Source organism: Brevundimonas basaltis (genome assembly GCF_014202075.1).
Classification (GTDB): domain Bacteria; phylum Pseudomonadota; class Alphaproteobacteria; order Caulobacterales; family Caulobacteraceae; genus Brevundimonas; species Brevundimonas basaltis.
Genome location: NZ_JACHFZ010000003.1, coordinates 1 through 229,546 on the forward strand (window position 1 = coordinate 1; position 229,546 = coordinate 229,546).

The 229,546-nt window shown below is 67.8% G+C and carries 202 protein-coding genes, 2 tRNA genes, 1 other RNA gene and 2 pseudogenes (1 of these 207 cut by a window edge); 104 read left to right on the forward strand and 103 right to left on the reverse strand.

Annotated elements, in window-relative coordinates; translation table 11 throughout:
• The 4 genes from HNQ67_RS07580 to rpsL all read right to left on the reverse strand — a co-directional run.
• The coding region (locus HNQ67_RS07580; protein WP_246347506.1) for a GTP-binding protein at positions 1-248 on the reverse strand (248 nt) is incomplete at its 3' end.
• An 84-nt stretch (positions 249-332) separates the two neighbouring features.
• Positions 333-2,414 carry an elongation factor G gene (fusA, locus tag HNQ67_RS07585; RefSeq protein ID WP_183254054.1) on the reverse strand — a complete coding sequence of 694 codons (2,082 nt, stop codon included), beginning with the start codon at positions 2,412-2,414 and terminating at the stop codon, positions 333-335.
• Positions 2,415-2,552: 138 nt separating this feature from the next.
• Positions 2,553-3,026, reverse strand: coding sequence for a 30S ribosomal protein S7 (rpsG, locus tag HNQ67_RS07590; RefSeq protein WP_183254056.1), 474 nt, complete (start codon positions 3,024-3,026; stop codon positions 2,553-2,555).
• A 69-nt stretch (positions 3,027-3,095) separates the two neighbouring features.
• A complete protein-coding gene (gene rpsL / locus HNQ67_RS07595) occupies positions 3,096-3,467 on the reverse strand; it encodes a 30S ribosomal protein S12 (RefSeq protein WP_056453566.1) in 372 nt (123 codons plus the stop codon).
• A 330-nt stretch (positions 3,468-3,797) separates the two neighbouring features.
• On the opposite strand from rpsL, the gene HNQ67_RS07600 reads away from it, so the two are divergent.
• A complete protein-coding gene (locus tag HNQ67_RS07600; protein ID WP_183254058.1) occupies positions 3,798-4,580 on the forward strand; it encodes a hypothetical protein in 783 nt (260 codons plus the stop codon).
• A gap of 110 nt (positions 4,581-4,690) precedes the next feature.
• On the opposite strand, the gene rpoC is transcribed toward HNQ67_RS07600, so the two are convergent.
• Together rpoC and rpoB are read right to left on the reverse strand one after the other, a co-directional pair.
• Positions 4,691-8,887, reverse strand: a complete 4,197-nt coding sequence (gene rpoC / locus HNQ67_RS07605) for a DNA-directed RNA polymerase subunit beta' (RefSeq protein WP_183254060.1) — start codon at positions 8,885-8,887, stop codon at positions 4,691-4,693.
• A gap of 98 nt (positions 8,888-8,985) precedes the next feature.
• Complete coding sequence (gene rpoB / locus HNQ67_RS07610; RefSeq protein ID WP_183254062.1) at positions 8,986-13,101, reverse strand: DNA-directed RNA polymerase subunit beta; 4,116 nt, start codon at positions 13,099-13,101, stop codon at positions 8,986-8,988.
• Between the two features lie 366 nt (positions 13,102-13,467).
• On the opposite strand from rpoB, the gene HNQ67_RS07615 reads away from it, so the two are divergent.
• The 3 genes from HNQ67_RS07615 to HNQ67_RS07625 all read left to right on the forward strand — a co-directional run bounded on the left by HNQ67_RS07615 (position 13,468) and on the right by HNQ67_RS07625 (position 17,995).
• On the forward strand, positions 13,468-13,974 hold the full coding sequence (locus tag HNQ67_RS07615; protein ID WP_183254064.1) for an FKBP-type peptidyl-prolyl cis-trans isomerase: 507 nt from the start codon (positions 13,468-13,470) through the stop codon (positions 13,972-13,974).
• Positions 13,975-14,070: 96 nt separating this feature from the next.
• A complete protein-coding gene (locus tag HNQ67_RS07620) occupies positions 14,071-16,017 on the forward strand; it encodes a M61 family metallopeptidase (protein WP_425486345.1) in 1,947 nt (648 codons plus the stop codon).
• Between the two features lie 16 nt (positions 16,018-16,033).
• Positions 16,034-17,995: a M61 family metallopeptidase gene (locus HNQ67_RS07625; RefSeq protein ID WP_343054851.1), complete on the forward strand. Its 1,962-nt coding sequence runs from the start codon at positions 16,034-16,036 to the stop codon at positions 17,993-17,995.
• Here the strand turns inward: HNQ67_RS07625 and HNQ67_RS07630 are convergent, their stop codons facing one another.
• The 4 genes from HNQ67_RS07630 to rplJ all read right to left on the reverse strand — a co-directional run bounded on the left by HNQ67_RS07630 (position 17,996) and on the right by rplJ (position 20,068).
• Positions 17,996-18,373, reverse strand: a complete 378-nt coding sequence (locus tag HNQ67_RS07630; RefSeq protein WP_183254068.1) for a hypothetical protein — start codon at positions 18,371-18,373, stop codon at positions 17,996-17,998.
• A gap of 185 nt (positions 18,374-18,558) precedes the next feature.
• On the reverse strand, positions 18,559-18,939 hold the full coding sequence (locus tag HNQ67_RS07635; RefSeq protein WP_183254070.1) for a hypothetical protein: 381 nt from the start codon (positions 18,937-18,939) through the stop codon (positions 18,559-18,561).
• A 157-nt stretch (positions 18,940-19,096) separates the two neighbouring features.
• Positions 19,097-19,486 (reverse strand): 50S ribosomal protein L7/L12, encoded by a 390-nt coding sequence (gene rplL / locus HNQ67_RS07640; RefSeq protein ID WP_183254072.1) that lies wholly within the window; start codon positions 19,484-19,486, stop codon positions 19,097-19,099.
• A 66-nt stretch (positions 19,487-19,552) separates the two neighbouring features.
• Positions 19,553-20,068 carry a 50S ribosomal protein L10 gene (gene rplJ / locus HNQ67_RS07645; RefSeq protein ID WP_183254074.1) on the reverse strand — a complete coding sequence of 172 codons (516 nt, stop codon included), beginning with the start codon at positions 20,066-20,068 and terminating at the stop codon, positions 19,553-19,555.
• Between the two features lie 449 nt (positions 20,069-20,517).
• Between rplJ and HNQ67_RS07650 the strand changes: the two genes are divergently transcribed.
• Together HNQ67_RS07650 and HNQ67_RS07655 are read left to right on the forward strand one after the other, a co-directional pair.
• Positions 20,518-22,011, forward strand: a complete 1,494-nt coding sequence (locus HNQ67_RS07650; protein WP_183254076.1) for a sigma-54-dependent transcriptional regulator — start codon at positions 20,518-20,520, stop codon at positions 22,009-22,011.
• A gap of 178 nt (positions 22,012-22,189) precedes the next feature.
• Positions 22,190-24,964, forward strand: coding sequence for a TonB-dependent receptor plug domain-containing protein (locus HNQ67_RS07655; protein WP_183254078.1), 2,775 nt, complete (start codon positions 22,190-22,192; stop codon positions 24,962-24,964).
• Here the strand turns inward: HNQ67_RS07655 and HNQ67_RS07660 are convergent, their stop codons facing one another.
• The 3 genes from HNQ67_RS07660 to ykgO form a co-directional block, all read right to left on the reverse strand.
• Positions 24,965-25,318 (reverse strand): hypothetical protein, encoded by a 354-nt coding sequence (locus HNQ67_RS07660; RefSeq protein ID WP_183254776.1) that lies wholly within the window; start codon positions 25,316-25,318, stop codon positions 24,965-24,967.
• A gap of 2 nt (positions 25,319-25,320) precedes the next feature.
• On the reverse strand, positions 25,321-25,596 hold the full coding sequence (gapR, locus tag HNQ67_RS07665; RefSeq protein ID WP_183254080.1) for a nucleoid-associated protein GapR: 276 nt from the start codon (positions 25,594-25,596) through the stop codon (positions 25,321-25,323).
• A 134-nt stretch (positions 25,597-25,730) separates the two neighbouring features.
• On the reverse strand, positions 25,731-25,856 hold the full coding sequence (gene ykgO / locus HNQ67_RS07670) for a type B 50S ribosomal protein L36 (protein WP_168044709.1): 126 nt from the start codon (positions 25,854-25,856) through the stop codon (positions 25,731-25,733).
• A 437-nt stretch (positions 25,857-26,293) separates the two neighbouring features.
• Here ykgO and HNQ67_RS07675 point away from each other — a divergent pair, with 437 nt between their 5' ends.
• Positions 26,294-27,571 (forward strand): lytic murein transglycosylase, encoded by a 1,278-nt coding sequence (locus tag HNQ67_RS07675; protein WP_183254083.1) that lies wholly within the window; start codon positions 26,294-26,296, stop codon positions 27,569-27,571.
• Here the strand turns inward: HNQ67_RS07675 and flaF are convergent.
• Together flaF and flbT are read right to left on the reverse strand one after the other, a co-directional pair.
• Complete coding sequence (flaF, locus tag HNQ67_RS07680) at positions 27,568-27,942, reverse strand: flagellar biosynthesis regulator FlaF (protein WP_183254085.1); 375 nt, start codon at positions 27,940-27,942, stop codon at positions 27,568-27,570. The two genes, HNQ67_RS07675 and flaF, sit on opposite strands and share 4 nt — an antisense overlap.
• Complete coding sequence (gene flbT / locus HNQ67_RS07685; protein ID WP_183254087.1) at positions 27,902-28,324, reverse strand: flagellar biosynthesis repressor FlbT; 423 nt, start codon at positions 28,322-28,324, stop codon at positions 27,902-27,904. Before flbT ends, flaF begins: the two co-directional genes overlap by 41 nt.
• Positions 28,325-28,452: 128 nt before the next feature.
• On the opposite strand from flbT, the gene HNQ67_RS07690 reads away from it, so the two are divergent.
• The 3 genes from HNQ67_RS07690 to HNQ67_RS07700 are packed head-to-tail and all read left to right on the forward strand — an operon-like array spanning position 28,453 to position 30,943.
• On the forward strand, positions 28,453-30,240 hold the full coding sequence (locus HNQ67_RS07690; RefSeq protein WP_183254089.1) for a tetratricopeptide repeat protein: 1,788 nt from the start codon (positions 28,453-28,455) through the stop codon (positions 30,238-30,240).
• A 36-nt stretch (positions 30,241-30,276) separates the two neighbouring features.
• The gene (locus HNQ67_RS07695; protein ID WP_183254091.1) at positions 30,277-30,723 is read left to right on the forward strand and encodes a hypothetical protein; all 447 of its coding nucleotides are present in this window, start codon (positions 30,277-30,279) and stop codon (positions 30,721-30,723) included.
• A 10-nt stretch (positions 30,724-30,733) separates the two neighbouring features.
• Positions 30,734-30,943 (forward strand): hypothetical protein, encoded by a 210-nt coding sequence (locus HNQ67_RS07700; protein WP_183254094.1) that lies wholly within the window; start codon positions 30,734-30,736, stop codon positions 30,941-30,943.
• A 590-nt stretch (positions 30,944-31,533) separates the two neighbouring features.
• On the opposite strand, the gene cysS is transcribed toward HNQ67_RS07700, so the two are convergent.
• The gene (gene cysS / locus HNQ67_RS07705) at positions 31,534-32,943 is read right to left on the reverse strand and encodes a cysteine--tRNA ligase (RefSeq protein ID WP_183254096.1); all 1,410 of its coding nucleotides are present in this window, start codon (positions 32,941-32,943) and stop codon (positions 31,534-31,536) included.
• A 164-nt stretch (positions 32,944-33,107) separates the two neighbouring features.
• Here cysS and folE point away from each other — a divergent pair, with 164 nt between their 5' ends.
• Together folE and HNQ67_RS07715 are read left to right on the forward strand one after the other, a co-directional pair.
• Positions 33,108-33,725, forward strand: coding sequence for a GTP cyclohydrolase I FolE (gene folE, locus HNQ67_RS07710; RefSeq protein ID WP_183254098.1), 618 nt, complete (start codon positions 33,108-33,110; stop codon positions 33,723-33,725).
• A 161-nt stretch (positions 33,726-33,886) separates the two neighbouring features.
• On the forward strand, positions 33,887-34,330 hold the full coding sequence (locus HNQ67_RS07715) for a biopolymer transporter ExbD (protein WP_183254100.1): 444 nt from the start codon (positions 33,887-33,889) through the stop codon (positions 34,328-34,330).
• Between the two features lie 91 nt (positions 34,331-34,421).
• Here the strand turns inward: HNQ67_RS07715 and HNQ67_RS07720 are convergent, their stop codons facing one another.
• Genes HNQ67_RS07720 through HNQ67_RS07735 form a run of 4 tightly spaced genes read right to left on the reverse strand, consistent with a single transcriptional unit; the run spans position 34,422 to position 37,598 of the window.
• Complete coding sequence (locus HNQ67_RS07720) at positions 34,422-35,303, reverse strand: MotE family protein (RefSeq protein ID WP_183254101.1); 882 nt, start codon at positions 35,301-35,303, stop codon at positions 34,422-34,424.
• Positions 35,304-35,335: 32 nt separating this feature from the next.
• Positions 35,336-35,872 (reverse strand): DUF6468 domain-containing protein, encoded by a 537-nt coding sequence (locus HNQ67_RS07725; RefSeq protein ID WP_183254103.1) that lies wholly within the window; start codon positions 35,870-35,872, stop codon positions 35,336-35,338.
• Positions 35,872-36,885, reverse strand: coding sequence for a flagellar motor switch protein FliM (fliM, locus tag HNQ67_RS07730; RefSeq protein ID WP_183254778.1), 1,014 nt, complete (start codon positions 36,883-36,885; stop codon positions 35,872-35,874). The genes HNQ67_RS07725 and fliM overlap by 1 nt, the downstream gene beginning before the upstream one ends.
• Before the next feature lie 56 nt (positions 36,886-36,941).
• Positions 36,942-37,598: a flagellar basal body-associated FliL family protein gene (locus tag HNQ67_RS07735; RefSeq protein WP_183254780.1), complete on the reverse strand. Its 657-nt coding sequence runs from the start codon at positions 37,596-37,598 to the stop codon at positions 36,942-36,944.
• Between the two features lie 175 nt (positions 37,599-37,773).
• Between HNQ67_RS07735 and flgF the strand changes: the two genes are divergently transcribed.
• From flgF to HNQ67_RS07775, 8 genes are all read left to right on the forward strand, one after another.
• Positions 37,774-38,511, forward strand: a complete 738-nt coding sequence (gene flgF / locus HNQ67_RS07740) for a flagellar basal-body rod protein FlgF (RefSeq protein ID WP_183254105.1) — start codon at positions 37,774-37,776, stop codon at positions 38,509-38,511.
• A 12-nt stretch (positions 38,512-38,523) separates the two neighbouring features.
• Positions 38,524-39,312 carry a flagellar basal-body rod protein FlgG gene (gene flgG / locus HNQ67_RS07745; RefSeq protein ID WP_183254107.1) on the forward strand — a complete coding sequence of 263 codons (789 nt, stop codon included), beginning with the start codon at positions 38,524-38,526 and terminating at the stop codon, positions 39,310-39,312.
• The gene (locus HNQ67_RS07750) at positions 39,309-39,899 is read left to right on the forward strand and encodes a flagella basal body P-ring formation protein FlgA (protein ID WP_183254109.1); all 591 of its coding nucleotides are present in this window, start codon (positions 39,309-39,311) and stop codon (positions 39,897-39,899) included. Before flgG ends, HNQ67_RS07750 begins: the two co-directional genes overlap by 4 nt.
• A 15-nt stretch (positions 39,900-39,914) precedes the next feature.
• On the forward strand, positions 39,915-40,661 hold the full coding sequence (gene flgH, locus HNQ67_RS07755; protein ID WP_183254111.1) for a flagellar basal body L-ring protein FlgH: 747 nt from the start codon (positions 39,915-39,917) through the stop codon (positions 40,659-40,661).
• A 268-nt stretch (positions 40,662-40,929) separates the two neighbouring features.
• Positions 40,930-41,403 carry a hypothetical protein gene (locus tag HNQ67_RS07760; protein WP_183254112.1) on the forward strand — a complete coding sequence of 158 codons (474 nt, stop codon included), beginning with the start codon at positions 40,930-40,932 and terminating at the stop codon, positions 41,401-41,403.
• Positions 41,404-41,442: 39 nt separating this feature from the next.
• A complete protein-coding gene (locus tag HNQ67_RS07765) occupies positions 41,443-41,871 on the forward strand; it encodes a hypothetical protein (RefSeq protein ID WP_183254115.1) in 429 nt (142 codons plus the stop codon).
• 18 nt (positions 41,872-41,889) lie between these two features.
• Positions 41,890-42,402 (forward strand): hypothetical protein, encoded by a 513-nt coding sequence (locus tag HNQ67_RS07770; RefSeq protein WP_246347508.1) that lies wholly within the window; start codon positions 41,890-41,892, stop codon positions 42,400-42,402.
• 48 nt (positions 42,403-42,450) lie between these two features.
• Positions 42,451-44,262 carry a DUF885 domain-containing protein gene (locus HNQ67_RS07775; protein WP_183254116.1) on the forward strand — a complete coding sequence of 604 codons (1,812 nt, stop codon included), beginning with the start codon at positions 42,451-42,453 and terminating at the stop codon, positions 44,260-44,262.
• Positions 44,263-44,271: 9 nt separating this feature from the next.
• On the opposite strand, the gene HNQ67_RS07780 is transcribed toward HNQ67_RS07775, so the two are convergent.
• Positions 44,272-44,616, reverse strand: coding sequence for an MmcQ/YjbR family DNA-binding protein (locus HNQ67_RS07780; RefSeq protein ID WP_183254118.1), 345 nt, complete (start codon positions 44,614-44,616; stop codon positions 44,272-44,274).
• A 1-nt stretch (position 44,617) separates the two neighbouring features.
• Positions 44,618-45,268, reverse strand: a complete 651-nt coding sequence (gene msrA / locus HNQ67_RS07785; protein ID WP_183254120.1) for a peptide-methionine (S)-S-oxide reductase MsrA — start codon at positions 45,266-45,268, stop codon at positions 44,618-44,620.
• 132 nt (positions 45,269-45,400) lie between these two features.
• Here msrA and HNQ67_RS07790 point away from each other — a divergent pair.
• Positions 45,401-45,490, forward strand: a tRNA-Ser gene (locus HNQ67_RS07790).
• Positions 45,491-45,869: 379 nt separating this feature from the next.
• On the opposite strand, the gene HNQ67_RS07795 is transcribed toward HNQ67_RS07790, so the two are convergent.
• Positions 45,870-47,063, reverse strand: a complete 1,194-nt coding sequence (locus HNQ67_RS07795; RefSeq protein WP_183254122.1) for a recombinase family protein — start codon at positions 47,061-47,063, stop codon at positions 45,870-45,872.
• On the opposite strand from HNQ67_RS07795, the gene HNQ67_RS07800 reads away from it, so the two are divergent.
• From HNQ67_RS07800 to HNQ67_RS07825, 6 genes are all read left to right on the forward strand, one after another.
• Positions 47,026-48,243, forward strand: coding sequence for an AAA family ATPase (locus HNQ67_RS07800; protein WP_183254125.1), 1,218 nt, complete (start codon positions 47,026-47,028; stop codon positions 48,241-48,243). The two genes, HNQ67_RS07795 and HNQ67_RS07800, sit on opposite strands and share 38 nt — an antisense overlap.
• Positions 48,244-49,012: 769 nt before the next feature.
• Positions 49,013-51,169 carry an AIPR family protein gene (locus HNQ67_RS07805; protein ID WP_183254127.1) on the forward strand — a complete coding sequence of 719 codons (2,157 nt, stop codon included), beginning with the start codon at positions 49,013-49,015 and terminating at the stop codon, positions 51,167-51,169.
• Between the two features lie 44 nt (positions 51,170-51,213).
• A complete protein-coding gene (locus HNQ67_RS07810) occupies positions 51,214-53,097 on the forward strand; it encodes an SNF2-related protein (protein ID WP_183254129.1) in 1,884 nt (627 codons plus the stop codon).
• Between the two features lie 14 nt (positions 53,098-53,111).
• The gene (locus HNQ67_RS07815) at positions 53,112-53,525 is read left to right on the forward strand and encodes an EcoRII N-terminal effector-binding domain-containing protein (RefSeq protein ID WP_183254131.1); all 414 of its coding nucleotides are present in this window, start codon (positions 53,112-53,114) and stop codon (positions 53,523-53,525) included.
• A gap of 18 nt (positions 53,526-53,543) precedes the next feature.
• On the forward strand, positions 53,544-55,148 hold the full coding sequence (locus HNQ67_RS07820) for an ATP-binding protein (protein WP_183254133.1): 1,605 nt from the start codon (positions 53,544-53,546) through the stop codon (positions 55,146-55,148).
• Positions 55,149-55,359: 211 nt separating this feature from the next.
• On the forward strand, positions 55,360-56,016 hold the full coding sequence (locus HNQ67_RS07825) for an HNH endonuclease (RefSeq protein ID WP_183254135.1): 657 nt from the start codon (positions 55,360-55,362) through the stop codon (positions 56,014-56,016).
• Positions 56,017-56,329: 313 nt separating this feature from the next.
• Here the strand turns inward: HNQ67_RS07825 and HNQ67_RS07830 are convergent, their stop codons facing one another.
• From HNQ67_RS07830 to HNQ67_RS07850, 5 genes are all read right to left on the reverse strand, one after another.
• Complete coding sequence (locus tag HNQ67_RS07830; RefSeq protein WP_183254138.1) at positions 56,330-56,896, reverse strand: arylesterase; 567 nt, start codon at positions 56,894-56,896, stop codon at positions 56,330-56,332.
• Positions 56,897-56,913: 17 nt separating this feature from the next.
• A complete protein-coding gene (locus HNQ67_RS07835) occupies positions 56,914-57,147 on the reverse strand; it encodes a hypothetical protein (protein WP_183254140.1) in 234 nt (77 codons plus the stop codon).
• 65 nt (positions 57,148-57,212) lie between these two features.
• The gene (locus HNQ67_RS07840; protein WP_183254142.1) at positions 57,213-60,512 is read right to left on the reverse strand and encodes a DEAD/DEAH box helicase; all 3,300 of its coding nucleotides are present in this window, start codon (positions 60,510-60,512) and stop codon (positions 57,213-57,215) included.
• A gap of 359 nt (positions 60,513-60,871) precedes the next feature.
• The gene (locus tag HNQ67_RS07845) at positions 60,872-61,768 is read right to left on the reverse strand and encodes a hypothetical protein (RefSeq protein ID WP_183254146.1); all 897 of its coding nucleotides are present in this window, start codon (positions 61,766-61,768) and stop codon (positions 60,872-60,874) included.
• A gap of 136 nt (positions 61,769-61,904) precedes the next feature.
• Complete coding sequence (locus tag HNQ67_RS07850; protein ID WP_183254149.1) at positions 61,905-62,360, reverse strand: hypothetical protein; 456 nt, start codon at positions 62,358-62,360, stop codon at positions 61,905-61,907.
• Positions 62,361-62,390: 30 nt separating this feature from the next.
• Between HNQ67_RS07850 and HNQ67_RS07855 the strand changes: the two genes are divergently transcribed.
• The 7 genes and pseudogenes from HNQ67_RS07855 (at position 62,391) to HNQ67_RS07880 (ending at position 69,472) form a co-directional block, all read left to right on the forward strand.
• Entirely contained in the window at positions 62,391-63,053 is a 663-nt protein-coding gene (locus HNQ67_RS07855) for a hypothetical protein (protein ID WP_183254151.1), read from the forward strand.
• Between the two features lie 64 nt (positions 63,054-63,117).
• Positions 63,118-63,996, forward strand: a complete 879-nt coding sequence (locus tag HNQ67_RS07860; RefSeq protein WP_183254153.1) for a CPBP family glutamic-type intramembrane protease — start codon at positions 63,118-63,120, stop codon at positions 63,994-63,996.
• 681 nt (positions 63,997-64,677) lie between these two features.
• A complete protein-coding gene (locus HNQ67_RS07865) occupies positions 64,678-65,244 on the forward strand; it encodes a hypothetical protein (RefSeq protein WP_183254155.1) in 567 nt (188 codons plus the stop codon).
• A 319-nt stretch (positions 65,245-65,563) separates the two neighbouring features.
• On the forward strand, positions 65,564-67,375 hold the full coding sequence (locus HNQ67_RS07870; RefSeq protein ID WP_183254158.1) for a hypothetical protein: 1,812 nt from the start codon (positions 65,564-65,566) through the stop codon (positions 67,373-67,375).
• A gap of 44 nt (positions 67,376-67,419) precedes the next feature.
• Positions 67,420-67,530 (forward strand): annotated as a pseudogene (locus HNQ67_RS13525) (integrase); the annotation flags it as partial.
• A gap of 1,092 nt (positions 67,531-68,622) precedes the next feature.
• Positions 68,623-68,804, forward strand: a pseudogene (gene purH / locus HNQ67_RS07875) (bifunctional phosphoribosylaminoimidazolecarboxamide formyltransferase/IMP cyclohydrolase); the annotation flags it as partial.
• 50 nt (positions 68,805-68,854) lie between these two features.
• Entirely contained in the window at positions 68,855-69,472 is a 618-nt protein-coding gene (locus HNQ67_RS07880) for a hypothetical protein (protein ID WP_183254160.1), read from the forward strand.
• A 336-nt stretch (positions 69,473-69,808) separates the two neighbouring features.
• Here HNQ67_RS07880 and HNQ67_RS07885 read toward each other — a convergent pair whose 3' ends face one another.
• From HNQ67_RS07885 to HNQ67_RS07915, 7 genes are all read right to left on the reverse strand, one after another.
• Positions 69,809-71,587 (reverse strand): amidohydrolase family protein, encoded by a 1,779-nt coding sequence (locus HNQ67_RS07885; RefSeq protein ID WP_183254162.1) that lies wholly within the window; start codon positions 71,585-71,587, stop codon positions 69,809-69,811.
• Entirely contained in the window at positions 71,584-72,321 is a 738-nt protein-coding gene (locus HNQ67_RS07890) for an MBL fold metallo-hydrolase (RefSeq protein WP_183254163.1), read from the reverse strand. The genes HNQ67_RS07885 and HNQ67_RS07890 overlap by 4 nt, the downstream gene beginning before the upstream one ends.
• A gap of 355 nt (positions 72,322-72,676) precedes the next feature.
• Positions 72,677-74,260, reverse strand: coding sequence for a hypothetical protein (locus tag HNQ67_RS07895; protein ID WP_183254165.1), 1,584 nt, complete (start codon positions 74,258-74,260; stop codon positions 72,677-72,679).
• Positions 74,261-74,980: 720 nt separating this feature from the next.
• On the reverse strand, positions 74,981-76,660 hold the full coding sequence (locus HNQ67_RS07900) for a recombinase family protein (protein WP_183254168.1): 1,680 nt from the start codon (positions 76,658-76,660) through the stop codon (positions 74,981-74,983).
• A complete protein-coding gene (locus HNQ67_RS07905) occupies positions 76,647-77,075 on the reverse strand; it encodes a DUF2924 domain-containing protein (protein WP_183254170.1) in 429 nt (142 codons plus the stop codon). Before HNQ67_RS07905 ends, HNQ67_RS07900 begins: the two co-directional genes overlap by 14 nt.
• A gap of 171 nt (positions 77,076-77,246) precedes the next feature.
• On the reverse strand, positions 77,247-77,990 hold the full coding sequence (locus HNQ67_RS07910; protein WP_183254172.1) for a FadR/GntR family transcriptional regulator: 744 nt from the start codon (positions 77,988-77,990) through the stop codon (positions 77,247-77,249).
• A gap of 79 nt (positions 77,991-78,069) precedes the next feature.
• The gene (locus HNQ67_RS07915) at positions 78,070-80,982 is read right to left on the reverse strand and encodes a TonB-dependent receptor (RefSeq protein ID WP_221247805.1); all 2,913 of its coding nucleotides are present in this window, start codon (positions 80,980-80,982) and stop codon (positions 78,070-78,072) included.
• A 300-nt stretch (positions 80,983-81,282) separates the two neighbouring features.
• On the opposite strand from HNQ67_RS07915, the gene HNQ67_RS07920 reads away from it, so the two are divergent.
• The 5 genes from HNQ67_RS07920 to HNQ67_RS07940 are packed head-to-tail and all read left to right on the forward strand — an operon-like array spanning position 81,283 to position 88,679.
• Complete coding sequence (locus HNQ67_RS07920; RefSeq protein WP_221247806.1) at positions 81,283-83,475, forward strand: polysaccharide lyase 6 family protein; 2,193 nt, start codon at positions 81,283-81,285, stop codon at positions 83,473-83,475.
• Positions 83,472-85,700: a heparinase II/III domain-containing protein gene (locus HNQ67_RS07925; protein ID WP_183254174.1), complete on the forward strand. Its 2,229-nt coding sequence runs from the start codon at positions 83,472-83,474 to the stop codon at positions 85,698-85,700. Before HNQ67_RS07920 ends, HNQ67_RS07925 begins: the two co-directional genes overlap by 4 nt.
• Positions 85,697-86,986 (forward strand): MFS transporter, encoded by a 1,290-nt coding sequence (locus HNQ67_RS07930; RefSeq protein ID WP_183254176.1) that lies wholly within the window; start codon positions 85,697-85,699, stop codon positions 86,984-86,986. The genes HNQ67_RS07925 and HNQ67_RS07930 overlap by 4 nt, the downstream gene beginning before the upstream one ends.
• Complete coding sequence (locus HNQ67_RS07935; protein ID WP_183254178.1) at positions 86,987-87,739, forward strand: SDR family NAD(P)-dependent oxidoreductase; 753 nt, start codon at positions 86,987-86,989, stop codon at positions 87,737-87,739.
• A gap of 25 nt (positions 87,740-87,764) precedes the next feature.
• Positions 87,765-88,679: a sugar kinase gene (locus HNQ67_RS07940; protein WP_183254179.1), complete on the forward strand. Its 915-nt coding sequence runs from the start codon at positions 87,765-87,767 to the stop codon at positions 88,677-88,679.
• A gap of 7 nt (positions 88,680-88,686) precedes the next feature.
• Here the strand turns inward: HNQ67_RS07940 and HNQ67_RS07945 are convergent, their stop codons facing one another.
• Complete coding sequence (locus tag HNQ67_RS07945; protein ID WP_183254787.1) at positions 88,687-89,520, reverse strand: 2-keto-4-pentenoate hydratase; 834 nt, start codon at positions 89,518-89,520, stop codon at positions 88,687-88,689.
• 680 nt (positions 89,521-90,200) lie between these two features.
• Between HNQ67_RS07945 and HNQ67_RS07950 the strand changes: the two genes are divergently transcribed.
• Positions 90,201-93,002: a TonB-dependent receptor domain-containing protein gene (locus tag HNQ67_RS07950; RefSeq protein ID WP_343054853.1), complete on the forward strand. Its 2,802-nt coding sequence runs from the start codon at positions 90,201-90,203 to the stop codon at positions 93,000-93,002.
• A gap of 62 nt (positions 93,003-93,064) precedes the next feature.
• Here the strand turns inward: HNQ67_RS07950 and HNQ67_RS07955 are convergent, their stop codons facing one another.
• The 6 genes from HNQ67_RS07955 to katG form a co-directional block, all read right to left on the reverse strand.
• Positions 93,065-93,787 (reverse strand): 2OG-Fe(II) oxygenase, encoded by a 723-nt coding sequence (locus HNQ67_RS07955; protein ID WP_183254184.1) that lies wholly within the window; start codon positions 93,785-93,787, stop codon positions 93,065-93,067.
• A complete protein-coding gene (locus HNQ67_RS07960) occupies positions 93,784-95,277 on the reverse strand; it encodes a putative 2OG-Fe(II) oxygenase (RefSeq protein ID WP_183254186.1) in 1,494 nt (497 codons plus the stop codon). The genes HNQ67_RS07955 and HNQ67_RS07960 overlap by 4 nt, the downstream gene beginning before the upstream one ends.
• 231 nt (positions 95,278-95,508) lie before the next feature.
• A complete protein-coding gene (locus HNQ67_RS07965; protein WP_183254188.1) occupies positions 95,509-96,405 on the reverse strand; it encodes a mechanosensitive ion channel family protein in 897 nt (298 codons plus the stop codon).
• The gene (locus tag HNQ67_RS07970; RefSeq protein WP_183254190.1) at positions 96,402-99,182 is read right to left on the reverse strand and encodes a hypothetical protein; all 2,781 of its coding nucleotides are present in this window, start codon (positions 99,180-99,182) and stop codon (positions 96,402-96,404) included. The genes HNQ67_RS07965 and HNQ67_RS07970 overlap by 4 nt, the downstream gene beginning before the upstream one ends.
• Positions 99,183-99,220: 38 nt before the next feature.
• Complete coding sequence (locus tag HNQ67_RS07975) at positions 99,221-99,508, reverse strand: hypothetical protein (protein ID WP_183254192.1); 288 nt, start codon at positions 99,506-99,508, stop codon at positions 99,221-99,223.
• A 66-nt stretch (positions 99,509-99,574) separates the two neighbouring features.
• Complete coding sequence (gene katG, locus HNQ67_RS07980; protein WP_183254194.1) at positions 99,575-101,806, reverse strand: catalase/peroxidase HPI; 2,232 nt, start codon at positions 101,804-101,806, stop codon at positions 99,575-99,577.
• Between the two features lie 169 nt (positions 101,807-101,975).
• On the opposite strand from katG, the gene HNQ67_RS07985 reads away from it, so the two are divergent.
• Genes HNQ67_RS07985 through cysC form a run of 10 tightly spaced genes read left to right on the forward strand, consistent with a single transcriptional unit; the run spans position 101,976 to position 112,707 of the window.
• The gene (locus HNQ67_RS07985) at positions 101,976-104,279 is read left to right on the forward strand and encodes a bifunctional salicylyl-CoA 5-hydroxylase/oxidoreductase (protein ID WP_183254196.1); all 2,304 of its coding nucleotides are present in this window, start codon (positions 101,976-101,978) and stop codon (positions 104,277-104,279) included.
• Positions 104,276-105,037 carry an SDR family NAD(P)-dependent oxidoreductase gene (locus HNQ67_RS07990; RefSeq protein ID WP_183254198.1) on the forward strand — a complete coding sequence of 254 codons (762 nt, stop codon included), beginning with the start codon at positions 104,276-104,278 and terminating at the stop codon, positions 105,035-105,037. The genes HNQ67_RS07985 and HNQ67_RS07990 overlap by 4 nt, the downstream gene beginning before the upstream one ends.
• Positions 105,034-105,537 carry a MarR family transcriptional regulator gene (locus HNQ67_RS13625; RefSeq protein WP_221247807.1) on the forward strand — a complete coding sequence of 168 codons (504 nt, stop codon included), beginning with the start codon at positions 105,034-105,036 and terminating at the stop codon, positions 105,535-105,537. The genes HNQ67_RS07990 and HNQ67_RS13625 overlap by 4 nt, the downstream gene beginning before the upstream one ends.
• Complete coding sequence (locus tag HNQ67_RS08000) at positions 105,534-106,346, forward strand: enoyl-CoA hydratase family protein (protein WP_183254200.1); 813 nt, start codon at positions 105,534-105,536, stop codon at positions 106,344-106,346. The genes HNQ67_RS13625 and HNQ67_RS08000 overlap by 4 nt, the downstream gene beginning before the upstream one ends.
• 3 nt (positions 106,347-106,349) lie before the next feature.
• Positions 106,350-107,513, forward strand: coding sequence for an acyl-CoA dehydrogenase family protein (locus HNQ67_RS08005; RefSeq protein WP_183254202.1), 1,164 nt, complete (start codon positions 106,350-106,352; stop codon positions 107,511-107,513).
• Positions 107,513-109,117 (forward strand): AMP-binding protein, encoded by a 1,605-nt coding sequence (locus HNQ67_RS08010; RefSeq protein ID WP_183254204.1) that lies wholly within the window; start codon positions 107,513-107,515, stop codon positions 109,115-109,117. Before HNQ67_RS08005 ends, HNQ67_RS08010 begins: the two co-directional genes overlap by 1 nt.
• The gene (locus tag HNQ67_RS08015; RefSeq protein WP_183254206.1) at positions 109,114-109,533 is read left to right on the forward strand and encodes an acyl-CoA thioesterase; all 420 of its coding nucleotides are present in this window, start codon (positions 109,114-109,116) and stop codon (positions 109,531-109,533) included. Before HNQ67_RS08010 ends, HNQ67_RS08015 begins: the two co-directional genes overlap by 4 nt.
• A complete protein-coding gene (locus HNQ67_RS08020) occupies positions 109,530-109,922 on the forward strand; it encodes a RidA family protein (protein WP_183254208.1) in 393 nt (130 codons plus the stop codon). The genes HNQ67_RS08015 and HNQ67_RS08020 overlap by 4 nt, the downstream gene beginning before the upstream one ends.
• A 59-nt stretch (positions 109,923-109,981) precedes the next feature.
• Positions 109,982-110,896, forward strand: a complete 915-nt coding sequence (cysD, locus tag HNQ67_RS08025) for a sulfate adenylyltransferase subunit CysD (protein WP_183254209.1) — start codon at positions 109,982-109,984, stop codon at positions 110,894-110,896.
• The gene (cysC, locus tag HNQ67_RS08030) at positions 110,896-112,707 is read left to right on the forward strand and encodes an adenylyl-sulfate kinase (protein WP_183254211.1); all 1,812 of its coding nucleotides are present in this window, start codon (positions 110,896-110,898) and stop codon (positions 112,705-112,707) included. Before cysD ends, cysC begins: the two co-directional genes overlap by 1 nt.
• Here the strand turns inward: cysC and HNQ67_RS08035 are convergent.
• From HNQ67_RS08035 to HNQ67_RS08050, 4 genes are read right to left on the reverse strand one after another with little or no spacing between them, the layout of a single operon-like run.
• On the reverse strand, positions 112,679-112,978 hold the full coding sequence (locus HNQ67_RS08035; RefSeq protein ID WP_183254213.1) for a SemiSWEET family sugar transporter: 300 nt from the start codon (positions 112,976-112,978) through the stop codon (positions 112,679-112,681). The genes cysC and HNQ67_RS08035 overlap by 29 nt on opposite strands.
• Positions 112,979-113,014: 36 nt before the next feature.
• Positions 113,015-114,586: an amidase gene (locus HNQ67_RS08040; protein ID WP_246347509.1), complete on the reverse strand. Its 1,572-nt coding sequence runs from the start codon at positions 114,584-114,586 to the stop codon at positions 113,015-113,017.
• An 11-nt stretch (positions 114,587-114,597) separates the two neighbouring features.
• Positions 114,598-116,214: an amidase gene (locus HNQ67_RS08045; RefSeq protein ID WP_183254215.1), complete on the reverse strand. Its 1,617-nt coding sequence runs from the start codon at positions 116,212-116,214 to the stop codon at positions 114,598-114,600.
• Between the two features lie 43 nt (positions 116,215-116,257).
• Entirely contained in the window at positions 116,258-118,531 is a 2,274-nt protein-coding gene (locus HNQ67_RS08050; RefSeq protein WP_183254217.1) for a S9 family peptidase, read from the reverse strand.
• Between the two features lie 115 nt (positions 118,532-118,646).
• On the opposite strand from HNQ67_RS08050, the gene HNQ67_RS08055 reads away from it, so the two are divergent.
• Positions 118,647-119,462, forward strand: coding sequence for a ferredoxin--NADP reductase (locus HNQ67_RS08055; RefSeq protein WP_183254219.1), 816 nt, complete (start codon positions 118,647-118,649; stop codon positions 119,460-119,462).
• Positions 119,434-119,778 carry a chorismate mutase gene (locus tag HNQ67_RS08060; RefSeq protein ID WP_183254221.1) on the forward strand — a complete coding sequence of 115 codons (345 nt, stop codon included), beginning with the start codon at positions 119,434-119,436 and terminating at the stop codon, positions 119,776-119,778. Before HNQ67_RS08055 ends, HNQ67_RS08060 begins: the two co-directional genes overlap by 29 nt.
• Here HNQ67_RS08060 and HNQ67_RS08065 read toward each other — a convergent pair.
• Positions 119,775-120,125 (reverse strand): beta/gamma crystallin-related protein, encoded by a 351-nt coding sequence (locus HNQ67_RS08065; RefSeq protein WP_183254223.1) that lies wholly within the window; start codon positions 120,123-120,125, stop codon positions 119,775-119,777. The genes HNQ67_RS08060 and HNQ67_RS08065 overlap by 4 nt on opposite strands.
• Positions 120,126-120,177: 52 nt before the next feature.
• Positions 120,178-120,528 (reverse strand): Hpt domain-containing protein, encoded by a 351-nt coding sequence (locus tag HNQ67_RS08070; protein WP_183254226.1) that lies wholly within the window; start codon positions 120,526-120,528, stop codon positions 120,178-120,180.
• A 193-nt stretch (positions 120,529-120,721) separates the two neighbouring features.
• Between HNQ67_RS08070 and HNQ67_RS08075 the strand changes: the two genes are divergently transcribed.
• From HNQ67_RS08075 to HNQ67_RS08085, 3 genes are all read left to right on the forward strand, one after another.
• Positions 120,722-120,797: transfer RNA gene (locus HNQ67_RS08075), tRNA-Lys, on the forward strand.
• Positions 120,798-121,068: 271 nt separating this feature from the next.
• Complete coding sequence (locus tag HNQ67_RS08080) at positions 121,069-122,826, forward strand: copper resistance system multicopper oxidase (protein WP_183254228.1); 1,758 nt, start codon at positions 121,069-121,071, stop codon at positions 122,824-122,826.
• Between the two features lie 281 nt (positions 122,827-123,107).
• Positions 123,108-124,058 (forward strand): copper resistance protein B, encoded by a 951-nt coding sequence (locus HNQ67_RS08085; RefSeq protein WP_246347510.1) that lies wholly within the window; start codon positions 123,108-123,110, stop codon positions 124,056-124,058.
• A 151-nt stretch (positions 124,059-124,209) separates the two neighbouring features.
• Here the strand turns inward: HNQ67_RS08085 and HNQ67_RS08090 are convergent, their stop codons facing one another.
• From HNQ67_RS08090 to HNQ67_RS08115, 6 genes are all read right to left on the reverse strand, one after another.
• Positions 124,210-125,463, reverse strand: a complete 1,254-nt coding sequence (locus tag HNQ67_RS08090) for a bifunctional alpha/beta hydrolase/OsmC family protein (RefSeq protein ID WP_183254231.1) — start codon at positions 125,461-125,463, stop codon at positions 124,210-124,212.
• Positions 125,464-125,465: 2 nt separating this feature from the next.
• Positions 125,466-126,170, reverse strand: coding sequence for a flavodoxin family protein (locus HNQ67_RS08095; RefSeq protein ID WP_183254233.1), 705 nt, complete (start codon positions 126,168-126,170; stop codon positions 125,466-125,468).
• A 124-nt stretch (positions 126,171-126,294) separates the two neighbouring features.
• Positions 126,295-127,041 carry a proteasome-type protease gene (locus tag HNQ67_RS08100; RefSeq protein ID WP_221247808.1) on the reverse strand — a complete coding sequence of 249 codons (747 nt, stop codon included), beginning with the start codon at positions 127,039-127,041 and terminating at the stop codon, positions 126,295-126,297.
• 109 nt (positions 127,042-127,150) lie between these two features.
• Complete coding sequence (locus tag HNQ67_RS08105) at positions 127,151-127,975, reverse strand: transglutaminase family protein (protein WP_183254237.1); 825 nt, start codon at positions 127,973-127,975, stop codon at positions 127,151-127,153.
• Positions 127,976-127,979: 4 nt separating this feature from the next.
• Entirely contained in the window at positions 127,980-128,912 is a 933-nt protein-coding gene (locus HNQ67_RS08110; protein ID WP_183254239.1) for an alpha-E domain-containing protein, read from the reverse strand.
• Positions 128,913-129,095: 183 nt separating this feature from the next.
• A complete protein-coding gene (locus tag HNQ67_RS08115) occupies positions 129,096-130,523 on the reverse strand; it encodes a circularly permuted type 2 ATP-grasp protein (protein WP_183254241.1) in 1,428 nt (475 codons plus the stop codon).
• A gap of 168 nt (positions 130,524-130,691) precedes the next feature.
• Between HNQ67_RS08115 and HNQ67_RS08120 the strand changes: the two genes are divergently transcribed.
• Positions 130,692-131,396: a chromosomal replication initiator protein DnaA gene (locus HNQ67_RS08120; RefSeq protein WP_183254243.1), complete on the forward strand. Its 705-nt coding sequence runs from the start codon at positions 130,692-130,694 to the stop codon at positions 131,394-131,396.
• Between the two features lie 148 nt (positions 131,397-131,544).
• On the opposite strand, the gene HNQ67_RS08125 is transcribed toward HNQ67_RS08120, so the two are convergent.
• The 7 genes from HNQ67_RS08125 to HNQ67_RS08155 all read right to left on the reverse strand — a co-directional run bounded on the left by HNQ67_RS08125 (position 131,545) and on the right by HNQ67_RS08155 (position 140,577).
• On the reverse strand, positions 131,545-133,980 hold the full coding sequence (locus tag HNQ67_RS08125) for a S9 family peptidase (RefSeq protein ID WP_183254245.1): 2,436 nt from the start codon (positions 133,978-133,980) through the stop codon (positions 131,545-131,547).
• A gap of 67 nt (positions 133,981-134,047) precedes the next feature.
• On the reverse strand, positions 134,048-134,842 hold the full coding sequence (locus HNQ67_RS08130; RefSeq protein WP_183254247.1) for a zinc metalloprotease: 795 nt from the start codon (positions 134,840-134,842) through the stop codon (positions 134,048-134,050).
• Between the two features lie 11 nt (positions 134,843-134,853).
• Entirely contained in the window at positions 134,854-136,176 is a 1,323-nt protein-coding gene (locus tag HNQ67_RS08135) for a tyrosinase family protein (RefSeq protein ID WP_183254249.1), read from the reverse strand.
• Positions 136,177-136,228: 52 nt separating this feature from the next.
• Positions 136,229-136,795, reverse strand: coding sequence for a hypothetical protein (locus tag HNQ67_RS08140; protein WP_183254251.1), 567 nt, complete (start codon positions 136,793-136,795; stop codon positions 136,229-136,231).
• A 15-nt stretch (positions 136,796-136,810) separates the two neighbouring features.
• Entirely contained in the window at positions 136,811-138,247 is a 1,437-nt protein-coding gene (locus tag HNQ67_RS08145) for an MBOAT family O-acyltransferase (RefSeq protein ID WP_183254253.1), read from the reverse strand.
• A gap of 189 nt (positions 138,248-138,436) precedes the next feature.
• The gene (locus HNQ67_RS08150) at positions 138,437-139,699 is read right to left on the reverse strand and encodes a GDSL-type esterase/lipase family protein (protein WP_183254256.1); all 1,263 of its coding nucleotides are present in this window, start codon (positions 139,697-139,699) and stop codon (positions 138,437-138,439) included.
• 2 nt (positions 139,700-139,701) lie between these two features.
• Positions 139,702-140,577: an SGNH/GDSL hydrolase family protein gene (locus tag HNQ67_RS08155; RefSeq protein WP_246347511.1), complete on the reverse strand. Its 876-nt coding sequence runs from the start codon at positions 140,575-140,577 to the stop codon at positions 139,702-139,704.
• A gap of 977 nt (positions 140,578-141,554) precedes the next feature.
• Here HNQ67_RS08155 and HNQ67_RS08160 point away from each other — a divergent pair.
• From HNQ67_RS08160 to HNQ67_RS08170, 3 genes are read left to right on the forward strand one after another with little or no spacing between them, the layout of a single operon-like run.
• Complete coding sequence (locus HNQ67_RS08160) at positions 141,555-142,259, forward strand: CoA transferase subunit A (RefSeq protein WP_183254260.1); 705 nt, start codon at positions 141,555-141,557, stop codon at positions 142,257-142,259.
• Positions 142,259-142,912 carry a 3-oxoacid CoA-transferase subunit B gene (locus HNQ67_RS08165; protein ID WP_183254262.1) on the forward strand — a complete coding sequence of 218 codons (654 nt, stop codon included), beginning with the start codon at positions 142,259-142,261 and terminating at the stop codon, positions 142,910-142,912. Before HNQ67_RS08160 ends, HNQ67_RS08165 begins: the two co-directional genes overlap by 1 nt.
• A gap of 48 nt (positions 142,913-142,960) precedes the next feature.
• A complete protein-coding gene (locus HNQ67_RS08170) occupies positions 142,961-143,806 on the forward strand; it encodes a hypothetical protein (RefSeq protein ID WP_183254264.1) in 846 nt (281 codons plus the stop codon).
• On the opposite strand, the gene HNQ67_RS08175 is transcribed toward HNQ67_RS08170, so the two are convergent.
• From HNQ67_RS08175 to flgK, 8 genes are all read right to left on the reverse strand, one after another.
• The gene (locus HNQ67_RS08175) at positions 143,807-144,421 is read right to left on the reverse strand and encodes an ABC-type transport auxiliary lipoprotein family protein (protein ID WP_183254266.1); all 615 of its coding nucleotides are present in this window, start codon (positions 144,419-144,421) and stop codon (positions 143,807-143,809) included.
• Positions 144,418-145,356 (reverse strand): MlaD family protein, encoded by a 939-nt coding sequence (locus HNQ67_RS08180; protein WP_183254268.1) that lies wholly within the window; start codon positions 145,354-145,356, stop codon positions 144,418-144,420. The genes HNQ67_RS08175 and HNQ67_RS08180 overlap by 4 nt, the downstream gene beginning before the upstream one ends.
• Before the next feature lie 13 nt (positions 145,357-145,369).
• A complete protein-coding gene (locus tag HNQ67_RS08185; protein WP_183254270.1) occupies positions 145,370-146,161 on the reverse strand; it encodes an ABC transporter ATP-binding protein in 792 nt (263 codons plus the stop codon).
• Positions 146,158-147,273, reverse strand: coding sequence for an MlaE family ABC transporter permease (locus HNQ67_RS08190; protein ID WP_183254272.1), 1,116 nt, complete (start codon positions 147,271-147,273; stop codon positions 146,158-146,160). The genes HNQ67_RS08185 and HNQ67_RS08190 overlap by 4 nt, the downstream gene beginning before the upstream one ends.
• 114 nt (positions 147,274-147,387) lie before the next feature.
• On the reverse strand, positions 147,388-148,821 hold the full coding sequence (locus HNQ67_RS08195; RefSeq protein WP_183254274.1) for a UdgX family uracil-DNA binding protein: 1,434 nt from the start codon (positions 148,819-148,821) through the stop codon (positions 147,388-147,390).
• Positions 148,821-150,062, reverse strand: a complete 1,242-nt coding sequence (locus HNQ67_RS08200; RefSeq protein ID WP_183254276.1) for a putative DNA modification/repair radical SAM protein — start codon at positions 150,060-150,062, stop codon at positions 148,821-148,823. The genes HNQ67_RS08195 and HNQ67_RS08200 overlap by 1 nt, the downstream gene beginning before the upstream one ends.
• Before the next feature lie 65 nt (positions 150,063-150,127).
• Entirely contained in the window at positions 150,128-151,054 is a 927-nt protein-coding gene (locus HNQ67_RS08205) for a flagellin (RefSeq protein ID WP_183254278.1), read from the reverse strand.
• A complete protein-coding gene (gene flgK / locus HNQ67_RS08210) occupies positions 151,054-153,168 on the reverse strand; it encodes a flagellar hook-associated protein FlgK (RefSeq protein WP_183254280.1) in 2,115 nt (704 codons plus the stop codon). The genes HNQ67_RS08205 and flgK overlap by 1 nt, the downstream gene beginning before the upstream one ends.
• A gap of 1,330 nt (positions 153,169-154,498) precedes the next feature.
• Here flgK and HNQ67_RS08215 point away from each other — a divergent pair.
• From HNQ67_RS08215 to mnmA, 5 genes are all read left to right on the forward strand, one after another.
• Positions 154,499-155,113: a flagellar hook-length control protein FliK gene (locus HNQ67_RS08215; RefSeq protein ID WP_246347512.1), complete on the forward strand. Its 615-nt coding sequence runs from the start codon at positions 154,499-154,501 to the stop codon at positions 155,111-155,113.
• 4 nt (positions 155,114-155,117) lie between these two features.
• Positions 155,118-155,879, forward strand: a complete 762-nt coding sequence (locus HNQ67_RS08220; protein WP_183254282.1) for a flagellar hook assembly protein FlgD — start codon at positions 155,118-155,120, stop codon at positions 155,877-155,879.
• Positions 155,880-155,892: 13 nt separating this feature from the next.
• Positions 155,893-157,350 (forward strand): flagellar hook protein FlgE, encoded by a 1,458-nt coding sequence (gene flgE / locus HNQ67_RS08225; protein WP_183254284.1) that lies wholly within the window; start codon positions 155,893-155,895, stop codon positions 157,348-157,350.
• Between the two features lie 163 nt (positions 157,351-157,513).
• Entirely contained in the window at positions 157,514-157,804 is a 291-nt protein-coding gene (gene sciP, locus HNQ67_RS08230; protein ID WP_168046867.1) for a CtrA inhibitor SciP, read from the forward strand.
• A 103-nt stretch (positions 157,805-157,907) separates the two neighbouring features.
• Positions 157,908-159,107 (forward strand): tRNA 2-thiouridine(34) synthase MnmA, encoded by a 1,200-nt coding sequence (gene mnmA, locus HNQ67_RS08235; RefSeq protein ID WP_183254287.1) that lies wholly within the window; start codon positions 157,908-157,910, stop codon positions 159,105-159,107.
• Positions 159,108-159,157: 50 nt separating this feature from the next.
• Here the strand turns inward: mnmA and HNQ67_RS08240 are convergent, their stop codons facing one another.
• Complete coding sequence (locus HNQ67_RS08240; protein WP_183254288.1) at positions 159,158-160,000, reverse strand: acyl-CoA thioesterase; 843 nt, start codon at positions 159,998-160,000, stop codon at positions 159,158-159,160.
• A 181-nt stretch (positions 160,001-160,181) separates the two neighbouring features.
• Here HNQ67_RS08240 and HNQ67_RS08245 point away from each other — a divergent pair, with 181 nt between their 5' ends.
• The 3 genes from HNQ67_RS08245 (at position 160,182) to HNQ67_RS08255 (ending at position 163,876) form a co-directional block, all read left to right on the forward strand.
• Entirely contained in the window at positions 160,182-160,685 is a 504-nt protein-coding gene (locus tag HNQ67_RS08245) for a winged helix-turn-helix transcriptional regulator (protein ID WP_183254290.1), read from the forward strand.
• A 76-nt stretch (positions 160,686-160,761) separates the two neighbouring features.
• On the forward strand, positions 160,762-161,943 hold the full coding sequence (locus tag HNQ67_RS08250; RefSeq protein ID WP_183254292.1) for an acetyl-CoA C-acyltransferase: 1,182 nt from the start codon (positions 160,762-160,764) through the stop codon (positions 161,941-161,943).
• Between the two features lie 448 nt (positions 161,944-162,391).
• Positions 162,392-163,876 carry a serine hydrolase domain-containing protein gene (locus tag HNQ67_RS08255; RefSeq protein WP_183254295.1) on the forward strand — a complete coding sequence of 495 codons (1,485 nt, stop codon included), beginning with the start codon at positions 162,392-162,394 and terminating at the stop codon, positions 163,874-163,876.
• Between the two features lie 28 nt (positions 163,877-163,904).
• On the opposite strand, the gene HNQ67_RS08260 is transcribed toward HNQ67_RS08255, so the two are convergent.
• The gene (locus HNQ67_RS08260) at positions 163,905-164,141 is read right to left on the reverse strand and encodes a helix-turn-helix domain-containing protein (protein ID WP_183254297.1); all 237 of its coding nucleotides are present in this window, start codon (positions 164,139-164,141) and stop codon (positions 163,905-163,907) included.
• Positions 164,141-164,641, reverse strand: coding sequence for a DUF2975 domain-containing protein (locus tag HNQ67_RS08265; RefSeq protein ID WP_183254299.1), 501 nt, complete (start codon positions 164,639-164,641; stop codon positions 164,141-164,143). Before HNQ67_RS08265 ends, HNQ67_RS08260 begins: the two co-directional genes overlap by 1 nt.
• Positions 164,642-164,747: 106 nt before the next feature.
• Between HNQ67_RS08265 and HNQ67_RS08270 the strand changes: the two genes are divergently transcribed.
• The 3 genes from HNQ67_RS08270 to HNQ67_RS08280 all read left to right on the forward strand — a co-directional run bounded on the left by HNQ67_RS08270 (position 164,748) and on the right by HNQ67_RS08280 (position 166,938).
• The gene (locus HNQ67_RS08270) at positions 164,748-165,683 is read left to right on the forward strand and encodes an ABC transporter ATP-binding protein (RefSeq protein ID WP_183254301.1); all 936 of its coding nucleotides are present in this window, start codon (positions 164,748-164,750) and stop codon (positions 165,681-165,683) included.
• Between the two features lie 14 nt (positions 165,684-165,697).
• Positions 165,698-166,438, forward strand: coding sequence for an ABC transporter permease (locus HNQ67_RS08275; RefSeq protein WP_183254303.1), 741 nt, complete (start codon positions 165,698-165,700; stop codon positions 166,436-166,438).
• A 161-nt stretch (positions 166,439-166,599) separates the two neighbouring features.
• Entirely contained in the window at positions 166,600-166,938 is a 339-nt protein-coding gene (locus HNQ67_RS08280; protein ID WP_183254305.1) for a VOC family protein, read from the forward strand.
• Between the two features lie 4 nt (positions 166,939-166,942).
• On the opposite strand, the gene HNQ67_RS08285 is transcribed toward HNQ67_RS08280, so the two are convergent.
• Complete coding sequence (locus HNQ67_RS08285; RefSeq protein WP_183254307.1) at positions 166,943-167,305, reverse strand: hypothetical protein; 363 nt, start codon at positions 167,303-167,305, stop codon at positions 166,943-166,945.
• A 112-nt stretch (positions 167,306-167,417) separates the two neighbouring features.
• Here HNQ67_RS08285 and HNQ67_RS08290 point away from each other — a divergent pair, with 112 nt between their 5' ends.
• Positions 167,418-167,864 (forward strand): hypothetical protein, encoded by a 447-nt coding sequence (locus tag HNQ67_RS08290; protein ID WP_183254309.1) that lies wholly within the window; start codon positions 167,418-167,420, stop codon positions 167,862-167,864.
• Positions 167,865-167,972: 108 nt separating this feature from the next.
• Here the strand turns inward: HNQ67_RS08290 and cydB are convergent, their stop codons facing one another.
• The 4 genes from cydB to thiE form a co-directional block, all read right to left on the reverse strand.
• Positions 167,973-169,004: a cytochrome d ubiquinol oxidase subunit II gene (gene cydB, locus HNQ67_RS08295; protein ID WP_183254312.1), complete on the reverse strand. Its 1,032-nt coding sequence runs from the start codon at positions 169,002-169,004 to the stop codon at positions 167,973-167,975.
• On the reverse strand, positions 169,004-170,416 hold the full coding sequence (locus tag HNQ67_RS08300) for a cytochrome ubiquinol oxidase subunit I (RefSeq protein ID WP_183254314.1): 1,413 nt from the start codon (positions 170,414-170,416) through the stop codon (positions 169,004-169,006). The genes cydB and HNQ67_RS08300 overlap by 1 nt, the downstream gene beginning before the upstream one ends.
• Positions 170,417-170,523: 107 nt before the next feature.
• Positions 170,524-172,215, reverse strand: a complete 1,692-nt coding sequence (locus HNQ67_RS08305) for a sensor histidine kinase (RefSeq protein WP_221247809.1) — start codon at positions 172,213-172,215, stop codon at positions 170,524-170,526.
• 74 nt (positions 172,216-172,289) lie between these two features.
• Entirely contained in the window at positions 172,290-172,949 is a 660-nt protein-coding gene (gene thiE, locus HNQ67_RS08310) for a thiamine phosphate synthase (RefSeq protein ID WP_183254319.1), read from the reverse strand.
• A 131-nt stretch (positions 172,950-173,080) separates the two neighbouring features.
• Between thiE and HNQ67_RS08315 the strand changes: the two genes are divergently transcribed.
• Complete coding sequence (locus HNQ67_RS08315) at positions 173,081-173,266, forward strand: (2Fe-2S)-binding protein (protein WP_183254322.1); 186 nt, start codon at positions 173,081-173,083, stop codon at positions 173,264-173,266.
• 152 nt (positions 173,267-173,418) lie between these two features.
• On the forward strand, positions 173,419-173,919 hold the full coding sequence (gene bfr, locus HNQ67_RS08320; RefSeq protein WP_183254324.1) for a bacterioferritin: 501 nt from the start codon (positions 173,419-173,421) through the stop codon (positions 173,917-173,919).
• Here the strand turns inward: bfr and HNQ67_RS08325 are convergent.
• Positions 173,916-174,794, reverse strand: coding sequence for a CPBP family intramembrane glutamic endopeptidase (locus HNQ67_RS08325; protein WP_183254325.1), 879 nt, complete (start codon positions 174,792-174,794; stop codon positions 173,916-173,918). The two genes, bfr and HNQ67_RS08325, sit on opposite strands and share 4 nt — an antisense overlap.
• A 197-nt stretch (positions 174,795-174,991) precedes the next feature.
• Between HNQ67_RS08325 and HNQ67_RS08330 the strand changes: the two genes are divergently transcribed.
• The 3 genes from HNQ67_RS08330 (at position 174,992) to HNQ67_RS08340 (ending at position 177,121) form a co-directional block, all read left to right on the forward strand.
• The gene (locus HNQ67_RS08330) at positions 174,992-175,537 is read left to right on the forward strand and encodes a TspO protein (RefSeq protein ID WP_183254327.1); all 546 of its coding nucleotides are present in this window, start codon (positions 174,992-174,994) and stop codon (positions 175,535-175,537) included.
• 90 nt (positions 175,538-175,627) lie between these two features.
• Positions 175,628-176,194 carry an elongation factor P gene (gene efp / locus HNQ67_RS08335; RefSeq protein ID WP_183254329.1) on the forward strand — a complete coding sequence of 189 codons (567 nt, stop codon included), beginning with the start codon at positions 175,628-175,630 and terminating at the stop codon, positions 176,192-176,194.
• A 123-nt stretch (positions 176,195-176,317) separates the two neighbouring features.
• Entirely contained in the window at positions 176,318-177,121 is an 804-nt protein-coding gene (locus HNQ67_RS08340) for an inositol monophosphatase family protein (protein ID WP_183254332.1), read from the forward strand.
• Between the two features lie 234 nt (positions 177,122-177,355).
• Here the strand turns inward: HNQ67_RS08340 and glyS are convergent, their stop codons facing one another.
• On the reverse strand, positions 177,356-179,758 hold the full coding sequence (gene glyS / locus HNQ67_RS08345; protein WP_183254334.1) for a glycine--tRNA ligase subunit beta: 2,403 nt from the start codon (positions 179,756-179,758) through the stop codon (positions 177,356-177,358).
• The gene (locus tag HNQ67_RS08350; RefSeq protein WP_183254336.1) at positions 179,758-180,654 is read right to left on the reverse strand and encodes a glycine--tRNA ligase subunit alpha; all 897 of its coding nucleotides are present in this window, start codon (positions 180,652-180,654) and stop codon (positions 179,758-179,760) included. Before HNQ67_RS08350 ends, glyS begins: the two co-directional genes overlap by 1 nt.
• A gap of 101 nt (positions 180,655-180,755) precedes the next feature.
• On the opposite strand from HNQ67_RS08350, the gene HNQ67_RS08355 reads away from it, so the two are divergent.
• The gene (locus tag HNQ67_RS08355; RefSeq protein WP_183254339.1) at positions 180,756-181,538 is read left to right on the forward strand and encodes a polysaccharide deacetylase family protein; all 783 of its coding nucleotides are present in this window, start codon (positions 180,756-180,758) and stop codon (positions 181,536-181,538) included.
• 96 nt (positions 181,539-181,634) lie between these two features.
• Here HNQ67_RS08355 and HNQ67_RS08360 read toward each other — a convergent pair whose 3' ends face one another.
• The 5 genes from HNQ67_RS08360 to HNQ67_RS08380 all read right to left on the reverse strand — a co-directional run bounded on the left by HNQ67_RS08360 (position 181,635) and on the right by HNQ67_RS08380 (position 187,989).
• Positions 181,635-182,558 carry a hypothetical protein gene (locus HNQ67_RS08360; protein WP_183254341.1) on the reverse strand — a complete coding sequence of 308 codons (924 nt, stop codon included), beginning with the start codon at positions 182,556-182,558 and terminating at the stop codon, positions 181,635-181,637.
• A gap of 103 nt (positions 182,559-182,661) precedes the next feature.
• Positions 182,662-183,327 (reverse strand): fasciclin domain-containing protein, encoded by a 666-nt coding sequence (locus HNQ67_RS08365; protein WP_183254343.1) that lies wholly within the window; start codon positions 183,325-183,327, stop codon positions 182,662-182,664.
• 217 nt (positions 183,328-183,544) lie between these two features.
• Entirely contained in the window at positions 183,545-184,411 is an 867-nt protein-coding gene (locus tag HNQ67_RS08370) for a 4-(cytidine 5'-diphospho)-2-C-methyl-D-erythritol kinase (protein WP_183254345.1), read from the reverse strand.
• A gap of 3 nt (positions 184,412-184,414) precedes the next feature.
• Positions 184,415-186,277: a tetratricopeptide repeat protein gene (locus HNQ67_RS08375; protein ID WP_183254348.1), complete on the reverse strand. Its 1,863-nt coding sequence runs from the start codon at positions 186,275-186,277 to the stop codon at positions 184,415-184,417.
• 56 nt (positions 186,278-186,333) lie between these two features.
• Positions 186,334-187,989 carry an electron transfer flavoprotein-ubiquinone oxidoreductase gene (locus tag HNQ67_RS08380; protein ID WP_246347530.1) on the reverse strand — a complete coding sequence of 552 codons (1,656 nt, stop codon included), beginning with the start codon at positions 187,987-187,989 and terminating at the stop codon, positions 186,334-186,336.
• A 201-nt stretch (positions 187,990-188,190) separates the two neighbouring features.
• On the opposite strand from HNQ67_RS08380, the gene HNQ67_RS08385 reads away from it, so the two are divergent.
• Both HNQ67_RS08385 and HNQ67_RS08390 read left to right on the forward strand, forming a co-directional pair.
• The gene (locus HNQ67_RS08385) at positions 188,191-188,985 is read left to right on the forward strand and encodes a uracil-DNA glycosylase (RefSeq protein ID WP_183254352.1); all 795 of its coding nucleotides are present in this window, start codon (positions 188,191-188,193) and stop codon (positions 188,983-188,985) included.
• A gap of 148 nt (positions 188,986-189,133) precedes the next feature.
• A complete protein-coding gene (locus tag HNQ67_RS08390) occupies positions 189,134-190,810 on the forward strand; it encodes a lytic transglycosylase domain-containing protein (RefSeq protein ID WP_343054855.1) in 1,677 nt (558 codons plus the stop codon).
• 194 nt (positions 190,811-191,004) lie between these two features.
• Here HNQ67_RS08390 and HNQ67_RS08395 read toward each other — a convergent pair whose 3' ends face one another.
• The gene (locus HNQ67_RS08395; RefSeq protein ID WP_183254356.1) at positions 191,005-191,649 is read right to left on the reverse strand and encodes a glutathione S-transferase; all 645 of its coding nucleotides are present in this window, start codon (positions 191,647-191,649) and stop codon (positions 191,005-191,007) included.
• A 113-nt stretch (positions 191,650-191,762) separates the two neighbouring features.
• On the opposite strand from HNQ67_RS08395, the gene purB reads away from it, so the two are divergent.
• From purB to HNQ67_RS08410, 3 genes are all read left to right on the forward strand, one after another.
• Positions 191,763-193,064, forward strand: a complete 1,302-nt coding sequence (purB, locus tag HNQ67_RS08400) for an adenylosuccinate lyase (protein WP_183254358.1) — start codon at positions 191,763-191,765, stop codon at positions 193,062-193,064.
• A complete protein-coding gene (locus HNQ67_RS08405) occupies positions 193,061-193,555 on the forward strand; it encodes a DNA-deoxyinosine glycosylase (RefSeq protein ID WP_183254359.1) in 495 nt (164 codons plus the stop codon). Before purB ends, HNQ67_RS08405 begins: the two co-directional genes overlap by 4 nt.
• A 116-nt stretch (positions 193,556-193,671) precedes the next feature.
• Positions 193,672-194,247: a fasciclin domain-containing protein gene (locus HNQ67_RS08410; protein ID WP_183254361.1), complete on the forward strand. Its 576-nt coding sequence runs from the start codon at positions 193,672-193,674 to the stop codon at positions 194,245-194,247.
• A 129-nt stretch (positions 194,248-194,376) separates the two neighbouring features.
• On the opposite strand, the gene HNQ67_RS08415 is transcribed toward HNQ67_RS08410, so the two are convergent.
• Complete coding sequence (locus HNQ67_RS08415; RefSeq protein WP_183254363.1) at positions 194,377-194,700, reverse strand: DUF1476 domain-containing protein; 324 nt, start codon at positions 194,698-194,700, stop codon at positions 194,377-194,379.
• Between the two features lie 244 nt (positions 194,701-194,944).
• Here HNQ67_RS08415 and purC point away from each other — a divergent pair, with 244 nt between their 5' ends.
• The 7 genes from purC (at position 194,945) to HNQ67_RS08445 (ending at position 198,835) form a co-directional block, all read left to right on the forward strand.
• Positions 194,945-195,703, forward strand: coding sequence for a phosphoribosylaminoimidazolesuccinocarboxamide synthase (gene purC / locus HNQ67_RS08420; RefSeq protein WP_183254795.1), 759 nt, complete (start codon positions 194,945-194,947; stop codon positions 195,701-195,703).
• The gene (gene purS / locus HNQ67_RS08425) at positions 195,703-195,939 is read left to right on the forward strand and encodes a phosphoribosylformylglycinamidine synthase subunit PurS (RefSeq protein ID WP_183254365.1); all 237 of its coding nucleotides are present in this window, start codon (positions 195,703-195,705) and stop codon (positions 195,937-195,939) included. The genes purC and purS overlap by 1 nt, the downstream gene beginning before the upstream one ends.
• Entirely contained in the window at positions 195,936-196,067 is a 132-nt protein-coding gene (locus HNQ67_RS13740) for a hypothetical protein (RefSeq protein ID WP_281380681.1), read from the forward strand. The genes purS and HNQ67_RS13740 overlap by 4 nt, the downstream gene beginning before the upstream one ends.
• Before the next feature lie 59 nt (positions 196,068-196,126).
• A complete protein-coding gene (locus tag HNQ67_RS08430) occupies positions 196,127-196,591 on the forward strand; it encodes a YbhB/YbcL family Raf kinase inhibitor-like protein (RefSeq protein WP_183254367.1) in 465 nt (154 codons plus the stop codon).
• 34 nt (positions 196,592-196,625) lie between these two features.
• A complete protein-coding gene (locus HNQ67_RS08435) occupies positions 196,626-197,108 on the forward strand; it encodes a DUF421 domain-containing protein (RefSeq protein WP_183254798.1) in 483 nt (160 codons plus the stop codon).
• Between the two features lie 46 nt (positions 197,109-197,154).
• Complete coding sequence (gene purQ, locus HNQ67_RS08440) at positions 197,155-197,817, forward strand: phosphoribosylformylglycinamidine synthase subunit PurQ (RefSeq protein ID WP_183254369.1); 663 nt, start codon at positions 197,155-197,157, stop codon at positions 197,815-197,817.
• Between the two features lie 217 nt (positions 197,818-198,034).
• Complete coding sequence (locus tag HNQ67_RS08445) at positions 198,035-198,835, forward strand: hypothetical protein (RefSeq protein ID WP_183254371.1); 801 nt, start codon at positions 198,035-198,037, stop codon at positions 198,833-198,835.
• On the opposite strand, the gene HNQ67_RS08450 is transcribed toward HNQ67_RS08445, so the two are convergent.
• Positions 198,832-199,071: a Tat pathway signal protein gene (locus tag HNQ67_RS08450; protein WP_183254373.1), complete on the reverse strand. Its 240-nt coding sequence runs from the start codon at positions 199,069-199,071 to the stop codon at positions 198,832-198,834. The two genes, HNQ67_RS08445 and HNQ67_RS08450, sit on opposite strands and share 4 nt — an antisense overlap.
• On the reverse strand, positions 199,071-199,217 hold the full coding sequence (locus HNQ67_RS08455) for a hypothetical protein (RefSeq protein ID WP_183254375.1): 147 nt from the start codon (positions 199,215-199,217) through the stop codon (positions 199,071-199,073). The genes HNQ67_RS08450 and HNQ67_RS08455 overlap by 1 nt, the downstream gene beginning before the upstream one ends.
• A 101-nt stretch (positions 199,218-199,318) precedes the next feature.
• Between HNQ67_RS08455 and purL the strand changes: the two genes are divergently transcribed.
• From purL to HNQ67_RS08475, 4 genes are all read left to right on the forward strand, one after another.
• Positions 199,319-201,535: a phosphoribosylformylglycinamidine synthase subunit PurL gene (gene purL / locus HNQ67_RS08460; protein ID WP_183254377.1), complete on the forward strand. Its 2,217-nt coding sequence runs from the start codon at positions 199,319-199,321 to the stop codon at positions 201,533-201,535.
• Positions 201,532-201,885 (forward strand): DUF305 domain-containing protein, encoded by a 354-nt coding sequence (locus HNQ67_RS08465; RefSeq protein ID WP_343054856.1) that lies wholly within the window; start codon positions 201,532-201,534, stop codon positions 201,883-201,885. The genes purL and HNQ67_RS08465 overlap by 4 nt, the downstream gene beginning before the upstream one ends.
• Before the next feature lie 51 nt (positions 201,886-201,936).
• Positions 201,937-203,505, forward strand: coding sequence for an alkaline phosphatase D family protein (locus tag HNQ67_RS08470; RefSeq protein ID WP_183254379.1), 1,569 nt, complete (start codon positions 201,937-201,939; stop codon positions 203,503-203,505).
• Positions 203,506-203,684: 179 nt separating this feature from the next.
• Positions 203,685-205,175: an amidohydrolase family protein gene (locus tag HNQ67_RS08475; RefSeq protein WP_183254381.1), complete on the forward strand. Its 1,491-nt coding sequence runs from the start codon at positions 203,685-203,687 to the stop codon at positions 205,173-205,175.
• On the opposite strand, the gene HNQ67_RS08480 is transcribed toward HNQ67_RS08475, so the two are convergent.
• The 6 genes from HNQ67_RS08480 to HNQ67_RS08505 all read right to left on the reverse strand — a co-directional run bounded on the left by HNQ67_RS08480 (position 205,172) and on the right by HNQ67_RS08505 (position 208,408).
• Complete coding sequence (locus HNQ67_RS08480; RefSeq protein WP_183254383.1) at positions 205,172-206,002, reverse strand: DUF5694 domain-containing protein; 831 nt, start codon at positions 206,000-206,002, stop codon at positions 205,172-205,174. The two genes, HNQ67_RS08475 and HNQ67_RS08480, sit on opposite strands and share 4 nt — an antisense overlap.
• Before the next feature lie 84 nt (positions 206,003-206,086).
• Complete coding sequence (locus HNQ67_RS08485) at positions 206,087-206,908, reverse strand: TIGR00282 family metallophosphoesterase (protein ID WP_183254385.1); 822 nt, start codon at positions 206,906-206,908, stop codon at positions 206,087-206,089.
• Between the two features lie 10 nt (positions 206,909-206,918).
• The gene (locus HNQ67_RS08490; protein WP_183254387.1) at positions 206,919-207,464 is read right to left on the reverse strand and encodes a 5-formyltetrahydrofolate cyclo-ligase; all 546 of its coding nucleotides are present in this window, start codon (positions 207,462-207,464) and stop codon (positions 206,919-206,921) included.
• A 117-nt stretch (positions 207,465-207,581) separates the two neighbouring features.
• Positions 207,582-207,742, reverse strand: a non-coding RNA gene (gene ssrS, locus HNQ67_RS08495) — 6S RNA.
• Positions 207,743-207,839: 97 nt separating this feature from the next.
• Positions 207,840-208,151: a cell division protein ZapA gene (locus HNQ67_RS08500; protein WP_183254388.1), complete on the reverse strand. Its 312-nt coding sequence runs from the start codon at positions 208,149-208,151 to the stop codon at positions 207,840-207,842.
• Positions 208,151-208,408, reverse strand: coding sequence for a hypothetical protein (locus HNQ67_RS08505; protein ID WP_183254390.1), 258 nt, complete (start codon positions 208,406-208,408; stop codon positions 208,151-208,153). Before HNQ67_RS08505 ends, HNQ67_RS08500 begins: the two co-directional genes overlap by 1 nt.
• Positions 208,409-208,506: 98 nt before the next feature.
• Here HNQ67_RS08505 and tkt point away from each other — a divergent pair, with 98 nt between their 5' ends.
• The gene (gene tkt, locus HNQ67_RS08510) at positions 208,507-210,501 is read left to right on the forward strand and encodes a transketolase (RefSeq protein ID WP_183254391.1); all 1,995 of its coding nucleotides are present in this window, start codon (positions 208,507-208,509) and stop codon (positions 210,499-210,501) included.
• 2 nt (positions 210,502-210,503) lie between these two features.
• Positions 210,504-211,721, forward strand: coding sequence for a formate-dependent phosphoribosylglycinamide formyltransferase (purT, locus tag HNQ67_RS08515; protein WP_183254393.1), 1,218 nt, complete (start codon positions 210,504-210,506; stop codon positions 211,719-211,721).
• Here the strand turns inward: purT and HNQ67_RS08520 are convergent.
• Positions 211,718-213,013, reverse strand: coding sequence for a S41 family peptidase (locus tag HNQ67_RS08520; protein WP_246347513.1), 1,296 nt, complete (start codon positions 213,011-213,013; stop codon positions 211,718-211,720). The genes purT and HNQ67_RS08520 overlap by 4 nt on opposite strands.
• A gap of 59 nt (positions 213,014-213,072) precedes the next feature.
• The gene (locus tag HNQ67_RS08525) at positions 213,073-213,720 is read right to left on the reverse strand and encodes an EF-hand domain-containing protein (protein ID WP_183254395.1); all 648 of its coding nucleotides are present in this window, start codon (positions 213,718-213,720) and stop codon (positions 213,073-213,075) included.
• Between the two features lie 126 nt (positions 213,721-213,846).
• Between HNQ67_RS08525 and HNQ67_RS08530 the strand changes: the two genes are divergently transcribed.
• The 7 genes from HNQ67_RS08530 to HNQ67_RS08560 all read left to right on the forward strand — a co-directional run bounded on the left by HNQ67_RS08530 (position 213,847) and on the right by HNQ67_RS08560 (position 221,429).
• Complete coding sequence (locus HNQ67_RS08530) at positions 213,847-214,566, forward strand: response regulator (protein ID WP_183254397.1); 720 nt, start codon at positions 213,847-213,849, stop codon at positions 214,564-214,566.
• Positions 214,563-216,113, forward strand: coding sequence for an ATP-binding protein (locus HNQ67_RS13820; protein WP_183254398.1), 1,551 nt, complete (start codon positions 214,563-214,565; stop codon positions 216,111-216,113). Before HNQ67_RS08530 ends, HNQ67_RS13820 begins: the two co-directional genes overlap by 4 nt.
• Complete coding sequence (locus HNQ67_RS08540; protein ID WP_183254401.1) at positions 216,114-217,430, forward strand: S41 family peptidase; 1,317 nt, start codon at positions 216,114-216,116, stop codon at positions 217,428-217,430.
• A gap of 108 nt (positions 217,431-217,538) precedes the next feature.
• Positions 217,539-218,546: a type I glyceraldehyde-3-phosphate dehydrogenase gene (gap, locus tag HNQ67_RS08545; protein ID WP_183254402.1), complete on the forward strand. Its 1,008-nt coding sequence runs from the start codon at positions 217,539-217,541 to the stop codon at positions 218,544-218,546.
• Complete coding sequence (locus HNQ67_RS08550; protein ID WP_183254404.1) at positions 218,546-218,869, forward strand: hypothetical protein; 324 nt, start codon at positions 218,546-218,548, stop codon at positions 218,867-218,869. Before gap ends, HNQ67_RS08550 begins: the two co-directional genes overlap by 1 nt.
• Positions 218,866-220,062: a phosphoglycerate kinase gene (locus HNQ67_RS08555; protein ID WP_183254406.1), complete on the forward strand. Its 1,197-nt coding sequence runs from the start codon at positions 218,866-218,868 to the stop codon at positions 220,060-220,062. The genes HNQ67_RS08550 and HNQ67_RS08555 overlap by 4 nt, the downstream gene beginning before the upstream one ends.
• 341 nt (positions 220,063-220,403) lie before the next feature.
• Entirely contained in the window at positions 220,404-221,429 is a 1,026-nt protein-coding gene (locus tag HNQ67_RS08560) for a class I fructose-bisphosphate aldolase (RefSeq protein WP_183254408.1), read from the forward strand.
• A gap of 15 nt (positions 221,430-221,444) precedes the next feature.
• Here HNQ67_RS08560 and HNQ67_RS08565 read toward each other — a convergent pair whose 3' ends face one another.
• Entirely contained in the window at positions 221,445-222,068 is a 624-nt protein-coding gene (locus HNQ67_RS08565; RefSeq protein WP_183254410.1) for a DUF2799 domain-containing protein, read from the reverse strand.
• A gap of 142 nt (positions 222,069-222,210) precedes the next feature.
• Between HNQ67_RS08565 and HNQ67_RS08570 the strand changes: the two genes are divergently transcribed.
• Together HNQ67_RS08570 and rpoH are read left to right on the forward strand one after the other, a co-directional pair.
• Positions 222,211-223,209 (forward strand): RluA family pseudouridine synthase, encoded by a 999-nt coding sequence (locus tag HNQ67_RS08570; protein ID WP_425486340.1) that lies wholly within the window; start codon positions 222,211-222,213, stop codon positions 223,207-223,209.
• Positions 223,210-223,441: 232 nt separating this feature from the next.
• Positions 223,442-224,329 carry an RNA polymerase sigma factor RpoH gene (rpoH, locus tag HNQ67_RS08575; RefSeq protein WP_183254414.1) on the forward strand — a complete coding sequence of 296 codons (888 nt, stop codon included), beginning with the start codon at positions 223,442-223,444 and terminating at the stop codon, positions 224,327-224,329.
• 8 nt (positions 224,330-224,337) lie between these two features.
• Here the strand turns inward: rpoH and HNQ67_RS08580 are convergent, their stop codons facing one another.
• From HNQ67_RS08580 to HNQ67_RS08600, 5 genes are all read right to left on the reverse strand, one after another.
• Entirely contained in the window at positions 224,338-225,126 is a 789-nt protein-coding gene (locus tag HNQ67_RS08580) for a response regulator (RefSeq protein WP_343054858.1), read from the reverse strand.
• Positions 225,127-225,230: 104 nt separating this feature from the next.
• Positions 225,231-226,526 carry an adenylosuccinate synthase gene (locus HNQ67_RS08585; RefSeq protein WP_183254416.1) on the reverse strand — a complete coding sequence of 432 codons (1,296 nt, stop codon included), beginning with the start codon at positions 226,524-226,526 and terminating at the stop codon, positions 225,231-225,233.
• Positions 226,527-226,608: 82 nt separating this feature from the next.
• Entirely contained in the window at positions 226,609-227,763 is a 1,155-nt protein-coding gene (locus tag HNQ67_RS08590) for a phosphoserine transaminase (protein WP_183254805.1), read from the reverse strand.
• Between the two features lie 5 nt (positions 227,764-227,768).
• Positions 227,769-228,677 (reverse strand): DnaJ C-terminal domain-containing protein, encoded by a 909-nt coding sequence (locus tag HNQ67_RS08595; RefSeq protein WP_183254418.1) that lies wholly within the window; start codon positions 228,675-228,677, stop codon positions 227,769-227,771.
• Positions 228,678-228,774: 97 nt separating this feature from the next.
• Positions 228,775-229,546 carry the 3' portion of a GTA baseplate fiber-binding domain-containing protein gene (locus HNQ67_RS08600; protein ID WP_183254420.1) on the reverse strand. Its footprint extends 353 nt past the window's final position, so only the last 772 of its 1,125 coding nucleotides appear in the window; its start codon lies off the right edge, out of view — the gene reads right to left on this strand; its stop codon occupies positions 228,775-228,777.

Consider the following 229,546-nt stretch of genomic DNA (forward strand, 5'->3'; position numbering starts at 1 on the left):
GGGCAGTCGACGTGGGCGTAGTGACGGTTGGCCGTCTCATACTCGACGTGCGCCGTGTTGATCGTGATCCCGCGCGCCTTCTCTTCCGGCGCCGCATCGATGTCCGCATAGGCCATCGCCTTCGCGCCGCCAGCCTTCGCCAGCGTCATCGTGATCGCCGCCGTCAGCGTCGTCTTGCCGTGGTCCACGTGACCGATCGTGCCGATGTTGCAGTGCGGCTTGTTACGTTCGAACTTTTCCTTGGCCATTCTCTTCTCTCCGTCCCCTGACAGGGGGCTTTTCGTCCAGGGTTTTCAGGGGTCCCGGCGGACCGCGGCCCGCCGGGTATGTGGTTAGGCGGAATATTTCTTGATCACTTCGTCGGCGACGTGTTGCGGCACCGGCTCATAGTGGTCGTACTGCATGGTGAAGGCGGCGCGGCCCTGCGACATGCCGCGCAGGGTGTTCACATAGCCGAACATGTTGGCCAGCGGCACGAAGGCGTTCACGACGGTGGCGTTGCCGCGCATGTCCTGACCCTGGATCATGCCGCGACGGCCGTTCAGGTCGCCGATCACCGAACCCAGATACTCTTCCGGGGTCACGACCTCGACGGCCATGATCGGCTCGAGCAGCTTGGGCGCGCCCTTTTCCTTCAGTTCGCGGAAGGCGGCGCGGGCCGCGATCTCGAACGCCAGCACGCTGGAGTCGACGTCGTGGTATTTGCCGTCCGTCAGGGTCGCCTTGAAGTCGATCAGCGGGAAGCCGGCCAGCAGGCCGCCGTCCTTCACCGACTCGAGGCCCTTCTCCACGCCCGGGATGTATTCCTTGGGCACGGCGCCGCCGACGATGGTGTTTTCGAACACGAAGCCCGAACCCGGCTCGCCCGGCTCGAAGGTGATCATGACGCGGGCGAACTGGCCCGTACCGCCGGTCTGCTTCTTGTGGGTGTAATCGATGTCGACCTTGCGGCCGAGCGATTCACGATAGGCCACCTGCGGCGCGCCGATGTTGGCGTCGACCTTGTAGGTCCGCTTCAGGATGTCGATCTTGATGTCGAGGTGCAACTCGCCCATCCCCTTGAGGATGGTCTGGCCGCTCTCGAAATCGGTCGAGACGGTGAACGAGGGATCCTCGGAGGCCAGTTTGGCCAGGGCCACGCCCAGCTTCTCCTGGTCGGCCTTGGACTTGGGCTCCACCGCGATCTCGATGACCGGGGCCGGGAATTCCATCTTCTCGAGGATGACCGGCGACTTCAGGGGGTCGCACAGGGTGTCGCCGGTGCGGGTTTCCTTGAGGCCGGCCAGGGCGACGATGTCGCCGGCGTAGGCTTCCTTGATGTCCTCGCGGTTGTTCGAGTGCATCTGCAGCATGCGGCCGACGCGCTCCTTCTTGTCGCGGCTGGAGTTCAGCAGCGACATGCCGGTTTCCATCTTGCCGGAGTAGAGGCGGCAGAAGGTCAGCGATCCGACGAAGGGGTCGTCCATGATCTTGAACGCCAGAACCGACAGGGGCTCTTCGTCCGAGGCGCGGCGCACGACCGGCTCTTCCGTCTTGAAGTCGATGCCCGGGGTCGGGGGGATGTCGATCGGCGACGGCAGGTAGTCGACGACGGCGTCGAGCAGGGTCTGCACGCCCTTGTTCTTGAAGGCCGAGCCGCACAGGATCGGATAGAAGGCGCCGGTCAGCACGGCCTTGCGGATGCACTTCTTGATGGTTTCTTCCGACGGCTCCTGACCGTCGAGGTAGGCTTCCATCGCCTCGTCGTCGAGTTCGACGGCGTTGTCGATCAGGTACTGACGGGCGGCCACGGCCTTGTCCGTCAGGTCAGCCGGGATCTCTTCGTCGCGGAAGTTCGCGCCGAGGGCGTCGTTGTCCCAGACCACCGCCTTCATGCGAACGAGGTCGACCAGGCCCGACAGCGAGCTTTCGGCGCCGATGGGGAACTGGATCGGCACGGCCTTGGCGCCGAGACGGTCGCGGATCGACTCGACCGACTTGTCGAAGTCGGCGCCGATCTTGTCCATCTTGTTGACGAAGACGATGCGCGGAACCTTGTACTTGTCGGCCTGGCGCCAGACGGTCTCGGTCTGCGGCTCGACGCCGGCGTTGCCGTCCAGCACCGTCACGGCGCCGTCGAGCACGCGCAGCGAACGCTCGACCTCGATGGTGAAGTCGACGTGCCCGGGGGTGTCGATGATGTTGAGGCGCTTCTCTTTCCAGAAGGCGGTCGTCGCGGCCGACGTGATGGTGATGCCGCGCTCCTGCTCCTGGTCCATCCAGTCCATGGTGGCGGCGCCGTCGTGGACTTCGCCGATCTTGTGAGACTTGCCGGTGTAATAGAGGATCCGCTCGGTCGTCGTCGTCTTGCCCGCGTCGATGTGGGCCATGATGCCGAAGTTGCGATAGTCTTCGATTTTATGCGTGCGGGGCATGGGAGCGTGCCTTGCGGTCAATGCGGCGCCGCTACGGCGCCTCGGGGATGGTCGGATAAGCGGGCGCGGGCGATTTAGCTCAAACCGCCCGCGCCGGATAGTCACGTAAACAGGAACCCGAGAGGGTTCCTTGAAGGCTTACCAGCGGTAGTGGCTGAAGGCGCGGTTCGCTTCGGCCATCTTGTGGGTGTCCTCGCGCTTCTTCACCGCGGTGCCGCGGTTGTTGGAAGCGTCCAGCAGTTCGGCCGCCAGCTTTTCCGTCATGGTGTTCTCACCACGCTTGCGCGCAGCGTTGACCAGCCAGCGGATGGCAAGGGCCTTGCGGCGGTCCGGACGAACCTCGACCGGCACCTGGTAGGTGGCGCCGCCGACGCGCCGCGAGCGGACCTCGACGGCCGGGGCGACGTTTTCCAGCGCACTGTGGAAGGTCGCGACCGGCTCCTGGTCCTTCTTCTTGTCGGCCAGGATGTCGAAGGCGCCGTAGACGATGTTTTCGGCGACGGCCTTTTTGCCCTCGTACATGACGTAGTTCATGAACTTGGTGACGGTCAGATCCTTGAACTTCGGATCCGGCAGAACTTCGCGCTTCTGTGCGCGGTGACGACGGGACATGGGACGGGCCTTCTAAAGCGGTGTCTGGGGCCCCGGACGAGCCGGGAAAATCGGGTGGAGCGGGCCGGCTTACTTCGGACGCTTGGCGCCGTAGTGCGAACGGCGCTGCTTGCGGTCCTTGACGCCCTGGGTGTCGAGCACGCCGCGCAGGATGTGGTAGCGCACGCCGGGCAAGTCCTTGACGCGGCCGCCGCGGATCAGGACCACCGAGTGCTCCTGCAGATTGTGGCCCTCGCCGGGGATGTAGCAAACGGCTTCGATGCCGGTGGTCAGACGCACCTTGGCGACCTTACGCAGAGCCGAGTTCGGCTTCTTCGGCGTCGTCGTGTAGACGCGGGTGCAGACGCCGCGGCGCTGCGGGCAGCCCTTCAGGGCCGGGACCTTGTTGCGGACCGGCTTGGGGGCGCGCGGCTTGCGGATCAGCTGGTTGATAGTCGGCATCGGGTCTTCGTTCTCTTCTAATCGATGGGGGCGTGTGCCTTTCGGTCGGAGCGCCCCGGTGAGCCTTCTTTTCGGACGACGCGACGCGCCGCCCCGGGTTTGATTTCGAGCAGCGAAGGCGACAAACAGAAAAGCCGGAACGCGCGCTTCGGGCGTTCCGGCGGGCGACAGCCCGGTCGTTCGATTGTCACGATCCCGACGAACGCTGACGCACCCGCCTCGAAAGTGGGCGGCTTCTACGCCGGGAGGGGCGTTCGGTCAAGGGCGCGCGTCGGGCCGCAATACCGCCATGCTCGCCCCGTCCACTGGCGGTTGAGCAGTGGAGGGCGGATGCAGAACCTTAGGCTTGTATGGCCATCGCGGGCCGGTCGTTGGCGCAAGCCGGCGATCGTCGTCCTGTCGGTGGGTCTGCACGCCCTGGTGCTCGGCCTGATCGGGCTGCGGAGCCTCGGGCTGGACGGCGTGACGCCGCAACCGGTTGAACGCGCCATCTACGTCGAGATCGAACCCCGCCCCCTGCTCGAGGGCGAGGTCGCCCGCGTGCGGCCGCCGCAGGAACGGCCTGACACAGCGTCGCAAGCCGCGCCGAACCCGGGCGCGGCGGCCGTTCAAAGCAATCCCTTCCGGAGCCCCGACGACGAAGACGACCGGCCGACGTCCCGCCTGGCCGCGCCCGGCGCCCCTGCCCCGCCCGCGGATGTCGGCACGGCGCCGTGGCGGGTGCGCCCGGAGACGGCCGGCGACCGCGTCGGACGCGGGCTGCGCACGAGTCCGGTCGGCTGCGCCAGCCCGAACTTGCTGACCGCCGCCGAGCGCGCCATCTGCGACGACCGCTTCGGGGCGCGCGCCGCCGCCGCCGCGCCGATCAACGGGACCGGCAATCCGGAGCGGGACGGGCGCTTCGCCCGCGAGGGCGCGCGGGCGCTGGCCAACTATGAGGCGCGGCGCCGTCCGCTTGCCGGCGGGACCGGCAACGTCGGAGTGCAGGAGGGACCGGGCTCCAACTTCGGCATGGGCGTGGCCGGGGCCCATCTCGACCCGGCATTGCGGCCGGATTCCACCACCAACGTCCGAACCCGGCGCGACCGGGAGCGGGAGCTGGAGGAGGACTGAGATTCGCGCTCACGCAACGAGCGCCCGCGGCGCGAGCGATAGCGCCCTCAAAACGAAAAGGGCGGCCCCGTCGCTGGAGCCGCCCCTTCAGTTCAGTCTGAACCCGAAGATCAGCCTTCGCTGTTCTCCAGCTCCAGGGCCAGGTCGGCCGGAAGCGGCTCGATGGCCTCTTCCCGCTGCGAGGTCAGCTCGGCGTCACGCTCGTTGGCCACCTTCTGCAGCGAGCGCAGGTAGGCGCCGGTGCCCGCCGGGATCAGCCGGCCGACGATGACGTTCTCCTTCAGGCCTTCCAGCGTATCCTTCTTACCATTGACCGAGGCGTCGGTGAGGACGCGGGTGGTTTCCTGGAAGGACGCCGCCGAGATGAAGCTGCGGGTCTGCAGCGACGCCTTGGTGATGCCCAGCAGGACCGGCTGGGTGGTGGCCGGACGGCCGCCGCGCTTCTCGACCTTCTGGTTCTCGAGCACCGCCTCGGCCACCTCGACCGTGTCGCCACGGATCAGGGTGGTCTCGCCGGAGTCGAGGATCTCGACCTTCTGCAGCATCTGGCGAACGATCACCTCGATGTGCTTGTCGTTGATCGGCACGCCCTGCAGTCGGTAGACCTCCTGCACTTCGTTCACCAGATACTCGGCCAGCGCCTCGACGCCCTGGATGCGCAGCAGGTCGTGCGGATCCGGGTTGCCGTCGATGATGTAGTCGCCCTTCTGGATCAGATCGCCGTCGTGGACGGAGATGTGCTTGCCCTTGGGGATCAGGAACTCGACCGCATCGCCCTGCACACCATCGGCGTTGGGCTCGGGCGTGATCTTGATACGGCGCTTGTTCTTGTAGTCGCGACCGAATTCGACGCGGCCGTCCATCTCGGCGATGACCGCGCAGTCCTTCGGACGACGGGCCTCGAACAGCTCGGCCACCCGCGGCAGACCGCCGGTGATGTCGCGGGTCTTGGCGCCCTCGGTCGGCACGCGGGCGATGATTTCGCCAGGCTTGACCACATCGCCATTGTTCACGGACAAGACCGCGCCCACCGGCAGCAGGTAACGGGCGTCGGAGCCCGAGGCCAGCTTGGCGTATTCGTCGCCCTTGGTGACGCCCATGGCCGGACGCAGGTCCGCGCCGCGGGGGCTGGCGCGCCAGTCGGAGACGACGCGCTGGGCGATGCCCGTGGCCTCGTCGGTCTCTTCCTTGACGGACAGGCCCTCGACCAGATCCTCGAAGCGGATCGTGCCGCCGACCTCGGTGAGGATCGGCGAGGTGTAGGGGTCCCACTCGGCCAGACGCTGGCTGCGCTTGACCTCGGCGCCCTCGGTGACCCGCAGGCGGGCACCGTAGGGCAGTTTGTGGGTCTCGCGGTCCTTGCCGTCGACCACCACGGTGATGGTGACGTTGCGGCTCATGGCCACCAGATCGCCGTGCGCCGCCTTGACGGTCGGACCGTTGATCCGCGCCACGCCGGCGTTGGTGGCCTCGTAGAACGAGGTCTCCGCGACCTGGGCGGTGCCGCCGATGTGGAAGGTCCGCATGGTCAGCTGGGTGCCGGGCTCGCCGATCGACTGGGCGGCGATGACGCCGACCGCTTCGCCGATGTTGACGTTGGTGCCGCGGGCCAGGTCACGGCCGTAGCACATGGCGCAGATGCCGGCTTCGGCCTCGCAGGTCAGGGCCGAGCGGACCTTGACCGACTGGACGCCGGCGTCGTCGATGACCTCGACTTCCTCTTCCTGCAGGTAGGTGTCCGCGGGGAACAGGACGTTGTCAGTGCCGGGCTCCTTGATGTCTTCGGCCGCATAACGGCCCAGGACCCGCTGGCCCAGCGAGACGAGCACGTCGCCGCCCTCGACGACGGCGCGCAGGGTGATGCCGCGCGTGGCGCCGCAGTCTTCCTCGGTGACGATAGAGTCTTGCGCCACGTCGACCAGACGACGCGTCAGATAGCCGGAGTTGGCGGTCTTCAGCGCGGTGTCGGCCAGACCCTTGCGGGCGCCGTGAGTGGAGTTGAAGTACTCAAGGACGGTCAGGCCTTCCTTGAAGTTCGAGATGATCGGCGTCTCGATGATCTCACCCGACGGCTTGGCCATCAGGCCCCGCATGCCGCCCAGCTGCTTCATCTGCGCCTGCGAACCACGGGCGCCGGAGTTGGCCATCATGAACACCGAGTTGATGTCGGGGTTTTGACCCTTGGCCAGCACGCGCGGCTGGGCGATCTCGCCCATCATCGCATCGGCGATCTTGTCCGTGGCCTTGGCCCAGGCGTCGACGACCTTGTTGTACTTCTCACCCTTGGTGATCAGGCCGTCGGCGTACTGTTGCTCGTACTCCTCGACCTGGGTGCGGGTGTCCGCGACCAGCGTGGCCTTGGCGGCCGGGATGACGATGTCGTCCTTGCCGAACGAGATGCCCGCCTTGGCCGCCTCGCGGAAGCCGAGTTGCATCATCTGGTCGGCGAAGATGACCGTCGCCTTCTGACCGCAGTGGCGATAGACCTGATCGATCAGATTGCCGATCTCCTTCTTGGTCAGGTTCTTCTCGAGCAGCCGGTAGCCGATGTTGGCGTTCAGCGGCAGCAAGGCGCCCAGCTTCATCCGGCCCGGGGTCGTGTCGATCACCTTGGTGATCGTCTCGCCGGCCGCGTTCATCTCGGTCCAGCGGGCCTTGATCTTGGTGTGCAGGGTCACGACGCCGGCGTCGAGCGCCGCGTCGATCTCGCCCATGTTGGCGAACAGCTTGCCTTCGCCGACCTCGCCTTCCTTGACCAGCGAGAGGTAGTAGAGGCCCAGCACGATATCCTGCGACGGCACGATGATCGGCTTGCCGTTGGCCGGCGACAGGATGTTGTTCGTCGACATCATCAGGACGCGCGCTTCCAGCTGGGCCTCAAGGCTCAGCGGGACGTGAACGGCCATCTGGTCGCCGTCGAAGTCGGCGTTGAAGGCGGTGCAGACCAGCGGATGCAGGCGGATGGCCTTGCCCTCGATCAGCTTGGGCTCGAACGCCTGGATGCCCAGACGGTGCAGCGTCGGGGCGCGGTTCAGCAGCACCGGGTGCTCGCGGATGACCTCGTCGAGGATATCCCACACCTGCGGCTGCTCGCGCTCGACCATGCGCTTGGACTGTTTGACGGTGCCGGACAGGCCCTTGGCGTCAAGGCGCGCGTAGATGAACGGCTTGAACAGCTCCAGCGCCATCTTCTTGGGCAGGCCGCACTCATGCAGCTTCAGCTCGGGACCGACGGTGATAACCGAGCGGCCCGAATAGTCGACGCGCTTGCCGAGCAGGTTCTGACGGAAGCGGCCCTGCTTGCCCTTGAGCATGTCGGCGAGCGACTTCAGGGGACGCTTGTTGGCGCCGGTGATGACGCGGCCGCGACGGCCGTTGTCGAACAGGGCGTCGACCGATTCCTGCAGCATCCGCTTTTCGTTGCGGATGATGATGTCCGGTGCGCGCAGCTCGATCAGCCGCTTCAGGCGGTTGTTGCGGTTGATGACCCGGCGATACAGGTCGTTCAGGTCCGAGGTGGCGAATCGGCCGCCGTCCAGCGGCACAAGGGGGCGCAGTTCCGGCGGGATCACCGGCACGACCGTGAGGATCATCCACTCGGGCTTGTTGCCGCTCTCGAGGAAGGCCTCGATCAGCTTGAGGCGCTTGGAGGCCTTCTTGGCCTTCATTTCCGAGGGGCTGTCGGCCAGTTCGGCGCGGTGCTTCTCGGCCTCGGCGTGCAGGTCGATGCCGATCAGCAGGTTGCGCACGGCCTCGGCGCCGATCTCGGCGGTGAAGCCGTCATCGCCGAACTCGTCCTGGTAGCGGTAGAACTCGTCTTCGGTCAGCAGCTGATTCTGCTTCAGCGGGGTCAGGCCCGGCTCGGTGACGATGTAGTTCTCGAAATAGAGGACGCGCTCAACATCCTTCAGGGCCATGTCCAGCATCAGCGAGATGCGCGACGGCAGCGACTTCAGGAACCAGATGTGGGCGACGGGCGCGGCCAGCTCGATGTGGCCCATGCGTTCGCGACGCACGCGGGCCAGGGTGACCTCGACCCCGCACTTCTCGCAGATGATGCCCTTGTACTTCATCCGCTTGTACTTGCCGCACAGGCACTCGTAGTCCTTGGTCGGACCGAAGATGCGCGCGCAGAACAGGCCGTCACGTTCGGGCTTGAACGTGCGGTAGTTGATCGTTTCCGGCTTCTTGATCTCGCCGAACGACCACGAACGGATCTTCTCGGGCGAGGCCAGGGCGATTTTGATCTGGTCGAAGGTCGGGGTGACCGGGACCGGGTTGAAGATGTTCAGGACTTCCTGGTTCATCTTGAGTTCCTTCTGCGGCGAGGCCGCGAAAATTCATTGAGGGAGAAAAGCGGGAGACCGTCCCTCCCCGCTTGCGCGAGGAGGGATCATCCGGTCGGTCAGCTGTTCTCCAGCTCCACGTTCAGGCCCAGCGAGCGCATTTCCTTGACGAGCACGTTGAAGCTCTCGGGAATGCCCGCCTCGAAGCTGTCGTCGCCGCGGACGATGGCCTCGTAGACCTTGGTCCGGCCGGCCACGTCGTCGGACTTCACCGTCAGCATCTCCTGCAGGGTGTAGGCCGCCCCGTAAGCCTCGAGCGCCCACACCTCCATCTCGCCGAAGCGCTGTCCGCCGAACTGCGCCTTGCCGCCCAGCGGCTGCTGGGTGACCAGCGAGTACGGGCCGATCGAGCGGGCGTGGATCTTGTCGTCCACCAGGTGGTGCAGCTTCAGCATGTAGATGTAGCCGACGGTGACCGGCCGCTTGAACTGCTCGCCGGTCTGACCGTCGTAGACGATCGACTGGCCGGTGCGGTCCAGGCCCGCCTTCTCCAGCAGGTCCTCGATGTCGTTGATGTGCGCGCCATCGAAAACCGGCGTGGCGAAGGGCACGCCCTTCGACAGGTTCCGGGCCAGCTCGACCAGGTCCTCTTCCGACTCCGGTAGGGGGGTGTCCTTGCCGTAGATCGAGGTCAGGTGGTCGACCAGCGCCTTCTTCTGTCCGCCCTGTTGCCAGGCTTCCAGAAGGCCCTGGATCTGCTTGCCGAGACCGGCCGCGGCCCAGCCGAGGTGGGTTTCAAAGATCTGGCCGATGTTCATGCGCGAGGGCACGCCCAGCGGGTTCAGAACGATGTCCACGGCGGTGCCGTCTTCCAAGTGGGGCATGTCCTCGATCGGCAGGATCTTGGAAATGACGCCCTTGTTGCCGTGACGGCCGGCCATCTTGTCGCCGGGCTGAAGCTTGCGCTTCACGGCCACGAAAACCTTGACCATCTTCATCACGCCCGGGGGCAGTTCGTCGCCGCGCTGCAGCTTCTCGACCTTGTCCTCGAAGCGGCGGTCGAGCGCCTTGCGGGCGTCCTCGAACTGCTTCTTCATGGCCTCGAGCTCGCCCATCGCCTTCTCGTCGTCGAGGGCGATCTGCCACCACAGGCCGCGCGAGAGCTCGCCGAGCTTCGCTTCGGTGACCACGCCGCGGCCCAGGCCCTTCGGACCCGAGGTGGCGTTCTTGCCGACCAGCAGCGGATGCAGGCGGCCGTAGACGTTGCGCTCGAGAATCTTGAGCTCGTCGTCGCGGTCCTTGCCGAGGCGTTCGATCTCGGCCCGCTCGATGGCGACCGCGCGCTCGTCCTTGTCGACGCCATGGCGGTTGAACACGCGCACGTCGACGATGGTGCCGGCGACGCCGGGGGGCAGACGCAGGCTGGTGTCGCGGACGTCCGAAGCCTTCTCGCCGAAGATGGCGCGCAGCAGCTTCTCTTCCGGCGTCATCGGGCTTTCGCCCTTCGGCGTGACCTTGCCGCAGAGGATGTCGCCCGGCTGGACCTCGGCGCCGATCGCCACGATGCCGGCCTCGTCGAGATTGCGCAGGGCCTCCTCGCCGACGTTCGGGATGTCGCGGGTGATCTCTTCCGGTCCCAGCTTGGTGTCCCGGGCCATGACCTCGAACTCCTCGATGTGGATCGAGGTGAAGACGTCGTCGCGCACGATGCGCTCGGAGATCAGGATCGAGTCTTCGAAGTTGTAGCCGTTCCACGGCATGAAGGCGACGAGGGCGTTGCGGCCCAGGGCCAGTTCGCCGAGGTCGGTGGACGGGCCGTCGGCGATGACGTCGCCGGCCTTCACCTCATCACCCACGCGCACGATCGGGCGCTGGTTGATGCAGGTCGACTGGTTGGAACGCTGGAATTTCGACAGGCGGTAGATGTCGACGCCCGAACGGCCGGCGTCGAGCTCGTTGGTGGCGCGCACGACGATGCGGGTGCCGTCGATCTGCTCGACGACGCCGTCACGACGGGCGACGACGACGGCGCCGGAGTCCACGGCCACGACCGCTTCCATGCCGGTGCCGACCAGCGGCGCGTCCGACTGGACCAGCGGCACGGCCTGACGCTGCATGTTGGCGCCCATGAGCGCACGGTTGGCGTCGTCGTTCTCAAGGAACGGGATCAGGGCGGCGGCGACCGAAACGACCTGTTTCGGCGACACGTCCATCATGTCGACGTCGGCCTTGGTGAGCAGCTGGGAGTCGCCGTTGATCCGGCCGGGGACCAGGTCCTCGACGATCTCGCCGTTCTTCAGCTCGATGTTGGCCTGGGCGATGGTGTATTTCGCCTCTTCCATCGCCGAGATGTAGACCACCTCGTCCGTGGCCTTGCCGTCCTTCACGCGCCGGTACGGGCTCTCGATGAAGCCGTACTTGTTCACCCGGGCGTGGGTGGCCAGCGAGTTGATCAGGCCGATGTTCGGGCCTTCCGGCGTCTCGATGGGGCAGATGCGACCGTAGTGGGTCGGGTGCACGTCGCGGACTTCGAAGCCGGCCCGCTCGCGGGTCAGACCGCCCGGGCCAAGCGCCGACAGACGGCGCTTGTGGGTGATTTCCGACAGCGGGTTGGTCTGGTCCATGAACTGCGACAGCTGCGACGAACCGAAGAATTCACGCACTGCGGCGGCGGCCGGCTTGGCGTTGATCAGGTCGTGCGGCATCACCGTGTCGATATCGACCGAGGACATGCGCTCCTTGATGGCACGCTCCATCCGCAGCAGACCGACGCGGTACTGGTTCTCCAGCAGCTCGCCGACCGAGCGGACCCGGCGGTTGCCGAGGTTGTCGATGTCGTCGATCTCGCCCTGGCCATCCTTCAGGCCGACGAGGATCTGCAGGACCTTGAGCACGTCTTCCTTACGCAGGACGCGGATCTCGTCCGAGACCTCGGGGCTCTCCAGACGCATGTTCATCTTGACCCGGCCGACGGCCGACAGGTCGTAGCGCTCGCTATCGAAGAACAGCGAGTTGAACATGGCTTCGGCGGCCTCCGGGGTCGGCGGCTCGCCCGGGCGCATCACGCGATAGACGTCGAACAGCGCGTCCTCGCGGCCGGTGTTCTTGTCGATGCGCAGGGTGTTGCGCATGTAGGCGCCGACCGTGACATGGTCGATGTCCAGCACGTCAATGGTGGTGAAGCCGTGGCTCTCGAGCAGTTCGATGGTCGGCTGGTCCAGTTCGTCGCCGGCCTCGGCGTAGATCTCGCCGGTCTCGTAGTTGACGGCGTCGGCGGCCAGATACTTGCCCAGCAGGGCGTCGGCGGCCAGCGACAGCGACGAGGTCGTGTCGCCCAGCTTCTTGGCCTGGCGGGCGCTGATCTTGGTTCCGGCCGAGGCGATGACTTCACCGGTGTCGGCGTCGACCAGATCGAACTCCGGCTTCACCCCGCGCCAACGCTCGGCCTTGTAGGGCGTGACCCAACCTTCGCCGCGCTTCTCGTAGGGCACGGTCTCGTAGAAGGTCTTGAGGATTTCCTCGCCGTCCATGCCCAGACCCATCAGGAAGGTCGTGGCCGGCAGCTTCCGGCGGCGGTCGATGCGGACGTAGACGATGTCCTTGGCGTCGAACTCGAAGTCGAGCCAGGAGCCGCGGTACGGGATCACCCGGGCGGCGAACAGCAGCTTGCCCGAGCTGTGCGTCTTGCCCTTGTCGTGATCGAAGAAGACGCCCGGCGACCGGTGCATCTGCGAGACGATGACCCGCTCGGTCCCGTTGACGATGAAGGTGCCCTTGTCGGTCATGAGCGGGATGTCGCCCATGTAGACGTCCTGCTCCTTGATGTCCTTGACCGAGCGCGCGCCCGTCTCCTCGTCGGATTCGAAGACGATCAGGCGCAGCTTGACCTTCAGCGGCGCGGCATAGGTCATGTCGCGCTGGATGCATTCCTCGACGTCGTACTTCGGGTCCTCGAACTCGTAGGAGACGTATTCCAGGATGGCCCGTTCGTTGAAGTCCTTGATCGGGAAGACCGATTTGAACACCGCCTCGATGCCCTGGTCCTTGCGCGGGCCCGAACGGACCTCACGCTGCAGGAACTGCTCGTAGGAGGCGCGCTGAACCTCGATCAGGTTCGGCATCTGCACCGCTTCCGGGATACGCCCGAAGGAGTGGCGGATGCGCTTCTTGCCGGTGAACGAGGTGGCGGTGAGGAACTGACCGTTGACGGTGAGTTCCGCTTTGGACTTGGCCATTCTGTCTTCCCAATGCGGCGGGCCGGGCAGCCCGCTCAATGCAGCAGCCACGGCTCCGCCATTCCGGCGACCCGTGACCATCGGTTTCGGCGTCCACCCTCGGGCCTTGCGGTCCCAGGACGCCTGAAATGTAGGGCTCCCTTGGGGAGGAGCGCGCCTTCGCACCGGTCGGAGGGCGACAAACCGGGCCTCGGCGCTTTCGCGCGTATCTCTCACGGAGTTAGCGGAACGGGCTGATATACTCGCTTTGGCGGCGAAATAAAGACCGATGGCGCTCTTTTTCCGGGGCCGACGGTCAGCGGGGGGGTCCCGCGCCCCGCCTCGCCGCCCATTGCTTTGCATCAGCATGGAAAATAGCGTCGCCGCATGACTCGCATCGCCGTCGCGGCCGCCGCCGCCCTGACCCTGTCCGCCTGCGCCTCGGCCGGGCCGAATCCGTACGATTTCTCGGGGGCCTCGACCCAGGAGAACTGGAAGGCGGGCAACGCCGCCTATCTGGAATGGAACGCCGCCCGGGGCGGATGGACGACCACCGCCTCCGGTCTGCAGTACCGCCGCGTCGGCCCCGCCAACCCGGCCGGGCGCCAGCCGGCCTCGACCGACACGGTCAGCGTCCACTACCGCGGGACATTCGTCGACGGGCGCGAGTTCGACAGCAGCTACGCCCGCAACGAGCCGGCGGAATTCCCGCTGAACCGGGTCATCAAGGGGTGGACCGAAGGCGTCGGCCTGATGCGGGAGGGGGAGAAATTCGAGTTCGTCATTCCGGCCTCGCTCGGTTACGGCGAGCGCTGGGTCGGCGGTGACGAACTGCCCCCCAACTCGACCCTGTTGTTCACGGTCGAACTGCTTGACGTGAAGCCGGCGGCCTGATCGCGGAACCCTGAAGATGACAGGGATTTAATCCCGGCGAGCCGGCGCGGCGCTCTAGCCTGCCGTCGAACCTCATTGATCGAGAGCCTCCCGATGATGCGATCCGCCCGCTTGCTCGCCTCCGCCTGCGCCGCCGCCCTGCTGTGCGGTTCGGCCCCCGCACTGGCCCAGGTCGGAACGCCGGCGCTGGACCGGGCGCTGGCGCCGATCCCGGCGCCGCGCGACGCCCCCTACCCGGGCGTGATCTCGCTGGACATGGACGCCACCGATATCGACCGGCGGATCGTCTCGGTGAGACAGACCATCCCGGTCACCGGCCCGGGTCCGCTGATTCTGTTCTATCCGGAGTGGATCCCCGGCAACCACGGCCCGGTCGGTCCGGTCGACGACATCGCCGATCTGAGGATCACCGCCGACGGCCAGCCGCTGCGCTGGGTGCGCAACACCGTCCACACCAGCGCCTTTCAGGTCGAGGTTCCGGCGGGAGTCAGCGAGGTCGAGGCTTCGTTCAAATGGCTGACCCCGATCGACGGCAATCAGGGCCGGGTCGTCATCACCGACGACATGCTCAACATCCAGTGGGAGAAGGCCCTGCTCTATCCTGCGGGCTACGATTCCAGCGGCATCACCTTCCGGCCGACGCTGCGCCTGCCGGCGGGCTGGCAGTACGGCACGGCGCTGGAGACGCAGAGTTTCCAGAACGGCCTCGCGACCTTCGCGCCGATCAGTCTCGAGCATTTCGCCGACAGCCCGGTGTTCGCCGGGCGCCACTATCGCCAGATCGACCTCGATCCGGGCGGCCGTTCGCCGGTGCGGCTCAACGTGGTCGCCGACGAGGCCGACATGCTGGCGGCCACGGACGCCCACATCGAACTGCACCGCAATCTGGTCGATCAGGCTGACCGGCTGTTCGGGGCCCGCCATTTCGACCGCTACGACTTCCTGTTGGCGGTCACGGACAAGCTGGGCGGCATCGGGCTGGAGCACCAGCGCTCGTCGGAGAACAGCGTCGATGTCCGTTATTTCACCGCCCCGACGGCGACCCTGGCCGACCAGGACCTGCTGGGTCACGAATATGTCCACTCCTGGAACGGCAAGTGGCGCCGGCCGGCCGATCAGCTGACCGCCACCCTGAACGAACCGCTGCAAAACTCCCTGCTCTGGGTCTACGAAGGCCAGACGCAGTATTGGGGCCGGGTGCTCACGGCGCGGGCCGGCCTGTCCAGCAAGCAGCACGCGTTGGACTGGTTCGCCATGACCGCCGCCAACTACGGGACCATGCCGGGGCGCCAGTGGCGCGCCATGCAGGACACCGTCAACGATCCGATCATCGCTCGCCGCCGCCCCCAGCCGTGGAGCACCTATCAGCGCAGCGAGGACTACTATTCCGAAGGCGCCCTGATCTGGCTGGACGCCGACACCTGGATCCGCGAGCGGACCAACGGCCGCAGGTCTCTGGACGACTTCGCCAAAGCCTTCTTCGGGATCGACGACGGCGACTGGGACCCGCGGCCTTATACCTTCGCCGACATCACCTCGACGCTGGATGGGGTGGCGGAGAACGACTGGGCGGAATTCCTGCGGACCCGCCTCGACGCCGTCGGCCCCGACGCCGCTCCGCCGCTGGGCGGCATCGAGCGCGGGGGCTACCGGTTGGTTTGGCGCGAGGCCATGAACGCCTATCACAAGGCGCTGTACGACGAACTGGGCCGCAACGATTTCCAGTATTCGCTGGGCGTAATGACCAACGGCTCGAACCGCATCACCACGGTGCGCTGGGGCTCGCCGGCCTTCGAGGCGGGGCTGACCTCGGGCTGGGAAGTAGTGGCCGTGAACGGCCGCGCCGCCAGCCCGGCAGTGATCGCCGAGGCCATCACCGCCTCCAAGGGCAATGCGACGCCGATCGAGATGATGCTCAAGAACGGAGAGCGGTTCCGGACGGTGCGTTTCGACTACCACGACGGCCTGAGGTACCCGCACCTCGAGCGGATCGAGGGAACGCCCGACCGTCTGGGCGACATCCTCGCCCCCCGCCGCCGCTGATCGCGAGGACCGACCGATGATGAAATACGCCGCCCTCGCCCTGTTGCTGGCCTCAGCCTCCGTGCCGGCTCTCGCTCAGGTCCCGGCCTCGCAGGCGCAGACGCCCCTGCCCGCGCCGACCAGCCTGCCCTACGCGCCGCCGCCGATCCCGGCGCCGCAGGATCGGGACTATCCGGGCACGATCGGCATTCGCGTCGATCTGACCGACCTGGACCACAAGGTCATCCGCGTGCGCCAGACCGTGCCGGTCAGCGCCGGGCCGCTGGTGCTGCAATATCCCAAATTCATCCCCGGCAACCACGCCGACACCGGGCCGATCCAGCTGATCTCCGGCCTGACCGTCACCGGAAACGGAAACCGCATTGAATGGGTGCGCGACACGGTCGATCCGCACGCATTCCACCTCGACATTCCGGCGGGCGTCGCAACCATCGAGGTCGATTTCGAATGGCTGACCCAGCCGGATAACGCGACCTGGCGCGTGGTCATGACCGACGAGATCGTCAACCTGCAGTGGGAGAAGGCCCTGCTGTATCCGGCGGGCTACAACCACGACCGGATCACCTTCGCCGCCTCGGTGGTGCTGCCGGAGGGCTGGAACTACGGCGTGGCGCTGGACACCGTTTCGCGCGAGGGGAATGTCGCGACTTTCGCGCCGATCTCGCTGGAGCATCTGGCCGACAGTCCGATGTTCGCGGGCAAGCATTACCGCCGCGTCGACATCGATCCGGGCGGCCGCTCTCCGGTACATCTCAATCTGGTCGGCGACACCGCCGCCTCGATCAATGCGACGCCCGAATGGATCGCCAAATACGAGGCGTTGGTGGACCAGGCCGACTATCTCTTCGGCGCCCGGCATTTCGACCGCTACGAATTCCTGCTGGGCCTCACCTCCAAGCTGGGCGGCATCGGTCTGGAGCATCACCGGTCGTCCGAGAACACCGCCGCGGTGAACTACTTCAGCACGGCCACGCCGTCCTACGGCTCGCGCGGCCTGCTGCCGCACGAGTATGTGCACAGCTGGAACGGCAAATTCCGTCGCCCGTCAGACGAGTATGTGCCCAATTTCAACGTTCCGACCCAGAACAGCCTGATGTGGGTGTATGAGGGGCAGACGGAATACTGGGGCGATGTCCTGACCCCCCGCTCCGGGCTGGGGACGTTCGAGGAGGCGGTGGTCAACCTCGCCGAGGTGGCCGGCTTTTACGACCAGCAGCCGGGACGGCATTGGCGGGCGCTGCAGGACACCACCAACCAGAACCTGCTCGGCTACCGGCTGACCAACCCGTGGTCGTCATGGATGCGGGGCACCGGCGACTACTATCGCGAAGCTCTGCTGATCTGGCTGGACGCCGACACCCTGATCCGGGAGGCGACGCGCGAGCGCAGGTCGCTCGATGACTTCGCCAGGGCCTTCTACGGCGTCGAGGACGGGGTGTGGGAGGCGCGGCCCTACGCATTCGAGGACGTCGTCGAGCACCTGAACGCGGTCCACCCCCACGACTGGGCGACCTTCCTGCGGACGCGGCTGGACGCCGTCGGACCGGACGCGGAGGCTCCGCTGGACGGGATCGAGCGGGCCGGCTGGCGCCTGACGTACGTCGACGATCTGACCCCGCTGGAGAAGCGGATGATGGGCGGCTGGGGCGGCGACTTCCAGTATTCCCTGGGCTTCACCCTGGGGTCGGGGAACCGCATCACCGGCGTGCGCTGGGGCGGCCTGGCCTTCGAACAGGGACTGGGCCACGGCTGGGAGCTGGTGGCCGTCGGCGACCGTACGGCCTCGGCCGAGGCGCTGCGCGAGGCGGTGACCGCCGCCAGGCGCGGGAGCGATCCGATCGTGCTGGTGGTCAAACGGGGCGATGAGTTCCGCACCCTGAGCTTCGACTACTATGGCGGCCTGCGCTACCCGCGTCTCGTTCGCATCCCCGGAACCCGCGACCGGCTGGCCGACATCTTCGCCCCGCGGCGGCATTGATCAGTCCCGTACGCGCCGGTGACGGCGCTCGAACGAGGCGAGCGGCTCCAGCGTAGATGCGCCGAAGACCTCTTCACCCGCTCCGACGCAACGAGCCGGAGGCGGGGGAGCGGCGAAGACGGAAGCGCCGGGAGCGTCTGCCGGAAAGCTGCCTCCGCCGAGTGCGACCTCGTCTCCGACCGCGACCCGGGTCCTTCCGTTGACCAGAACCAGGCGCCCGCCGGACGTCTCCACACGCGTGCCATAGGGCCAGATGACATATCGGCGGGGGCCGCCCGGCTGGGCGACGTAGAGGCAGCCGTCGTCGAGGATCACCGTTCCCGCCAGCAAAGGGGTCAGATGAATGTCGGGGCGCTCCCCGGCAGTTGGCAATGCCACGACGTCCCCGTTCTCAACGGACGCGGTCGCGCATCCCCAGAGGCCAAGGGCGGCAATCGTCAGACCGAAAGGCCGAATACCTGTCATCCTGCTCCAACTGCTTCGCGGATGACCGGTTGCAGGAGACGCGACGCCTGCCGGGTGGGGCCAACGCATCCCGGGCGGCGGGTCTCAGGATCGACGCCCTACCAGCAGGCCCGCGGCTTCGGCGTCTTGCGCAGTTCGGTGGTCTGCGCCGCGCACTGGGCCGACGCCTCATCGGGCGTCAGCTTTTGCAGGTTCCAGCGCAGATCGCGCAATTCGGTGCGCAGGGCTTCCTCGTCCGCCGCTTTGCCCTGCTTCAGCTCGCAGGCGTGGATGTCGTATTTGAGCGTCGCCAGCTCCATGCAGGTGTTCGAGAGCGTGCCCATGATCAGCCGGGCCTTGGCCGCGGTCATCGGCAGGTCCGGCGACGGCGGTGCGGGCGGTCCCGGCGGCGGCGGCAGATCGCGCCCGGTCGCGAGATTGTCGCAGGCGGCGAGGCCCAGCGTCGCGGCGACGGCGATGACGACGATATTCGATCTCATGGAACCCCTCCCATTACCGACGTAGGGGGCCACAACCGGCGGCGGCTGTCCATGCCGCGCGCAAGCAAAACGGGCCGGGGATCGCTCCCCGGCCCGTTCGCAAAGTCAGTCGGATCGCCCTCAGGCAGCGCGAAGCGCGTGGGGCGAACCAAAAGGCTTACTTGACCTGCACCTTGGCGCCGGCTTCCGTCAGCTTCTTGGCGATTTCGTCGGCGTTCTGCTTCGAGACGTTCTCGACGACGTTCTGCGGAGCGCCTTCGACCAGGTCCTTGGCTTCCTTCAGGCCGAGGTCCGAACGGACGCCGCGGACTTCCTTGATGACGTTGATCTTCTTGTCGCCACCGTCCAGCAGGACGACGGTGAACTCGGTCTGCTCTTCAGCCGCTTCGGCCGGCGCACCGGCGCCGCCGCCGGCACCCGGCATGGCCATGGCGACCGGAGCAGCGGCGCTGACGCCCCACTTTTCTTCCAGCAGCTTGGACAGTTCGGCGGCTTCCAGAACGGTCAGCTTCGACAGGTCTTCAACGATTTTGGCGAGATCGGCCATGGGTAGGTTCCTTCGGAGGATTTGGGTTCAGAGAGAGGTTTGCAGAGATGAAAGTCGGCGGTCCGCTTACGCGGCGTCCTTGGTGGCGTAGGCGTTGAACACCCGGGCCAGTTGGCCGGCCGGAGCTTGCACGACGCCGGCGATCTTGGTCGCGGGAGCGTTGAGCAGGCCGAGCAGCGAGGCGCGGATCTGATCCAGCGACGGCAGTTTGGAGAGAGTCTCCACGCCTTTCGCGTCCAGAACCTTTTCACCCATGAAGCCGCCGAGGACGATGAACTTGTCATTCGCCTTGGCGTATTCGGCGGTGATCTTGGCGGCCGTCACCGCGTCGTCGGCGTAGGCGATGCCCACGGGACCCTTGAACAGGCCGTGGTAGTCGCTGCCTTCGTCGGCTTCGAGCGCCTTGAGCGCCAGGCGGTTCTTGACCACCTTGAACGTGCCGCCTTCCTTGCGGAGGCGTCCACGCAGGTCTTCCATGTCCGCAACGGTCAGACCCAGGTTGTGGGTCACGACCACGGCGCCCGCGTCGGCGAAAACGCCCTTGAGCGTCTCGATCGACTCGGCTTTTTGTGCGCGGTCCATTGCGGTCTCCAGTCTGGTATTCGCCGCCGGGCTTATTCCCGACGACGGATTGGCCAAGGCGCGCCGCGTCGCCGCGATGCGTTCAGGCCGGTCGTATTGTCCGAAGGAAGCTCGAACCCCGACGTCCGGATACCGGAGCGTCTGGCGTCGTCCGCATCCCCATCTCCCCACGGCGCCAGAGGGCTCTCTGGCATTTACGGTGTGGGTGGCCCCCACGCCCCGAAGTTCTCGGACAGGACCGCCGCTGCCGAAGCTGCGACGGAGAAGGCGCGCTCTATACACGGAACCGGCGGGGATTCAAGCGTCGATGCCCCGAGCGCCCGTTAACCCTGCGCTCACCCTGCCCTCCAACCCGATCTTCACCTTATCGGGCCTAGAAACGTCCCGGAATGAGCCAGTCCCGACAAACGAGGGCCGGCCCCGGACGTGATGATGAAGGGCGACCGAAAATGAGCCGCACCATACTCGTGGTCGACGACGATCCCACCCAGCGCCGCCTGGCGCAGGCGGTGCTGGAGCGCGAAGGCTACGCCGTGGTCCACGCCGAATCCGGCGGCGAGGCCATCGACCGGCTGACCAAGGGCGGCGGGGCCGACGTGGTGCTGCTGGACATGATCATGCCGGGCATGAGCGGCATGGAAGCCCTCGCCGAGATGCGCACGGCGGGCGTGACGACGCCGGTGATCGTGCTGACCGCCTCGGGCGGGGTCGACGCCGTGGTCAAGGCCATGCAGGCCGGCGCCCAGGACTTCTTCGTCAAGCCGGTCTCGGCCGAACGCCTGCTGGTCGGCGTCCGCAACGCCCTGCAGATGACCCAGCTGACCGCCGAGGTGGGAAGGCTGAAGAAGCACGTCGCCGGGCGCACCTCGTTCGACGATCTGGTCGGCCAGAGCGCGCCGATGCGAATGGTCAAGTCGCTGGGCCTCCGGGCCGCCAAGTCGTCGATCCCGGTCCTGATCACCGGCGAGAGCGGCGTCGGCAAGGAAGTCATCGCCCGCGCCCTGCACGGGGCCTCGGACCGCGCCGGCAAGCCGTTCGTGGCCGTCAACTGCGGCGCCCTGCCGGTCAATCTGGTCGAGTCGATCCTGTTCGGTCACGAGAAGGGCAGCTTCACCGGCGCCAGCGAAAAGCATCTGGGCAAGTTCGCCGAGGCCAACGGCGGCACCCTGTTCCTCGACGAGATCGGCGAACTGCCGCTGGACATGCAGGTCAAGCTGCTGCGCGCCCTGCAGGAGGGGGAGATCGACCCGGTCGGCTCCAAGAGGTCGGTCAAGGTCGATGTGCGCATCGTCTCGGCCACCAATCGCGATCTGGCGGAACAGGTGCGCGACGGTCGCTTCCGCGAGGACCTGTTCTACCGGCTCAACGTCTTCCCCATCGAGGCCCCGGCCCTGCGCGAGCGGCGCGAGGACATCCCGGCCCTGGTCGAGCATTTCGTCGCCCGTTTCAACGTCGAGGAAGGCAAGCGCGTGGCTGGCTGCGCGACCGAGACCTTGACCCTGCTTTCGGGCTTCGACTGGCCGGGCAATGTCCGCCAGCTGGAGAACGCTGTCTACCGCGCCATCGTGCTGTCGGACTCGCCCTTCCTGCAGCCGCACGACTTCCCGGCCATCTCCGGAGTCGCCGCCCCCTTCCTGCCAACGGAACACGGCGAGGGGGACCGCGAGGGGGACCGCGAGGGAGACCGCGAGGCCTCGGACGAAACATCGGAGGCTTCGGCCGTCGGTCTGCCGCCCCTGCCCGAGACGCCGATCCGCATCATCGACGAGCGCGGCCATCTGCGGACGCTGGAGGAGATCGAGCGCGACCTGATCCAGCACGCCATCGAGGTCTACGCCGGCCACATGTCCGAGATCGCGCGCCGGCTCGGCATCGGCCGCTCGACCCTGTACCGCAAGGTCCGCGAGCAAGGTCTCGAGGGCGTGCTGAAGGAAGCGGGCTGAGCCTTCGGAGCCACGCCTCAAGAAAACCCGACGATCACGCCGAGAGTTCACTGGAGGTCCAGGCGACCGGCGTGCGAAACGCTTTGAGCCGCAACTTCCGGTTTCGCCGGTGAAACACGACGGAAATGCTGGAGCGGCACGTTGAACGCGTTGTCCCTCCCCCGTTCTGGAACGTCGTATGCTTCTCGTGACCACCGCCCTGTCCGGCCTGATGGCCGGCGCGATCCAGACAGCGCCGGCTCCGGCCTCTCCTGCCGCGCGTCGGGAGGCGCCGCCGCAGCAGCAGCCCGAGCCGCGACCAGCGGCCTCGCAGGATCCGGAACCCGCCACTCCGGCCCTTTCGGAGGAGGAGCGAGCCAACGCCGTCGACCTGGGCACCGTCGACGTGTCGACCACGCGGCCGCGCGGCAGCGTCGACAGCGACATCCCGCCGGACGTGACCCTGACCGCCGAAGATATTCAGTCCTACGGCGCGTCCAGCATTTCCGAACTGCTGACCTACCTGGAACCGCTCACCCGCAGTTCACGGGGATCGGGCGGGCAGCCGGTCATGCTGGTCAACGGCCGGCGCATCTCGGGCTTCCGGGAGATCGCCGGGATCCCGCCCGAGGCGATCGAGCGGGTCGACATCCTTCCGGAGGAAGTGGCGCTCGAATACGGATACCGCGCCGACCAGCGCGTAGTGAACTTCGTGCTCAAGGCCAATTTCCGTTCGATCACGGCCCAGGTCGAAGGCCGCGTGCCCACCGCCGGCGGTCGCACCGTTAACGAGCTTGAGACCAATCTCCTGCGCATCTCCGGCGCCCAACGCTGGTCGATGGAGCTGGAATACGAACGCGCCACGCCGCTGTTCGAGAGCGAGCGCGACCTGATCCGCGACCCGGGGTCCACACCCTACGACCTGACCGGCAACATTTCGGGCCTGCCTTTCGGCGACGAGATCGATCCGGCGCTGTCGGGCCAGGTGGGCGAGGTCGCGACCGTGGCCCCGGTCCCGACCGCCGGCTTCACCCTGAACGATTTCGCGGCGGCCTATGGCGATCCGCGCACGGGTGATCTGGGCGCCTACCGCACCCTGATGTCCGCAACCGAGCGGGCCGAGGTCAGCGGTACGATCAAGACCGATCTCAACAGCGAGACCGCGGTGACCTTCAGCGCCAGCCTGAGGGACGAAAGCAACCGCAGCTTCAACGGCCTGCCGGGAGTGACGCTGACCCTGCCGGACGGGAATCCCTTCTCGCCCTTCGCCGAAGACGTGCTGGTCTACCGTTATCTGGACGACGCCGCGGCCCTCGGTCGCCAGACGGACACCCTGACCAGCGAGGCCGGCTTCCTGCTGGACGGCTTCCTCGGCGAGGACTGGCGCTGGACCTTCAATGGCGAGTTCACGCGCAACGAGACCGACACCGTCACCGGTCGAGGCTACGGCGCGGCCCCCTTCCAGACTCGCCTCGACAGCGGCGACGCGACCGCCAATCCGTTCGGCGCGCTGGCTCCGGTCGACTTCACGGTCGTCGCCAATGATACCGCCCGCTCCGTGTCCCAGCGGATCGACACCGAGTTCGTGTTGACCGGCGACCTCTGGGAGCTCCCCGCCGGCGGGGTCTCGACGACGTTCAAGGTCGGGGCCGACACCCTGTCCCTCGACTCGGCCAGCACGCGCGGCGGCGTCACCACCGAGCGCAAGCAGTCGCGCGACCGCCTCAGCGGTCTGACCAATGTGACCCTGCCGGTCGCCAGCCGCCGCACCGGGGTTTTGCCCGCGCTCGGCGATCTGTCGGTCAGCCTCAACGCCGGTTTCGAGGACCTGTCCGACTTCGGCGGCCTGTCAATCCTCGGCGCGACGGTGAACTGGTCCCCGATCGAGAAGCTGTCCTTCCTCGCCAGCTTCACCGACGAGGAAGGATCCCCGAGCATCAGCCAGCTCAATAATCCGGTCATTGCGACGCCGAACGTCCCGGTGTTCGACTTCGCCGCCGGCCCCAATGGCGAAACCGTGCAGATCACGCGGATCGAGGGCGGCAACCCCAACCTCGATCCCGAGACCCGGCGGGTCTGGAAGGCCGGGATCACCCTGCAGCCGTTCACCGACGAGAACCTGAGGATCAATTCGACCTGGACCCGCACGTCGATCGAGGATTCGATCAACAGCTTCCCGACCATCACCTCCGAGCTGGAAGCCGCCCTGCCCGCCCGCTTCACGCGTGACCCGGCCGGCAATCTGATCTCGATCGACGCCACGCCCCTGAACTTCGCCCGGGCCGAACGCGAGGACATCCGCACCGGCTTCAACTTCTCGAAGGCGTTCGGAACCCCGACGCCGCGAGCGGCGCCCGGGGCCGCGCAGGGCGGGCCGGTGGTCGTGCGCGGCCCGGGCGGAGGCGATGGTCCCCGGGGGGAGCGCCGGGAGGGCGGCGGCGGGCCAGTCATGCGCGCGATCGGAGGCGGCCGGGGCGGCGGCATGCAGCCGGGTCAGGGCCGCTACATGATCTCGATCTACCATACCTACCGCCTCCAGGATGAGATCCTGATCGCCGACGGCATCCCGGTCCTCGACCTGCTGGACGGCGCCGCCACCTCCGGACGCGGCGGCAGCCCGCGTCACGAGCTTCAGGGCCAGGTGGGCGTGTTCAAGGACGGGATGGGCGCCTTCCTGCGGGCCAACTGGACGGACGACACCCGTGTCGACGGCGGAACCGGGCCGGACCTGAATTTCTCGGGCCGGACCACGGTCAACCTGAACATGTTCATGGATCTCGGGGCGCGGACTTCCTGGGTCGAGCGCTATTCGTGGCTGAAGGGCGCGCGGGTGCAGCTGGGCATCAACAATCTGTTCGACAGCCGCACCGAGGTGACCAGCAGCGCCGGCGACACGCCGCTGACCTACCAGCCGGACTACCTCGACCCCGAGGGTCGCAGCATCAGCCTGTCGTTGCGCAAGATCCTGTTCTGATTAATCGTCCGAGGGCTTGGGGACCTTGCGCCCCCAGCGCCGCTTCGGCTCTTCGCCCCTGGCCTTGGCCGTGATTTCCTTGAGCTTGCGCCCCTGCATCGACGACAGGGCCTGACCCGGGGCGCCCAGTTCGGGGTCGCCGAAGGCGCGACCGTGGGTCTTCACCCGATCGGACACGGAATCGAGGAACTCGCCTTCCCATTCGGACAGGGAGACCCCGGCCTTGTCGGCGGCTCGTTTGGCGCGCCTGAGGGCGTTGAGGGCCGCGCGCTGGGCAGCCTTGCGTTCGGCCTCGAACGGAGAGGGCGGCTTCTTCGAACCGCCTTTTCCACCGCCAAAGCCGGTTCGCTTCAGGGTCAGATCTCGCCGAGGGCGGACATGTAGAGGTCGAGGATCGCCTCCTCCTCCTGCCGCTTGGCCTTGTCCTGCTTGCGGATGCGGATGACCTTGCGCAGCACCTTGACGTCGTAGCCCTCGCCCTTGGCCTCGGCGAAGACCTCCTTCATGTCGGCCATCACCGCCTGCTTGTCCTCTTCCAGCCGCTCCAGCCGCTCGATGATGGTGCGCAGCCGGCCCTGGGCGGACGAGGTCAGGACGTCGGGGGACGAGTCGAAGGCGGCGTCATCAGCCATGGGAAAGAACTCCGGAAAGACAGGTTGACGCTAACCACGTCGCACGGCCCGACTCAACGACGGGCGCGAAAAAGGCTGCGGACAAGTCCGCAGCCTCGAAACTTTCGGCCGCGCCGGAACCGGCGCGAAGGCGCTTAGCCCTGTTTGGCCTTGAAGCGCGGGTCGGTCTTGTTGATCACATAGACCACGCCCTTGCGGCGCACGACCTTGCAGTCGCGGTGGCGACCCTTGAGCGACTTGAGCGAGCTGCGGACCTTCATGGTCGTAATCCTTGGAGCGCTACCCTTCGCCACGCGGCGGCTCAGTGCTTGAGCGCGTCTCGAGGCGAAGCCAAACAGAAAAGCCGCGAGGCGGACCTGCGGCGGAGCGGTGCGTATAGAGAGGCTTGTGCGGCGCGTCAACCAGAGAGACAGGGGTTTTCGCCGGCGAGAGACGGAGGCCTGGCCGCCGGGTCGGACAGAGGATCCTCGGGGTTGCTGGCCCGACGCGTCGCCCTCCGCCACCGGGCCATACTCTGTCTCAAAGAGGCCGGCCCCGTGCGCCCGGACCGGTTACAGCGTCGTCGAGAACGAGGGTTAGGGACCCCGAACGGGGAATTCACGGCAACGCTTTCTCCATCCGGGCGCTGTAGGCGTCGCGCCAGACTCGCGGACTTGTTATGAGGGCCCGGGGCGCCCGGGAGACTAGCTTGCAGATCATGCGTTTCAGCCTTCGCCTCATCCTCGTCGGAACGGTCGCCGCCTGCGCGCCCATGTTGCCCGACCCGCCGCCCGCGGCGCCTCCGACGCCGGCGCCTGTCCAGCCGGAGCCGGCTCCCGCCACGCCCCCCGCGCCCGCCCCTGCCGCGCCCGCCGTGGACCAGGCCGGGTTCGACGGCTGGAAGCAGGGCTTCCTCGCGCGTCACGGCGGGTCTCGCCGGGCGGCCTACGAGCGGGAACTGGCCGGGCTGGAGCCCGACCCCGCGGTGATCCGACTCGACAGAAACCAGCCCGAGTTCAGCCGCCCCGCCGGAGCCTACATCCAAAACGCCGTCACCGCGACGCGGATCGCCCAGGCCCGCCAGCGCACCGATCGGGCGCCGTGGTCCGTGGTGCAACGCTACGGCGTGCCGTCGGAAATTCTCGTCGCCGTCTGGGCCCAGGAGTCGGCCTTCGGTCAGGTGCAGGGCGATTTCGACGTGATCCGGTCGTTGGCGACGCTGGCGTATGATGGCCGCCGCCGGGACTGGGCCGAAGCCCAGCTGAAGGACGCTTTGGATATCGTCGTCGACGGCCGGCGTTCCCGCGCGGGGCTGAAGGGCAGCTGGGCCGGGGCCATGGGCCAGACCCAGTTTATGCCGGACAACTATCTGCGTCTCGGCGTCGACCAGAACGGGGACGGCAAGGTCGACATCTGGGGCTCGGACGCCGACGCCCTCGCCTCGGCCGCCAACCTGTTGGCCCAGGCCGGCTGGAAGCGCGGTCAGACGTGGGGCTACGAGGTCCGCCTGCCGTCCAATTTCGACTATTCCGAAGCCGAGGGGCCGCGCCATCCCTGGGCGTACTGGGCGGCGAAGGGCGTGACCCTGGCGCACGGCGGCGCGCCGAACGCCGCGGAAGCGCGCGAGGAGGCGACCATCCTGCTGCCGCAGGGCGCCCGCGGCCCCGCCTTCCTCGCCCTGCCCAATCACTATGTCATCCGCCGCTACAACAACTCTGTCAGCTATGCGCTGGCCATCGGCCTGACCGCGGACGGCATCCAGGGCCGGCCGGGGTTGGTCGGGACCTGGCCGGACGACGGCCCGCTGTCACGCGACCAGCGCGTCGGGGCGCAGCGCGCGCTGACGGTCATGGGCTTCGACACCCAGGGGGTCGACGGGGTCATCGGCGCCAATACGCGGGCCGCCCTGCGCCGCTGGCAGATCGCCAACGGACGACTGGCGGACGGCTATCTCACCGCCGAGCTCGCCGACGAGCTGATTCGTCGGGCGGGTTAGGCGGCCTCGGCCGCGCCCGACCCGGGGCCGGCCAGCCCCTGCATGACCATCTTGTTGATGTCGATCAGGGCCTCGAAGTCGTCCTCGCCGCGCATCACCGCCGACGAGTGTTTGCTGACGAACAGGCTGATCGAGATGATCTGGGCCCGAAGCGACTTGTCCATGGCGTTGTCCGGGCTGGCGCAGTCGGTGGCCAGGGTCGACCACAGGCGACGATTCCAGTCGAGGGCGTCGATGCGCGTAGCGACGTCGGTCACATCCACCGTCGAGGCGTGCATCAGCGCCCGGGTGACCTGCCCGAACAGCCGATACTCCATCTCGCGCGGGTTTTCAGCTCGCGTCGCCGCGGTCTTGTACGCCTGAAGCGACATTCGCCAGACCTTCCTCGTAATCCACCAGTTTCCGGGCCGCCATCAGCGCCTTGTAGTATTCGCGCGACATCACATGCCGCGACGCCGCCACGCAGTCCGCCAGCACCTGCGGATTGCGTGTCGCGCCCATGAACTCGGTCAGCCGCATCGCAAACTCGTCATAGACCTTCGGCGCCGCGCTTTCGTCGAGGTACATCATCATCACGGGGAAGTAGACTCGCTTCGCCGGGCTGGTGACGTCCTCTGGCTGCATGATGTCCTTCTCGCGCAGCACGCTGGCCTTGTTCTGCAGGATCAGCACGCCACGGCGGTCGCCGTTCTGGACGACGGCTCCATTGAGAACGAATTTCTCGCCGGGCTTGAGCGACAGCTTCAGCGGCATTCGGGGCGTCTCCTCACAGGCGCACGGCGACGTTAGGAAGCCGGGAACGAACGCAGGCTAAAGAGTCGTGGTTAATCATCCCTTGTGATCCGGTGTCCATCATCGCCGGATAACCGCAGGATCACCGCATGCCCGCCGTCGAGTTGTCGCCCGAACAAGTTCACGCGTTCGCGCCCGCCGCCCAGGGGGTCGCCGGCGACTCCGCCTCCCCCGAAGCCATCCGCAGGCTGTCGCGCCAGCTGGCCACCCCCAAACTGGGAGTGAAGGCCCAGCGCAAGGCGCTGGAGAAGCTCAAAGCGGCCCTGGTGGCGATCCGGGCGGGCGATTTCGCCCTCGGCGCCAAACGGGCGCTCGACGCCCTGAAGATGGACGAAACCAACGGTCTGGCCTGGCATGTGCTGGCCATCTGCCGCGAGAAGTCGGGCGATCTGGGACAGGCGCTGCTGGCCTATGAAGCGGCGCTTCAGCTGCTGCCCAACGAGACCGACGTGGCCCACGACCTCGGCCGGCTCGCGCAGCAGATGGGCTATCTGGAGATCGCCGAGAAGCTGCTGCTGAAATACCTCGCCACCGACCCGGGGCATGTGGAGGCGACCAACAATCTGGCCTGCGTCCAGCGCGACCAGAAGCGCTATGGCGACGCCGTCGAGACGTTGAAGGCGCTGCTGGGGGTCGAGCCCGAATCGCCGGTGCTGTGGAACACCCTGGGTACGGTGCTGAGCGACCAGGGCGACATGAGCACGGCCCTGACCTTCTTCGAGGAGGCGCTGCGGCATGATCCGGCGTTCGCCAAGGCGCGCTACAACCGGGCCAACGCCCGCCAGCCGCTGGGCGACGCGGCGGGCGCGCTGGAGGATGTCGACGCCGCCCTGCCCGGGGCCGAGAGCCCCTACGAACGAGCCATGATGCAGATGGCGCGGGCCATGCTGCTGATGACGCTGGGCCGCATTCCCGAAGGCTTCGAGGCCTATGAGGTGCGGCTGGACCCGCATCTGCCCGAGGCCATGCGGGTCGCGCTCGAGGCCCCGCGCTGGGACCCGACGACGGAGGAGATCCGCGGCAAGCGCCTGCTGATCGTCGGCGAGCAGGGACTGGCCGACGAAATGGTCTTCGGGACCTGCATCGGCGACGCCATCGAGGCCGTGGGGCCCGAGGGGCAGGTTGTCGTGGCGGTCGAGCCGCGCCTGATCGGCCTGTTCCAGCGCGCCTTCCCCGCCGCCGTCGTGGGCGGGCACCGCTCGGTCAAGCTGGAAGGACGGATCACCCGCTATGTGCCCTTCGTCGAGGAAATCGAGGGGGGCGTCGATGCCTGGATACCGATGGCCTCGCTGCTGGCGGTCTACCGCCCGTCCGTAGAGGCCTTCCCCGAGCGGCGTGGCTACCTCGTCCCGGATGCCGACAAGGTCGCCTATTGGACGGCCGAGTTGGAGAAGCTGGGGCCGGGGCTGAAGGTCGGCCTGCACTGGAAGAGCCTGGTGCTGACCGGATCGCGGGCGCGCTATTTCTCGAGCTTCGAGCGCTGGCGGCCGGTGCTGACCACACCGGGGACGGTGATGGTCAATCTGCAGTGCGGCGACGTCGCTGACGATCTGGCGACGGCGGAGGCGGCAGGCGTGTCGATCTGGACTCCGCCGATCGACCTGAAGGACGATCTGGAGGACGTCGCGGCCCTGTCGGCGGCGCTGGACCTGGTCATCGGCCCCGGCATCGCCGGGACCAACCTGGCGGCGGCCGTCGGCGGAACCGCCTGGATGATCACGGCCCCTGACGACTGGCATTTCCTCGGCACGGAGCGGTATCCGTTCTATCCGCACCTGCGTTATTTCCGGCGTGACAGCTTCCCGGACTGGGAGGGAGCGATCACCCGCATCCGGGCGGCGCTGGAGGAAGCGGTCGCGGCGGGGAACGCGCGCTGACGCAGGGGCGTTGATCTCCCGAACAGGGAGGTCCCCATGCCCGTACGCGACGACTACGCCGACGATCAGGAACAGTCTGAAACCTATGACGAAACCCACATCGACGATGAGGGCGACGGCGATGTGTTGCTGGACGAGGCCGATCCGGTTCTGGACGTCACCCAGGCTGCCGGCGATGCGGACGAGGAAGAGACCGAGGATGAGTTTGTCGACGATCTCGACGAGGAGCTCGGCGCCTCTGGCGTGGAGGCCGAGGCCGACGCCTTGCTTGGCGTCGACGGCCAGCGCCTGACCGAGATCGACGGCGAGAGCGGGGGCGTCAGCGGACCTGACGAGATCGAACTGGTCTATTCCGGCCTGATGCGGAACTCGCGCGGGGCGCAGGCCAGCGCGGCGCACTGGGAGGCCAAACGCCTCTCCGACGACGACATCTCCGATCTCGGCTACGGCCCGGACGGCGACGAAGACCATCCCTCGAACTGAGGATACCGCGATGACCAACGAGACCCACAACCCTCAACATCAGCAGGCCCCCGCCGACGACGCGCCCCATGCCCACAAGGCCCCGCGCAAGGAGGGCAAGCCCGACCAGCTGAACATGGACGAGCGCAAGGCGGAGAGCCGGCAGGAGGCCCTGATCGACGAGAGCCTCGAGGAAAGCTTCCCCGCCAGCGATCCGCCGGCGAGCAAGCAGATCACCTGAGAGCCGCCGCACGCCGCCTCCCCGGTCGGAGAGGCAGCAGGCATGGCTCTGCGCCGCTTCGGGAAAAGCGGTTGGGGAGGGCGCGGGACAGCCGGGCCTCGCCCGGTTGGGATGTGAATACCGTTTCGACGAGACAGACTGCCCCGCGCGGTCGTTTTCCACGCGCCCTCCGGCTGGCGGCCCTGTCATTCGAGCCTTGCCGGATCACCGCCAGGGTCATTGCTGAACCCGACGCGGGGCGGACATGACGGCATGTTGCTGACGTCAGCAGCCCGCTTCCATTAGCGCGCGGCGAGCAAGCGGGCAGGATCCATCCCTGCCCGACGAGGACCCCCGGACTCTCCGTCGCCCGGGCTTCATCGCTCGACCACAGCCCGCCGACATCGAGAACGTGGATCCGACGCCCTCCCCACCGACGGGATGCCCCATCCTAAACCCCCGCCGCCCTCAGGCGGGTTCAGGACGCTCGATCACGAACCGGGAGCAAGGAAAACAACGGGTTGGGCGTTTTCGATAGGCGGATTGCACATTAACTTGCAGCGCAGCAATTGCGCTTTCCTTCTTCCCCACGGGGAGAAGGACATCCGTTGCTACCCTTTCACCCGCCACGTCGCGCCGTCGGGGCCGTCCATGACGATCACGTTCAAGGCGTTGAGGCGGTCACGGATGCGGTCGGCCTCGGCCCAGTCCTTCGCCGCGCGGGCGGCGGCGCGTTGCTCGAGCAGGGTCTCGACCTCGGCGCGCAGGGTGTCGGAAACCTCGCCCTCAAGCCATTCGGCCGGGTTCGACTGCAGTACGCCGAGGATGGCGGCGGCGGCGATCAGCTCGCCCCGGGCGCGGGCCACGACGCCATGGTCGCCGGCGGTCATGCCGCGCTCGATCTCGCTGGACAGGGCGAACAGAGTCGCCATGGCGCCGGGGGTGTTGATGTCGTCCTCGATGGACTTGAGAAAGTCGGCCGGCGGCTCATCGGTGGAGGCCTCGACGGCGGCCGACCGGTGCAGGGCGCCGTAGAGGCGGTCCAGCGCCTTGCGGCTCTGGTCCAGCAGGGACTGGTTCCAGTCGAGGGGCTGACGATAATGGGCCGACAGCAGGGCCCAGCGAACCACTTCGCCCGGGATGGCCTGAACGAGGTCGTGCAGCAGCAGGACGTTGCCGATCGACTTGGACATCTTCTCGGCGTCGACGGTCAGGAAGCCGTTGTGCATCCAGTAGCGGCTGTATTGCGCGTGGGCCGAGGGGTCGTGGGCGTGGCCGTGGGCGCAGACGCCCTGGGCGATCTCGTTCTCATGGTGCGGAAAGACCAGATCGACGCCGCCGCCGTGGATGTCGATGGGCAGGCCGAGGGTCTGTTCGATCATGGCCGAGCATTCGATGTGCCAGCCGGGGCGGCCCTCGCCCCACGGCGACGGCCAGGACGGTTCGCCCTCTTTCGAAGGCTTCCAGAGGACGAAGTCGTGGGGGTTCTTCTTGTAGGGGGCGACCTCGACCCGGGCCCCGGCGATCATGTCGTCGAGATTGCGGCCCGAGAGCTTGCCGTAGGTCTCGTAGGACGAGACGTCGAACAGGACGTGTCCCTCGGCGGCGTAGGCGCAGCCCTGATCCACGATGGCGCCGATCTGGGCGACAATGGCGTCCATATGGTCGGTGACGTGCGGGGCGATGTCCGGCGGCGAGACGTTGAGCCGGGCCATGTCCTCGAGATAGGCGGCCTCGTAGCGGGCCGTGACCTCGCCGATCGGCACGCCTTCCTTCGCCGCCTTCTGATTGATCTTGTCGTCCACGTCGGTGACGTTGCGGGCGTAGACGACCCTGTCGGCCCCGTACTGGCGGCGCAGCAGCCGGACCAGCACGTCGAAGACTACCGGTGGGCGGGCGTTGCCGATGTGGGCGTAGTCATAGACCGTGGGGCCGCAGACATAGAGGGTCACCCGCTCCGGGTCGCGCGGCTCGAACACGCGCTTTTCGCGGTGCAGGGTGTCGTGGATCGTCAGCGGCATAGGGCAGCAGGCGCCTTGAGTTTTCTTGCGGTACGGACGGGATCGCCCATATAGCGCCCTTGCCCCATACTCGACAGTATGTCGGGCCAGAATAAAGGGAGAGCGGCGCGCGTCCTTCCGGTGGCCTTCGCCCCGGCGCTACTTCGTCGCTTCAGAGATCGAGAATGAGCGTCACCCCCGTCAAGCCCGTCCTGGTCGGCGACAACGACGAAGTTCAACGCCCCAGCCGCGAGCAGGCGCTCGAGGCCGTGCGCACCCTGCTGGCCTGGGCCGGCGACGATCCGGACCGGCCGGGCCTGGTCGACACGCCCAAGCGGGTCGTGGACGCCTATGGCGAATGGTTCGACGGCTATGACGCCGACGTCGAGAAGGAGCTGAGCCGCACCTTCGAGGACGTGCAGGGCTATGACGACATGGTGCTGCTGCGCGACATCGAGGTCGAAAGTCACTGCGAGCACCATATGGCGCCGTTCCTCGGCAAGGCCTTCGTCGCCTACATCCCGAACGAGAAGGTGGTCGGCATCTCCAAGCTGGCCCGGGTGGTCGAGATTTTCGCCCGCCGGCTGCAGACGCAGGAAGTCCTGACCAACCAGATCGCCGCGGCCATCGAATCACATCTGCAGCCGCAGGGCGTGGCCATCCTTATCGACGCCGAGCACCAGTGCATGACGACGCGGGGCGTGCACCACCGCCACGTTTCCACCATCACCACCCGGTTCACTGGCGCTTTCAAGTCGGACGCGGCGCTGAAGGACCGGTTCCTGAAGCTCGCCAAAGGCTGAAATCGCTCGCCCCGGAGGCGTAATCCGGGGATGGGCGCCCCGATGGAACCCTCTTCGGCCCGAACCCGCTTTACAAGCCGGGCCGGGAACGCCAAGAGACGGTCCGAAGCTATAAGCGTCGCTCGCCGCGTGTCGCGCCGGGCCTGATGGAGAACAAGCGCATGGGCGCCAAACTTTCCGGACCCGGTGGCGGCAAAGGCCACACCATTAGCCAGAACGCGGACATCAACGTCACGCCGTTCGTCGACATCATGCTGGTGCTGCTGATCATCTTCATGGTCGCGGCGCCGATGGCCACCGTGTCGATCCGCCTCGACCTGCCGCCCGCGGTGCCCCCGCCCCCGGGCATGGAACAGAAGGATCCGGTCTATATCACGGTCCAGGAAACCGGCTCGATCTTCATCGCCGATCAGCAGTCCTCGCTGGAAGGCCTGGCGTCGGACGTCTGCACCGCCCTCGGCGGCGGGGACCCGGCCTGCAAGGAAGAGCGCGTCTTCATCCGCGCCGACCCGGAAGTCACCTACAACCAGTTCATGGAAGTGATGAACGAGCTGCAGGCCAAGGGCTTCTTCAAGGTCGGCCTGCTGAACGAAGACATCGAATAGGGTTTTCGACCCGTTCAACGATCAAGGGCCGCTTCCGGGAAGGAGGCGGCCCTTTTTCGTTGCGCAGCCCCTCTTCCCCAAGGGGAGAAGGTTACTGGACCGACTGGCGGGGGCGTTCGGGAGGGGCGCTCTCGGCCGCCGCGGGCTGGTAGGGGCGTTCGCCGGCGGGCTCGGCCTGGGCGGGCGCGGGCGCCGGGGTGCGGGCGGCCGGACGGGCGGCGGGACGGCGCGCCGGCGGGCGCGCGGCGGGACGGGCGGCCGGAGGTTCGGCGGCGGCGGGCTTGGCGGCCTCGGGCGGGGCGGCGGCCGGCTGAGGCGCGGCCGGGGCAGGCTCGCTTTCGGCGGCGGCGGCGCGGGCGGCGAGACGGCGCTGGGCGGCGAAGCGGCCGGCCAGTTTCTCGGTCAGCTCGCGGGCGGCGGCCGGCTCCATCTGGGCCATGACGGCGGCCAGCGAACGCGGGCGCATGGCGGCGGCGACCGGCAGACGCACGTCGTCGGCGAGGGTGGCGAACACCCGGGCCGCCTCGCGCGGACGCATGGCGGAATAGACGGCGACGAGCCGGTCGACCTCGGCCTGCTCGCGCTCGCCGACCTGGCCCAGCAGGGTCTGGACTTCGGTCTTGATCGCCTCGAGAGCGGCGGTCCTGGCTTCCAGCTTCTGCTCGGCGGCCATCATCAGCGGCAGCATGGAGGCCATGTCCTCGTCGCGGACGTCGAGCTCGGCGCGGCGGTCCTTGAGAGCGTTGAGGATGCGCATCTCGGCCGGGGACAGGCCGGCCTGCTGAGCCAGTTGCTCGGGCGTCAGGGCGCAGACGGCGGGGGCGGGCGTGGCGGCGGCGGCGGCCGGCACGGCCTCCTCGGCCCAGGCCCGGGCCCCCTCGAACAGGCCGGGGGCGACGCCGACGGCGCGGACGACCACGACGCCGCCGATGGCGACGGCGATCAGGGGCAGCAGGCGGGGGATCTTGCTCATGATCGGCTACTCGTAGGAAAAAGGGACCGCGATCAGGCGGCGAACAGGTCTTCGTCCAGACTGCGGCGCGCCCGGTTGAGGTTTTGCTTCGCGGTTTGGTTAGCGGTCATGGCGCCGAGAATGGCGGCGACGTTGCCGCCGCCGGGGGCGCGGGACCGGGCGGGCGCGGCCAGGCCCTGGATGCGCTCGGCCAAGGCGGCCATGCGGGCCGCCCGTTCATCGTCCAGCGAGGCCGGCGCGGCCGGAGCCGGAGCGGGAGCCCTGACAGGCTCGGGGACCGCCGCGGGGGCCGGCGCGGGACCGCGGGCGATCAGGACCTCAAGCTGGGCCTTGACCTCGCGGGCCTTGATGATGCGGTCGTGCAGCAGATCGGTCTCCTGCCCCGAGGCGCGCAGGGAGGCCAGGGCGGCCTCGGCCCGACCGGCGGCGGCATTGAGGTCAGTGACAGCGGAGGCGAAGGCCTGCTGACCCTCGCGCAGGGCGGCCAGCTTGCGCTCCAGCCGCACGCCGTAACCGAGGGCGGCGACCAGCAGCACCATCAGCACGCCGTCGAGGATCAGTCCGGTCATCAGCGTCTTCCCTTCGCGAGGCTCGTGGCGGTCTCGACATCGATCGGCGCCTCGACGCGGACCGCGATATGCTGGCCCTTGCGGCCCATGCGGCCGGTGGTCAGCGGGATCGATCCGGCGCGGACCGAAATCTCCGAATCCGGGGTGGCGTTGAGCATCAGGGTGTCGCCGACCTTGAAGTTCAGCACCTGCGACAGCGGCAGCTGCTGCTCGTCCAGCACGGCGCGGACCTCGGTGCCGGTGCTCCAGAGTTCGGTGGCCAGGTGGCCTTCCCAGATGTTGTCGCGGCCGAATTTCTCACCCATGAACTGCTGCAGCAGCATCTTCCGGATGGGTTCGAGGGTGGCGTAGGGCAGCAGCAGCTCGATGCGCCCGCCGCGGTCCTCCATATCGATGCGCAGCTTGACCAGGATGGCGGCGTTGGCGGGCCGGGCGATGGCCGCGAAGCGGGGGTTGGTCTCCAGCCGGTCGAGATTGAAATGCACCGGGGTCAGCGGCTCGAAGGCGGCGCGGGCGTCGGCCAGCACGACCTCGACCATGCGCTGGACCAGCACCCGCTCGATGGTGGTGTAGGGTCGGCCCTCGATGCGCAGGGCGGCGGTGCCCCGGCGGCCGCCGAGCAGCACGTCGACGATCGAATAGATCAGGTTCGAATCGACCGTCAGCAGGCCGTAGTTGTCGAGTTCCTCAGCCCGGAACACCGCCAGGATCGCCGGCAGGGGGATGGAGTTCAGATAGTCGCCGAAACGGATCGACGAGATGGTGTCCAGGCTGACCTCGACGTTGTCCGAGGTGAAGTTGCGCAGGGAGGTGGTCATCAACCGCACGAGGCGGTCGAAGACGATCTCCAGCATCGGCAGGCGCTCGTAGGAGACCAGGGCCGAGTTGATGATGGCCCGGATGCCGGACCGTTCAGAGCCGTCGTCGTCGCCGAGGTCGAAGCCGAGCAGGCTGTCGATCTCGTCCTGATTGAGGACGCGTTCGGACTTCGCCGGCGCGTCCAGATCGGCCATCGGCTCCACTTCGTCGAGCGGATGGGGGTCTTCGGCGAAGGCGGCGTCGGTCATGCCTACTGCACCAGCATTTCTTCAATCAGGACGGCGTCGACCTTGCCCGGGGCGGCGATCAGGTTGACCCGGCGAAGGATTTCGGCGCGCAGCTGGAAACTGCCGGCCGAACCGGCCAGATCATCGGGCCGCAGTTCGCGCAGGAAGCCCTGGAACATGTCCTGCAACCGTGGCATCTCGGCCTGCAGGTGCTCGGCCAGGGCGTGGTCGTGCATCTCCAGCGTCAGCTTCAGCTTGAGGAAGGTCGGCTTGCCCGACGGATCCTGAATGTTCACCACCATGTCCGGCAGGGTGTAGAAGGTGACGCCGTCGGGGCCTTCGGCGATGACGCCGAGCGCGGGGTCGGCGTCGCCGGCCGGCGCGCCGTGGCCATCCCCGCCCTTCTTGTCGGCCTTGCCGTGGCCGTCGTCCTTCTTGGCCGCCTTGCCGTGATCGCCGCCTTCGGCCGCCTCGGCCTTGGGCTGCATCAGGAAGAAGGCCGCGCCGCCGCCTCCGCCCAGCACCACGAGGGCGGCGGGGATGATGATGAACAACAGGGGTAGCTTCTTTTTCTTCGGCGCGGCGGTATCGCCGTCCACCGTTTCGCCGTCGGTGACGGCCGGCACGGCGGCGTCGTCGCCCGCGGCCGCCCCACCCTTCTTCTTGCCGAATTTGAACATGCCGCGCGCCCCGAGAATCTCTCGCTCCATACGAGCGGTTTTTGGTTAACGAGGCGCTAAGAACCGGCAAATCCTGCCGGGCGCCGGGGAGGGCCTTGCGGCTGAAAGGCCCGTCCCGCCTGGGTTAACCCCGTTGGCACGGCCGTTGCGAGGGATCGGGCGAAAGGAGCCGCCCGTGGAAAACGCCGCCTATGTGGGACTGTCACGTCAGATGACGCTGCGCCGCGAACTCGACATCGTGGCCAACAACATCGCCAATGCGGACACGACCGGGTTCAAGGTCGAACAGCTGCTGCTCGGCGAAGAGGTCGGCGAGCGGGCCCGCAACGCCTTCGTCCGCCCGGGCGTCAGCTTCGTCATCGACAACGGCGTCGGCCGCGACTTCGGGCAGGGCGCGCTGGGCCAGACCGGCCGGACGCTGGACTTCGCCATCGAGGGCGAAGGCGCCTTCTTCGCGCTGAAGGACGGCAACGGCGACGCCTACACCCGCGACGGCGCCTTCACCCTCGACCCCGAAGGCCGGCTGACCACCCAGGGCGGCGCGGCGGTGCAGGGCGACGGCGGCGACATCGTGCTGAACCCCGCGCTGGGTAAGGTTAGCGTAGCCGCCGACGGCACCATCAGCCAAGACGGCCAGCTGGTCGGCCGGCTGAGCGTGGTCCGCTTCGACACCCTCGGCGTGCTCGAGAAGAGCGGCGACGGCCTCTACCGCAACGCCTCCAACGCCGCCCCCGTGGCCGCCAACGACGTGCAGGTGCGTCAGGCCATGCTGGAGGGCTCCAACGTCAATCCGATCCTCGAGATCACCAATCTGATCGAGATTCAGCGCGCCTACGAGAGCGTGACCAAGATGATCGAGAACACCAACGACCTGTCCCGGCGCGCCGTCGAGCGCCTGGGCCGGGCCGCTTAAGGAGAACGGGACATGAGAGCGCTCAGAACCGCCGCCTCGGGCATGGCCGCCCAGCAGCTGAACGTGGAGGTCATCTCCAACAACATCGCCAACATGAACACGGTCGGCTTCAAGCGTCAGCGGGCCGAGTTCCAGGACCTGCTGTACCAGAACGTCGAACGCATGGGCGCGCAGTCGTCCAGCCAGGGCACGGTCGTCCCGACCGGCATCCAGATCGGCGCGGGCGTCAAGGCCGGCTCGGTCTACCGCGTCGTCGAGCAGGGCACGCCAAGCCAGACCGGCAACCGCTACGACATGGCGATTGATGGACGGGGTTATTTCCAGATCCTGATGCCGTCGGGCGAAACCGCCTTCACCCGGGCCGGCAACTTTTCGGTCAATGGCGAAGGCCAGCTGGTCACCGACGACGGTTATGCGGTGCAGCCGAACATCTCGATCCCGCAGGACGCCATCGACGTCGCGGTGTCCAAGACCGGCCAGGTCCAGGTCCTGACCCAGGGCTCGCCCGAACCGCAGGTGATCGGCCAGCTGGAACTGGCGACCTTCTTCAACGAGGCCGGCCTAGAGGCCATCGGCGATAATCTGCTGCTCGAGACGGCGGCCTCGGGTCCCGCCAACGTCGGCGCGCCCGGCGAGCCCGGCTTCGGCAACCTGCTGCAAGGCTATACCGAGTCCTCGAATGTCGACGCCGTGGTCGAGATCAGCGCCCTGATCATCGCCCAGCGGGCCTATGAGATGAACTCCAAGGTCATCACCACCGCCGACCAGATGCTGTCGGTCGGCGCGCAGGTGAAGTCATGAGGGCCCTGATCGCCGTCGCCGCGCTGCTGCTGGCGGGGCCCGCCCTCGCCGGCCCGGTCACCCTCAAGGCCAATCCGGTCGATGCGGACGGGCAGATCACGCTCGGCGACCTGTTCGACGGGGCCGGATCGGCCTCGGGCGTCGTGATCGGCGCCCGTTCGGGCCCCTCGGCCGTGTTCGAGGCGGGCCAGTTGCAGGCCATGGCGCGGCAGGCGGGGCTCGACTGGGCAAATCCGACCGGGCTGCGCCGGGTCGTGGTGCGCCACGCCGCTGTCGCGCCGGCGACCGTCCAGGGTCCCGCCGCCGCAACGGCGGCCCCCGCCCCGGCCCGCGCCCTGCCGGTCCGCGCGGCCTACGCCGACCGGATGATCAGCCGCAACGACATCGTCGAGGTGATCTACGAAGCCCCCGGCGTGCGCCTGACCATCACCGGCCGGGCCGAAGGCAACGCCGCCGAAGGGCAGCGCCTGGCCATCCGCAACCTGCAATCCGGCCGCGTCTTCGACGCCGTCGCGACCGCGCCGGGCCAGGCCATCGCCGGCCCGGGGGCCCAGACCATCCGCACCCATCAGCTCGCCGCCCGCTAGAGGGAAAGAGTACCCATGCGCACCGCCCTGATCGTCACCGCCGCCGCCCTGACCTCGACGCTGGCGCTCGGCGCCTGCTCGACCGCCGTCGAGGCCGTGCGCGGCCCCGAACTGGCTCCGATCGGCTATCCCGCCGCCCTTGTGCCGACCAGCCAGGTCTATCTGCCGTCCCCCGAGCAGCAGCGGGCGGACCGCGCCGCCAGCGCCAACAGCCTGTGGCGCACCGGGGCCCGAACCTTCTTCGGCGACCAGCGCGCCCGCCGGGTCGGCGACATCCTGACCGTCAACATTGACATTGACGACCGGGCGCAGACCCAGAACTCGACCGCGCGCAGCCGCAGCAACGAGATGACCGGCGGCGTCACCAACTTCTTCGGGCTCGAGAACAGCCTCGGCCGAGCCTTCCCCGGCGGGTTCGACCCGGGCAGTCTGGTCGGGCTGGCGGGCGAATCCAGCGCCAACGGCACCGGCTCGGTCAGCCGTTCGGAGAAGGTCAGCCTGACCATCGCCGCCGTCGTCACCGACGTGCTGGCCAACGGCAACATGGTCATCCAGGGTCGGCAGGAAGTGCGCACCAACCGCGAGGTTCGCGAACTGACCGTCGCCGGCATCGTGCGGCCCGAGGACATCAGCTCGGCCAACACCATCGCCCACACCCAGATCGCCGAGGCCCGCATCAGCTACGGCGGCCGGGGCGACATCAGCCGGGTCCAGGCCACGCCGGCGGCCCAGTCGCTGGTGGAGCGGTTCAGCCCGTTCTAGGGGGCGTGGCCTATGTCATCCCGGAAGCGTCGCAGGCGCTATCCGGGGCGCATTGGCACAGCCGCCGCGCGGATTCCGGGAGGATGATCTTCCGGTCCGCCGCCTCCCCGATCTTCGCTTGCGGCGTCGGGACGACGAACCGTTCTGGCCGGTTCCCGCCCCTGTGTCTTTTTCGCCGAAGCCAGCCCGCCTGTCGCTTTCGTGAAGCGGCGCCGTGAACCGTTAACGGAAACCCGCGTTTGGCCTGTCAGACGCGAGTACAGTTTCCATGTTCAAGTTCGCCATTCCTGCTGCCGCCGCCCTCGGCCTGATCGCGGTCGCCGCCCAGTCCCGAGCCACTGACGCCTCACCTGAGGCGCTCGCGCCTGCGCCGATGGGCTGGCATCTGACCCATGAGGGCCAGATGGCCAAGCTGGCCTATGGCGTGGCGAACTCCGACCACGTGGCGCTGATGATGACCTGCGAGCCGGGCGCGGCCCAGGCCACCGTCTATGGCGATGTGCACCCCGCCAGCCCGCGTCTGATCCATGCGTCGATGAAGGCCGAAACCATCGATCCGCTGGGCGGCGGACTCGCCGACGAGGCCCGTATCCCGCTGCGGGATCCCGCCCTGCGCAAACTGGCTGACAGCGGCAAGCTGACCGTCGAGGGCGAGGCCGGTCACTTCGAATTGACCGCCAAGGGCGACGAACGTCGTCTGGTCAACGCGTTTTTCGCCTATTGCGGAAGCGGCACGGTCTGATCACATCCCGGATCGGACCATTCAGCGGGGGCTGAGACCATGATCGCCAGTATCGCCGGCCTCGCCCTTCTGGCGTTGCAAACCGCGCCGCCCGAGACCGCCTGGACCTGGACGCTGTATGCGGACGAGGCCCGTGTGGCCCTGGCGCACGAAGTTCCCGACACGGCGAACCTGCGCTTCACGCTTGAATGCGACCCGGCCTCGGGCGTGGCCCGCGTGGCTTTCTATGGCGGCGCGGCCGGGACCGGCATGGCGCGGATCACGGCGGGCGAGGCCTCGGCCGTCACGGAATCGACGACCGAGCGGGGCGCGCTGAAGCTGACGCTGCGCACCGACCATCCCGTTTTCGCGGCCTTCGCCGCCGACGGCCGGATGGCCGCGATGGTCGGGGACCAACGCCGGGCCGTCGAAGTGCCCCGCCGCCACCTTGCCAAACTGCGCCGCTTCACCGAACTGTGCTCGGGCTGACCGCCCGGAGTTGATCGCATGCGTGCCCGCGTCTTCATGTCCCTCGCCGCGCTGGGTCTCGCCGTCAGCGGTTGCGCCACGGTCGCGCCGCCGGCCCCGGAGCGGACGGTCACCGAGGGAGCGGGACCGGTCCCGGAACCGGTCCCGGACCACGACTGGTTCTTCAACATCGACGGCGACACCGCCCATATGGCCTATGGACTGGCCGAGAGCGACGATCTGCGCCTCGGCATGAACTGCCGCCGGGCCTCGGGTCGGCTGGAGCTGGCCACCGTGGCGGAAAATGGCGCGGCCGCTGAAATCCACGTTGAATCCGGTGGCGAGACCGAACGGTTTCCCGCCCGCAGCGAGCCGTCCGAGGTTCATGACGGGGTCTTTCTGGTCGCAGACGCGCGAACGACCGAGCCGGTGTTCCAGCGCTTTCGCCGGGTCGGCTGGATCGCCCAGTGGCGGGACGGCCGGCGCGACGCCTATGCGCCGCATCCGGAGTCCGCCGCGAACATCGAGCGGTTCTTCGCCTTCTGCGGTTGACGGGCGGCCCACGCTCCGGTGCAGTCCCGCGCCAGTCGGAGGGACGCCATGAAGTTCGTGATCGCCATCGGGGCCGCCGCCCTGCTCGCCGCCGCCGCGCCCGCGAGGGCGGAGGCCGCGCCGGAATCGACAGCGCGCCAGACCACGCCCGAGCCGAGCCGCGACGCCGAACATCCGGCGCTGGCGGCGATCCTGGCGGACTATGAGGCCTGGCTGAAGGCCAACGACCCGATCTCGGCGGGCCGGGAGGGCGACAAGGCGGCCCTGTCGCGCCTGCCCGACGTGTCGCGGGCGTATGAACTGGCCCAGGCGCCGGTGCTGCAGGGTTTCACCGACCGGCTGGCCGCGATCGATCCGGGCGCGCTGAACGACGAGGACCGGCTGAACCACGCCTTCCTCGGGCGGGTGCTGGAGCGGGCGCTGGCGCGCATCCCGCTCGATACCGGCCGGATCGGGGCGTTCAACTCGGAGGGCGGGCCGGGCCAGTCGCTGGCCTATGTCGCCAGCGTCAGCCGCATCACCAACCGGGAGGAGGCCGAGGCCTGGATCGACCGGCTGGAGGCCATGCCGGACTTCTACCGTCACCGGCTCGACGACGCCCGGCGCGGGCTGGACAGCGGGCTGGTGCAGCCCCGCTCGGTGGTCGAGAACGCCCTGAGCCTGATGGAGCCGGAGGCCGGCTATACCGCCGACACCGATCCGCTGCTCAAACCCCTGGCCGCCCTGCCCGCCGCGATCAGCGCCGCCGATCAGGCCGCCCTGCGCGCTCGCGCCGCCGCCGTGGTCGCCGACCGCATCATGCCGGCGCGGCGCGCGTGGGCGCGGTTCCTTCGCGACGACTATCTGCCGGTCGCGCCGGAGAGCCTCGGCCTGGTGCACCGGCCCGGCGGGCGCGACCTCTACGCCTTCCTGACCGGGGGCTACACCACCACCGACCTGACGCCGGACCAGATTCACCAGATCGGCCGCGACGAGGTGGCCCGCATCCGCGCCCGCATGGACGTGGAGATGCGGGCGGCGGGCTGGACCGGCGATTTCGCCTCGTTCCTGACCTTCCTGCGTACCGATCCGCAGTTCTACGCCACGACGCGCGAGGGCCTGCTGGAGAAGGCGTCGGAGATGGCCAAGCGGGCCGACGACGGCCTGCCAGCCCTGTTCGGGACCCTGCCCCGCCTGCCCTATGGCGTGCGCCCGGTGCCGACCGAGATCGAGGCCAACTACACCACCGGCCGCTACTTCTCCGGCTCGATGGAGAACGGGGTGGCCGGCGGCTATATGGTCAACACCTCGCGGCTGGACCAGCGGCCGCTGTACGAACTGCCGGCCCTGACCCTGCACGAGGCCGTGCCCGGCCACCATCTGCAGATCGCCCTGCAGCAGGAGGCCGAGGAGGGTCCGTATTTCCGCAAGGACGCCAATGTCACCGCCTTCACCGAGGGCTGGGGCCTGTATGCGGAGTTCCTCGGCGAGGAAATGGGCTTCTACCGCACGCCCTATGAACGGTTTGGGCGGCTGAGCTACGAGATGTGGCGCGCCTGCCGGCTGGTGGCGGACACCGGCATCCACTGGCTGGGCTGGGACATCGAACAGGCGCGGGCCTGTTTCCGCGACAACTCGGCCCTGGCGCCGCACAACATCGAGACCGAGCTGCAGCGCTATATCGGCTGGCCGGGGCAGGCCACGGCCTACAAGATCGGGGAGATCCGGCTGAGGGAGATCCGGGCCCGGGCCGAGCGGGCGCTGGGCGACCGGTTCGACGTGCGGCGGTTCCACGACGCGTTGCTGGTGGACGGCCCGCTGCCGCTCGACCTGCTGGACGCGCGGATGGACCGCTGGATCGCGGAGGAAAAGGGGCGGTGAGAGCCGCCGCTAGGCGAGGCCCAGCGCAGCCCGCGCCTTCTTCGTCAGCTTCGCCGCCACGATGGAATAGGCGATGGCCAGATGCTCGGCCAGTTCGTCGTCCGGCCAGTCGGCGGGGTCGTCCAGATGGACCCACTTCGCCCGCGCCAGATAGGGGGCCGGGCGGGCGCGGCCGGCCCCGGTCAGGATCTCGAAGGCGATGTCCGAAACCTTGAACGACAGCCCGCCCATGCCGCCCATGATGGCGAACATCTTGCCGCCGACCTTGTACGCATCGTGGTCGTCGCCGAACGGATGATCCAGCGTCGCACCCGGCAGCGCCAGGCAGACCCGGCCGACCCCCGCCCGGTCCATGTCAGGCCTCGACGCCGACGCCGATCGGGCAGGTCACGCCCGTGCCGCCGATGCCGCAATAGCCGCCGGGGTTCTTGGCCAGATAGGCCTGGTGGTAGTCCTCGGCGAAGTAGAACGGCCCGGCCGGGGCGATCTCGGTGGTGATCCCGCCCTGCCCCGCCTTGGTCAGCGCCTGCTGGTAGGCGTCGCGCGAGGCCTCGGCCTCAGCCTTCTGAGCGTCGTTCAGATAATAGATCGCCGAACGGTAGGTGGTGCCGACATCATTGCCCTGACGCATGCCCTGGGTCGGGTCGTGGTTTTCCCAGAACACCTTGAGCAGCTCGGCGTAGCGGATCTCGTGCGGATTGAAGACCACCTGCACCACCTCGGCGTGGCCGGTGCGGCCGGTGCAGGTCTCCTCATAGGTCGGATTGGGCGTCAGCCCGCCCGCATAGCCGGCGGCGGTGACCCAGACGCCCGGCAACTGCCAGAACACCCGCTCCACGCCCCAGAAACAGCCCATGCCGAAGACGGCGGTCTCGAACCCCTCCGGATGCGGCCCCTTCAGCGGGCGGCCGGTGACGTAGTGGACCTCGTCCGTGCGCACCGGCTGATCCCGGCCCGGCAGGGCGGTGTCGGCGGTCGGCATGTCGTGGGATTTCTGGGACAGCATGGCGGGAACTCCGGTCGGACGCTTCGTCGCCTATATGGGATGTCTTGCGGCGCTTGCCGAGGGGGTCGGCTTGTTCTATCAGCCTCGCCTCCGCCGGAAAGACCTCCCGGCGGTTCACGCGCGTCGTGGAACGGACAGGTGGCGGAGTGGTCGATCGCGCACGCTTGGAAAGCGTGTGTAGGTGAAAGCCTACCGAGGGTTCGAATCCCTCTCTGTCCGCCACGGCCGCGCCCTAGGCCTCTGACACAGCCTGAGCTCTGCAAAGCCGCGGAAACGACGCCGGTCTTCGCCTGCATTCCCCACCGCTTAGCGCGGCCAGACGCCCAATCCGGCAGTTTCCAGACAATTCCCGATGCCTCTCTCTGGCTGTCTTGAGCAATACCCGGTTTGCCTCGACCCTGTTCCTACCTGTTTCCTGTGTTAGGTGCTCCCCGAACCGCTTGCCCGCAGCTGGTTGAGGCGCCGCAAACGCCCGCCCCGTGGGCACTATGCTCGGACATGCTGAGAGACATGTCCTGAAATTATCAGGCTGAGATCAGGGCCTGTTCCGGCGATAATCAGGTCCTGCAGATCAAGATAACAGGTCCAGCAAGGCCGGTTATCAGGACCTCGTCCCGAAGAGAGTGCGCTGATCTTCCCACGAGAGGGGGAGAACGGTTCCCCGCAAGCTCTGCAAGGTCATGCCGACGGGTTGCCGCCCTTCCATGATGGCCTCCTGGATGTCTGGCGCCAGGAACGCCAGACTGGCGATCGCGCGGATGTAGCCATCGTCGATGCCCTTGCAGTCCCGCCAGCACGGAGTACGTCCCGCGGCGTTGATGCCCACGCGGCCGAGCTCCAGATGCGCGCGACGTAGGGCCGCCACCAAGGTCCTATCGACACGGCGCCTTTCGACCCGACCCGACGCGCTCGCTTCAAGCCACACGCGCCCCGCCCTCTTCTGCAGCCTGGCCGGCACGACCAGCGTCAGTGATCCATCCGCCGCCAGAGGCGGCAGGTCGCGAACGGCTCTAGTCCGGGCTTCGATGGTCAGCGCCAGCGCCACCCGATCCGAGTAGACTGTGACGCTCGATACGAGATCGCGCAGGGTCGACCACGCCGCCATTGGATGGCCAGTCAGCTCACGGAGACTGGCGGCGACCAGCTCCTCAAGCGGGATCGCGGCGACTCTCTTCAACCCGTCAGCGGGTATCGACACCGGCGCGCCACGCTGCGCTTTCGCGGAGACATAGTAGCGCCAGAGGGAGCCACCTTTTCGTGCTGTCACCGGGCTCATCAACCCGCCAGCTGCATCGTGAACCAAGCCCACAAGGGCCGCCGGTGAACTGCGCGCGCGCTCCCGCCGCGGGACCACCGCCTTGCTGAGGAGGGCCTGCACAGCATCGAAGGTCTCTCGATCGATGATGGGGTCATGCAAGCCCGGCCACGACTTGTCGCCATGGACGATCTCGCCGACGTAGACGCGGTTCTTGAGCAGGTGGAAAAGCTGCCCGCGCCCAAGCGGCTGACCGCCTGACGTTCGACCGGTCGATGCCGTGCGAATACGCGATACTACGCCCTCTGACTTGAGTTCGCGCTGCAGGACGTGGACCGATCCCAGTTCCAGATATCGGCTGAAGCAATGGCGGATGGTCTCCGCCTCGTCAGGCAGGATTTTCAGCGTCCGCTCATGACCGATGTAGCCGAGCGGCGCGTTGCCGCCCATCCACATCCCCTTCTTCTTGGACGCGGCGATCTTGTCCCGGATACGCTCGCTGGTGACCTCACGCTCGAACTGGGCGAACGACAGCAGCACGTTCAGCGTCAACCGGCTGGCCGGTGAGAAGGGCATCTCCCTGGACAGTAGGGGCGACGGCATCAAGGCGCGCTATATTCCCCTGATCCTGAAGTTCATTGCAGAGAAGAGCCGCGACGCCGCCGGCATCGCGCCGACCTTCATCTGGGCCTACGAGGAGCCCGAGAACAATCTGGAATTCCGCCGGGCTCAGGCGTTGGCGGACGCGTTCCACAAACTGGCGGAAGACGAAACCTCACAGGTCCTCCTCACGACCCATTCGCCCGTCTTCTACAATATGCATCTAGACGACCGAGACCGGGGTCTGTGCAGTGCCTACCATCTGACCAAGGCCGGACCTGAAACCGGCACGGTCTGCAGGTCCGCCTCCGAAGCCAGTATTTCCTTGGACGAGTCGATGGGAGCGATGGCGATCATTGCGCCTCACATCAAGGCGGCCCAGACGGCGCTCGTGGAGGCGACGTCACAGGCTGAGGACCTGAAAGGCAAGCTGGCTCGCTATAACCAGGCCAATCTGCCCGCCATCTTCGTCGAAGGCGCCACCGATTACCGGGTGATGAACCGGTTGCTCACGCTGTTCAGGCCAAGGCAGGCCGCACAAGTGTTTCTGGCCGAGCCGCCTCAGCGAGCCGGAGCCAACTACGTCGCCAATATGTTGCGTTCTTGGGAGTTTCGGACGAAGCACCTAGATCTGCGGGAGCGCCGCAGCGCGGTCGGCATCGTCGACTGCGACTTCGCCGGTCTGGACGCCGTCGGGCGCTTCGAAGCGGAGGCCATCAAGTGGAAGCACGTCTCATTGCTAAAACTTGAGACACCCGACCATTTGCAGGCGGCTTGCGATTTGGGTGTTGCACTGCCAGTGACTCTCGAAGAGCTCTGGCCGGCTGCAGTCTGGCAAAGGGCGCAGGAGCAGGGCTGGCTCGTTCAGCGGCCAAGAAAGGGCCTTCTGAGCGAGGACCTGCTGGCCCGCATGGTCGACGAGGATCTCAGGCTAAGCGATGTAGTCGAGAACGACTGGCGGATCTATTTCGAGAACCAAGTAAATGACGATCCCGCCAGCACGGCCAAGATGGACTGGGCATCCTATACGGCGTCGCTCAACGCCGCGGCACTCGAGCCCATCTGCCAAGCTCATCTGGCGATCCTGGATCGGGCACTGGCTAAGCTCGGGATCACGTGACGCGCCCTCTGGTGGAGGTCGAGCCCTGCAAGGTTGCAGCCATTCTCGCGCTTGCGCCGCCGTTCCCCCCACGCTGATCTATACATCGGTTTGCGCGACGCCTCGGATCGGCTGTCATCACCCTAGGTCCGCGAGCAAGCGGGCCATCCGCAGCTAGCTTGGCGAACGTCCTCTTTCGGGTCGCAAACCAATATCCGTTGTTGGCGCGGAGTTGCCCTTCCCTACCCCCGCCTGTTCCCGCCTCGTTCGCGAAATGCGCATAATCGGCATTCCTCGAAGCGCTCTCCAGTCGAGCCCGATCGCCCAAGGATCCGAAGTGGCTGGTCTCGATCCACACTGAAGGGCGGATTGGACCGCTTGGCGCCATAGCGGACATCGGGCTGCTTCCGACAAGGGGAACTTGCCAGCGTATAATTCAATGCGCCGGCGGCGACCGAGCTAGGCACCCTTTCGAACAACGGGCCGCTTCCGGGGGACTCAGCGATGCCCGGCAGTTCACTGGAAGCGTGAGAGACAACGTTTCCAGTGATGTGCAAGATTGGTTGAGCAACCTTGGGATCTTAACAGTCCGCCGCTGCGCCGACATGACAGGAGCACGACCCGGCCCTCAGCTGATCTCGATGAACACCAGCGGGAATGGTGGGCGCGCTTCTGTGTCCGCCCCAGCCAGATAAGGCTCGCGGCTCAGGGTTGCGTCCGATAGCGTCTAGCGGTCAGACTGAGGCGCGCCGGATCCGTCAGGGTGTAGGTGTACGGCTGGAGGCGGCAAATGGGCGAGATCGACACGATCTACTCGGATTTCTGCGATGAGCTGTCGGAACAGGCCTTGTCGTCAGGCGATCCGATAGAGACAGTATTCTTCCAGTCCTATCTGGCTGCCGCCGTCGAGAACGGCGACTGCATCGACCTTGAGCACTGCCCCGCAGCCCGGGAAGGAAGGGGCGGAAGCCGCGTTGACGGCGTCGCCGTCGATGCCGAGCGCGGGGTTCTCTATGTCGCGATCTGCGACTTTCATGCCCAGGACAGCCTCGCGCCATTGCATTCGGCCAAGCTGGAGCGGGTCCGCGAACGCCTCGTGCGGTTTGTCGAGCAGGCGACGGACCCGGCGAGCATGGCCACGATGTCGGCCGATGACGACGGCTTCGACGCCTTCTATCTCGTCTGGAGCCAGCTGCCCCTGATCCGGCGGATCCGTGCCGTGATCTTCTCTAACGCACGCCTTGCGACCGCCCGCCCTCCCGAGGCGGCCGGCGAGATGGCCGGCATCCCTGTCGTCTATAACATTCTGGATTTCAGCCGTTTCGCGGGCATCATGAGCTCACGAACGGGGGGCGAGCCGGTCGAGATCGATCTCGAGGCGCTTGATGCGCCACCGCTGATCTGCCTGCCCGCTTCTACCGGGAACGGACGCTACGCCTCCTACCTGGCGGCCCTGCCGGGCGAGACGCTCGCGGTCATCTATGGTCTCTACGGACCGCGGCTGCTTGAGCAGAACGTGCGGACGTTCCTCCAGGCCAAGACAAAGGTGAACAAGGGCATCATCCGGACGATCCGGGAGACGCCCGAGATGTTCTTCGCCTTTAACAACGGCATCACGGCGACTGCGGCCGGAATGACGACCCGCAAGATCGAGGGCGGGGCCGAGCTCGTGACCGGGATCAGGGGGCTCCAGATCGTCAACGGCGGCCAGACGACCGCCTGCATCCTCGCCGCCAAGGACCGGCACGGCGCCGACCTCTCGGACGTCTATGTCCAGATGAAGCTCACCATCGTCGACGCCGAGCGGATCGAAGATGTGGTTCCCCGCATCTCCCGCTACGCTAACACCCAGAACAGGATCAGCGAGGCCGATTTCTTCTCGAGCCATCCCCTGCATGTGGCGCTCGAACAGATCTCGCGGCGGCTGATCGCGCCGCCGAGACCGGGCCATGTCTCCGGGTCCAAGTGGTTCTACGAGCGCGCCCGGGGCCAGTACCGCGAGGCCACGTCCGGGGCGAACAGCGCAGCGCGGAGTCGTTTCGAGGCCGAGTACCCGAAGGCGCAGGTGATCGACAAGACAAGCCTGGCCCGCCTGGAATTCACCTTCGACTGTCGCCCGCACACAGTCAGCGCGGGGTCGCAGAAATGCTTCCTCGCCTTCGCCGAATACATCTCCCGGGAGTGGGACGCCTCCCCGCTCCGCTTCAACGACGGCTGGTACCGCGACGCCGCGGCCAAGTCGGTGATCTTCCGCTGGACCGACCAGATGGTGGGGGCCTCGGACTGGTACCGGGCGGATCGCGCTTGGAAGGCGCAGACGGTCGCCTACACCCTCGCTTGGATCGTTCACCAAGGGCGGTCACGTGGCAAGGCGGGTCTGGATCTGGCTGCGGTGTGGCGGGCGCAGGACGTCCCCGACGAGCTCCGGGAGGTGATCCGCCAGGTCGCGCCCGCGGTGGCGGCAAAGCTCCGGGACGCACCCGAGAGCGTCCGCAACATCGGCGAGTACACCAAACACCAGGCCTGCTGGTCGGCCGTCTCGGGGCTGTCCATCGAGAGTCTGGAGATACCGGACATCATCTATGTCGACGCCGACCAAGCCCGGCAGGACCGGAAGGACGCGGTCCAGTCGCGGCGTCTGGACGTCGAGCTCGATTTCGAGGCCGCCCTCCCGGCGATGGTCCCCCACGCAACGGCCATCGCGGAGCTCGCGCGGCGGGCGAGGCTCGCCACGCCGCGGGCGGACCAGGCTCTTCGCAAACTGGCCTCCGGGGATGTCCTGATCGGGCCCTCGGAAAGGACGGCGCTGAAGCAGCTGATCGAACGGCTGAAAGCGGAGGGCATCGACCTACCCGGCGACGGGGCCGCTTCTCCCAAGGCCGACGTCGAGGCCACGACGCAGGTCCTCCGCCTCGGATCGGCCGCCGTGCGGATGGTCAAGCTTTGAACCTCCGGGACCCGGGAACCGCCCGTTGGTCGACAGCCTCCGGCGTGCTCCAGCTCGAGACGGGCGGGGAGATCGTCACGCCGACGGCCGACGAGGTCTACGACCTAGTGTTCGGGGGAGCTTCCGAATTCCGCGGCCGGGCATGCCGGATAGCGCCGGCGGACGACGGGCTGTCGTTCTCGCGCTATCCCGCCAGACTGGCCGTCACCCTGCGATACCGGACCGAAACTGCCGATCCCGCCCTCTACGCCCTTCTGTCTGCGAGCGCCGGGGGCCAGACGGTGGACCTTGGCCCGGTGGGCGAGCATTCCGCCGACCATGTGCTCATCGGCTCCCGCTGGTTCCCGTTCGCGCCGGGCGCACTGGAAGACGTCATAGCGGGGCTGAGCCGGGCCGGTGTGACCGCGGGCGGCGACCTGTCGCTGCGGCAGTATCTGGAGCTTCGCAAGCTCGCCGGGACGGAAGACTGGATCCTCGACGAAACCGGCGACGGACGGCCGCCGCCCGCGCCCGTGCAGCTCGAACAGCGGACCGAGGACGCCCTCGTCTCTTTCCGCGGCACGCTCTACCCATACCAGAGGGACGGCTGGCGCTGGCTGACCTACATCTGGCAGGAAGGACTGGGCGCCATCCTCGCCGACGAGATGGGACTGGGCAAGACGATCCAGGTCATCGCCCTCCTCGCCTCGCCGGAGCGGGATGCGGCCGCACCGTCCCTCATCGTGGCACCGACAACGCTGCTGGAGAACTGGCGGCGCGAGATCGACAAGTTCGCGCAGGGACTGAAAGTCGTCATTCACCAGGGAGCGGTGCGGTCCGGCGACTACCGGACGCTGCTGGACGCGGATGTCGTCGTCACCTCCTACGAGACCGTCGTGCGCGACACGAGCATGTTCGCGATGATCGACTGGCGCATCGTCGTTCTGGACGAGGCGCAGGCTATCAAGAACCCGGACACCAAGCGCACCCAGGCGATCAAGGCCCTGCGGCGCAGGACGGGGATCGCCGTGACCGGGACGCCGCTGGAGAACAATATCCGCGATCTCTGGTCGCTGACCGATTTCGCCATTCCCGGATACCTCGGCGATCTCGCGGACTTCGAGAGCAGCTTCATAAACGACGAGGCCGGCGCAGCCGATCTCGAGCCGCTCGTCTCGCCGGTCATGCTTCGCCGGATGGTGGCGGATGTCGCAACGGATCTTCCGCAGCGGATCACAATCGCGCAGGCGATCGCCCTCTCCGACGAGGAGGCGGCGGTCTATGAGCGCGTTCGGCAGGAGACCCTCGAGGAATATGGCGCCAGCGGTCATCTGGTGGCTCTCGGCAGGCTGCGGATGTTCTGCACCCACCCCATGCTGATCGAGCCTACGGATTGGTCGCTCGAGCAGGCGCTCGGCTTCACCAAGACCCGGCGCCTGGTCGAGATCATCGACGAGGTGTTTGCCCGCCGGCAGAAGATGCTGGTCTTCACGTCCTACAACCGGATGGCTTCATTGATCGAGCGCATCGCGAGGGAGCGGTACGGCGCCTTCGCTGCCTCCATCAACGGCGACACGCCGGTTCCGGACCGGCAGAAGACGGTGGACCGGTTCACGGAGGAAACCGGCCCGGGCCTGCTGGCGCTGAACCCGAGGGCCGCGGGGGCCGGACTGAACATCACGGCAGCCACCCACGTCATCCACTATAATCTTGAATGGAACCCGGCGATCGAGGACCAGGCGTCCGCCCGGGCCCACCGCCGCGGCCAGACGCGACCGGTGACGGTGCACAGACTGTATTTCGCCTCGACGGTCGAGGAGGTCGTCAATGAACGGCTCGAGCTGAAGCGCGGCCTGTCCGGCGCGGCCGTCGTCGGCGTCGCGGGAACGGCGGACGATCGCGCCGACGTCGCCAAGGCGCTCAGAATCTCCCCCGTTGGACCACGCTAGCGAGGAGGACGGCTATGATTCAGGCCATCTCGAAAGTGCTCAGCCCTAACGACGTCGGCGAGACCGGCGGGCACCAAGCGGGCATCCTGATCCCGAAGAAGCCGGAGATCCTCGGCTTCTTTCCGGCTCTGACGACGGATGTGAAAAACCCCCGGCACCTGCTGACCTTCCGTGATGATCATGGCGGGCGGTGGGATTTCCCGTTCATCTACTACAACGGCAAATTCTTCGACGGGACGCGCAACGAGTTCCGCCTGACCGGGATGACGGGCTACTTCCGGGAGGCGGGGCTGGTCGCGGGCGACGAGCTGATCCTTGAGAAGGGCGCAGCGGGCGGTCGCCGGATTGCCTTCAGGCGCGCACGCTCCGCCTCGGTCGAGGACGGGGTGCTGCGGCTTGGCGGCGGATGGAAAGTGGTGTCCGCTTAGGACAGGTTTGGAGGCAGTATGACGACGGAAAATATCGAGACCCTTCCCGATCCGGAGCGGATGATCGAGGGGCTGCGCGACACCGGCTACAAGTTCAACACGGCGATCGCCGACATAATCGACAACTCGATCGCCGCGAAGGCGACCTATGTCGATCTGCAGATCGTCATGGACATCCGCGACAACATCCGCGTGTCCATCGCCGACAACGGCGAAGGCATGGACCGGGCCGGCATTCTGAACGCCATGACCTATGGCTCGCAGCGCCGCTCCGACCCTTCGAGCCTCGGCAAGTTCGGGCTGGGCCTGAAGACCGCCTCCACCGCATTCTCCCGCGTTCTGTCCGTCGTCTCGCGCCCCTCCGGAAGCGCCCCTGCCCTGCAGGCGACCTGGGATCTCGGCCACGTCGCCAAACATGGCTGGCACGTCCAGCTAACAGACGAGGTCGACCCGGAGGCCTTGGATCACCTCAACCAGATCGCTCCGGCGCATTCAGGCACCGTGGTGCTGTGGACCCGGGTCGACCGGCTGATCAAGCCCTATGCCCAGCCCGGTGGCAACGCGGCCCAGAACGCGCTGAACAAGATCGTCAAATCCCTCCGGGACCATGTCGGCATGGTCTTCCAGCGCTTCCTCGATCCCGACGACACCCGGGCCGCGAATGTCGAGATCCGGATCAACGACGAGAAGGTACACGGCTGGGACCCGTTCTGCACCGGGGTCGCCGACAAGGTGGGAGACCAAACCGTCGATCTGGAGACACCCGAAGGGCGCAAGGCGCATTTCATCTTCCGAGCCTACATCCTGCCCCGCAAGGAGGAGTTCGAGACCGACCACGCCTTCAAGAAATCCCGCCTGGGGAACGAGGCGCAGGGCATGTACATCTACCGGGAGAACCGGCTGATCCAGGAGGCGACCTGGCTCGGAATGTACACCAAGGAGCCACACGGCTCCCTGCTTCGGGTGGAGTTCTCGTTCACGCACGAACTGGACGAGGTCTTCGACATCGACTTCAAGAAGTCGCAGATCTCGCTCAACGAGGATCTCTGGATCGCGCTGCGGGACCAGTTCCTCACGGCGCCGCGCCGGGAGGCGAACAAGCGCTACAGGCAGGGCCGCAAGGCCGAGACCGGCAAGAAGGCGCAGGGTGCCCACGACTCCTCCAACCGCACCATCGCGGCGAAGGAAGGCGCACTGGACAACACGACGATCAGCGAGCCGGATCCGAAGACGGGCGCGGCCGAGCTCACCAACGCGCAGGGCTCGTTCCGCATCAAGATCAACTTCGGGACGGCCCAGAGGCCCGGCGAGGTTCACGTCCAGACGGTCGACTCACTGGATGACGGAGCCCTGTTCGAGCCGACGATCATCGACGGTCACAAGGCCGTCCGCATCAACACCTCGCATCCCTACTACGGCAAGGTCTACATCCCGAACCTCGCCCAGGGCGTGACGGTCCAGGGCATGGATTCCCTGCTGTGGGGCCTATGCCTGGCGGAGCTGAGCACGGTCAGCGAAAGCACCGCCGATCACTTCGAGCAGATGCGCTACGAGGTGTCCCGCATCCTGCGCAAGCTGGTCGAGGATCTCCCCGACCCGGAGCTGGACGATGTGGCGGGCTAATCCGCAACGGATCGCTAGGGCGGTTTCCGGACGCTTCGGCATTCCCTTCTCCGGCGCCCCGAGGGCGCCGGTCAGCGGCTATCCCGGTGTCGAGCTGCGGCCGGTCGACGTCCACGGCAACGAGGGCTTCTCCATCGCCCTTGACCTGTCCTGGCGAAGCCTCGATCTCTCGTTCCGGCCCGGCCCGTTCGCCGGCCCGCTGATCGCCCAGATGGGTCTCGCCGGTCCGGGCCCGCGCCTGGCGTTCCGCAGGCTCGCCGAAGACGCCCGGAGCCGAGGTGCCGCCGTCGCTCTTGTCGTGAACGGAGAGACACAGGTGCCAAGCGACGAAGCCTGGCCGCCGGACTGGCGCCAGCTTGACCTTCGCCTGCGCCGGTCGCCGGCGGTCGTCAACACGGAGGACGATGCGGCGAACGACGCGGAGACGGTGGCGTGGGCCATCCGTTTCACCGGCCTGGTCCTCGCCTTGGTCCCTGTCGAGCGGCTGGACGAGACCGCCCCTCCAAATCCGGAGGGTCTGCCCGAGGGCGCGAGCATCCGCGTCGAGGTCAATCGCTACGAGCGCAGCCGTATCAACCGCGCGAACTGCCTCGCTCTGCACGGGACGCGCTGCAAGGCGTGCGACTTGGATCTGGGCGAACGGTACGGCGAGATCGGCGATGGTTTCATTCACGTCCATCACGTCGTCCCGGTCTCGAAGCTCGGCGCCGGCTATATCGTCGATCCGCTGACCGATTTGGTGCCGCTCTGTCCGAATTGTCATGCGATCGCGCACCGGACCGACCCGCCCGCCAGCGTCGGATCGCTGCAGACGATGATGGCGGGCGGCGGTCGCGGGGGCCGGGCCGTTCAAGCGCCGCCGAATTGAACCTCGCCGTCGTGCGGGAGGGGCCGTAGGGGCGAAACAGACGGCGACGTGAGTTCCGCCAAGCTGGGCGCCTCGGGCGTGTAATCGTTAGCGGGGATTCCAACCTGACGCGCCCCACTGTTTGTTCCCGCTCCGTTCGCGAAATGCGCATAAGGTGCGTTCCCTGAAGGGACTCGAACCGGGCGCGCCCAACAGATCTTCTTCGCGGGGAACACAGCCACCAATGTGCTCCTCGTTGGTCAGGAGTTAATGGACGCCCCCCGCGTGGATGGGCGCGGCGCGTGGTCAGCGAGCCCGACCGCTTGACGTCCGGTCAGATGCTTGGCGAAAGCTCAGTCGGGCAATCTGGATACCGCGTCAGCACCTTGGCGACGCTGGGTGCGAGTCGTCGCGCGATCACATCGATGCCTTTGGCGTTGGGGTGGAGTCGATCGGCGAGAGCGTAGGCCGGGTTCAGTGCGATACCGTCGAGCAGGAAGGGATAGAGCGCGATCCGGTGTCGGCGCGCCACTTCGGCGAACACACCATCAAACGCGATCGCATACAGACCAAACCACGGCGGCGCCCTCATCCCGCAGAGCATTGCGGGGATCGCGCGGGCAGACAGTCGCTCGAAAATCGCGTCGAGATTTTTTCTGAGCTGATCGGTTGCGAGCAACTGCATCATGTCGTTGGCGCCAAGAGCGACGATGCACAGACAGGTGTCATCGGGAACGTCGCGGTCTATGCGGCGCAGACCGTCGGAAGTGGTGTCGCCCGAGACACCGGCGTTGGACACAGCAGCGGGATGACCGAGACGTTTGAGCTCGGTCTGAAGCCGTACCGGCAAGGCCTCACCGGCGCGCAGCCCGTACCCTGCCGTCAGCGAGTCTCCCAGCATGGTGATACGCAATGGGGTCACGCGGCTTGGCTATAGAAATCCAGAGGCTGGTCTGCGAAGCCCAGATGGGGGTTCGCCAACACGGAAACCGAACGCTCGCCGTCGTACAAAGCGATCGTCTCGAACCCCGGCCAGCGCCTCGCAAGCTGTTTGGCTTCTTCGCGCGCGGTCGCGTCGTCGACCGCGTTCAACACTGCGATTTCGCACACCGGGACGCCGGGCGTGTTCACGATGACGTAGTACGAACTCACAGCGGCTCTCTCTACTTCGGCGCGTCGAAACGGCAGGAAGTCTGCTTTGTTCCTGGCCCGCGCGCTCAGGCCGCCAGTTCGGTAAGAACCGTCGCAAGAAACGCGTTATCGTGCGCAACCCCCGCCTCGGTCTCGAGAACCAAACGATTGTCCACCCATCTGTGCCCGTTTCTCGCCTGTAGCTTCCTCGCCGCCTCTTCGAGTCGCCCGTTTCCGACCGTAAGCGCTGTCGCCTTTGGTCCAGCGACGATCTTCGTGACCCCCGCTTCAACCGCCAACGCCGACACCCGCGTCTCTGCAAGCAATGCCGTGACTTCATCGGGCAACGGACCGAACCGGTCGGCGATCTCGTCTTCAAGCGCGTCAACATCCGCAGCCGAAGCCACCCGCGCCAATCTGGAGTAGAGATTGATGCGAATGGTGGGGTCTGGGATGTAGGCCTCAGGGAAACCGGCGGCCGGATCGATGCGGGGAGCCGGGACCGGATCGCTGACCGGCTCGCCGCGCGCCGCTCTAACCGCGCGCTCAAGCAGCGACTGATAGAGGGCAGAACCGATGAGCTTCATGTGCCCGGCCTGCTCGTCGCCGAGAAGATCCCCACTTCCTCTTAAATCGAGATCACGCGCGCTGATCGCAAACCCTGCGCCGAGACGATCAAAGGCTTCCAGCGTGCCGAGACGCGCACGGGTCGCCTCCGGGATTTCCTCCGTCGGCTCGGTCAGGAGGTAAGCGAAGCCTTGGGCCCGACTACGCCCAACACGACCGCGAAGCTGATGAAGCTGAGCGAGTCCAAACAGTTCTGGCTTGAAGATGATCATCGTGTTGGCGCGCGGTACGTCCAGACCCGTCTCGATTATGTTTGTCGCGAGCAACACATCACCATCGCCATCGGCGAAACTCACCATGGAATCGTCTACCTCAGCCGCTCCCATTTGCCCGTGCGCCCACACCACCCGAAGCTCAGGCGCCAGACGAGCGAGTTCGTCGGCCATCATCGATATGTCTTCGATGCGGGGGACCACGACGAAGCTTTGGCCGCCGCGCTGTTTTTCGCGCAGCAGCGCCGTGCGCACGGACCCCCCGTCGAAAGCGCTCAGGAAGGTGCGGACGGGCCGCCGCCGGGAAGGCGGCGTCGCGATAACGCTGACGTCCTGAATTCCGATCAGCGCGCTCTGTAGCGTGCGCGGTATCGGGGTCGCGGTCATCACCAGGCGGTGAGGCGCACGCTGCTGCAGCGCCTCCTTCATCCTGGCGCCGAACCGGTGCTCCTCATCGACGATGGTCAGCGAAAGGTTGTCGAACTCGAGCGTGTCGGACGCGAGAGCGTGGGTGCCGACGAGGATGCCGATCTCGCCGCTTTTCAGCCCAGCCTTGACAGATTTCACCTCCGCCGCAGACGCCAGCCGCGACAGATGACCTATCTGAACACCCGTCCCTTCAAACCGTCGACGAAAAGTCTCCAGATGCTGTCTTGCCAGCACTGTGGTCGGCGCCGCCAGCACCACCTGCTGGCCACCGAGCGCCACCGCCGCCGCCGCACGCAGCGCGACCTCGGTCTTGCCGAATCCGACATCGCCGCACACCAGTCGGTTCATCGGTCGTCCGCTCGCCAGATCGGAGAGCACAGCTTCGATCGCTGCCGCTTGATCGGGCGACTCCGGGAATGGGAAGCGAGCGCCAAACTCGGCGAAATCAGAACTTGGAGGGACGACAGGATCGCAAGTCGCTGCCGCCCGCTTCTTCGCAAGTTCGACGAGGTGAGCGGCTGTGGCGTCGATCTGCGCGCTGACTTCGACGCGCCGGCGCTGCCAGGCCTCGGTATTCAATCGATCAAGCGTTACCACCGACGGTTCCGAACCATACCGCCAAAGACGCCCAAACTCCTCGACCGGTGCGAGAACGGTCGAGCCTCCAGAGTATTCCAGTCTGATCACGTCGCGGCCATGACCCGCAACTTCGACCCTCTCGAGTCCTTGCAGAATGCCAAGACCATGTTCCTCGTGGATCACGACGTCGCCGATGCGAAGCTCAACTTCGCCGAGGACGCTGCGCGCGATTGTCGATGCCCGCGCCACCCTCGCCCCGAGAACGTCGCTCGCAGCGATGATGGTCAGATTGAGCTTCTCATCTTCGAATCCCCGGTCGAAATCCGCCACGAGAGACAGCAACGCGCCACTTGGCGCGGCCAACACGCCAGCCAGGTCGGTGACCGACAATGGTTCGTCGACGCCCAGTCGCTTAAGCATGCGGGCAACGGGTTTGAGCTCGTCCTCAATGCCCGCCAGCACCACGCGACGCTCTTTGGCGCGGTGCGCTTCAATCAGTCCCCGAAGGCTCGCCCCAGGTCTGCGGTCCGCAGCGATGCTCGCTATCGATCGGGAGCGATCCAGTTCCAACACGACCGCTCGCGCGAGGTCGCCCTTCGCTTGCTGGCTGGTGAGGTAAAGGCTCGCGGGGCCTGGCGGCGTATCGTCAGCTTCACCGAAAGTCTTGTGCGAAGTGTGGGCTTCGGCGACGCGACGCAAGAACCGGAAACACCGATCGGCGGCGGTCGGTTCGGCGATCAGTTGATCGGCCGCTATTCGCTCGAGCGCGGTCCGGAGAGGACCATGCAGGGCACCCAGACGATGCTCTGCGCCGACAGGCCTTTCCACGTCATCGTCAAGGTAAAGCTCGGACGCACCCGTCAGAACGACTGCATCGAGGCCTTCAAGCGTCCGCTGCGAAAGCGGGTCGAAGGTCTGGATCTCGCCCACCACGTCGTCGGCGATAGTAATCCGCACCGGGCAATCGGCTGCAGCGGGGAAGACATCGATGACCTCGCCGAGAAAGGCGATCTCTCCCGGTTCGTCGATCCGGTCGTCCTCTGCGTAACCAGTGCGGCGCGTGAACGCCGCGAGCGCCGCTCGGTCGAGCGGCCGACCGGTCGCGATCTCAAAGGTTGTTTCGATCGCGGTCGTGGGCGGTGTTCGTTGCATCAGGGATTCAGGCGAGAGCACTACGATCCGCCCTCTACCGTCGCGCTTCTTCGCGAGACGGGACAGAACAGCAAGCCGACGACCTTGCACGTCGCGCGACGGCGACGCGCGGTCGAAAGGAAGGCAGTCCCACGGCGGCAGCAGCAAGACTTCTACGGCTGAAGGATCAACGAGCGAGGTCAAGGCCCGCACGACCTCTTCCGCGCGTCTCTCGCCCGTCGTCAGAAATGCGGTAACGCGACGATCGTCGCCAAGGGACGCGAGCAGCCGGGCGGCCGACAAGGAAGCGGATGGCTTGGTCGTTCGCTCGCTGAGGCTCGCGCCGTCGGCGATTGGCCCCTCCGCCAGCGGCCTGTCCCCAATCGCTACCACTGATGTCCTGGCCACATTCCCTCTCCTGAGCGGACTCAGAACTCTGCCAGCCGTCAACGGCTCCGGCGTCGGGCTGGTAAATTCGCACTGGCGATCGGACGCATCGCGCACCAGTTGAACAACGCGAGCGACGCCGACAGCCTCTCCAAGGCCGGTACCGCTTCGGCGGCTTGCCCCCCCGCCCCTGAGCCCCGCCGCCAAGGCCCTCAGCGCTTCGTCGGGCGCAGCTGGATCCGACAGCGCCGGCAGCTAGACCCGGCGTTCAGCCAGCTTAGCTGAGTGGAGCTGCTCGCCCGGAGCCCACCTGCCTAAATGCCTGTGCCGGAGACGAGATAGCGTTCAACTGACAGCACCCCGCTGCGTGGGGCGGAACATTATCTGGTCGGCTGATCCGTCAGCGGAGTGCCCAAAGCGCGCGGGGACGTCGGTTTGTCGGACAGTCGCTCCAGCTCCCAGACCGCCCGCTCAAGACTGTCCAAATCGGGGCGTTCCCCACGATCCATCACAGCATGGACCTGTTCGAGTTCGATCAGTGTGGCGATCGCAGCGCGGTAGCGTGCCTGGGTCCTACGGATTTCCCGACGCTCGTTCGCTTCAACCATGGCCTCGACCGCTGTGCGCGCAGCGACCGAGCGGGCAACCACGGCGTCGGCATCTCGCGTCAGCGGGACGTTCAGGCGATCTGCGAAGGGCTGCAAGGTTCCGGCACCCGAGATCAGCCCCGCTTGCAACATCGCCCGATGCGCCTCGGTACGTTGGTCGACAAGAGCCTCAGCTAAAGCGTCATACTTGCGGGTCTCCAACGCCATCGCCTCACGCAGTGCGGCAATGGCGAGGCCAAGGTTTTGGCTGGCGCGACGGGTTTGCGCTCGACGCTGCTGGCTGCTGACCGCGCTGGCGACCGAACCTACGATATGTTCCAGCGGTCGGCCGAGGACCGCAGTTCGCACCAGCGGCACGTCTGTCAAAGACGTCGCATAGGTAGCCGTGCCGAGCAGCGCAGCGTTGATGGCCCGTTCGGCATCGGCCCCAGTTTGTTGCGCCAGCTCAGCCCGAAAGGCGATATAAGCTCGGTTTAGAGCCACCACCGCTTCGGCGCGCAAGGCGACGGCTTCTGCTAGCTCTCGCCTCTGGGCGCTATCGACGGATGGCGATGTCGTGACGACGCAGCGTGCCGCGCCGGCCTCACAGGCCCGCCATGTCGCTACGAAAGCGGCGACCGCGTCGCCCTCATCCAACCTGCCCGCGAAGTTGTCGACATCGATCGCCAAGGCTTGAGTCGACCGAACGCCGGCGTCAGCCACGACACGCGCGACGGGTACACGCGTTGCGCAACCTGCTGTTCCGAAAAGGATGACCACAGCGATCAGCAACACGGAATGAGCCAGGAGTCGTCTGCACTGAGAATTAGTCATTGCAGGACCGCAGACAGACGCCACGATCATCGTCGACGCGCTCGTAGCAGATTGCGCGAGACATGGACGCCGAGACGAGCACATGGCGCTCGCAAACTCCATCGAGCGCCTGAGCTCCGGACACACAGGCTGCGCGACATTGGGTCATGTCGGCACCAGCATCTGAGATGCGCGCTGCTCGCATCTCGAGGATCTCATGAACCTCGGCAATGCTGTCTACTCGGTTTGTGTCGGACTGCTCCTCACTTGGGATGTCGCGCAGTAGTGCACTCAACAAGGCCTCGGCGTCGGCCTGCAGCAAAGCCACAGCTGCTACGACCGATCCGGCTATCAGAACTATTGCTCGCATAACGTGAAGTTGCCACACGCCGCCATACGATGCAACTATTCGTTGCCATTCGCTGAAAATTGTGCGCACGCTGTGGTGGCGCTGGTTGTCGGCGCGCATCGACCATAGGTCGTACAGGGAGGACGCAAAATGAAACTGAGAAATGTTCTGATGGGTGTGGGAACAGCCTTGGCTCTGGCTCTGGCCGCTCAAACTGCGCAGGCACAAAGCTGCCCAAGCGGCGAAGGCGGCGGAGTGATGCAGGAGGAGGTACCAGGCGGGTCGGAGCCTTGCACGCCGACCGGCGGTTCGGCCTCCACCAGCTTCCAGACCGACAACGCCAACGGCGTGTCGTACACGGTTGACCTCACCATGGAGACCGGAGCCGAATTCCTAGAGATTGGCCAGTACGTTGAAGTCGAGCTGGACTTCAACGACGTAATGGCCGCTCTGCGCTCGGACAGTAAAGGTGCCATTGCCTTGGCTGCCGAGGTCGGCATCCGCCCGCCAGTCAAGGGCTCGGTGGTTCGTGCGAGCAACACGCTGACCGACGCCGAATACCGTGCGCTCGCGACCTACGTGACGGTGGCCGTCCAGAACAGCAACGGTCGCGCAACCGGTCGTTCGGACAGCGCTTTGGACCGTTTCGTTCGCAGAGTCGACGCCGCTGCTCAGGCCTTTGGCCGGGCGATGGACTCGATCGGTCGAAACATTCCCAATCTGGACACACACCTGCGCGTGAGGATTAACTACCCAAGCGGCCAGTCTATGGTCGAGGTCGACGCGGGTGCCAACGTCAGCCGCAATCCGTAGTAGCTTTGTCGGAACAGGCCGGGATTGCATTGTGCAATCCCGGCCTGCTGTCGGGGAACAGATCATGGCCATCCTCACTTATCGTGCCCTGTCATTCCTGTGCTTCGCAGGGGTCGTGGCGTTCTGCTTATGGCTTTTTCTCACGCCTACCGGCTATTCCAGCTTGATCGTAATAGTGGCGGTGATCGCATCTTTAACGCTTTGCCTGCTCTACTGGGGGTCATCAGGGGAAGGCCCCCTGTGGACGGCCGCCGAGGTGCCCGCCCAAGTGCCGCGGGTGCTCATCGTTGTCTTGGCTTGTCTAGGATTTCAGCTGGGCGCAGGGGCGGGGGTGTTGTCCCTAGAGTTGCCAATCAATCTTCTGACATTGACGGCCTTGACCTTGACTACATGGGTGGGAATTCCTGCTGTGGCCTTGATTACAGGTTTCGTGCGGTGGCCCCACCGCACCCGAACGCCTTCAAGAAGAGACTTGCTGATCGTCAGCTCAGTCGCCCTGTTGATCGGAGCGGCGGTATTCTTTTTGAGGATGGTCCCCCTGCAAGACACTGTGCCCCAGCGGTTACCAGGCGGTCTGCTGGCCGACACCACTGTCACCTTCGTTGCAGCGGCCGCTGAGGAGGTCGTGTTCAGAGTGCTGCTGCTGACAGCCTTGCTCAGTGCGACCGGGTCCCGATTGCAAGCACTCGTCCTGTCATCGACTTTCTTCGCCATCGTCCACGTGCCACTCGATTTAGCCGGCCCCCTCTTGGCGCTAGAGTGGCAAGTCATGGCTGACGGGATCGTGGCGCTTGCTCCCAGCCTGCTCATGAAACTCGGCGTTGGGTTTCTCTTAGGCGCCGTATGGCTTCGCACAGGGTCCCTGATACTGATCAGCCTTCTCCACTTTATGGGTAATTTCGGGCCCGTGCTCGCAGCAGGTTATCTCATACTGGGAGCGTGACCTCGCCCTGACCTTCGCAAGGGATTGGTGCTTCAGCTTGTCACTGCCGCTTCTCACCAGCCTGCCAATGGCTGCCGTTGCAAATGGCACACCTCATCTTTCACCTCCCGCCGGTCGAGTTCCCGGACTTCACGTCCTAGGGCGCGCCTGCTTAGAGCGGCAATCCAGATGTGGAGATCCCCAGGTGTCCGGGAAACGCCGAAGCGGTCTCTGCCTGGAGGCCGCAACGCAGACCTTCCGACCCGCTCGTATGGGTCAGTAGCAGACGCCGGTGGAATGCCGGCGGCTGCCCGTCCGCTGCTGACTCCTAGCTGACCTTCGGAGAGTCCGCTCTCAGGACCGGGCTGGAACCTGAACCCAGTGCGTCGGCAGCGGACTCTCGTGAGAGCTTGGTTGTATCCCCTGTCGCACCGTCATTGGGGGCTGCAGGCCCCAATGAAGCAGCGTGCGCCGCGAACTGGCCGTCCGCCTTCAGCGCACCCAGATCACCCGATGTCCGGTCAATGTCTTACAGCCCCACGTTCCAGAACGAAGGTCCCGCCCATTTTGTCGAATACCGCCAGCGCGGAGTTCCTTGCGCGGGCTGACTCAAACTGATCGTTGGACGGATTGCCCTCGTTGCATATTGGCGTCGCGCGTTCCGTCTGACATGCCCGCGGGGGATCTTCAGGGAGGCCACGGATGGATTTTGGAGATATCGCGACTTTAAGTGTCGCCGGCATTATTCTAACGGCCTTTTCTGCGAAAGTCCTGAGGGAGCGCCGCCGCCGCAGAATGCTCGTGAGCCTCCTCCACTCCGAGACGCTGGGGCTGTGTCGCGAGGCGGCAGAACTGGCGGAAGCGATCTGCGGCCGGCGGGCTGACGGAGGGCTCATCGATCAGGCATTTCTTCTACGTTATGCGCTGACTGAGCCGCAGACCTATCCGGGTTTGATCCCATCACTTTGGCGTCTGCCAGCCGATCTGGCGTGGCGCGCCGTGGAGTTTCATGGACATTTATGTCTGGCCCGAACTCGCCTGGCAGATTGGCGCCTCGGCGATCGCGACCGGGCCAGCACCTATCTTCTGCTGACAGCCTTGGCTCGTTCGGCCGGCGGGGGCGATGGTCTGCTTCTGGCCAGCGCCCGCTGTCTGGGTTGGCGGAAAGACTGGGAGCCTCAATTGCCCCTCGCCAATGCTTTCATCGATGAGATGGAGCGCGAGGAAAACGATCTGCTGGATAACGGCTATTGGAGCCTGCCCGGCTAGGCGTGCGGAATCCGCGACGGTTCGAGATCGAAAATTACGGTTGCGGTGGGCAGTCCGGGTTTGCCAGGCCGCCTCTCGACCGACGGCGAAATTGGCGAGAGCCGCGTTGCGGTTCTGTCGGCCCGGTCGGATCAGGAGCCCAGAGCGGACGCACCGCAAGCCCCGTCAGGTCCCGTGGTTTGCCCTTCCGTCAAGGCTTTGCTCTCATGCGGCGGGCATGAAGCGAAGGGGGCAACTGATGGCGCCGAGGAGTATCATCCGCTGGGCTGCGGGACTGGCAATAGCTGGACTTGCGGCCCCGGTCCTCGCCCAGGCGGGCATGCCCTCGTTCGCCTCAGACGCGTCGCTCAGGACCTTTTTGCGGACCGAGCCGCCGTCGGTCCAGGTCCCGCCACCCCCGCCGCCGCTTCCGCCGCTGCCAATCTCCCACCACGACCGTCCTGTCCCGGGCCTTCCGCGCAATGCGCCGCCGCCCGGCCCGATCCAGCATGACCCGCCCGGCTACCGGCCGGTGGATTTGAGCGCACCGGTTCCGGGGATCGACGGCGGCGATTTGGTCCAGGCCGTTGGCGACAACCTCGTCATCCTGCGACGCGGGCGGTTGTTCAGTATCGCTACCGTCGGGGATCGGCTCGAGACGGTGGGCTGGATCGAAGCCTTCGCGCCCGGCGCTGCCGCCCTTCGCGACTGGGCCGAGCAGATGTTCGTCGTCGGCGATACCGTTGCCGTCGTCGCGTTCAGCGCCGCGCGCGGCGGCACGGAGATCAGCCGTTTCAGAGTATCGCCGACGGGCGAGTTGAGCTGGATCGACACGCATCAGCTGGACCGGGGCGGCCCGTCCGGCGTCGCCGCCCAGGTCGTGGATGGTCAGCTGGTTCTTGTCAGCCTCGAGGACGTCAACAGTGAGAGCGGCGGGGATCCGCTTGACCTCCTGCCCGCCGCCGCGCGCTGGTCGCCGGACGGCTGGAGCGGCGCGACGCGACTTGTCGACGCCGGCGAGGTCTTCGTAGCCGCGCCGCTGCGAAGCGTCGGCGGCGGTCGTCTGGACTTCGTCTCGGTAACGCGCTGCGATCTTGCCGCGGCCGACCTCGAATGCCACGCCACCTCGACGTTAGCGCCGGGGCTTCGCGAATATCATGTCGCTACGGACGCGGTCTATGTCTGGACGCAGCGGCCACCCGGCGCGGACCGGACCGACCCCGCCTGGCTGTACCGCATCCCCCACCGGGGCCGTCGTCCCGGAGCCGTTCAGGTTTTCGGCGATCCGGTCAGCCCTTCCGCATTCGGTCTCGGGCCAGCAGGGACGGAGATCAACGTGCTGGTCAAACGGGCCCGGAAAGATGATGCAGGGGAGGCCCCCCAGTTCGCCCTGGGCCGGCCGGCCCTGCTGCGCCTGCCGCTCACCCGCTTCGGCGATGGCGGCCGAACCGCGTCGGAGCAGGACTATATCGCCCTGCCGGGCCCGGCCGATGCGAGGCTCCACGACGTCGCCCTCGTGCACGGCGCCGCACTGTTCGCGCACAAGCCGTGGAACAGCTCGGACCAGCGAGATGAACTTGTCGCGGTCCCGGCGGGTGCGACCACGCCGGTCGTGCTCGACACCGCCAGCGATTTCTACCGCATCACGCCCATGGGCCATGACGCCGTCGCCTCGGGGGCCGGTGCGGGCCTGCCTTTTAACGTCGTGGACCTCGATAGGGCCGGGGGTCCGATCCTCGGTCCCCGCTACGAACAACCCGACACGCGGGAGTACGAGTCTCGCGCACACCCGTTTCGGTATCGCCCCGACCCGGATTCTCTGGACCTAGAGCGCGGACTCCTGGCTCTCCCGGTAGGAGACTCGCTGACCCGGATGGATGTCCTGTTCTTGCGTCGCGACGGTGATCGACTGGCGGAGGCCGGCCGTCTGACGGCTACGGCGATGCCCCGTCGGGACGACAACTGCCGCGCATCCTGCTCAGCCTGGAACCGAGACGTCCGGCCCATCTTCGCGGGTCGCCGGATCTTCGCCTTGTTGGGTTACGAACTGGTAGAGGGTGAGCTGACGCCTGAGGGGGCGGTGCGCGAAGTTCGGCGTCTGGATTTCACTCCACCGACCGAGGCGGCGCTCGAGGAGGGAGCGGGCCCTTAGTCGCCGCTCGATAGCGACTTCGCGCATCGGCAGCGAGTGATTGTCTGCGCGCTTGCCAGCTCCTGCTCGGTCACAGGAAGCTGGAGAGCACCGTCAGGTATCTCGGCATCGAGGTGGATGACGCCTTGGAGCTGTCAGGACCGATTGATCTGTGACGAATGACCGGGCCGGCAAGTTGGCTCGGTCATCGTCCTCCAAGGGTAGACAGCGGACATTGCGTGGGTCTCTGCACTCTCTGCCGCGAGGAGGATCGGCCTGCCGCGGATATTAATCGAGACCCCTCGACCATTCGCATCGCTTGGACTGGGCGACTGGTATGATCCGGAGCCTGAACCGGGCAAACTCAGACCCAAAACCATACTCCGAAATTGCTTCAGACATCAGCGCGCTGAGCTGGTCACACGATGACCGGTTCAAAACTGCTGAGGACGGATTGAAGCGCTGCCACTGTCGGCCTTCGGCCAAGGCTTGCTCAAGGCCGTTGACCGCTCCTCCACGCTCGTGTGCGCGATCGCAGACGATTTGCCGGTTAAAAGAGCCGTAGTCCATTCCGAACCGGCGTTGGAGAGTGTGCTCCAGCTGCTCAGCGCGCCCGACGGTACGCCTATCCCACGTAAGGTGTTGACTGGTGTTTCCATAGGTACGCCCAGCGCAGTCATATCTTATTTCGTGCGCCGTAAAGCCTGACGGGTCGTTTGGATCGACAAGTATGGCGATGACGTCACGATAGTAAGGACGCTCCGCGACAAACCCGAGCATCCTGTCCTCGCCCTCTTCGAGAAGCACTTTGTAATAGGTGTCGGCTTGCGCCTGCGCTGAAGCTCTTGACGGAAACCATGCGAGTACAACGAGCGCTGACAACGTTAGGGCAAGGCGCACTGTAACCTCCGATGTGTGTGGGCAGGGGTTCGGAGTAGAGAGTCGCGGTTTCCGCAACAAGAGAAAACCTGGCCGGAATCGCCTGTCGAAATCTGACGAAGCGGCAAAGGAGGTCATGCCAGTTTCGCGCAGCTTGGTTGTTTGATCGCAGACAAGGTCAATGGGTCGAGTTCGGACATCCGATCTGGCGCAGCGAGTGACCGCTGCTGGCGCTGTGCTGACCTCGAGAAGGTCGTCGATCTGAGCGTCCGCTATGGGTCGGGAGCGGTCATCGTGCTGCCGACCGAAAGGAGACATTGGCCACTCGGCGGCGATCCATCTCCTCCTCGGCGAGGAGCACCACCGAGCGCGGCGGACGCGCCCTGAACTGGTGGGCCTGCGCCTCGGAGGCCTTCTTCCCCTTCGCCGACGGCCTGATCGAAGCCGTCGCCGCCGGCGCGACCGCCATCATCCAGCCCGGCGGCTCGATCCGCGACGACGAGGTCATCGCCGCCGCCGACAGGCAAGGCGTCGCCATGGCCCTCACGGCGGGCGGGTGTTCCGGCACTGATCGAATGGCCAAGCCTTGAGAAGCGTGACCGTCGCTCCAAAATGGAGGCGATGAAGGAATCGCTGTTTAAGAGGGGCGGGGATCGTTTGCGGGCGCGCAGGGGCGGCGTTGGGCGCTGGCTATGCTACGTCGTCGGCGTCCCGGCCATACCGCTGCTGGTCTGGCTGGTCTGGAGCGAGCCGCGTCCAGCCTGGCTTCTCGTGATGGCGGGGGCGTTCCTGCTCCTTGAGTTGAGCGATCCCCTGTGGCCGCGGCCGACCGCCCGCGATGAGGAGGATTTGCGCCGAAAAGACAGGGCCGCCCTTCGCGCCAGCATTCGTCGCTTCCAGGACGGTTCGGTCGACTGGTCGACGATGGACTACTTCACAGTCAGCCGCGTGGCCAACTTGGAGCCTCCCCGCACGCTCGAGGCGCTGCTTGGCGGCCCCTTGAAGCGGATTTTCGACATTTGCGAGGATGAGACCGGCATTCGTGTCGCCGCGCGCGCCATGGAGTTCGCGCCCGGGCCGGTCGCGCGGCTCAAGGATCGACACGCCCGGTCGGAAAGTCAGGCGCGGGAAGTGGACGCCGCCGTCATGGCCGAGCTTGAGCGACGATTCGGCAAGCGCGGGTCCGACGGGCGCTATCTGGTCGACTGCTACCTCGGCAAGCGCACCCACAACGGCTGACCGGGCGATCTGGGCCAGCCCGCCCGGATAGCGGGCATTCGACCGACCACTCGGAAACGGACATCCCGACATCGGCTCGGGGTCGGACGCGGACCTCTAGGAGTCGAGGATCGAAGGTCCGCTTGCCGGCGGCGACTGAATGTCCGGTCTTGGCGCAAAGTTGCCCTTCCCTACCCCGCCTGTTCCTGCCTCGTTCGCGAAACGCGCATAAGCGCAAATCGTGGAAACACATACGGCATTCTCGGAAACCCGCTTACGTCCTGTCCCAGTGCATCTGTCTGGATTTACACTGAGGGGCTCGAACGTCGCTAAGGCGGCGCGGCTGGACTGATGGAATCACGCTCGCTTCATGAAGCGTCGCCCGTTTTCCCAAAGAACGTTGTTCTGCTCTTCCACTGTATATTCTGCCGCGATCATGCCGCGGCGGAGATCACGCATGTAATTGTCGTCGTCGGCTTCGATCCCCAGCATGATCCAGTCGCTTCCAAAAAGGATATGCCGCAAGCCGGGGTCAGTATCCCTGAAATGGCGTTTGAGCGCGACGAAGAACGCTCTCGCCAGCTCCGGCCTTCCGATGAGTTCGGGCATATAGCCGAGGTCGCCGTAGACGCGGCTTTCCACGCCATTCTGCGTCGCAAAGAGTCGCGGGGGAGCGTCGAGAGACCAGACGATGTTGTCGAGCCGAGGATCATAGGGGCCGACGTCGACTTCGGGCGTGATGCGGTTGATGAAGGGCTGAGCGGAGTTGATCAGGTGTCCCAAGCTAAATCGCAGCGTGGGAAACCGCTCGCGCGCGCGCTCCCAATGAATCGGGTTGGCGCGGTCGCCGAAACCTAGTGCCGCTTCGTTACCCGGCCCCGCGTGCGCCATGATCGGCACGTCGTTGATAACGCACCAACTATAGAAGATCTGCAGAGCCTCATCGAGAGCTTTCCCAAGCCCACCCGGGCTTCCGCCGGCAGCGCGCCATTGGGCTAGGACGACCTCCCGCCCTTGTCGCGGCCTGGCGAAGTCGTCATCCGCCAGTTCGCGGTTGCCCCACGGCCTGAATCCCATCGGCGGATAAAGTTTGAAGCCGGCGACCTCGTTTCCGTAGCGCGATGCGAGCGCATCGAACGTTGTCGGGGTGCCCGATGCAAGTTCAAGAGCGTGTTTTAGCGGGCAATAACCAGCAAAGGTCAGCAGCTCTACGCGTCCGCGATGCTTATGACTGATAGTCCGAAGCAGTTCCAGTTGACTGAGATGCGACGACGAGGGCAGCGGTCCATCGTCGAGCCACCGATCGTAATCAACCAGATTGTTGACGATCATGCGGGGGCGGGCTTCCGGAATCGTGTAGTCCCGGAGATAGCGCCGAAGGTGCCGTTCTCGCGAAAGGCACATCAGATAGGCCCACCCGACCATCCGAATGGCCTTGCGGGCCCCGGCGACCATCGCGGGGAGATTGGGAAGGGTCGAGGCGAGGAGTTCGCGGGTCTGATGGTTGTCACCGAGCCGTTTCAGCACGAGCAGATCGCCGAGGTCAGGCGTGTCTTCGTCCTCGGTGGCGGCTTTTTCAGCGACGCGAGCGTAGCTGTCGGCAATCAGGTCATCCAGCGACCGTTGTTGGGGCAAGCTCTTCGACGCGTAAGGGTCGCTGAAAAGGCTTGGATCCACGATCCGTCGGCTGTCTTCGACGATAAGAGCGGAGAGAGCACGATAGCTTTGCTCTAGCTCGGGGTCGAAATCGACGAGGCCCAGTCCATCGCTTCCCGCACGAATGCGTCTCGCGACCGCCAGCCCGAATTCATGAGCGGAAGGCTCGAGACCCCAGAACGGAGGATTGGTCTCGCGCGCAACGGTGACGGCGAGAGGCTTCACAACGTTTGCGAACAGGTCAGCCATCGCCGCGGCCCAGTCGGGCGTGCCTGGCGCCATGCTGGGGATGACCACGTAGCGGATAAAGTTGCCGACAGGCAGATCGGATGCGTTGAAGAGGTGGACGTGGCAGTCAGCCATCCGCCCCGCCGGCTGAGCCATCGCACGAGGCGAACTCGCAAGGAGCGTCGCAAGCCCCACCGCCACGCCGGAAAGCACGTCGCGACGATCGGGCTGATCAGAATTCACATCGCTCATGCTCGCGTATCTCCAACACAGGTTCCGTGGTTGAAAGGGACTGGCCGAGAGACTCCAGAAATGAGCGCGTCGACCGCCGCCGGCCGAAACGGAGCTGGAATGATCAGCTCCACACCATCTCGCCCAGCAGCAGCCTCAACCCAGTCGAGCGCGGTTTCGACATCGTCGATCAGACGCCGCATTGGCCGAAGCGGCTTATCCAAACTGATGAAGAAGTCATCCCAATGCGTGAGCACGACCGTGCTCGCTTGAGGGCGGAGAACCGTTTCGCGCCAGTAGGTCTCAAAAAATTCCAGGGATTGGCGACCGATGCCACCGAGACTGAGAAACACGACATCCGCATGTCGTTCCAGCAATGCCTCGCAGACGAAGTTGGCGCTCGGCACTACCAGCATTTTTGCCAGAGAATGCTCGATCAAGAACGAAAAATTCGGGCCACCGCGATAGTTCGGACCCCAAATCGGCGGGCGTAAGGGTGCTTCGAGATCGCCTCTGAAGAAGGGATGGGGAGAGTGCGGTGTCTCGAAAGCGGTGATGTGAAATCGCACCGGCCTCCCGACTTCCAGCACAGTCCTGTGCTTCACCAATCTGAATCTTTCCTTCGGAAAATCTGCGCCTTCCGCCAGCCAACGCACACTTTCCGACCCCGCCAACTCCGCCTCCTGCGAGGCGGCGATGGTCGCGCTGTCCATCGCATGGTCATGATGCGAATGAGCGGCGAGCACCAATGTCACCGGACCAATCCGTCCCCGCCTCATCGCTTTCGAGATTTCGACCCCGTCGGGCGAGAGACGTGTCGCGAGAAATCGCGTGAGACTCGGACGGGAGAAGAAGCCGTCGATCAGAACCGAGGTCGTTTCATCTCTGAATAGAAGCGTGGAGGTCCCCATAAATCGCACCGACAAACCGGGTGGATCATCGTCCTCTTCAGAAAACTCCGACCAGTTTCGGGCCGCAAAGGGCGGTGGGGTTCGCCGTGACCCCATCGCTCGATCCGGCCCGCTGCTCGCGCCCACCGCGATAAGCCCGCCAAACGCACGTCTGGTTAAGTCGGCTCGTAGACCCTTCTGTGGTGGCGGCTGCACGGCGCTATGGAGCGTTGAAATGCGGTTGGAACAGCGCCCCAAAGATCACGGGATCGGCGAACCATGCTTGACCTGCTTCCGTGTCCGCCTCTCGCCATTGCGAGGTCGCGTCTAAAGAGCCGGCCCAGCCCAGCATGACGTTCCGGCCCACTGGGGTGTTGAGGTCCCCACCAAGCTCTCTCGCAATCTCACGAAGCTGGTCTGGCGCGAGAAAACTGAGCTTAGTCAGCTGCACCGTATTAAAGGCAGGCGGGAACCCATCGACGGTCCAGCGTTGATCGGGGTGATCATAGCCATCGTCCTCAATACCAAGTTGCTCGTGGTTGAAGATCTTCAGCGACACGGCCTGCGCAGTCTCCTGGGCGGTTCCGCGGTCCATCACGCGATCAAAATGTAGCTCCGGGTTCGAGAGGTAATCGCGCCACTCGTCGGAGTTCATGGAGGTCGTTGCCTTCAGCAGTGCTTCGAAGGGTGCTTCGACTAGAGCTTCGAGCTGCTCCCTTATCGCCTCAGGCAAGATTGCTCGTGCGATTTGAGATGGGAGGTAAGCGACGGCAACGGCGCCGTCAGGCGCGCCAGCCATCGACCAAAGGTGCTTACGCGCGTACTCCTCCAGAGCCCTTTTGGCCCCTGACGTGTCGAGATGCTCAGGATAGTACAGCACCCCGGCCGCCACCTCCGCACTTACTTCCGGCCATGCCTTTAGCCCTCGATCAATGTCATCGATCCACCTTCGGCAGTAGGCCACCCTCGGCCCGTGAGCCATCCGATACCAGACCTGGGACAATCCGCTCCGCGCCGCAAGCCCCGCTTCATACGAAGCCACCTCCCCTTCGAGCCGCGTTCTCAGCGAGCTAAACACCAACGGGATCGACAGTGGACGCGTCTCGCCGCTGATGAGCAGGCGGGCTTGAAGAGCGGTGCCGGGCCGCGCATCAATCATCTCGCGATAAATAAAGTCTTCCACGCCATCGATGCTCGCTGGCAGATGGGCTTCAGTTGGCGCGCGTTTACCGAGGTAAGACTCTAGGACCAGATGCCGAGCCGCGTTGGTAGCCGGGTCGAACGTAAATTCTCCGCCCGAGTAGTGATTGACGTAGCTGTGCGCAAAGCTGTCGCCTGCAGCGTGCACGAGATATCCCGAAACAAACGCTCGGACGGCGTTGGACGTCATTGGCTCACCGTAAGTGCGTCCCCACAGGTGCTCCAGCCAAGCGTCGCTGCCTGTAACGACGCCGGCGGCGTTTTTCGCCACGCGAGGATGGATTATCTGCTGACCTGTAGCGATGTCTGGGTAGGCGTCTGGTCCAACCACGCCTGCGCGAAAGCGGTCGGGAGCTGCACGAAGAGCGGATAGGATTTGAGGATCGACTGCGTAGTCGCCCAATCGCCCTACGACCGCCCCCGTCCGAGGATCGACGCGCCAAATCGTGACTCGACCATCATCGAGCGCATCGCGTAGCGCGATTTCCGCAAGGGAGATGTGCGTGCTGGGTTTCCACGCCAAGGCTGCTGATGGTGCCCAAGTGAGCGCGGTTGCAAGCAATACAGCTACAGCGCGCCGCTTGTTGCGTTTGATTTTCGCCATCAGCTCGCCCCGCGTAAATAACGGCGGTCAATAGAGCCACAACCATTCGCGGCCGACAACGAATTTCTACTGCGGATTGCAATCACTGACCACTCAGCGATCGGTTTCGCCAGACGGCCTCCGAGCCGACTGCCGGGCCGCCGGCATTCCGATCCCGCCCCGCGGCTGGTGGGCCAAGCTCGAGCACTACAAACCTCTACCTCTCAAACCACCCCTGCCGAACCGAGCAGGCGCAACGTCGGCAAGAGCGCGAGTTGGAAAGCCAGCGCTGGGCGGCGGCGGAGACGGTGCGTAAGAAGCAGTCGGCCTACCGCGAGGCACAGGCGGCACTACGCGACCGGCTGGTCGCCCAGGCCGAGCGCCGCCAGCGCGCCGAGGCGGTCCGCGCCTATGTCCTGGCGGGCGATAGCTCGCCCGCGGCCCAAGCCGAGGACTACGCTGACTGGCGGTCCTGCGCCCTCAGCGAAGCTGACGGGGTAGTCCCCCTGTTGGACGGCTCGGCGCCGTTGATCGGTTGCCGCCGCTCGACGAGGGGAGGTGGGGCGGCTGGTAGCCGGGAGGGAGTCGAACCGGACGCGCACAACAGACCTTCTGGGCCCGACCGGAGGCTCCCCGGCGGAGACCGTTTCCCGTTGGACTGCCCCTACCCCACCCAGTCACGAACTTGTCTCCGGCCGCGCCCGGAGCAAACAGAGACAGTTTTCCGGCGATGTCTGCCAGCTAGGTATGTGGAGCATCCATAGTACCATTTGGCTCCAGTAGTCGGCGTTGAGCTGCCCAACTCAAGGGGATCGAAGCGTGGCGCTTTAGTCGTGAGATCGTTGTCGGATCGAGACGCGCGCTGAGGATTGCGGACTGAATGCCGGGAGCCAGAAAAACCCAGTCGAACTTACCGATGTCACTGAGAGGGGCCTGCGCCGAACGTACGCGGGGGAGTTGGCGCGCCAATGCCGGGCACGATGGTTTGAAGGCGACATGGGCCGCTCGAAGACGCTTGATTGCATCCAGCCTTACGGCCTTGGCCTTGGCCCCCGCTGTGGCTTCGCGATCTTCAAGCCATGTTCTGCCACCGCGCATTTTCATGCGGACCGGTATGGAGATGCGGACGTGGTTGAGGCGCGAAGCCTCGGCCAAAACCCTGTCGCCCAGCTGCAGCTTGGCCTCCAACTCGTTGACGTCCCTCAAACTCGCGTTGAGACGCCTGAGCTCGCTGAGCCTGAAAACTGCCTGGACCGCGTCGCTGTGAACCTCGACCCGCGTCACCACCTCTCTCAACATGCTCGTCGAGACCATTTCAGAATCCACGCCAGTCAGATCGATCAGCCGTCGACGTACCAGATCGTCCAACGGCCGGCAGGGCACCCTCGTGAGCGCATCGGCCCGGCCCGCGCCTGTCAGGCCAAGCGCGAGCTTGGGCGCTACATAGTAGCCGTAGAGCCGGCCCTTTCGCCGGGCGAAGACCGGCTTCATGCTCTGTCCCAGCCCATCAAAAAGCCGACCTTGGAGCGGCGCCCGTTCCAGGTTCGGAGCCCGTCGCTTCCAGGCCGCACTGCGATGGCTGAGAAGCGCTTGGACGGCGTCGAATGTGGCACGATCAACGATAGCCTCGTGGCGGCCCTCGTAGGTTGTGCCCTTGTGGCAGATGAGCCCAAGGTAGATCTTGTTCTGGAGCAGGTGACGCAGGGCGCCGCGACTGAACGGCACGCCTGCCCTCACAGCACCGCCGCGCGCTCGCCGGGATCTTGACCGGACGCCGTCTTCCATTAGCTTCTGCTGGAGGTCGTAAAACGATCGGCACTGTATGAGCCGCTCGAAGATCGAGCGCACCGCGACGGCCTCGGCCTCGTTCACCCGCAGTCTTCGATCACCAGAGTCGTCCGGCGGATCGTAGCCGAGCGGCACGACCCCACCCATCCACATCCCCTTGGCTTTGGAGGCCGCGATCTTGTCGCGGATCCGTTCGCCGGTCACGTCGCGTTCGAATTGAGCGAACGACAGAAGAACGTTGAGCGTCAATCGGCCCATTGAACTGTTGGTGTTGAACGCCTGGGTTACGCTCACGAATGCGACCCTCTGCTTGTCGAGCCGCTCCAAGATGCGAGCGAAGTCGGCCAGCGATCTGGTCAGCCGATCAACCTTGTAGACGACGACGGCATCGATGAGTTTCGCATCAATGTCGGATAGAAGCCTCTCGAGGCCGGGCCGTGCCATGCTGGCGCCAGAAAACCCGCCGTCCTCGTATCGTTGCCGAACAACCGTCCACCCCTCCCCGCCCTGGGACTTGATATAGGCTTCGCAGTATTCTCGCTGGGCGTGGAGCGAGTTGAAGGACTGGCTCAGTCCCTCCTCCGAGCTCTTGCGGGTGTAGACGGCGCAACGGACCCGATTACGGTGCTCCATGGCCGGCACCTGTTCGAAGGCCAAAGAAGCGCGGCCCATTCCAGCGCACCCCGGTGATCTCGCGCGCGATGGCTGAGAGGCTCCGGTACTGACGCTCGCGATATCGGAACCCGTCCCGCTCGGCGACCACCTCATGGATCACGCCGAGATATTCACGCGCGACACGGCTGCCTTCCTTGAGAGTTTGCAGGGTCGGCAGCGAGGCCGATTTTAAACGCCTTCGATCATCCCAGGTGAGATCGCCGTATTCCGCGGCCTGAAGACGCCACGCGATCAAATGGCGGAGAAGGCGCGAGGATCGCAGCGCGTGGGGTGGTGATCCCCATCGCTTTCGCCACTCAGCCCGAAGCTCCATCAGCGGCATCGTCTCAAGGCGGACCAGAAACGATTCCAGCTCATCGTTGACAGGCGTCATCACGCTCTCCCGAGGGGCAGAGGCACTTCGCTTTGACGACTAAACTATCACAAATGTCCAGCCATAAAATCCATATTTTGCAGTTACTTACACTACAAAACTGGAGACTAGTTGTCGGATGACTGGGTGCACCGCCACCGCCGCGGCCGCGCGGCGCTGGCCGGATTGCGACTAGATCCGGGTGGTCGCCAGAAACCGCTCGCGGTCGTGTTCGGTGCGCCGACGCACCTCCGCCAGGGCGTCCTTTTCGGTCGCCTCCAGCATCGCCTCGAAAAGACGGTGGAAGTGATCGCGCATGGCGGCGCGCGAGCCCTGGGCGTCCCGGGCCTTCAGCGCGGCGAGCACGGCGGCGTGCTCGTCCGTCCGGGCGTCCCAGTCGTGATGACAGACGCTGGCGTAGACCCGCTTCACGCGCGGCAGCTCGTTGCGCATCCGCCAGATCAGCTGGATGCAGTGCTCGATGACCGGATTGCCGGCGATGCGGGCGATGGTGAGATGGAACTGTCGATCGGCTTCGGCGGCTTCGGCGTCGCTGGCCGCGGGATTCGACATCGCCACCACGAGGTCCTCGAGTTCCTGGATCTCGTCGTCGGTGATGGCCATGGCCGCCAGCGCGGCGGCCTCGGCCTCGATCACCGCGCGCGCCGCCGTCAGGTCGAAGGCCGAGACATCCGGATAGTCGTCGGGCAGCGCGCGTGAGCGCGCCTGAACGTAGACGCCCGATCCCGTCTTGATGGCGATCAGACCCTGCGCCTCGAGCGCGATCTCGGCCTCCCGGATGGTCACGCGGCTGACCCCGAACCGCTCCGCCAGGTCACGCTCGCCCGGAAGACGCGAGCCGGTTGGAAACTCGCCGGAGTCGATCAAGCCGCGGATCCGCGAGGCGATCGATTGGTAGAGGCGGGTTTCCGACATTGTGGTGAGGGTTCCTGTGGGGTCGGCGATCCTTCGTAGAGCGGGCGGGACGGCCTCGGCAAGCCGTCCCGCCGGCATCCTAGAATCGGTACCGGGCGCCGAGATAGTAGCGCGGACCGTAGGTGTTGTATTCGCGCAGCGAGCCCGGGACCGGCATGTCGTGCAGACGGGGTTCGTCGTTCAGATTGGACCCCTCGAACATGAACGACAGGTTCCGGTTCACCCGGTAGGTCGCCCGGAGATCCCAGACGCCGGTGTCGCGGATGTAGCGGTTCTGGGCCGCCGAACCGGTGAACTTCTGATAGTACTGCGTCCGGTACTTGTAGATGCTCTGCACCTCGAACGGCCCGACCTCCCAGTAGAGCGATCCGGAGAAGACCTGGGACGACAGGCCGAACAGGCCGGCCGGCTTCACTATGCCGGGAGTGACGACGCCGGTCAGGGGATCGACGCGCTCGCCGAGACGCAGATCCTCGGTGCGGAAGTCCGAGTCGGCGTAGTTGTAGCTGGCTTTGAACCCGAGGCCGTCGAAGGGCGCCGGCAGGTTGGAGAACCGGTGGGCCGCGGTCAGTTCGAAGCCGATCAGCTTGCTGTCCTCGTCGGTGGTCGCGTCCTGGATGACGGGAACCGTCACGGACTGACCGTCGATGACGTAGGTCTCGTCGATCACGGTCGGGATGAACCCGCCGTTGAAGATCTTGCGATAGAGCGCCAGGCTGAGGATGGAGTCCGGGTTCGGATACCACTCGAGAGACACGTCGGCGTTCCAGGACAGCAGCGGTTCGGCCCGCGGATTGCCGTTGGCGGTGATGCTGGCGATCGCGTCCTCAACGTTCGCGAACGATGTACCGGGCTCCAGGTTCAGCGTCCGCCCGGCGCCGAGGCTGCTGGGATCGGGCCGGGACATGGCGCGGAACAGGCCGACACGCAGTTGCATGTCGTCGCGGACCTCGAAGTTGGCGTTCAGGCTGGGGAGCCACGCCTCGGAATCCGCCTCGATCGTCACCGTCTCGAAGTCGCCGGTGGGCACCAGCCGGATCGTGCTGTCGGGGTTGGCGACGACGTCGAAATCGCCGCGCAGACCGATCGAGGTCACATCGGTCTTCACATAGCGCAGGCCGACATTACCCGTAACCGGCGCCCCGAACAGCATGGTGTCGAACTCGCCCAGCACATAGGCGGCCGAGGTCTGTTCGGTGACGTCCCGGTTGCCGATGGCGCGGGTGTCGGGGTTGAGCCCGGTGTCCGGAACGCCGGTGATGGCCTCGAACAGGCAGCGGGCGTCGAACGTCGCCCAGCTGGTGATGGTGGTCCCGGTCGCGTTGGCGAGGAAGTCCTCCTGACCAAACTCGCGGCGGCAGGCCACGTTGGCGTCGCGGATCACCGCGGTGTTGGTGACGTTGGTTTCGACCCGGTCGTCGAGGTCGGCGTAGGTCAGTTCCGAGAACCGGACGCCGGCGCGGATTGCGGTCAGGACCCCGTCCATCTCGTAACCGCCATCGACCCGGATGGCCTTGATCTCGTTCTCGCGGATGAGCTCGTCCCGGCGGGCGCGGGCCGCGGCGCTGAAGTTCTCCCAGCGGTTCAGATCAAACAGGGGATTGACCGTGATGGTCGGGAGAATCCCGTTGCGGGCGTCGAAGGTGTAGTTGACCCGCTGCCCCCCGGTCTGGGCGGCGTTGGTGGCGATCACGCCCGGCACGACGGCGCCGTTGATGTCGCGAATGCCGGAGCGCATCCGCACCTGGCGATCCATTTCGCTGCGGTAGGTGCTGGAGTAGGACAGGTCGGTAGACAGGGTCAGCCGGTCCGATGGCTGCCACTCGACCCGCACGCCGCCGCCCTCATACTGCTCGTCGCGGATGCGGTAGGTGGGCGTCGATTCGATGGTGGTGTTGCCGGTGTAGGCCAGCAGGACGCCATCCTCGGTCACCACGCGATTGTTGGCGCCGCGCATGGTCTCGGAGAAGTTCAGATCGTTCCGCTCCTCGGTGTAGGTGCGGCGCGAGTTCTGGTAATCGACCGAGATCTCCAGGGTGTCGGTCGGCTGCCACTGGAGGGCGCCGAAGATCGCGTCCCGCTGGTCGTTCTCGACGAACTGGCGATAGGTCCGGCTGCCGGCCGTCAGATAATAGGGCGTGCCCGCCGCCACCTGGGCCGGGGTGACCTGTGAACAGTTGGACGTGGCCGAGACGGTCTGGGTCCCGTTACAGGCGACCCAGGTCGAGCTGGAGGTGAACAGTTCCTCGGGGTTGGTGCTTTTCAGGCTCTGGATGCCGAGCGATACGCCCAGACGCCCGGCGCCGCCGAGATCGAACTGATCGACATAGCTGGCCGTGCCGCGCCAGCCGGGGCCGGCCGGATCGTTCAGGCGGCTATCGTAGGCGGAATAAAGCGCCCGGCCCTCCAGCTGGATCCGGCGGCGGCCGAAATCGAGCGGCTGGATCGTCTCCATGTTGATGATGCCGGAGACCCCGCCCTCGACGAAGTCGGCCCGCTGGGTCTTGTAGATGGCGACGGTGTTGATCAGCTCGGACGGGAACTGGTTGAAGTTGACGGACCGGTCGCCGCTGCCGTTCGTCGCCTCGCGGCCGTTGAAGGTGGCGGAGCCCAGATAGGGGCCGAGACCGCGGATGGCGATCTCCGAGGCGCCGCCCTTCTCGCGGTGCGTCGAGGCGCCGGTGATGGTCTCGATGGCTTCACCGATCGACAGGGCCGGCAGGTCGCCGATGTCGTCAGCCGAAAGGACGTCGGCGACGACGGTTTCTTCCCGCTTGCGATCGATCGAACTCTGGATCGAAGCCCGGATGCCCGTGACCACGACTTCCTCGACTTGCGAGGGTTCGCCCGGATCCTGTGCGGCCGGCGGCGGGTCCTGGGCCCAGACGGCCGGCGCGGCGAACATCGCGGGCAGCGCGATCCCCCCCAGCAGGACGGCCCGCAAGCCGGGACGCAGAAAACGGCCGCGCGACGGCGCTTCGAGATGCCACATGAAAAATCCTCCCATACCCGACTTTGGCGAGCTTGAGCGCAGGCTTCATCGCTCCAGACCGCTTTGTCAACCAATTACATCTCTGTGGTCGAATAATTGGTCTGTCCCTTTTGAGGCGAGGTCGTCCGGATCGACGGCTCTGCCGTGGTTAAACACATCCAAGCTGCTGTTTTTTGTCGATATGTGCGAGATTGCCAGTCCAATTACACGGATTTGGCCTAACCAACCGGTTGACGTCGGTTGCGTCTCTGCTACCTATTCGGCCCAAGAGAGCCCCCGAGGCTCCGATGGGAGGAAGCGATGGCGCTACGCCAGTTGGCCGCTGCGGCGGCGACGATCGTCATGCTGGGCGTCGCCCACCACGTCGTGGCCGAGGACCGGCTCGTGCGCACGCCTTCGGAGTTCCCGGAGGCCATGCGCCGGAGCCAGCCCGGCGACCGCGTCATCCTCGCGGACGGCGAATGGCGGGATTTCCAGATTCTGTTCACGGGAACGGGCCGCGCCGGAGCGCCGATCACCCTGACCGGCCAGACTCCCGGCGGCGTGGTCCTGTCGGGACAATCGAATCTGCGCATGGCCGGAGAGCATCTGGTCGTCTCCAACCTGGTGTTCCGGGACGGCTGGTCGCCCACCGGGGAGGTGGTGTCGTTCCGTCAGAGCCGCACGCGGCGCGCCAACAACAGCCGGGTCACCGGCGTGGTCATCGACGGTTTCTCCAAGCCGCAGCGCGACGAGAGCGACAACTGGGTGGCGATGTATGGCCGCCACAACCGGTTCGACCACAACCAGTTGATGGGCAAGACCAACGCGGGCGCGACCCTGGTGGTTGTCCGCGACGCCGAACAGGGGCTCGAGAACCGGCACCTGATCGACCACAACTATTTCGGCCGCCGCCCCAACCTGGGATCGAACGGCGGCGAGACCATCCGCATCGGCACCAGTCACGATTCGGAATCGGATTCCTTCACCGTCGTCACCGCCAACTGGTTCGAACACTGTGACGGCGAGGTCGAGATCATCTCCAACAAGTCGGGCTCGAACGTCTATCGGGGCAATGTCTTCTTCGAGAGTCAGGGCGCCCTGGTCCTGCGGCACGGCGACGGCAACACGGTCGAGGACAACGTCTTCATCGGCAACGGCGTCGACAACACCGGCGGCGTCCGCGTCATCAACCGGCGCAATACGGTCCGCAACAATTACCTCGAGAACCTGCGCGGCCGGGGCTTCGGCAGCGCCCTGACCATCATGCACGGCGTGCCGAACTCGCCTCTGAACCGCTATGTCCAGGTCGATCAGGCGGTGATCGAGAACAACACCATCGTCGACGCGGCCGAAATCTTTCTCGGCGCCGGCATGGACCAGGAGCGTTCGGCGGCGCCGGTCAACAGCCGCATGGCCAACAACCTGATCGTCAACCGCGACGGCCGGGACCCGATCCGGATTCTGGGCGATATGTCCGGCATCCACTTCAGCGGCAATGTCCAGTCGCCCCCGCCCAACCACGCCCTGCCCGGCTTCGACGGGCGCGAGGTGACAGTCGCGCGCGGCCGCGGGCGCCTGCTGGCCCCCGAGGGGCTGGACGGCGTCGGCGCCCGGCGCGACCTGCAGTTCGTCTCGAAGAGCGCCGTGGGGGTCGACTGGTATCCGAAGGAAAGCCGCAGCGCCGCGCTGGACAGCGGGCGGGTTCAGGCCGTGCAGCCCGGCGAGGACACCCTGACCCGCGCCGTGCACGCCGCGGCCGCTGGCGACCGCCTGCAGCTCGAGGCGGGGCAGTATGTGGTCAACCAGGTTCTGGCCCTCGACCGCGCCCTGACAGTCCAGGGGCCCGCCGACGGCGAGGCCACCATCACCTTCTCACGGCCGACCCTGTTCGAGATCGAACGCGGTGGCTCGCTGAAACTGTCGAACCTGAACGTCTCCGGGGACGCCGCGCCGGACGCGGCCGGCAATGCGGTCATCCGGGCCCGCGAGGGCGCCGCCGGCTACCGGCTCGAAATCGACAACGCCCGCTTCCGGGACATGAAGGTCAACCGGGCCTTCAGCCTGTTCGCCGCCGGGCCGCGCACCTTGGCCGAGATGATCCGCCTCGAGGCCGTCACGGTCGAGGGCGCGACCGGCTCCGTCATCGCCGCCCACGCCGACACCCAGGACCTGGGCACCTACAACGCCGAACAGGTCGTCATCTCGGACTCGACCTTCCGGGACATCGCCGGGCCGGCCATCGATCTCTATCGCGGCGGCACGGACGAAAGCACTTTCGGCCCCCGCCTGACCCTGACTGGGTCAACCTTCGACCGGGTCGGCGCGACCGGCGTGGAGCCCGGCGCCGTCAAACTGCACGGGGTCCAGCGCGCCGAACTGACCGGCAACCGCTTCGTCGCCAGCGGCCCGGTGCGCTTCCACCGTCAGGTCGGCGAACCCCTGCTGATCTGGGCCGGCAATGAGGGCGCGGCGCTGGACAGCAACGTCGACGCCGTCGAGGCCGCCCGATGAAGCGCCCGCTTCTGTCCTTGGCCCTGCTGCTCGGTTGCGCCGCCGCGCCTCTGACGGCGGCGGCCCAGGCGGCGGCCCCCGTGGCGACACAGCCGGCGAGCGACATCGCCGCGCCGGTTTTGGTCTCGCCCTCCGACTGGGCCCGCATGGCCGAAGCGGCCGACCGCTATCCGATGTTCGCCGCCGAGCGCGCCCGCGTCGAGCGCGAGGTTCGCGCCGCCATGGCCGCCGGGATCAACGTGCCCCAGCCCCGCGACCTGGGCGGCGGCGTCACCCACGAACAGCACAAGGCCAACTACAAGCTCATCGCCGGCGCCGGCGCCCTGTATCGCCTCACCGGCGACCGGGTCTACGCCGACTTCGCCCGCGACATCCTGCAGGAGTACGCGGCCCTGTACCCGACCCTGGGTCAGCACCCGGCGGGGCGGTCTCCGGTCAAGGGCCGGCTGTTCTGGCAGGCGCTCAACGACTCCGTCTGGCTGGTCTACGCCTCCCAGGGTTACGACGCGATCCGCGACACCCTCTCGCCCGAGGACCGACGCCGGATCGACGACGACGTGTTCCGGCGCATGGCGGCCTTCCTGTCGGAGCAGAACGCCGCCTATTTCGACCGCATCCACAACCACGCCACCTGGGCCACCGCCGGGGTCGGCATGACCGGCTATGTGCTGCGCGATCCGGACCTGGTCGAGCGTGCGCTTCGCGGCACACAGCGGGACGGCGAAGCCGGCTTCCTGCGCCAGATCGATCTGCTGTTCTCGCCCGACGGTTACTACGCCGAGGGCCCGTATTATCAGCGCTATGCCCTGGCGCCGTTCGTCATCTTCGCCCGCGCCATCGAGCAGAACGAGCCCGACCGCGGCATCTTCGCCTATCGCGACGGCGTCCTGCTCAAGGCGGTCGATGGCCTGCTGCAGTCCACCTACGACGGCCTCATCCTCCCCCTGAACGATGCGATGCCCGACAAGGACATTCGCAGCGAGGAGATCGTCACCGGCGTCGCCATCGCCTACGCCCAGACCGGGGATCCGGGCCTGCTCTCCATCGCCCGGGCCCAGGGCCGCACCCTGCTGTCTCCCGACGGTCTGGCTATCGCCCAGGGCGTGGCCTCGGGCGCCGCCCGACCCTTCGCCTTCCGGTCGATGCAACTTCGCGACGGTCCCGACGGCGACCTCGGGGCCCTCGCCCTGCTCCGTGCCGGCGGGACCGACGACCAGATGCTGGTCATGAAGAACACCCAGCAGGGTCAGGGGCACGGCCATTTCGACCGCCTGAACTGGCTGTTCTACGACAACGGCAACGCCATCGTGCGCGACTATGGCGCCGCCCGCTTCCTCAATGTTGAGGCCAAGAACGGCGGCGGCTATCTCGAAGAGAACGAGACCTGGGCCGTCCAGACCATCGCCCACAATACGCTGGCGGTGAACAGCCGGAGCCATTTCGACGGCGACTGGCGGCGCGGCGAAGAGCACGGCACGACGCCGCTGCTGTTCGACTCCGGGAACGGCGTCCAGATCGTCTCGGGCCGCACCGCCGACGCCTACCCCGGCGTGATTCTCACCCGGACCCTCGCCCTCGTCGAACATCCGGACCTGGCCTTCCCCGTCGCCATCGACCTGATGCGCGCCGATGGATCGGAGCCGGCGATGTACGACCTGCCGCTGCATTTCAACGGCCACATCATCACCCGGGGTTTCGCGGCGGAACACGCCGTGACGGAGCGCCCGGTGCTGGGCGACCGCGCCGGCTATCAGCACCTGTGGGTCGACGCCCGGTCCGGGGCCGAAGACGGCGATCGCAGCCTGACCTGGCTGCTGGACGGCCGTTTCTACACCTATCGCTTCGCCGCCTCCGCCCCGACACAGGCCCTGCTGGTCGAGAGCGGCGCCAACGATCCGAACTTCAACCTGCGCCGGGAGCAGGCCCTGATCCGACGCATGGAGGGACAGCCGGACGCCAGCTTCGTCGCCGTGCTGGAGCCCCACGGCGCCTATGACGGCTCGGCCGAGACCGTCACCGGATCGACGAGCCGGATCCGCAGCATCGAACGCCACCGCGGCGATGCCGCTGAACTGGTCATCGTCACCCTCGCCTCCGGCAAGACGGTGGCGCTGGGCGTCGCCGACGAGATCGGCGCGGGAACCCGCCACATCGTCCGCGTCGGCGGACAAACCTATCAATGGACCGGCCCGTGGGCCCGGTTCGACCGGGAGACGACGCGATGAAATCCCACTTCCGCTGGGTCGTTATCGGCCTGATCGCCATCGCCACGGTGATCAACTACATCGACCGCAACGCCCTGGCGGTGATGTGGCCCGAGATCGCCGCCGACATCGGCGCGACCAAGGAAGACTACGCCGCCCTCGTGACGGTGTTCATGGTCTTCTACGCCATCGGCCAGTTCGCCTTCGGCAAGCTGTTCGATGCGATCGGCGTCCGCCTCGGCTTCGCCCTGTCGATCGGCGTCTGGTCGATCTCGATCGCGCTGCACGCCGTGGCCAATTCGGTGACGTCCTTCGCCATCTTCCGGGCCATGCTCGGCATCAGTGAAGCGGGCGCCTGGCCGGGCGCGGTCAAGGCCAATGCGGAGTGGTTCCCGCCCTCGGAACGCGCCTTTGCCCAGGGCATCTTCAACGCCGGGGCCTCGATCGGCGCCATCATCTCGGCGCCCCTGATCGCATTCCTCTATCTGGCGCTGGACTGGAAGGGCACCTTCATCCTGATCGGCGCCCTCGGATTCCTGTGGCTGCTGCCGTGGCTGATCATCTACCGCGCCGGTCCGAAACAACAGGCGATGGCCGACGCCGCCGCCCGGGTTCTGGACAACCCCACCGCCGCCGCCCAGGCGACCGAGACGCCCGCCGCCCCGGTCTATGTTCCCAACGTCCGGCAACTGCTCGGCCACCGTCAGAGCTGGGGCGTGATCCTGTCGCGCTTCTTCCTCGACCCGGTCTGGTGGCTGTTCGTGTCCTGGCTGCCGATCTATCTGGCCGAGACCTTCGGTTTCGATATCAAACAGATCGGCATCTTCGCCTGGGTGCCGTTCGTCGGCGCCGCCATCGGCAGCCTGGGCGGCGGCTGGCTCTCGGGTCAGCTGATCAAGTCGGGCCGCAGCGTCAACATGGCGCGCAAGCTGTCGATCACCGTCGGCGGCGCGATCATGGCCCCCTGCCTGATCGCCGCGCCCTTCATGACCGAGCCGACCGCCGCCGTGCTGGTCATCGCCGGCGTCCTGTTCGGCTTCCAGATCGCCATCGGCAACATCCAGACCCTCCCGGGCGATCTGTTCGACGGTCGCTCGGTGGGGTCGCTGGCCGGGGTCAGCGGCATGGCGGCGGTGGCCGGCGTCCTGATCACCACCTGGCTGGTGCCGGCGATGACCAAGGTCTCGTTCGGACCGGTCTTCCTCCTCGTCGCGGCGCTCGTGCCGCTCTCGCTCATCTCTGTCTGGTTCGTCACCGGCCGCATCGCGCCGGTCGAGCCCAAACTCTCCGTGTCAAAGGATTCCTGAATGCGCTTGCAAGACAAGGTCGCCATCGTCACCGGCGGCGGTCGCGACATCGGCCGTGAAGTCTCACGGGCGCTCGCCGCCGAGGGCGCGCGCGTGGTCATCAACTTCGCCAACGACGAGGCCAGCGCCGCCGAAACCCTGAAGCTCGTCCAGGACGCCGGCGGGCAGGCCATCATCCATCGCGCCGACGTCTCGACAGCCGCCGGCGTCGACGGGCTGATCGCGGCCGCGCGGGCCGCCTTCGGCGACCGCATCGACATCCTCGTCAACCTGGCCGGAGGCATGGTCCAGCGCCGCCCGCTCGCCGAGATCGACGAGGCCTTCTTCGACACGGTGATGAACCTGAACCTGAAGTCGGCCTATCTGACGACCCGGGCGGCCGTTCCCTACATGGGATCCGGCTCGACCATCCTGAATTTCTCGTCCCAGGCGGGACGGGACGGCGGCGGCCCCGGGGCCTCGATCTACGCCACCTCCAAGGGCGCGATCATGACCTTCACCCGCGCCATGGCCAAGGAGCTGGGCCCCCAGGGCATCCGCGTCAACGCCCTGTGCCCCGGCATGATCGCCACCCGCTTCCACGACACCTTCACCAGGGATGAGGTGCGCAAGACCGTCGCGGGCAGCACGCCTCTGCGCCGCGAGGGGCGGCCGGAAGAGGTCGCCGCCACCGTCGCCTTCCTCGTCTCCGACGACGCGGCCTTCATCACCGGCGCCAACCTCGACATCAACGGCGGCCTGGCCTTCTCGTGATGTCCGTTCACGAGGCGCGCGGAGCATGAGCGACCGGCCGCGCGTCGTCTCGTTCGGCGAATGCATGCTCGAACTGTCCCGCCAGGCCGACGGCTCGGCCCGGCTGGCGTTCGGCGGCGACACGTTGAACACCGCCCTCTATATGGCCCGGCTCGGCGCCGACGTCGCCTATGCGACGGCGCTCGGCCCCGATCCGTGGTCCGACGAACTGCGCGCCGCCTGGAGCGCCGAAGGCATCGACCTGGACCTCGCCCTCACCGATCCCGACCGCGTGCCCGGCCTCTACGCCATCCGCACCGACGACGCAGGCGAGCGCACCTTCACCTACTGGCGGGAGACCAGCGCGGCGCGGAATTTCTTCGCGCTCCGGGACTCGGCCAGGGCGGCCGAGGCGATGAAGCGGGCCGATCTGTTCTACCTGTCCGGCATCACCCTGTCCCTGTTCGACGACGCCGGCCGCGCCACCATCCACGCTATCGCCCGGGCGGTGCGCGCCCGGGGCGGCAAGGTCGCCTTCGACCCCAACTACCGGCCGCGCAACTGGCCTTCGCATTCAGCCGCGCGCGAGGCGGTGGCGGCCTTCCTGCCGCTGGTCGACTGGGCCCTGCCGACCTTCGAGGACGAACAGGCCCTGATGGGCGACGCGACCCCGGCGGACACCGACGCCCGCTGGCGCGCGGCGGGCGCGTCACTGGTCATCGTCAAACAGGGTCCCGACGGCGCCCTCGCCTCCGACGGCGGTCCGGCCCGGCTGGTCGAGACCGCGCCGATCCAGCCGGTCGACACCACCGGCGCCGGCGACAGCTTCAACGCCGCCTGCCTGCACGCCCTGATGTCGGGGGCCGATCTGGTCGCCGCCGTCGAGGCCGGGCACCGACTGGCCAGACAGGTGATTCAGCACCGGGGTGCGATCATCCCGGTCGACCGGATGCCCCGCTGAAGGGCCCTCAGGATTCCGTGGGCGATGCCTCGACGACAAGGCATTGAAGTTCAGCGATACCGCCGAACCGGCACACGGAGACGTCGCCGATCCCGACCCGATGCACCCCCGTCACCGCCCCGGTCGAGATCAGCATGCCCTCCGTCAAAGGCCGTCCCCGACGCGCACAATGCTCGAGGAGAAACCGGACGGATTCCAGCGGCCCGCCCGCAAGGCTGGCGGCTCCGCCCGCACCGACGTGAACGCCATTGACGCGGGTTTCAACCGCGACTTCGCTCATCCGCTCGCGCCATGCAGGCACCTCGTACCCGAGCACGAGTCCGGCGTGGTTGCCGAAGTCCGAAGCGACCGCCGCCGGCCCCATATCATTGAGCTCCGACAACGGACTCCCGGCGACCTCTACGCCGACGAACATCGCGTCGATCGCGGCCTGCGCCGCCTCGATCGTCCAGTCCAGACGGACGGGATCGACCGCGCCGATCCGGGCGACGAACTCCGCCTCCACCGCTGCGAATCCACCCGCGATGGCGGGCACACGCACCGGCGTAACGTCATCAGAGCGCCACAGGCCACGATCGAAGATCGGTCCGGACACACGGTGCACGCCGAGCCTTTCCTGAAGCGCCACCGGCACGCCCCCAACCTTCCAGCCTGCGATCGTGCCTGGGAACTGTGCGATTGCAGCTTCCTGAATGTTGTAGGCGGCGGCCATGGTCTCCGGCGGAACGCCCGGGTAGCGCCCGATCGACCGGGCCTGAAGCCGCGCTTCGACAAAGTCTTTGGCGATCTGCGTCGCTTCTTCAGACGCGGGTGGTTTGGCCAGGGACACAGCAAGCACCATCGACAACAGGACTGATCCGTCAGGCTAACCCGCGAGGGACGAACCCGATAGCGTCCCGGACGACCTATCGCGCTGATTGACAGGTCTCCGCTCCGGCGGAGGTCCGGATCGCTTGCCGTCAGCCCCGGCGGGGTGAGCCCGTGTGACTCGCCAGATCGCGGGACAGCTTGCCCTCGCATGCACACCGCCGGACCCCCAAGTCCAGGTCTGTGTCCGGGTTAAATCAGGCGGGCGGGTGCGGTTCAACCGGTGGTTGGGGCCGACCGATCGAACCGCTGGCGTCACTGCGGACCACCATTTTCACCCCTACTCGCAGTTCCAACTGGCGTGAAGTGTGGCAGCAATGAGACAGTCAATGAACGGAAGAGTACGACGACGCAATCCCTCGTGACTTTGATAAAATCGTGCGTGAAAGAGCGTTTGGGGGACCATCTGAGCGTCAGATTGGACCAGCGGTTTTATTTGGGAGGACGATCATGCAATCAGTTTCGGCGAGGGCGCAGCTGCTCCGAACGACAATGTGGGGCGGGGCCTTTGCCGCCGTTGCGTTTTTGGCAACAGGCGCCTCAGCACAGACCGCGGACCAGGATCCGGTCGCAGAAGACGCTGCCCAGGTTGGCGACATCATTGTTACGGGCTCACGTATCGCGCGAAAGGACTACGTGTCGACCAGCCCGATCGTGACCGTCAGCCAAGAGGACTTCCAAGCCACCGGCGCCGTTACTATCGACGCACTGATTAATGATCTTCCCCAGTTCGTTCCGTCTATCAATCAGACCTCGAACAACCCGTCCAACGGCGGTCAAGCCAACATCAACCTTCGCGGCCTGGGCACCCAGCGCACCCTGGTTCTGATGAACGGCCGGCGCGTCGTGCCGTCCAACTCGAGCGGCGCCGTCGACATCAACATTCTGCCGACGCCGCTGATCCGCAACGTCGAGGTCATCTCGGGCGGCGCCTCGGCCGCTTACGGCTCCGACGCCCTCGCGGGCGTGGCCAACTTCATCATCGATAACCGGTTCGAAGGCGTGCAGTTCGACGCCCAGTACGGCGTCACCGATCGCAAGGACGGCGCCACCGAGAGCTATTCGGTCACCATGGGCGGCGACATCGCCGACGGCCGTGGCAATGCGGTCCTGTCCCTGGGTCACTCGACCCGCGAATTCATCTATAACCGCGATCGCGAGTTCTCGCGCATCTCCGGGCCGTCGGGCACCTCCCCGCTGGGCAGCACCGTTTTCGATTCCACCAACCTTCCGAACCAGGCGTTCATCAACGGCTATTTCGGCTCGCCAACGGTCTGCCCGACGCCGAGCAACGCGGCCGCTCCCTGTATCAGCAACACCGGGTCGTTCGGCTTCAACAACAGCGGTTCGATCTTCAGCTACACGCAAACGCGCAACTTCGAGAGCCCCGGCGGCATCGACTATGACGGCTTCGCCAACCCGGGCGTCGGCAACTATGTCTACAATACCGGCGCCCTGAACTATCTGCAGCTGCCGCTGGACCGATGGAATGCCTACGCTGCGGTCGACTATGAGCTGACGCCGGCCGCCGAAATCTACGGTAACCTGCTGTTCACCCAGTACGAAGCGGCGCAAGAGCTGGCCGCCACGCCGGCGGCTTCGACCACCGGTTTCCGCGTTCCGTCGACCAACCCCTTCATCACCCCGACCCTGCGCTCCTTCCTGAACGCCCGGGCGCTGCCGAACAATTCGTTCCGCCTCGACAAACGCTTCACCGAAGTCGGCGGGCGCCGTAGCACCGAAGACTACACCGTTTACCAGGGCACGACCGGCGTTCGCGGCGACCTTGTCGGCCTGCGCGACTGGACCTACGATATCTACGCCCAGCTCGGCCGCATGGAACGGGTGACTGTCCAGACCGGCAACATCTCCCGCTCGTCGGTTCAAACCCTGCTGGACGCGGCTGACGGCGGCCGCTCGATCTGCGCGGGCGGCTTCAACCCGTTCGGCGAATCCAACCTGTCGCCAGCCTGTATCGCCTACATCTCGCGCACGTCGCAGAATGTCACGGAACAGTACCAGCGGGTTGTCGAGGCCTCGTTGCAAGGCAGCCTGATGGACCTGCCGGCTGGAGACCTTCGCTTTGCGGCGGGTGTCGGCTATCGCGAGGATTCGTTCGAGTTCCGCCCCGACGCATCGCTCTCGCGCATCAACCCCACCGTCACCCGTGCCGACGGCGGCACGACGGGTGGCTCGGAGATCGCCGGCTTCAACCCCAGCCAACCGCTCAAGGGCGAGACCAACACGGTCGAATATTTCGCCGAGTTCCTGGTGCCGCTGGTCTCCAACCTGCCGATGGTTCAACAGCTGGATCTGACGCTCGGCTACCGCTACGGGGACTACAATACGGTCGGGGGAGTCAGCGCCTACCGGGCTGACCTGGACTGGGAGATCAACGACTTCCTTCGCGCCCGGGGCGGCTATGCGCAGTCGGTTCGTGCGCCGTCGATCGGGGAACTGTTCGCGCCGCTGAACACCAGCTTCCCCTCGATCGGCGCGCCCTCGCTGACCGGTGTCTCAGGCGACCCCTGCGATGTCCGCAGCAGCTACCGTAACGGTCCGAACGCGGCCCAGGTCCGGGCGCTCTGCCTGGCCCAGGGAATCTCGCCGGCGGCCATCAACAGCTTCCAATACTCCAATAACCAGGTGCCCGGTTTCACCGGCGGCAACCCCGACCTGTTCGAAGAGACCTCGGAGTCGTACACGGCCGGCCTCGTGGTCCGCTCGCCGTTCAGCACGCCGTGGCTGTCGGGGCTTTCGGCCTCGGCCGATTACTACGACATCACCATCGAGGACGTGATCGGCTCCATCGGCGCGGCGGCCCAGCTTCAGGGCTGCTTCAACTCCGCCGGCCAGAACCCGACCTACGACCCCAACAACGGCTTCTGCACCCTGTTCCAGCGCGATCCGCTGTCGGGCAGCGTGATCAACGCCCGCGAGCTCAACGCCAACCTGGCGACGCTCAAGACGTCGGGCGTCGATCTCCAGCTCGACTGGAATTTCGTCATGGAAGACATCGGCCTGCCGGCCTGGGGGGACCTGTCGCTCAATGTCATTGTCGGCTGGCTCGAGAACTTCTCCCGCCAGGACGTGGCCGGCGCGCCGATCACCGAGCGGACTGGCACCATCGACAGCGTGTTCGGCAACACCTTCCCGGAATGGAAGTCGCTGACCTCGGTCAACTGGCGGAACGCGGGCTTCGGCCTCGGGGCCCGCTGGCGCCGGATCGGAGAGATGACCCAGTTCGGCACGGCGAACGAGATCCCCGAAAAAGACTACTTTGACCTCAACGCCAGCTGGGAGCTGACCGATAGCGTCTCGCTCCGCGCGACCGTGAACAACCTCACGGACGAGGATCCGGCGGTGTATTCCCCGGGCGTGCAGGCCAACACCGATCCGTCGACCTACGACACCCTGGGTCGTCGCTACTCGATCGGTCTCACCGCCAAGTTCTGATCTCCGGATCAGCGCAGACCACAGGACGGCGGGGCTTCGGCCCCGCCGTTTTTCTTTCGACGTTAGCGAGAGGTGCGAATCCAGCCGGTGATCGAGAGCCGGGACGCGCCGGCGAAGGCCGTCACCTGCGACACCATATGAGGCTGGGGGGTGCGAAAGATATTCAGGGCGTTGAAGGCCGGCGTGTAGGCCTCGGCCACATGTCCGTCGGCATCAAGGAAGGCCAGAAGCCCGCCCCACGATGGACGCCATACCGGCGTGAGGTTCAATACATAGGCCAGTCGCCGACCGGCGCCCGGCTTCTCATCGTCGTGCTCATTCAGGTAGTGACCCGGCCGGTACCGGGTCGCCTGCGCATCGACATAGGCGAGGTCCGGTTCACCCGAGAGCGCTCGGGCGAACGACAGGAAGGTCTCACTGTTGAGCCACTCATAGAGCGCCGACAGCGCGGGCGGCAGGTCCGCGCCGGCATCCGCCAGGTCGCTGATCCGCAAGCTCTCGAACATATAATGAAAGCCTGATCGCGCTTCGCCGTGGGCGGAGGCCAGCAGGGCGGCCCGCGCCGCATCGTCCGCGGCGGCGAAGGCGGGCGCCGGGATGTCGATTGTGGAACCGCCGCCCATGGTCGACACCGTCCAGCCGGTCTCGCCAGCGAGCGCCGCTGATAGTCGTTCCACGCCGGGCGGACGCAAAAAGTCGGGAAGATGGAGCCGCCCGAACCGGTCGAACACCGGCGCCAGACGGGCGGCGTCCAGAGAGCGATCGATGCTGAAGGTTTCGGTCATACGGCTTCCACCGGCTGGAGATCAAAGGCGACGGTAAGCCGCTCTCCCGGGCCTTCGAACGGTTCAGTGCCATGCCACAGATAGGAGGGAAACAGCACGAGGGTCCCGGCCTCGGGCCGCACCCAATGCTCAGCCGGCAAGCTGAAAGCCGCGCCGATACGGGCCGCCCCGAACCGCAGCCAGCCGGCCCGGCCGCCGGCGTCGATGTCCGGTGGAGTTTTGATATAGACGGCCGATGACACCCAGGCGCGCGGGTGGACGTGATCGGTATGCCGCCCCCCCGGTCCCAGCTTGACCGACCAGGCCCCGGCGATGCGCCAGTCGCTGCCGAGCGGACGTCCAAGCCAGTCGGGCCTGACGTCGGCGATATAGGCGTCGATCGGGTCGCGGAGCCTCTCGAACAACTGGTCGATAGCGGGGTCGCCCACCACGCGGGGGTCGATCCGCGACTGCGCGCCGTTCTGGACCGACTGCTGGAAAGGGTGCGAGCGGAAAGGATGTAGCCGTCGGAGGGCCGCCGCGGATAGATCGAGCCATGCGACACGCTCCGTCGCGTCCCCGTCCTCCAATCGATAGACCCGGACCAGCCGCCGGTAGTCCTCCGCCGTCAGGGCTCTGGGGTCCTCCGCCGTCCTCCAGGCGGCCAGCAGCAAGGCTCTGGCGTACTGATCCCCGGGATCGCGCGCCAGCCGTCGCTCCAGACCGGCGATCGCCTCCTGCGGCCGCTCGCAGGCGATCAAGGCGGAACAGACCGCTAGATCGGCTCGCGGATCTGTGGGGGAAAGGGCCAGAGCGCGCCGGGCGTGCTCGAGAGAGAGCAACGGATCGAGGCCCGAGGCTGCGGCGGCGGCGGCCAGCGCGACTTCGGCTGACCCTGAACCCAACCACGCGGTCAGGCTGTCGAGCGCCGGCTGATCGCCCGCCGTGTCCCTCAGGATCGACGACAACAGCAAGGCGGCGTCCTCACGAACCCGGGCCAACGTCGCCAAGGGGACCAGTTCGGAGATCAGGCGAGGGACGTTCCCGTGCCTCATCCAGGACAACTGGGCCAGATCCCGGAACCCCGGCAGAAAGTCCGGGCGCAGGGCCAGCGCCGCCCGGAACGCGGCCTCGGCATCGTCCAACCTGCCCTGGGCCATCAGCGCCCGCCCCAGCACCAGTGAAGTTTCCGGAGCCCGTCCGCCCTTCGCCAGCGCCCGGCGCGCCGCCGCCTCGCTGCCGGCCGCACGACCGCAATCGCCAAGCGCCGCCGCCAGGTTGTGCTCAGCCACAGCGCTGGCGGGCTGCCGGCGCGCCAGCAGCTCCAAGGCCGGCACCGCTTCGGCGGCTTGCCCCCCGGCCCTGAGCACCGCCGCCAAGGCCCTCAGCGCTTCGTCGGGCGCCGCTGGATCCGACAGCGCCGGCAGCAGCAGCCGCGTCGCTTCGGTCGCTCGTCCAGTCGCCTGTGCCGCCTTGGCCCGGGCCACCTCACTCGACCAATCCCGAACCATCAAACCCCCGTCAGAGTTCGCCCCCGCTTGGTCGGGGGCGACGGACAGAAACTCTAGCCTCGGCGCGGCGCCAAGAACACAGGGGCCTCGGCTGCGTAACGCTCGCCCCCTCGGCCCTACCCTTCCCCCTGTCCAAACCTGGCGGATGACCAAACCCATCAACCTGGAGACGGGGATTGACCGGTCGCCCCCGGCGAAGAGGACCGCCGCCGCTGCCGCCGCGGACGCCGGTCACACCCGACCAGCGATCGCGACGGTCGGGGTGGTTATGCCGTGCTCGCGGAAGGCGCGGCGGACCCGCAAGGTCACGTCGGTCTCGAAGCTCTTTTCATGCACGGCCTCGAACACGTAGGGGCGAGCCGTTATCCGGATCAGCACGAAATTGCCCTCCAGGACCTGGGTCGCCAGCACCGGGGCCGGCCGGTCCAGGAAGGCGTAGGGACTGGTGAGACAGGCCTCCTGAATCAGGGTCATGGCCAGTTCGACGTCCTGATCCGGCCCTATGAAAAGGGTGAACGGGACCTGCATCTCGAGGGCGCCGTAGTTTCCGCTGGAGGTGACATCGGTGAGCACCTTGTTGTTCGGGATGGTGATAACGTTGTGGTCCAGGGTGTTCATCCGGACGCTACGCAGACCGATCTTGATGACATCGCCGTACTGACCGGCGTATTCGACCCGGTCGCCGACCTGGAACGGTCGGTCGAACATGATGGTCACGCCCGCGATGACCGCCGCCACCAGGTCGCGCATGGCGAAGCCCACGGCGAAAGCCAAACCCCCGCCGACTACCGTCAAGGCGGTCGCGTCCATCCGCAGGCTCAACCGCCCGGCGATCACGATGGCGATCAGATAGACGATGAAGCGCGACGCCGATTCGATCTTCTGGATCGTCGGCCGACGGCTGACGAACCGTTGGCAAAGCGACGCGGAGAGGTGCGACAGGCCGCGCAGCAGGACGAGGGCGAGGGCGAACACCACCACCGAAGCCGCAACGCCGCCCCACTGGATGAAGCCGGCCAGCTGACCGAGATCGACAGGGTCCTGCGCCCGGGCGACGCCGACGACGGCGAAATTCAGGCCGGCGGCGACCCCGGCGGCGCGCAGAACTCGGGCCGTGCGAGGAATCATGGCGCGTCTCCCAGGTGATGACGCACAAGGCTGCGGGTCAGGGGCCGGAACCAGTCCCAGGATATGCGATGCGTCTCGCCGGTCCGCAGCAAATGCCCCTCACGCACGCCGGCGCTGAGGATGTCCGCCACCATTCCGGCTGGCAAACGGGTCGCGGCCGCGACGTCTGTGCCGTCCGCATCCGGCTGGCGCAGGACCGCGCGATAGACGAACAGAGCCTCCAGCGGCAGCCGCTCGATGGTCGCCTCGGCGAGAGGATGCAGGGGCCGGACGAAGACGCGACCATCCGGACCCACACCCAGCACCGACCGCCACAGATGCAGGGCGACACCGGGGTTTCCGGCGGACGCGTCCCAGAGCAGCAGCATGAAGGCCGCGCTCTTGGCCTCCACCGCCTCCGCGAGATCGATCTCATCCATGGACCCGGCGTCCTCGATCATCCGGTCATAGAGTGGTCTCAACCCGGCCTGGGCGGTCCGGGATCCGAGCAGCTCGGCGACCGCCGTATCGGTCCAGCGCGGAACCTCGATCACCGTCCTGAACAGGGTCCGGACGTGGCGCAGACGACTGATCAACGGCCAGGCCGCACTGTCGATCGACAGAACCCAGAGCGTTCCGTCCGCACTCCGGCGGGCCCGGTCGATGCAGCGGTCGAACGCCGCCAACCCGCCGACATCGAACCGGACAAGCGCTTCGACGTCGTCGACGAGCATCACGGCCGCGTCCCCCCTGGACGCCCGCCGGTCGGGGGCCTTCATCAGGTCGACGGCGGTCATCCGCCGGACGTCGTCGAGGCGGCCGTAGAGATGGTCCAGGGCGGCGCTCTTCCCCGATCCCCACTCGCCCACCAGGGCGATCAGACCCGCCGCTCCGGGCTCGGCCAGCCGGTCCAGCATCGGCTGAAGCCGGGTCGTGATCCACACCTCGCCCGCCGCTGTCGGAGACAGGCTGTCGAAGGGCGCGGGCGGCAGGTCGATGAGATCGGACACGGAACTGCGATCGGCCCGATTCAGCTCCTGCCGGAACAGGAAGGCGAGGGTTCGTCGGACCGAGACAAATCGGCTGCCGACGGTGCGCGCCGACCGCGCCAGTCCCCGGACCACGACGTCCACCGTCGCCGCGAGCGCGGCCACCGGCGCGTACCGGCCGGTCCGGTTGGCCAGCATCCAGCGCTGAACCCCTCCGGGTCGACGCTGGCGCGCCAGTTGCTCGAAAACCACCTCCCTCCACCATGCGACCAGCAGCATCAAGGTCAGGGCCGCCGCGGGCCACCCGATGGCGAGCACCCAGTGATAGAAGGCCCCCTTGCCCACCAGCCTCGCGGTCAAGGTCAGCACGAGGATGAATCCGACGCTGACATTGCTCACCAGCCGCATCGATCGCAACCGCAACGGCCCCAGGGCGCGCGTGCTGCGCGAGGTTCGGGCGCCGCCCGCGCCGAACAGGGCGTCGAGCAGACGGGTCGCCACCGCCGCGATCAGCAGCCAGCCGACGATCAGTCCGAGGATCTGGACCTCGAGCAAGGCCCGGACATGGGTCGGCAGGAATCCACGCAGTACGAAGAGCAGCACCAACCATTCGAGGGGTCCGCGAACCGACATGAACAGCCGCAGCAGCTTCAGCCGGAACTCGGGCGAGGCGCGAAGGGTCGCCAGGTTCTTGGCCTGCAGCCTCTGCTCCCAGACCGGAAACAGACGACGGGCCGTCGTGCGCCAGATGGCGAAAACGACGAAGGCCAGAACCCACATCACCGTCGAGGCCGCGAGGAGGACGCTGGCTGACAGGATATCTCGACCGAGAACGCCCTGACGCGCGGCGTCGATCAGCACGAAGGCGTGATAGCGGATGATCAGCGCCAGATGCTCGAACTCGGCCGAAACCTGATTCCAGGCCGCCGGCGAGAAACTGGTCAACGCCCGCCGCTTGCCCGTCGACAGGTGTGGCAACAGGTCGAGCCGAGCCTGATTGAGCAGGGTCAGCCGCCCCAGCAACAACCGCGCCTCGGTCCGGTCGTCGGCGTGCTGTCGGACCGCCAGTCGATCGCGTCGCTCCTGCAGGGCGGCCTGAAGGGTCCGGAGGGCGCTGAGCGAGTCCCCGGGAGCCAGGTCGTTCGTCTCGAGAACCGGCGCCGGCGGCAAGTCCGTCCCACGGCTGGCCCTTCTCAGGGTCGCGTCAAGGCGGCTCCGGGTGGCGCGAAGCTCGGTGCGCAGTTCGTCATAGACCGCGTCTGCGACCGCCGGCCGACTGTGGGCTTCCACGGCCTGCTGACGCAGACCCAACGCCGCCTCAGCCTCCACGTCGCGATCACCGGCGGCGGCATCGAGCCGGCTCTCCGCCGCGGACAGCACAAGCGCATAGGCGGCCAGTCGCCGCCGCTCGAGCGCAATCTGCTGTTCGGCCGTCGACCGGGCGCGACGCGCCGCTTCGAGCCGGGCCGCCTCCAGACGGTCCGCTTCGACACGGGCTTGCTCCTCGGGCGTCGGCCCGGCGTCGCCAGACGCAGCGGATGGGGGCGTTGCGTTCAGGACCGGAGCCGCTCCCGCGCCGGCTTCGGCACGAGCGCCCGGGCTGAACGCCAGGCAGGCGAGGATCGCGAGCAGGACCGAAGTGCCGCCACGCCGCGGCCATCGTGCTGGTCCAGCCGACCAATAACGTTTCAAATCCGCCCCCCGAGGCGCCGCCCGCATCGGAGACAGCACCGCCATCTTCGACCCGGAGCACCATGGCTGCAACCGGTTGTTGGCGGCGTCTGTGCGGGATTTCGCCGCTCCCGTCATGCGCCGATTTCAGCCCTGCGACGGGGGGCGCCGCCGCCCTAGTCCATGCCCAGCAGCCAGCGGTCCAGCCGGACCGCCCGGATAGCGGCCCCCGGCAAGGCCTCGTTGAGCGCCGAGCGGTGGCTCATGATCCAGTTCAGGCAGCTCAGCCGGCTGTCGAACGGGTCGAACGCGTCGCGGCTGGCGCGGAGCGTCTCGCGGTTCACCACATAGCGCGCGCCCCGGCGGCAGCCCGGCGCCCCCGGCCAGTTCCGCTCCGGCGCGACAACCGCCGGGATCCACCAGGTCGTTCGGGCGTCGAGGCCGTCGACCTCGCTGAGATGCATCGCCAGCCTCCCTCGGCCGCGGCCGCGGCCTCGCCCCGACGCGAACGCGCCGGGGCGAGGGTCACGTCAGGCCGCGCGCCGCGCCTCACGCGGCAGGTCGAAGCGGTCGGCGTTCATCACCTGCGTCCACGCCGAGACGAAGTCGCGCACGAACTTCCCGCCGGCGCCGGCCGAGGCGTAGACCTCGGACAGCGCCCGCAGCTGCGAGTTGGAGCCGAACACCAAGTCGGTCCGGGTGGCGGTCCACTTTTCCTCATCGGTCTTGCGGCAGGTGCCGACGAAGACCTCGTCGCCGCGGTCGTCGACCTCCTTCCACGCCGTGCCCATGTCCAGCAGGTTGACGAAGAAGTCGTTGGTCAGCTGACCCTTGCGGTCGGTCAGCACGCCGTGCGGGCTGTCGTCGTGATTGACGCCCAGCACCCGCAGGCCGCCGACCAGCACGGTCATCTGCGGCGCCGTCAGGCCCAGCAGCTGCGCCCGGTCGATCAGCACCTCTTCGGTCGGCACATTGTAGCGAACGCCCAGATAGTTGCGGAAGCCGTCGATCCGGGGCTCCAGCACGGCGAAGCCTTCCACGTCGGTTTGTTCGGCGGTCGCATCGGTCCGGCCGGGGGTGAACGGAACCTCGATCGTCTGGCCCGCCGCCTTCGCCGCCTGCTCGATGCCGACGCAGCCGCCCAGCACGATCAGATCGGCGATCGAGACATTGACGCCCGACGCCGCCTTGATGTCCTCATAGACCTTGAGGACCCGGGACAGCTTGCCGGGCTCGTTGACCTTCCAGTCCTTCTGGGGCGCCAGACGGATACGGCCGCCGTTGGCGCCGCCGCGATGGTCCGAACCGCGATAGGTCGAGGCCGAGGCCCATGCCGTCCGCACCAGATCGGCCACCGACAGGTCTGAGGCGGCGATCCGCTCCTTGAGCGCCCTGATGTCGGCATCGCCGAGCGGCGACCCCTGGGGAGCCGGAACCGGATCCTGCCAGGTCAGGTCCTCAGCCGGGACTTCCGGCCCGAGGTAGCGGGCCTTGGGACCCATGTCGCGGTGGCACAGCTTGAACCAGGCGCGGGCGAACTGGTCGGCGAAATACGCCGGATCGGCCCGAAATTTCTCCATGATCCTGCGGTATTCCGGGTCGACCTTGAAGGCCATGTCGGCCGTGGTCATCATCGTCGGCACGCGCTTGCCCGGCGTATGGGCGGCGGGGGCGAGGGTGTCGTCGGGATTGCCGACCGGCTGCCACTGTTTGGCGCCGGCCGGGCTGCGGACCAGCTCGTATTCGTGGTCCAGCAGCATGTCGAAATAGGTCATGTCCCAGGTGATCGGCGTGGGCGTCCAGGCGCCCTCGATGCCCGAGGTGATGGTGTGGTCGCCCATGCCGCTCTCGTGGCCGGACACCCAGCCGAGGCCCTGCTGGGCGATGTCGGCGCCCTCGGGACTGATCCCGACCTTGGAGGCGTCGCCGGCGCCGTGGGCCTTGCCGAAGGTGTGGCCGCCCGCCGTCAGGGCCGCCGTCTCGACGTCGTTCATGCCCATGCGGGCGAAGGTCTCGCGAATGTCACGGGCCGATTCCAGCGCCTCGGGTCGACCGCCCGGGCCTTCCGGATTGACGTAGATCAGCCCCATCTGAATGGCCGCCAGCGGCTCCTCCAGCGCCATCTCCTTGTCGGGCTGGATGCGGGTCTCATTGCCCTCCTCGCCGACCCACTGTTCCTCGGTGCCCCAATATACGTCCTTCTCGGGTTCCCAGACGTCGGCCCGGCCGCCGCCGAAGCCGAACACCGGCCCGCCCATGCTCTCGATGGCGACGTTGCCGGCCAGGATCATCAGATCGGCCCAGCTCAGATTGGCCCCGTATTTCTGCTTGATCGGCCACAGCAGGCGGCGCGCCTTGTCGAGGTTGCCGTTGTCCGGCCAGCTGTTCAGCGGGGCGAAGCGCTGTTGCCCCGCGCCCGCGCCGCCGCGCCCGTCGCCGGTGCGATAGGTGCCCGCCGAATGCCAGGCCATGCGGATGAAGAAGGGACCGTAGTGGCCGTAGTCCGCCGGCCACCACGGCTGGCTGTCGGTCATCAGCGCATGCAGGTCGCGCTTGACGGCATCGTAGTCCAGCTTCTTGAACGCCTCGGCGTAGTCGAAGCCGTCGCCCATCGGATCGCCGGTCTTGCCCTGCTGGTGCAGGATGTCGATCGACAGCTGGTTGGGCCACCAGTCGCGATTGGTGCGGCCCAGCAGGGCCCTGAGGGCCGCCGGCTTCTTGTCCGGATCGCTCAGCGGGCTTTTGTGCGCATTCCCGTCCATGACGGCTCCTCCTGTGACCTTATGGATTGGAGGAGAGCCTAGGCCCCGGCCGAACGTAAGAACAATCGATAAACGTTGTCGCCGCGCACAGAAAAATTTATACTCGACCTTCCTCCGACGTCGCCGTCCCCAACTGGACAGTCCGGAGAATACATTTCATACTTAAAATATGTCAGCGCGATCGCCTGTTCGAAGCGTCGCCATCGCCGGGGCCGGCCCCGGCGGACTCTACCTCGCCATCTCATTGAAACTGCGCGATCCGTCGCTGTCGGTCGTGGTGCATGAGCGCAACCGGCCGGACGACACCTTCGGCTGGGGCGTGGTCTTCTCCGATCAGACCCTGGCCAATCTGAAGGCCAACGACCCCGAAACCGCCGCGACCATCGAGGCCGCCTTCGTCCATTGGGACGATATCGACGTTCACATCCACGGTCAGTGCATCCGCTCGGGCGGCCACGGCTTCGCGGGCATCGGGCGGCAGCGGCTGCTGACCATCCTGCACGAACGGGCCCGATCGCTCGGCGTCGATCTGCGCTTCCAGAGCGAGGTCGCCGACATCCGCGCGCTGGACGCCGATATCGTGGTCGCCGCCGACGGTCTCAACAGCCGCATTCGCAACGCCGAGCCCGGGACCTTCGGCGTCGATGTCGACGTGCGGTCCAACAAATACATCTGGCTGGGCACGAACCAGTCGTTCGACGCCTTCACCTTCGCCTTCGTCGAGACTCCGTCCGGCTGGATCTGGGCCCACGCCTACCAGTTCGAACCGGGGACCTCGACCTTCATCGTGGAATGCACCGAGACGACCTGGCGCGGTCTCGGTTTCGACACGCTGGATCAGGACCAGACCTGCCGCGCGGCCGAAGCCCTGTTCGCCGACTGGCTGGGCGGCCACGCGTTGATGAGCAACGCCAGCCACCTGCGCGGCGGGGCCTGGCTCAATTTTCCGCGGGTCGCCTGTTCGCGCTGGCGCGACGGCAAGGTGGTGCTCCTCGGCGACGCGGCCCATACGGCCCACTTCTCCATCGGGTCAGGGACAAAGCTGGCCTTCGAGGACGCCATCCATCTGGCGAGCGCCCTGACCGGCGGCGGCGATCTGGACGCCGCCCTGGCCGACTACGAAGCCGGGCGCCGGGTTGAAGTGCTGAAACTGCAGAGTGCCGCCCGCAACTCCACCGAATGGTTCGAGACGGTCGACCGTTACGTCGACCTCGACCCGCTCCAGTTCACCTACAGCCTGCTGACCCGCAGCCAGCGCGTCAGCCACGAGAATCTGCGCCTGCGTGACCGCGACTTCCTGGCCGGGGTCGAGCGCTGGTTCGCCGACAGCGCGGGCGCCCCGCCCACGGATGATCCGCCGCCGCCGATGTTCGCCCCGCTGAGCCTGCGCGGCCTGACCGTGCCGAACCGCGTCGTGGTCTCGCCGATGTGCATGTATTCGGCCGAGGACGGGACGGTGGGCGACTTCCATCTGGTTCATCTGGGCGGACGGGCGCTGGGCGGGGCCGGTCTGATCTTTACCGAGATGACCGACGTCTCGGCCGACGGCCGGATCACGCCGGGCTGCGCCGGCCTGTACCGGCCCGAGCATCGCGACGCGTGGAAACGGATCGTCGACTTCGTTCACGGTCAGGGCGCGCGCATCGCCATCCAGCTGGCCCATGCGGGGCGCAAGGGTTCGGTCGAGCGACCGTGGGGCGAGCGGGCCGATCAACCATTGATTCACGACGGCTGGGAGCTGATCGCACCCTCCCCCATCGCGTGGTCGGAGGACGATCAGGTTCCGCGCGAGATGACCCGCGCCGATATGGACCGCGTCCGCGACGACTTCGTCCGCGCCGTCGGCTGGGCCGATCAGGCGGGCTTCGACATGGTCGAGCTGCACTGCGCCCACGGCTATCTGCTGTCGTCCTTCCTGACGCCGATCTCCAACCATCGGACCGACGACTACGGTGGATCCGTCGAAAACCGGCTGCGCTTCCCGCTCGAGGTCTTCGCCGCCATGCGCGCCGTCTGGCCCGGGGACAAACCCATGTCGGTCCGCCTCTCGGCCACGGACTGGATGGATGAAGGCCTGACGCCCGAAGACTCCGTCGCCATCGCCCGCGCCTTCGCCGAGGCCGGCTGCGATCTGATCGACGTGTCGGCGGGCCAGACCTCGCCCGACAGTCGGCCCGTCTACGGCCGCATGTTCCAGACCCCGCTCAGCGACCGCATCCGCAACGAGGCCGGCGTGGCCACGATGGCGGTCGGCAACATCTACGAGACGGACCACGTCAACAGCATCCTCGCCGCCGGTCGGGCCGACCTTTGCGCCCTCGCCCGACCGCATCTGGCCGATCCGAACTGGAGCCTGCGCGCCGCCGCCGAGCTGGGCTGGCGCGGCAATATCCAGCCGCCGGTCCAGTACCGCGCCGGCTTCGCCCAGCTGGCGCGAAACCTCGAAAAACAGCAGCAGGCGGGGCCCGTATGAATCTGACCGGACATCACGCCGTGATCACCGGCGCCGGCTCCGGCATCGGCCGGGCGACCGCCGAGCGGCTGGCCGAGGCCGGCTGTCAGGTCACGCTGATCGGACGTCACATCGGCCGGCTGCAGGAGACCGCCGACCGCATCGGCGACCTCGCCTTCGCCGCCCCCGCCGACGTCACCGATCCGGACGCGTTGGCGGCCGCGATCGAGGCCGGCCGCGACCGGTTCGGCCCCGTCGACATCCTCATCAACAACGCCGGCGCCGCGACCTCGGCCCCCTTTCTGAAGACCGACGCCGACGCCTTTCGCGCCATGTTGGCCCTCAATCTGGAAGCCCCCGCCGAGGCCACCCGGCTGATCCTGCCCGGTATGCTGACCCGGCGGCGTGGCCGCATCGTCAATGTCGCCTCGACCGCGGGGCTGAAGGGCTACGCCTATGTCTCGGCCTATGTCGCGGCCAAGCACGGCCTCGTCGGCCTGACCCGCGCCCTGGCGCTGGAGGTCGCGAGCAAGGGCGTCACCGTCAACGCCGTCTGCCCCGGCTTCACCGAGACCGATCTGGTCGCCCGGTCCGTCCGGTCGATCATGGCCAAGACCGGCCGCAGCGAGGACGAGGCCCGCGCCGCCCTCGCCGCCGAGAACCCGCAAGGCCGGCTGATCACGCCAGACGAAGTGGCCCAGACCATCGTCTGGCTGTGTGGAGAGGGCGCCTCGGGCGTTAACGGGACAGCGGTTCCCGTGGCCGGGGGCGAACTGTGAGCGCCGCCGCCGCCCCGCTGCCTGACCGGCTGGGCGGCGCGCCGGACGGCAAGCGGTCGCTGCGCCTTTGGCTGCGGCTGCTGACCTGCGCCACCACCATCGAACAGACCATCTCGCAGCGGCTGCGCGACGACTTCGGCTCGACACTGCCGCGCTTCGACATGCTTTCGGCGCTGGACCGGGCGGGCGAAGCCGGCCTGACCATGGGCGACGTCTCGCGCATGCTGATGGTCTCCAACGGCAACGTCACCGGCCTGGCTCGACGGCTCAAGGCCGACGGCCTGATCGAGCACCTGCCCGGCGCCGACCGGCGGGTGCAGCGCGTGCGCCTGACCGCTGACGGGCGCGCCCGCTTCGCCGCCATGGCTCGCGCCCACGAACACTGGATCGAGACCCTGCTAGCCGGCCTGACCGGGGCCGAGGCCGAGGATCTGACCGCCCTGCTGGAGCAGACCAAACGGTCGCTTCGCTCCGCCATCCACGAGGAGAGCCAGCCATGAAGGCGCGCGATTACAAGGCCGAACATTTCCTCTGGTCGGTCGACGACGAGGGCGTGGCCGTGCTGACCCTGAACCGCCCCGAGCGGAAGAACCCGCTGACCTTCGAGTCCTATGCCGAAATGCGCGACCTCTTTCGCGCCCTCGTCCACGCCGGCGACTGCAGGGTGGTCATCGTCACCGGCGCTGGCGGCAACTTCTCCTCAGGCGGCGACGTGCACGAGATTATCGGTCCGCTGACCGAGATGGCCATGCCGGCTCTGCTCGACTTCACCCGCATGACCGGCGATCTCGTCAAGGCCATGCGTGGCTGCCCGCAACCGATTATCGCCGCGCTGGACGGCGTCTGCGTCGGGGCCGGCGCCATCATGGCCATGGCGTCGGACCTGCGGATCGCCACCCCGCGGACGAAGACCGCCTTCCTGTTCACCCGCGTCGGCCTGGCCGGCTGCGACATGGGCGCGTGCGCCATCCTGCCCCGCCAGATCGGTCAGGGTCGGGCTTCGGAGCTGCTGTTCACCGGACGGGTCATGACCGCCGACGAGGGCGAGCGCTGGGGCTTCCACAACCGGCTGGTCGAGCCGGACGCCCTGATGGACGCGGCCCGCGACCTGGCGCTGGCGCTGGCCAAGGGGCCGACCTTCGCCCACGGCATCACCAAGAACCAGCTCAACGTCGAATGGGACATGAGCCTCGACGCCGCCATCGAGTCCGAGGCCCAGGCCCAGGCCATCTGCATGCAGACCAACGACTTCCGCCGCGCCTACGAGGCCTTCGCCGCGAAGCGCGAGCCGGTGTTCGAGGGGAACTGAGCCATGGCCGACCGCTCCTTCCTCGACTGGCCCTTCTTCGACGACCGCCACCGCGCCTTCGCCGCCGATCTTGAGACCTGGGCGGAAGCGACCGATGCGGTGAACCTGCACGGCGACCACGACCTCGACGGCGACTGCCGCACCATCCTCAAGGCGCTGGCCGACGGCGGCTGGCTGCGCAACGCCATCCCCGACGCCCTCGGCAAGCTGGACGTCCGCACCCTGTGCCTGACGCGCGAGACCCTGGCCCGCCGCTCCGGCCTGGCCGATTTCGTCTTCGCCATGCAGGGGCTGGGCTCCGGACCGATCAGCCTGTTCGGGACCGACGACCAGAAGGCGCGCTGGCTGCCGGGCGTGGCGGCCGGCGAAACCATCGGCGCCTTCGCCCTGTCAGAGCCCGAGGCCGGCTCCGACGTCGCGGCCCTGTCGACCATCGCCCGCCACGATGGCGACCACTGGGTGCTGGACGGGACCAAGACCTTCATCTCCAACGGCGGCCTCGCCGACCGCTACGTCGTCTTCGCCCGCACCGGCGAGGGCGGCGCCAAGGGGCTCGGCGCCTTCGTCGTCGACGCCGATGCACCCGGCTTCGAAGTCGTCGAACGCATTCCCCTGATGGCCCCGCACCCGTTGGCGACCTTGCGGTTCAAGGACTGCCGCATCGACGCCGACCGCATCCTCGGCGCGCCCGGCGAGGGCTTCCGCATCGCCATGGCCACGCTGGACGTGTTCCGCTCGACCGTCGCCGCCGCGGCGCTGGGCTTTTCGCGCCGCGCCTTCGACGAGGCCGCCGCCCGCGCGACCGGCCGCAAGCTGTTCGGCGCCCCGATGAGCGACCTTCAGCTGGTGCAGGCCTCGCTGGCCGACATGGCGCTCAAGATCGACGCCTCGGCCCTGCTGATCTACCGCGCCGCCTGGCTGAAGGACCAGGGCGCGCCGCGCGTCACCCGCGAAGCCGCGATGGCCAAGCTCTACGCCACCGACGAGGCGCAGGCGGTCATCGACGCGGCGGTCCAGCTGTTCGGCGGCCTCGGCGTCGTCTCGGGCAATCCGGTCGAACGGCTCTACCGCGAAATTCGCGCCCTGCGCATCTATGAGGGGGCCTCCGAGGTGCAAAAGATCGTCATCGCCCGACAGGCCCTGGGCGCCATTCAGGGAGGCTGCTGATGGGAGCCAGCGCCCACCTCGACCCCTTCGTCCTCGACCATCTGCCGCCCCCGGAGCAGCAGCCGGACTTCCTCTTCGACCGGCCCGAGCTCGCCTACCCCGACCGCCTCAACGCCGGCGTCGAACTGCTGCGCCGGGCCATCGGCGCCGCCGGACCCGATGGCCGCGCCCTGATCGACTTCGACCACGAATTCTCGTGGAGCCGCGTCGACGCCATCTCCGGCCGCATGGCCAGGGTGCTGGTCGAACAGATGGGCCTCGTCCCCGGCAACCGCGTCCTGCTGCATGGCCCGAACAGTTCGTGGACGGTGCTGGCATGGTTCGCCATCCTGAAGGCCGGAGGGGTCGTGGTCGCCACCATGCCGATGCTCCGCGCCGCCGAACTGGCCACCGTCGTAAACAAGGCGAAGATCAGCCACGCCCTCGTCTACGACGCCCTCGCCGAGGCCGTGACTGAGGCCCGTGCGGACACGTCCTCCCTGACCCATGTGATGACCTCGGCCGAGCTTCAGAAGGCCGCCCAGGCCCTGCCGCCGGGGACCGGCTTCGACGCCGTCGCCACGGCCGCCGAAGACCCGGCCCTGATCGCCTTCACCTCCGGCACCACCGGCCAGCCCAAGGGCTGCGTCCACTTCCATCGCGACGTCCTCGCCATGGCGGACACCTTCGCAAAGCACACGCTGGATCTGGGGCCGCAGGACATCGTCGTCGGCACCCCGCCGATTGCGTTCACCTTCGGGCTGGGCGGGCTGGTGGTCTTCCCGGCCAGCGCCGGCGCCGCGATCGCCTTCGCCCCGCGGCCCGGTTTCGACGCCCTCGCCGAGACCATCGCGCGGTGCAAGGCCACCGCCCTGTTCACCGCCCCGACCGGCTACCGCGCCCTGCTCAAGCTGGCGGACCAGCACGACCTGTCGTCGCTGCGCACCTGCGTCTCGGCCGGCGAGGCCCTGCCCGCCGCCACCTCGGACGCCTGGCATGAGGCGACCGGCGCGCGCATCATCGACGGCATCGGCTCGACCGAGATGATCCACATCTTCATCTCCGCCTCGGGCGAAGACATCCGTCCCGGATCCACCGGCAAGGCCGTGCCCGGCTATGAGGCGCGGATCGTCGGCGAGACGGGCGAGACGCTGACGCAGGGTGAAACCGGCCGCCTCGCCGTACGCGGCCCGACGGGCTGCCGCTATCTCGATGACCCGCGGCAGGCCGCCTATGTCCAGAACGGCTGGAACCTCACCGGCGACGTCTACCGCCTCGATGAGGACGGCTATTTCTGGTTCGTGGCCCGCGCCGACGACATGATCATCTCGGCCGGCTATAACATCGGCGCGCCTGAGGTGGAGAACGCCCTGCTGCGCCACCCCGCCGTGGCCGAAGCCGCCGTCGTCGGGGTCCCCGACGACGAGCGCGGCCAGATCGTCAAGGCCTTCGTGGTTCTCAACCCCGGCCACGTGAGGACCGACGCCCTTCGGTGCGAACTGCAGGACCACGTGAAGTCCGTCATCGCTCCCTACAAATACCCGCGCGCCCTCCAGTTCATGGACGCCTTGCCCAAGACCCAGACCGGCAAGCTGCAGCGCTTCCGTCTGAAGGGCGATCCATGAGCCAGATTTTCACCACCCGACGGAGGGTCCGCTTCGCCGACTGCGACGCCGCCGGCATCGTCTTCTATCCGCGCTATTTCGAGATGCTGAACGGGGTGGTCGAGGACTGGTTCGCCGGCCCGCTCGGCGCCTCCTTCCGCGATCTGCACATGGAACGGCACGTCAGCGTCCCGACCGCCGCCGTCGAGGCGCGCTTTATCGCCCCCTCGCGGCTGGAGGACGACCTGTCCTTCAGCCTGACCGTCACCCGGCTGGGCGGCGCCTCCTGCGGACTGCGCCACACCATCGACTGTGGCGAGCAGCGCCGCTTCGAGGCGACCCAGACCATCGTCTTCGTCGGGCGCTCGCTGAAGCCCGAACCGTGGCCCGAGGCTCTGCGCGCCCGCATCCTCCCCTTCGTGGAGCCCCGACCATGAACCGCGTCCTGCTGCCCGAAGGCTGGCCCCGGCCCAAGGGTTATTCCAACGGGATCGAGGCGACCGGCCGGATGGTCTTCGTCGCTGGTCAGATCGGCTGGGACACGACCGGCGCCGTCCCCGACGGCTTCGCGGCCCAGTTCCGCCAGACCATCGACAACACCCTCGCCGTCCTCGCCGAGGCCGGGGCCGGGCCGGAGCACATGGTCCGCATGACCTGGTACGTGGTCGACAAGGTCGAATACCTCGGTGCCCTCAAGGACATTGGCGCGATCTGGCGCGAGCGCATCGGCCCACACTACCCCGCCATGGCCGTGGTCGAGGTCAAGGGATTGATCGAGGACGCCGCCCGCATCGAGATCGAGACCACCGCCGTCCTGCCCGCCTGACCGCTTGATCCTGCCGCCCGGCTCGGTCAGGGTCGCGCGCCGCCACCCGGACCCCTCCCTTGCCCCCGACTTCGCCCGACGACCGCTATCTCGACGAACTGGAGGCGGAGTCCATCCAGATCATCCGCGAGACGGCGGCCCAGTGCGCCCGACCGGTCATGCTGTTCTCGGCCGGCAAGGATTCGGCGGTGATGCTGCATCTGGCGCGCAAGGCCTTCTTTCCGGCCCCGCCGCCCTTCCCGCTGCTGCACGTCGATACGATGTGGAAATTCCGCGAGATGTACGCCTTCCGGGACCGCATCGCAGCGGAGGCCGGCATGGAGTTGCTGGTCTGGCGCAACCCCGAGGCGGAGGCGCAGGGGATCAACCCGTTCGATCACGGCGCGACCGTCCATACCGACCTGTGGAAGACGCAGGGGCTGAAGCAGGCGCTCGATCATCACGGCTTCGACGCGGCCTTCGGCGGGGCCCGCCGCGACGAGGAGAAGAGCCGCGCCAAGGAACGCATCTTCTCATTCCGCACCCGCACCCATGTCTGGGACCCGAAGGCCCAGCGGCCCGAGCTGTGGAGCCAGTACAACGCCCGCGTCCACAAGGGCGAGTCGGTCCGGGTCTTCCCCCTGTCCAACTGGACCGAGATGGACGTCTGGCGCTACGTCCAGCGTGAGGGGATCGACGTGGTCTCGCTTTATTTCGCCGCCGAACGTCCGGTGGTGGAGCGCGACGGCGCCCTGATCATGGTCGACGACGACCGCATGGCCCTGCGACCGGGCGAGACGGTCCGGCGGCGTCGCGTGCGCTTCCGCACCCTCGGCTGCTACCCCCTGTCCGGCGCCATCGACAGCGACGCCGCCGACCTCGCCGCCGTCGTCGCCGAGATGGCCGCCTCCCGCGCCTCCGAGAGACAGGGTCGGACCATCGACCGGGACCCGACGGCCTCGATGGAGATCAAGAAGCGCGAGGGCTATTTCTGATGGCCCGCGACCTCGTCCGCCTGATCACCTGCGGTTCCGTCGACGACGGCAAGTCGACCCTGATCGGCCGCCTGCTGCACGACGCCGGCGCCGTGCCCGACGACCAGCTGGACGCCATCCGCACCGCCTCGGGCGAGCCCGACTTCTCGCGCCTGTTCGACGGCCTCGACGCCGAGCGCGAGCAGGGCATCACCATCGACGTGGCCTACCGCCATTTCGAGACCGCCGGCCGCCGCTTCATGCTGGCCGACACGCCCGGCCACCCGCAGTATACGCGCAACATGGTCACCGCCGCCTCCACCGCTGACGTGGCTGTGGTGCTGGTCGACGCCCGCAAGGGCCTGCTGCCCCAGACCCGTCGGCATTCCTATCTGGTCGGCCTGATGGGCGTGCGGCGGGTGCTGCTGGCGGTCAACAAGATGGACCTGATCGGCTGGTCGCAGGCGGTGTTTGACGAGATCGCCGCCGACTACCGCGCCCTCGCCGGCGACCTGGGCCTGACCGAGGTCGCCGCCATCCCCGTTTCGGGGCTGGGCGGCGACAACGTCGCGACCCGGTCGACGGCCATGCCCTGGTACGACGGCCCGACGCTGCTGCAATGGCTGGAGAGCATCGACCTCGCCGAGGCCGACCCCGGCCCCTTCCGCATGCCGGTGCAATGGGTCAACCGGCCCGACGCCGACTTCCGGGGCTACGCCGGCCGGATCGCCGCGGGAACCGTCCGTCCGGGCGACCCGGTCAGGGTCCTGCCGTCGGGCCGGACCACCGCCATTGACCGCATCGTCACCATGGACGGCGACCTGGCGGAGGGGGGGCCCGGGCAGTCGATCACCCTGACCCTCGCCGATCACCTCGACGTCTCGCGCGGCGATGTGCTGGCCGCCGCAGACGACCCGCCCGGAGTCGCCGACCAGTTCGAGATCGATCTCGTCTGGATGGCCGACGCGCCCCTGCTCCCCGGCCGCGCCTATGTCGTCAGACTGGGCGCCGCCACCGTCACCGGCCAGGTCACCGACATCCGCCACAGGGTCAATGTCGAGACGCTGGAGCCGCTGGCCGCCCGCACGCTCGAGCTCAACGACATCGGCGTCTGCCACCTGCACCTCGACGCGCCCCTGACGTTCGAGCCCTATGCCGCCAACCGCGACCTCGGCGGCCTGATCCTGATCGACCGCCAGACCAATGAAACCGTCGGGGCGGGCCTGATCCGCTTCGCCCTGCGCCGCTCGGCCAATGTCCAGTGGCAGGCGCTCGACGTCGGCCGCGCCGAACGCGCCAGCCTCAAGCATCAGAGGCCGCTGGTGCTGTGGTTCACCGGCCTGTCCGGGGCCGGCAAGTCGACCATCGCCAATCTGGTCGACAAACGGCTGTTCGCCGACGGCCGCCACACCTTCCTGCTGGACGGCGATAACGTCCGGCACGGCCTGAACAACGATCTCGGCTTCACCGACGCCGATCGGGTCGAGAACATCCGCCGCGTCACCGAGGTGGCCCGGCTGATGGCCGACGCCGGCCTGATCGTGCTGGTCTCGGCCATTTCGCCCTTCGCCGCCGAGCGCCGCATGGCCCGCGAGCGGATGGCGGCGGGCGAGTTCGTGGAGATCTTCGTCGACGCCCCGCTGGATGTGGTCGAGGCCCGCGACGTGAAAGGCCTCTACCGCAAGGCCCGCGCCGGCCAGCTGACCAATTTCACCGGCATCGACAGCCCCTATGAGCGGCCGGAAAAGCCCGACATCCACATCGACGCCGCCGCCCTGACCCCGGAACAGGCCTGCGAACGGATTATCGAGGCGATCCGCGACCGTCTTTGACGTCCGGGTCGCCGTCGCGGAACCGCCACTTCATGATCAGGACCCCGGCCGACATCAGCAAGGCCAGCGAATTGGCGACCGTCACCGGCCACGCCCCGGTCATGACGCCGTAGCCCACCCACAGGGCGAAACAGGTCACCGTCAGGGCATAGGTCCTCAGCGACACCGACGAGGCGTCGCGGCTCTTCCAGATCTTGATCATCTGGGGCGCGAAACTGGTGACGGAACAGACGGCTGCGGCGGAGCCGACGACATTGGCTGCAAGACTCATCCGCCCGAAAGGCGCGGAACCGGCCCCGGTTCCGTCTTATCGCAGCGGCGCCAGCACCGGCGCCAGCGTCTCGCTCTCATCGACCGTGCGCATGAACGACGGCGCCCGCATCGCCCGGGTCGCCTGTTCGAACGCATAGCCCAACGACAGCACCCTGGCGTCCTCCCACTTCCCGGCGATGAAACTCATCCCGACCGGCAGGCCGTCGACGAAGCCCATCGGCACGGTCAGGTGCGGATAGCCCGCCACGGCCGGCAGGGTGCTGGCCGCTCCGGCGTAGTGGTCGCCGTTGATCACGTCCGTGGTCCAGGCCGGGCCCGTCGTCGGGGCGATCAGGGCCACGACGGCATGCTCGCGCATCAGCCGGTCGATGCCCTCGGGACCCGCCAGCCGCAGCGAGGTCGCCCGCGCCTCGACATAGGCCGGGTCATTCAGGCCGCCCTTGGCCTGCGCCTGGATGAACAGCTCCTGCCCGAACAGGGCCAGTTCGCGCGGCGTCCGCTCGTTGAAGGCTATGACTTCGGCCAGGGTCCGGGTCGGCACCTGCGCCGGGTCGGTCGAGGCCAGATAGGCGTTGAGGTCGTGCTTCAGCTCGAACAGCAGCACCTCCAGCTCGGCCCCGCCGATGGCGTTCATGTCCGGGCCGTCGGTGATCTCGACCAGCACCGCCCCGGCCTCGCGCATCTTCTGGAGGTTCGCCTCGAACACGGCGTCGGTCTTGGCCGAATAGCCCGTCAGGAACCGCGCCACGCCGATGCGGGCGCCCCGCAGCGAACCGGCGTCCAGGGCCGCGCGATAGTCGACCTTGCGCGCATCGGCCTCGGCCGTGGCGGCGTCCAGCGGGTCCGAGCCTGCGATGGCCGACAGCACAAGGGCCGCGTCCTCGACCGTCCGCGTCATCGGCCCGGCGGTGTCCTGCGAATGGCTGATCGGCACGATGTGGGTCCGCGACACCAGCCCCACCGTGGGCTTGAAGCCGACGATGCCGTTGATCGCCGCCGGGCAGGTGATCGAGCCGTCCGTCTCCGTCCCGATCGCCGCCGGCGCCAGCCCCGCCGCCACCGCGGCCCCGCTGCCCGAAGACGAGCCGCAGGTGTTGCGGTCCAGCGCGTGGGGGTTGCGCGTCAGCCCGCCCACCGCGCTCCAGCCGCTGGTCGAGTTGGACGAACGGATATTGGCCCATTCCGACAAATTGGTCTTGCCGAGGATCACCGCCCCCGCGGCCCGCAGCCGCGCCACAAGCGGCGCGTCCCGCCCCGGCGCATTGCCGACCAGCGCCAACGATCCGGCCGTGGTCGGCATGTCCCGCGTCTCGATATTGTCCTTCAGCAGGATGGGGAGGCCGGCGATGCCCTGGGCGGGCGACCAAACGGGCGCCGGCACGTCCGCCCACAGCAGAACCGCGTTCGTACTCGGCCTGTCCGCCACGCAGGCCCAGAGACTCCCCTGCTCCGAATAGCGCTCACAAGCCGCGACGCCCGATTTAATCCGGGCCTCATCGGCCACGACGATCTCGCGGACCTCCCGAACCTCGACACTGATGCAACCGCCCACGGTCAGCGCCACCGCCGCCGTGAGGGCCGTCAGCCCGATCCTGTCTAAGCGCATCCCCGTTCCCTTCAGTGAATGGTCCCAAGCACCGGCGCCCGCCGCGCCTGCGTGCGCTGCTCGAACCCATACCCCAGCGACAACACCGTCGCGTCGTCCCACTTCCCGGCCATGAAGCTGATGCCCACCGGCATGCCGCGGTCGAAGCCCATCGGCACGGTCAGGTGCGGATAACCCGCCACCGCCGCGAGCGAACTTGACGAGCCCTGCGAGCGGTCGTCGTCGTCCGGGTCGTTGGTCCAGGCGCGCGAGGTGGTCGGGGCGGTCAGGGCGACGACGCCATGCTCCCGCATCATCCGGTCGATGCCTTCTGGCCCCGCCATGCGGAACGAACTGGCGCGCGCCTCGAGATAGGCCGGGTCGTCGAGCCCCTTGGTCGCCTCGGCGCGCAGGAACAACTCCTGACCGAACAGCACCGTCTCGCGCGGCTCGGCGTCGTTGAAGGCGATGACCTGGGCCAGGGTTCGCGTCGGCACCTGCGCCGGGTCCGTCGAGGCCAGATAGGCGTTCAGACCGGCCTTCAGCTCGGTCATCAGCACCTCGAACGCCGCCCCGCTGATGGCCCGCATGTCCGGCCCCTCGGTGATCTCGACCAGCTCGGCCCCGGCGTCGCGCATCGCCTGCAGGTTCTGCTCGAACACCGCCTGGGTCTCGGCCGAATAGTTGGGCAGGAGGAAGCGCAGCACCCCGATGCGGGCGCCGCGCAGGCTGTCGGCGTCCAGCGCCGCGCGGTAGTCGACCTTGCGGATGTCCGCCTCGGCCGTGGCCGGGTCCAGCGGATCGCTGCCGGCGATGACCGACAGCACGATGGCCGCGTCCTCGACCGTAGTGGTGATCGGCCCGGCGGTGTCCTGCGAATGGCTGATCGGGATGATGTGAGTCCGGCTGACCAGACCCACGGTCGGCTTGAACCCGACCACGCCATTGACCGAAGCCGGGCAGACAATGGAGCCGTTGGTCTCGGTGCCGATCGCCGCCGGGGCCAGACCGAGGGCCACCGCCGTCGCGCTGCCCGCCGACGAGCCGCAGGGCGTCCGCTCCGGCGCATACGGATTGCGTGTCTGCCCGCCGACCGCGCTCCAGCCGCTGATCGACTGCGACGAACGGATATTGGCCCATTCCGACAGATTGGCCTTGCCGAGGATCACGGCGCCGGCGTCGCGCAGGCGCGTGACGAGCGGCGCGTCGCGGCCGGGCGCGTTGTCGACGAGGGCCAGAGAGCCGGCTGTCGTCGGCATGTCAGCCGTTTCGATATTGTCCTTGAGCAGGATGGGCAGGCCGCGAAGCAGCCCGGCGGGAACCGGCGCGGCCGGGTCGTGCAGGACCGCGGGGTTCAGGGCGATCACGGCGTTGAACGGCTGGGCCGCTGCATTGTCCGCGCTGAGAGCCAGCGCGACGGAGCCGTCCACGGCGGCGGCTCCGGGGAAGTGACCGTCGACGATGGCCGCCGCGCCCGGGGGCTGGAAGATTCGTCCGCCGTCGGCGCCCGGGATGGTCCAGCTTCCGTCCGCGTTCGGGGTGGCGCAGGCGGCCAGCGAAACGGCGGCCGCCGCCCCGACCAGCAGACCGCGGAGGCGGCCCCTTCCGTCAGACGCGCCGAACAGCCGCTCGCGCAAGGTCCTCAACATCGCCGCTATCCCCCTTGCCCCGCCCCACAAGGGACGGGCGCTGTTACTCCGCCCGTGACCCGATCGTCCGGTCGAGGAAGTCCAGATACGTCCGCCATTGCTGCAGCTGCCGCGGGTTGCCGCGCACCCCGTGGCGCTGGCCCGGATACAGCATCATCTCGAACGGCTGGCTGTTCTCCTGCAGCGCATTGATGACCCGCGTGGCGTTCTCGAAGATGACGTTGTCGTCGGCCATGCCGTGCAGCAGCAGCAGCCGGCCGGTCATCCGGTCCAGCTGGTCGACCACGTCCGAGGCCGCATAGCCTTCGGGATTGGCCTGCGGCGTCGACATGAAGCGCTCGGTATAGTGGGTGTCGTACAGGCTCCAGTCGCTCACCGGTGCGCCCGAGATGGCCGAGGTCAGCCCCATCTCCGGCTCGGTCAGCATGTGCAGCGTCATGAAGCCGCCGTAGCTCCAGCCCATGGCGGCGATTCGGTCGTCGTCCACGAATGGCAGCGATCTCAGATAGTTGATGCCAAGAACCTGATCCTCGATCTCAGGCTGACCCATCTTCAGATACAGGGCCTGTTTGAACGCCGCCGAGCGGTCGCCCTCGCCACGATTATCGAGCCGGAAGACGATGTAGCCGGCCTCAGTCAACAGTTGATTGGTCGCGGGCTGCCAGCTCTTCTTGACCCCGCCGCCCGACGGTCCGCCATAGACCTGCATGACCACCGGATACTGTTTCGCCGGATCGAAGTCCGGCGGCGTGGTCATCTGCCAGACCAGGGTTTCGCCATGGCTCTCCAGCGTCCCGAAGGTCGGTGTCTGCCGCCGCGAGACATAGGGCCAGAACGGATGGCTCTCATCCAGCCGGTTTTCCTCTATCCAGCGCACGAAGCGACCATCGGCCCGATACAGGCCCGACTGCGTCGGCGTGTTCAGATCGGTGTAGTTGCCGACATAGGCGGTGCCGGTCCGGTTCATCGACGCCGACCACCAGCCACCCGCCGGGGTCACCGCCACCGGCGTCACGGTGCGGCGCAGGCTGGCGCGGAACATCTGCTGTTCGATCGGCAGTTCACGCCCGTCGCGCATGGAGGCGGTGAAGAACACCTCGCCGGTCTGCTGGTTGACGCCGTTCAGCGACTTGACGGGGTACTGCCCGCGGGTGATCGCGCGCAGCCGCCGGCCGTCGCGATTGTAGAGATACAGATGCTTCCAGCCGGTCTCCTCGGACGACCAGATGAAGTTGCCATCCTCCAGCGCCTTGAAGTCGTGGCTCAGCGGCACCCAGGCGTTCGAGCGCTGCGTCACGATCACCCGCGACGCGCCCGTGGCCGGGTCGACGCTCAGCAGGTCCAGCGTCTTCTGGTCGCGCGACTGGCGCTGGACGTACAGCGTCTCGCCGTCCGCCGACCAGTTGACCCGCGCCAGATAGATGTCGGCGTCGGCCCCGAGGTCGACCTTGGTTCGCCGCCCCGTCTGCCGATCGTGCACATACAGGTCGACCACCGCATTGGGCCGACCGGCGCGCGGATAGCGCTGCTCGATCACCGTCGCGCCGCCGCCGGTGATGTCCAGCCGGGGGATCACGTCGACGGTCGACTCGTCGGTGCGTTGCAGGGCGATGTAGCGTTCGTTCGGGCTCCACCAGTAGCCGGTGTCGCGGTCCATCTCCTCCTGGGCGATGAACTCGGCCGTCGCCCAGGTGATCAGCCCCTCGCCGTCGGTCGTCACCGGCGTCTCACGCCCGGACGCCAGGTCGTAGACCACCAGATCCTGGTCCCGCACCCACGAGACGTAGTTCCCCTCCGGCGACACCTTGGCGTCGATCTCGTCCGCCTCGGTCTCGGTCAGTCGGCGCACGGCGCCGCCCCCTCCCGAACTGTCTGGCCGCTCGGCCAGGAAGACGTCGCCCTCCAGCGGCGCGAGGATGTAGCGGCCCTGCTCGTCCCACGAATATTCGACCACCCCGCGCTGCGAAATCCGCATCCGCTCGCGCCGCGCCTTCTCGGCCTCCGACAGTTCGCCCGCGTCCGGAACCAGCGCCTGGGCGTCGATCAGCTTGAACGGCTCCCCCTCGCCGGTCGGCGCGGCCCACAGGTCCAGCACGTCGACGTCGTCCTCGCGCGAGCGCAGGAAGGCGACCAGCTCCCCGTCCGGCGACAGGCTGACGCCCCGCGCCACCGGTCCGGACAGCGACGGATTGGCGAAGACCCGTTCGGGCGTCAGCACCGCCGGGTCCGGCGCTCCGTCCGAACTTTGCGCCATCGCGGCGGTGAACGGCGCCTGGGCCGCGAGGAACAGGGTGGAGGCGAGGAGAATGTTGCGCATGGCCGGGACGCTAGCGGCAGATTCCGCTTTCGCAAAGCCTGCCGACGGCCCTGCGACCGCGGCGCGCGGAGCCCCGCCCTTCCCCCTCCGCCCTCCGCCCCCTAATAAGCCCCCGATGACCGATGTCGCCGTCTCCGTCCCGCCCGCGAAAGCCACGCCCTTCCATGAACTGGAAGTGCTCTGGGTCCACCACTGGACCGACCAGCTGTTCAGCTTCCGCATCCGCCGCCCGGAGGACTTCCGCTTCCGCTCCGGCGAGTTCGTCATGCTCGGCCTGCCCGGCGACGAGGGCGGCAAGCCGATCCTGCGGGCCTATTCCATCGCCAGCCCGAGCTGGGACGAGGCGCTGGAGTTCCTGTCCATCAAGGTCCCCGACGGCCCCCTGACCTCCCGGCTGCAAAAGATCCAGCCCGGCGACACGGTGCTGATGGGCAAGAAGCCGACCGGCACCCTGGTGCTGGACGCCCTGACCGGCGGCGACCGCCTGTGGCTGATCGGCACCGGCACCGGCCTGGCCCCGTGGCTCAGCGTCGCCCGCGATCCCGACACATACAGCCGCTTCGGCCAGATCATCGTCTGCCACACGGTGCGCAACGTCGCCGATCTGAGCTACCGCGACTTCTTCACCTCGGGCATCCACGACGACCCGCTGATCGGCGCCGAGGCGAGGGCCCAACTGACCTACTACCCCACCGTCACCCGCGAGCGGTTCCAGACGCCCGGCCGCATCACCGACCGTATCCGCTCGGGCGACCTGTTCGCCGACCTCGGCCTGCCCGCCGGCTTCTCGCCCAACACCGACCGGGTCATGCTGTGCGGCTCGATGGCCATGATCAAGGAAGCGGGCGAACAGCTCGAGGGCTACGGTCTCAGGGAGGGCTCGAACGCCGAGCCCGGCGACTATGTGCTGGAGCGCGCCTTTGTCGGATAGCGTCACGATCGATCCGCGCACCGCGCCGGAGGCCTGCCAAACCATGGCCGACGTCCGGCACGGCGTCGACGCCCTCGACCGCGCCCTCGTCGTCCTGCTGGCCGAACGCCAGCGCTATATGGACGCCGCCGCGCGCATCAAGCCGGACCGCTCGGTCGTCCACGACGACGCCCGCATCGAGGATGTGGTGTCAAAGGTCCTCGCCGCCGCCGGCCCGGCCGGGCTCTCGCCCGCCATCGCCGAACCGGTCTGGCGCACCCTGATCGACCGCTGCATCGCCCACGAGTTCGCGGCCTGGGACCGGACCCGGGCCTAATCGCGCGCGACGACCGGCCGCGCCGACCGAACGGCCCGCAGGCCCACGTCGCTGTCGAGATGCATCTTGCGGCCCTCCGTGATGCGGCACTGACCCTGGTAGTTGATCCGGTCGCACACTTCCCAGGCGCCGCCCGAGGTCTTCAGGCTCTCCGTGCGGAACGAGTCCGAAATGTTGCTGACGTCCTCGACCAGAAACAGCGTCGGTCCTTCGAGACCCGCCTGCGCATAGAGGGTCAGGGTCGTGGCGCTCGGCATACGCGGCTGACCGAGGGTCGAATCCTGCACCGCCGGGGTCGTGGTGGGCGCGAGCAGGGCGAGTACGAAACCGAGAACAATATGCGACATGGCATCCTCCTCAGGGGAACGATCTGCAGCGTTCAACCTTTGCGCTAAAAAGTCAACGCAGCGACCGCAGCATCAGCTCGTGCCGGTAGGCCGCCACATCGGCCAGCGCCGTGTCCAGCGCGTCCCGCGCCCGGTCCAGCAGCGGCGGCGCATCGGCCTTCTCGGCCGTCTCGGCCGCCGCACAGGCCCCGGCCAGCGCCCCGGCCCCGATCCCCGCCGCCGCGCCCCGGAGGGTGTGCACCGCGTCGCGCCAGCCGTCCTCGCGTACATCCAGCATCGGCGACCACATCGTCGCCTGCTGGACGAACAGGCCGAGCACCTCCTCGCCGACCGCGTCGTCGCCGGCGGTCATCCGCTCCAGCACGGTGAAATCGACCGCTCCCGACAGATCCCTGCGCGCCATCGTCCCTCCCCCGCCGTCCGGTCCGACGGTCGATTCCCCAGCCTATCGCCTCCTGCGACAAAGCGGAACGGCGGCCCAAATCCCCTTGCGAGCGAACAGCTTTGCCCCTAGTTACGCCCCCTTCGCGGCCCGTCCCTCACTGGAACGCCGCGGGACGGCACGGCCCTTGCGAGAGCCGCCTGACGAATGGTCCGGGTGATTAGCTCAGTTGGTAGAGCAGCTGACTCTTAATCAGCGGGTCGTAGGTTCGAACCCTACATCACCCACCATCGTCTCCTCTGGAAATTTGGGGCGAACAGGCTGCCTTTGCGAGCCCACGACTGCCCAGTCGCCTGGGTCGACAGGTTCCACGGCAGCCGGGCTCGCGCCCCAGAGCTGGCGTCCGGGGCCCGGGCGAGGACGAAGGCGCTTGACCTTGCCATGGTGGGAAGGCCCACAGGGCGGCTATCCCGGCCTGCGGCGACCTGACGCAAGGGTTTCGCCGGCGGAATGCGTATCTGACCAAACGGCTGATATGGCCGAACAGGGAATCTCTCGCCGATGTCGACCTCGCATCTGGATCGCCGCATGCTTCTCCGTGGCGCCGCCGCCGGCGGCGGGCTGCTGGGGCTGCAAGGCCTATTGCCCGCATGGGCGCAGACGGGGTCGGCGGGCCTGCGGTCGGACCTGCCGACGCTGACGGGACCGAACATCGACCTGACCGTGGGCCACTCGCCCTTCACAGTCGGCGGGCGCACCGGCCACGCGATCACCATCAATGGCGTTCTGCCGGCGCCGCTGCTGCGTCTGCGCGAGGGCCAGAACGTCCGGCTGTCGGTGACCAATACGCTGGACGAGGACACCTCGATCCACTGGCACGGGCTTTTGCTCCCCTTCCAGATGGACGGCGTGCCGGGCGTCAGCTTCCCCGGCATCAAACCGCGCGAGACCTTCGTCTACGAGTTCCCGGTCCGGCAGTCGGGCACCTTCTGGTACCATAGCCATTCCAATCTCCAGGAGGCGATGGGCCACTACGGGCCCCTCGTCATCGACCCGGAGGGCGCCGATCCGGTCGCCTATGACCGCGAGCATGTTCTGGTCCTGTCGGACTGGAGTTTCATGCATCCGCACGAAATCCTCGACAAACTGAAGAAGAGCCCCGGCTACTTCAACCGGCAGCGCACCACCCTGGCGGGCCTCATGGACGGCAGCGACCGGATGAGCCTGGAGGAGCGCAGGATGTGGGGGCAGATGCGGATGGATCCGCGCGACATCCTCGACGTCAACGGCTCGACCTACACCTATCTGATCAACGGCCATGGCCCGCAGGAGAACTGGACCGGCCTGTTCCGGCCTGGCGAGCGGGTGCGGCTGCGCGTCATAAACGCCTCGGCCATGTCGATCTTCAACGTCCGCATTCCCGGTCTGGCGATGACGGTGGTGCAGGCCGACGGCGAGAATGTGCGCCCGGTCGAGACCGACGAGTTCCAGATCTCGGTGGCCGAGACCTATGACGTGATCGTCCGTCCGACCGACGACCGCGCCTATACCATCGTCTCCGAGGCCATCGACCGTTCGGGCATGGGCCGGGCCACCCTGGCGCCGCGCCTCGGCATGACCGCCGCGGTGCCGCCGCTGCGCGAGGTGCCCAATCTGACCATGGCCGACATGGGCATGGGCGGGATGGATCACGGGTCCATGGCCGGCATGGATCACGGGACCTCCGCGCCCGGCGCGGCGCATGACATGGCCGGGATGAACATGCGCGATCCGGACAACGCCCCGCCCGACATGGCCGTCGGCGTCGGAGTCGACATGGTCAATATGGCGCCGAGGAACCGACTGGGCGAGCGCCCGACCGGCCTGACCGACGTCGATCACCGGGTGCTGGTCTATACCGACCTGGTGTCGCTCGCGCCCAACAAGGACCGGCGCCCTCCCAGCCGCACCATGGAGATTCACCTGACCGGCAATATGGAGCGGTTCATGTGGGGCTTCGATGGCCGGAAGTTCAGCGAGATCGTCGAGCCGATCCGTTTCGAACGCAATGAGCGGGTGCGGGTGACCCTGGTCAACGACACGATGATGGCCCACCCGATCCACCTGCACGGCCACTTCTTCGAACTGGTCACCGGCGGGCCCGAGGGGCATCAGCCGCTGAAGCACACCGTCAACGTCGCCCCGGGCGGAAAGGTCACCTTCGACCTGACCGCCGACGCGCCCGGCGACTGGGCCTTCCATTGTCACCTGCTGATGCACATGCACGCCGGGATGTTCAACGTGGTGACGGTGCGGCCCCTCGATGGAGCCGCGTCATGAACCGCCTCCTCATCGCTCTGGCGCCCTTGATCCTCGCCGCCGCACCCGCAGCGGCGCAACACGCCGGCCACGGCCGACCACCGGCGGCCCGCCCGGCCCCGGCGCCCGCGCCACGCGCGACGCCGCCCGCTGCGCGCCCGGCCCCGCGACCAACCCCGCGCCCCGCTCCCCGGCCCCGGCCCGCAGCGCCACCGGCCGACCCGGCCCAAGATCCCCACGCCGGGCATGTCATGCCGCCGGCGGAGACTCCGGCGGCTGAGGATCCGCACGCCGGTCACGTCATGCCGACCAACCCCGAAGCCGATGATCCCCATGCCGGTCACGACATGACGACGATGACGCCCGAGGCGGCCGATCCGCACGCGGGTCACGACATGTCCCTCATGTCCCCGGGGCAGGCCGATCCCCATGCGGGGCACGATATGTCGGCGACCGGCATGGGACCGCCGGACGTGCCGACCAGCGCCGACAATCCCGGCCGTCCTCCGGAAGCACCCATTCCCGCCGCTGCGCTCAGCGGCCCGGGACACGCGGCCGATCTGATTTTCGGCGCGGAGGCGATGGCAAGGTCCCGTCGGACCCTGATCGCCGAGAACGGCGACATCCACACCACGGCCGTCATCGTCGATCGCCTCGAAGCCGGGTTCGGCGACGAGAGGACCTGGCTCTGGGACGTCCAGGGCTGGAGCGGTGGCGACATCAACCGCTTCTGGTGGAAATCCGAGGGCGAGGGCCACGTCGACGACGGTCTGGAGGAAGCCGAACTCCAGGCGCTTTACAGCCGCGCCGTATCGCCCTTCTGGGACGTTCAGGCCGGCGTGCGCCAGGACTTCCGCCCCGATGGCGAGGACAGGACGCATCTGGTCCTCGGCGTTCAGGGGCTGGCGCCCCACTGGTGGGAAGTCGACGCCGCCGCCTTCCTGTCCACCGAGGGCGACCTGACCGCCCGCGTCGAAGCCGAATACGATCAGCGGATCACTCAGCGCCTGATCCTCCAGCCGCGCTTCGAAATCGACATCTCGGCCAACGACATTCCGGAATTGGAGATCGGCCCGGGCCTGTCCTCGGTGGAGGCTGGCCTGCGGCTGCGTTACGAGTTCCACAAGGAGTTCGCCCCCTACGTCGGCGTCGAATGGAGCCGCGCGCTCGGTGACAGCGCCGACTACATCGAGGCCCGAGGCGGCGAGGTTGACGACACCCGGCTCGTCGTCGGCCTCAGGGCCTGGTTCTGAGGGTTGCATCCATGGGGACCGGCCTGATCCGTTGATCGCAACCTCGGCCTGACAGGGAACCTGCGGCGGAACCGGGTCAGGGCCATCCGTCCCGCGCGCCTTGGGTCGGCGTCGCGGCCTCCGCTCTACGTCCGCTGCTGGCCCAGCAGGCTTACAGCGCCTCCATCCGGTGGAGATGATCCTCCGGCCCGTCCTCGGCGCCGCCGTCGGGTCGGCCATCCGGCAGGCCCTCCGTGGAGATCACGGCGCTTTCGGTCAGGGTGCGGTGCACCGGACAGCGGTCGGCGATCTCCATGAGGCGGGTCCGCTGCGTCTCGTCCAGTTCGCCGCCGAACCCGAGCTTGCGGGTGAAATGGTCCGGTTCGGATGCGGTCTTGGCCGTGTGGCCGACCTCGACCACGACCCGTTCCAGCGGCCATCCCTTGCGCTCGGCGTAGAGGCGACAGGTCATGACGGTGCAGGCCCCCAACCCCGCGCTCAGCAGATCATACGGAGTCGGTCCCGACCCAAGCCCCCCGACACTGACCGGCTCGTCGGCGAAGAAGCTCCCGGAGGCGGTGGTCACCTGCACCTGGAATTTTCCGCCGCCGGTTTCCTCGACCCTCAGCCCCTGCGCGGGCGGCGGGGGAGCGTCGGCCTGCGCATCGGCGTCGCCGACATAGCGGCTGGCCCAGGCGGCGATCACCCCGGCCGCATAGTCCGCGTCGGCCTTGTCGGTCAGCAGGTGATCGGCGTGATCGAGCGAGACAAAGCTCTTCGGATGGCGCGCCGTCAGGAAGATGCCGGATGCATTCTCGATCGAGACGATGTCGTCGACCGGCGAGTGCAACACCAGCAGGGCGCGCTTCAGCCCTTCGATCCGGGCCTGCTGGTTGTGCGAGCGGATGTCCTCGACGAAGTCCGCGCCGAGTTCGAACTCCCGCCCGGCGATCGACACCGGCACCCGCCGCCCCGGGGCCAGCCCCTCGATCCCGGGGCCGACATGGGTCAGCACGTGCTCCGCGTCGAACGGGGTTCCGATCACAGCGACCGCCGCGACCTGATCCAGCGCCCCGGCCGCCGCCAGCACCGCGGCCCCGCCGAAGCTGTGTCCGACCAGCAGACGCGGGGTGCGACCCGTCGCCTCCATGGCCCGGGCCGCGCAGACAATGTCCTGCACATCGCCTGACAGTCCGGCGCCGAACACCCCCTCGCTGTCGCCGAGGCCGGTGAAGTCGAAGCGCAGCACCCCGACGCCCGCCTCCGCGAGGGCGCGACTGACACGGACCGCCGCCAGCGAAGTCTTGTCGCAGGTGAAACAGTGGGCGAACACCGCCCAGGCATGCACCGGCCCCGGCCCGGTCTCCAGCACGCCGGTCAGCGTGCGCCCGGCCGGGTTGGCGAACTCGAAGTCCACGGCCGCCATGCTCAGCGGTACTCCGGGTTGGGATGGTCGAATCGTTCGCCCTTGTCCCAGGCGCTCTTCTGGTTGCCGTGCGCGGGGATGCCGCCGGCGTCCTTCAGCATGCGCGCCATATGCATCAGGTTCCAGGCCATGAAGGTGGTGTTGCGCTGGGTGAACTCATTGTCCAGCCCGACCTTGCCGTCATCGCCGTAGGACGGCCCCGGCCCGGCCTCGCCGATCCAGCCCGCGTCGGCCTGGGGCGGGATGACATAGCCGAGGTGCTGCAGAGAATAGAGAATGTTCATGGCGCAGTGTTTGATGCCGTCCTCGTTGCCGGTGACGATGCAGCCGCCGACCCGCCCGTAATAGGCCCACTGGCCCTTGTCGTTGAGCTTGCCGGAGTAGCCGTACAGCCGCTCGATCACCCGGGTGCAGACCGACGACTTGTCGCCCAGCCAGATCGGCGTGCCGATCACCAGGATGTCGGCCGCCATCACCTGCTCCTGAACCGCCGGCCAGCCGTCGCTGTCCCAGCCGTGCTCGGTCATGTCGGGCTGGACCCCGGGCGGAATGTCCAGGTCGGCGGCGCGCAGGGTGGTGGTCTTGACCCCCTGGGCTTCCATGATGGCGATGGCCACATCCATCAGCGTCTGGGTGTGCGAGGTCTGACCTGACCGTTTCAGGCTGGTGTTGATGAACAGGGCCGTGAGGTCGGAATAGTCGGGCATGGGGATCAGCTTCGCATGAGGCGGCGCGCGCGGGCGCGGCAGGGGCCGGGCCTGAGGTAACGCTTCAAGCGCCGCCCGGTCGCCTCGCCATCCGAAAACCGCCGGTTCACTCGCCGGCGAAGGCTCAGACCCGCCTGCGCGCCATTCCGGGTCCGCTCAGCCACGGCGGTTCCGGCATCGCCGCCCGCGCCTGGGCCTGGGCCCGGGTCCAGCGGTCGTGCAGATCCTCGAAATAGGGATCGGTCCTCTCGATCCGCCGCTCGTCGCCGCTGATCATGTCACGGCGCAGGGTCAGCATGTCGAGCGGCGTCCCCACCCCGACATTGCACCGCATCGTGGTCGAGAACGAAATCAGCCCCAGCTTCACCGCCTCGGCCAGCGGCGTCTGGCCGTGCAGGCCGCTGACCAGGATCGGCTTGCCGTATTTGGCCTCGCCGATCTGCAGGAACGGCGTGTCCTCGCCGCACTCGATGAAATTGCCCTGGCTGTAGATCAGGAACAGCTGCATCGGCCCGCCGGCGATCTGGCCGCCCAGCAGCATCGAGGCCGAGGTGTTCAGACTGCTCGCCTCCATAGCCGGCGCGATCGACAGCCGGACGCTGCGCAGGGCGTGGCCCAGCAGCTGGGCGCAGCGGAACATCGACGGGGCGGTCTCGAGCGTCTCGAGGTCCTCGCCGACGCTCAGATGTACGCCGTCGCGCATCATCGCCAGGGCCGTCTGGGTCACAGACAGATTGCCGGCCGTCGCCACCGCCATCACCCGGTCGCCCGGCTGATCGACGACGTGCAGCTTCCGATAGGAGGAAATGTTGTCAACACCAGCGTTGGTGCGAGTGTCGGCGATCATCGCCAGACCCTCTTCAACCAGCATCCCGACGCAATAGGTCACGCGACCCGCCCCTTCCGCGGGCCCCGGGCCCTGCGAACACTCAGCAAGGCTAGCAGATTCGCACGATGGCGAGGGACTGGATGCACGGCGGTCAGGCCTGCTGCTGCCGCTGTTGCACGTCCGCATCACGCACGCTGAGCCGCACCGCCAAACTTTCGCCGCCGCCGCCGTAGCTGGCCCCCCGCACCGGCGCCGCGCCCAGATAGTCCAGCCCCGTCGCCACCCGCACATAGCGGTCGGTCGGGCAGACCCCGTTGGCGGGGTCGAAACCGACCCAGCCGAGACCCTCGATCCACGCCTCGGCCCAGGCGTGCGCCGCCTCCTGGTCCTCGGTGTCCCGGCGCAGCAGATGGCCCGAGACGTAGCGCGCCGGCACGCCGGTCTGGCGCGCGCAGGCGATGAACACATGGGCGTGGTCCTGACAGACGCCCCGACCCAGGGCGAGCACCTCGCCGGCGGTGTGGGTCGGCGTCGTCACCCCCACCTCGAACGCCACCGAGCCGTGAATCGCCGCCATCAGCCGGTGCATCCGGTCCAGCGGCGGATGGGCCGAGAACTCGGAGGCGAACACCGAGATCAGTTTCTCGGGGCGGGTCAGGGGCGTGTCGCGCAGGAACACCAGCGGTGACAGCGTCTCCTGATCCGGCGGCACCACCCCGCCGGTGTCGCTGGTGATCACCTCGCCGGTCACCCGCACCGTCAGCCCCTGCGTCGGTTGCTCGGTGTAGAGGGTGTGCACGATGTTGCCGAAGGCGTCCTCGGAGCGGCGCAGGCGGGCGTCGACGTCGGTTTCAACCGACCAATTGCGGACCTGCTGCGCCTCGCTAGAACGCGGCGTCAGGCGCAGGCGCTGGATAATGAAGCGCGCGGCGCGGTCGTAGGCATAGGTGGTGGCGTGATCGATCTGGATGCGCATGGGGTCAGGCCAGGTACTGATCCTGGATGGCCTGGGCCAGCCGGCCGTTCTCGGCGAGGAAGGCCAGGATGTATTCGTGCAGGCCGGCCTGGAAGATCGACTCGATACGGGAATTGTCGAACCGGCGCATCCGGTCCGCCGCCAGCCTCTGGGCCGGCCCGCGCCGGCCATAGTCGCCGGCGAGCAGTTCCAGATAGTGGACGATCGAGGTCTGGCAACTGGCCAGCGAGCGCGGCATCTGCCGGTTCAGCACCAGCAGATCGGCCACCAGCCACGGCTTGACGCTGTCGCGATAGACCCAGCGATAGGCCGTCAACGCCGACACCTCGCGCAGCAGGGTGGTCCACTGGAAATAATCCAGCTGTCCGCCGACCCGCTCACCCTCGGGCAGCAGCAGATGGTATTTCACGTCCAGCAGCCGCGCCGTGTTGTCGGCCCGCTCGATGGCCGCGCCCAGCCGCAGGAAATAATAGCCGTCGTTCCTCAGCATGGTCCGCGAGGTTGCCCCCTCGACCGCCAGGGTCATGGCCTTCACCCACTCCAGGAAACGCGTGAAGTCGTCCCTCCGCGTCGGCTGGCCCTGTTCCGCCAGCCCGTTCCAGGCGCCGTTGATCGCCTCCCACAGCTCCGTGGTCAGGGCGGTCCGCACCGAGCGGGCGTTGGTCCGCGCCCGGGTGATGCAGGCGGTGATCGACGAGGCGTTGTCGGGCGAGAAGGCCAGGAAATCGCGGACCGACTTCTCGGTCGGGGACCGGCCCAGCGCCTTGGGCACGCTGGCGCAGGCCAGGGCGCTGGCCCACACCGTCTCGGCGTCCCCGTCGCCCCGCGTGGGAATCGCCGCCAACCGGATCGTGGCCTCGAGGATCCGCGCCAGAAAATCCGCCCGCTCGATATAGCGTCCGGTCCAGTACAGGGCGTCTGCGGTTCGGCTCAGCATTCGCACACCCGCGCCCTTCTCCCCTCGGGGGAGAAGGTGGCTCGCGGAGCGAGACGGATGAGGGGGATGCTGTCCCCGGACACGGTGGTTCGGCAGTGAGCGAACTGAACCAGCCCCCTCATCCGGACGGCTCCGCCGCCCACCTTCTCCCCCAAGGGGAGAAGGCCTGTTCTGCGCGCCACCTCAAACATCCAGCACCCAGGTGTCCTTGGTGCCGCCGCCCTGGCTGGAGTTGACGACCAGCGACCCCTCCTTCAGCGCCACGCGCGTCAGCCCGCCGGGCGCCACCTTCACCCCCTCGGGGCTCGACAGCACGAAGGGCCGCAGGTCGACGTGCCGGGGCGCCAGCTCGCCGTTCCTGTCCAGCGTCGGGGCCGTCGACAGCGCCAAGGTCGGCTGGGCGATGAACTCGTCCGGATCGTCGATCAGCCGCCTGCGGAAGGTCTCGATCTCGGACTTCGACGCCGCCGGCCCGACCAGCATGCCGTAACCGCCCGAGCCCCCGACTTCCTTGACCACAAGCTCCTCCAGATGCGCCAACGTATACTTCAGCGCCTCCGGTTCGCGGCACCGCCACGTCGGCACATTGTTCAGGATCGGCTCCTCGCCGGTGAAGAAGCGGATGATCTCGGGCATGTAGGTATAGACCGCCTTGTCGTCGGCCACGCCCGTGCCGACGGCATTGGCCAGGGTCACCGCTCCGGCCTGATAGGCCGCCATCAGTCCAGGCACGCCCAACGCCGAATCCGGACGAAACGTCAGCGGATCGAGGAAGTCGTCGTCGATGCGCCGATAAACCACGTCGACCCGCTGGCGGCCCTCCGTCGTGCGCATGAACACCTTGCCGTCGTCGACGAACAGGTCGCGCCCCTCGACCAGTTCGACGCCCAGCTTGTCGGCCAGGAAGCTGTGCTCATAGTAGGCCGAGTTGAACGGCCCCGGGGTCAGCACCACGATGGTCGGATCGGCCCCCGCCGCCTCCGGCGCGCAGGCTCTCAGCGACGCCAGCAGCATGTCGGCATAGGTCTCGACCGGCCGCACCGGATAGTCGGCGAACAGGTCCGGGAACAGCCGCATCATCATCTCGCGGTTCTCCAGCATGTAGGAGACCCCGGACGGCGTGCGGCAATTGTCCTCCAGCACGTAGAAGTCGTCCTCGCCGGTGCGCACCAGATCGACGCCGGCGATCTGCACCCAGATGCCGCGCGGCGGACGCTGGCCCTGCATCTCCGGGCAGTAGTGCGGATTGGTCAGCACCAGTTCGGCCGGCAGCACCCCGGCCTTCAGACACTCCTGCGGTCCATAGATGTCGGCGAGGAACAGGTTGATGGCGGCGACCCGCTGGATCAGCCCCGCCTCCAGCCCGGCCCATTCGGCGGCGCCGATGATGCGCGGCGCCACGTCGAACGGGATCAGCCGCTCGCTCGATTCCGCGTCACCATAGACGGCGAAGGTGATCCCCATGCGGCGGAAGAACAGTTCGGCCTGACGCGAACGGGCTTGCAGCAGCCCCTCGGGCGCCTCGGCCAGCCAGCGGGCCAGACCCCGGTAACTTTCACGGACGTGCGTCCCGTAGGCGGACGCCTCGCCTGACATTTCGTCGAAGGCCATGCCGTTCCCGATGCAATGAGCCACTAGCTCTGGCCCTATTAGCTACGCGCGCGCAACCGGATTGTTGCATCGCCGTGACCGCCGCTGACACCTTCGTGAGTCGCGGCCGCGCCCGGAACATCGCCCGCGTCGACCAGTTTTCCTGTCTCCCAACACAGGAGATCAGAGATGCAGAATCCCTTCCGCCATCACGACGATCACCGCCCCGAGCGGGACCGCGACGAGCATCGCTGGGAGGCCCGTGATCGCCGGCCCGACGAATACCGGACCTGGGGCGGCGGCGACGGCGGCCGCGCGGCCGAGGCCTTCCGCCGCGAGGAACAGGCCTACGGACGCCAGCCCTCCGGTCCCGCCGGGGCCTGGACCCAGGACAGCTATCAGCAGGACCGTTACGGCCAGCCCACGTCGGGCGGCTGGACGGGTCAACGTCCGGACTACGCCGGACCCGACTACGGCCGCGGGCCGCAGTACGGTCGGGACTACAACCGCGGCGGCTCCGCCGACCAGGACTACGGGGCCCGGAACCAGGGCGGCCCCTCCTACGGCGGCCGGAACTACGGCCACGGCCATGGCTCGTCCAGCCGGCACGGCTACGCCCCCGGCGCCCAGATTTGGGAAGGCTCCGGCCCCGGGATGGGCGGCCAGAGTCACGAGCACCACGACTTCGAGCCGGACTATCTGCACTGGCGCGAGCAACAGCTGTCGGCCTTCGACAAGGACTACGCCGACTGGCGCAACGAACGCCGCGAGAAATTCTCGTCCGACTTCGACAGCTGGCGCAAGAACCGCCCCCGCGTCCAGGCGGAGAACCCCATCGTCGGCGACGTCTCCGACGGCGGCACGGGCGACGCCTCGGAGGTGAAAAAGCGCTGACGGCGACCGTCTGCCATTGGGAGAGGGCTTGAGCGCACGCGAGCGACTGGCGCCGGACTTCCGCCGGTATCAGCCCCTCACCCGTTCGCCTTGCCGGTCGCTTCGCTTCCGGAGGCTCAGGCCCTCTCCCGCCGGGAGAGGGATTCGCTCACCGCGCCGGCGCATCCTTCACATACCGATCCAGCCAGCGGGTCATTTCCCACAGCGTGTGCCCCACCGACTCCCGCGCCCGGTAGCCGTGCGCCTCCAGCGGCAGGACGACGTAGCGCACCGTCGCGCCGTTGCCCTTCAGCGCCGCATAGAACCGCTCCGACTGCACCGGGAAGGTGCCGGAGTTGTCGTCGGCCTCGCCGTGGATCAGCAGGATCGGCTCATTGACCCGCTTGGCGTAGGTGAAGGGCGACATCTCCGTATAGGTGTCGGTCGCCTCCCAATAGGTGCGCTGCTCGGCCTGGAAGCCGAAGGGCGTCAGGGTGCGGTTGTAAGCCCCCGACCGGGCGATGCCGGTGCGGAACAGGTCGGTGTGGGCCAACAGGTTGGCGGTCATGAAGGCGCCGTAGCTGTGCCCCCCGACGGCGATCCGGTCGCGGTCGGCCACGCCCATCCCGACCACCGCGTCGACCGCCGCCTGCGCCGAGGCGGTCAGCTGTTCGATATAGGTGTCATTGGGTTCGGCCCCGTCGACGCCGACGATCGGCATCGAGGGATCATCCAGCACCGCATAGCCCTGGGTCAGCAGGAACAGGTGGCTGGAGCCGCCCGGTCGAACGAAGCGGTTGGCGCTGTCGACCACCTGTCCGGCCACGGCGGCATCGGTGAACTCGGCCGGATAGGCCCACATCACCAGCGGCAGCGGCCCGTCACGGTCCCGGTCGTAGCCGGCCGGCAGATACAGCGTGCCCGACAGCTGCACCCCGTCCTTGCGCGTGTAGGTGATCAACTGACGCGACACGCCCGCCAGCTGCGGGGCCGGATCGGGGAAGGTCGTCAGGGCGTCGGGCGTCTGTCCATCCAGATTGCGGACATACAGGTTCGGCGGGTCGTTGCGGGTCTCGCGCCGCGTCACCAGCCGCCGCGCGTCGTCGTCCAGGATGCCGACGATGGTCTCGTAATCGCCGCTGGCCGATGTCCACAGCCGCTCGGTCTCGCCGTTGGACAGGTCCATGGTCGCGAGGAACGGATACTCGCCTTCACGCGTCGCCCCGGCCCCGGTCATCAGCACCCGTCCATCCGATGTGAACCGCGCCACCGGGAAACCCGCGGCGTTCGGTTCGGTCACCGGGAAGCCCGGATCGTTGTAGCGGTCCTGATAGTTGCGCTCGAGCAGGACCCGACCCTCGCCCGGATCGGACGGATCGACGACGAAGCGCGTCTCATGCCGGCTGTTGAACCAGCGGCTGTAGACCAACGCCGTATCCGCATCGCCCCAGGTCACGCCCGCGTAGCGTTCTGACAGATCGACCAGCCGGGTCGGCTCGGCATCGAACGGCGCCGCCAGCATGAACACGCGGTCTCGCACGTCTGCGGGGTTGCGCGGATCGCCGCCGTCCTGGGCCTCGGCCCAGACCAGGGTCGCGGGCGCGTCCGAGCGCCAACTGACCGAGCGCGGCCCCGGCGCGGTGGCGTCGAAGGCCGTGGGAATGTCATCGCGCAGCGGCAGGTCGGCGACGCGGTGCACGATCCGGCCCTGTAGATCGGTGACCACCACCTCGGTCGGGAACAGCCGCGCGGGCACGACATAGCTCCAGGGCCGCTTGACCGTCGTCTTGAGCAGATAGCGCCCGTCCGGCGAGACGCTCGCGCCCAGATGCACCGCCGGCTCTCCGATCGGGCGCGCCCGTCCCTGCAACGGGACCAGCGTCAGCTGCGAGGTGAAATAGTGCTCGAACAGCGCCTCGTCGCCAGCGTTGGCGAGCAGGTCCTGATAGGTCCGCACCGGCGCCGCCCGGCCCATGCTCTCCTCGACCGTCGGCCCCGACGGCGGCCCGGACACGTCCGGCGCCGCGCGTCGGCCGGCGGGAACCATCTGCGCCATCAGACCCGAGCTGTCGGGCAGCCAGTCGAAGGCGCCCCCCGCCGTCGCATTGATCCTTGCGTCCGTCAGCTTGCGGGCCTGCCCGCTCGCCACATCCGCGAGCCACAGCTCCAGCCCCGTCGGCGCATCCATCAGGAACGCCACGGACCGGCCGTCCGGGGACCAGTTCGGCGATGTGAAGCGCGAATTGGCCGGCAAGGTCACCGCCCGCGCCTCGCCGCCCGTCACCGGCTGGAAGCTCAACCCCGTCAGCCAGCTGACCCGGCTGTTGGCCGGCCCGTTGTTGCGCGGATTGATCCGGTATCCCGCCAGCCGCAGCATCGGCTCGGCCAGTTCCGCGATCGGCGGCAGGTTCGACCGGTCGAACAGGGCGAGCGTCGTCCTGTCCGGGCTCAGGCTCGGCGTCGGCGTCGGCTTCTTGTCGAGGATGTCGGCGATGGGGGCCGGCGGCTGCTGATAACTCAGCCCGTCCTGGGCCAGCGCCGGTCCGCCCAGGGCGGCGAGCAGCACGAAAGCGGGCACGGCCCGGGCGAGTAGACGATGACGCATGTTCGATCCCCACAGCCCCCGGTCCGTCCGCGGAGCCTGGCAAGCTAGGGTCGAGGCTCGCCGCCGGTCAAGGCTCCCGCGCCGCCGCCCCTGTCATCGCATAACAGCTGGCCCGCGTCGGCCGCCGACCCTCGCGGTCGCCATAGGCCGCGCGGATCGAGCAGATGTCGGCCGGGCTCAGCTGTCCCTTCCAGCGCTCCGGATTGCAGTAGTTCATGATCGAGGCCGCGTCGTAGTAGGTCTCTTCGGCCATCACCGGCTCCGGCGTGCTCATCCGCGCCACACAGTCCGGCGCGCGCGGGCTGACGTGATCGTGGCTGAACCCCAGCGCGTGCCCCAGTTCGTGCAGGGCGTCGGCGTAGAAGCAGCCCTCGCGCCCGACGCTGCCGCGCCGCCCGCAGATTCGGTTGGTGACCAGGTATTCCGCGTTCAGGGTGATCGTCCCGCCGCGCACCAGATTGACCCCCAGATGGCTGGCCGAGGCGAACAGCTCCGGGTCATGCACGATGCGGATCGGAATGCGCCGGTTCGGCCCTGACGTCGGGCTGTCGACGCAGTCGGCGCGGATGTCGAAATCGACCCTGGCGACCGCCTCCCACGCCGCGGCCGCCGCCATCACCCTGTCACGCGCCCAGCCGTCGTCCGCAGCCGGTTCCTGGAAGCACATCGGCACATCGCCGCCCGGCCACATGTCGGCCTCGGCCGGCGGCGGCGCGGGCGGCGGGGGCGGTGGAGGCGGAGGAGGCGGCGGCGGCGGCGGGATGTAGGCCGGCTCCTGCTCCTGGAAAATCGAACAGGCCGTCATCGGTGCCGCGGCCAGCGCCGCCAGCACCAGCAACAGAATGACCCGCCACCGCCTCATGCCCCCGCCCCTCATGCCCAGCGCGTCTCCGTCAGCGTCAGCGTCAACTCGATCCACTCCGCCCGCGCGCCCGGCCGCGCCAGCTCCGGCGCCAGATCCTCCGCGAACACCGTCACAGCCGCCGGCCCGTCGCTCGCCGCCAGCAGGTTCAGCACCTCCTCGCCGAACCGGAACGGCATCACATAGGGGCCGCGATGGCCGTGATGCCCGTCCCCCGCCTCCGGAATGTGCACGAAGGTCGGCGACGATCCCAGCGACCGCTCCCGGCCCCCGGCCGTCATGCTGATCTCCAGCGACCGGTCCTCCAGCGCCGCCTCCCGCGCATAGGCCACCGCCCCCTCGCCCGCGATCATCAGGGTATCGTCAGCCTCGCGCATCCGCGCCACCGCCTCATCGGGCAGGGTCAGCGTCATCCGCCCGCCCCCCGACGCCGCGACCCGCACCGTCCAGCTCTGTCCGCCGGTTGGGACCCGCCGCGTCGCCCCCGGCGGCCCCTGCTCGATCACATTGAACACCGGGAACGGATACAGGCGGTCGTACTCGTACCCCAGCGGCCGTGTCTCCAGCGTCCCGACCACCGGCAGCGCGCCGGCCTCGCCCCCGTCGGCGTCGACGAAGCCGGTCACGGTCAGCGCCGTCCATTCCGCCGGGTACAGGGCCTTGCCGCTGAGGCCGTGCCAGGTCGCCCACACCCGGTCGACATTGCTGTGATGCAGCCAGAACATCGGATCCCGGGCCGAGGTCCTCGGATGCCGCATCGCCCCGCCCATCAGCTGGTGGATGTGGTTGTGGCCGTAGCCCTCGACCATCCCCGCCCCCTCCGGCAGCTTGCCGCAGAAGGTCTCGAAGCCGTCCGAGGCCAGCTTCGCCGTATAGGGCGACTCCGCCCAGCGCGCCGCGGCGAAGTCCAGCGTCTCCACCCCTCGCGCCCGCTCGCGCTCATACAGCGGCGAGTTCCGGTCGGTGATCCACGCCGGCAGGAACCGGTGCTCCTGCCAGTCCCAGTAGGGCATGGCGAAGGCGTCGTGCCCGGTCAGCTTCGCGACGATGCGCTCGAAATGCGCCAGCTGCTGCCGGTGCCAGGGCAGGAACAGGCCGTTGTTGTGCTGGGACGCCCGGTGATGGATCTGCGTCTGCCGATCCCACGACAGCGCGTCCCGGCGGCGCTTCATGATCCGCACCGCCTCGGCAAAGGCGACCACGTCGTCGCTGGACGCCGTCAGCCCGCCCGCGCCCTTGCGGATGCGGACCGGCGTCTGCGCGCCGGCTACGCCTGTTCCGACAATCGCCGCCGCCGCTCCGCCGGCCAGCGCCGCGCGCCGGTTCATCCTCATGCAAAGCCCCCGCTCCACAGCCGGCGCGCGCGCCAGCCTCAACCTCCAGCTTTCACGACTCCGCCGCCGGTGTCGAGGCGTCGGGCTCGCCCTGGCCGATGAAGCGCGCCTCGCGGGCGGCGTCCCACATCTCGCGCAGCCCCTGCCGCGGCTGGTCGACAGCGAACACCGACAGCCGCGCCACCCACACCTCGGACAGCTGGCGCACCGTTTCCGGAACCCAGCCCGGCGGCTGCTGCCGCGCCCAGTTCAGCGGCGAGACGGCGTTGAAGACCAGCAGGAAGGCCGCCGCCACCATGATCATCCGGCTGGTCCAGCGCCGGTCGCGCGCGGCCAGTCCTTCGTCGTCCGGCGGCGGACCGGGCGGAAAGGCGAACCGGCCCAGCGCCACCAGGGCGTTCTCGCGGCCGGCGTCGTGGCGGACGGCGAGGTCGTGCGCGTCGGCTTTCTCGATCCAGTCGCTCGGCGGATCGGACTCCGACCCGGGTTCAGCGGCGAGTTCAGGTTCAGGCAGGGGCTCCGCCGCCACGCTCTCGCCCAGCGGCGGGAACGGCGACTCGGCCCGGTGCACCGGGAACGGCTCCAGCGGGATCGGCGGCTCGTCGCGATAGTTCGTCATCCCTCCTCCAACGCCCTAGAACTGGAAATAGATGAACGGGGCCACGCCCTCGGGCCGCACCGCCTCGACCAGCAGTATGGCGGCCCCGATCAGCAGGCCCAGGGTCAGCGACGGCGCCGTCTTCAGCCGCTCGGCCATCCCCTCCACCGCCCGCGGCGGCAGCCAGTGCATGGCCAGCCCGCCGGCGATGAGCGCCAGCAGCAGCGGCGTCAGCATCACCACCGGCCCGATCCGCCCCAGCCCCTCGACCATCTGCATCGCCAGTTCGAAACTCTCGGCCCGGAACAGGATCCACCCCAGGCAGACGATGTGGAAGGTGACCAGCACCCCGACCAGCGTCCCCCACCGGGACGGGCCCGCCTCCGCCCCGTCACGCCGTTTGAACGCCGCCCGTCCGAGCCGCTCGATCACCTGCACCCCGCCGTGGAGCGCGCCCCACGCCAGGAAGGTCAGCGCCGCCCCGTGCCACAGACCGCCCAGCACCATGGTGATGAAGACGTTGATGCAGCTCGAGATCAGCCCCCTGCGCCCGCCCCCCAGCGGCACATAGAGATAGTCCCGCAGCCAGCTGGAAAGGCTGATGTGCCAGCGCCGCCAGAAGGCCTGCATCGACGCCGCCCGGTACGGCTGGTCGAAATTGCGCGGGAAGGAATAGCCCAGCAGCGCCGCCAGCCCGATGGCCATGTCCGAATAGGCCGAGAAGTCGCAGTAGATCTGCACCGCATAGCCATAGGTCGCCGCCGCGATGTCCACCGCCCCGAACGCCGTCGGGTCGAAGAACACCGGATCGACCAGGTTCACCGACAGCTCCGAGGCGATCACCGTCTTCTTGAACAGCCCCCAGACGATCAGCAGCACCCCGTGCGTCGCCATCACCCGCGTCAGCCGCGGCGTCCGCTCGAACTGCGGCAGCAGGTCCGCCGCCCGGACGATCGGCCCCGCCACCAGATGCGGGAAGAAGCTGAGCAGCAGCATGACGTCGAGCAGGCTCTTCGCCGGCGGCGTCTTCCCGCGATGCACGTCGACGACGTAACTGATGCCCTGGAAGGTGAAGAAGGAAATCCCCACCGGCAGCACGATCTGCAGCAGCGGCAGATCCCGCTCCCAGCCGAACTGCGTCAGCAGCTCGCCCGCCTGTTCGACGAAGAAGCCGTAGTATTTGAAGAAGCCGAGGATGAGCAGGTTGATCGCGACGCCCAGCGCGACCAGCCAGCCGCCCCCCTTGGCCCCGGCCCGTCGTTCGCGGTCCCGCGCGATCAGCGCCGCCACGCCCCAGTTCAGAATGGCCGAGGCGATCAACAGACCGACGAACCGCCAGTCCCACTGCGCATAGAAGAACCAGCTGGCCAGCAGCAGGAACAGCTTGCGCCGCCCGTTCTCGCGATCCAGCGACCACGAGGTGAAATAGACGATCAGGAAGAAGACGCCGAACGCCAGCGTGGGGAACAGCATCTACGGAAGCCCCCCAACGAACGTCACCATTCCCCACTTCCCGTCATTCCGGGGCTTCGCGCCGCGAACAACCCGGAACCCAGGAGTGCCGCTCCGGTCGGCGAGCCACGACTGACGCACGACCGGTCCCGGGTTCCGGGTTCCGCTTCGCGGCCCCGGAATGACGATGTTTGAAATGGCGAACCGCATCTACCGCTCGCTCACCGTCCACGCGCCATAGGCGGCCATCAGGTCGCCAGCCAGCATCCCGCCGATCCAGTCGGCCCCGGCGCCGGTGAAATGCACCCGGTCGCCGCGCACATAGGGATCGGCCATCAACGCCAGTCGGTCCGCTGAACAGTCGCCGCCCATCCGCCCATGCCAGTCCCAGAACGCCACACCCATGTCGGCGGCGACCCGTCTCTGCACGTCCCGGACCACCGCCAGAGACGGCGGCGGCGCCCGCTGTCCGTCGGCGCTGCAGCCGCCGGTCACCCCGGCGCGCTGGCCGTCGGGGGCGCCGAGGATCATCAACGACGCCCGGGGGGCGAGCCGCCGCAACCGCGCCAGCTGCCCCCGCAGCAGCGCCTCGTAGGCGGCCGCGTCCAGAGCGTCGTCAAAGCCCTCGTTGGCGCCGTAGGCGAGGATGATCAGGTCGGGCCGCCAGGTCGCCAGCTCCACCGCCACCGTCGCCTCGTCGCGCGAGGCCAGGTCGCGGATCGTCGCCCCGACCCGCCCGAGGTTGGACACCACCAGACCCGGTCCGGCCTTCTCCAGCCGCACGGACTCGATCACCACGCCGTCGCCCAGCGGGCGAAGCCGCACGTCGTCGGCCGGACGCCCCAGCCGCATCTCGCGGCACACTTCCGCGTCCGGGCCCGCGCCGTTGAAATCCATCGGACGGACGACGCCGTCGACCTCGACTGCCAGACCCGGTCCGGGCCCCCTCGCCCGTCCGCAGACCCCGACCCGGGTCACCTCAAAGCCCGGCTCCAGCTCGAAGCCCATCACCGCGTCGCCGGCGGCGACCGATCGGGCGCCGCTCAACCCCATGCGCGGCGCGGGCGCGCCCGCGGGCGGCTGCAATGGCGCCTGTTCGGTCATCCATCCCGTCGAGCCCACGGCCACATGGAACGGCGCATAGCCATCGTAGGGGATGCCGGGCGGCAGGACGCCCCGCCCGCCCCGGCCGAATTCCCGCTGCAGCTCGGCCCGCAGCTTGCCGGTGATCCGGTCGCCGGCCGTATGACTGTCGCCGAGTTGCAGGATATGCACCGGCCGGGCGCGGCTTCCCCCCGCGTCGATCGCGGCCAGCGCCTCGAAGAATTGCCTCAGACCTGCGGGCTGGCACACCCCGGCGGGGCAGACGCCCCTGCCCGGCTCCAGGGCCGGCGCGGCTTCGTACGGCGTCTGCGCGAGGACCGGCGGGGCCGCCAAGACCATGGCGACCAGCGCCCCCAGCGCCGTCCTCATGCTCAGCCCACAGGTGCGGCGGGTGTCGTCGCCGCGGCCGGCGCGGCGAGCCCGGCGTCCCGCTTCAGCCGCTCGGCCACCGGCGCGCTCATCCGCAGGTATCCCGCCATCGACATGTGGATGCCGTCGTTGGCCCGCATCAGCACCTTGCGGCCGCTGTCGTTGGCCAGATAGGCCTCATAGCCGCCCTCGTCATTCGAGGTCAGGGCCGTGGTTTCGAGATAGGGCACGCCCAGCGCCCGCATCCGCGCTTCGACCACGCTGTTGACCAGCGCCATCCGGCCATCGAACCGGCTGCTCTTCATGCGCGGCAGGCCGACCCAGTAGACCGCCACGTCGCGGCCGCGCAGCATGGCCACCAGATTGTCGACCCGGGTGGCGTAGGCGGCCTTCCAACCTTCCGTGCCGAAGTCGTGGATGACCCCGTCCAGGCTGATCCCCTGCGCGTCGTTGGTGCCGAACAGGATCACCGCCACGTCGATCGGCGTCTCCTCGATCTGGCGCTGCGTCTTGGCCTGGATGTCGACGTAGTCGTAGCGCGACAGACCGGTCGAGACCTCGGAGAATTTGGTCACCGTGATCTTGGGCTCGTCGCGCAGGTCGCGGTACAGGCCGGTATAGAGGCCGTCGGCCATCGAATCCCCGAACACGCCGATGCGCAGCGGCCCCTGCGCCAGCCGTGCCGAGAGCGGCGTCACGGTCGGGACCGGCGGCGGCGCGGCGGCGGCGGCGCCCGGCGGCGGCGCGGGCAGGCTTGCGGGCGGCGCCGAAGCGTTGGCGCTGTCGCCCAGCATCACCGTGGGATTGCGCAGCCACGCTCGTCCGTCGGGCGTCAGCAGCAGACCGGCCGCCACCCCGACCAGAAAGATCGCCGTCATTGTGTTGACGCCAGCCTTCAAAACGTCCCCCGAACGTGAATCCGCCAAGACCTGTCTTTTACCCTATCGAGCCCCGCTGACCATGACGTGCCCGCCTCACGCGAAGAAAAAGGTTAACGCGCGCCGACGATCCTTCTCCCCTTGGGGGAGAAGGTGCCCCGGAGGGGCGGATGAGGGGTTAGTCGGCTCCGGATCGGCCGCCGGCCAGCCCCCATCAAACCTCCCCCTCATCCGAGCGGCTACGCCGCCCACCTTCTCCCCCTCAGGGGAGAAGGACGCCGCCAACCCGTGTCGCTGTGCTGACTATTCCAGAAATTATAGTCGGATTGTCGGGCCAATCTCCCGCCTTTTCAGTCACATGGCAGAATCTAGAATCGATCTTCCATCCGGATAAACGGGCGGGTGTATCCTTCTGCCTGTCCCGTCGCGGGGGAGGGCGTCTGGCGCCAGGGCCATCGCGGGCGGCGGGGTGTGATCGTTGCGGGACGCCGCGTTTCGCCTTCGGGCGGCGCGCGGCGGAACCGGACCCTGCTGGAGGACGGGTTGCGCCCCCCTCCGCGCAGGCGAAGGGACTGTCCTCCGGGTTGAAACGGAGGAGCCCGGGGGCCCTGGAGGCTCCCGCCCGTCCGGGCTTAGTTTCGAAAGGGCCTAAAGGCGAAACGGACCGGGTGCTGAAATTGGCGAAGCCCGGTCTCGCCTGTGATGCCCGCCCCGAAGCGCTCGGAGCCGCGATCACGGCGGAGCAAGGACGTTCAGCCGAAAACAGCACAGGCTCCCTACGGCGAAAGCACGGGAGCACCCATCACGGTTCCGGGCTGACGTCCGCGCTCCGCCGACCTCCCCAACCGCTTTTCCCGAAGCGGCGCCGGGTCGCGCCCGCTTCTACGCGCGCGCGCCCTTGCCCCTGCCCCCCGCGCGCGTTACGGACACCGACAGGCCGTCGATATTCACCAGACGGTGAAAAACATGAGGAAGCGATGCGGAAGATCTTCCCCGATGCGAAATCCGCGCTGGAGGGCCTGACCTTCGACGGCATGACCGTCATGTCCGGCGGTTTCGGCCTGTGCGGCATTCCGGAGCACCTGATCGCCGGCCTGCGCGATAGCGGCGTCAAGGGCATCACCGTCATTTCCAACAACGCCGGCGTCGACGGCTTCGGTCTCGGCCAGCTGCTCGAGACCAAACAGATCGCCAAGATGATCTCGTCCTACGTCGGCGAGAACAAGGAGTTCGAGCGCCAGTATCTGGCCGGCGAGCTGCAACTCGAGTTCAACCCCCAGGGCACCCTGGCCGAGCGCATCCGGGCCGGCGGCGCCGGCATCCCCGCCTTCTTCGTCAAGACCGGCGTTGGCACCCTCGTCGCCGAGGGCAAGGAGGAGCGCGAGTTCAACGGCGAGCGCTACATCATGGAGACCGGCCTCGTCGCCGACCTGTCGATCGTCAAGGCCTGGAAGGCCGACGAACGCGGCAACCTCGTCTTCCGCAAGACCGCCCGCAACTTCAATCCGATGATGGCCACAGCCGGGAAGGTCTGCGTCGTCGAGGTCGAGGAGATCGTGCCGACCGGCTCGCTCGATCCCGACTGCATCCACACCCCGGGCATCTACGTCGACCGCATCATCCAGACCGTGTCCGAGAAGCGCATCGAGCAGCGCACCGTCCGCACCCGGGAGACCGCATAATGGCCCGTAGCCGCGAACAACTGGCCGAACGCGCCGCCCAGGAGCTGCAGGATGGCTTCTACGTCAACCTCGGCATCGGCATTCCGACGCTGGTGGCGAACTACATTCCGGACGGCATGGAGGTCACCCTTCAGTCCGAGAACGGCATGCTCGGCATGGGCCCCTTCCCCTATGACGAGGACGTCGACGCCGACCTGATCAACGCTGGCAAACAGACCATCACCGAAATCCCCGAGAGCAGCTATTTCAGCTCCTCGGACAGTTTCGCCATGATCCGCGGCGGCCACATCAACCTGTCCATCCTCGGGGCGATGGAAGTGGCCGAGAACGGCGACATCGCCAACTGGATGATCCCCGGCAAGCTGGTCAAGGGCATGGGCGGGGCCATGGACCTCGTCGCCGGCGTCAAGCGCGTCGTCGTCGTCATGGATCACGCCAACAAGCACGGCCAGTCCAAGGTGCTGAAATCCTGCACCCTCCCCCTGACCGGCACGGGCGTGGTCAGCCGCATCATCACCGACCTGTGCGTCTTCGACGTCAAGCCGGACGGCGCCGGCCTGGAGCTGATCGAACTCGCCGACGGCGTCACCCTCGACGAGGTCAAGGCGAAGACCGAGGCCAGCTACACCGTTGCTCCCGGGCTCAAGGCGTAGGCATAGTTAACCCTCCGGGGCCGCGCGGCCTCTGAGGGGGACAGGCTGATGGCCGACGGAAGCTACCGCTGGCAGGGGCATGCGCCCGCGCCCGACGCCGCCCGGGTCGAGGCGATCATCGCCGCCGCTGACGAGGCGGGGGCGCCGACCTTCGCCGAACCGGCCCGCGCCGCCGCGGTCGAACGCATCGAGGCCGCCCTCGCCGCCGCCCGTTCCGGCGACCTGACCGGGGCGGAGGCCGAACTGGCCCGCGCCCGTTCGGTTCTGGAAGGCCTGAACCCCGCCGCCCTCGAACCCCGCCGCGGCCTCGCCGGCCTGTTCGACAGCCGGGGCAAGCGGCTCAAGGCCTTCCGCGAGACCTTCCGCCAAGCCTCCGCCCCCCTCTCCGACGCCGCGTCCGACCTGACCGGCCGGGTCGAGGCCGCCGCCGCCCGCTCCGGCGCCCTCGACGCGATCTGGTCAAGCATCCGCGACGCCATGGTCGATCTCGACGCCCATCTGCTCGCCGCCGCCCGCCGCCTGTCCCGCCACGTGCCCGCCGAGGACGCGCCGCCGCATCCGCTCGAGGCCCGCAAGGCCGCGCTCGACGCCTGCCGCGCCGCCGCCCTCGGCGCCCTGCCCCTGATCCGCGGCGCCCAGAACGCCGACGCCCGCGCCGCCGAGGCGATCAGGACGTGCAGCGACGGCGTGACGGAATGGCGTCAGGGCTGGGCCGAGGCCCTCGGTCTCGCCGGCAAACGCCCGAAGAAGGTCCGGCCCGACCGCGACCGCCTGGTGGCTCTCCGGGACACCCTGCTGGCCCGCATCGACGGGGCGCTGGCCGAGCTGAGCGTCTCGCGCCGCCGCCGCGCCGACGTCGAGACCCGGCTGTCGAACCTCCGCGCGCCGCTCTGATCAGCCCGCGTGGGCGTCGGTCCAGGCCACGATCTGCGTGTTCAGGTCCCGCGTGGCGATGTCGAACGCCTCGACGATCGCCGAGATCCGGTTCGCCGCCGCCGGCTGCTGCACCGTGAAGGTCCGCTCCGCCGCTACCGTCCGGTCGGGCAGCGCCAGAAGCCGCGCCCGCGCCGTCACCACCACCATCGGCGCCAGACCCGGCGCGTCGTAGCGGGCCTCGAAGGCTCGGACGTCGACATTCAGCGACCGCTCGCCCCGGCTCAGCTCACGCGGACCGATGACCCGCACCCGGGTCGCCTGCGCCGAAAAGGCGTTCTCGAGGCTCTCCATATACAGGTCGGCGGCGGGCGAAACCCAGCGCGCGCCGGCGATATAGGCCGTCTCCGTACCGGTCACCCCGAGGATCCTGTCACCCTCGACCGCCTCGGGAAACTCGACGCGGCGCAGATTCACGGGGACCAACGCAATCCGTCCTTCGGCCGCCGCGCCGTCCGCTGCGGGCCCGCCGAAGCGGTAGGTCTGCACCGGATCGGGCGAGGACAGCAGGGCGCAGCCGGCGACGGCGAGCGCGCCGGCCGCCGCAACGGCGAGCTTGATCGAAGTGCGGATCACGGCTGGACCTCCATTTCCTTGCTCGGCGCCCGGCCGATGAAGTCGCGCGGGCTGGACCGGACCTCGTCGATCAGGCCCTCCAGCGAGCGGGTCGCGTCCTCCAGCCCCTGGATCGCCTGTTGCATCTGCGGCAGGCCGGTGGTGACGAACTCGTTGACCGGTCCCTCCGCCCCCGTCGCGATGCGGTTGATCGAAGCCACGGCGGTGCGCGCCTCCTGGGTCGCGGCGTTGATGTTGGCCACAGCCCGCTTGCCGTCGCCCTCGACGATCTGGCGCGTGCTGACCGCCAGCGCCTCGTACTCTGCGACGGCGGCGTTGGCGCGGGTCAGGGCCTGCTCCAGCTGCTGCAGCATGCCCTTGCGGGCCTCAAGCTCGGTGCTCAGCGCCTCGATGTTCTTCAGGCTGGTCGAGAAGGACCGCACGTTATCGTCCGACAGCACGCGGTTGATCCGGTTCAGCGCATCTACGGTCTGGGCCAACACCGTGCCCGATCCCGACAGCAGTTCCGCGATCGGCGACGGTTGGCTCTGGATCACGGGCACGACGTTGTCGGCGTACTGCTCCTTGAGGATGGCGCTGTTCGGATTGCCGGCGGTGATCTGGATATAATTCAGCCCGGTGATCCCCTGCGGCTCCAGCTGGGCGCGCGAGGTCACGCGCACCGGCGTGGTGCCATCGACGCGGATGCGCGCGATCACCTGGTCGCCCTTGTTCGGATCGAGGTTCAGGTCGGTGACCTCGCCCACCCGGATGCCGTTGAAATGCACCTCGCCGCCTTCCGACAGCCCGCGCACCGGTCCGTAGAAGACGATGTCATAGACGTCGTAGTCGCTGTTGAACTGCAGTCGGGCCAGCCAGATCGAGAACACCGCCAGCGCCGCCAGAAGGGCGATAGTGGCGATGCCGACGGCGGCGTAGTGGGCGTCTCTTTCCATCTCTCCGCTCTCCTCAGGCGGCGTTCTTGCCGGCGCGACCGCGCGGGCCGAGGAAGTATTCCCGGATCCACGGATGGTCCGACTGCTCCAGTTCCTGAACCGGAGCCTTGGCCACGATCCGCTTGTCCGCCACCACCGCCACCTTGTCGGTGATAGCGTAGAGGCTGTCGAGATCGTGGGTGATCATGAACACGGTCAGGCCGAGATCGTTCGACAGCTGTCGGATCAGATCATCGAACGCCGCCGCGCCGATCGGGTCCAGACCCGCGGTCGGCTCGTCCAGAAACAGAAGCTCCGGGTCCAGAGCCAACGCGCGCGCCAATCCGACGCGCTTGCGCATCCCGCCGGAAAGTTCGGCCGGCTTCAGATGATGCGCCTCGGGCTTCAGGCCCACCATGGCGATCTTCATCTCCGCCAATTCCCGGATCACGTCCTTTGACAGCTGGGTATGTTCGATCAACGGCGAGGCCACATTGTCGATCACGCTGAGGGAAGAGAACAGCGCGCCCTGCTGGAACAGGATGCCCGTGCGTCGCTCGATATCGGCTTCCTGGGCCTTGGTCATCCCGGACCGCTCATGGCCGAAGATACGTACCGTTCCGCCCTCGGGCTCCTTCAAACCGATGATCGAGTTGAGCAGCACGGTCTTGCCCGCGCCGGACCCCCCGACCACGCCCAGCACTTCTCCCCGTTCGAGATCGAGATCGAGGTTCTCATGGATCACCCGATCCCCGAACTGGCTCAGCAGACCGCGCACCTCGATCAACCGCTCCAGCGTTCCACTCTGTTCAGCCGGGGCGCTCAAATGTTCAGTTCCATAAACAGCAGGGCGAACACCGCATCCAGGAAGATGATCGCGAAGATGGCCTGCACCACCGCCGCCGTGACCCGGCGCCCGAGGCTTTCGACATCACCCGCCACCGCCATGCCCTGGCGGCAGCCGATAGCGGCGATGACCAGGGCGAACACCGGCGCCTTGACCAGGCCGACGAACAGATGGTTGCCCATATCCGCAGTCGTCGACATTCGTTGGACGAAGAACGACGGCCCGAGGCCGAGCTCGCTCCAGGTCACCAGCAATCCGCCGAAGATGCCGGTGAGCATGGCGATGAAGGTCAGCAGCGGCAGCATGACGATCAGAGCGGCCAGGCGCGGAATGACCAGAGCCTGGAAGGGGTTGACGCCCATCACCTGCATGGCGTCGACCTCCTGGTTCATCCGCATCGACCCGATCTCGGCCGCGAAGGACGACGAGGAGCGGCCGGCCAGCAGCACGGCCGCGATCACCACGGCGAACTCGCGCAGCACGGAGATTGTGATCAGTTCGACCGCGAAGACGTCGAAGCCGACCGTCCGCAACAGGTCCGCACCGATAAATGCGATCACCGCGCCGATGAAAAAACTCGTCACCGCCACGATCGGGATGGCATCGAGTCCGGCGCGCTCCCCTTGGCTGAACCAGGCGGCCCAGCGCACCTTGTCCCAGTGTTTCAACGTCGAGCCTGTGGCAGTGATCAGCCGCCCAAGAAAGGCCATCGACAGCGTCGCTTCGCCGGCGATGTCATGCACGCCGCGACCGACCTTGGCGAAGCCGCGCACCCAGCCGGGCGGTCGCGGAAGCGGCCCGGCGCTCTCTCGCTCCAGCCGCTCTACGAGGGCGTAGGTCCGCCCCGCTTCTGGCCGCTGCTGCCAAGCCGCCTCGGGCAAAATGCAGTTGCTGGCCTGGACGATGGCCAGGGCCCCCGCCGTATCGAAACGGCCCAATTCCCCTAGATCGACCGCGTCGACACAGCGCTCATGAAGGGAGTCGTCCAGCCGGCGCGAAATCCGGCCGAGACTGGTCGCGGTCCAGTCGCCGATCAGCCGCAGGGTCACGCGTCCGTCGCCGTCCTCGATCTGAAAGTCCGCTGCGGCCATGCCCCTACCTAGATTGCGCCGTTCGATTTGCCTACGGTCAGACCACGGCAAAGCTGGGGCAGAACCGAACAACGCCGGCCCGGTCTATTCGTTCAGACACGGCGGATTGTTTTGTCAGAGCAGGGCCTTGGCCCGCTTCAGGTCCTTCACGAATCGCTCCCGCTCCGCCGTCTTTCCCGCTTCATCAGGGATCCGGAGAAGGTAGGACGGATGGACAGTGAGCAAAGCCTTCGCTCCGTCTCCCAGTTCGACGGCCTGACCCCGTTCCTTCGTCACCGCCACCTTGCGGCCGAGAAGGCCCAGCGCAGCGGTTCCCCCGAGGGTCACGATCACCTTCGGCTTCACCAGCCTGCGCTCCGCGTCCAGCCACCAGCGGCAAGCAGACACCTCGCCGGCGGTCGGGGTCTTGTGCAGACGCCGCTTGCCCTGCGGTTCGTGCTTGAAATGCTTGACGGCATTGGTGACGAAGACGTCCTCCCGCTCGATCCCGGCCTCCGCCAGAGCCGCATCGAGAACCTGACCCGCAGGGCCGACGAAGGGGCGACCCGCTAGATCCTCCTGGTCGCCGGGCTGTTCGCCCACGATCATCAGCCGCGCGCTCCTCGGGCCTTCCCCGCAAACACCCTGGGTGGCGTCGCGCCAGAGCGGGCACCGGCGGCAGGCCTGCACGGCCTGATCGAGTTCGGTCAGGTTGGAGGGCTTGAACCCCTCCTCGAAGGCGCGGTCCCGATTGATCCGCGACAGGGTCTTGGCCAGACGCGCGTTGGGTTCGGGGGCGGGCGTGGCGACCATCGCCTCCGTCCGAACCGCCGCCTGGGCCACCAGTTCCGGAATCAGGGCGGCCTCGGGCAGGTTCTTCCAGTAGCGCTTGGGCATTTCGCTCTGCATCGCCTTGGTTTTCAGGCGCGCCGGATTGAAGGTCGAGGCGTAGTAGGTCTTCCAGAAGTCCTCGACCTCATCCTCGGCGGGAGCCATGTCGCGGGTCGCCGGCGGCTCGAAGCTCAGGGTCTCGCCGTCCCACGCTGCGCAGCCGTCGGGGGTCAGGACCGACCAGCGCATGGTCGGGAACCGCCGGACGAAGAAGGGCGCCGTCTTTTCCAGAACGCGATGCGCTGGCTCGAACCAGGCCACCCACCTTTCCCCGTTGTCGTCCGCGGCCTGACGGAAGCGAACGAAGGCCTTCATCTTGTGGCTGGCGCGACTTACGTTCTTCGCCCGCTCAAACGCTTCCGCGACGTCGGCGTCGGTGACCACCTTCATCAGCTCAGGCTCATCGCCCAGCCGGCACAGCAGCCGGTAGAGCAGATCGAGCCGGTCCTCCGACCGGTGCAGGATGACGTCTCGCGCCAGATCGATGAAGCTCTTGGGGACGCTGAAGGAAGCCTGGTCCGCCGCTGGGAGCGGCAAGCTTTCGTCGAACAACCCGTCGCCGCCCGATCCGATCCGGAACGCGGCCTGACCCGGTGGCACGCCCGCCATCCGGAGGGCGCGCGCCGCGGTTCGCCAACCGTCGAAGTCGGTCTCGCCGTCCAGGACCGCGACCCGCATCAGAAAAGACTCATCTGAACCGGCTTCGGATCCGGCGCGATCCGTGCTCGCAAATCGACGGCGTCAGTCAGCCCGCCGGGGGTCCAATCCAGCGCCACGATGAACGGCCTGACCTTGTCGACGCCGCGGCACAGTCGGGCGACATCTTCCAGTCGCAGCGTGCGCCAGCGTCGGACGGACAAGATCCGGTCGACGGATTTCACGCCCAGCCCCGGCACCCGCAGCAAAACCTCGCGCGGCGCCGTATTCACATCGACCGGGAACAGCTCGCGCCGGTTCAGCGCCCAGGCCAGCTTCGGGTCTATGGCGAGATCGAGCATGCCGTTCGTGGCGGCCTCTCCGATCTCCGGCGCGGAGAACCCGTAGAAGCGCATCAGCCAGTCGGCCTGGTACAGCCGATGTTCGCGCATCAAGGGCGGCTTTTCGAGCGGCAGGACGCTGGACGAATCCGGAATGGGACTGAAAGCGGAGTAGTAGACCCGGCGCAGGCCGTAACCGCCGTATAGCGACGCGCTGCGGGCCATGATTTCGGTATCCGGAGACCCGTCCGCGCCGACAATCAGCTGCGTCGACTGACCGGCGGGGGCGAACCTGGGCGGCTTGACCCGGTCACGCTTTCCGGGCTTCGCAGCCTCGGCCGCGAGCCGCACCTGGCCCATCGCCTTCTTGATTACGCCCGCGTCCTTCTGGGGCGCCAAGCGCCTCAGGGCCTCGTCCCGAGGCAATTCGATGTTGGCTGACAGACGGTCCGCATAAAGCCCGGCCTCCTCGACCAGCTTCGGATCGGCTTCGGGGATCAGCTTCAAATGGATGTAGCCGCGGAAGTCGTGCTCGGTGCGCAGCGTCTTCGCCACCCGAACCAATTGCTCCATCGTGTAGTCGCCCGACCGGATGATGCCGGACGACAGGAACAGGCCTTCGATATAGTTCCGCTTGTAGAAGTTGAGCGTCAGCCCAACGACCTCGTCCACCGCGAACCGGGCCCGGGGCACGTTCGAGCTCGCCCGGTTGATGCAATAGGCGCAGTCGTAGATGCAGAAATTGGTCAGCAGGACCTTGAGCAGGGAGACGCAACGGCCGTCCGGCGTATAGGCGTGGCAGATGCCCATCCCTTCGGTCGAGCCGACCCCCTTGCCGCCGAAGGAGTCCCGCTTCGAGGTGCCGGAGGACGCACAGCTGGCGTCGTATTTCGCCGCATCCGCGAGGATGGACAGCTTTCGCCGAAGATCGAGTTGAGCCATTTGTTCGCACTATGTTCCACCCGGAACAGCGCGTCCAGCTTTGCTGGAGGGGGCGATTTGTCGCGTCAGCTCAGATAGTTGAGAAGCGAGACTTGGCGGAGCTGGGAGATCACCTGCGCCGACGCCTGAATGGCGACCTGCGACAGCTGCAGGTCGGTAATCGCCACGGCCATGTCGGCGTCGGTACGATTCGATAGCAATTGGTCCAGCGAGGCCAGCTGCGCCTCGTGACCACGGGTGACGCTCTCGACCTGATTGGCGAGCGAACCGGTCCGTGCGGTCTTGTCGATGACACCCGTGGCGGCCTGTTCCAGCCGGGCGAGTTGCGCGGTCAGGAAGATTTTCTGCGCTTCGGTGACCTTGCCGGTCAGCGGACCGTTGACCCCCGTGTGGTAGGTCTGGATGTCGCGCAGGATCTCGAATACCTCGCTGCCCAGCTCGTTGGCGAGGAAGCCGGTCTCGAGGGTGGTGCCTTCGGCCACGCGGCTGGCGGTCTTCAGCGTGTCGTTGACGAAAACCGAGGCCACGCTCGGTGCGGCGGCCAGTTCGGCGAGGTTGGCAGCTGTCACCGGGGAGGTCGCGGTAGACGCGCCGGAGAACAGGTATCCGCCGTGGTGCCGCATGGTCAGCCCGCCCCGGATGGTCTGGAAACGCCCCTCCATCTCGAGCATCAACGATCCGGCCGAGTCCGTCGCCAGCGCGCCGCCGACGGCGTCGCGCAGGCCGGCGATGCCGTCGCTGATCTGGGTCATCGCCAGATCCTGGGTGGTCAGCCGGGCGCTCACGGCCTTTGACGTATCGATGAAGCCCTGGATACGGCTCTGCGCGCCCTTCAGGGCCGTCAGGGTCTCGGACTGGCGGCCGAAGCCGGTGAGGTCGGTGGCGTTCTTCTGGGTCGACACCCGCTGCTGGGCATCCGCCGCACGGGTCTGGGCCCTCATCAAGTCCAGCAGCGCTGACTGATAGTTTCCGAAGGTGGCGACGCGGTTCATCAGATCATCCCCAGAAGCGTGTCGTACATGTCCTTGGCGGCCTGGATCAGTCGCGCCGAAGCATTGAAGGCCTGCTGATAGGTAGTCATCAGCACGAGCTCCTCATCCAGATTGACGCCTTCGTAGGCTGTCTGCCGGGCCGCGGCCTCTGTTGCGAGCGCCGACGCGGTGTCGTTACGGTTCTTGGCCGTCGCCGCCTTGCCCCCGATCTCGCCAGACAGCTCCGCGGCGTAACGGGAGACGGAGATCGAGCCGCCGGACGAATCCCCGGCCGGCGAGAAATTGGCCGCCCGCTCTCCCGCGTCGGCCAGCAGCAGGGCGCCCCGACCGTCCCCAGTGCTCAACGCCGACGCGCCGACCGCTGCGGCCAGATTCAGTTGCGCCAGCGCCAGCCTGGCCGGAGCCTGACGGATGTCGGAGCGCAGCGAGAAGCCGTCGGCGCGCGACGCCCGCACCCCGCCGCCGATCCCGAACAGTTCCGTGAGAGATACGCCGGACGGGACCTGAATGGTCGTGTCCTCAAGCACGCTCAGCTTCGGAGCCGGGCTGCCGTAGCCTGTGAACGCCAGCGATCCGTCCGCTGCCAACGCGAACTCACCGAACCGACCGACGCCCGTGCCCGGGTCGTTCAGCGCGGTGATCAGGTCGCCGACCGTGCCGCCGGCAGGCACGGAGACCTGAATATCGCGGAGCTTGGAGCCCTTCTCACCCGTAAAGCGGAATCTCAGGGTTTCTCCAGCGGTGAACCCGTGAGGGGAGGCCGCGGCCATACCCGTCTCGTAGAAGGCCGGGCGGTCGGTCGAGATCAGGTCGTTGAGTCCGAAAAAGTGCGAGAAGCCGCGCCCGGTCTTGTTCGAGGGACTGGCGGCGTCGTCGGCGACAGCCACGCCGTTCCCTCCGCCTGCGGCGATGGACAACTTGCCGTCGACGAAGCTGGCAATCGCGGAGCCGCCCAGTTGGGCGTTGAGCACGGTGAGGAAGGTCGCTGGCGTCGCCGCCGCGCCGTTCACCGTCATGGTCGCGCCGCTGAAGACGATGTCGGCGCGAGCCTGGACTATGCCCGACGCGTTGGTCACAGCCACCGTCGACTGACCCGAGAAGCCCGCGATCGCGCTTTCGAAGCTCTGCCCGACGTTGCGGCCGATCAAGCTGGCCGGGGCCGGGACCGCGCTGTTGGCGTTGTGGGCGCGGTTCAGTTCGTCGGCGACGTGAGCCACGAGTTCGGCCAGCCGCTCCGCCGTCGCGGGCGCTTCGATGTCACGCAGCTCCACGAGCCCCTTGATTTCGCCTGAGACCAGGTTGTCCAGTAGCGATCGCTTCTGACCGCCAGGTTCGGTCACCCATACTTCGTCGAAGGCGGTTTCACTGGTGACCGTGCCCGCACGGGTGTAGCTGAGCGTCGCCGCGCCCTCCCCCGCCAGCAAGGTTCCAGCCCCGGTGCGGATGGAGACTCCCCCGACCGCGCGCGTCGTGACGCGAATATCCACCAGTTCGGCCAGCTGGCCTATCAGAGAAGACTGAGCCGTCTCCGCGCCGGAGGCGTCGCCGTTGTGAACGGTGGCGCGGGCAATCTCGAGGTTGAGGCCCTCAATCTGCTTCAAGAGATTGTTCGCCTTCTCAACGGCGCTTTGAATTCGACCGTCGGCGTCCTCGCGCACGGCCTGGATTTGCTGGCCGATACGACCGGCTTCGTCGAACAAGGCCTGTGTCCGGAACAGGGCCTCCTGTCTGCGAGGCGAGGAAGTCGGATCTTCGGCGCTGGCAGCGAAGGCCGCGAACACGGCATCGACCTGCGAAAAGAAGCCGTTCGCCCCCCCCGGGTCGCCAAACAGGGACTGGACCCGGTCGTAGAGTTCATAGCGCACGCTCTGCCGTGCAGCCTCGGCGCCGGCGCTCAGGCTCGCGGCCTGGAGGAACCGGTCGGTCGCCAGGCGGATGCGCGCCACCTCGACGCCGGCGCCCATGCCCTGGCTGGTTCGGGTCACCTGATCGGCGATCTTGCGGACGTAGCCCGGCGTATTGACGTTGGAGACGTTGTCCGAGACCACGCGAAGCTGCGTCTGGGCCGCAACGAGGCCGGTGGTGGCCGTGTTCATGATGGCGTTCAGCGACATGCAGCAGCCTCCTGTGAGGCGGAGCCCGGCAAGGCCTGCCAGCCAATGCGCCTTTTTTGCCCGGCACCCTCACAGGGCGATCCGGGCAAGCCACTGAAATTCCGCGAGTTCGCGTTGAGCGCCTGGGTCATGGCCGGCAAGGGGCGCAAACCGCGGGCCAGTTCGCAGTCTGGCGGTTCGTGATCTGGGGGAGGCGCGGCGGACCGGGCAACAATCGTCGCCACACGGCAATATTCGACAAGGCGCCCGGCGTTACGGAGCCGGGGAGACGGCAAAAACCGGTTTGTTTTCCGGGTACTGCGCCTTCCCATGGATTTGGCCCGCGACTTGCGGCGGGGCGTCTGAATGTTCGGCGCAGCAGGCGCCCCCGTCCTCATCGCTCCGGCGACTCCCCCTCGGGCCCATGTCCGCTCAAGCCGTGCTCTCCATACTTGCGCCCAGTGCACCCGCCGCCTCACGAGGGCCGTCGGCGGACAATGGCGCGCTCAGCTTCGGCGGCCTGCTCTCAGGAGCGCTGACGGCGGATGAGGGTTCTGCCGGGCTCGACGATCTGGCGGTTTCCAATGACATCGAGGGGGGCACGTCCGACCTGGCCGCTCCCGTCAATGCACCGACCACCGCACCGATAGCGCTCTGGTCGGCCGATCAGTGGTCGAACGAAAAGGGCAATGACTTCGAACCAGCGGTTCTGGCGGACCCCGATATTTCGAAGGAGGCTGAACCCCTCGTTCTTCCCGCGGAGGAAACCTCCCAGGCCGCCAAACCCCGAATTTTGCCCGACGCCGAAGTCCCGAAAGATCAAGAGCCGCTGGCGCCGGCCGGCGCACCAACGACCAAGGACGCTGAACCCCAAGGTCTGCCGGGTGCCGAAGTTCCCGAGGGACCGGAGCCGTTCGCCCTTCCTCGCGCGGGAGAGTCCAGGACCTCCGAGCCGCAGATCCCGCCGCCCGCCGACACCCCCAAGGCGGTTGAGCCGTTGGTGCTTCCCGACATTCCAACCTCCAGAATCTCAAGAGCGGAGGTTTTGCCCGACGTGGTCGGGGAGAAGGGAGGGCGGCCCCAGGTGCTGCCGGGCGGCGGGGCCGACAACCTTGTGCCGCCGGCTCCCCCTGACGGGGACGCCATGGGGACCGTTATCGCCGAGGAACCGGCATCCCCCGGAGCGAACAAATCCGGAGCCGGCCAACCGTCGACGCCGCCGCCTCAGCCCGCTCCTCAGCCTCTGAGGGCCCTCGCCGAACGCATTTCACGGCCGCTGGACGAGACCGCGCGAGGCCAAGCGTCCTCGGCATCAAGCGACGCCAAACCGACATCGCCGGCGACGTCTTCGTTGACGGTCTCAACCGGGACATCGGCCAAACCCGCCACGGCTGGCGCACAGCCCACCCCGACGCCGCCGGCGGATGATGCGGCGCTCCGCGGCGAAGCGGCGCCGACTCGCGAACCGGCCTCCGCGCAAGCGGACCTGACCACCCCGGTCCGTGAGCATAGCCTGTCCAACCTGTCCCGCGGGGCCGTTGACGCCACCGCCCAGATCGCCGCCCAGATTCTGCGCAAACTTGACGGACGTTCGACCCGTTTCGAGATCGCGCTCAGGCCCGACGAACTGGGTCGGGTGGACGTCAAGCTGGATATCGATGCGGAAGGCCGGCTGGCCGCGCGGCTCGCCTTCGACAACCCGGCCGCCGCGACCGATCTGCGCGGCCGGGCCGAGGAGCTCAGACGCCAACTCGAGGCCGCAGGGTTCCATCTTGGGGAAGACGCCCTTGAGTTCGCCGAACGCGACAGCGGTTCGAGCGCCTTCGATCGGGGGCAGAATGCGCGCCATGGTCGCGGGCGCGCCTTCTCGGCCGCTTTAAAGCTCAACGCCGAAATCGATCTCGATCAGCCGCCGCGGTGGCTGGCTCGCACCCTCTCGCCCTCGGGCGTGGACATGAAGGTTTAGACCGATGGTTGAAGCCGTCTCCAATGTCGCCGACGTCGCCACCAGCCGGATCAACTCCGGCTCCAGCATGCTGGCGTCGAACTTCGAAACTTTTCTGGCGCTGCTTACCTCTCAGCTGAAGAACCAGGATCCGCTATCCCCGGTCGATTCCAACGAGTTCACCGGCCAGCTGACCCAGATGGCGGGGGTGGAGCAGCAACTGCTGACCAATGAGCTCTTGAAGAGCCTCGTCGCCGCCCAAGGCGGCGGAGGCGGCCTGGCTGGCGCGGCCAACTACATCGGCAAGGACGCAACGGCCGCATGGTCGGCCACCAAATTCACCGATGGTGAGGCGAACTGGAGCTATGAGGTTGCCGCCAATGCTGCATCCGCGAAGCTGCAGGTGCTCGACGGGACGGGCAAGGTGGTCTGGGAAGGCGACGCGCCGAAGAAGACCACTGGCGTTCACGACTTCTCCTGGGACGGCAAGACGACGTCCGGAGCCAACGCCCAGGAGGGCGGGGTCTTCACCCTCAAGGTCATCGCCAAGAATGCAACGGGCTCGGCAGTCGACGCCCAGGTCCTCACCCGGGGCCGTATCACCGGCGTCGAAATGTACGATGGCGAAGTCTTCCTGACGGTTGGCAACTCCATCTTGCCGATGGCCAGCGTCATCGCGCTCGAAGAAGCGCGCACTGCAATAACCCCGCCTCCCACGGATGGGGGAGACGAGGGCCTGCTCGCCTCGATCGCTTCGTCCTTCAACCCTTTGAAACTGTTCTCTTAAGGAGCCCCGCGCCATGAGTATCAACAGCGCTCTTCTCGCCGGCGTGTCCGGCCTGACCGCCAACGCCGCCGCTCTCGCGGCGATCTCCCAGAACATCGCGAACGTCAACACGGTCGGCTACAAACGGACCGCCGGAGAGTTCTCGACCGTCGTCAACAGCCAGTCCCAGGGCGCCGGCTATTCGGCCGGCGGCGTTCAGGCCAGCGCGCGCCACTTCACCAGCCAGAATGGCCAGTTGCAGCGCACCACGTCGTCGACGGACCTCGGAATCGCCGGCCAGGGCTTTTTCGTGGTGACCGAAAAGGCGGAGGCCCTGACGCCGACCGACACCCGTCTGTTCACCCGCGCCGGCGCCTTCCGGGTCGACAACCACGGCTTCCTGAAAAACACCGCCGGCCTCTATCTGCAGGGCTGGCCGATCGACAGCGAGGGCAATGTCAACCTCGACCCGTCGGACCTGACGCGGCTCAAGACCATCAACGTCGGCTCGGTCGGCGGAACCGCGGAAGCCACGACGCGCATCGAACTGAACGCGAACCTGCGATCCAGCCAGCCGATCTCGGCCGAAGCGACCGACGCCGCCGCCGCGCCGCCGGGACCGAACGCCTACAATGCCACCACCAACTCGATGGCGATGTGGGATCCCGACACCGGGGCCGGGGTGAAGCCTGACTTCGAGCTCACCATTCCGGTTTCGGACTCCAAGGGCGGACAGCGTACGGTCGCCTTGTCCTTCCTGAAGAGCGACGTGCCGAACGAGTGGTACGCCGAGGTCCGCGCCATTCCGGCCAGCGACGTCGTCACGGGCGCGGGCCTGACCAATGGCCAGCTGCGCTCGGGCCGGGTCGCGTTCACCCAGGACGGTCGTCTCGACATCGCGGCCATGCAGGCCATGCCCGCCGGGCAAGCCCTGTTCGCCGATCCTGCCACGGCTGCACTGAACTTCGGCGCGTCGAACGCCGCCGCCCCTGCAGCCGGACAGTTCAACTGGGCGCCCAGTCTCGGCATCGACAACCAGAGCGTCACCTTCGAACTGGCCAACGCCGCGGGCGGTCTGACCCAGTACGACAGCGCCTCGGTCGTCCAGGCCACGCTGACCAACGGCACCGCCTTCGGCAACCTGTCGGAGATCAAGATTGACGAGAAAGGCTATGTCACCGCCATCTTCGACAACGGCGTGACCCGGCAGATCGCCCTGGTCGCCCTGGCCACCTTCACCAGCCCGGACAGCCTGTCCGAGGCCAGCGGCAACGCTTTCCGGGTCACCCAGAGCTCGGGGACGTTCAACCTGAAAGGGGCCGGCAGCGGTGGCGCGGGTCTGATCGGCGCCTCCCAGTTGGAAGCCTCGACCGTCGACCTGTCGGCGGAGTTCACCGGCCTGATCACCACCCAGCGGGCCTACTCCGCCTCCTCGAAAATCATCACCACGGCGGACGAGATGCTGGCCGAACTTATCAGCATCAAACGCTGATCTCCGGGTAAGAGGTCGTAAACTTCAATGAAGTCTTCGTTCAGTATTGAGGGGGTGCACGGAGGTCATTTTAGGCTTTCCTTCACCACGACGCTTAAACGGCCCTTAGCCGCCGACCGCTACGGTTCAGCCTTGGTGATGGTGGTCAATGAGGCATAAGCCCATGTTGCAAGAGCGACGCCTTAACAATCAAGGCGAACAGTACGTGGTCGGCCCGACGGGCACGCCCCTGACCCTGCACGATCTTCCGCCGGCCAATACGGACCGCTGGGTGATCCGGCGCAAGGCCGAGGTTGTGGCCGCCGTGCGCGGCGGACTGATCAGCCTGGACGACGCGCTGGCTCGTTATCGCCTGACCGCCGAGGAATTTCTGGCGTGGCAGAAGGCGATCGACAAATGGGGCATGCAGGGTCTGCGCACGACCCGCATCCAACACTACGGCCGCGGCAGCTAAAACAACTCCCGAAGTTTCGACGGCCGCTCCCGGTGACGGGGGCGGCCGTCGTCGTTTGAGGCTGGCCTCGAAATCGAACCGGTTTCGCACTAGATAGCGCGCCATGACGCTCGCCGAGGACACCTGCCCCGTCCCGACCATCGCCCGCGCCGACATGGACGCGGCGGTCGAGGCCGCGCGCGCGGCGGTCGGGCTGCCGGTCGGATCGCGGGTAGTGGCGGCCATGTCGGGCGGGGTGGACTCCACGGTCGTCGCGGCTCTGCTGCACAAGGCGGGCTATGACGTCGTGGGTGTCACGCTGCAGCTCTACGACCATGGCGCGGCCTTGAAGAAGAAGGGCGCCTGTTGCGCCGGACAGGACATCCACGACGCCCGGCTGGCGGCGGAGATGCTGGGCATCCCGCACTACGTGCTCGACTATGAGAGCCGGTTCCGCGATGCGGTCATCGATCAGTTCGCCGATAGCTATCTGGCCGGTCAGACGCCGGTGCCCTGCATTCGCTGCAACCAGACGGTCAAGTTCCGCGACCTGCTCGACGTGGCCCGGGACCTCGGGGCCGAGGCCATGGCGACCGGCCACTACGTCCGGCGTTCGGTCGTCGGGGGGCGTCCGCAAATGCGCAAGGCGGTCGATCATTCGCGCGACCAGTCCTACTTCCTGTTCGCCACAACGGCCGAGCAGCTGGACTATCTGCGCTTCCCGCTGGCCGATCTCGAAAAGCCCCAGGTGCGCGGCGTGGCGGCCGGACTGGGTCTGCGCATCGCCGCCAAGCCGGACAGCCAGGACATCTGTTTCGTGCCCAACGGCGACTACCGCACCCTGATCGACAAACTGCGTCCGCAAGGCCGCGAGGCCGGCGAGATCGTGCACATGGACGGTCGGGTGCTGGGCGCCCACTCGGGCATCACCGATTACACCATCGGCCAGCGCCGGGGCCTGAATGTCGCGGTCGGCGAGCCGCTGTTCGTGACCAAGCTGGATCCGGCGCGGCGTCACGTCATCGTCGGCCCCCGAGAGGCCCTGTTGACGGCCGCCCTGACGCTGGACGAGACCAACTGGCTGGGCGACGGACCGTCGATCGAAGCGGCGGCTGAAGCCGGAGCCGGGGTCCTGGCGCGGGTGCGTTCGACCCGTCCCCCTTCGCCCGCCCGCCTCGGGCTGATCGATGGCGCGGTGGCGGTGACTTTCCAGGCGGGCGAAGAAGGCGTGGCTCCCGGCCAGGCCTGCGCCCTCTACGATCCCTCCGATCCCGACCGGCTGCTCGGCGGCGGATTCATCAAGACGACGACGGCCGCGGTCTGAGAAGCTGGTCGCGGCGCAGAAGCCCTAGCTGACGGTCCTCATCCGCGACCTCAGGATGCAGGCCGCGTCGGCATGAGCTTGCGACGCTGGCGCACCAGGGCGATGGGGCGGCCGTCGGGGGCGTAGGCGACGCCGTCCTCCACCGCCCAGCCGCCGCCGACGTCGCAGCTGGTGAAGTGGAAACAGGCCCAGCCGTCGGGCGAGGTATCTGGCGTAATCGGCTGTAGCAGATCGGCGCGAAGGTCGACGCTGGCGGAGATCGCGGGCGGAGCCGGCAGGGCGGTCCAGTAGGTCGGATACACGCCGTCCAGCAGGAATAGCAGGCGGGCCTCGTCCAGCGCGACCCCGTCCACCGTGCGCATCCAGCACCAGAGTTCGGGCGAGCCGCCGGCGTTCTGGCCGAAGAGCCGGGGACCGGCGACGAAGCGGTACTCGATATGGCGCGTGAACCAGGGACCGAACCGGGGGTCCAGCGGGGTCGCCTCGATGTCCCCGACGGGTCGGAGCCCGGCGGCCAGCGGGGTGAGGACGGGGCCGTCCACGTCGCGACCGAAGGTCGCGAGGGCCTGGACCGCGGGGCGATCGGGCTGACCGCCCTCGACAGCGGCGTAGGCGACGTTGCGGCCGCCACGGATCAGAGTCGGAACGAAGGTCGCGGCCTCGAACCGGGCCGCGGCGAGATACTGGATCGTCAGGGTTTTGAGCGGCGTTTCCAGCCCCAACCCCTGGCGCGCCGCACCGCCCGCAAGAGCGGCCATCAGACCGCCGAACGGCGCGCCCTTGTCCGCGGGCGAGGACAGGGGCGCGTTGGAGAAGCCGCCGTCGAGTCGGGCGGTCAGACCACCTGCGCCGTTGTCAGCGAGGGTCAGGGCCTCGGTGAGGGTCTGCGTCATGCGTCCGGCCATATCGTAGGCGAAAGATGGGCGGAAGGCTGCAACCTCCCGCCCCAGTCGAGGGATCAGGAAACGCCGCGAGGGGGCTCGCCGCGCGTCCGTAGCGAAACAAGACTGACTCAGTCCGTTTAGATTGGCAACCCTCTTGCAAAAAGGCTGACGCGGCGTCACGTTCGTCCGCATGGGACGCACCGCAGACTATTCTCGCCAGAGCTGCTCGATCGCCGCGACGCTGGAAGTCATCGGCGATCCCTGGACCCTGCTGGTCATCCGCGACGCGTTCAACGGGGTCAGCCGGTTCGAGCAGTGGCAGGAGCGGCTGGGCGTCGCTCGCAACGTGCTGGCAGCGCGGCTGAAGTCGCTGGTGCAGCACGGGGTGCTGGAGCCGCGGCTCTATTCCGAGCGGCCGCCCCGGAACGAATATGTGCTGACCGCCAAGGGCAAGGACCTGCACGGGGTCTTGGTCACCCTGCACGGCTGGGGGGCGAAGCATGTCTATGGCGACGCGGACGCCGGGGTGCTGATGGTCCACAAGACCTGCGGCCACGACCTGTCGCCGCGCATCGCCTGCGGCCACTGCAACGAGATCGTGCGGCCCCGCGACATCCAGCTGAACCTGGCCAGCGACTGCCCGACCGTCGGCGAAATGATGCCGCGCGAACGGGCCGACGAAGAAGCGGCCTGAGCCTCCAACGCTTGCACCCCGCCGCCAAAGCGCCGATCTAGCCCCCGATTTCACCACCTCCTCCCAAGGCTTCGTCATGTCCGATCCGATCGTCATCTGCTCCTTCGCCCGCACGCCCATGGGCGGCTTCCAGGGCGCGCTGTCGGGCGTCAAGGCGACCGAGCTGGGTGCCGCGGCGGTGAAGGCGGCGGTCGAGCGGGCCGGCGTCGACCCGGAGAAGATCGAGCAGATCTACATGGGCTGCGTGCTTCCGGCGGGTCTTGGCCAGGCTCCGGCGCGGCAGGCGGCGATCGGCGCGGGTCTGGGACTCCATGTCGAGGCGACCACGGTCAACAAGATGTGCGGCTCGGGCCTGCAGGCGGTGATGATGGCGTCGGATGCGCTGACCGCCGGTTCGGCCGACGTCATCGTGGCCGGCGGCATGGAGAGCATGACCGGCGCGCCCTATCTGATGAACAAGCATCGCGGCGGCTCGCGCATCGGCCACGACGTCATCGTCGATTCAATGATGATGGACGGGCTGGAGGACGCCTATCAGCCCGGCAAGCCGATGGGCTCGTTCGCCGAGGACACGGCGGGGACCTACCAATTCTCGCGCGAGGCCCAGGACGCCTACGCCATCGAGAGCCTGACCCGGGCCCGCAACGCGATCTCATCGGGGGCCTTCAAGGCCGAGATCACCCCGGTCGAGGTGACGACCCGCAAGGGAACCGAGACGGTCAGTGAAGACGAGCAGCCCGGCAAGGCCATGCCGGAGAAGATCCCGGGCCTGCGTCCCGCCTTCGCCAAGGACGGCACGATCACGGCGGCGTCCTCCGCCTCGATCTCGGACGGAGCGGCGGCGCTGGTGATGACTCGCGAGAGCGTGGCCAAGGCCATGGGCCTGCCGGTCGTGGCGCGCATCGTCAGCCATTCGGCCCACGCCCAGGAGCCGGGCCTGTTCACGACCGCTCCGGTGCCGGCGATGCAGAAGGCGCTGAAGAAGGCCGGCTGGTCGGTCGAGGACGTCGATCTGTGGGAGGTCAACGAGGCCTTCGCCGTGGTGCCGATGATCGCCATGCAGGAGCTGGGTATCGAGCACAGCAAGCTGAACGTGAACGGCGGGGCGACGGCGCTGGGCCATCCGATCGGCGCATCCGGCGCGCGGGTGTTGGCGACCTTGCTCGGGGCCCTTCAGGCCCGTGGCGGCAAGAAGGGCGTGGCCAGCCTGTGCATCGGCGGCGGCGAGGCCGTGGCCATGGCGGTGGAGCTGGTCTGAGCGGCGGTTTTACCCGGGTAATAACCGAAAAAGCGATGTGGCGGAGTCGACAGAGTAGGCGCCGGAATTCGGTGTGGCAGAGTCGGCAGAGTCTACATCGGCGCGCCTCGGGCGGTGCGGCGGGGATGCGGTTTTCAAAGACCGGCGCCTGCCGGGGCGACAGAACGGGAGGCATTATGCGCCCGCCGGCTTATCCGGATGGAAGATTGGTTTTAGAATCCGTTATCCGACTGGAAACGTGGAATGTTTTCCGCTGAACCCGACCATGTTTTCGCGGATTGCCAGCACAGCGTCGGCGATTTTCCCGTGGGCCGGAAGGGTCGTCCGAGCGAGTTCACGGGTCTGCAAGGCGGGCGCTGAAAGCTATCCGGGATGACAAAATCTTAAGTAACCGTCCGATTGGGCGAGGTCTAGCAAGCGGCTCCCGACCTCTGGAGTCAGTCCTCCCATGCGGACCGTCCTTTTTGTCGCCGCCTTGATCGCTGTGGCCTCAAACCTGCCGCCAGCCGCCATGGCGCAGACGGAAGCCCCCGCGGCCATCGTCTCCGCGGAGACCCCCGCCAGCCGGGCCGGCCAAGCTTTGATCGACGCTTTGAACGGCGGCGTGGACGACCGCCGGGCGTTCGCGGAAACCTTCTCGACCCTGGCGCTGCAGCAGGAGAGCGCGGCCATACGCGCCGCGAGGCTGGACCGGCTGGCCGGTGAGGCAGGCGGCTTCGACGTGATCAGCCTGACCCCGAACGGCGATCAGATGGTCGAGATCCTTGCCGTCACCCGCCGGGAGAGGCGGTTCGCGCGCTTCGTCCTCTTCACGAGCCGCAGGGAGTCGGGTCGTCCGACCAGCCTGTTCGTGTTGCGGACCCGCGATCCCGCCGCGATCGCGCGCGATGCATGGCCGGAAAGCCCCGTCCCGCTCGAGTCACTTCCCGGCGAGATCGCGCGCCGCGTGGAGGCGCTGGCCGCGGAGGACCACTTCTCGGGCGGGGTGCTGGTGGCGCGGGACGATGCGGTGCTTTTCCGGGGCGCCTATGGGCTGGCGGACCGGCGGTGGGGCGTCCCCAACCGCGGCGACACCCAGTTCCACACCGGCTCGGTCTCCAAGATGTTCACGGCGGTGGCCGTGATGCGGTTGGCCGGAGAGGGACGGCTGTCGCTCGACGACACCCTGGCGCGCTGGGTCCCGGACTATCCGGACCAGAAAGCCGCCGAGGCGATAACCCTGCGCCACCTGCTGACCCATCGCGCCGGGATCGGCGCACGGGACGGCCGAAGGCTCGGCACACTGACGCACCGCCAGGCGGCCGCGACGATGACCGCTCCGCAGGCGTCCGCGCCGGGGGCGGCCTTCGCCTACAGTAACGCCGGCTACGTCCTGCTGGGCGCGGTGATCGAGGCGGCATCGGAACAGCCGTTCGACGACGCGATGGAACGTCTGGTGTTCCAGCCGGCGGGCATGACCCGCACCGACTACCGGCCGGTCACCGAGCCTGTACCGAACCGCGCCGCCGGCTACCTGCGGCCGGAGGACGATCCGCTCGGTTTCGGCCCGCGCTACGACAACAGCCAGTATCTGGGTTGGGCCGGCGACGGGTCCGGCGGCGCCTGGTCGACGCTGGACGATCTGTTCGCCTTCCACCGGGCGCTGTGGTCCGGCCGCCTGCTGGGGCCGGAGGCGACGGCCGCGATGCTGGCGGAACAGACGGAATTTCCGGGCACCCCCCGACCGTCGAAATACGGTTACGGCGTCCGGCTGACCCAGTGCGGCGCGGCGGCCGTGATGGGGCATGGCGGCGGCGGGCCCAACTCAGGGGTCGACGCCTCCACCTACGCCACCCTCGACGGCCGCTGGACGGTGATCGTGCTGGCGAACGAGGATCCGCCGGCCGGTGATGAACTGGCCACCTCGATCTGCGACGCGGTGGTCCGGAGCTGAAGAGCGGGGGGACGATCGTCGCCCCGCCCTACTCCTCCTCCGCCGGCTCGAGGTCGGCGGGGTCGAACTCGTAGTCGAGGAGGTCGCGCGGCTTGCACTCCAGCGCGGCGCAGAGTTTGGCGAGGGTGCGGAAGCGGATGCCCTTGACCTTGCCGGAGCGGAACAGGGACAACTGAGTCTCCGACAGGCCGACTTCCTGGGCGAGGTCGCGAGCCTTGAGGCCCTTTTTGACGATCAGGTCGTCGAGGGTGACGCGGATCGGCATCAGATCATCTCGTCCAGCTCGGCCTGGACCTTGCCGGCCTGCTCCATGACCCCGCCGAGCAGGAACAAGGCCCCGCCGATCATGCCGAGGGTCATGCCGGCGACGTCGAAAAAGGCCCAGCCGCCCTGCCCGCCCTCGAGCAGGCGGATGAGGTTGGTGACGCCAAAGACGCTGAGCAGACCGCCGAAGCCGAGGGCGAGGCCGACGCGGCGCAGGGCGTGGACGAGGGTCGGCTGGATCAACCGTCCCTTCGACAACTGGCCCATGGCCGAGCCGATCGACCAAACGGCGAACAGATAGAAGACGGTCGGCAAGGCCTTCACGAGGCTGCCCAGCCACAGGTCGAAGTACGGATAGTCCTCGGCGCGCGCGAGGAAGGCGATCGGCACGATGAGGTGCACGAGCGCCAACAGGGCCCCGACGCTGACGACCATGAAGACGGCCAGCCAGCGGAACTGGGCGCAGCGGCGGCGGAAGCGGTCGGTCGCGGTCTGGGTCATGGGGCGGAATCCGGGAGCGGCGAGTCTGTCTGATCTTTAATCTTGACTTAAAGACACGGCGTTCGCAACTTTATATCGGAGTTAAACGAAACCGAGCGCGCCGAGCATGACCGCCGCCATCGAGACCCGCGACCTGACCCGTCGTTTCAAACGCCATCTGGCCGTCGACGCCGTGTCGATGACCGTGCCGGACAAGGCCGTCTACGGCTTCCTGGGGCGCAACGGGGCGGGCAAGACCACGACGCTGAAGATGCTGCTGGGGCTGATCCGGCCGACCGCCGGGACGGCGCGGGTCGGAGGCGTCGATGTGGCCCGCGACCGGATTGGCGCGGCGGCGAAGGTCGGGGCCCTGCTCGAGGCGCACGGCTTCTACGGCAATCTGTCGGGGCGCGAGAACCTGGACCTGACGCGCAGCCTGCTCGGCCTGCCGAAGCGCGAGATCGAGCGGGTGCTGGAGGTGGTCGAGATGACGGAGCACGCCCGGCGGCGGGTCTCGGACTATTCGCTGGGCATGCGGCAACGGCTGGGGCTGGCGCGGACCATGCTGGGGGCGCCGCCGGTGCTGGTGCTGGACGAGCCGACCAACGGGCTGGACCCGGACGGCATCGCCGACATGCGGCGGTTCCTGCGCGCCCTGCCTGAGCGGACCGGGGCCACGGTGCTGCTGTCCAGCCATCTGCTGGGCGAGATCGAACAGACGGCGACGCATGTGGGCATTCTCAGCCACGGCAAGCTGGTGCTGGAGGGCGAGCTGGCGCGGCTGAAGGCCGACCTGGCGCCGGAGATCGCGCTGCAGACCGACGACCCCGCGCGGGCGACGGCGCTGGCGCGGGCGCGGGGGTTCGAGGTGCTGGCGGCGGACGACGGGCTGGTGGCGCGCCTCAAGCCCGGCGAGGACGCGCGGACCGCCTCGGCGGCGCTGACCCGGGCCCTGATCGGGGCGGACATCGCCGTGTTCGCCATCGGGGCGCGGTCGCGCTCGCTGGAAGGCATCTACCGCGAGGTCTCGCCGCCCGTCCCTGTCTCCCAAGCCAAGACCTAGCCGGAGTTCGCCTGATGACCGCCGTCCCCTTTTTCGCGCCCCTGATCGTCGAGGCGCGCAAGCTGAACCGGTCGCTGGCCGCCCTGCTGGCCGTGGCGGCGCCGTCGCTGATCGCCATCTTCACCTTCTTCAACCTGCTGCGCGGCAAGGCCCCGCAGCCGTGGGACATGTGGATCGTCAGCGGCTCGGGCATCTGGGCCTTCTTCATGCTGCCGATGAGCGTGACGGCGCTGACGGCGCTGGTGGCGCACATGGAGCACGGGCCGAAGGCGTGGGACCACCTGCGCGCCCTGCCCCTGCCCCGCTGGCGGCTGTACGCGGCCAAGACGATCTGCGTGCTGGCGCTGGTGGCGCTGATGAGCGCGGCGGTGCTGGTCATGACCTGGGGGGCCGTGACGCTGGGGGCGGCGATCAAGCCGGCGGTGACGCCGGTCGGGGACTTCGATCTGGCGCGGTATGCGGCGATCTTCGGCAAGATGTATCTGGCCGCCCTGCTGATGATCGCCATCCAGATGTGGGTCGCGCTGCGTTACGCCAGCTTCGTGCCGGCGCTGGCGGTGGGGATCGGGGGCACCTTCTTCTCGGTGGTGGCGACGTCAGCGAAACAGGGGATTTACTTCCCGTGGCAGATGCCGGTGAACATGCTGGCCACCGAGGCGTGGCGGGCGAACACGGCGCTGGGGCTGGGGTTCGGGTTGGGCGTCGTCGCGCTGCTGGCGGGCCTCGCCCACCTGAGCCGGCGCGAGGTGCTCTGAGGGCGCGCGGTCCTCGCGCATCAGCAGGGCGAGGACCGCGCCTCCGGTCATCAGGACGATCATGGCCGACTCCTGCAAATGCGAACTGTTCTCGGGTTTGCGCAGTCAGGCGCCCCATGGCAAGCCCTGAATGTCGGTGGCGATCGACAGGAGCATCACCCATGCGTGAAGACGGCAAGCTGGACTATCTCGAACTGCCGGGCGGCGACCTACCTGCGACCAAGGCCTTCTACGGCAAGGCCTTCGGCTGGACCTTCATCGACTACGGGCCGGAGTATGCGTCGTTCGACGCGGGGCTGAACGGCGGTTTCGACGCCCAGGCCGAGGCGACGCGGACACCCCTGCCGGTGCTGTTCGCCCGCGATCTGGAAGCCATGCAGGCGAAGGTCGAGGCGGCGGGCGGGACGATCGTCAAGCCGGTGTTCGCCTTCCCGGGCGGGCGGCGCTTCCACTTCCGCGACCCGGCCGGCAACGAGCTGGCGGTGTGGTCGGAGACCTGACCGGCTAGCGCACGTCCACCGACTGGGCGATGCGTTCGGCCAGGGCCCGGTCGGCGCCCTCGAGGCTCATGGTCCAGACGTGGATTTCGCGCGGGGTGACCCCCTCGCGCTGGAACAGATGCTCGCGGGCGTGGCGGGCGCCGTTCTCGGTCGAGACCACCGAGGCGCGGCCGCCGGCCTCGACCATCTCGCCGCTGTAGATCGGAAACTGCGAGGCGGGGCCGGCGTAGACCATGGCGAACGACTGGTCGCCGCGGCGGATCGTATAGATCCTGAAGTCCGGACCGGGGCGGCCGGTGACCAGCTCGAAGCCCGGCGGGAGCTCGACCGTGAACGGCAGGGTGGCGCGGGCGGCGGCGTCAAGCACGGTGACGGCAGGGACCGACGGCGGCGGGGGCGAGGGCGCAGGCCCAGCGGTGGGCGCGGTCGTGGAGACAGGCGGCCGGAGCGTCTCGCGCGGGACGCTGACGGGGGGCTCCGTGATCGCCGGGGCGGGGATCGCATTTCCCGGTGGCGTGATGGGGGCCGTGCGCGGGGGCGGCGACGGGGTGACGGGTATCGGGACCACCCGCGACGGCTGTGTTTCTGGCGGCGCCACGAACGGCTCGGCAAACCTGAACCGCTCGCTGTCAGGACCCGGCGTCGCGGCAGGAGGCGAGGTGACGGTCGGAGCCGGATTCGGGGCCGGGGCTGCAGGCTCGGGCGCGGGGGCGGGCTCGGGCGCGGGCGTCGGCCCGGGGGTCGGCTCGGGTGCCAGGTACTGGGCCGGACGGGGCGGGCCGCTGTTGAGGCTGCTGGTGATGTCGGCGCCGGGCGGCGGCGTCTGGGGCGCGGCGAGGAGCAGGGCGGCGGCGGATGCAGCGGTGATCAACATGGGGTCGACTGTCGCGCCTCAGCCCATGAACGGCAAGGCCCTGAGCGCATAGGCCACCGCCGCCGTCACAGAGGAGGCGGCGACGGCGAGAGCCGCGAACCAGGCGAGCCGCTTCCACAGGGGACCGGAGGCCTCGCCCGGCTCGGGGGGCGGTTCGATCCTAATGATAGCCGGTCTCCGGCGTGACCTTGCCGCGGAACACCCAGTAGACCCAGGCGGTGTAGCCGAGGATCAGCGGCAGGATGAAGCCTGTGCCGACCAGCATCAGGCCGAGCGCGTTGTCCGGCGCGGCGGCTTCGCGGAAGCCGATGCCGTAGGGGACGATGTCGGGCATGAAGCTGACCGCCAGGCCGAGGTAGCCAGACAGGAAGACCGTCAGGGCGCCGACGAACGGCCAGCGGTGCGAGCCCTTGCTCGCCATGCTGACGACCAGCAGCAGGCCGGCGAGGCCGAGGGCGGGGATGGCCAGCAGCGGCGCCAGCGCGGCCCAGTCGATCGTCAGCCCCGACCCGGCCTCGAGACCCCAGCGTTCGGCGATCTGCGGATGGACGAACAGGGTGGCGAGGCTGACGGCGGCCAGCAGTACGGCGACGGCGGCGGCGCTGGTCAGGGTCCACCGCCGGGCGTCGCCATGCAGGTTGTCGGTGGTCTTCATCATCAACCAGGCGCCGCCGAGCAGGGCGTAGCCGGCGACGATGCCGGCGGCGACCAGCAGGGTGTACGGGGTCAGCCAGTCGAAGGCGCCGCCCGCGAAACGGTCGCCCTCGACCGCAACGCCCTGGATAAAGCCGCCGAGGATCAGCCCCTGCGCCGCCGCCGTCAGGGTCGAGCCGCCGGCGAACATCTGGGTCCAGAATTTTCGGCCGCGATTGCGGGCGCGGAAGCGGAACTCGAAGGCCACGCCGCGCAGGATCAGGCCCGCCAGCATCAGCAACACCGGCAGGTAGAGGGCGGGCATCAGCACCGAATAGGCCAGCGGAAAGGCCGCCAGCAGGCCGCCGCCGCCCAGCACCAGCCAGGTCTCGTTGCCGTCCCAGACCGGAGCCACGGTGTTCATCATCACGTCCCGCTCCTCCTTCGACCGCGCGAATGGGAAGAGGATGCCGATGCCGAGGTCGAACCCGTCCAGGACGACATAGAGCAGGACGGCGACGGCGATCAGGGCGGCCCAGATCAGCGGCAGGTCAAGCATCACAGGTCCTCCCCGGGGGTCGTATCCTCGGGCGCCTTGGCCAGCGGCGAGCCGGGGGCGCGATCCTGGCGCGGCGCGGGCTCGGCCAGGGCGGCGACCGGGCCCTCTGCCATCAGACGCAGGATGAACAGCGCGCCGGCGGTGAAGACGATGGAATAGACCACGACGTAGGCGAGCAGGCTCGTGGCCACTTCCCCCGCCGTCACCGGAGAGACCGCGTCGCGGGTGCGGAGGACGCCATAGACGACCCATGGCTGCCGGCCGACCTCGGTGACCATCCATCCCGCCAGCACGGCGATGAAGCCGGATGGGCCCATGGCCACGCAGAAGCGCAGGAACCAGCGGCTCTCGAACAGCCGGCGACGCCACAGCAGAACGGCGCCGACGCCGCCCAGCGCGATCATCAGCAGGCCGAGACCGACCATGATGCGAAAGGCGAAGAAAGGGATGGCCGGGGGCGGCTGATCCTCGCGCGGCCAGGCGTCGAGGCCCAGGATGACCTCGTCCTTCGGCACATTCTGGATGGCGTTGCCGATGCCGGGGATCGAGACCTGCCAATGGTTCTTCTGCGCCTCGCGGTCGGGGATGCCGAACAGATGCAGCGGCTGGTCGGCGCGGGTCTCCCAATAGCCCTCGATGGCGGCGGTCTTGGACGGCTGGAGCTTGTGCGCCACCTCGCCCGACCAGTGGCCCGCCAGCAGCTGCAGCGGGGCGACGACCGCGATCAGGCCGACGGCCATGGCCAGGGCGATGCGGCTTTCGCTCCAGCCGGTGACCGCCCGCTCCTTCAGCACGCGCCAGGCCGAGGCCGCGCCGACGACCAGACCCGTGGTGATGAAGGCGGCCAGCAGCATATGCACAAGCCGCGACGGGAAGCTGGGGTTGAAGATGACCTGCCAGTAGTCGGTCGCCTCGAACCGCCCGTCGGCCATGATCTCAAAGCCCGCCGGAGTCTGCATCCAGCTGTTGGCCGACAGGATCCAGAAGGCGGAGATGGTGGTGCCGACGGCGACCAGCACGGTGGCGAGGAAATGCAGCCGCGGGCCGACCTTCTTCCAGCCGAACAGCATGACGCCGAGGAAGGAGGCCTCGAGGAAGAAGGCGGTCAGCACCTCATAAGCCAGCAGGGGTCCGATGACCCCGCCCGTCAGGCGAATGAATTCGGACCAGTTGGTGCCCAGCTGGTAGCTGAGCACTACGCCGGACACGACGCCCATGCCGAAGCTCAGCGCGAAGATCTTCACCCAGAACAGATAGAGGGTCTTGAAGGCGTCGCGCTTCGTCCAGAGCCACAGCCCTTCGAGCACGGCGAGGAACGCCGCCAGACCGATGGTGAAGGCGGGAAACAGGATGTGGAAGGCGATGGTGAAGGCGAACTGCAGTCGCGACAGCAGCAGAGCGTCGAATTCCACAGCACACCCCGGTTAATAGCCCTACGATTTGTAAGGCCATACACCCGTGGGCGGCGATCGTCCATGCGCCATCGGTCGCGCGGCGGAAGGTCGCAAAGCGTGGCGGTTCAGGCCGCGGGCAGTTCGACCCAGAAGGCAGCGCCTTCGCCCGGTGTCGAGACGACGCCGATCGTGCCGCCCTGCAGCTCGACCAGCCGCTTGGCGAGGGCCAGGCCGATGCCGTGACCCTCGACCGCCGAACGCTCGAGGCCGAGGCGGTTGAACGGCTCGAACAGCTGGGCCTGTTTCTCCGGCGACAGGCCGGGACCCTGATCGATCACCTCAATACGGACGCCGTCGTAGACCTTGCTGGCGCGGAACACGACCAGGCCGCCGGCACCGCCGTATTTGACCGCGTTGGAGGCGAGGTTGGAGATGACCTGGGTCAGCCGCTGGGAGTCCGCCAGGGCGATGAGGCCGTCGCCCTCGTTGATCACATGCAGGCGGATGTCCTTTGCTTCGGGGCGAAGCGCGATCGAGCGGCGGACATCCTCGAGCACGCCCGGAACGTCGGTGGGACGCAGCTCAACCTTTACAGCGCCGGACTCGGCGCGGGCCACGTCGAGCAGGTCGTGGGCGAGCGCCTCGACCTGGCGCGCGGTCTTGACGAGCATCTCGGCCATCTCGGACTGGGTGGGGGTGATCGCACCGAGTTGGCCGGTCTTCCACAGTTCGCCGATGCCGATGACGCCGCCGACGGGGCTCTTGATCTCATGGGCGACATTGGCCAGCAGGCGGGACTTGGCCTCCGAAGCCCGTTCTGCACGCGCCTGGCCGGCCTTGGCGCGGTCGGACAGGCGGTCCCGCTCTTCCAGCAGGGAGGCGATCAGCAGGATCGGCATGCAGCCGAACAGCACCATCAACTGGGCCAGCAAGGCCTGATCAGCGAGGTCCGGGCCGGCGGAAATGAAGGGGCCGCGCCCGAGCATGGTGCCGCCAACCGCAGTGAGGGCCACGATCACGAGGCCGGCGGACACCCCGAGAACCCGGAAGCGGGCGGCTATCAGGATCAACATCGGTATGACGACAAAGCCGACGTTCACCCGGGACTGGAAGAAGATGACGGCGCAGACCGCCAGCAGAAGGGCGAGCAGGGCGACGGCCTCGATGGCGCGGACCGGTTGGCGCAGGGCGACGATATGACGTCGAGTCAGCGACAGCCCGAAGGCGCCGATCACCGCAATGCCGAGAGCGTGTCCGAACCACCAGGTCTGGAAGGTGTACACGGGGTCGGCCCCGTTGATCATGTAGAGGCCGCCGGCGGTGACCGCGGCGGCCGGGATCGGTGCGATCACCGCGGCGCTGAGCAGGAAGCGGCAGGCGCCCTCCACAGTGGCCAGGTTGAGGGTCGGGGCGAACCGGCGAGCCAACAGCACGGCGACCGTGATCTCCAGCATGTTGGTGACGGTGAACAGACCGGTGAGGACGTAGGAGTTCCCTGCCAGCAGTTCTCCGGCGGCGATCCCGGTGGCCAGCAGCCCGCCGAAGCAGAGATCGTACAGCGGCCCGCGGGCGTTCCGCAGCCAGACCGCGACGGCGACGCCGCCGGCGGCCCAGAGGGCGGCGACGAGACCGGCCGTGCGGGCGAACTGGATAGCCAGGACGACGAGAATCAACACCACCACGGCGGTGAAGATCGGGGCCAACGGCTCCCGGAAGAAGGCCATCGCACTGTTGGTCGGGACCGACGGAGCGGGGCGCACGGCCCGGGCGGCCGGTGGGACCGGAGCCGGTTCGGACGTATCGAGCGCGCGGCTCATGAGCATGGGAGTCCCGGGATGCGGCCTAGTCTTGCGTTATCCCTACCGGGCGGCTTCCTAATATCCCCTGAAGGTCAGGCGCTTTCGGTCAGCGCGAGATTGAAATCGCGGACGGCGGCGGCCGGCCCGTCGACGTGGTTCCAGACCGCCCCGCAGACCGCCACGAAATCGGCTCCGGCGCGAGCGAGGCCCCCGGCGTTGGCGGGCGTGATCCCGCCGATAGCGACGCAGGGAACCTCGACCGTTTCCTGCCAGATCGACAGGATCTCCGGGTCGGGGCGATGACGGGTGTCCTTGGTCGTCGTGGGAAAGAAGGCCCCAAAGGCAACGTAGTCGGCGCCGGCCTCGGCCGCATCCATGGCCAGTTCCCGGCTGTCATGGCAGGTCACGCCGATCATGGCGTCAGGGCCCATGAGCCGCCGGGCCTCGGCCAGGGCGGCGTCCTCCTGGCCCAGATGCACCCCGTCGCAGCCGGAGCGGCGGGCGAGATCGGGCCGGTCGTTGAGGATGACGGCCACGCCACGGGCGCGGGCGACGGGCGCGATGGCCTCGATCGCGGCCAGGACGACGGCGTCGTCGGCCGGCTTGAGCCGGATCTGCACAGCCGCCACGTCCCCGGCGGCGAGGGCGGCGTCCAGTTCGCGCGTGAACGCCTCGAGGTCGGCGATCGCCGGCGGGGTGATCAGGTATAGCCGGCAGGGCGGGCGCGGCGGGACGTCGGGTTCTCTGGCCATGCGAGGGAAGTGCGGCGGCGCGCCGCGCGCGTCAATCCCGCCGCAGTCGTTGGCGGGCGTGCGAACGACTTGCATTCGCCGGGCCGGAACTGTTATAGAGAACCATTCGCAATCTCTCGCGGGTTGGCTCCTTGTACGTCTGTAACTGCAACGGTCTTCGCAAGCGTGACGTCGCCTCGGCCATCGAGGCGGGCGCGACGCGGCCGCGCGACGTGTTCCTGCGCCACCAGTGCGCGGCGCAATGCGCCAAATGCGTCTGCGAAATGCGCGAGATGATCCAGGAAAGCCGTCAGGCCTTCGCCCTCGCTGCTGAGTAGCATTCGCAGTCCTTGCTGCGGGCGATTTTTACTCGCAATTTCAATGTAGTGATAAGTGTTCGCAAGTGAACACAAGGTGTTCGCGCGTGGTATGAAGGGGTTCTCCCCGCGGCGATTCCAACGGTCTTGCCGCCCGACTTGAGGACACGGCCATGAAGGGCGACCCCGCGATCATCCGGACGCTGAACGCGATCCTGACCAACGAACTGACGGCGGTGAACCAGTATTTCCTGCACGCCCGGATGTTCGAGAGCTGGGGGCTGAAACACCTCGGCCAGATCATCTACGACGAGTCGATCGGCGAGATGAAACACGCCGACATGCTGATCAAGCGCATCCTGTTCCTCGACGGCCTGCCCAATCTGCAAGATCTGCACAAGCTGAAGATCGGCGAGAGCGCGATCGAATGCCTCGGCGCCGATCTGGCCCTGGAAATGGACTCGCGCACCGTGGTCGTCGCCGCCGTGGCCCAGTTCGAGACGGCCAAGGACTATGTCAGCCGCGATCTGGTGATGCGCATCCTCGGCGACACCGAGGAGCACATCGACTTCCTCGAGGCGCAGCAGAAGCTGATCGAACAGCTGGGCGAGCAGAACTATCTGCAGTCGGCCATGACCGAGATCGCCCCGGACAAGAGCGCGACGGGGAACTAGAAGCCGCTAGCCAGCATACCGCCCGTGTTGAAAAGCGCATGGGTCGCCGCGATGAGGACGATGGAACCTGTCCGGAGCCAAATCACGCCGAGGAACAGACCCGTCAGGGTCTGGATCAGAAACTGCGGCGCATATTCGTGGGCGATCAGTTGAATCATCGTCCAATCGCCCGCCGCGACAGATTGCGCCATTTCCCCGGGGACATGCGTCAAACCGAATGCGACGCTGGACAGAAACACGGCTTGTAGCCGCGATCCGGTCCGGTCCAGGAGCGCCGTCAGCAACAGAACCCGGAAGATAACCTCTTCAGCGGTCGCACCGACGATCACGGCGCCTAGGCTGACGATCACGCTTTCGTCCCATGGAATCCTCGATGCGGCCGGGGCGGCGGAGAAGGCCGCGTAGCTCCAGGCAGCGGCGACGCAGATCGCGACCACCCCAAACAGCAACAGCTTGAGCGGCCCGGGACGGCTTAACCGAGTGGGCCAGATCACCCATTTGAACTGCAGGAACGCCGCCGGCACCAGGGTCCAGGCCAGGAGGGAGGTCGCCCACGCGGCGCCAACGTCAAAGAGGCCCAGTCCGGCGAGGATCGAGCCGGCAGCCAGCATTACCGCTACGCCCGCGACGATCATCCACCCGATGGGGCGGACCTGATCCCGGCGGTTCGTGCTCCAGTAGATGACAGAGCCGCCGGTTGCGACGCGCAGGGCCAGAAACAGCACGCCGAACACGACGACCGTCACGGCAAACATTGCAACATAGATCGTACCCGCGAACGCCGGATCGACGACGCCCGGCCGGGACACGAGGGTCCACCACGTCAATGCCACGAGGGCTGCGGGCAACGTTTGCGTCAGTCTGCGCGACGTCATTGGCGTCTCTGGATGTCTCGACCACGAATCGTAGCCACGATTCTGCGCAACCGGGAATAGATTTGTGCGCACCCGTCACCAATGGACGCGCGAGTCGGATTTTTGTGTCGTGAAGACGTCTGGCAGGCGAACGCTCAAATTCCGACGGAACCGCACCTATCCCTTCCCATTGTCTCCAAACAGGACAGGAGCCGACCATGACCGACATCGACGAGCTTGTGGACGACGCGCGCGACGCCGCGACCGGCTTTCTGAATGCGAAAGGCCGTCACCCTGGGCATGTGCTGCTGGGGGTCGGACTGACCGTCGGGTTTGCGCTGGTGGCGACGGTGTTCGCTACGCGGACCCTGTCTCCGACCCGCGACCGACCGGATGACGATGATGCGCCGGTGACGGAGCGGCCGCGCGGGCCGCTGAGCCTGATCCTGCCGGCGGTGTTCTCGGTGACGACCCTGTCGGCGGTGCGGGTGTGGAACGCCCCGCCCGCTCGTGAGCGGACGGTGGCGATGACGCTGTGGGCCGGGGCCCAGGCGCTGAACGCCGTGTGGATCGCCCTGCGGCCGGCCGGGCGGGCGCTACAGATCGCGGCGGCGATGTCGTCGGCGGGCATGGCGGCGGCCTTCGCCCACGAGGCGCGCAAGATCGACACCCGGGCCGGCAAGATGGCCTCGCCCATGGGCGGCGGGGTGCGGATCGCCAACAAGGTGCAGGACAAGGCCGAGGACATGCCGACGGTGCACTGAGCGCCGCGCCTTGCCGGATGAGACGGCTTCCTCTAGGACGCCCCGTCGCGCGCGCCGTCAGGGCTGCGCCCAAACCCTTCCGAGACTGCGATGAAAATCAACGGCAACACCATCAAGCCCGGCATGGTCCTGCAAGTGAACGGCGGCCTGTGGGTCGTCACCAAGGCCAGCCACGTCAAGCCGGGCAAGGGCGGCGCCTTCGCCAACGTCGAGGCCAAGAACCTCGAGACCGGCAACAAGCTGAACGAACGCTTCCGGTCGGAGGACAAGGTCGAGCGGGTGACGCTGGAGCAGCGCGACTACAGCTATCTGTACGACGGCGGCGACACCCTGGTGTTCATGAACGACGAGAACTACGAGCAGATCGAACTGCAGAAGGACTGGGTCGGCGACGACCGCATCCCCTATCTGCAGGAGGGCATGAAGGTGGTCATCGAAAGCCACGAGGAGCGCCCGATCGGCCTGTCGCTGCCCGACCAGGTGACGCTGGAGGTTGTCGAGACCGAGCCGACGGTGAAGGGCCAGACCGCCTCGTCGTCCTACAAGCCGGCCATCGCCAACAATGGCGTCCGCATCATGATCCCGCCCTATATGGGCGTCGGCGAGAAGATCGTCGTCGACACCACCACCGGCGAATACGTCCGCCGCGCTGATTAGGGTGTGGGGTGCAGGGTTTGGGGTGTAGGGAGAACTGGCCCTCGCCTATCCGCCCTCGTCTCATCTCCACACCCTACACCCTACATCCCACCCCCCACCCCACGCCCCACACCCAAAGTTTCCATGGCCCTCGCCTCCGCCCTGCTGCAAGTGATGATGGATGCGGTTCGCAAGACCGCCCGGCCGATGCTGCGCGACTTCGGCGAGGTGTCGCAACTGCAGGTGTCGCGCAAGGGGCCCGGCGACTTCGTCACCGCCGCCGACATCAAGGCCGAGGACACCCTCTACGAACTGCTGATGAAGGCGCGGCCGGGCTACGGCTTCCTGGGTGAAGAACGCGGCCTGATCGAGGGCACTGACAAGTCGCATATGTGGATCGTCGATCCGATCGACGGCACCACCAACTTCATGCACGCCATGCCGCATTTCGCCATCACGGTGGGCCTGCAGCGGACCGCGCCGGACGGCCATACCGAGATCGTCGCAGGGGTGACCTACAACCCGGTCATGAATGAGTTGTTCTGGGCCGAAAAGGGCAAGGGCTGCTATCTGAACGACCAGCGCATCCGCGTCGCCGGACGGCGCGACCTGTCGGAGAGCCTGATCGCCACGGGGCTGCCGTTCATCGGCAAGACGGGCCATGCGCAGGCCATCAAGGACATCCATGCGGTCGGCCAGCGGGTGGCCGGCATCCGCCGGCTGGGCTCGGCGGCGCTGGACTTCGCCTGGGTCGCGGCGGGGCGGTACGACGCCTATTACGAGCGCAATCTGCAGCCGTGGGACGTGGCGGCGGGCATCCTGTTCGTCACCGAGGCGGGCGGGATCGTCACCACCATCGACGAGGACGGCGACCCGATGGGCGGCAAGCAGATACTCGCGGCCAACACGGACATCCACGGGCAGCTGCGGAAAGTGCTGCGGGGGTAGCGCCGCGGTTGTCATCCCGGCCGCAGCGAAGCGGAGAGCCGGGACGGTCTGCCTGCAAACCCCACCCTCCCGGAAGACGCGTCAGCGGCTATCTGGGAGACAGGTCAGGATCAGCGTGGGGGCCACCTGTCGCCCGGACAATCGCGCTGCGATTTCCGGGCAGTTTCTCGTGTTCGCAACCACCGTCCCGGATCGCCTGCGGCGTCCGGGATGACAAGGGGCTGAGTCCCTGCCCTAGCCGCTGATCATGCCGAAGTCCGCGACCCGGCCCATGACGGCGCGGACCTGACCGAGCAGTTTCAGGCGGTTGTCGCGTTCGGCGGCGATGTCGGAGTTGACCATCACCGCCGTGAAGAAGGCGTCGACCGGGGCGCGCAGGGCGGCCAGCGCGCGCATGGCGGCGGCGAAGTCCTCGGTCTGGAGGGCGGCGTCGACGGCCGCGGCGGCGGTCGACACCGCGGCGATCAGGGCGGTCTCCTCGGCCGGGGCGCCGGTCAGGGCGACGGGCTCTCCGGCGGGCAGCGGGCCCTTCTTCTCCTCGGCGCGCAGGATGTTGGAGGCGCGCTTGTAGCCGGCCAGCAGATTGGCCCCGTCGTCGGTGGCGAGGAAGGCGTCGAGCGCCTCGACCCGCCGCACGATGCGGACGAGGTCGTCGTCGCCGAGCGCGAAGACGGCGTCGACGAGGTCGTGGCGCTTGCCCTGATCGCGGAGGAGGACCTTCAGGCGGTCGGCGAAGAAGGCGAGGAGTTGCTCCGAGAAAAGCTCTGGACCGGGCATGGCCAAGAGAAGATGCTTCTGGATGTCAGAGAGTCCTTCCTCGGAATAGCAGCCGCCATAGATCGAGGGCTCCTCGTCCTGAATGAACCAGACTTGTTCGGCAGGGAGGCTGGATTTCTCGATCTCAGCGACGTCGAAGGCCATCTCGAAATCGCGACCGGGTCCCGCGAAGTCTTTGCTTGACCAAACACTTTCGATTTGAAGCGGCCCAACCGCGACCACAGCACAAGCTCGCCGCTGACTGCCCCAAATCATGATCTCGGACTGCGCACGTTTGACGAGGCTCTTCAGCGGCACCCGCACGTCATTCTCCAGCACCAGCCGGATCACCCCCAGCGCCGCGCGGCGCAGGGCGAACGGGTCCTTCGAACCCGTCGGCTTTTCGTCGATGGCGAAAAAGCCGACGAGGGTGTCGAGCTTGTCGGCGAGGGCGACGACGACCGTCAGGGGGGCGGTCGGGACGGTGTCGGCGGGGCCCTGCGGCCTGTAATGGTCGCGGACGGCGTCGGCGATGACGTCGCCATGGCCCCCCTCCCCCGCTTCGCGGGTACTCCCCCCAGCGGGGGGAGACTGTGTGGGCGGATGTCCCCCCGCCGGGGGGACCGAAGCCGGCGCAGCCGGGTTCGAGGGGGGCATGGCGCGGGCATAGTAGCCACCCATCACACCCTGCAGTTCCGGAAACTCCCCGACCATGCCGCTGGCGAGGTCGGCCTTGGCCAGACGGGCGGCCCGTTCGGCCTCGTCGGCGTCGGCGCCGACGAGGGGGGCGATCTCGCGGGCGAGGGCGGCGATGCGGTCGACGCGTTCGGCGAGGGTTCCGAGCTTGGCGTGGAAGGTGACGCCCTTGAGCTTGTCGTTCCAGACGTCGAAGCCGGTCTTGAGGTCCTCGTCCCAGAAGAAGCGGGCGTCGTTCAGGCGGGCCGAGAGGACGCGGCTGTTGCCGGCGGCGAGCGCCTTGCCGCCGTCCGAGGCCTCTACATTGGCGACGACGACGAAATGGGGGGCGAGGCGGTGGGTGGCCGGGTCCCGGACGGCGAAGTATTTCTGGTGCACCTTCATCGACAACTGGACCACCTCGGGCGGCAGGTCGAGGAACTGGGGGTCCATGTCGCCGAGGATGGGCGTCGGCCATTCGGCCAGGCCGGCGACCTCGTCGAGCAGGCCGTCGTCGTCGACGAGGGCGAGGCCGCGGTCGGCGCAGACCTTCTGCGCCGCCTCGAGGATGCGCAGTTTGCGGTCGGCGACGTCGAGGAGGACGTAGTGGTCCTCGAGCTTCTTGCGGTAGTCGGCGAAGTCGCGGACGGCGAAGGGCTTGCCGGAGCCGAGGAAGCGGTGGCCCTCGGTGACGTCGCCGAAGACCACGCCGTCGATCTCGAATGGGACCACATGGCCGTCGAACAGGGCCACGATCCGCTTCAGCGGTCGGACCCAGCGCAGCGTGCCCGAGCCCCAGCGCATCGACTTGGGCCACGGGAAGGCGCGGACGATCCCATCGACCATGTCGGGGATCAGATCGGCGGTGGGCTGGCCCTTGCTGCTGATCACGGCGAACAGCACGCCATCGCGCTCGACCAGCTGGTCGCGGGTCAGGCCGGTCTTGCGCAGGAAGCCGTCCAGCGCCTGTTCCGGGGCGGAGGTCTTCGGGCCCTTGAGCTCTTCCTCGCGGTCGGGCGTGGCGGCGGGCAGACCCTCGACGACCAGGGTCAGACGGCGCGGCCCGGCGAAGGTGGTCAGGGATTCGTACGATAGCCCGGCGGCCTTTAGCCGGTCGGCGGCCATACGCTCGAAATCGCGCGCGGCGCCCGCCTGCATGCGGGCGGGGATTTCTTCAGAGAAGAGTTCGAGGAGGAGCTGGGGCATCAGGCGCGCTCCCTTTCCCGTTCGACCCAATCCGTCGCGCAGGCCTTACACAGGTCCCTGATGCGGCCGATGTAGCTCTGGCGTTCGGCGACGGCGATGGCGCCGCGGGCGTCCATCAGGTTGAACAGGTGGCTGGCTTTCAGGACCTGATCGTAGGCGGGCAGGACCAAGGCCTGGTCCTGCGGGCCCTTCATCGCGAGGAAGCGTTCGACCTCGGCCACCATGTCCTCGAAGCGGCGTTTCAGGCCGTCGACGTCATAGCCGTGGAAATTGGCCTCGGACTGCTGGCGCTCGTTCTCGAGGAAGACCTCGCCGTAGGTCAGGCCCTCCCTGGTGAACTTGAGGTCGTAAACATTGTCGACGCCCTGGACGTACATGGCCAGACGCTCCAGCCCGTAGGTCAGTTCGCCCGAGACGACGTCGACCTCGATGCCGCCGACGCCCTGGAAATAGGTGAACTGGGTCACCTCCATGCCGTCGCACCAGACCTCCCAGCCCAGGCCCCAGGCCCCGACGGTGGGGTTCTCCCAGTCGTCCTCGACGAAGCGGATGTCGTGCAGTTTCGGATCGATGCCGATGGCCGCCAGCGAGCCGAGATACAGCTCCTGAAGGTTGTCCGGGTTGGGCTTCAGAATGACCTGGAATTGGTAATAGTGCTGGAGGCGGTTGGGGTTTTCGCCATAGCGGCCGTCGCCGGGGCGGCGGCTGGGCTGGACATAGGCGGCCTTCCACGGACGCGGGCCGAGGGCGCGCAGGACCGTGGCGGGGTGCAGGGTGCCGGCGCCGACCTCGATGTCATAGGGCTGGAGAATGGCGCAGCCCTGATCGCCCCAGTATTTCTGGAGCGTCAGGATGAGGTCCTGGAAGGCGAGCGGTTCGGTGGTCACAGCGGGCATTTTGTCCGGGGAGAGAAGGCGGCGGACCCTAGACGGGCGGCCCATTTGCGGCAAGGCGAGGCCATACGCTTCCTTAAGCGCGGCCGGGGTATCCAGCGGCCATGAAGCAGATCGACCAGATGCGTCGGCGGGCCGCACGCTATCTCGCCGTGGAGGCGGTGGAAATCGCGCCGGCGAAGGGCGTGTTCTCGCTGAGCTTCGACGACTTTCCGGCCACGGCCTGGACCGAGGCGGGGCCGGTGCTGGCGGCGCATGGGGTCAGGGCGACCTACTATGTCTGCGGCGGCCTGGCGGGCGGCCTGAACATGGATCGGGACCAGTACCGGGTCGAGCACCTGCAGGCGTTGCACGCGGCGGGGCATGAGGTCGGCTGCCACACCTTCGGGCACACGAGCGCGCTGCGGATGGACCGGGAGGCCCTGCGGCTGAGTCTGGACGCCAATGCGGCCTGGGTCAGCGAGCGGCTGGACGGGTATCGGATGACCACCTTCGCCTGGCCGTTCGGGGACGCGACGGTCGGGGCCAAGGGGGTGGTGCGCCAGCGGTTCGCGATGGCGCGGGGCGTGCGCGACGGGGTGAACGGCGGACGGGAGGATCGGGCGCTGATCAAGAGCATCGGGCTGGAGCGCCGACGGCTGCCCGGCTACGACCTCGAGGCCCTGATGGTCGAGGCCGCGGAACGGCGCGGCTGGCTGACGGCCTATGGCCACGATGTGAACGACCGGCCGACGGATTACGGCTGCACGCCCGACGATCTGGACCGGGTGCTGCGGCTGGCGAAGGCAGCCGGGCTGGAGGTGCTGCCGGTGAGCGAGGGGTGGGGGGTGGTCACCCACAATCCGCTCATCCCGGCGAAAGCCGGGACCCAGTTCTGTCCAGCTTGACGCAGGCGTTCCAGGACGAGCGGGTGCGGATCACGGCTCCGCTGCATCACCCAAAGCACTGGGTCCCGGCTTTCGCCGGGATGAGCGGAGATAAAATCAGGCCGCCTCGCTCAACCCCTGCGCCTTCCGCGCATCGGCCCATTTGATCAGCGCGGCCCTCGGCCAGGCGACGATCCACGAGCGGGCGGTGTATTCGCCCTTCTCGATCAGAGCGGCGCGGGTCGGGGAGCTGGCGCCCGCGCGCTGGGTGTGAATCTCGCCGGGGCCCTGATGGACCATGAAGGCGCCGTGCTTCAGCGGGTTCACGCGCAGGTAGGCGAGGCGCGGGCTGATGGTTTCCAGCGGCGGGTCATAGAACCAGCTGGAGCCGAGCATGCCGGCCATCTCGGGGCGGCGCTTGAGGATTTCGGCGGCCGTAGCCCAGGCGCGGTCCCAGCCGGCCTCGTTGAAATCGCCGAGTTCGCGGCTCTCGGTGTGCACCTCCAGCCATGGCTTCCAGGCCTGGGCGGCGGCGTAGGCGGGGATGACCGACCAGCCCCAGCCCTCGCGGGCGTGGCGCAGAATCTGACCCGGCCCCATGGGCGAGCTGAGGTCGATCATCTGGGTGCGGGCGCCGGGCACGCTGAGCACCAGCGAAATGCGCACGTCCTTGGCCCAGAAGTCGCGGTCGTAGGGATCGGCGGCGGCGGTGAGGAAGTCGGCGAGACGGCCGATCCATTCGGGATAGAGCTCGAGCGAAGCCTGCGGCAGGTCGGCGGCGGGGACCCGGGCCGGCATCTCCAGCGCCCAGAGGGCGACCAGGGCGCGGCGGTGATCATCGGTCAGGGCGGGGCCGAAGGCGGCTTGCAGCGCCTCTTCGGCGCGGTGGGCCGGCTGATCGAAATCCCAGTGCGGGGCGGAGGCGGCGGCCGCGTCGGCGGCGGCGTCCTTGAGCCCGTGAAGACGGGCGCGGTCCTCGGGCGGAACCCGGGCCAGCACGGCCTCGAAGGCGGCGATCTGAGCGGCGGTCAGGATGTCCATGCCGCGACGATACACGCCAGCGGTTGGCCGACCGTTAAAGCCTAGCCGACACGAAAAAGGCGGCGGGCCGGAGCCCGCCGCCTTCATCAGAAGCCTGGATCACCTATTCCGGCGTCGAGGCGCGGGAGGGCATGCCCGCGGCCGGCTCGTCGCCGTCCTTGACGTGGGTGGTGGGCGGCGGCGTGTCATCGGTCGCCTCGACCGCATCGCCCTGGGCGGCGGCGTTCGGGTCCAGCAGGCGATCGATGACGTAGATGCCGCCGTTGGCCGCGTCGATGGCCGGATCGGTGACGGTGGCGCTGTCGATCATGATCGCCTCGCCGGTGCCATCGATGTCGACCTCAAGGCCGCCGGCGGTGGCGATCGGGCCGCGCGCGCCGATGATCTGGTCCGGGCGCAGATCGGCGACCAGCACATGATAGAGCATCAGGTTACGCAATTCCTGGAGGTTGGCCGGGTCAAGCAGTCGCGCGCGCTCGGCCTCGGGCAGGGCCGCGAAGACTTCGTCCGTCGGGGCGAAGATGGTGATGCGGTCGCGCGTGGCGAGGGTCTCGGTCAGCTGGGCCTGGTCGAAGGCCTGCAGCAGGGTGGCGAAGCGGCCATGCGCCTTCAGCACCTCGATCACGTTCTCGGTCGAGATCGGCGGCAGGGCGGACGCGGCGGCGTCAGCCGCGGGCGCGGCCGGGGCCGGAGCGGTCTGGGCCATGGCGACCGGCGCGGTCAGCAGAGCAGTGGCGGTGACAGCCGTCAGCAGTTTGGTACGAAGCATAAGTATCCCCTTTGGATTTGATTTTGGCGCGAGGCTTGGTTGCACGCAGCCGTGTCGATGAAAAATGTCACGAAACAAGCCGCGACACCCTCCTGAGTTCCATATTGGCGCCAGCATGCGGCGAAACAGTCCGCACAGCGAGGTCATCTCAAGACGATTCCGGGACGACCTGCACAATACCGGCAATATGTGGCCATAAAGCTTGGCGCGGCCGTTACTAACCCAGATTCGTCGGCGTTATCCACCACCGGGGACGATTTGTCGCCAGTCGGCCGCCGGCGGCGGCGGCCGCACGCGGGGTGTCGAACAGGGCGAAAACGGTGGCCCCCGAGCCCGACATGCGGACCAGCCGGGCTCCCGGAAGGCTCGCCGCGGCGGCGAGGGCGTCGCCGATGGCGGGGGCGCGGGCGACGGCGGCGTCCTGCAGATCGTTCCTCTGCGCCGCGAGCCAGTCGATCACCGTCGCGGCCCGCCAGTCGTGGGGCGGCGCCGGTCGGTCGACGGCGCCGGGCGGCCCGGCGTCATAGGCGCGATAGACCTCGCCGGTCGGGGAGGCGACGCCCGGATTGATCAACAGGGCGGGCAGCGTGGGCAGGCGCGGCTCGGGCGTCAGCCGCCCTCCCCGGCCCTCGGCCCAGGCCGTGCGGGCATGCAGGCACATGGGGCCGTCGGCGCCGATGTGGGCGGCGATATCGGCCAGGGCGTCGTCGGTCAGGGCGAGGTCGAGCAGGTCGCGGGCCAGCTTCAGCGCCGCGCCGGCGTCGGACGAGCCGCCGCCCAGGCCCGCGGCGATCGGCAGGCGTTTGTCCAGGGTGACGGCCAGCGGCGGTTCGCCGATCCCGGCCGCCTCGCCCAGGGCACGCAGGGCGCGCAGGATCAGATTGTCGCCCGTCCCACCCAATCCGGCGGCGAAGCGACCGTCGACGGTCAGGGACAGGCGTCCAGCGGGCTGGACCGTGACGCGGTCGCCGACATCGGCGAAGGCGACCAGGCTGGCCAGCGGATGATAGCCGTCGGTATCGACCGGACCGACGTGGAGGAACAGATTGACCTTGGCCGGGGCGAGGGCCGTTCGCGTGGCCATGCCTCAGGGCTGGCTGCCGGTGACCGGCGGCGCAAGCAGGCCGCGGGTCAGCTTCTGCTCGACCTCGGCGCGGCGGTCGGGCTCGGGTTCAAGGGTCAGCACCCGGTTCCACTGCCAGCCGGCCTCGCGGAGACGGCCGACGCGCCAGTAGGCGTCGCCGAGGTGGTCGTTGATCTCGGCGTTGGCGGGCTGTTTGGCCACCGCCTCCTCGAGGGTTTCGACCGCGCTTTCGTATTGGCCGCGACGGTACTGGGCCCAGCCCAGAGAGTCCTGGATATTGGCGTCGCGCGGATCGGCGGCGAAGGCGCGGGCGATCATCTCGGCGCCCTGTTCGACGCGACGACCGCTGTCGACCCACAGATAGCCCAGGTGGTTGAGCAGTTGCGGGCTGTCGGGCGCCATCTGCAGGGCGGCCCAGAGCTCTGCCTCGGCCTCCTCGATCCGGCCGAGCTGTTCGAGGGCGCGGCCCCGCTCGAAGCGCAGCTCGGCGGACTGATCGGCGGTGTTGACGTTGGGGCGGTTGAGGACCGCCAGAGCCTCGCCGAACCGTCCCAGATTGGAGTACTGCCGGGCCAGCAGGCCGGCGACGACCCCTTCGTTGGGCGCAGCGGCGTCGGCGCGAATGAAGGCTTCCAGCGCCTCCTGGTCACGCTCCTCGCTGACGAGGTTGACGCCGAGGCCGAGCTGGGCGGCGGCGTAAACGATCGGATTGGCGGTGCTCACCCGGGCGAAGGCGGCGCGCGCGGCGTTGTCCTCGTGCGACTCGTCGAGGCTCTCCGCCAGCCGGAGCAGAATGGTGTCGTCAGGGTGGAGGGCGGCGGCGAGGTGCAGGTAGATGGCCGACAGCTGATGGATGTCGACCTGGCTGGTTTCCATGGCCGCGAAGGAGAGCGCGTCGGCGGCGATCTGGCGGATGGTCGGCGCGGCGGGAGCCCGCCCGCCCGCGCGCAGACGGCGGATAGCGGCGAGGGCGCGCGGATCCGGCGCCTCCCCGGCCAACGCGGCGGCGTAGACCTCCAGCGCCTCATCCCTGCGGCCCTGCCGTTCGAGAAAGGCGCCGTACTGGAGCCGGAACAGGCGCGCGCCGTCGTTCGAGGCCAGCACGGCCTGATATTCGGCGTCCGCCTCGGCCGAACGGTCGCGGGCCTCCAGGAACTGGGCCCGCTGGGCGCGCAGGATCAGGCCGGCGGTCTGGGTGACCGGGGCCTCCACCGGTTGCAGGGCGGCGTCCCAATCGCCCCCGGCGGCGGCAACCGCCGGAGCCAGATAGCTCGACACGGGGCCGTAGGGATCGGAGAAGGACTCCGCCCGCAGCAGGGACAGGGCCGCCCGGCCATCGCCGTCGCGCAGGTTCTGAACCACCATGGCGAGGCGCCCGGCGCCGGCGAACAGGGGCGTCTCCGCGACGAAGGGCGCCAACCGCACTACGGCGTCGAGATCGCCGGAGAACAGGCTGGCGAGAAAGGCTTCGCCGCCCAGCTGCGGCTGTTCCGGCGTCAGGGCCTGGCTGCGGGCCAGCAGCTCGGCCCCCACGGCCTGCTGGCCCCGGAGGCTGGCGACGCGACCGGACAGATAGAGGCCGTAGGCGGACTGTCCGTCGGCGGTGAACGGCGCTGGCGACCAGACCTCGGGGATCGGCGGGGCGGCGGCTTCAGCAACGGGCGCAGGATCTTCAGTCGAGACCACCGCCGGCGGCATGAGGTCTTCCGGCGGGATCGCATCAAGCCCCGGCACGGGAACAACGACCGGCAAGCCATCCCTCAGGGGGGGATCGATGACGATAGGCGCGTCCTGGGCCGCGGCGGGCGCGGCGAAGGCCAGCACGGCGCAGCCGGAGAGGAGCAGGCGAAGGGACGAGAGGCGCATGACCGGAGCCTTCCCGCTTTATGCGGCGGCGGCAAGGCCTCTCGCCTTCGAGGCTGTCACATATTCGGGTAGTTGGGGCCGCCGCCGCCCTCGGGCGTGGTCCAGACGATGTTCTGCGACGGATCCTTGATGTCGCAGGTTTTGCAGTGGACGCAGTTCTGGGCGTTGATGACGAAACGCGGGTCGGTCTTCGCCGCCTCGTCACCATAAACCACTTCATAGACGCCGGCCGGGCAGTATAGACGCGCCGGCTCGCCATATTTCGGCAGGTTGACCTGGATCGGGATCGCCGGGTCGAGCAGCTTCAGATGCGCCGGCTGCTCCTCGGCATGGTTGGTGTTGGAGACGAAGACCGAGGACAGCTTGTCGAACGACAGCACGCCGTCCGGTTTGGGATAGGCGATCGGCTTGTGCTTCGAGGCCGGCTCGGTCGAGGCGGCGTCGGTCTTCCTGTGCTTCAGCGTCCCGAACAGTGAGAAGCCGCCGGTCAGGGTCTGGAACCACATATCGAACAGGCCGAGCGCGCCGCCGAGGCTGGTGCCGAACCGGGTCAGCAGCGGCTTGGCGTTACGCACCCGCTTGAGCTCCTGATAGACCCAGCTCGATTCGTAGGCGGCCTGGTATTCGATCAATTCGTCCCCTGCCCGCCCGGCGATGACGGCGTCATAGGCGGCGTCGGCGGCGAGCATGCCGGTCTTCATGGCGTTGTGGCTGCCCTTGATGCGCGGCACGTTCACGAAGCCGGCGGAGCAGCCGATCAGGGCGCCGCCCGGGAAGGCCAGTTTCGGCACCGACTGGAAGCCGCCCTCGGTGATGGCCCGCGCGCCATAGGAGATGCGGGTTCCACCTTCGAGGTGTTCAGCGATCGAGGGGTGGTGCTTGAAGCGCTGGAACTCGTCAAAGGGCGACAGGAAGGGGTTCTTGTAGTTCAGGTGCACGACGTAGCCGATGGCCACGTAGCGGTCGCCGAAATGGTACATGAAGCTGCCGCCGCCGGTGAATTCGTCGAGCGGCCAGCCGGTGGTGTGCTGGGCCAGGCCGGGCTGGTGCTTCTCGGCCGGGACCTGCCACAGCTCCTTGAGACCGATGCCGAATTTCTGCGGCTCGGCCGCGTCGCACAGGTTGTGGCGGGCCATGATGGTCTTGGCCAGCGAGCCGCGCACGCCCTCGGCGATGAAGACGTATTTTCCGTGCAGCTCGATGCCGGGCTGGAAGTCGCCGGTCGGCTTGCCGTGACGGTCGATGCCGAAGACGCCGGCGACGACGCCCTTCACCCGGCCGGTCGGCTCATCCCAGACGACGTGGCTGGCGGCCATGCCGGGATAGACCTCGACTCCCAGCGCCTCGGCCTGTTCGCCCAGCCAGCGCGCGATATTGCCGAGGGAAGCGATGTAGCAGCCGTCGTTGTGCATCATCGGCGGCAGGGCGAACATCGGCAGGCTGATCTCGCCCATCGGCCCGAGGACCATGAAGCGGTCCTTCGTCACTGGCGTCTCAAGCGGCGCGCCGCGTTCCTTCCAGTCGGGGAAGAGTTCGCTCAAAGCCCGCGGGTCGATGACCGCGCCGGACAGGATGTGGCCGCCGATCTCGGCCGACTTCTCGAGCACGGCGACCGAGATGTCCTTGCCGTCCTTCTCGGCCCGCTGCTTGAGCCGGATGGCCGAGGCAAGCCCGGCCGGACCGCCGCCGACGATGACGACATCGTACTCCATCACCTCGCGCTGGACCCCGGCCAGGGCCTCGGCGGGCGGCAGGTTGTCGATCACGGCTTCCTGCCAGGCGTTCGTCGCGCCGCCCTCGATAGCGTCTTCGGCCATGGCTGATTTCCTCGTCGCAAGCAGGGTCTTGTGGTTTTCCGCTTATCGGAAGGTGACGCAAGGGTGGTCAAGGACTATCCCTGTTCCGACCCGCCCATGACGCCACAGAACCTCGACGCCGCCGCGACCGAAAGCCTGCTCGCCTTCTGGCGCGACGCGGGGGTCGACGCCTGTTTTGGCGACGCCCCGGTCGACCGGACGCATGTCGAACCGCCTCCGGCGGTGAAGGCTGTCGCGAAGGCGACGGCGGCGGTGACCCCCCTGGTGGACGCTGCGGACGCAATCTCCCAGGCGAGACGGCTGGCGGCCGGAGCTGAGACGCTGGAAGCGCTCGGTCAGGCGATCGCGAAATTCGAGGGCTGCCCGCTGCGCGGGTTGGGCGCACGGCAATCAGTGTTCGCGCGCGGCAATCCGGAGGCGGAGGTGATGTTGATCGGAGAGGGACCGGGCGGGGAGGAGGATGCACGCGGGCAGCCGTTCGTCGGCAAGGCCGGCCAGTTGCTGGACCGGATGCTGGCCGAGGCGGGGCTGGAAGGCCGTGTATTCATCACCAACACCGTGTTCTGGCGGCCGCCCGGCAACCGCACCCCGACCCCGGCGGAGCAGGCGGTATGCGCGCCCTTCGTCGAGCGGGCCTTCGCCCTGCTCAAGCCGAAGGCGGTGCTGCTGGTCGGGGCGGCGGCGTCTAAGGCGGTGCTGGGTGTGGACGAGGGCATCATGAAGTTGAGGGGCCAGTGGCGCGAGTGGCGGCTGCCCGAGGGCGGAGTGTCGGCCCCGGCCCTGCCGACCCTGCACCCGGCCTTCCTGCTGCGCCAGCCGATGGCCAAGCGGCAGGCCTGGGCGGATGTGCTGTCGCTGGCGGCCCGGCTGGACGAAGGCGGCGACCATTAACCCGTCCGACTCAAAACTGCCCCAAAAGGGGTAAATCCTTGACATGGGCCGGGGCGAATGGCGCCTTTGCGGCCTGACGACCGAACGAACAGCGCCGTGTGGATCGAGTCGAGACGATCCGTCTGACGCTCTAAGGGGGGCCGCCGTAGTGCCGTTTTCTTTCCGCCGCGTAGTTTCCGCGTCGACGACCGTCCTGGCGTTCGCCCTGTGCCTGGGCGCCGCCATCCCTGCGAACGCCGAAGAGGATGAGCGCCGCGGCGGCGTGTCGGCTCTGAGCGCGGCCGATCGCCTGAGCTACACAACCGCCTTCGACGCCCTGCGCCGGGGCGACCTGGAGGCGGCGCGCGCTTCGGCGCGGCAGGCGCAGGACCGGGTATTGCTGGGTCAGGTCGAGTTCGAGCGTCTGTTCCATGCCGATTATTCGGCGACCTACGAGGAACTCGCGGCGTGGCTGGAGGAGTATTCCGACCTGCCGGTGGCGCCGCGTGCCTATAACCTGGCCCTGCGCCGCCGACCCGACGGGGCGCCCGAGCCGAAGCGGCCATCGAGCATCAGCGGCCGGACCTGGTCGACCGTTGTGCAGGCCGGCGGCGGGGCCTCGCCCGACGACCCGACCAAGGCGGCGCGGATCGCGCTGAACCATGACGACCTGACCGGCGCAGTCACATTGGGCGAACAGATCGGCGACTGGTGGGTGGTCGGCCTGGCCCGGTACCGGCTGGGCGAGTTCGGCAAGGCCGCGAACGCCTTCGAGCGGGTTCTGGACGATCCGACCGAAGACGGATGGATCCGCTCGGGCGCCGCCTTCTGGGCGGCCCGCAGCGCCGCGCGCTCCGGTCAGCAGGATCGCGTGCGGCCGCTGCTGCGGCAGGCCGGGATCTGGCCAGCGACCTTCTATGGCCAGATCGCCTTGCGGCAGCTTGGCGAGGAGCCGACCATAGAAAACCTGGGCCCGCGCCCCTATCAATCGGAAGCCCGGTCGCAGCGCGCCGCATGGCGCGACGACGACGTGGACGCCGAGGCGCTGAACGCCTTCATCCGCTCGGACGACCGGGCGCGCCGCACGGTGGCCTATTCAGAGGTCGGACGCAGGACCGAGGCGCGCGACGAATTGCGCACGGGTCTTCGCTCGGAGTTGACCGAACAGGGCCGCAAGCTGTGGGCGGCGCTGGGCCGGGCCCTCGGGCCCCGGGTCACCGGGGTCAGCGACGAGGCCGAGCGCATCGACGCCGACCGCTATCCGCAGCCGGTGATCGAGCCGGCCGGCGGCTTCACCATCGAGCGGTCGCTGGTCTACGCCATCGCCCGCAAGGAGACGAATTTCGATTCCCGCGCCCGGTCGGCGGTCGGGGCCTACGGCCTGATGCAGGTGATGCCGACCACAGCGGCGGAACTGGCCAACGACCGGGTTTATGTCGCGAGCCCGGACCTCCTTTATGATCCGGCGGTGAATGCGCGGCTGGGTCAGGCCTATGTCAACAAGGTGCTGGCCATGCCGGCCATCAACGGCGACCTGCTGAGGGTCGCGGCCTCCTACAACGCCGGGCCGGGGCCGATGGTCGCGGCGGTGCGGAAACTGGGCCAGGACGCCGACCCGCTGCTGCTGATCGAGTCGATCGACGTGCCGCAGGCGCGGGATTATGTGGAGAAGGTCGTGGCGGCCTACTGGATTTACCAGCGCCTCAACGGACTGCCGTTAAACACGCTGGACGCGGTGGCCTCGGGCGCGACCCTGATTCCGTTGGCGCTGGACTATGTGCCGCCGGCGGCGCCCGGGCATGCGCTTGAGATCGCCTTGGTCCCGACGGTCGGGGGCGCTCGCTAGCGGGCTACAGGCCGGCGATCAGGAGCGCCGGCAGGCAGCAGGCGATCACGATCAGAAGCCCATAGACCATCAGGCTGGGGCGACGCGGCTGGGGCTGTTCGACGGGCATCGACATGGTTGACCCTTCAACGCACAGGCGTTGGTGAGGCTCCCGGAATAGCAGCGTTGTCTTAAGGCCCGGTTCCGGTGCGCGGTTAACGCAACGCTTCCGCCGTCCATTCCAGAAAATCGGGCTGGGCCAGCAGGGTGTCGCAGTAGGCGGCGGCGGAGCCGTCATCGCCATGGGCGGCGAGGTCGATCTGGTAGTGGCGGAAACGCGTCGCGACGGGCGTGAAGAAGGCGTCCGGGACAGACCAGTCACCAAACAGATAGGGCCCTCCGGCCCCGAAGCGGCGACGCATCTCCATCCACAGGCTGATGATGCGCCGGATATCGCGCTCGACGGCCTTTCCACCCGGCGGTGGGGAGCGGTCGGCGCCGACCATGGTGTGATCCGGTCCCATGCCGCATTCGGTGCGCAGGGCCATGAAACCGCCGTGCATCTCGCAGGCGGCCGAACGGGCCAGCCAGCGGGCGTGGGCGTCGGCGGGCCAAAGCCGGACCTCGGGATAGCGTTCGGCGCACCAGACGGAGATGGCCATGGAATCCCAGATCGTCTCGCCATCGACCTTGAGCAGCGGGACGAGACGCGACGGGGAAATCTGTTCGAGCTCGGCCTGGCCGGCCTCGGAATAGATGTCGATCTCGCGCACGGTGAAGTCGGCGCGGCAGCGTTTGAGCACCAGCCAGGGGCGCAGGGACCAGGTCGAGTACAGCCGGGGGCCGATGATCAGTTCCATGGGGCGGCTCCTGTCGTTGCGGCTCACCTCGTGCCGCGCGGAGCCGGGCGATGCAAGCGGGCCGCCCGCCGACGCCTTGACTCAGGGGGGGCTTGGACCGACACCCCGCGCCCATGATCATTCGCTATTCCCGCCCCGAAGCCGTCGCCATCTGGTCGCAAGAGACCAAATACCGGATCTGGTTCGAGATCGAGGCCCATGCCGCCACCCGGATGGCCGAACTGGGCACCATCCCGGCCAGCGCCGCCGAGGCCATCTGGGCCAAGGGCAAGGACGTGGTGTTCGACGCCGACCGCATCGACGAGATCGAACGCACGACCAAGCACGACGTCATCGCCTTCCTGACCCATGTGTCGGAGATCGTCGGCGAGGAGGCCCGTTTCCTGCACCAGGGCATGACGTCGTCGGACGTGCTGGACACCTGTTTCGCGGTGCAACTGGCGCGAGCCTCGGACCTGCTGATCGAGGGTGTCGACCGGGTGCTGGCGGCGCTGGAGACGCGGGCGAAGGAGCACAAATTCACGCCCTGCGTCGGCCGCAGCCACGGCATCCACGCCGAACCGGTGACCTTCGGCCTGAAGCTGGCCGGGTATCACGCCGAGTTCCAGCGTGCGAAGCGTCGGCTGCTGACGGCGAAGGAGGAGATCGCCACCTGCGCCATCTCCGGCGCGGTCGGGACGTTCGCCAACGTCGATCCGTCGGTCGAGGCCTATGTCGCCGACAAGATGGGCCTGCAGATCGAGCCGGTCTCGACCCAGGTGATCCCGCGCGACCGGCACGCGGCCTTCTTCGCGGCGCTGGGCGTGGTGGCGTCCTCGGTTGAGCGGCTGGCGGTGGAGATCCGCCACCTGCAGCGCACCGAGGTGCTGGAGGCCGAGGAGTTTTTCGACAAGGGCCAGAAGGGCTCGTCGGCCATGCCGCACAAGCGCAACCCGATCCTGACCGAGAACCTGACCGGCCTTGCCCGGCTGGTGCGCTCGGCCGTGACGCCGGCGATGGAGAACGTCGCCCTGTGGCACGAGCGCGACATCAGCCATTCGTCGGTCGAGCGCGGCATCGGCCCGGACGCCACCATCCATCTGGACTTCGCCCTGCACCGTCTGGCCGGTGTGGTCGAGCGGCTGAACGTCTATCCGGCCAATATGGAGAAGAACCTCAACCTGCTGGGCGGGCTGGTGCATTCGCAGCGGGTCATGCTGGCCCTGACCCAGGCGGGGGTGTCCCGCGAGGACGCCTATGCCGCGGTGCAGGAGAACGCGATGAAGGTGTGGCGCGGCGAAGGCCGGTTCCTCGACTTCCTCAAGGCCGACGCGAGGGTGACCCTGCCCGAGGCCCAGCTCGAGGCCCTGTTCGATATCGGCTATCATACGAAGCACGTGGACACGGTGTTCGCGCGGGTGTTCGGGGCCGCGTGACCCGCAAGGCCGGGTTCGATCCGGTCGTCGACGCGAACACGCGGCTGCTGATTCTCGGCAGCCTGCCCGGCGACGCGTCGCTGAAGGTCGCGCAGTACTACGGGCATCCCCGTAACGCCTTCTGGCGGCTGATCGGCGGCGTGATCGGGCGCGACCTGCCTCCCTTGACCTACGACGAGCGGCTGGCGGCGTTGAAGGCGGCCGGGGTCGGGCTGTGGGACGTCATCGCCAGCGCCGAGCGTCCCGGCAGCCTGGACGCCGCGATCCGTCGGCCGGAGGCGGCAGATCTGTGTGGATTGGTCGGCAGCCTGCCGGCCTTGCGGGCGGTAGCCTTCAATGGCGGGGCGGCCGCAAGGCTGGGCCGGGCCGTGCTGGTCGACCCGCCGGCCGGGGTGTCGTTGATCGACCTGCCGTCCTCCAGCCCCGCCCATGCGCGGCCCTTCGCCGAAAAAGCGGCGGCGTGGGCCCGGCTCGGTCGCGCGTTGGGCTAGCGCCGCCCGGCGAACGCCGCGTGCGGAAAAGTGTCGCGCCGACGCATCCTTTCCCGAGGCTGAACCGTATCCCCTGTGGGGCCGCCGGGAGGGCGGCGCCGGAGTGGGGATAAGCAATGACGTCGACCCGTTCTGTATTGGCTGTCGTGGCGGCGCTCGCGATGTTGTCCGCGTGCGACAGTGACGCCTCGCGGAAGTCCGAGCCGCCGCCCTCGACCGCCCCGGCTCCCGTTCCGGCCGCGACGGAGACCGTTCTGGCGGTGGCCGAACGCGATCCGGACTTCACCACCCTGGTCGCCGCCCTGCAGACCGCGGGCCTCGCCGAAACCCTGAACGGCGGCGGTCCGTTCACGATCTTCGCCCCGACCAATGCGGCGTTCGAAAAGATCCCCACTGCACGACGCGACGCCCTGACCCGGCCGGAGGGCCAGGCCGAGCTGCGCCGGCTGCTGACCTACCATGTCGTGCCGGCGCGGTTGGACGCGGCCGGCCTCGTGCAGCGCATTCAGGCGGCGGATGGCTCGCTGGCCCTGACCACGATGCAGGGCGGTGCGCTGACGGCGCGCATGCGGGCGGACGGAGCGATCGAGCTGACCGATGCGGCGGGCAGCGTCTCGCGCCTGGTGGAAGCCGACATGGCGGCCTCGAACGGTGTCATCCACGCGGTCGATACGGTGGCCGCGCCGGGCTGACCCAGGGGTCACAGATACCGGCGTCGCCCTCCCCCCACACGGCGCCGGCGGCGGATCGCCCAATCGATCCGTCCAGAGAGGCCGCGGCTGCAAGGCTGCGGCCTTTCGTCGGTAAATGGGGACGGTCGGCTATTCGCCGTTGCGGATCTGGTCGCGGGCGACGGAGGCGAACTCATCCATCTTGCGGCGGATCTCGCCCTCGGAGACGGTCAGGCCGGAGCCTTCGAAATCCTGGGCGATCTTGCGGTAGACGTCTTCCTCGCCCGGCTGCTCGAAGTCGGCCCGGACGACGGCGCCCGCGTATTTGTCGGCGCTGTCGGCCGACAGGCCCATCTTCTCCGCCGCCCAGAGACCGAGCAGCTTGTTGCGCCGGGCCACCGCCTTGAATTCCTGTTCCTGATCGAGGGCGAACTTGGACTCGAAGCCCTTTTCCCGATCGTCAAAGGTCGTCATGGGCGTCTGCAGGCTCCGTCTGGCGGCCCTGGGCCGCGGTCGAGGAGGTCTATAGCCTCACCGGAGACGAACGCAACGGAAACCCGGACGGTTCAACCCGCCTCGCGTTTGTGTCGCAGCCCGGGTTCCGGTAAGGGAGGGCCTCGAATTCTCCCGCCCGCCCGATTCCGGATCGCGCCGCCCAGACCGATGTGCTGGCCGCGCGATTTTCGTTTCTGGCGAGGCCCCGCCTGGACCCGTCATGATGAACGTCAAGCGCAAGAAGCTCTACGAGGGCAAGGCCAAGATTCTGTATGAGGGCCCGGAGCCGGGCACCCTGATCCAGTATTTCAAGGACGACGCCACCGCGTTCAACGCCCAGAAGAAGGCGACGCTGGAGGGCAAGGGCGTCATCAACAACCGCATCAGCGAGTTCGTCATGTCGCGTCTGAACGGCATCGGCGTGACCAACCATTTCATCAAGCGCCTGAACCTGCGCGAGCAGCTGATCCGGGAGGTCGAGATTATCCCGCTCGAGGTCGTCTGCCGCAACGTGGTGGCCGGCTCGATGAGCCAGCGCCTCGGCATCGACGAGGGCACGCCCCTGCCCCGCTCGATCATCGAATTCTACTACAAGAAAGACGAGCTCAACGACCCGTTGGTCACGGAAGAGCACATCACCGCCTTCAACTGGGCCACGACCCAGGAACTGGACGACATTCTGGCGATGACGGTGCGGGTCAACGACTATCTGTCGGGCATGTTCGGCGCGGTCGGCATTACGCTGGTGGACTTCAAGATCGAGTTCGGCCGGGTGTGGGAGAACGACTTCAGCCGGGTCATCCTGGCCGATGAGATCAGCCCCGACTCGTGTCGCCTGTGGGACACCAATACGGGCGAGAAGCTGGACAAGGACCGTTTCCGCCGCGATCTGGGCAATGTGATTGAAAGCTACACCGAGGTGGCCCGCCGCCTCGGCATCATGAAGGACATGCCGACCGTGATTCAGGGAGGACTGCACTGATGGCCAGGGTCAAGGTTCATGTATTCCTGAAGCCCGGCGTGCTGGACGTTCAGGGCAAGGCCGTTGAGGGCGCCCTGCACGGACTGGGCTGGGCCGGCGTCGGCAACGCCCGGGTCGGCAAACTGATCGAGTTCGACCTGGACGGCGTGGACGATCCCGCCGCCGAGGCGAAGAAGATGTGCGAGCAACTGCTCGCCAATACGGTGATCGAAAGCTACCGCGTCGAGATCGCGTGAAGCGCGGGCTGAAACTGGTCGTCGCCCTGTTCGTGCTGGCGGGCTGCATCCTGTTCGCGGCGGCGTTGGCTGGCGGGCTGATGGACGACGCCGCCTTCACGCCGGCGGCGAAGGAAGCGGCCCACTAGACGCGACTTACGGGCCGGCGCTGCGTTAGGATCTCAGACCCCACGCAGGAGGACGCGCCATGACCTTCACCCTCAGCTCCAACGACATCACCGATGGCGGCGTGCTGCCCGACGCCCAGGTGCAGGCGAAGGGAAACACGTCGCCCCATCTGAAATGGTCGGGGGCGCCGAAGGGGACGAAGAGCTACGCCATCACCTGCTACGATCCAGATGCGCCGACCGGCTCGGGTTTCTGGCACTGGACGGTGGCCAACATCCCCGCCGACGTGACCGAACTGGCGGCCGGCGGGCCCGTACCGGCGACGGCGGTCGAGGGACGGACCGACTTCGGCGAACCGGGCTATGGCGGGGCCGCCCCGCCGCCGGGGCATGGGCCGCACCGCTACATCTTCACCGTGTTCGCCGTAGATACGGACAGGTTGGAGGTCACACCGGAGGATTCAGGGGCCAAATACGGGTTCAATCTGCATTTCCATACCCTGGCCAAGGCGTCGATCACCGCGACTTACGAGAACAGGGGCTGACGGAACCGCGGGGAAGCCGGTTGGTTTGAAAAGGATGTTCCCCGACATCTTCCTTCAGGGCTGGGACGGACCGCTTCGCATTCTGATTGTCGGGCCGGTCGCCTACATTCTACTGATCACCCTGCTGAGGCTGACGGGCAAGCGGACGCTTTCCAAGCTGAACGCCTTCGACCTGGTCGTCACTGTCGCACTCGGGTCGGTGCTGGCCACGCTCATTCTGAACAAGGACACGCCCTTGATCGAGGGGCTGACGGCCATGGCTGTGCTGGTCGCCCTGCAACTGGTCGTGACGTGGACGACCGTGCGACATCCGGAACTGCGCCGGCTGGTGCGGGCGGACCCGGCCTTGCTGCTGGCAGGCGGGCGACTGCGGCGTGACACGCTGAGAGCCGAACGAATCACCGAGGATGAAGTCCTTCAAGCCATCCGCGACTCGGGCGGCCATGGGTTCGCCGACGCGGACGCGGTGTTTCTGCAGAGTGATGGCTCGTTGGCGGTGGTCTCGCGAGAAGCCTGACCCGCCGCACTGACAATGTCGGCGAACCCTGCTAAACGCCCGCGCCATGAGCGCAGCCGTCATCGTCTTCCCCGGTTCCAACTGCGACCGCGACTGCAAGGTCGCGATCGAACGATCGACGGGCGAGTCCGTCGACATGGTCTGGCATCAGGAAACGGAGCTGCCGTCCGGCCTGGACCTGATCGTGCTGCCGGGCGGGTTTTCCTACGGCGACTATCTGCGCTGCGGGGCCATGGCCGTGCAATCGCCGGTGATGCAGGCGGTCAAGAAGGCCGCCGAGGACGGCGTCGCCGTGGTCGGAATCTGCAACGGCTTCCAGATCCTGTGCGAGGCCGGGATGCTGCCGGGCGCGCTGCTGAAGAACGCCGGGCTGAAATACGTCTGCAAACCGATCAGCCTGACCGTCGCCAACGGCCAGACGCGCTTCACCGCCGGCTATCAAGGCGAGCGCGAGGTGATCATGACCCAGGGCAATGGCGACGGAAACTATTTCGCCGACGCCGAGACCCTGAAGCGGATTGAGGGCGAGGGGCAGGTGGTGTTTCGCTACGTGGACAACCCGAACGGATCGGTCGCCGACATCGCCGGCATCCAGAACGCGCGCGGCAACGTGCTCGGCATGATGCCCCACCCGGACCGGGCGTTCGAGGACGAGTTGGGTTCCGCCGACGGCGCGACCCTGTTCCGCAGCGTGTTCGCGGCGGCCTGACGCACGTCTGACTTGACCCCTACGACCGTGACGGCCGAACTGGCCGGATCATCGCGTTTTGTGGATCGGGGACGGCGCGTTTGATCCTGCGGCCATGACGGTCATGGCGTCCTCCTTCGCCAAAGAGCCCGGCGGACGGCGGGCAGATTCCGGAACAGTGAACCAAGGACGGGCGCGGCGCGTAGAGTCCTGAACCGCCACGCTTGCAGGAGCCCACATGTCCTCGATCATCCGCCCGGACGGCGCCCAGACCACGCGGCGTTGGATCGTGCTCGCCTCTGCGATTTTCGCCATCGTCGTCTCCTACGGCCAGATGGCGCTGGGTTGGGGCCAGACACCGCAGGAGTTCTCCGCCGACAGCGACGAGACGCTGCGGGTCGCGGGCTACGCCTTCTCGATCTGGGGTCTGATCTATCTCGGCCTGATCATCTATGCGGTGCGGCAGGCCCTGCCGCAGACCGGCGAGAGCCTGCTGATCAACCGGCTGGGCTGGCCGTCAGCGGCGGCGCTGCTGGGCATCGGCTGGTGGATTGTCGCCTCGGCCTTCGACTGGGAATGGGCGACGGTGGGGCTGATCTTCGGCAGTCTGATCGTGCTGCTGATTCCCCTGATGCTGAACGCCGGGGCGATCCGGGCGCTGGGACGGACCGAGCGCGACCGATGGCTGGTCGTGTGGCCGCTGGCGGCGCTCGCGGGCTGGCTGATGGTGGCCTCGCCGGTCAACTTGCTGACCATACTGACCGGCAACGACGCCCTGCCGGCGAGCCCGTCGCCGACGGTCTGGGCCATTCTGGCCGTCGTTGTCGTGGCCTTGATCGCGCTGATCGTCACGGCGCGCCTGAGGATGCTGGCCTTCGCCCTTCCCGTCACCTGGGGCCTGCTCGGCGCGTTCGTGGCCGAGCAGGAACGCAACGCGCCGCTGGCCTATGTCGCACTCGCTGCGGCCGTGGCGGTTCTGGTTGGCGCGGTGATCCTGACTTTCCGACTGCGGCCCGGGATCGAGCGGTCGGCCGACTAGTCTGCGCCGGGGAAAGCCTCGGGATCGTGCTCCGGGTCGCCGACATCGAAGGCCCCGGTCTCGTCGAAGCCGACGCTGCCGACACCGACGGCCGAGCCGGTCAGGCGCTGGCGGCTGGCCATGGCGACCGCTGGTGCGGCCTCGTCCATGGCGCGGGTGACATCCGGATCATTGGACCGGTCCATCTGCTGATGATCGGGGTGGGTCGGCGCGGTTTCGGCGGGCGTTCGTGACATCACTGTTCCTCCCCCGCGCGGTCGTCGTTGGCGGCCTGTTTCGAAGCGCGTTCGGCGGCGGCGCTGGCGCCGGCGTCGTCGGCGGCGATTTCGGGCGCCGTCGGGTCCTTGGGCGTGGCGGCGGGGTCGATAGGCTGGTCGGTCATGACGATCTCCTGCGGCTTTGCCGGATTCAATGGCGGGGGGGCGGCGATGTTCCCGCCGGAATGGCTGACACGGAGCCCGTCTGCCGCTAGAAGGCGCGGCCATGAGCGCTCCTGAAAAGACCATGGCCGAACTGGCCGCCGAATACGGCCTGGCCCCCAACGAATACCAGGTCGTCCTCGACCGGCTCGGGCGCGAGCCGAACAACGTCGAATTGGGCGTGTTCTCGGTGATGTGGTCCGAGCACTGCAGCTACAAATCGTCGAAGATCCACCTCGGCAAATTCCCGACCAAGGGACCGCGCGTCATCTGCGGGCCGGGCGAGAACGCGGGCGTGATCGATATTGATGACGGCGACGCCTGCATCTTCAAGATGGAGAGCCACAACCACCCGTCCTACATCGAGCCCTATCAGGGCGCGGCGACCGGCGTGGGCGGCATCATGCGCGATGTCTTCACCATGGGCGCGCGGCCGGTGGCCCTGCTCAACGCCCTGCGCTTCGGCGATCCGTCGCACGAGAAATCGAAGCGGCTGGTCAAGGGCGTGGTCTCCGGCATCGGCGGCTACGGCAACTGCGTCGGCGTGCCGACGGTGGGCGGCGAAACCAATTTCCACCGTGGTTACAACGGCAACATCCTGGTCAACGCCATGTGCGTGGGCGTGGCGAAGGCGGACAGCCTGTTCTATTCGGCCGCCCCGGCGCCGGGCCTGAGCGTGGTCTATTTCGGGTCGAAGACCGGGCGCGACGGCATCCATGGCGCGACCATGGCCTCGGCGGAGTTCGACGAGGATTCAGACGAGAAACGCCCGACCGTTCAGGTCGGCGACCCCTTCGCCGAGAAGCTGCTGATCGAGGCGACGCTGGAGCTGATGGCCTCGGGCGCGGTGGCGGCGATCCAGGACATGGGGGCGGCCGGCCTGACCTCGTCGTCGGTCGAGATGGCCGGCAAGGGCGGCGTCGGCATCGAACTGAACATGGACGCCGTGCCCCAGCGCGAAGAGGGCATGACGGCCTATGAGATGATGCTGTCGGAGAGCCAGGAGCGGATGCTGGCGGTGCTGAAGCCCGGGCGCGAGCAGGACGGCTATCGCATCTTCGAGAAATGGGGACTGGACGCCGCGGTGATCGGCGTGACCACCGACACCGGCCGCCTCGTGCTGAAACACCACGGCGAGACGGTCTGCGACGTGCCCTTGGCCCCGCTGTTCGACGACGCGCCGCTGTACGACCGTCCCTGGGTGCAGCCGGAATTGCAGCCTCGGCTGGACCCCAAGGAGGTCCCGGCGCCGGACAGCTGGGTCGACGCCGTGCTGAACGTGGTCACCTGCCCGGACATGGCCTCCAAGCGCTGGCTCTGGGAGCAGTACGACCGTCACGTCATGGCCGACACCCTGCAGGACTCCTCGACCGGCGCCGACGCCGGCGTGGTGCGGGTGCACGGCACCGACAAGGGGCTGGCGATGACCTCGGACTGCACCCCGCGGTATGTGCAGGCCGATCCCTATGAGGGCGGCAAGCAGGCGGTGGCCGAGGCGTGGCGCAACCTGACCGCCGTTGGCAGCCGCCCCATCGCCATCACCGACAACCTGAATTTCGGCAATCCGCAGCGGCCCGAGATCATGGGCCAGATCGTCCGCGCCATCGACGGCATGGCGGAGGCCTGCCGGGTGCTGGACTTCCCCGTCGTGAGCGGCAACGTCAGCCTCTATAACGAGACCAACGGCGCGGCCATTCCGCCGACGCCGACGGTAGGCGCGGTCGGCCTGCTGCCCAACTACGACGTGGTCACCGGCTTCGGCGGCATGGGCGAAGGCGACGTGCTGGTGCTGATCGGCGATACGGTCGGCGAGTTGGGTTCGTCGATCTATCTGCGCGAGGTGCTGGGCCGCGAGGACGGAGCGCCGCCACCGGTCGATCTGGCCCTGGAGAAAAAAACCGGCGACTTCGTGCGCGGCCTGATCGAGGCGGGCGAGCTGACCGTGGTGCACGACCTGTCCGACGGCGGCCTGATCGGCGCGGCGGCGGACCTGGCCCTGGCGTCGGACGTCGGGATCGAGCTGGACGCCAGCTCGGCGACGCACGCCCACATCCTGCTCTTCGGAGAGGATCAGGCGCGATATCTGGTGGCGGTTCCGGAAGCGACGGCGATCATCGCGGCGGCCCAGGCGGCGGGCATCCACGCCAGCGTGGTCGGCCGGGCCAAGGGGCGCGACTTCGCCTCGGGCGGACCGGACGGAGACCTGTTCCGCATTCCGATGGAGCACCTGCGCGAGATGCATGAAGCGTGGATGCCGAACTGGATCGAGGGCAAGGCGTGACACGTCGTCCCCGGATGGCGCTCGCGGGCCTCGCCCTGCTGCTGACCGCCTGCGAAGGGGGTGGGGACCCGGTGGAACAGGCGCTGCGCGAGGCGTCCGCGGCCCATCAGGCGGCGGCGACCGAGACCACGGCCGAAACGGAAGCGAGGTCGGCCGCGACTGCCGGCGACCAGGCCTATGTTCGCGAGGCCATCAAGGAACACCGCGCCGCCATCGCCAAGGCGGAGACCACCTTGCGCGAGACGGCCGATCCGGCGCTTCGCCAGATGGCCCGCTCGACCATCGACGCCCGCAAGGCCGAGGTCGCCGCCCTCCAAGCCTGGCGAGCGGACTCGACATCGAGCGAGTGACGTCCGTCACAATTGCGGGCTAGGTCAAGCGACCGAACCACGGAGCGTCTGATGACAGTGCCCTATTCCGTCTCGCGTCGGGGCGTGATGTTGGCGCTCGGCGCCGGCGGCGTTGCGCTGGGGAGTCGGCGCCCCGCGCTCGCGGACCCGGTGTTCGCGGAATACCCGTTCCAGCTGGGCATCGCCGCCGGCGATCCGGCGCCGGACGGCTTCATGATCTGGACCCGGCTGGCGCCGCGTCCTCTGGAGATCGGGCACGGCATGCCGTCGGCGCCCGTGCCGGTGAAGTGGGAGGTGGCGACGGACCGCAGCTTCTCCAACGTGGCGCGCAGCGGCGAGACGATCGCCCGGCCCGAACTGGGCCACGCCGTGCACGTCGAGGTCGGGGGGCTTGAGCCGGGCCGGGAGTATTTCTACCGCTTCACGGCCGGCGCCGAACGGACGCCGTCGGGCCGGGCGAAGACGGCGCCGGCGCCGGGGAGCTCCGTGGCCCGGGCGCGGTTCGGCGTGCTGGGCTGCCAGGCGTACGAACACGGTTTCTACACCGCCCACCGCAAGGCGGCGTCCGAGGATCTGGATTTCGCCTATTTCTACGGGGACTACATCTACGAGGGGCGGGGCAGCCGGACCTACACCGGGTCGGGCGGAACGATGGAGAACCCGCGCCAGCACGTCGGGGGCGAGGCCTACAGCCTCGACGATTATAGACGGCGGTACGCGCTCTACAAGCTGGATACGGACCTTCAGGCCAGCCATGCGGCGACGGCGTGGTTCGTGACCTGGGACGATCACGAGGTGACCAACAACTGGGTCGGGGCGATCGACGACGGCGTGCCGCCGGAGGTGTTCCTGCTCAGGCGGCAGGCGGCGGCGCAGGCCTTCTACGAGCATATGCCGCTGCGCCGGTCGGCCTTTCCGAGAGGCTCCGACATCCAGCTGTATCGGCACGCGTCGTGGGGAAACCTGCTCGACCTCAACCTGCTCGACACGCGCCAGCACCGGACCAAACAGCCCTGCGGCGACAGCTGGAACGCGACCTGCGACGGCGTCTCGGACCCCAGGGCGCAGGTGCTGGGCGAGGCCCAGGAGGCATGGCTGTACCGCAATCTGGAGCGCAGCGAGGCCCACTGGAAGGTGCTGGCGCAGCAGATCATGGTGATGGATCTCGACCGCAAGGAGGGGCCGGAGCCCGGCTACAATCTCGATACGTGGGCAGGATACCGGATTCCGCGGCAGCGGATGCTGAACCGTCTGCGCGACCGGCGGATCGGCAATACGGTTGTGCTGACCGGCGACGAACACCAGAACTATGCGGGCGAGCTGTATGTCGACGGCCGCAATCCCGAGGGCGCGCCGGTGGCGGCCGAGTTCGTCACGACCTCGGTCAGCTCGTCCGGCGACGGACAGGACCAGCGCGCCGACGGCCGCCGCTACCTCGCCGAGAACCTCTTCCTGAAGTTCAACAACGCCCAACGCGGCTATGTCGTCTGCGACGTCACGCCGGAGCGCTGGCAGACCGAGTTCAAGGTGCTGGACAAGGTGTCGGAAAAGGGCGGGACGCTCAGCACGCGGGCGAAATTCGCGGTGGCGAACGGGGATGCGCGGGTCGTTCCGGCCTGAGTTCGACAGCGGGGAATTGGAGGACGGATTCAGCGGGATTTCGACTACCCCGGCGGAGGAATTGGAAGACGACGGCTACTGGTGGACTTGCGCGGGCGTGTTGCCCGGCTGACGGGATTGTAACTTTCCGCCTCGCGCGCGGGTGCTAGCCTCGCCGTCGGGAAGCGAGGGAGGTTGCGATGCGCTGGCTCACCGACGAGGACCACGAGGCGCTGACCCCGGCCGAGCGGTGCGAACCGCGGACGCCCTTGCCGGTGCGGATGGTCGCGAGCGAGGAGTATGCGCCGGTTCCGCAGACCCGGAAGCAGCGTGAGACGGAAGCGCGGCTCTATGCGCTGGCGGATGCAGTCGCGCCGAAGCTCGGGCTCAGCCGGCGGCGCTTCTTCCAGACCTCGGCCGGGATGGCGGCCGGGTTCGCTGCGCTGAACGGGGCGTTCGGGCCGCTGTTCGCCGTTTCGGAGGCCGAGGCGTCAAGTCCCGAGCTGGCGCGGGAGCGGGCGGACGCCCTGTCCGGACAGTTCATAATGGACATGCACACCCATTTCCTGCGCGACGACACACGGCTGGAGGGCTTCGTCCGGTTGCGGGAGTCGGTGGCGGCGCAGGGCTGGAATCCACAGCTGAGCGCGGCGGGGCCGCAGACGCTCGAGGACCTGAAGTTCGACAATTATTTCAAGGAGGTCTTCCTGGATTCCGACACCAAGATCGCGCTGATCTCGTCGGCGCCGTCCGACATCCCCGAGGACTGGTTCCTGACCAACCGGCAGATGGCAGAGGCGCGGGAAACGGTGAACAGCCGGGCCGGATCGAAGCGGCTGATGACCCACGCTATCTTCACCCCCGGCGCGCCGGGCTGGCTGGACGATCTGGATGCGGCGCTGGCGCTGCGACCGGACTCGGTCAAGGGCTATACGGTCGGCGACAACACCCACAAGGAGACGGCGCGCCATCCGTGGCGGATGGATTCCGACGAGACCTATCGCGGCTATGAGAGGATGGCGGCTGCGGGAGTCCGGAACGTCTGCGTCCACAAGGGGCTGTGGGGGCGCGGCGCGGACCGGCGGTTCCCGAACCTGGCGCCCTATGCCGACGTGCGCGACGTGGCGCAGGCGGCGAAGGACTGGCCGCAGCTGAACTTCATCATCTACCACTCGGCCTACCGGCTGGACGATCCGGAGTGGGCCCTGGCCGAGTTCGAACGGACCGGACGGATCGACTGGGTCACGGACCTCGCGGAAATTCCGGCGGCGCACGGGGTGAGTAATGTTTACGGCGACCTGGGCCAAATCTTCGCCCAGACGCTGGTGGCGCAGCCGCGGATGTGCGCGGCGATCATGGGCACGCTGGTCCGGGGACTGGGCGCCGACCACGTCTGCTGGGGCACCGACGCGGTCTGGACCGGGTCGCCGCAATGGCAGATCGAGGGGCTGAGGCGGCTGGAGATTCCCGAGGACATGCAACAGGCCCACGGTTTCGCGCCGCTGGGCGCCGCCGACGGACCGGTGAAGACGGCGGTGTTCGGCGGCAACAACGCGCGGCTCTATGGCGTCGACGTTCCGGGCGCGCAGGCGGCGCTGGCGGGCGACCGGTTCGCGGCGCTGAAGGCGGAATACGGTGCCGCCGGGCCTCAGCCGTCGAACCGGCGCTACGGCTTCGTCGCGCGGGGTTAATCGACCGGCAGGTAGTCGTTGGGCTCAACGAGCCGGAACCCGGGCGTGGTCTCGACCATCTGGCGGAGCCAGAAGGCGTGCCCGGCGCCGTAGACGACCACGATCCGGTCGCCGGGGCGAGCGACCTGCATCAGGCGGGCGAAGATCATGGCGTTGCGGGTGTACCAGCGGCCGTTGAGGACGGCGCCGGGCTGATCGTCGCCGGAGCCGAAGGCCATCATCCGGGCGTAGAAGCCCTGATCGGAGGCGACCCGGTCAGGTGTGTTGAAGGCGGCGAGGAGCCGGCCGACGCTCTCCGTGCCCTGGCGGCGTTCGAGGTCGGCGATCATGGCGGCGACCTCGCCATGCAGGGCGCCGAGAGCGTCCGTCCGGCCGTTGACCTGCACCCAAGTCTGCACCGCCTCGAACGGGAAGTAGGAAGGTTCGCCGTCTCGGGCCTGCTCGTCGATGGCGTAGACGCGGTCGAGGCCGAGACGGTGGGCCAGTCGATAGCCGATCTGGGTCCGTTCATCCGGGTTGGTCAACAGGTCAGCCGGGGTGAAGGCAGGGTAGCGCGGGTCCAGCAGGGTGGTCTGGTCCGGTGCGACGCGCTCGACGGCGACGGCAGTCGGCCGGAATCGGGCGAGGCCCTCGGCGACCGCCTCGAGCTGGGCCTGTTTCCCCGGCGTGGTCACCGGGTCGACCCGGGCATTGTGGATGTCCTGCCCCGGATTGCCGAAGTGGTAGGTCCCGAGGATCATCACCTCGATGGGCTCGGGAGGCGGCGTCCGGGCCAGGGCGGCGGTCGGCAGGACGAGTGCCGCGACGGCGGCGAGGATCTTCAGCATCGGGGTGCTCCGCGAGGGGTTCGCGGGGAGAGGCCTCGGCGGGGGGCCGTGGATGCAGGCCCGGCGATTAACTCTGCGACAGATTCAAACCGTCGGCACCGCCTGGCTCAACCGCCCGCCGACCCGGATCGGCTCGACCCGCGTGGCCAGTCCGGTCCGGTCGTCGGTCTCGACATAGACGCCGCAGATGGTGGCCGGGCCGTGGGCGGGGCTGTAGCGGCCGCCGGAGAGGCGGGTGGTGAAGCGCCGCAGGGGCTCTTCCTTCTCGTTGCCGATGACGCTGTCGTAGTCGCAGCAGCCGCCGGCGTCGGTCTGGTAGGCGGTGCCGGCCGGAAGGATCTGGCAGTCGGCGGTCGGGACGTGGGTGTGGGTGCCGACCACCAGGCTGGCGCGGCCGTCGCAGAAATGGCCCATGGCCATCTTCTCGGAGGTGGCCTCGGCGTGGACGTCGACGATGATGGCGTCGGCGACGGCGCCGAGCGGACAGGCCGCAAGTTCCTTCTCCACCGCGCTGAACGGGTCGTCCATCGGGTCCATATGGATGCGGCCGAGCACGTTCATGACCAGCACGGTCTTGCCGGAATGGGTCTCGAACAGATTGGCTCCGGCGCCGGGAGCATCCATCAGGCGAGGATAGTTCAGGGGCCGGATCAGGCGCGGCTCGCGGACGATATAGGTCAGGGCCTCGCGCTGATCCCAGCTGTGGTTGCCCAGCGTCAGGCAGTCGGCCCCGGCCATGAACAGCTCGCGGGCGGTGTTCTCGGTGATGCCGAAACCGCCGGCGGCGTTCTCGGCGTTGATGACCACGAAATCGAGCTTCAGATCGCGCCTCAGCGCGGGCAGGTGGTCGGACAGGCCGTCGCGGCCGGACTTGCCGACCACGTCGCCGAAGAACGCCAGTCTCATTGGGTCTGCCTCATGGGACGGCTCTATAGCCCGTCTCGGTCAGAACGCCATGCAGGCGGATGTCGTGGGGTTCGAGGGGCAGGTGTTCGACTTCCTGGCCGGCGTAGGCGAAGCCGATGCGGTGGGCGTCCGGCAGCGCCACGAAGGTCCGGTCGTAGTAGCCGCCGCCCTGCCCCAGCCGCCCTCCGGCGCCGTCGAAGGCGAGGAGCGGTGTCAGGATCAGTTCCGGCGTGACGATCTCGGCCAGCGGCGGCGGCGCGGGAACGCCGACGAGGTCGGGCTCCAACGGCTGATCCAGCAGCCAGCGCCGGAAGATCATCGGCGCGTTCAGTTCGACCACGACCGGAAGGCAGAGGTCATAGCCCTCATAGGCGAGCCGCCTGGCCAGCGGCGTCGGATCAAGTTCCGAACCGATCGGTCGATACAGGGCATGAACGACGACGCCGGGCAGGTCGTCGGCATGATTGGCGGCCCTGACCGCCGCGTCGGGATTCTCGACGGCCAGCCGCTTGCGCGCCCCCCGCATCCTCGCCCGGAGTTCCCGTTTGTCGGTCATGGGGGAGAGGTAGCGCATCGGAGGCCCCCCCCACCATCCTTCGGATGGTCCCCCTCCCCCAGAGGGGGAGGAAAGCGCTCAAGCAGCGAGCGATAGCGCACAGAAAGGGAGAAGGGTGGCGGCGCCGCGAGAACCGTGAAGGGCGTTTAAATCCTCTCGACCTGGGTAGCCAGGTGGGCTCCGTGTGCCCGGGCCCTCGAGCCCAGACAGGGACAGATCCCTTCGAGTGAATTAAGGTCGCGAGGAAATGTTGCCTTCGACGAGGGCCGCAGCAAGACCCGCCGGAGAGAAAGATAGTCTTTCCATGGGGGCGGAACAATGGCGGCCCTCGACCGCATTGCGCTCCCCCTCCCCGGCACGCCGGGAGGGGGAGCGTCAGAGTCCCTGGGCGATCTTTTCGAGGCGGGCGGCGACGGCGTTCAGGGCCTCGGCCACGCCGTCGGTCGCGCCGGAGGCGGCGGAGAGTTCGGCGCCGGGCGTGGCCATTCGCGCCTCGTGCAGTTCGTCGGCCAGCAGCAGGCCGGCCATCAGGAACAGGCGGATGTCGCCGACATGGCCGACCTCGCCCGCCACCTGGCGGACATGGCCGTCGAACTGTTTGGCGAGGATGCGGACGCGCTCTTCCTGACCGTCGGCGCAGCCCACCGCATAGGGGCGGCCGTTGATCTCGACGGTGACCGTCGCCATCAGCGCGTCTCCGTGTCGCTGAGAGAGTCGCGGATGGCGTCGGCGGCGCGGGTCAGGGCCTGGGCGGCGTCGCGGCCGGCCGCTTCCAGTTCGTGGATGCGGGCGCGGTCGGTTTCGCTCGAGGGTTGAGGCGCAAACAGGTCGTCATCCGGCGCGCGGCCCGGTCCGGCGGCGCGACTCTTGAGATCGAGCAGGCGGCGTTCCAGCAGCGCCAGAGCGCGATCCACCCGGTCCTTGGCGGCCGATGCAGCGTCCATGCAGGTCAATTCCTCCAGAATCCGTATAGAACCCGCCGACGCGTCGGGGTAAAGCGGCGCGCCTCCCTTTTTCCGCCTCCCGACGAAAGGTCCCCGCCGTGACCGACGCCAGAACCGTATCCGAAAAGCCCTCGACCAAGCAGATGGCGGACGCCATCCGCGTGCTCGCCATGGACGGCGTGGAGAAGGCGAAGAGCGGCCACCCCGGCATGCCGATGGGCATGGCCGACGTGGCGACGGTGCTGTTCTCGCGCTTCATGAAGTTCGACGCCAGCCGCCCCGACTGGGCCGACCGCGACCGCTTCATCCTGTCGGCCGGCCATGGGTCGATGCTGATCTACGCCCTGCTGCACCTGACCGGCTACAGGGCGGCGACGAAGGACGAGCTGTCCAACTTCCGCCAGTGGGGATCGAAGACTGCGGGCCACCCCGAGTTCGGCCATATGCCGGGCGTGGAGACGACCACCGGTCCGCTCGGACAGGGTCTGGCCAACAGCGTCGGTTTCGCCATGGCCGAGCGGCATCTGGCGGCGAAATACGGCGACGACCTGGTCGACCACCGCACCTGGGTCATCGCCGGCGACGGCTGCCTGATGGAAGGCGTTTCGCAGGAGGCGATCACGCTCGCGGGCCGCTACCGGCTGAACAAGCTGACCGTGCTGTGGGACGACAACGAGATCACCATCGACGGCCAGGTGTCGCTGTCCGACGCCACCGACCAGAAGGGCCGCTTCAAGTCGGCCGGCTGGGCGGTCAAGTCGATCGACGGCCACAACGAGGCGCAGATCCGCGCCGCCCTGAAGTGGGCCACGCGACAGGACAAGCCGACGCTGATCGCCTGCCGGACCAAGATCGGGCGCGGCGCGGCGACCATGGAAGGCAGCCACAAGACGCACGGCGCCGCGCTGGGCGCGGCCGAGGTGGCGGCGACGCGGCTGGGTCTGGCCTGGACGCACGAGCCGTTCGAACTGCCGGAAAACATCGAGAAGGCGTGGAAGAAGGTCGGACGCCGGGGCGCGAAGGAACGCAAGGCGTGGGAGGCGCGGCTGGCGGCCTCGTCGCAGGCGGCGGACTTCACCCGGGCGATGAAGGGCGACCTGCCGGAGGGGGCCTTCTCGGCGCTGGACGCGAAGATCGCCGAGCTGGTCGAGACAAAGCCGGCCCAGGCCACGCGCCAGTCGTCGGGCGCCGCGCTGGACGAACTGTTCGCCGCCGTGCCGGAGCTGATCGGCGGCTCGGCCGACCTGACCGGGTCCAACAACACCTTCGTCAAGGGGACGCCGATTCTCGACGCGCCGACCTATGAGGGGCGCTACGTCAACTGGGGCATCCGTGAGTTCGGCATGGCCGCGGCGATGAACGGTATGGCGCTGCACGGCGGGGTCATACCCTACGGCGGCACCTTCATGGTGTTCTCGGACTACAGCCGGCCGGCGATCCGGCTCGGCGCCCTGATGGGCGTGCGGGCGATCCATGTGCTGACCCACGACTCGATCGGTCTGGGCGAGGACGGGCCGACGCACCAGCCGGTCGAGCACCTGGCGGCGCTGCGGGCCATCCCGAACCTGCTGGTGTTCCGCCCGGCCGACACCGTCGAGGCGATGGAATGCTGGAGACTGGCGCTGGAGCACAAGACCACGCCGTCGGCCCTGGCCCTGTCACGGCAGAAGACGGCGGCGGTGCGGACCGTGGCGGCGACGGAGAACCTGTCGGCCAAGGGCGCCTATGAGCTGCGCGCGGCCAATGGCGAGGCGAAGGTTACCCTGTTCGCCACCGGCACCGAGGTTCCGTTGGCGCTGGCCGCCGCCGATGCGCTGGAGGCCGGGGGCACGCCGACGCGGGTGGTGTCGGTTCCGTGCTTCGAGCTCTTCTTCCAGCAGCCGAAGGCCTATCAGGACGACGTCATCGGCCGCGGCACCGTCCGCGTCGCCGTCGAGGCCGCCATCCAGCAGGGCTGGGAGCGGTTCATCGGCGAGGACGGCGGCTTTGTCGGCATGACCGGCTTCGGCGCCTCGGCCCCGGCGGAGGTGCTGTACGAGAAGTTCGGCATCACCACCGAGGCGGTGGTCGCGGCAGTGAAGGCGCGGCTCTGACCATGCGCATCGGCACTCCCCTGTCCGACACCGCCGTCCGCGTCATGCTGCTCGGCGCGGGCGAGCTGGGCAAGGAGGTGGCGATCGAATTGCAGCGGCTGGGCGTGGAGGTGATCGCGGTCGATCGCTATCCGAACGCCCCCGCCATGCAGGTGGCGCATCGCAGCCATGTGATCCCGATGACCGATCCGCAGGTGCTGAACGGGGTCATCATGGCCGAGGCGCCGCATATCATCGTGCCGGAGATCGAGGCCATCGCCACCGAGGTGCTGGTTGCCATCGAGGCGGCGGGCCTGGCCACGGTCATTCCGACGGCGCGGGCGACGCAGCTGACCATGAACCGCGAGGGCATCCGACGGCTGGCGGCGGAGGAACTTGGCCTGCCGACTTCGCCCTACGCCTTCGTCGAAAGCGCGGCGGAGCTGGCGGAGGCGGCGCATCGGATCGGCCTGCCGGTGTTCGTCAAGCCGGTGATGTCGTCCTCGGGCAAGGGCCAGTCGATGATCGAGGCGATCGAGGACGCTGACGAAGCCTGGGCTTATGCGCAGTCGGGCGGACGGGTCGAGACGGCGCGGGTCATCGTCGAGGGGCGGATCGACTTCGACTTCGAGATCACCCTGCTGACCGTGCGGTCGATGCGGGTCCCGGATCAGGTCCGGGGTGACGACGACGCCGTGCGCACGGACTTCTGCGCGCCGATCGGGCACCGTCAGGTGAAGGGCGACTATGTCGAGAGCTGGCAGCCGCAGGCGATGACGCCCAAGGCGCTGGCGGCGGCGCAGACCATCGCCGGCAAGGTCACGGACGCCTTGGGCGGCCTCGGCGTGTTCGGCGTAGAACTGTTCGTGAAGGGCGACGAGGTGTGGTTCTCCGAGGTGTCGCCGCGGCCGCACGACACCGGACTGGTCACCCTCGCCACCCAGACCATGAGCGAGTTCGCCCTGCACGCCCGCGCCATACTCGGTCTGCCGGTGGATGTGAGCCAACGGGACGTCGGAGCCAGCGCGGTGATCTACGGCGGCATTGAAGCGACGGGGATCGCCTTCGAGGGCGTGGCCGAGGCGCTGGCTGTGCCGACCGCGGACCTGCGCCTGTTCGGCAAGCCGGAGAGCTATGAACGCCGCCGGATGGGCGTGGCCACGGCGCGGGGCGCCACGGTCGACGAGGCCCGGGAACGAGCCCGCGACGCCGCTTCCAGGGTCAGGCCGACGGCGGCCTAGAGAGCCGGCGCGGCCCCGGCCCGGGCCTGTCGGGCGCCCGCGAGGGCGGCGATGGCGAGATCCAGCGCCGGATCCTGCCCGGCTGCCTCGCCCTCTGGAGCGGGCGGCGTCAGGTCCGGTGTGACGCCGCGCTTCTCGAGCCGGACGCCGGCGGCGGTGACGAAGTTGGAGCGGCTGAGGCGGAGCCGGCCGCCGTCGGGCAGGTGGGTGTCCTGCGAAATCAATACGGCGCCGGCGGTCTGCTCGCCGACGACGACGGCGCGGCGGGCCTCCTGCAGGGCGGCGGGGGTCAGTTCCGCAGCGCTGCGGCTGTTGCCGTCGACGAGGACGGCCACGTCGTTGGACGCCGGCGCATCGAGATCGCCGCAGCCGCCGGCCGTCTTGAGCACGATGGCGCGGCCCGAGCGGGTGGTCCGGGTGGCCCAGGCGAGGTCACGCGGCAGGAAACAGCTCAGCACCGCATCGGCCTCGAGCAACCGCCCGCCCGGATTGCCGCGCAGGTCGAGGACGATGTCCGTATCGGGTGGCAGGACCGCCAGCTGGCGACCGACCCAGTCGCCAAGCCCGGCGTCGAAGGCGTCGATGCGCAGCACCGCCACGCCGGGGCGGGACAGGTCGGCGGCGAAAGGCGGACGCGGCGCCATGATGCGCGGCGTGAGGGTCACCGCGCGATGGGCGCCGTCCGGATCGACGAAGGTCAACGTCATGACCTGACCGTCGACCACGTCGCGTTCGGGGAACCAGGCGCCCGGCGGGGTGGTGTCGAGCCGCCAGCCGACGGCGACGCCCGCCGCCTCCGCCGCGGACCCCTCGCGGACCCGTTCGACGAAATAGACGCCCGGCGCGGCGGGATCGGGACGGAGGGTCACGCCGATGACGGGGCGCGGACCGCGGGCCGAGTCGAGGCGTCGGGCGACCGCCGGGGCCGAGGCGCCGGCGTGGCCGTCGTCCAGCAGGGCCAGCATGTCGCCGAGGACGCGATACAGCGCCCGGTCGTCCGGAGCGGCGACGGCCAGGGGCCGGTAGGTGCGCCGGGCGGCGTTCCAGTCGACCCCGTGGAGGCCCGGATCGTAATACTGGCCGCGCACCTCGTTCCAGACGCGGTCGAAGACGCGCTGGTTCATCCGCACCCGCTCGCGGGACGGGGCGGCCGGGGCCGTTGCGTCAGAAGCGGCGGCGACCGCCGAGACCGGGCGGGCGGCGGGGTCGCCCGCCCACGCCGGCGCCGCGATCAGCGCAAGGCCGATCGCGGCTGATCCGGTCAGTCGGAGAAGGAAGCGGCGAAGCATCATCGGGTTCACGTTAGGCCGACGAACCCCGATCCCTCAAATCACGAAAACGCCGAAGCCGGTCAATCTTCCCCGCGCGTCTCGATGCGATGGGTGAAGACCCGGACATCGCCCTCGCTGCCGCGCTCGCCGGCCTCAATGTAGCCCGAGCGGTCGGCGTCCATGCGGGCGAACGCGTCGCGGAGCGGAGCGATAAATTCGGCCTCGCTGATCCGGCCGTCGCCGTCCTTGTCCATCTCGCCATGACCGCCGGGGCCTCCGTCGTGGTGAAATTCGAAGCGCAGCTCGTTCCCGGTCGCGTCATGACCGGGGCTGCGCATCATGTGCGGGCCGCCGGCGCCGCCGGGACCGCGAATGATGACTTCACGCTCGATGCGCGGGCCGGCCTCGCCCGAGCCCCGGGTGAAGACCATCGTACGCGCCTCTCCGTCGCCATCGCTGCGATGGACCCAATGGTGGGCACCCGGTCCCTCTCCGCCCGAGAGCTCCTCTTCCGAGAGGCGCCCGTCGCCGTTGGCGTCCAGGCGCGCGAAATGGTCGTTCATCGGGGCTGTGAACTCGGCGCGGGAAACCTGCCCGTCGCCGTCCTTGTCGAGCGAAGCGGGTCCGCCCGGCCCCATCATGATCACCCGCCCGTGGATCCCGGGCGGAGACGGCGGCGCCGGCGGAGTCTGGGTGAGCAGGGTAGACAGGGCGATGAGGGTCAGCATGTCTGAATCCTTCCAGTTCAGGTTTCCCTGTTACACCACGTCGACCTTGCGTGCGTGTTGCAGACCGCGGATCAAATGTTTCAACGCTGAAATGACGGCGCGACCCGCCGCCGTCAGAATGGCCCCATGCAAGCCGAAGCCGCCGCCCGTATCCTTGTCGTCGATGACGACCCCGGCATCCGTGAGGTCCTGACCGACTACCTGACCCAGCACGGCTACGCGGCCGAGGGCGCGGCGACGGCGGCGGAGATGGATCGCGCCATCGCGCGAAAGACGCCCGACCTGATCGTGCTGGACGTAATGATGCCCGGCGAGGACGGGCTGTCGGTCTGCCGGCGCATGGCCGGCAAGGGACCGCCCATCGTCATGCTGTCAGCCATGGGCGAGGACACCGACCGGATCATCGGCCTGGAGCTGGGCGCTGACGATTACCTGGCCAAGCCATGCAACCCCCGGGAACTGCTGGCGCGGGTGCGCGCCGTGCTGCGGCGTCCGCGAGAGGCGGCGGCGTCAGACGCCCCCTGCCTGGCCTTCGCCGGTTGGCGCCTGGACCTTCTGAGGCGCGAACTGACCCGGCCCGACGGCCGCCAGGTCGGCCTGTCGGCGGGAGAGTTCGCCTTGCTTCGGGCGTTCGCCGAGCGCCCCGGCCGGTTGATGACGCGCGACCAGCTGCTGGAACGGGCCCGGGGCGCGGACACTGACGTCTTCGACCGGGCCATGGACGTTCAGATCAGCCGACTGCGCAAGAAGCTGGACGACGGATCCGGCCTTGAGATGATCCAGACCCTGCGCGGCGAGGGCTATATGTTCGACGTCAAGGTCGAGCGGAACCGGGGCGTCCCGTGAGACGCCCCTCAGCCCTGCCGGTGATGATCCAGGTCGCGGCGCTGGCGGCCTTCGCCATCGTCCTGTCGCACGCAGTCGCCTTCGGCGTGCTCGCGTTGTCGCCGGAGCCGCAGCCCGCAGGCTTCAGCATCGAGGCGGCGGCGCGGGCGCTGAAGGGCGAAGCGGCCGAAACCGCCGACGGGCGGGCCCTGCGGCGCAGGTTGTCAGGGGAGCCCGTGGTCGCCGTGGCGCCCACACCCCTCGACCCGTTGACCCTGGCGATTCGATCGGGACTGGCGCGGAGCCTCGACGTTCCGCTCGAACGGGTTGCGGTGGCCATTGAGAGGCCGCAACGGCGCCGCGCACCCCTGGCGTGGAGGATGCGGACGCATTCCGCCGAGAAGAGCGGCGAGACGTCCAGCTTCGTGTTCACACGCCGCGGGCACGAGACCGGAGTTCCAGCTCCCCCCCCGCCCCTCGCCCCGCCCGCGCCGCCCGCGCCGCCCGCGCCGGAGGACGTGGTGCGATTTGAGTCTGAAATCCACGCGCGGCACGCCGGGCCGATCGTGATCGATTCCAAGACCCGGCGATTCACCGTGCTGACCGAACGACTGACTTTCGCTCCGTTTTCGGCCTCGCTGCGGCTGGACGACGGCCGATGGGCGACGGTCGAGCCCCCGCGCGGGCTATTGTCGCCCTGGCAGCGCCAGATGCTGCTGGCCCTGGTGCTGTCGATGCTGCTGCTGGCCCCGGTCGTGTGGTGGATGGCCCGGCGACTGACGCGTCCGATCCGGGTCTTCGCCGAGGCCGCCGAAAGGCTGGGAGCCAATCCGGAAGCGGCCCCGATGGCGGCCTCGGGCCCCAGCGAGGTGCGCACCGCCATTCACGCCTTCAACGACATGCAGGGCTCGCTGCGTCGGCATATGCGGCAGCGGACCCAGACGGTGGCGGCCATCGCCCACGACCTGCGCACGCCCCTGACCCGCCTGCGTTTCCGGGCCGAGCAGGCGCCCGACGCGGTCCGCGACCGGATGGCGGCGGACATCGAGGAAATGGACGCCCTGATCGCCCAGGCCATGGCCTTCGTGCGCGGGGAGACGGCGACGGAACAGCGCGAGCGTTTCGACCTCGGCCGGCTGGCGGCGGATTGCGCCTCCGGTTTCGCCGAGACGGGCGGGGCCGTGGCGTTCGACGGCGAGGCCTCCCTGCCCGTCCATGCCGATCCGACGGCGCTGCGACGGGCGCTGGGCAATCTGATCGCCAATGCGGTCCAGTACGGCGGCGGCGCGAGGGTGCGGGCCATCGCCGAAGCCGGCGCCGCCGTGGTCTTGGTCGAGGATGACGGACCGGGCCTCGACGAGAGCGAGCTGGAGGCGGTGTTCGAGCCCTTCCATCGCGGCGAGAGGTCGCGGAATCGCGAGACCGGCGGCGCCGGCCTGGGCCTGACCGTGGCCCGGCAGGCGGCGCGAGCGGCGGGCGGCGAGGTGACACTGATCAACCGGCCCGGCGGCGGACTGACCGCGCGCCTGAGCCTGCTTCTGGACTCGAGTTGGAAGGAGACATCCTGAATGCGTATCGTACTGATCGCGGCCGCCCTGCTGGCCGCCGGCCCGGTTTTCGCACTGCCGTCGCCCGCGCCCATGATGGGAGTGGCCCAGGCGGAACAACCGACGCCCCGCCAGACCGCCGGTGCCATCGCCGAGCGAATCCGGGCGCTGTATTTCGATCCAGCCGCCGCAGAGCGCATCGCGGCCGAGCTTGAGGCCGCCGCCGCCTCGGGGGCGTTCGACGGCCTGACCGACAGACGCGACCTGGCCGCCGAACTGCGCACGCGGCTGAGGCCGGCGGACGCTCATTTCAACGTCGTCTACGATCCGGACGCGCCGGTCGCCCCGGTGCGGCGTCGACCGCCGGAGGGGGCGGCTCCGCCGCAACGCCCGGTCGATCCGATGGAGGCGCGGACGCACTACGGCTTCCGCAGGGCCGAGATTCTGCCCGGCAATGTCGGCTACATCGACCTGCGCCAGTTCCACGATATCGACTTCGCCAATCCGGTCGACCCGGCCCGTACGGCGGCGGATGCGGCGTTGAAGTTTGTCAGCGGCGCGGACGCGGTGATCTTCGATTTGCGCCACAATGGCGGCGGAGCGCCGTCGATGGTCGGCTATCTGACCAGCGCCTTCACCCCGGCGAACGCGCCGATCTACAATATCTTCCACAGCCGCGAGGGCACCGAGAGCGAGGCGCCGGCGGTGTTCTATCCCGATCCGCGCCTTCAGACGCCGGTCTATGTGCTGACCAGTGGCCGGACCGGCTCGGCGGGAGAGGCCTTCCCCTACACCCTGCAGGGCGCCGGGCGGGCGACGATCGTCGGCGAGCCGACGGCCGGGGCGGCCAATCCGGGCGGCATGGTCCCCGTCGGCGGCGGCTTCTCGGTGTTCATCTCGATGGGATCGCCGCGCAATCCCGCCACCGGCACGAACTGGGAGGGCACCGGCGTGATTCCGGACGTGGCCACGCCGTGGGGCGAGGCGCTGGACCGGGCCCATGCATTGGCGCTGGAACAGATCGTCGCGGCCGACCCCGGGCGCACCGACGCCGTCTGGGCGCTGGAGGCGCTGCGAGCAGACGGGGCGGCGGCTGACCTCTCGGCCTACGCCGGCGTTTATGGCGAGCAGACCGTCGCGGTGACTGGCAGCCGACTCACGATCACCCGCGGCCGGAGGCCGCCGGTGGTGCTGGCGCCGCTGGGTCCGAACCTGTTCACCGTGGTCGGCGACCCCTCGCGCCGCTATCAATTCAGCCGCGACGCGGCGGGACGCGTGACCGCCTTTGACTCCATCGGGCTTGACGGACCCGGAGGCCGCGCCCGCCGCACCGGCTGACCAAAGCGTTACAGTTCATCACGGCTTGTTACAGGCGCGGGGTTGAAACCCTGCGCCGCCGGTTCCATTGAAGCGCCAACCACCCATCACGCTTCAGGAGCCCCGCCCATGACCGTCCGCGTCGCCATCAATGGTTTCGGCCGTATCGGCCGCCTCGTCCTGCGCTCGATCGTCGAGCACGGCCGTCGCGACATCGAGGTGGTGGCGATCAACGATCTGGGTCCTGTGGCCACCAACGCCCATCTGCTCAAGTACGACTCGGTCCACGGTCGCTTCCCCGGCACGGTCGAGAGCGGCGAGGACTGGATCGACGTCGGTCTGGGCAAGATCAAGGTCACCGCCGAGCGCGATCCGGCCAACCTGCCGCACAAGGATCTGAACGTCGACATCGCCTTCGAGTGCACCGGCATCTTCACAGCGAAGGACAAGGCCGAGGCCCATCTGAAGGCCGGCGCCAAGCGGGTGCTGATCTCGGCCCCCGGCGACAACGCCGACAAGACCATCGTCTACAAGGTCAACCACGAGACCCTGACCGCCGACGACATCGTCGTGTCGAACGGCAGCTGCACCACCAACGCCCTGGCCCCGGTGGCCAAGGTGCTGAACGACCTGTTCGGCATCGAGCGCGGCTACATGACCACCATTCACGCCTACACCGGCGACCAGCCGACGCTGGATACGATGCACAAGGATCTGTATCGCGGCCGCGCCGCCGGCCTGTCGATGATCCCGACCTCGACCGGCGCCGCCAAGGCCCTGGGGCTGGTGCTGCCGGAACTGAAGGGCAAGCTGGACGGCTCGTCGATCCGCGTCCCGACCCCGAACGTCTCGGTCGTGGATCTGAAGGTCGTGGCGGGCCGGGAGGTCACCGTCGAGGAGATCAACGCCGCCCTGCAGGCCGCCGCCGACGGACCGATGAAGGGCGTGTTGCACACCACGACCGATCCGGTGGTGTCGTCCGACCTGAACCACATCGCCGCCTCGTCCACCGCCGCCCTGCCCCAGACCCAGGTGGTCGACGGCAAGCTGGCCCGCGTGCTGAGCTGGTACGACAACGAGTGGGGCTTCGCGACGCGGATGGCGGATACGGCGCTGGTGATGAGCAAGTTCATCTGATGGAGGCGGAGAGACCTTCTCTCTCCGCTGCAGCTGCGACGCGAATTTCGCTCACCCTAGCGATCGCGACCGTCCTCCTCGCCATCGGTATCGATCACGCCTCCGTGTGGGATTGGATCGGCGGAGCCTGTGCGTTCACTGCGGTGACCGTCATCGGCAAGGGCTATTGGCGGCGCGAGGTGCGGCATCAGGTCGTCGCCGTTGGCGGAGCGAAGGTGGCCCTGATGCTGTTCATCGGAGTTCCGGTGTTCAATTTTTTCCTCTCGGCGCTGTTTCTCGGCGCCGGGACACTTATCGGCCTATCCTGGCGAGCAATGACATGACCTTCCGCACCCTCGACGACGCTCCTTCCCTCGCCGGCAAGACCGCGCTGGTCCGCGTGGACTTCAATGTGCCGATGGAAGGCGGGAAGGTGACGGAGGACACCCGGTTGCGGGCGGCCGTTCCGACCATCGAAAAGCTGCGCGACGCCGGGGCCAAGGTGGCGCTGCTGGCGCATTTCGACAGGCCCAAGGGGCAGCGGATCCCGTCGATGAGCCTGAAGCCCGTGGTCGACGATCTGGAACGCCTGCTGGGCGCGCCGGTGCGGTTCGCGGCCGACTGCGTCGGCGACGAGGCCAGGGCGGTGATCGCCGACGTCGACGCGGGCGGGGTGGTGCTGCTGGAGAACGTCCGCTTCCACGCCGGCGAGGAGAAGAACGATCCGGCCTTCGCCAAACAGCTGGCCGAACTGGGCGACCTCTACGTCAACGACGCCTTCTCGGCGGCGCACCGGGCCCACGCCTCGACCGAGGGGTTGGCGCGGCTGTTGCCCGCCTACGCCGGGGAGTCGATGCGGCGTGAGCTGGAGGCGCTGGACGCGGCGCTTGGCAATCCGGTCAAGCCGGTGCTGGGCATCGTCGGGGGAGCCAAGGTCTCGACCAAGCTGGACCTGCTGAAGAACCTGGTCGGCAAGCTGGACCGGCTGGCCATCGGCGGGGGCATGGCCAACACCTTCCTGTTCGCCCAGGGCGTCGACATCGGCGGATCGCTGGCCGAGCGCGACATGGCCGACACCGCCCGCGAAATCCTCGCCGAGGCCGAGGCGAAGGGCTGCGAAATCCTGCTGCCGATCGATGTGGTGGTGGCGACCGAGGTCAAGCCGGGCGCGGAGACCCGCACCGTTTTGGCCCGCGAGGAGATCGGCGACGATGAGAAGATTCTCGACGCCGGCCCGCTGACCGTCGAGAAGCTGGTCAAGGCCATGGCCCTGTCGCGCACCCTGATCTGGAACGGCCCGCTGGGCGTGTTCGAGGTGCCGCCCTTCGACGCGGCGACGGTCAAGGCGGCGCAGGCGGCGGGCCAGCTGGCAAAGACGGGCGCCATCGTCGCGGTCGCCGGCGGCGGCGACACCGTCGCGGCCCTGCACCATGCGGGCGTGGCCGAGGACATGACCTTCGTGTCCACTGCCGGCGGCGCTTTCCTGGAGTGGATGGAGGGCAAGCCTCTTCCCGGCGTCGAGGCCCTTACGGTCTGATCAGGGAGCCTGCGCCGCTGGCCGACCTGCGTATGTTCGGCCGATGCACGATCGCAGGCCGGGACATCGCAGCGAGTTGAATTGCGGCACACGCTCTGCATGACGCCTTGGCCCATCCCCGCCCAATCGACACGGACGGGCGTCGCACACGCCGAAACAAGGCAGCCGAGAATTCCAATCAGCACGAACCGCATGGCAAACCTCCAGACCGGCGCAGCATGGCGCCATCTGCGCGACGTCGCCACGATGGGTCGTGCACCCACACAACCCTGTAACAATGCGTGACTCCCGGCTCCGGCAGAGCTAGATCACCCGCGAACACAACGCATCAGGAGGAATCGATGGATCTGGCGGCGCTCAACGCGGTGGCTGAGGCGATGGTCACGCCCGGCAAGGGCATTCTGGCGGCCGACGAGTCCACCGGGACGATCAAGAAGCGCTTCGACGCCATCGGCGTCGAGAACACCGAGGAGAACCGCCGCGACTATCGCGAGTGCCTGTTCCGCTCGGAGCAGACCATGCGCGAGCATATCTCGGGCGTGATCCTGTTCGAGGAAACCCTGTACCAGGACGCCAAGGACGGCACGCCGCTGGTCGACATCATCAAGGCTGCCGGTTCGATCCCCGGCATCAAGGTCGACAAGGGCGCGACCAAGATGGCCGGATTCCCGGGCGAGACCGCGACCAAGGGTCTGGACGGCCTCTCGAAGCGTCTGCGAGCCCACTACGAGCGCGGCGCCCGCTTCGCCAAATGGCGCGGCGTCATCGACATCGCCGACGGCATCCCGACCTGGGGCGCGATCAAGACCAACGCCCACGCCTTGGCCCGCTACGCCCGCATCTGCCAGCAGGAGCAGATCGTGCCGATCGTCGAGCCGGAAGTGCTGATGGACGGCAGCCACGACATCGCGCGCTGTGACGAGGTCACGCGTCAGGTGCTGCAGACCGTGTTCGCCGAGTTGTACGAACAGCGCGTCGCGCTGGAAGGCATCATCCTCAAGCCGAACATGGTCATCTCCGGCAAGGGCAGCGTCCGTCAGGCTACGGTGCAGGAAGTGGCCGAGCGCACCATCGCGGCGCTGAAGGCCACCGTTCCGTCGTCGGTCCCGGGCATCGCCTATCTGTCGGGCGGTCAGACTGACGAGCAGGCCACGGCCCACCTCGACGCCATGAACCGCATCGGCGGCTTCCCGTGGAAGATGACCTTCTCGTACGGCCGCGCGCTTCAGGCCGCGCCGCAGCGGGCCTGGGGCGGCAAGGCCGAGAACGCTGTCGCCTGCCAGTCGGCCTTCCACCACCGCGCGCGCATGAACGGCCTCGCCTCGCTGGGCCAGTGGGAGAAGAAGCTGGAGAAGAAGGCGGCCTGATCGGCCGCCTCAGGTTCACCAGCTGCCGTACTGATCCCGGAAGCGCCAGCGGACGTCGCGGACGTCCCGCTCGGCGTCATCGATCTCGTCCTGGGCCCGGCGCCAATCGCGCTCGGTGTCAGCCCGTTCGCGGCGTATCTCCGCGATACGTTTGCGGACTTCCTCGCGCTGGGCTTCGGTCAGGCCGTCGGCGCGGGCTTCGGCCTGTTTGGCGATGATCTTCTCGTCCAGCTCTTCCAGCCGGGCGCCCAGACTGTCGACGCGGCTCCGGGCGCTGGCCAGCGCCTGCTCGACATGATGCACGATCTCACCGTCGCGGTAGCCATACATGAAGTCCGCTTCCAGCCCGGATGGGCAGACGCCGGCGTAGCTGGAGCCAGTACGTCCGACCTCGAAGCCGCTGCCCGGCGTGCAGTAACGTAGGAGACCCCGGCGGCGGCCCGACGCGTAGGCTGCCGCGTCGGGCGAGACGCCATGCTCGGCGCAAGCCTTGGCGTGATCGTCGAGCCGACTCATGGTCAGGCCTTGTTGGCCGTCGGCATAGCCCTGACCGGACCAGTCACCCGCCAGACACTGCTCGGCGCTCATGGTGGCGCAGCTGCCGAGCGCGAGGGCGGCGCCGCCGGCGGCCGCGATCATCAATAGTCTCATTGGCTTGCCTCCCCAGACACCTACGTTCACCATGACTGAAATCCGGATGACAGCCAAGCTTGGGCCCTTGCCGGGGGGCGGACTGCGCGTGCTAGATCGACCACCGCCGGATCCGGCGGCGGAGCGCCCGGTGTCCGACGAACCCCTGATCGAAGACGACGAAGCCACCATCCTGGAAGCGCGGCTCGAGGGCGGCGGAGTTCGGCTGGACAAGGCGTTGACGCAGATATTTCCGGGCCTGTCCCGGGCTCGGCTGCAGGCGCTGCTGGTCGAAGGCGCGGTAAGCCGGGATGGCGAGGTCGTCGCCAGCGGATCGGCCAAGGCCCAGACCGGCCTGTATACGATCATCCTGCCGCCGGTAATGTCGGCGACCCCCGCGCCGGAGGCGATACCTCTGACGGTGCTGTTCGAGGACGCCGAGCTGATCGTCGTGGACAAGGTCGCGGGCATGGCCGCCCATCCCGCGCCGGGCTGCGAGAGCGGGACCCTGGTCAACGCCCTGCTGGCGCATTGCGGCGCCTCGTTGTCCGGGATCGGCGGCGTGGCCCGTCCAGGCATCGTGCATCGGCTGGACAAGGATACGTCCGGGGTGATGGTCGCGGCCAAGTCGGATCGGGCCCACTCCGGGCTCTCGGCCCTGTTCGCCACCCACGACATCGAGCGGACCTATGTGGCCTTGACCCGCGGCGCGCCGTCGCCGGGGAAGGGGCGGATCGAGACGATGATCGGGCGTTCGTCCTCGGACCGCAAGAAGATGGCGGTGCTTCGCAGCGGCGGCCGCAACGCCGTCACTGACTATCGGGTGGAGCGGGTGTTCGGGCGTCCCGCCAAGGCCGGCGGCGCTCCGATGGCCGCCCGGGTCGCCTGCACCCTGCACACCGGTCGAACGCACCAGATCCGCGTGCATCTGGCATCGAAGGGCGCGCCGATCCTCGGCGATCCCGTCTACGGGTCGGGCAGTCCGGCCGCCGCGGTTCGGGACGCTATCGCCGAAGCCCCGCTGGCCCGCCAGGCGCTGCATGCCGCGGTGCTGGGTTTCGTGCATCCGCTAACCGGGGAACCACTGCGTTTCGAGACCGCACCGCCGCCGGATATGCGCCAACTGGAACAGTTGCTCGAAGCGCTGTGAGCCGGAAATATTGGCACCGGACAGTCCGTCTTGATTAAGGACGCACTCTTCGTTATACACTCCCTCATTCGGTGCAGTGGCGCCGGGGCAACGGTCACGCTTTCGTGTGACTATCCGCCACTGACAAGTGGCGAAACCCGACCCTATTTCATCGGTTGAGGGGTGAGGCGTCGGCGCACATGCAGTGGCCGTCTCCGAAGAGCCCGCTCGTTTTCACGGTCGGAGGGACCAGATGGCTGTAGCTAGATCGCTCGCGGTGATGTCGCCTGAACAGGGACTCTCGCGATACCTGACTGAAATCCGCAAATTTCCGATGCTGGCCAAGGACGAGGAGTTCATGCTCGCCAAGCGCTGGACCGAGCATCAGGACCCGGAGGCGGCGCATCGTCTCGTGACCTCTCACCTGCGCCTCGTGGCCAAGATCGCCATGGGATATCGCGGCTACGGCCTGCCGATCGGCGAGGTGATTTCCGAAGGCAATGTCGGCCTGATGCAGGCCGTCAAGAAATTCGACCCCGACAAGGGTTTCCGCCTGGCGACCTATGCCATGTGGTGGATCCGCGCCTCGATCCAGGAATACATCCTGCGCAGCTGGTCGCTCGTGAAGATGGGCACCACCGCCGCGCAGAAGAAGCTGTTTTTCAACCTGCGCAAGGCGAAGAGCCAGATCTCGGCCTTCGAGGACGGCGACCTGCACCCGGAACACCTCTCGGCCATCGCTACCAAGCTGGGCGTCTCGGAGGAAGAGGTGACCAACATGAACCGCCGTCTCGGCGGCGACGCCTCACTGAATGCGCCGCTCCGGTCGGACGGAGAAAGCGAATGGCAGGACTGGCTGGCCGACGACACTGCCGTGTCGCAGGAGACCCAGCTGGCCGAGGACGAGGAAAAGTCGATCCGCCGGGGCCTGCTCGAGGAAGCCATGCAGGAGCTGACCGACCGCGAGAAGCACATCCTGACCGAGCGGCGGCTGAAGGACGACCCGGTCACGCTGGAGGAGCTGGCCGGCCAGTACGGGGTTTCGCGCGAACGGGTCCGCCAGATCGAGGTCCGGGCCTTCGAAAAGCTGCAAAAGGCGATGCGGGCGGCCGCTGAAGAGCGAAACCTCGTCGACGCCTGAGCGACCGGTTAGCCGGCCTTCTGCATCCGCGGTTCGGGCGGCGCCATAGCCAGCAGCGCACCGATGGGTGCGGCGAGGGTTTCCTTGGTCGGCGGGCCGGACGCGAGCGTCACTTCGAGCGCGCCCACCGCCACCGCGAGGCGGGAGTCGGAGGCTTTGATAGCCAGCGACTTCAGGGTCGCGGCCTGCTCGCGGATAGCGCAGATGGCCTGCATCGGGTCGTTGTGAAACTGATCGAGCGCCGCGGCGAGGATCCGCATCGCCTGATCCTTCGCTGCCGCCATCACCTCTGACACATTGGCGGGCTTGTCGGCCCGGCGCTTGCGGTCGCCCGTGTATTCGCCGGAGTTGAAGCGGCGCCGGTCCGGACCGACGTAGCCGACGGCCTCGACCCAATCGCGGGGCTTCAAGGCGACGTTCTCGACGCGTTTTAGCAGGTCGGCGCTGGTGAAGGGCTTGCGGAGGAACTCATGCACCCCGCTGTCCCGGGCGCCGAGGATGGTGCTGGCCGTCGCATCGGCCGTGATCATGATGATTGGCGCACGGCGGCAGGCGAAACTCGATCGCCGCAACGCCCGCGCCAGCGACTCGCCGTCGAGTTTGTCGCCGTTCCGCTCGGTGAAGACGATGCCGGGTTCAAGCTCCAGGGCCGCCTTCATCGCACGCGGTTCATCGGGTTCGACCACAATTTCGCCAGCACCCATTCCCTTGACGATCTCCGTCAAAAGACGGGCGGCATGGGGGTTCGGATCGACGATCAGCACCCGACTCAGCGCCGGAGCCAGCTTGGCCAGCACGCGAGGATCGACAGCAAACAAGGACATGGCCTCCAGACGAGGACGTCACTCTTAATTTGACCCGGTTAAGACCCGTTAAACGGTGAGATTCTCCTGATCGACCGTTAGCCTTGGAAAGGGTCGTGCATCAGGATGGTGTCGTCCCGCTCCGGACTGGTCGAGAGCAGGGCCACCGGCGCCCCGATCAGCTCCTCGATGCGGCGAACGTATTTGATGGCGTTGGCGTTCAGGTCGCGGAAGCTGCGCGCCGACGCCGTGCTCTCAGTCCAGCCTTCAAGTTCCTCGAAGACCGGCTCGGCGGCGGCTTGGGCTTTCAGACTGGACGGCAGGTAGTCGAGCACCTCGCCGTCGATGCGGTAGCCGGTGCAAATTTTCAGCGTCCTCAGTCCGTCGAGGACATCCAGCTTGGTCAGGGCGATGCCGTCGATGCCGTTGATGGCCACCGACTGCCGGACCAGAACGGCGTCGAACCAGCCACAGCGCCGTGCCCGGCCCGTGTTGACGCCCACCTCGCGGCCGACGGTCGCCAGATGCTCGCCGACCTCATCGTCCAACTCGCAGGCGAACGGCCCCTCTCCCACCCGGGTCGTATAGGCCTTCACGATCCCCAGCACATAACCGACCCCCCTCGGGCCGATTCCGGCGCCGGCCGCGGCTTGTCCGGCCACGGTATTGGAGCTGGTCACATAGGGGTAGGTACCGTGGTCGACGTCGAGAAAGGCGCCCTGCGCGCCTTCGAACAACACCCGCTTCCCCTCGCGGCGCGCCTTGTCGAGCACCCGCCATGCCGGCTGAACGTAGGGCAATATCTTGGGGGCGATCTCCAGCATCTGCTGCAGGAGAGCGTCGGGATCGATCGGCTCGAGACCCAGGCCCGCACGCAGAGGGTCGTGGTGGGCCCGCAGCCGGTCGATCTTGACCTTGAGATCCTCGGCACTGGCCAGGTCGCAGACGCGGATCGCGCGGCGTCCGACCTTGTCCTCGTAGGCGGGTCCGATGCCCCGCCCCGTCGTGCCGATCCGCGCCCCGGGCGCACTCGCCGCCGCCTCGCGGGCGACATCCAGCGCCGGGTGGATGGGCAGGATCAAACAGGCGTTGTCGGCGATGATCAGCACATCGGGGCTGATGGCGATGCCCTGCGCTTCAATTCTCTCGATCTCGCCGACGAGGTGCCAGGGATCGACGACGACCCCGTTGCCAATGACCGACGGCTTGCCCTGCACGACGCCGCTCGGCAGCAAGGCCAGCTTGTAGACCTTGCCGTCAACGACGAGAGTATGACCGGCGTTGTGGCCGCCCTGAAAGCGCACGACCACGTCCGCCCGGTTGGACAACCAGTCGACAATCTTGCCCTTGCCTTCGTCGCCCCACTGGGCGCCGACCACCGCAACATTTGCCAAGACAATTCTCCGCTACCGGGACTCCGGAATGCGGGCGCAGCCTATAGCGGGGGAATCGTACGGTGTCGTCCCGTAGCGCGGATTAATCCGTCATCGCTCTCTCGAAGGCCCAGTCCAACCAAGGCGTCAGCGCCTCGACATCGGCGGTCTCGACGGTGCAGCCACACCAGATGCGCAGGCCGGCCGGGGCGTTCCGGTGGCTTTCGATATCGAACGCCGCGCGCTCGATTTCGACCAAGGCCTTCATCCGCCCGACGAAAGCTTGCCGCTTCGGCTCGGCCATGGCCAGCACCCGCGGATCGACGATCTTCAGGCAAACCGACGTGGTCGAGCGTGTCGCCGGATCACTGGCCAGGTAATCGATCCAGTCCGTCCGCCCAACCCACGCATCGAGCGCCGCTGCATTCGCCTCCGTTCGGGCGATCAGGGCGGGCAGGCCGCCGAGCGCCAATCCCCATTCGACGCCGTCGATCCAGTCCTCGATCGTCCAGACCGAGAAGGTGTTGATCATCGAGCCGGAGGCCAGGGCAGCGTCGAAACCGGCGCCGTTTCGCAGCCGCAGGACCTTGGGAACCGGGCGCGGCGGCGCGTAGCGGTCGAGCCGGTCGATCGCTCGGGGCGACAACGCCGCGACTCCCAGCCCCGCTTCGCCGCCGAGCGCCTTCTGAAAACTGAAGGTGACCACGTCCAGCCGGTCCCACGGCAGAGGCATGGCGAAGGCGGCGGATGTCGCATCGCAGATCACCAGCCCCTCCCGCTCGGCGGTGATCCAGTCGCCGTCCGGGGCCCGGACGCCGGACGTGGTGCCGTTCCACGGGAGGACGAGATCCTTCGCGGGATCGACTTTCGAGACGTCGGGGAACTCGCCCCAAGGTGCGGTCAGGACCTCGGGGCCCAAGCCGAGGTGATCGCGAATATCAGTGGCCCAGACCTGCCCGAAATTCTCGAACGCCAATACCTGAACCTGCCGCTCGCCCAGCAGGGACCACAGCGCCGCCTCCACCGCCCCGGTATCGGACCCGGGCACATAGACAAGCCGCCAGTCTGCCGGAACCTGGAGCAGGCTCCGGGTCAGCCGGAGACCGTGGGCGAAACGCTCCACCACTTCTGGCGCCCTGATCCCGCGGCCCAGCAACTCGTGCGGTATCGCCTGACTGGACCAGCCCGGTCGTTTCGCCGTCGGGCCCGAGGAGAACCACGGCCGTTCGGGCTTCGCGTTCGGCTTGCCGGGCGTCAGTCGCGTCACGGACGGTATGCGCCTTTTTCCCGCATCTGCCGCGCCAGCCTGGTCAGACCTTCGTGCTCGCCGTCGGGCAACAGGATCATCAGCTTGGCCAGGAGATCGCCACGCCTTGCCCCGACGAAGGCGCCGCGCCCTTTCAGGCGCAGCACCTTGCCCGAGTTCGAGCCCGGCGGGATGGTCATATTGACGGCGCCCTCCGGCGTCCGCACCGGAACCTTGCCGCCGAGCACTGCATCGGGCAGCGAAACCGGCAGGTCCATCGTCAGATCGGCGCCGTCGCGCTGGAAAACCGGATGGGGCGCGATCTTCAGCGTGATCAGGGCATCTCCAGCCTCACTGCGCCCCGACGCACCGGGCGCCCCTTGGCCGCGCAGGCGAATGACCTGTCCATCGGCCGCGCCCTTGGGAATGGTTACGTCGAGCGTCCGGCCATCCGAGAACTGTATCCGCCGGGTCGCGCCAGCGATCGAGTCCTCGAGACTGATCTCCAGCGTCGCCTTGACATCCGCCCCGCGGGCGGAGAACCCGCCGCGTTGTCCGGGACGGCCGCCGCCGCCGAACATGCCGCCGAACAATTCGTCCAGATCGATGTTCTCGAAGCCGCCGCGCTGCGCGCCGCCCTGGCCGAAGGGACTTCCACCGGGACCGCCCCGGCCGCCGCCTCCGAAACCCCGGAACTGCTCGCGCCCGTCCGCATCGATTTCGCCCCGGTCGAACTTGGCCCGCTTCTCGGCGTCGCCGAGGAGATCGAACGCCGCCGTCACCCGCTTGAAGCGCTCGTCGGCCTCCCGGTTGCCCGGGTTCTTGTCGGGGTGCAACTCTTTGGCGAGCTTGCGGAACGCCTTCTTTATCTCGTCCGCGCTCGCGCCCCTCGAAACGCCCAGTTCCTTGTAGGGATCGCCCGCCACGTTCGAGATCGCTCCTGTCGCACCAAGTCCGACCCGTCAGTTAGGGCATTCGCACTGCAGCGCAAAGGCGGAAGGCCCAAATCTCCACTCAAAGCGGTCAGAACAGTCGGGCCCGCGCCTCAGGACTCCAGCCATAGCCGTCGCCCCAGTGCGCGACCGCCCACTCGCCTTCGTCGTATCCATCCGAAAAATCGCGGACCGCGTCTGGTCCGGCGTAGATCGCGGCTTCGGAGGCGGTCTCGAAGGACCGGATTGAGCTTCCCGCCTTGAGGATAGTGACGCGATATCGCGGCGGGTCGGCGAGGCGATCTTCACCCTCCCATCGGTCGCCGCCCGTCCGGGATCGCGCGACCCAGGTGAGAGCAAAGCCGCCATTGACGTCTGCGGCGGAGCGCAGATGAGCCGGGCTCCACGGCCGCTCAGACTCACCTGTGGGTGTGAAGCCGACTTCGCTGACCCCAGCGCCGCCCGGGGGCGCGCCCGCCAAGGCCGCGCGCCAGATCAAGGGCAACCCGCGTTCGGCGAAGGGCGAAGCCACGCGCGCAAGTCCCTCGCCCAGAAACACCACGAGGGCGCCGGTCAAGGCTCCTGCCGCCATCGCCTCTTCCGTACCCTGCTGTCCGCGCAACAGCCCGCTCAGCCGCCAGGTCTCGCCGCCGACCAGGTCGGCCGTCCGGAACTGGATGATTTCCCAACCCACGGCGGTTTCGACCACCACCGTATTGCCGCCCGCCAGCACCGCGGATGTTGGCAGGCTTTCCGGGGGCCGTCCCTCGATACGGACATCAAGCGTGTTGACCACGTCCCAGCGGTGACGCGCTCCTCTGGCGAGCCCGCCGACCAACTGCCCCACGACCGCCGGATCAGAG

Coding starts and splice junctions, on each gene's coding strand:
- HNQ67_RS07655 (WP_183254078.1), top strand. CDS start 22,190: ATGCTTCTCGTGACCACCGCCCTGTCCGGCCTGATGGCCGGCGCGATC.
- HNQ67_RS08070 (WP_183254226.1), bottom strand. CDS start 120,528: ATGGCGCGCAGGGATCTGTCGGGAGCGGTCGATTTCACCGTGCTGGAG.
- HNQ67_RS07805 (WP_183254127.1), top strand. CDS start 49,013: ATGGGCGAGATCGACACGATCTACTCGGATTTCTGCGATGAGCTGTCG.
- HNQ67_RS08360 (WP_183254341.1), bottom strand. CDS start 182,558: ATGGACATCCTGACCGCCGCTCAGATCGCCGCCTTCGAGGCCGTGCTG.
- HNQ67_RS08010 (WP_183254204.1), top strand. CDS start 107,513: ATGGGAGCCAGCGCCCACCTCGACCCCTTCGTCCTCGACCATCTGCCG.
- HNQ67_RS08180 (WP_183254268.1), bottom strand. CDS start 145,356: ATGGAAAGAGACGCCCACTACGCCGCCGTCGGCATCGCCACTATCGCC.
- ykgO (WP_168044709.1), bottom strand. CDS start 25,856: ATGAAGGTCCGCAGCTCGCTCAAGTCGCTCAAGGGTCGCCACCGCGAC.
- HNQ67_RS08040 (WP_246347509.1), bottom strand. CDS start 114,586: ATGCGCTTAGACAGGATCGGGCTGACGGCCCTCACGGCGGCGGTGGCG.
- HNQ67_RS08480 (WP_183254383.1), bottom strand. CDS start 206,002: ATGCTGAAGATCCTCGCCGCCGTCGCGGCACTCGTCCTGCCGACCGCC.
- HNQ67_RS08305 (WP_221247809.1), bottom strand. CDS start 172,215: ATGAGCCGCGCGCTCGATACGTCCGAACCGGCTCCGGTCCCACCGGCC.
- rplJ (WP_183254074.1), bottom strand. CDS start 20,068: ATGGACCGCGCACAAAAAGCCGAGTCGATCGAGACGCTCAAGGGCGTT.
- HNQ67_RS07975 (WP_183254192.1), bottom strand. CDS start 99,508: ATGCATCTCAGCGAGGTCGACGGCCTCGACGCCCGAACGACCTGGTGG.
- HNQ67_RS08150 (WP_183254256.1), bottom strand. CDS start 139,699: ATGAGGACGGCGCTGGGGGCGCTGGTCGCCATGGTCTTGGCGGCCCCG.
- HNQ67_RS08130 (WP_183254247.1), bottom strand. CDS start 134,842: ATGAGGCGGTGGCGGGTCATTCTGTTGCTGGTGCTGGCGGCGCTGGCC.
- HNQ67_RS07965 (WP_183254188.1), bottom strand. CDS start 96,405: ATGATTCCTCGCACGGCCCGAGTTCTGCGCGCCGCCGGGGTCGCCGCC.
- cysS (WP_183254096.1), bottom strand. CDS start 32,943: ATGCCGCTGACGATCCACGACACCCTGCACCGCGAAAAGCGCGTGTTC.
- HNQ67_RS08135 (WP_183254249.1), bottom strand. CDS start 136,176: ATGAGGATGAACCGGCGCGCGGCGCTGGCCGGCGGAGCGGCGGCGGCG.
- HNQ67_RS08265 (WP_183254299.1), bottom strand. CDS start 164,641: ATGACCCAGACCGCGACCGACCGCTTCCGCCGCCGCTGCGCCCAGTTC.
- flbT (WP_183254087.1), bottom strand. CDS start 28,324: ATGCCGCTGAAGCTGTCGCTCAAGCCCGGCGAGAAATTCGTTCTCAAT.
- HNQ67_RS07955 (WP_183254184.1), bottom strand. CDS start 93,787: ATGACCGAAACCTTCAGCATCGATCGCTCTCTGGACGCCGCCCGTCTG.
- HNQ67_RS08060 (WP_183254221.1), top strand. CDS start 119,434: ATGTGCTGGAGCGCGCCTTTGTCGGATAGCGTCACGATCGATCCGCGC.
- flgK (WP_183254280.1), bottom strand. CDS start 153,168: ATGTCGCTGAACGCCATCATGAACACGGCCACCACCGGCCTCGTTGCG.
- HNQ67_RS07615 (WP_183254064.1), top strand. CDS start 13,468: ATGACTCGCATCGCCGTCGCGGCCGCCGCCGCCCTGACCCTGTCCGCC.
- HNQ67_RS07695 (WP_183254091.1), top strand. CDS start 30,277: ATGCCCGTACGCGACGACTACGCCGACGATCAGGAACAGTCTGAAACC.
- HNQ67_RS07815 (WP_183254131.1), top strand. CDS start 53,112: ATGATTCAGGCCATCTCGAAAGTGCTCAGCCCTAACGACGTCGGCGAG.
- purS (WP_183254365.1), top strand. CDS start 195,703: ATGGCCAGGGTCAAGGTTCATGTATTCCTGAAGCCCGGCGTGCTGGAC.
- sciP (WP_168046867.1), top strand. CDS start 157,514: ATGTTGCAAGAGCGACGCCTTAACAATCAAGGCGAACAGTACGTGGTC.
- HNQ67_RS08015 (WP_183254206.1), top strand. CDS start 109,114: ATGAGCCAGATTTTCACCACCCGACGGAGGGTCCGCTTCGCCGACTGC.
- HNQ67_RS08165 (WP_183254262.1), top strand. CDS start 142,259: ATGGCCCGTAGCCGCGAACAACTGGCCGAACGCGCCGCCCAGGAGCTG.
- HNQ67_RS07940 (WP_183254179.1), top strand. CDS start 87,765: ATGAGCGACCGGCCGCGCGTCGTCTCGTTCGGCGAATGCATGCTCGAA.
- HNQ67_RS08005 (WP_183254202.1), top strand. CDS start 106,350: ATGGCCGACCGCTCCTTCCTCGACTGGCCCTTCTTCGACGACCGCCAC.
- HNQ67_RS07920 (WP_221247806.1), top strand. CDS start 81,283: ATGGCGCTACGCCAGTTGGCCGCTGCGGCGGCGACGATCGTCATGCTG.
- purQ (WP_183254369.1), top strand. CDS start 197,155: ATGAGCGCAGCCGTCATCGTCTTCCCCGGTTCCAACTGCGACCGCGAC.
- HNQ67_RS08330 (WP_183254327.1), top strand. CDS start 174,992: ATGACCGACATCGACGAGCTTGTGGACGACGCGCGCGACGCCGCGACC.
- flgE (WP_183254284.1), top strand. CDS start 155,893: ATGAGTATCAACAGCGCTCTTCTCGCCGGCGTGTCCGGCCTGACCGCC.
- HNQ67_RS07625 (WP_343054851.1), top strand. CDS start 16,034: ATGATGAAATACGCCGCCCTCGCCCTGTTGCTGGCCTCAGCCTCCGTG.
- rplL (WP_183254072.1), bottom strand. CDS start 19,486: ATGGCCGATCTCGCCAAAATCGTTGAAGACCTGTCGAAGCTGACCGTT.
- HNQ67_RS07720 (WP_183254101.1), bottom strand. CDS start 35,303: ATGAGCAAGATCCCCCGCCTGCTGCCCCTGATCGCCGTCGCCATCGGC.
- HNQ67_RS08055 (WP_183254219.1), top strand. CDS start 118,647: ATGACCGATGTCGCCGTCTCCGTCCCGCCCGCGAAAGCCACGCCCTTC.
- HNQ67_RS08100 (WP_221247808.1), bottom strand. CDS start 127,041: ATGCTGGTTGAAGAGGGTCTGGCGATGATCGCCGACACTCGCACCAAC.
- HNQ67_RS07760 (WP_183254112.1), top strand. CDS start 40,930: ATGTTCAAGTTCGCCATTCCTGCTGCCGCCGCCCTCGGCCTGATCGCG.
- thiE (WP_183254319.1), bottom strand. CDS start 172,949: ATGGCCAGAGAACCCGACGTCCCGCCGCGCCCGCCCTGCCGGCTATAC.
- HNQ67_RS08470 (WP_183254379.1), top strand. CDS start 201,937: ATGACAGTGCCCTATTCCGTCTCGCGTCGGGGCGTGATGTTGGCGCTC.
- HNQ67_RS07905 (WP_183254170.1), bottom strand. CDS start 77,075: ATGACGCCTGTCAACGATGAGCTGGAATCGTTTCTGGTCCGCCTTGAG.
- HNQ67_RS08160 (WP_183254260.1), top strand. CDS start 141,555: ATGCGGAAGATCTTCCCCGATGCGAAATCCGCGCTGGAGGGCCTGACC.
- purL (WP_183254377.1), top strand. CDS start 199,319: ATGAGCGCTCCTGAAAAGACCATGGCCGAACTGGCCGCCGAATACGGC.
- HNQ67_RS07865 (WP_183254155.1), top strand. CDS start 64,678: ATGGATTTTGGAGATATCGCGACTTTAAGTGTCGCCGGCATTATTCTA.
- HNQ67_RS07915 (WP_221247805.1), bottom strand. CDS start 80,982: ATGTGGCATCTCGAAGCGCCGTCGCGCGGCCGTTTTCTGCGTCCCGGC.
- HNQ67_RS08505 (WP_183254390.1), bottom strand. CDS start 208,408: ATGGACGCTGCATCGGCCGCCAAGGACCGGGTGGATCGCGCTCTGGCG.
- HNQ67_RS08555 (WP_183254406.1), top strand. CDS start 218,866: ATGACCTTCCGCACCCTCGACGACGCTCCTTCCCTCGCCGGCAAGACC.
- HNQ67_RS08540 (WP_183254401.1), top strand. CDS start 216,114: ATGCGTATCGTACTGATCGCGGCCGCCCTGCTGGCCGCCGGCCCGGTT.
- HNQ67_RS08195 (WP_183254274.1), bottom strand. CDS start 148,821: ATGCGGGTCGCGGTCCTGGACGGCGAGACCGACTTCGACGGTTGGCGA.
- HNQ67_RS07970 (WP_183254190.1), bottom strand. CDS start 99,182: ATGACGGGAGCGGCGAAATCCCGCACAGACGCCGCCAACAACCGGTTG.
- HNQ67_RS08220 (WP_183254282.1), top strand. CDS start 155,118: ATGGTTGAAGCCGTCTCCAATGTCGCCGACGTCGCCACCAGCCGGATC.
- HNQ67_RS08260 (WP_183254297.1), bottom strand. CDS start 164,141: ATGCCGATCCGCGTCACCCTCGACGACCTGATCGTCAAAAAGGGCCTC.
- HNQ67_RS07945 (WP_183254787.1), bottom strand. CDS start 89,520: ATGGTGCTTGCTGTGTCCCTGGCCAAACCACCCGCGTCTGAAGAAGCG.
- HNQ67_RS08140 (WP_183254251.1), bottom strand. CDS start 136,795: ATGACGAACTATCGCGACGAGCCGCCGATCCCGCTGGAGCCGTTCCCG.
- HNQ67_RS08200 (WP_183254276.1), bottom strand. CDS start 150,062: ATGGCTCAACTCGATCTTCGGCGAAAGCTGTCCATCCTCGCGGATGCG.
- HNQ67_RS08415 (WP_183254363.1), bottom strand. CDS start 194,700: ATGACGACCTTTGACGATCGGGAAAAGGGCTTCGAGTCCAAGTTCGCC.
- HNQ67_RS08250 (WP_183254292.1), top strand. CDS start 160,762: ATGTCCGATCCGATCGTCATCTGCTCCTTCGCCCGCACGCCCATGGGC.
- HNQ67_RS08520 (WP_246347513.1), bottom strand. CDS start 213,013: ATGATGCTTCGCCGCTTCCTTCTCCGACTGACCGGATCAGCCGCGATC.
- HNQ67_RS08045 (WP_183254215.1), bottom strand. CDS start 116,214: ATGTTGAGGACCTTGCGCGAGCGGCTGTTCGGCGCGTCTGACGGAAGG.
- HNQ67_RS07600 (WP_183254058.1), top strand. CDS start 3,798: ATGCAGAACCTTAGGCTTGTATGGCCATCGCGGGCCGGTCGTTGGCGC.
- HNQ67_RS08080 (WP_183254228.1), top strand. CDS start 121,069: ATGTCGACCTCGCATCTGGATCGCCGCATGCTTCTCCGTGGCGCCGCC.
- msrA (WP_183254120.1), bottom strand. CDS start 45,268: ATGCTGTCCCAGAAATCCCACGACATGCCGACCGCCGACACCGCCCTG.
- HNQ67_RS07735 (WP_183254780.1), bottom strand. CDS start 37,598: ATGTTCAAATTCGGCAAGAAGAAGGGTGGGGCGGCCGCGGGCGACGAC.
- HNQ67_RS07690 (WP_183254089.1), top strand. CDS start 28,453: ATGCCCGCCGTCGAGTTGTCGCCCGAACAAGTTCACGCGTTCGCGCCC.
- HNQ67_RS08125 (WP_183254245.1), bottom strand. CDS start 133,980: ATGCGTCATCGTCTACTCGCCCGGGCCGTGCCCGCTTTCGTGCTGCTC.
- glyS (WP_183254334.1), bottom strand. CDS start 179,758: ATGCCCCAGCTCCTCCTCGAACTCTTCTCTGAAGAAATCCCCGCCCGC.
- HNQ67_RS08455 (WP_183254375.1), bottom strand. CDS start 199,217: ATGACCGACCAGCCTATCGACCCCGCCGCCACGCCCAAGGACCCGACG.
- HNQ67_RS08325 (WP_183254325.1), bottom strand. CDS start 174,794: ATGACGTCGCGCAGACTGACGCAAACGTTGCCCGCAGCCCTCGTGGCA.
- HNQ67_RS08050 (WP_183254217.1), bottom strand. CDS start 118,531: ATGCGCAACATTCTCCTCGCCTCCACCCTGTTCCTCGCGGCCCAGGCG.
- HNQ67_RS07855 (WP_183254151.1), top strand. CDS start 62,391: ATGAAACTGAGAAATGTTCTGATGGGTGTGGGAACAGCCTTGGCTCTG.
- HNQ67_RS08485 (WP_183254385.1), bottom strand. CDS start 206,908: ATGAGACTGGCGTTCTTCGGCGACGTGGTCGGCAAGTCCGGCCGCGAC.
- HNQ67_RS08115 (WP_183254241.1), bottom strand. CDS start 130,523: ATGGCCTTCGACGAAATGTCAGGCGAGGCGTCCGCCTACGGGACGCAC.
- HNQ67_RS08095 (WP_183254233.1), bottom strand. CDS start 126,170: ATGCCCGACTATTCCGACCTCACGGCCCTGTTCATCAACACCAGCCTG.
- HNQ67_RS07820 (WP_183254133.1), top strand. CDS start 53,544: ATGACGACGGAAAATATCGAGACCCTTCCCGATCCGGAGCGGATGATC.
- HNQ67_RS08375 (WP_183254348.1), bottom strand. CDS start 186,277: ATGCGCCTCTCGTCCCTTCGCCTGCTCCTCTCCGGCTGCGCCGTGCTG.
- HNQ67_RS07885 (WP_183254162.1), bottom strand. CDS start 71,587: ATGAGCGATGTGAATTCTGATCAGCCCGATCGTCGCGACGTGCTTTCC.
- HNQ67_RS07750 (WP_183254109.1), top strand. CDS start 39,309: ATGAGGGCCCTGATCGCCGTCGCCGCGCTGCTGCTGGCGGGGCCCGCC.
- HNQ67_RS08435 (WP_183254798.1), top strand. CDS start 196,626: ATGTTCCCCGACATCTTCCTTCAGGGCTGGGACGGACCGCTTCGCATT.
- HNQ67_RS07850 (WP_183254149.1), bottom strand. CDS start 62,360: ATGCGCGCCGACAACCAGCGCCACCACAGCGTGCGCACAATTTTCAGC.
- HNQ67_RS08565 (WP_183254410.1), bottom strand. CDS start 222,068: ATGATCGCGGCCGCCGGCGGCGCCGCCCTCGCGCTCGGCAGCTGCGCC.
- HNQ67_RS08450 (WP_183254373.1), bottom strand. CDS start 199,071: ATGTCACGAACGCCCGCCGAAACCGCGCCGACCCACCCCGATCATCAG.
- HNQ67_RS08280 (WP_183254305.1), top strand. CDS start 166,600: ATGCGTGAAGACGGCAAGCTGGACTATCTCGAACTGCCGGGCGGCGAC.
- HNQ67_RS08270 (WP_183254301.1), top strand. CDS start 164,748: ATGACCGCCGCCATCGAGACCCGCGACCTGACCCGTCGTTTCAAACGC.
- flaF (WP_183254085.1), bottom strand. CDS start 27,942: ATGTCGCTTCAGGCGTACAAGACCGCGGCGACGCGAGCTGAAAACCCG.
- HNQ67_RS07650 (WP_183254076.1), top strand. CDS start 20,518: ATGAGCCGCACCATACTCGTGGTCGACGACGATCCCACCCAGCGCCGC.
- HNQ67_RS07770 (WP_246347508.1), top strand. CDS start 41,890: ATGCGTGCCCGCGTCTTCATGTCCCTCGCCGCGCTGGGTCTCGCCGTC.
- HNQ67_RS08500 (WP_183254388.1), bottom strand. CDS start 208,151: ATGGCGACGGTCACCGTCGAGATCAACGGCCGCCCCTATGCGGTGGGC.
- HNQ67_RS07880 (WP_183254160.1), top strand. CDS start 68,855: ATGAAGGAATCGCTGTTTAAGAGGGGCGGGGATCGTTTGCGGGCGCGC.
- HNQ67_RS08395 (WP_183254356.1), bottom strand. CDS start 191,649: ATGGAACTGATCATCGGCCCCCGGCTGTACTCGACCTGGTCCCTGCGC.
- HNQ67_RS08560 (WP_183254408.1), top strand. CDS start 220,404: ATGGATCTGGCGGCGCTCAACGCGGTGGCTGAGGCGATGGTCACGCCC.
- katG (WP_183254194.1), bottom strand. CDS start 101,806: ATGGACGGGAATGCGCACAAAAGCCCGCTGAGCGATCCGGACAAGAAG.
- HNQ67_RS08475 (WP_183254381.1), top strand. CDS start 203,685: ATGCGCTGGCTCACCGACGAGGACCACGAGGCGCTGACCCCGGCCGAG.
- rpoC (WP_183254060.1), bottom strand. CDS start 8,887: ATGAACCAGGAAGTCCTGAACATCTTCAACCCGGTCCCGGTCACCCCG.
- HNQ67_RS07900 (WP_183254168.1), bottom strand. CDS start 76,660: ATGGAGCACCGTAATCGGGTCCGTTGCGCCGTCTACACCCGCAAGAGC.
- HNQ67_RS07990 (WP_183254198.1), top strand. CDS start 104,276: ATGAATCTGACCGGACATCACGCCGTGATCACCGGCGCCGGCTCCGGC.
- rpsG (WP_183254056.1), bottom strand. CDS start 3,026: ATGTCCCGTCGTCACCGCGCACAGAAGCGCGAAGTTCTGCCGGATCCG.
- HNQ67_RS07985 (WP_183254196.1), top strand. CDS start 101,976: ATGTCAGCGCGATCGCCTGTTCGAAGCGTCGCCATCGCCGGGGCCGGC.
- HNQ67_RS08000 (WP_183254200.1), top strand. CDS start 105,534: ATGAAGGCGCGCGATTACAAGGCCGAACATTTCCTCTGGTCGGTCGAC.
- HNQ67_RS08445 (WP_183254371.1), top strand. CDS start 198,035: ATGTCCTCGATCATCCGCCCGGACGGCGCCCAGACCACGCGGCGTTGG.
- HNQ67_RS08340 (WP_183254332.1), top strand. CDS start 176,318: ATGGCCCTCGCCTCCGCCCTGCTGCAAGTGATGATGGATGCGGTTCGC.
- gap (WP_183254402.1), top strand. CDS start 217,539: ATGACCGTCCGCGTCGCCATCAATGGTTTCGGCCGTATCGGCCGCCTC.
- HNQ67_RS08365 (WP_183254343.1), bottom strand. CDS start 183,327: ATGCTTCGTACCAAACTGCTGACGGCTGTCACCGCCACTGCTCTGCTG.
- bfr (WP_183254324.1), top strand. CDS start 173,419: ATGAAGGGCGACCCCGCGATCATCCGGACGCTGAACGCGATCCTGACC.
- HNQ67_RS07910 (WP_183254172.1), bottom strand. CDS start 77,990: ATGTCGGAAACCCGCCTCTACCAATCGATCGCCTCGCGGATCCGCGGC.
- purB (WP_183254358.1), top strand. CDS start 191,763: ATGATCATTCGCTATTCCCGCCCCGAAGCCGTCGCCATCTGGTCGCAA.
- HNQ67_RS07765 (WP_183254115.1), top strand. CDS start 41,443: ATGATCGCCAGTATCGCCGGCCTCGCCCTTCTGGCGTTGCAAACCGCG.
- fliM (WP_183254778.1), bottom strand. CDS start 36,885: ATGGCCGATCTGGACGCGCCGGCGAAGTCCGAACGCGTCCTCAATCAG.
- cydB (WP_183254312.1), bottom strand. CDS start 169,004: ATGCTTGACCTGCCGCTGATCTGGGCCGCCCTGATCGCCGTCGCCGTC.
- HNQ67_RS08205 (WP_183254278.1), bottom strand. CDS start 151,054: ATGAACCGCGTCGCCACCTTCGGAAACTATCAGTCAGCGCTGCTGGAC.
- HNQ67_RS08490 (WP_183254387.1), bottom strand. CDS start 207,464: ATGACCGACAAACGGGAACTCCGGGCGAGGATGCGGGGGGCGCGCAAG.
- flgG (WP_183254107.1), top strand. CDS start 38,524: ATGAGAGCGCTCAGAACCGCCGCCTCGGGCATGGCCGCCCAGCAGCTG.
- HNQ67_RS08255 (WP_183254295.1), top strand. CDS start 162,392: ATGCGGACCGTCCTTTTTGTCGCCGCCTTGATCGCTGTGGCCTCAAAC.
- HNQ67_RS07960 (WP_183254186.1), bottom strand. CDS start 95,277: ATGGTTCGGGATTGGTCGAGTGAGGTGGCCCGGGCCAAGGCGGCACAG.
- HNQ67_RS08525 (WP_183254395.1), bottom strand. CDS start 213,720: ATGCTGACCCTCATCGCCCTGTCTACCCTGCTCACCCAGACTCCGCCG.
- HNQ67_RS08240 (WP_183254288.1), bottom strand. CDS start 160,000: ATGACGCAGACCCTCACCGAGGCCCTGACCCTCGCTGACAACGGCGCA.
- HNQ67_RS07930 (WP_183254176.1), top strand. CDS start 85,697: ATGAAATCCCACTTCCGCTGGGTCGTTATCGGCCTGATCGCCATCGCC.
- HNQ67_RS07870 (WP_183254158.1), top strand. CDS start 65,564: ATGCCCTCGTTCGCCTCAGACGCGTCGCTCAGGACCTTTTTGCGGACC.
- HNQ67_RS07825 (WP_183254135.1), top strand. CDS start 55,360: ATGGGTCTCGCCGGTCCGGGCCCGCGCCTGGCGTTCCGCAGGCTCGCC.
- HNQ67_RS08085 (WP_246347510.1), top strand. CDS start 123,108: ATGCCGACCAACCCCGAAGCCGATGATCCCCATGCCGGTCACGACATG.
- HNQ67_RS08035 (WP_183254213.1), bottom strand. CDS start 112,978: ATGAGTCTTGCAGCCAATGTCGTCGGCTCCGCCGCAGCCGTCTGTTCC.
- purC (WP_183254795.1), top strand. CDS start 194,945: ATGAACGTCAAGCGCAAGAAGCTCTACGAGGGCAAGGCCAAGATTCTG.
- HNQ67_RS08110 (WP_183254239.1), bottom strand. CDS start 128,912: ATGCTGAGCCGAACCGCAGACGCCCTGTACTGGACCGGACGCTATATC.
- HNQ67_RS07775 (WP_183254116.1), top strand. CDS start 42,451: ATGAAGTTCGTGATCGCCATCGGGGCCGCCGCCCTGCTCGCCGCCGCC.
- rpoB (WP_183254062.1), bottom strand. CDS start 13,101: ATGGCCAAGTCCAAAGCGGAACTCACCGTCAACGGTCAGTTCCTCACC.
- HNQ67_RS07935 (WP_183254178.1), top strand. CDS start 86,987: ATGCGCTTGCAAGACAAGGTCGCCATCGTCACCGGCGGCGGTCGCGAC.
- HNQ67_RS07895 (WP_183254165.1), bottom strand. CDS start 74,260: ATGGCGAAAATCAAACGCAACAAGCGGCGCGCTGTAGCTGTATTGCTT.
- HNQ67_RS07780 (WP_183254118.1), bottom strand. CDS start 44,616: ATGGACCGGGCGGGGGTCGGCCGGGTCTGCCTGGCGCTGCCGGGTGCG.
- HNQ67_RS07675 (WP_183254083.1), top strand. CDS start 26,294: ATGCGTTTCAGCCTTCGCCTCATCCTCGTCGGAACGGTCGCCGCCTGC.
- HNQ67_RS08370 (WP_183254345.1), bottom strand. CDS start 184,411: ATGGCCACGCGAACGGCCCTCGCCCCGGCCAAGGTCAATCTGTTCCTC.
- HNQ67_RS07620 (WP_425486345.1), top strand. CDS start 14,071: ATGCGATCCGCCCGCTTGCTCGCCTCCGCCTGCGCCGCCGCCCTGCTG.
- HNQ67_RS08385 (WP_183254352.1), top strand. CDS start 188,191: ATGACGCCACAGAACCTCGACGCCGCCGCGACCGAAAGCCTGCTCGCC.
- rpsL (WP_056453566.1), bottom strand. CDS start 3,467: ATGCCGACTATCAACCAGCTGATCCGCAAGCCGCGCGCCCCCAAGCCG.
- gapR (WP_183254080.1), bottom strand. CDS start 25,596: ATGGCTGATGACGCCGCCTTCGACTCGTCCCCCGACGTCCTGACCTCG.
- rpoH (WP_183254414.1), top strand. CDS start 223,442: ATGGCTGTAGCTAGATCGCTCGCGGTGATGTCGCCTGAACAGGGACTC.
- fusA (WP_183254054.1), bottom strand. CDS start 2,414: ATGCCCCGCACGCATAAAATCGAAGACTATCGCAACTTCGGCATCATG.
- flgH (WP_183254111.1), top strand. CDS start 39,915: ATGCGCACCGCCCTGATCGTCACCGCCGCCGCCCTGACCTCGACGCTG.
- HNQ67_RS08275 (WP_183254303.1), top strand. CDS start 165,698: ATGACCGCCGTCCCCTTTTTCGCGCCCCTGATCGTCGAGGCGCGCAAG.
- mnmA (WP_183254287.1), top strand. CDS start 157,908: ATGACGCTCGCCGAGGACACCTGCCCCGTCCCGACCATCGCCCGCGCC.
- HNQ67_RS08105 (WP_183254237.1), bottom strand. CDS start 127,975: ATGCGCATCCAGATCGATCACGCCACCACCTATGCCTACGACCGCGCC.
- folE (WP_183254098.1), top strand. CDS start 33,108: ATGAGCGTCACCCCCGTCAAGCCCGTCCTGGTCGGCGACAACGACGAA.
- HNQ67_RS08090 (WP_183254231.1), bottom strand. CDS start 125,463: ATGGCGGCCGTGGACTTCGAGTTCGCCAACCCGGCCGGGCGCACGCTG.
- HNQ67_RS08380 (WP_246347530.1), bottom strand. CDS start 187,989: ATGGAGTACGATGTCGTCATCGTCGGCGGCGGTCCGGCCGGGCTTGCC.
- HNQ67_RS08020 (WP_183254208.1), top strand. CDS start 109,530: ATGAACCGCGTCCTGCTGCCCGAAGGCTGGCCCCGGCCCAAGGGTTAT.
- HNQ67_RS08550 (WP_183254404.1), top strand. CDS start 218,546: ATGGAGGCGGAGAGACCTTCTCTCTCCGCTGCAGCTGCGACGCGAATT.
- HNQ67_RS07715 (WP_183254100.1), top strand. CDS start 33,887: ATGGGCGCCAAACTTTCCGGACCCGGTGGCGGCAAAGGCCACACCATT.
- HNQ67_RS07925 (WP_183254174.1), top strand. CDS start 83,472: ATGAAGCGCCCGCTTCTGTCCTTGGCCCTGCTGCTCGGTTGCGCCGCC.
- HNQ67_RS07635 (WP_183254070.1), bottom strand. CDS start 18,939: ATGAGATCGAATATCGTCGTCATCGCCGTCGCCGCGACGCTGGGCCTC.
- HNQ67_RS08245 (WP_183254290.1), top strand. CDS start 160,182: ATGGGACGCACCGCAGACTATTCTCGCCAGAGCTGCTCGATCGCCGCG.
- HNQ67_RS07725 (WP_183254103.1), bottom strand. CDS start 35,872: ATGACCGGACTGATCCTCGACGGCGTGCTGATGGTGCTGCTGGTCGCC.
- HNQ67_RS07700 (WP_183254094.1), top strand. CDS start 30,734: ATGACCAACGAGACCCACAACCCTCAACATCAGCAGGCCCCCGCCGAC.
- HNQ67_RS07830 (WP_183254138.1), bottom strand. CDS start 56,896: ATGCTGGGAGACTCGCTGACGGCAGGGTACGGGCTGCGCGCCGGTGAG.
- efp (WP_183254329.1), top strand. CDS start 175,628: ATGAAAATCAACGGCAACACCATCAAGCCCGGCATGGTCCTGCAAGTG.
- HNQ67_RS08145 (WP_183254253.1), bottom strand. CDS start 138,247: ATGCTGTTCCCCACGCTGGCGTTCGGCGTCTTCTTCCTGATCGTCTAT.
- HNQ67_RS08430 (WP_183254367.1), top strand. CDS start 196,127: ATGACCTTCACCCTCAGCTCCAACGACATCACCGATGGCGGCGTGCTG.
- purT (WP_183254393.1), top strand. CDS start 210,504: ATGCGCATCGGCACTCCCCTGTCCGACACCGCCGTCCGCGTCATGCTG.
- HNQ67_RS08120 (WP_183254243.1), top strand. CDS start 130,692: ATGCAGAATCCCTTCCGCCATCACGACGATCACCGCCCCGAGCGGGAC.
- HNQ67_RS08170 (WP_183254264.1), top strand. CDS start 142,961: ATGGCCGACGGAAGCTACCGCTGGCAGGGGCATGCGCCCGCGCCCGAC.
- HNQ67_RS08350 (WP_183254336.1), bottom strand. CDS start 180,654: ATGCCCGCTGTGACCACCGAACCGCTCGCCTTCCAGGACCTCATCCTG.
- HNQ67_RS07860 (WP_183254153.1), top strand. CDS start 63,118: ATGGCCATCCTCACTTATCGTGCCCTGTCATTCCTGTGCTTCGCAGGG.
- cysC (WP_183254211.1), top strand. CDS start 110,896: ATGGCCCGCGACCTCGTCCGCCTGATCACCTGCGGTTCCGTCGACGAC.
- HNQ67_RS08155 (WP_246347511.1), bottom strand. CDS start 140,577: ATGACGGCGATCTTTCTGGTCGGGGTGGCGGCCGGTCTGCTGCTGACG.
- HNQ67_RS08355 (WP_183254339.1), top strand. CDS start 180,756: ATGAAGCAGATCGACCAGATGCGTCGGCGGGCCGCACGCTATCTCGCC.
- HNQ67_RS08410 (WP_183254361.1), top strand. CDS start 193,672: ATGACGTCGACCCGTTCTGTATTGGCTGTCGTGGCGGCGCTCGCGATG.
- HNQ67_RS08065 (WP_183254223.1), bottom strand. CDS start 120,125: ATGTCGCATATTGTTCTCGGTTTCGTACTCGCCCTGCTCGCGCCCACC.
- HNQ67_RS08190 (WP_183254272.1), bottom strand. CDS start 147,273: ATGGCCGCAGCGGACTTTCAGATCGAGGACGGCGACGGACGCGTGACC.
- HNQ67_RS08530 (WP_183254397.1), top strand. CDS start 213,847: ATGCAAGCCGAAGCCGCCGCCCGTATCCTTGTCGTCGATGACGACCCC.